This is a genomic window from Mangrovimonas cancribranchiae (assembly GCF_037126245.1).
In the GTDB taxonomy this organism is placed as follows: domain Bacteria; phylum Bacteroidota; class Bacteroidia; order Flavobacteriales; family Flavobacteriaceae; genus Mangrovimonas; species Mangrovimonas cancribranchiae.
Window position 1 is genome coordinate 723,014 of record NZ_CP136925.1, and the last position, 230,686, is coordinate 953,699.

The 230,686-nt window shown below is 34.9% G+C and carries 191 protein-coding genes, 2 tRNA genes and 2 pseudogenes (2 of these 195 cut by a window edge); 138 read left to right on the forward strand and 57 right to left on the reverse strand.

Translation table 11 applies throughout. From position 1 onward, the window contains the following. Positions 1-23 (forward strand): annotated as a pseudogene (locus tag R3L15_RS03230) (7-carboxy-7-deazaguanine synthase QueE); it begins 606 nt to the left of the window's first position. Positions 24-62: 39 nt separating this feature from the next. On the opposite strand, the gene R3L15_RS03235 reads toward R3L15_RS03230, so the two are convergent. Together R3L15_RS03235 and R3L15_RS03240 are read right to left on the reverse strand one after the other, a co-directional pair. Further along, entirely contained in the window at positions 63-599 is a 537-nt protein-coding gene (locus R3L15_RS03235; protein ID WP_338733194.1) for a DUF2911 domain-containing protein, read from the reverse strand. A 40-nt stretch (positions 600-639) separates the two neighbouring features. Further along, positions 640-1,905, reverse strand: coding sequence for a YCF48-related protein (locus R3L15_RS03240; RefSeq protein ID WP_338733196.1), 1,266 nt, complete (start codon positions 1,903-1,905; stop codon positions 640-642). 179 nt (positions 1,906-2,084) lie between these two features. On the opposite strand from R3L15_RS03240, the gene asnB reads away from it, so the two are divergent. The 8 genes from asnB (at position 2,085) to secDF (ending at position 13,246) form a co-directional block, all read left to right on the forward strand. Beyond that, complete coding sequence (gene asnB / locus R3L15_RS03245) at positions 2,085-3,749, forward strand: asparagine synthase B (protein WP_338733197.1); 1,665 nt, start codon at positions 2,085-2,087, stop codon at positions 3,747-3,749. Positions 3,750-3,983: 234 nt separating this feature from the next. Continuing rightward, positions 3,984-4,553: a helix-turn-helix domain-containing protein gene (locus R3L15_RS03250; RefSeq protein ID WP_338733198.1), complete on the forward strand. Its 570-nt coding sequence runs from the start codon at positions 3,984-3,986 to the stop codon at positions 4,551-4,553. Between the two features lie 23 nt (positions 4,554-4,576). Beyond that, on the forward strand, positions 4,577-5,290 hold the full coding sequence (locus R3L15_RS03255; protein WP_338733199.1) for a CPBP family intramembrane glutamic endopeptidase: 714 nt from the start codon (positions 4,577-4,579) through the stop codon (positions 5,288-5,290). After that, a complete protein-coding gene (locus R3L15_RS03260) occupies positions 5,287-6,105 on the forward strand; it encodes a type II CAAX endopeptidase family protein (protein WP_338733200.1) in 819 nt (272 codons plus the stop codon). The genes R3L15_RS03255 and R3L15_RS03260 overlap by 4 nt, the downstream gene beginning before the upstream one ends. Positions 6,106-6,398: 293 nt before the next feature. Then, positions 6,399-8,336 carry a DNA topoisomerase (ATP-hydrolyzing) subunit B gene (gene gyrB, locus R3L15_RS03265; protein WP_338733201.1) on the forward strand — a complete coding sequence of 646 codons (1,938 nt, stop codon included), beginning with the start codon at positions 6,399-6,401 and terminating at the stop codon, positions 8,334-8,336. Positions 8,337-8,479: 143 nt separating this feature from the next. After that, complete coding sequence (gene mdh, locus R3L15_RS03270) at positions 8,480-9,406, forward strand: malate dehydrogenase (protein ID WP_338733202.1); 927 nt, start codon at positions 8,480-8,482, stop codon at positions 9,404-9,406. A 13-nt stretch (positions 9,407-9,419) separates the two neighbouring features. After that, entirely contained in the window at positions 9,420-10,085 is a 666-nt protein-coding gene (locus R3L15_RS03275; protein ID WP_338733203.1) for a hypothetical protein, read from the forward strand. A gap of 161 nt (positions 10,086-10,246) precedes the next feature. Continuing rightward, positions 10,247-13,246 carry a protein translocase subunit SecDF gene (gene secDF, locus R3L15_RS03280; RefSeq protein ID WP_338733204.1) on the forward strand — a complete coding sequence of 1,000 codons (3,000 nt, stop codon included), beginning with the start codon at positions 10,247-10,249 and terminating at the stop codon, positions 13,244-13,246. 81 nt (positions 13,247-13,327) lie between these two features. Here secDF and R3L15_RS03285 read toward each other — a convergent pair whose 3' ends face one another. From R3L15_RS03285 to folE, 5 genes are all read right to left on the reverse strand, one after another. Further along, a complete protein-coding gene (locus tag R3L15_RS03285; RefSeq protein ID WP_338733205.1) occupies positions 13,328-13,819 on the reverse strand; it encodes a DUF192 domain-containing protein in 492 nt (163 codons plus the stop codon). 8 nt (positions 13,820-13,827) lie between these two features. Beyond that, entirely contained in the window at positions 13,828-14,757 is a 930-nt protein-coding gene (gene lgt / locus R3L15_RS03290) for a prolipoprotein diacylglyceryl transferase (protein ID WP_338733206.1), read from the reverse strand. A gap of 71 nt (positions 14,758-14,828) precedes the next feature. Then, positions 14,829-15,068 (reverse strand): membrane protein insertion efficiency factor YidD, encoded by a 240-nt coding sequence (yidD, locus tag R3L15_RS03295; RefSeq protein ID WP_338733207.1) that lies wholly within the window; start codon positions 15,066-15,068, stop codon positions 14,829-14,831. A gap of 9 nt (positions 15,069-15,077) precedes the next feature. Beyond that, a complete protein-coding gene (cysS, locus tag R3L15_RS03300) occupies positions 15,078-16,568 on the reverse strand; it encodes a cysteine--tRNA ligase (RefSeq protein ID WP_338733208.1) in 1,491 nt (496 codons plus the stop codon). A 22-nt stretch (positions 16,569-16,590) separates the two neighbouring features. Next, positions 16,591-17,268, reverse strand: coding sequence for a GTP cyclohydrolase I FolE (folE, locus tag R3L15_RS03305; RefSeq protein ID WP_338733209.1), 678 nt, complete (start codon positions 17,266-17,268; stop codon positions 16,591-16,593). Positions 17,269-17,467: 199 nt separating this feature from the next. Here folE and R3L15_RS03310 point away from each other — a divergent pair, with 199 nt between their 5' ends. Then, the gene (locus R3L15_RS03310; protein WP_338733210.1) at positions 17,468-24,955 is read left to right on the forward strand and encodes a T9SS type B sorting domain-containing protein; all 7,488 of its coding nucleotides are present in this window, start codon (positions 17,468-17,470) and stop codon (positions 24,953-24,955) included. A gap of 75 nt (positions 24,956-25,030) precedes the next feature. Here the strand turns inward: R3L15_RS03310 and R3L15_RS03315 are convergent, their stop codons facing one another. Both R3L15_RS03315 and R3L15_RS03320 read right to left on the reverse strand, forming a co-directional pair. Further along, on the reverse strand, positions 25,031-26,569 hold the full coding sequence (locus R3L15_RS03315) for an outer membrane protein transport protein (protein WP_338733211.1): 1,539 nt from the start codon (positions 26,567-26,569) through the stop codon (positions 25,031-25,033). 44 nt (positions 26,570-26,613) lie between these two features. Then, positions 26,614-27,573 carry a hypothetical protein gene (locus R3L15_RS03320; protein WP_338733213.1) on the reverse strand — a complete coding sequence of 320 codons (960 nt, stop codon included), beginning with the start codon at positions 27,571-27,573 and terminating at the stop codon, positions 26,614-26,616. 101 nt (positions 27,574-27,674) lie between these two features. On the opposite strand from R3L15_RS03320, the gene proS reads away from it, so the two are divergent. From proS to rpsT, 3 genes are all read left to right on the forward strand, one after another. Then, on the forward strand, positions 27,675-29,153 hold the full coding sequence (proS, locus tag R3L15_RS03325; protein ID WP_338733214.1) for a proline--tRNA ligase: 1,479 nt from the start codon (positions 27,675-27,677) through the stop codon (positions 29,151-29,153). 145 nt (positions 29,154-29,298) lie between these two features. Further along, positions 29,299-29,370: transfer RNA gene (locus tag R3L15_RS03330), tRNA-Glu, on the forward strand. 29 nt (positions 29,371-29,399) lie between these two features. After that, on the forward strand, positions 29,400-29,651 hold the full coding sequence (gene rpsT, locus R3L15_RS03335) for a 30S ribosomal protein S20 (RefSeq protein ID WP_125467508.1): 252 nt from the start codon (positions 29,400-29,402) through the stop codon (positions 29,649-29,651). Between the two features lie 138 nt (positions 29,652-29,789). On the opposite strand, the gene rho is transcribed toward rpsT, so the two are convergent. Further along, on the reverse strand, positions 29,790-31,388 hold the full coding sequence (gene rho, locus R3L15_RS03340) for a transcription termination factor Rho (RefSeq protein ID WP_338733215.1): 1,599 nt from the start codon (positions 31,386-31,388) through the stop codon (positions 29,790-29,792). A gap of 196 nt (positions 31,389-31,584) precedes the next feature. Between rho and R3L15_RS03345 the strand changes: the two genes are divergently transcribed. Beyond that, entirely contained in the window at positions 31,585-31,995 is a 411-nt protein-coding gene (locus tag R3L15_RS03345) for a DUF4293 domain-containing protein (protein WP_338733217.1), read from the forward strand. A 120-nt stretch (positions 31,996-32,115) separates the two neighbouring features. Then, positions 32,116-32,616, forward strand: a complete 501-nt coding sequence (locus R3L15_RS03350) for a hypothetical protein (protein ID WP_338733218.1) — start codon at positions 32,116-32,118, stop codon at positions 32,614-32,616. 128 nt (positions 32,617-32,744) lie between these two features. Here the strand turns inward: R3L15_RS03350 and R3L15_RS03355 are convergent, their stop codons facing one another. After that, the gene (locus tag R3L15_RS03355) at positions 32,745-33,236 is read right to left on the reverse strand and encodes a metallophosphoesterase family protein (RefSeq protein WP_338733220.1); all 492 of its coding nucleotides are present in this window, start codon (positions 33,234-33,236) and stop codon (positions 32,745-32,747) included. A 103-nt stretch (positions 33,237-33,339) separates the two neighbouring features. Between R3L15_RS03355 and truA the strand changes: the two genes are divergently transcribed. Together truA and R3L15_RS03365 are read left to right on the forward strand one after the other, a co-directional pair. Next, on the forward strand, positions 33,340-34,089 hold the full coding sequence (truA, locus tag R3L15_RS03360) for a tRNA pseudouridine(38-40) synthase TruA (protein ID WP_338733221.1): 750 nt from the start codon (positions 33,340-33,342) through the stop codon (positions 34,087-34,089). After that, positions 34,082-35,845: an ABC transporter ATP-binding protein gene (locus tag R3L15_RS03365; protein ID WP_338733222.1), complete on the forward strand. Its 1,764-nt coding sequence runs from the start codon at positions 34,082-34,084 to the stop codon at positions 35,843-35,845. The genes truA and R3L15_RS03365 overlap by 8 nt, the downstream gene beginning before the upstream one ends. Before the next feature lie 11 nt (positions 35,846-35,856). Here the strand turns inward: R3L15_RS03365 and cdaA are convergent, their stop codons facing one another. Together cdaA and folP are read right to left on the reverse strand one after the other, a co-directional pair. Beyond that, a complete protein-coding gene (gene cdaA / locus R3L15_RS03370) occupies positions 35,857-36,642 on the reverse strand; it encodes a diadenylate cyclase CdaA (RefSeq protein WP_338733224.1) in 786 nt (261 codons plus the stop codon). A gap of 36 nt (positions 36,643-36,678) precedes the next feature. Continuing rightward, the gene (gene folP, locus R3L15_RS03375) at positions 36,679-37,506 is read right to left on the reverse strand and encodes a dihydropteroate synthase (RefSeq protein ID WP_338733226.1); all 828 of its coding nucleotides are present in this window, start codon (positions 37,504-37,506) and stop codon (positions 36,679-36,681) included. 89 nt (positions 37,507-37,595) lie between these two features. Between folP and R3L15_RS03380 the strand changes: the two genes are divergently transcribed. The 5 genes from R3L15_RS03380 to tpiA all read left to right on the forward strand — a co-directional run bounded on the left by R3L15_RS03380 (position 37,596) and on the right by tpiA (position 41,654). After that, positions 37,596-38,135 carry a DUF1599 domain-containing protein gene (locus R3L15_RS03380; RefSeq protein ID WP_338733227.1) on the forward strand — a complete coding sequence of 180 codons (540 nt, stop codon included), beginning with the start codon at positions 37,596-37,598 and terminating at the stop codon, positions 38,133-38,135. A gap of 93 nt (positions 38,136-38,228) precedes the next feature. Then, complete coding sequence (locus R3L15_RS03385) at positions 38,229-39,323, forward strand: BT_3928 family protein (protein WP_338733228.1); 1,095 nt, start codon at positions 38,229-38,231, stop codon at positions 39,321-39,323. A gap of 3 nt (positions 39,324-39,326) precedes the next feature. Beyond that, complete coding sequence (locus R3L15_RS03390) at positions 39,327-40,403, forward strand: ABC transporter permease (RefSeq protein WP_338733229.1); 1,077 nt, start codon at positions 39,327-39,329, stop codon at positions 40,401-40,403. A gap of 10 nt (positions 40,404-40,413) precedes the next feature. Continuing rightward, entirely contained in the window at positions 40,414-40,908 is a 495-nt protein-coding gene (locus tag R3L15_RS03395) for a TlpA disulfide reductase family protein (protein WP_338733230.1), read from the forward strand. Next, positions 40,905-41,654 (forward strand): triose-phosphate isomerase, encoded by a 750-nt coding sequence (tpiA, locus tag R3L15_RS03400; RefSeq protein WP_338733232.1) that lies wholly within the window; start codon positions 40,905-40,907, stop codon positions 41,652-41,654. Before R3L15_RS03395 ends, tpiA begins: the two co-directional genes overlap by 4 nt. A gap of 57 nt (positions 41,655-41,711) precedes the next feature. Here the strand turns inward: tpiA and R3L15_RS03405 are convergent, their stop codons facing one another. Beyond that, entirely contained in the window at positions 41,712-42,914 is a 1,203-nt protein-coding gene (locus R3L15_RS03405) for a porin (protein WP_338733233.1), read from the reverse strand. A 67-nt stretch (positions 42,915-42,981) separates the two neighbouring features. Here R3L15_RS03405 and prmA point away from each other — a divergent pair, with 67 nt between their 5' ends. The 3 genes from prmA to R3L15_RS03420 all read left to right on the forward strand — a co-directional run bounded on the left by prmA (position 42,982) and on the right by R3L15_RS03420 (position 44,239). Then, a complete protein-coding gene (gene prmA, locus R3L15_RS03410; protein ID WP_338733234.1) occupies positions 42,982-43,821 on the forward strand; it encodes a 50S ribosomal protein L11 methyltransferase in 840 nt (279 codons plus the stop codon). Beyond that, entirely contained in the window at positions 43,821-44,096 is a 276-nt protein-coding gene (locus R3L15_RS03415; RefSeq protein ID WP_338733236.1) for an ATP-dependent Clp protease adaptor ClpS, read from the forward strand. Before prmA ends, R3L15_RS03415 begins: the two co-directional genes overlap by 1 nt. A 69-nt stretch (positions 44,097-44,165) precedes the next feature. Next, positions 44,166-44,239 (forward strand) — tRNA-Arg (locus R3L15_RS03420). Positions 44,240-44,283: 44 nt separating this feature from the next. On the opposite strand, the gene R3L15_RS03425 is transcribed toward R3L15_RS03420, so the two are convergent. After that, positions 44,284-44,436 (reverse strand): SsrA-binding protein, encoded by a 153-nt coding sequence (locus R3L15_RS03425; RefSeq protein ID WP_338733238.1) that lies wholly within the window; start codon positions 44,434-44,436, stop codon positions 44,284-44,286. 548 nt (positions 44,437-44,984) lie between these two features. On the opposite strand from R3L15_RS03425, the gene R3L15_RS03430 reads away from it, so the two are divergent. Continuing rightward, positions 44,985-46,937 carry an endonuclease gene (locus tag R3L15_RS03430; RefSeq protein ID WP_338733239.1) on the forward strand — a complete coding sequence of 651 codons (1,953 nt, stop codon included), beginning with the start codon at positions 44,985-44,987 and terminating at the stop codon, positions 46,935-46,937. A 23-nt stretch (positions 46,938-46,960) separates the two neighbouring features. Here R3L15_RS03430 and R3L15_RS03435 read toward each other — a convergent pair whose 3' ends face one another. Further along, positions 46,961-47,365, reverse strand: a complete 405-nt coding sequence (locus tag R3L15_RS03435; RefSeq protein WP_338733240.1) for a hypothetical protein — start codon at positions 47,363-47,365, stop codon at positions 46,961-46,963. Positions 47,366-47,584: 219 nt separating this feature from the next. Then, complete coding sequence (htpG, locus tag R3L15_RS03440; RefSeq protein WP_338733241.1) at positions 47,585-49,471, reverse strand: molecular chaperone HtpG; 1,887 nt, start codon at positions 49,469-49,471, stop codon at positions 47,585-47,587. A 289-nt stretch (positions 49,472-49,760) separates the two neighbouring features. Between htpG and R3L15_RS03445 the strand changes: the two genes are divergently transcribed. Continuing rightward, positions 49,761-50,771, forward strand: coding sequence for a beta-ketoacyl-ACP synthase III (locus R3L15_RS03445; protein ID WP_338733242.1), 1,011 nt, complete (start codon positions 49,761-49,763; stop codon positions 50,769-50,771). Between the two features lie 288 nt (positions 50,772-51,059). Here the strand turns inward: R3L15_RS03445 and R3L15_RS03450 are convergent, their stop codons facing one another. Further along, positions 51,060-53,531 (reverse strand): TonB-dependent receptor domain-containing protein, encoded by a 2,472-nt coding sequence (locus R3L15_RS03450; RefSeq protein ID WP_338733243.1) that lies wholly within the window; start codon positions 53,529-53,531, stop codon positions 51,060-51,062. A 115-nt stretch (positions 53,532-53,646) separates the two neighbouring features. Between R3L15_RS03450 and R3L15_RS03455 the strand changes: the two genes are divergently transcribed. Next, the gene (locus R3L15_RS03455) at positions 53,647-54,009 is read left to right on the forward strand and encodes a CoA-binding protein (RefSeq protein ID WP_338733244.1); all 363 of its coding nucleotides are present in this window, start codon (positions 53,647-53,649) and stop codon (positions 54,007-54,009) included. Here the strand turns inward: R3L15_RS03455 and R3L15_RS03460 are convergent. Further along, on the reverse strand, positions 53,980-55,428 hold the full coding sequence (locus R3L15_RS03460) for a sodium:solute symporter (RefSeq protein WP_338733245.1): 1,449 nt from the start codon (positions 55,426-55,428) through the stop codon (positions 53,980-53,982). The genes R3L15_RS03455 and R3L15_RS03460 overlap by 30 nt on opposite strands. Positions 55,429-55,498: 70 nt before the next feature. Between R3L15_RS03460 and recR the strand changes: the two genes are divergently transcribed. The 12 genes from recR to R3L15_RS03520 all read left to right on the forward strand — a co-directional run bounded on the left by recR (position 55,499) and on the right by R3L15_RS03520 (position 64,005). Further along, the gene (gene recR, locus R3L15_RS03465; RefSeq protein WP_338733246.1) at positions 55,499-56,116 is read left to right on the forward strand and encodes a recombination mediator RecR; all 618 of its coding nucleotides are present in this window, start codon (positions 55,499-55,501) and stop codon (positions 56,114-56,116) included. A gap of 6 nt (positions 56,117-56,122) precedes the next feature. Continuing rightward, a complete protein-coding gene (locus R3L15_RS03470) occupies positions 56,123-57,232 on the forward strand; it encodes a glycosyltransferase family 2 protein (RefSeq protein ID WP_338733248.1) in 1,110 nt (369 codons plus the stop codon). Between the two features lie 80 nt (positions 57,233-57,312). Beyond that, entirely contained in the window at positions 57,313-58,623 is a 1,311-nt protein-coding gene (locus tag R3L15_RS03475; RefSeq protein ID WP_338733249.1) for a dihydrolipoamide acetyltransferase family protein, read from the forward strand. A 132-nt stretch (positions 58,624-58,755) separates the two neighbouring features. Next, the gene (locus R3L15_RS03480; protein WP_338733250.1) at positions 58,756-59,532 is read left to right on the forward strand and encodes a 3'-5' exonuclease; all 777 of its coding nucleotides are present in this window, start codon (positions 58,756-58,758) and stop codon (positions 59,530-59,532) included. A gap of 4 nt (positions 59,533-59,536) precedes the next feature. Beyond that, positions 59,537-60,148, forward strand: coding sequence for a fumarylacetoacetate hydrolase family protein (locus R3L15_RS03485; protein WP_338733252.1), 612 nt, complete (start codon positions 59,537-59,539; stop codon positions 60,146-60,148). Continuing rightward, positions 60,148-60,489, forward strand: coding sequence for an Hpt domain-containing protein (locus tag R3L15_RS03490; protein ID WP_338733253.1), 342 nt, complete (start codon positions 60,148-60,150; stop codon positions 60,487-60,489). The genes R3L15_RS03485 and R3L15_RS03490 overlap by 1 nt, the downstream gene beginning before the upstream one ends. Then, the gene (locus R3L15_RS03495; protein WP_338733254.1) at positions 60,489-61,736 is read left to right on the forward strand and encodes a competence/damage-inducible protein A; all 1,248 of its coding nucleotides are present in this window, start codon (positions 60,489-60,491) and stop codon (positions 61,734-61,736) included. Before R3L15_RS03490 ends, R3L15_RS03495 begins: the two co-directional genes overlap by 1 nt. Positions 61,737-61,816: 80 nt before the next feature. Continuing rightward, the gene (gene rpmB, locus R3L15_RS03500; protein ID WP_125467475.1) at positions 61,817-62,053 is read left to right on the forward strand and encodes a 50S ribosomal protein L28; all 237 of its coding nucleotides are present in this window, start codon (positions 61,817-61,819) and stop codon (positions 62,051-62,053) included. Positions 62,054-62,080: 27 nt separating this feature from the next. Further along, entirely contained in the window at positions 62,081-62,263 is a 183-nt protein-coding gene (gene rpmG / locus R3L15_RS03505; RefSeq protein ID WP_207099256.1) for a 50S ribosomal protein L33, read from the forward strand. A 9-nt stretch (positions 62,264-62,272) separates the two neighbouring features. After that, positions 62,273-62,428, forward strand: a complete 156-nt coding sequence (locus tag R3L15_RS03510; RefSeq protein WP_338733258.1) for a DUF4295 domain-containing protein — start codon at positions 62,273-62,275, stop codon at positions 62,426-62,428. Positions 62,429-62,587: 159 nt separating this feature from the next. Continuing rightward, entirely contained in the window at positions 62,588-63,541 is a 954-nt protein-coding gene (ftsY, locus tag R3L15_RS03515; RefSeq protein WP_338733260.1) for a signal recognition particle-docking protein FtsY, read from the forward strand. A gap of 32 nt (positions 63,542-63,573) precedes the next feature. Continuing rightward, on the forward strand, positions 63,574-64,005 hold the full coding sequence (locus tag R3L15_RS03520; protein ID WP_338733261.1) for an SRPBCC domain-containing protein: 432 nt from the start codon (positions 63,574-63,576) through the stop codon (positions 64,003-64,005). Here the strand turns inward: R3L15_RS03520 and R3L15_RS03525 are convergent, their stop codons facing one another. After that, the gene (locus tag R3L15_RS03525; protein WP_338733263.1) at positions 64,006-65,094 is read right to left on the reverse strand and encodes a serine hydrolase; all 1,089 of its coding nucleotides are present in this window, start codon (positions 65,092-65,094) and stop codon (positions 64,006-64,008) included. It abuts the gene before it with no gap. 79 nt (positions 65,095-65,173) lie between these two features. On the opposite strand from R3L15_RS03525, the gene rimO reads away from it, so the two are divergent. The 9 genes and pseudogenes from rimO (at position 65,174) to R3L15_RS03570 (ending at position 76,771) form a co-directional block, all read left to right on the forward strand. Next, positions 65,174-66,481, forward strand: coding sequence for a 30S ribosomal protein S12 methylthiotransferase RimO (rimO, locus tag R3L15_RS03530; protein ID WP_338733265.1), 1,308 nt, complete (start codon positions 65,174-65,176; stop codon positions 66,479-66,481). A 218-nt stretch (positions 66,482-66,699) separates the two neighbouring features. Next, positions 66,700-68,910 (forward strand): catalase/peroxidase HPI, encoded by a 2,211-nt coding sequence (katG, locus tag R3L15_RS03535; RefSeq protein WP_338733266.1) that lies wholly within the window; start codon positions 66,700-66,702, stop codon positions 68,908-68,910. Positions 68,911-69,066: 156 nt separating this feature from the next. Beyond that, positions 69,067-70,671, forward strand: a complete 1,605-nt coding sequence (gene bshC / locus R3L15_RS03540; RefSeq protein ID WP_338733268.1) for a bacillithiol biosynthesis cysteine-adding enzyme BshC — start codon at positions 69,067-69,069, stop codon at positions 70,669-70,671. A gap of 3 nt (positions 70,672-70,674) precedes the next feature. Next, positions 70,675-72,044: pseudogene (locus R3L15_RS03545) on the forward strand (pyridoxal phosphate-dependent decarboxylase family protein). Positions 72,045-72,092: 48 nt separating this feature from the next. Continuing rightward, positions 72,093-73,625, forward strand: coding sequence for a glutamine-hydrolyzing GMP synthase (guaA, locus tag R3L15_RS03550; RefSeq protein WP_338733269.1), 1,533 nt, complete (start codon positions 72,093-72,095; stop codon positions 73,623-73,625). A 21-nt stretch (positions 73,626-73,646) separates the two neighbouring features. After that, a complete protein-coding gene (locus R3L15_RS03555) occupies positions 73,647-75,590 on the forward strand; it encodes a LysM peptidoglycan-binding domain-containing protein (RefSeq protein ID WP_338733271.1) in 1,944 nt (647 codons plus the stop codon). Position 75,591: 1 nt separating this feature from the next. Further along, entirely contained in the window at positions 75,592-75,990 is a 399-nt protein-coding gene (locus tag R3L15_RS03560) for an OsmC family protein (protein ID WP_338733272.1), read from the forward strand. A gap of 3 nt (positions 75,991-75,993) precedes the next feature. Beyond that, a complete protein-coding gene (locus R3L15_RS03565) occupies positions 75,994-76,533 on the forward strand; it encodes a hypothetical protein (RefSeq protein WP_338733273.1) in 540 nt (179 codons plus the stop codon). Between the two features lie 7 nt (positions 76,534-76,540). After that, positions 76,541-76,771, forward strand: coding sequence for a DUF3820 family protein (locus R3L15_RS03570; protein WP_338733274.1), 231 nt, complete (start codon positions 76,541-76,543; stop codon positions 76,769-76,771). A 2-nt stretch (positions 76,772-76,773) separates the two neighbouring features. Here R3L15_RS03570 and R3L15_RS03575 read toward each other — a convergent pair whose 3' ends face one another. Both R3L15_RS03575 and R3L15_RS03580 read right to left on the reverse strand, forming a co-directional pair. Continuing rightward, entirely contained in the window at positions 76,774-77,217 is a 444-nt protein-coding gene (locus tag R3L15_RS03575; RefSeq protein ID WP_338733276.1) for an SRPBCC family protein, read from the reverse strand. 21 nt (positions 77,218-77,238) lie between these two features. Then, positions 77,239-77,592, reverse strand: a complete 354-nt coding sequence (locus tag R3L15_RS03580; protein WP_338733277.1) for a nuclear transport factor 2 family protein — start codon at positions 77,590-77,592, stop codon at positions 77,239-77,241. A gap of 152 nt (positions 77,593-77,744) precedes the next feature. Here R3L15_RS03580 and R3L15_RS03585 point away from each other — a divergent pair, with 152 nt between their 5' ends. The 9 genes from R3L15_RS03585 to R3L15_RS03625 all read left to right on the forward strand — a co-directional run bounded on the left by R3L15_RS03585 (position 77,745) and on the right by R3L15_RS03625 (position 87,932). Beyond that, positions 77,745-79,358 carry a CTP synthase gene (locus R3L15_RS03585; protein ID WP_338733278.1) on the forward strand — a complete coding sequence of 538 codons (1,614 nt, stop codon included), beginning with the start codon at positions 77,745-77,747 and terminating at the stop codon, positions 79,356-79,358. A gap of 76 nt (positions 79,359-79,434) precedes the next feature. Beyond that, positions 79,435-81,336 (forward strand): membrane protein insertase YidC, encoded by a 1,902-nt coding sequence (yidC, locus tag R3L15_RS03590; protein ID WP_338733279.1) that lies wholly within the window; start codon positions 79,435-79,437, stop codon positions 81,334-81,336. 76 nt (positions 81,337-81,412) lie between these two features. Next, a complete protein-coding gene (locus tag R3L15_RS03595; protein WP_338733280.1) occupies positions 81,413-82,129 on the forward strand; it encodes a toxin-antitoxin system YwqK family antitoxin in 717 nt (238 codons plus the stop codon). 284 nt (positions 82,130-82,413) lie between these two features. After that, positions 82,414-83,610, forward strand: a complete 1,197-nt coding sequence (gene mnmA, locus R3L15_RS03600) for a tRNA 2-thiouridine(34) synthase MnmA (protein ID WP_338733281.1) — start codon at positions 82,414-82,416, stop codon at positions 83,608-83,610. A gap of 133 nt (positions 83,611-83,743) precedes the next feature. Then, positions 83,744-84,688 carry a nitronate monooxygenase gene (locus R3L15_RS03605; protein WP_338733282.1) on the forward strand — a complete coding sequence of 315 codons (945 nt, stop codon included), beginning with the start codon at positions 83,744-83,746 and terminating at the stop codon, positions 84,686-84,688. A gap of 44 nt (positions 84,689-84,732) precedes the next feature. After that, on the forward strand, positions 84,733-86,118 hold the full coding sequence (locus tag R3L15_RS03610; RefSeq protein WP_338733283.1) for an MATE family efflux transporter: 1,386 nt from the start codon (positions 84,733-84,735) through the stop codon (positions 86,116-86,118). Then, positions 86,105-86,335, forward strand: coding sequence for a hypothetical protein (locus R3L15_RS03615; RefSeq protein WP_338733284.1), 231 nt, complete (start codon positions 86,105-86,107; stop codon positions 86,333-86,335). The genes R3L15_RS03610 and R3L15_RS03615 overlap by 14 nt, the downstream gene beginning before the upstream one ends. 5 nt (positions 86,336-86,340) lie before the next feature. Further along, on the forward strand, positions 86,341-86,913 hold the full coding sequence (locus R3L15_RS03620) for a phosphatase PAP2 family protein (RefSeq protein WP_338733286.1): 573 nt from the start codon (positions 86,341-86,343) through the stop codon (positions 86,911-86,913). Between the two features lie 77 nt (positions 86,914-86,990). Next, the gene (locus R3L15_RS03625; RefSeq protein ID WP_338733287.1) at positions 86,991-87,932 is read left to right on the forward strand and encodes an NAD-dependent epimerase/dehydratase family protein; all 942 of its coding nucleotides are present in this window, start codon (positions 86,991-86,993) and stop codon (positions 87,930-87,932) included. On the opposite strand, the gene meaB is transcribed toward R3L15_RS03625, so the two are convergent. Together meaB and R3L15_RS03635 are read right to left on the reverse strand one after the other, a co-directional pair. Next, a complete protein-coding gene (gene meaB, locus R3L15_RS03630) occupies positions 87,927-89,015 on the reverse strand; it encodes a methylmalonyl Co-A mutase-associated GTPase MeaB (protein ID WP_338733288.1) in 1,089 nt (362 codons plus the stop codon). The genes R3L15_RS03625 and meaB overlap by 6 nt on opposite strands. After that, entirely contained in the window at positions 88,999-89,574 is a 576-nt protein-coding gene (locus R3L15_RS03635) for a DUF2911 domain-containing protein (RefSeq protein ID WP_338733289.1), read from the reverse strand. The genes meaB and R3L15_RS03635 overlap by 17 nt, the downstream gene beginning before the upstream one ends. 177 nt (positions 89,575-89,751) lie before the next feature. Between R3L15_RS03635 and R3L15_RS03640 the strand changes: the two genes are divergently transcribed. Genes R3L15_RS03640 through R3L15_RS03655 form a run of 4 tightly spaced genes read left to right on the forward strand, consistent with a single transcriptional unit; the run spans position 89,752 to position 93,110 of the window. Then, positions 89,752-90,303, forward strand: coding sequence for an RNA polymerase sigma factor (locus R3L15_RS03640; protein ID WP_338733290.1), 552 nt, complete (start codon positions 89,752-89,754; stop codon positions 90,301-90,303). After that, entirely contained in the window at positions 90,287-90,859 is a 573-nt protein-coding gene (locus tag R3L15_RS03645; protein WP_338733292.1) for a hypothetical protein, read from the forward strand. The genes R3L15_RS03640 and R3L15_RS03645 overlap by 17 nt, the downstream gene beginning before the upstream one ends. 4 nt (positions 90,860-90,863) lie before the next feature. Continuing rightward, positions 90,864-92,399 (forward strand): hypothetical protein, encoded by a 1,536-nt coding sequence (locus R3L15_RS03650; RefSeq protein WP_338733293.1) that lies wholly within the window; start codon positions 90,864-90,866, stop codon positions 92,397-92,399. 18 nt (positions 92,400-92,417) lie between these two features. Next, positions 92,418-93,110: a peptidoglycan DD-metalloendopeptidase family protein gene (locus R3L15_RS03655; protein WP_338733294.1), complete on the forward strand. Its 693-nt coding sequence runs from the start codon at positions 92,418-92,420 to the stop codon at positions 93,108-93,110. Here the strand turns inward: R3L15_RS03655 and R3L15_RS03660 are convergent. The 7 genes from R3L15_RS03660 to R3L15_RS03690 all read right to left on the reverse strand — a co-directional run bounded on the left by R3L15_RS03660 (position 93,107) and on the right by R3L15_RS03690 (position 105,747). After that, the gene (locus R3L15_RS03660; RefSeq protein WP_338733295.1) at positions 93,107-93,865 is read right to left on the reverse strand and encodes a T9SS type A sorting domain-containing protein; all 759 of its coding nucleotides are present in this window, start codon (positions 93,863-93,865) and stop codon (positions 93,107-93,109) included. The two genes, R3L15_RS03655 and R3L15_RS03660, sit on opposite strands and share 4 nt — an antisense overlap. Before the next feature lie 10 nt (positions 93,866-93,875). Beyond that, positions 93,876-98,435, reverse strand: a complete 4,560-nt coding sequence (locus tag R3L15_RS03665) for a malectin domain-containing carbohydrate-binding protein (protein WP_338733296.1) — start codon at positions 98,433-98,435, stop codon at positions 93,876-93,878. Between the two features lie 172 nt (positions 98,436-98,607). After that, positions 98,608-101,964, reverse strand: coding sequence for a preprotein translocase subunit SecA (gene secA, locus R3L15_RS03670; protein WP_338733297.1), 3,357 nt, complete (start codon positions 101,962-101,964; stop codon positions 98,608-98,610). A 152-nt stretch (positions 101,965-102,116) separates the two neighbouring features. Next, the gene (locus R3L15_RS03675; protein ID WP_007648604.1) at positions 102,117-102,338 is read right to left on the reverse strand and encodes a DUF2795 domain-containing protein; all 222 of its coding nucleotides are present in this window, start codon (positions 102,336-102,338) and stop codon (positions 102,117-102,119) included. A gap of 137 nt (positions 102,339-102,475) precedes the next feature. Then, on the reverse strand, positions 102,476-103,048 hold the full coding sequence (locus R3L15_RS03680; protein ID WP_338733301.1) for a cob(I)yrinic acid a,c-diamide adenosyltransferase: 573 nt from the start codon (positions 103,046-103,048) through the stop codon (positions 102,476-102,478). A gap of 66 nt (positions 103,049-103,114) precedes the next feature. Then, on the reverse strand, positions 103,115-103,885 hold the full coding sequence (locus R3L15_RS03685; protein WP_338733303.1) for a class I SAM-dependent methyltransferase: 771 nt from the start codon (positions 103,883-103,885) through the stop codon (positions 103,115-103,117). Continuing rightward, positions 103,885-105,747, reverse strand: a complete 1,863-nt coding sequence (locus tag R3L15_RS03690; protein WP_338733305.1) for an ABC-F family ATP-binding cassette domain-containing protein — start codon at positions 105,745-105,747, stop codon at positions 103,885-103,887. The genes R3L15_RS03685 and R3L15_RS03690 overlap by 1 nt, the downstream gene beginning before the upstream one ends. Positions 105,748-105,855: 108 nt before the next feature. Here R3L15_RS03690 and R3L15_RS03695 point away from each other — a divergent pair, with 108 nt between their 5' ends. Genes R3L15_RS03695 through R3L15_RS03705 form a run of 3 tightly spaced genes read left to right on the forward strand, consistent with a single transcriptional unit; the run spans position 105,856 to position 110,467 of the window. Continuing rightward, positions 105,856-106,650, forward strand: a complete 795-nt coding sequence (locus R3L15_RS03695; protein WP_338733307.1) for a polysaccharide biosynthesis/export family protein — start codon at positions 105,856-105,858, stop codon at positions 106,648-106,650. Between the two features lie 4 nt (positions 106,651-106,654). Further along, entirely contained in the window at positions 106,655-109,132 is a 2,478-nt protein-coding gene (locus R3L15_RS03700; protein WP_338733308.1) for a polysaccharide biosynthesis tyrosine autokinase, read from the forward strand. A 45-nt stretch (positions 109,133-109,177) separates the two neighbouring features. Further along, on the forward strand, positions 109,178-110,467 hold the full coding sequence (locus R3L15_RS03705) for a nucleotide sugar dehydrogenase (RefSeq protein WP_338733309.1): 1,290 nt from the start codon (positions 109,178-109,180) through the stop codon (positions 110,465-110,467). An 823-nt stretch (positions 110,468-111,290) separates the two neighbouring features. Here R3L15_RS03705 and R3L15_RS03710 read toward each other — a convergent pair. After that, positions 111,291-111,596, reverse strand: coding sequence for a GIY-YIG nuclease family protein (locus R3L15_RS03710; protein WP_338733310.1), 306 nt, complete (start codon positions 111,594-111,596; stop codon positions 111,291-111,293). Positions 111,597-112,223: 627 nt separating this feature from the next. Here R3L15_RS03710 and R3L15_RS03715 point away from each other — a divergent pair. Next, positions 112,224-113,207, forward strand: a complete 984-nt coding sequence (locus R3L15_RS03715) for an SDR family oxidoreductase (protein WP_338733311.1) — start codon at positions 112,224-112,226, stop codon at positions 113,205-113,207. Between the two features lie 985 nt (positions 113,208-114,192). On the opposite strand, the gene R3L15_RS03720 is transcribed toward R3L15_RS03715, so the two are convergent. The 3 genes from R3L15_RS03720 to R3L15_RS03730 form a co-directional block, all read right to left on the reverse strand. Continuing rightward, positions 114,193-114,498 (reverse strand): GIY-YIG nuclease family protein, encoded by a 306-nt coding sequence (locus R3L15_RS03720; RefSeq protein ID WP_338733313.1) that lies wholly within the window; start codon positions 114,496-114,498, stop codon positions 114,193-114,195. 724 nt (positions 114,499-115,222) lie between these two features. Then, positions 115,223-115,528 carry a GIY-YIG nuclease family protein gene (locus R3L15_RS03725; RefSeq protein WP_338733313.1) on the reverse strand — a complete coding sequence of 102 codons (306 nt, stop codon included), beginning with the start codon at positions 115,526-115,528 and terminating at the stop codon, positions 115,223-115,225. Between the two features lie 214 nt (positions 115,529-115,742). Further along, complete coding sequence (locus R3L15_RS03730; protein WP_338733313.1) at positions 115,743-116,048, reverse strand: GIY-YIG nuclease family protein; 306 nt, start codon at positions 116,046-116,048, stop codon at positions 115,743-115,745. Positions 116,049-116,926: 878 nt separating this feature from the next. On the opposite strand from R3L15_RS03730, the gene R3L15_RS03735 reads away from it, so the two are divergent. The 8 genes from R3L15_RS03735 to R3L15_RS03770 all read left to right on the forward strand — a co-directional run bounded on the left by R3L15_RS03735 (position 116,927) and on the right by R3L15_RS03770 (position 127,333). Next, positions 116,927-117,772, forward strand: coding sequence for an ABC transporter permease (locus R3L15_RS03735; RefSeq protein WP_338733314.1), 846 nt, complete (start codon positions 116,927-116,929; stop codon positions 117,770-117,772). 2,015 nt (positions 117,773-119,787) lie between these two features. Further along, the gene (locus R3L15_RS03740; protein WP_338733315.1) at positions 119,788-121,029 is read left to right on the forward strand and encodes an ABC transporter ATP-binding protein; all 1,242 of its coding nucleotides are present in this window, start codon (positions 119,788-119,790) and stop codon (positions 121,027-121,029) included. Positions 121,030-121,033: 4 nt separating this feature from the next. Then, positions 121,034-121,660, forward strand: a complete 627-nt coding sequence (locus tag R3L15_RS03745) for a sulfotransferase family 2 domain-containing protein (protein WP_338733316.1) — start codon at positions 121,034-121,036, stop codon at positions 121,658-121,660. Positions 121,661-121,663: 3 nt separating this feature from the next. Next, positions 121,664-122,755: a polysaccharide pyruvyl transferase family protein gene (locus tag R3L15_RS03750; protein ID WP_338733317.1), complete on the forward strand. Its 1,092-nt coding sequence runs from the start codon at positions 121,664-121,666 to the stop codon at positions 122,753-122,755. A gap of 7 nt (positions 122,756-122,762) precedes the next feature. Then, complete coding sequence (locus R3L15_RS03755; protein WP_338733318.1) at positions 122,763-123,704, forward strand: sulfotransferase domain-containing protein; 942 nt, start codon at positions 122,763-122,765, stop codon at positions 123,702-123,704. Further along, a complete protein-coding gene (locus tag R3L15_RS03760) occupies positions 123,688-125,082 on the forward strand; it encodes a hypothetical protein (protein ID WP_338733319.1) in 1,395 nt (464 codons plus the stop codon). The genes R3L15_RS03755 and R3L15_RS03760 overlap by 17 nt, the downstream gene beginning before the upstream one ends. Continuing rightward, a complete protein-coding gene (locus R3L15_RS03765) occupies positions 125,079-126,215 on the forward strand; it encodes a glycosyltransferase (protein WP_338733320.1) in 1,137 nt (378 codons plus the stop codon). Before R3L15_RS03760 ends, R3L15_RS03765 begins: the two co-directional genes overlap by 4 nt. Then, positions 126,212-127,333, forward strand: coding sequence for a glycosyltransferase family 4 protein (locus R3L15_RS03770; RefSeq protein ID WP_338733321.1), 1,122 nt, complete (start codon positions 126,212-126,214; stop codon positions 127,331-127,333). The genes R3L15_RS03765 and R3L15_RS03770 overlap by 4 nt, the downstream gene beginning before the upstream one ends. 170 nt (positions 127,334-127,503) lie before the next feature. On the opposite strand, the gene R3L15_RS03775 is transcribed toward R3L15_RS03770, so the two are convergent. Further along, entirely contained in the window at positions 127,504-128,298 is a 795-nt protein-coding gene (locus tag R3L15_RS03775) for a sulfotransferase family 2 domain-containing protein (protein ID WP_338733322.1), read from the reverse strand. A 69-nt stretch (positions 128,299-128,367) separates the two neighbouring features. Between R3L15_RS03775 and R3L15_RS03780 the strand changes: the two genes are divergently transcribed. The 28 genes from R3L15_RS03780 to R3L15_RS03915 all read left to right on the forward strand — a co-directional run bounded on the left by R3L15_RS03780 (position 128,368) and on the right by R3L15_RS03915 (position 160,079). Next, a complete protein-coding gene (locus tag R3L15_RS03780; RefSeq protein WP_338733323.1) occupies positions 128,368-129,264 on the forward strand; it encodes a glycosyltransferase in 897 nt (298 codons plus the stop codon). Continuing rightward, positions 129,264-130,214, forward strand: coding sequence for a glycosyltransferase family 2 protein (locus R3L15_RS03785; RefSeq protein ID WP_338733324.1), 951 nt, complete (start codon positions 129,264-129,266; stop codon positions 130,212-130,214). Before R3L15_RS03780 ends, R3L15_RS03785 begins: the two co-directional genes overlap by 1 nt. Further along, entirely contained in the window at positions 130,207-131,028 is an 822-nt protein-coding gene (locus R3L15_RS03790) for a sulfotransferase family 2 domain-containing protein (RefSeq protein WP_338733325.1), read from the forward strand. Before R3L15_RS03785 ends, R3L15_RS03790 begins: the two co-directional genes overlap by 8 nt. Before the next feature lie 885 nt (positions 131,029-131,913). Next, positions 131,914-132,840, forward strand: a complete 927-nt coding sequence (locus R3L15_RS03795) for a glycosyltransferase family 2 protein (RefSeq protein WP_338733326.1) — start codon at positions 131,914-131,916, stop codon at positions 132,838-132,840. Between the two features lie 15 nt (positions 132,841-132,855). Next, entirely contained in the window at positions 132,856-133,599 is a 744-nt protein-coding gene (locus R3L15_RS03800; RefSeq protein ID WP_338733327.1) for an FkbM family methyltransferase, read from the forward strand. A gap of 1 nt (position 133,600) precedes the next feature. After that, positions 133,601-134,389 (forward strand): glycosyltransferase, encoded by a 789-nt coding sequence (locus R3L15_RS03805; RefSeq protein WP_338733329.1) that lies wholly within the window; start codon positions 133,601-133,603, stop codon positions 134,387-134,389. Continuing rightward, a complete protein-coding gene (locus R3L15_RS03810) occupies positions 134,386-135,312 on the forward strand; it encodes a DUF6625 family protein (protein ID WP_338733330.1) in 927 nt (308 codons plus the stop codon). The genes R3L15_RS03805 and R3L15_RS03810 overlap by 4 nt, the downstream gene beginning before the upstream one ends. After that, a complete protein-coding gene (locus tag R3L15_RS03815) occupies positions 135,309-136,466 on the forward strand; it encodes a glycosyltransferase family 4 protein (RefSeq protein ID WP_338733331.1) in 1,158 nt (385 codons plus the stop codon). Before R3L15_RS03810 ends, R3L15_RS03815 begins: the two co-directional genes overlap by 4 nt. After that, positions 136,463-137,593 (forward strand): glycosyltransferase, encoded by a 1,131-nt coding sequence (locus R3L15_RS03820; RefSeq protein WP_338733333.1) that lies wholly within the window; start codon positions 136,463-136,465, stop codon positions 137,591-137,593. Before R3L15_RS03815 ends, R3L15_RS03820 begins: the two co-directional genes overlap by 4 nt. Before the next feature lie 3 nt (positions 137,594-137,596). Beyond that, entirely contained in the window at positions 137,597-138,616 is a 1,020-nt protein-coding gene (locus R3L15_RS03825) for a glycosyltransferase family 4 protein (protein WP_338733334.1), read from the forward strand. Between the two features lie 4 nt (positions 138,617-138,620). Continuing rightward, positions 138,621-140,054, forward strand: a complete 1,434-nt coding sequence (locus R3L15_RS03830) for an MBOAT family O-acyltransferase (protein WP_338733336.1) — start codon at positions 138,621-138,623, stop codon at positions 140,052-140,054. An 89-nt stretch (positions 140,055-140,143) separates the two neighbouring features. Continuing rightward, positions 140,144-140,965, forward strand: a complete 822-nt coding sequence (locus tag R3L15_RS03835) for a hypothetical protein (RefSeq protein ID WP_338733337.1) — start codon at positions 140,144-140,146, stop codon at positions 140,963-140,965. A 7-nt stretch (positions 140,966-140,972) separates the two neighbouring features. Beyond that, positions 140,973-142,169, forward strand: a complete 1,197-nt coding sequence (locus tag R3L15_RS03840; RefSeq protein ID WP_338733338.1) for a glycosyltransferase family 4 protein — start codon at positions 140,973-140,975, stop codon at positions 142,167-142,169. Positions 142,170-143,988: 1,819 nt separating this feature from the next. After that, positions 143,989-144,738: a hypothetical protein gene (locus tag R3L15_RS03845; protein ID WP_338733339.1), complete on the forward strand. Its 750-nt coding sequence runs from the start codon at positions 143,989-143,991 to the stop codon at positions 144,736-144,738. Positions 144,739-145,027: 289 nt separating this feature from the next. Next, positions 145,028-145,252 carry a hypothetical protein gene (locus R3L15_RS03850; protein WP_125467416.1) on the forward strand — a complete coding sequence of 75 codons (225 nt, stop codon included), beginning with the start codon at positions 145,028-145,030 and terminating at the stop codon, positions 145,250-145,252. 230 nt (positions 145,253-145,482) lie between these two features. Next, positions 145,483-146,880, forward strand: a complete 1,398-nt coding sequence (locus R3L15_RS03855) for an asparagine synthase-related protein (protein ID WP_338733342.1) — start codon at positions 145,483-145,485, stop codon at positions 146,878-146,880. Then, entirely contained in the window at positions 146,877-147,779 is a 903-nt protein-coding gene (locus R3L15_RS03860; RefSeq protein ID WP_338733344.1) for a glycosyltransferase family A protein, read from the forward strand. Before R3L15_RS03855 ends, R3L15_RS03860 begins: the two co-directional genes overlap by 4 nt. An 11-nt stretch (positions 147,780-147,790) precedes the next feature. Next, a complete protein-coding gene (locus R3L15_RS03865; RefSeq protein ID WP_338733345.1) occupies positions 147,791-148,495 on the forward strand; it encodes a class I SAM-dependent methyltransferase in 705 nt (234 codons plus the stop codon). A 12-nt stretch (positions 148,496-148,507) separates the two neighbouring features. Continuing rightward, on the forward strand, positions 148,508-149,605 hold the full coding sequence (locus R3L15_RS03870; protein ID WP_338733346.1) for a glycosyltransferase: 1,098 nt from the start codon (positions 148,508-148,510) through the stop codon (positions 149,603-149,605). Between the two features lie 4 nt (positions 149,606-149,609). Then, on the forward strand, positions 149,610-150,779 hold the full coding sequence (locus R3L15_RS03875; RefSeq protein WP_338733347.1) for a glycosyltransferase family 4 protein: 1,170 nt from the start codon (positions 149,610-149,612) through the stop codon (positions 150,777-150,779). Between the two features lie 8 nt (positions 150,780-150,787). Further along, entirely contained in the window at positions 150,788-151,843 is a 1,056-nt protein-coding gene (locus tag R3L15_RS03880) for an exostosin family protein (RefSeq protein WP_338733348.1), read from the forward strand. A gap of 1 nt (position 151,844) precedes the next feature. Next, on the forward strand, positions 151,845-152,579 hold the full coding sequence (locus tag R3L15_RS03885) for a methyltransferase domain-containing protein (RefSeq protein ID WP_338733349.1): 735 nt from the start codon (positions 151,845-151,847) through the stop codon (positions 152,577-152,579). A gap of 4 nt (positions 152,580-152,583) precedes the next feature. Further along, positions 152,584-153,900, forward strand: coding sequence for a glycosyltransferase family A protein (locus R3L15_RS03890; RefSeq protein ID WP_338733350.1), 1,317 nt, complete (start codon positions 152,584-152,586; stop codon positions 153,898-153,900). Then, positions 153,897-155,015, forward strand: coding sequence for a glycosyltransferase family 4 protein (locus R3L15_RS03895; protein WP_338733351.1), 1,119 nt, complete (start codon positions 153,897-153,899; stop codon positions 155,013-155,015). Before R3L15_RS03890 ends, R3L15_RS03895 begins: the two co-directional genes overlap by 4 nt. Before the next feature lie 141 nt (positions 155,016-155,156). Next, positions 155,157-156,296 carry a glycosyltransferase gene (locus R3L15_RS03900; RefSeq protein ID WP_338733352.1) on the forward strand — a complete coding sequence of 380 codons (1,140 nt, stop codon included), beginning with the start codon at positions 155,157-155,159 and terminating at the stop codon, positions 156,294-156,296. Then, entirely contained in the window at positions 156,286-157,659 is a 1,374-nt protein-coding gene (locus R3L15_RS03905) for an O-antigen ligase family protein (RefSeq protein ID WP_338733353.1), read from the forward strand. The genes R3L15_RS03900 and R3L15_RS03905 overlap by 11 nt, the downstream gene beginning before the upstream one ends. Continuing rightward, positions 157,619-158,635 (forward strand): glycosyltransferase family 4 protein, encoded by a 1,017-nt coding sequence (locus tag R3L15_RS03910; protein WP_338733354.1) that lies wholly within the window; start codon positions 157,619-157,621, stop codon positions 158,633-158,635. Before R3L15_RS03905 ends, R3L15_RS03910 begins: the two co-directional genes overlap by 41 nt. A 55-nt stretch (positions 158,636-158,690) precedes the next feature. Beyond that, positions 158,691-160,079, forward strand: coding sequence for an exopolysaccharide biosynthesis polyprenyl glycosylphosphotransferase (locus R3L15_RS03915; RefSeq protein ID WP_338733355.1), 1,389 nt, complete (start codon positions 158,691-158,693; stop codon positions 160,077-160,079). Here the strand turns inward: R3L15_RS03915 and R3L15_RS03920 are convergent, their stop codons facing one another. Together R3L15_RS03920 and R3L15_RS03925 are read right to left on the reverse strand one after the other, a co-directional pair. Further along, positions 160,080-161,255, reverse strand: a complete 1,176-nt coding sequence (locus tag R3L15_RS03920) for a DUF4105 domain-containing protein (protein WP_338733357.1) — start codon at positions 161,253-161,255, stop codon at positions 160,080-160,082. It lies immediately after the preceding gene. Positions 161,256-161,269: 14 nt separating this feature from the next. Beyond that, a complete protein-coding gene (locus R3L15_RS03925) occupies positions 161,270-162,343 on the reverse strand; it encodes a PorV/PorQ family protein (protein WP_405023545.1) in 1,074 nt (357 codons plus the stop codon). A gap of 130 nt (positions 162,344-162,473) precedes the next feature. On the opposite strand from R3L15_RS03925, the gene R3L15_RS03930 reads away from it, so the two are divergent. After that, on the forward strand, positions 162,474-163,226 hold the full coding sequence (locus tag R3L15_RS03930) for a CDP-alcohol phosphatidyltransferase family protein (protein ID WP_338733358.1): 753 nt from the start codon (positions 162,474-162,476) through the stop codon (positions 163,224-163,226). Between the two features lie 24 nt (positions 163,227-163,250). Then, positions 163,251-164,120, forward strand: a complete 870-nt coding sequence (locus R3L15_RS03935; RefSeq protein ID WP_338733359.1) for a DUF808 domain-containing protein — start codon at positions 163,251-163,253, stop codon at positions 164,118-164,120. Position 164,121: 1 nt separating this feature from the next. Here the strand turns inward: R3L15_RS03935 and lptB are convergent, their stop codons facing one another. From lptB to R3L15_RS03955, 4 genes are all read right to left on the reverse strand, one after another. After that, entirely contained in the window at positions 164,122-164,865 is a 744-nt protein-coding gene (lptB, locus tag R3L15_RS03940) for an LPS export ABC transporter ATP-binding protein (protein ID WP_338733360.1), read from the reverse strand. Positions 164,866-164,941: 76 nt separating this feature from the next. Beyond that, complete coding sequence (locus tag R3L15_RS03945; RefSeq protein WP_338733361.1) at positions 164,942-165,289, reverse strand: carboxymuconolactone decarboxylase family protein; 348 nt, start codon at positions 165,287-165,289, stop codon at positions 164,942-164,944. Position 165,290: 1 nt separating this feature from the next. After that, complete coding sequence (gene tatC / locus R3L15_RS03950) at positions 165,291-166,106, reverse strand: twin-arginine translocase subunit TatC (protein WP_338733362.1); 816 nt, start codon at positions 166,104-166,106, stop codon at positions 165,291-165,293. Beyond that, complete coding sequence (locus R3L15_RS03955) at positions 166,106-167,074, reverse strand: KpsF/GutQ family sugar-phosphate isomerase (protein ID WP_338733363.1); 969 nt, start codon at positions 167,072-167,074, stop codon at positions 166,106-166,108. Before R3L15_RS03955 ends, tatC begins: the two co-directional genes overlap by 1 nt. Positions 167,075-167,271: 197 nt before the next feature. Between R3L15_RS03955 and recQ the strand changes: the two genes are divergently transcribed. After that, on the forward strand, positions 167,272-169,473 hold the full coding sequence (recQ, locus tag R3L15_RS03960) for a DNA helicase RecQ (RefSeq protein ID WP_338733364.1): 2,202 nt from the start codon (positions 167,272-167,274) through the stop codon (positions 169,471-169,473). An 87-nt stretch (positions 169,474-169,560) separates the two neighbouring features. Beyond that, on the forward strand, positions 169,561-170,493 hold the full coding sequence (locus R3L15_RS03965) for a peptidylprolyl isomerase (protein WP_338733365.1): 933 nt from the start codon (positions 169,561-169,563) through the stop codon (positions 170,491-170,493). Between the two features lie 47 nt (positions 170,494-170,540). On the opposite strand, the gene R3L15_RS03970 is transcribed toward R3L15_RS03965, so the two are convergent. Further along, positions 170,541-171,101: a thioredoxin family protein gene (locus R3L15_RS03970; protein ID WP_338733366.1), complete on the reverse strand. Its 561-nt coding sequence runs from the start codon at positions 171,099-171,101 to the stop codon at positions 170,541-170,543. A 47-nt stretch (positions 171,102-171,148) separates the two neighbouring features. On the opposite strand from R3L15_RS03970, the gene R3L15_RS03975 reads away from it, so the two are divergent. The 3 genes from R3L15_RS03975 to R3L15_RS03985 are packed head-to-tail and all read left to right on the forward strand — an operon-like array spanning position 171,149 to position 173,444. Further along, positions 171,149-171,484 carry a tRNA-binding protein gene (locus R3L15_RS03975; protein WP_338733367.1) on the forward strand — a complete coding sequence of 112 codons (336 nt, stop codon included), beginning with the start codon at positions 171,149-171,151 and terminating at the stop codon, positions 171,482-171,484. A gap of 5 nt (positions 171,485-171,489) precedes the next feature. Next, on the forward strand, positions 171,490-172,407 hold the full coding sequence (locus R3L15_RS03980) for a bile acid:sodium symporter family protein (protein WP_338733368.1): 918 nt from the start codon (positions 171,490-171,492) through the stop codon (positions 172,405-172,407). Beyond that, the gene (locus R3L15_RS03985; protein WP_338733369.1) at positions 172,404-173,444 is read left to right on the forward strand and encodes a lysophospholipid acyltransferase family protein; all 1,041 of its coding nucleotides are present in this window, start codon (positions 172,404-172,406) and stop codon (positions 173,442-173,444) included. The genes R3L15_RS03980 and R3L15_RS03985 overlap by 4 nt, the downstream gene beginning before the upstream one ends. A 56-nt stretch (positions 173,445-173,500) precedes the next feature. Here the strand turns inward: R3L15_RS03985 and R3L15_RS03990 are convergent, their stop codons facing one another. Together R3L15_RS03990 and R3L15_RS03995 are read right to left on the reverse strand one after the other, a co-directional pair. After that, complete coding sequence (locus tag R3L15_RS03990) at positions 173,501-173,878, reverse strand: PUR family DNA/RNA-binding protein (protein ID WP_338733370.1); 378 nt, start codon at positions 173,876-173,878, stop codon at positions 173,501-173,503. Positions 173,879-173,994: 116 nt separating this feature from the next. Continuing rightward, positions 173,995-175,749: an ABC transporter ATP-binding protein gene (locus R3L15_RS03995; protein ID WP_338733371.1), complete on the reverse strand. Its 1,755-nt coding sequence runs from the start codon at positions 175,747-175,749 to the stop codon at positions 173,995-173,997. A 149-nt stretch (positions 175,750-175,898) separates the two neighbouring features. Between R3L15_RS03995 and R3L15_RS04000 the strand changes: the two genes are divergently transcribed. The 4 genes from R3L15_RS04000 to yajC all read left to right on the forward strand — a co-directional run bounded on the left by R3L15_RS04000 (position 175,899) and on the right by yajC (position 178,877). Continuing rightward, on the forward strand, positions 175,899-176,999 hold the full coding sequence (locus tag R3L15_RS04000; protein ID WP_338733372.1) for a Glu/Leu/Phe/Val dehydrogenase: 1,101 nt from the start codon (positions 175,899-175,901) through the stop codon (positions 176,997-176,999). A gap of 78 nt (positions 177,000-177,077) precedes the next feature. Beyond that, positions 177,078-178,022, forward strand: a complete 945-nt coding sequence (nusB, locus tag R3L15_RS04005; protein WP_338733373.1) for a transcription antitermination factor NusB — start codon at positions 177,078-177,080, stop codon at positions 178,020-178,022. A gap of 68 nt (positions 178,023-178,090) precedes the next feature. Next, positions 178,091-178,582, forward strand: a complete 492-nt coding sequence (locus R3L15_RS04010; protein ID WP_338733374.1) for a DUF1573 domain-containing protein — start codon at positions 178,091-178,093, stop codon at positions 178,580-178,582. 1 nt (position 178,583) lies between these two features. After that, positions 178,584-178,877, forward strand: a complete 294-nt coding sequence (gene yajC / locus R3L15_RS04015) for a preprotein translocase subunit YajC (protein ID WP_338733375.1) — start codon at positions 178,584-178,586, stop codon at positions 178,875-178,877. Positions 178,878-178,933: 56 nt separating this feature from the next. Here yajC and R3L15_RS04020 read toward each other — a convergent pair whose 3' ends face one another. Then, on the reverse strand, positions 178,934-179,530 hold the full coding sequence (locus tag R3L15_RS04020; RefSeq protein ID WP_338733376.1) for a DUF1801 domain-containing protein: 597 nt from the start codon (positions 179,528-179,530) through the stop codon (positions 178,934-178,936). Positions 179,531-179,694: 164 nt separating this feature from the next. Here R3L15_RS04020 and R3L15_RS04025 point away from each other — a divergent pair, with 164 nt between their 5' ends. Then, positions 179,695-182,070 (forward strand): TonB-dependent receptor, encoded by a 2,376-nt coding sequence (locus R3L15_RS04025; RefSeq protein WP_338733378.1) that lies wholly within the window; start codon positions 179,695-179,697, stop codon positions 182,068-182,070. A 78-nt stretch (positions 182,071-182,148) separates the two neighbouring features. Here the strand turns inward: R3L15_RS04025 and pepT are convergent, their stop codons facing one another. Continuing rightward, positions 182,149-183,393, reverse strand: a complete 1,245-nt coding sequence (gene pepT, locus R3L15_RS04030; RefSeq protein WP_338733379.1) for a peptidase T — start codon at positions 183,391-183,393, stop codon at positions 182,149-182,151. A gap of 75 nt (positions 183,394-183,468) precedes the next feature. Between pepT and R3L15_RS04035 the strand changes: the two genes are divergently transcribed. The 10 genes from R3L15_RS04035 (at position 183,469) to R3L15_RS04080 (ending at position 192,168) form a co-directional block, all read left to right on the forward strand. Next, on the forward strand, positions 183,469-184,488 hold the full coding sequence (locus R3L15_RS04035) for a quinone-dependent dihydroorotate dehydrogenase (RefSeq protein ID WP_338733380.1): 1,020 nt from the start codon (positions 183,469-183,471) through the stop codon (positions 184,486-184,488). Continuing rightward, positions 184,489-185,109, forward strand: coding sequence for a LysE family translocator (locus R3L15_RS04040; RefSeq protein ID WP_338733381.1), 621 nt, complete (start codon positions 184,489-184,491; stop codon positions 185,107-185,109). It abuts the gene before it with no gap. A 52-nt stretch (positions 185,110-185,161) separates the two neighbouring features. Next, positions 185,162-186,025, forward strand: coding sequence for a hydroxymethylglutaryl-CoA lyase (locus R3L15_RS04045; RefSeq protein ID WP_338733382.1), 864 nt, complete (start codon positions 185,162-185,164; stop codon positions 186,023-186,025). Between the two features lie 241 nt (positions 186,026-186,266). Then, complete coding sequence (locus tag R3L15_RS04050; RefSeq protein WP_338733383.1) at positions 186,267-186,704, forward strand: thioredoxin family protein; 438 nt, start codon at positions 186,267-186,269, stop codon at positions 186,702-186,704. After that, positions 186,705-187,685: an FAD:protein FMN transferase gene (locus R3L15_RS04055; protein ID WP_338733384.1), complete on the forward strand. Its 981-nt coding sequence runs from the start codon at positions 186,705-186,707 to the stop codon at positions 187,683-187,685. It abuts the gene before it with no gap. Then, positions 187,682-187,891, forward strand: a complete 210-nt coding sequence (locus R3L15_RS04060) for a DUF4266 domain-containing protein (protein ID WP_338733385.1) — start codon at positions 187,682-187,684, stop codon at positions 187,889-187,891. The genes R3L15_RS04055 and R3L15_RS04060 overlap by 4 nt, the downstream gene beginning before the upstream one ends. Positions 187,892-187,893: 2 nt before the next feature. Continuing rightward, a complete protein-coding gene (locus R3L15_RS04065) occupies positions 187,894-189,183 on the forward strand; it encodes a DUF3570 domain-containing protein (protein ID WP_338733386.1) in 1,290 nt (429 codons plus the stop codon). Positions 189,184-189,188: 5 nt separating this feature from the next. Beyond that, positions 189,189-189,905: an Insecticidal toxin complex protein gene (locus tag R3L15_RS04070; RefSeq protein ID WP_338734109.1), complete on the forward strand. Its 717-nt coding sequence runs from the start codon at positions 189,189-189,191 to the stop codon at positions 189,903-189,905. Positions 189,906-189,977: 72 nt separating this feature from the next. Further along, on the forward strand, positions 189,978-191,450 hold the full coding sequence (gene guaB, locus R3L15_RS04075; protein ID WP_338733387.1) for an IMP dehydrogenase: 1,473 nt from the start codon (positions 189,978-189,980) through the stop codon (positions 191,448-191,450). Positions 191,451-191,526: 76 nt separating this feature from the next. After that, on the forward strand, positions 191,527-192,168 hold the full coding sequence (locus R3L15_RS04080; RefSeq protein ID WP_338733388.1) for a sterol desaturase family protein: 642 nt from the start codon (positions 191,527-191,529) through the stop codon (positions 192,166-192,168). A gap of 17 nt (positions 192,169-192,185) precedes the next feature. On the opposite strand, the gene R3L15_RS04085 is transcribed toward R3L15_RS04080, so the two are convergent. Continuing rightward, complete coding sequence (locus tag R3L15_RS04085) at positions 192,186-192,860, reverse strand: NAD-dependent deacylase (protein ID WP_338733389.1); 675 nt, start codon at positions 192,858-192,860, stop codon at positions 192,186-192,188. A gap of 55 nt (positions 192,861-192,915) precedes the next feature. Between R3L15_RS04085 and R3L15_RS04090 the strand changes: the two genes are divergently transcribed. Next, on the forward strand, positions 192,916-193,572 hold the full coding sequence (locus R3L15_RS04090; RefSeq protein ID WP_338733390.1) for an RNA methyltransferase: 657 nt from the start codon (positions 192,916-192,918) through the stop codon (positions 193,570-193,572). Between the two features lie 10 nt (positions 193,573-193,582). Here the strand turns inward: R3L15_RS04090 and R3L15_RS04095 are convergent, their stop codons facing one another. Next, entirely contained in the window at positions 193,583-194,365 is a 783-nt protein-coding gene (locus R3L15_RS04095; protein ID WP_338733391.1) for a carboxypeptidase-like regulatory domain-containing protein, read from the reverse strand. A gap of 167 nt (positions 194,366-194,532) precedes the next feature. Between R3L15_RS04095 and R3L15_RS04100 the strand changes: the two genes are divergently transcribed. Then, entirely contained in the window at positions 194,533-197,475 is a 2,943-nt protein-coding gene (locus R3L15_RS04100; RefSeq protein ID WP_338733393.1) for a T9SS type B sorting domain-containing protein, read from the forward strand. Here the strand turns inward: R3L15_RS04100 and R3L15_RS04105 are convergent, their stop codons facing one another. After that, positions 197,476-199,221 (reverse strand): DEAD/DEAH box helicase, encoded by a 1,746-nt coding sequence (locus R3L15_RS04105; RefSeq protein WP_338733395.1) that lies wholly within the window; start codon positions 199,219-199,221, stop codon positions 197,476-197,478. It lies immediately after the preceding gene. A 209-nt stretch (positions 199,222-199,430) separates the two neighbouring features. On the opposite strand from R3L15_RS04105, the gene R3L15_RS04110 reads away from it, so the two are divergent. Beyond that, entirely contained in the window at positions 199,431-200,096 is a 666-nt protein-coding gene (locus R3L15_RS04110) for a DUF4421 family protein (RefSeq protein WP_338733397.1), read from the forward strand. Beyond that, positions 200,051-200,443 (forward strand): DUF4421 family protein, encoded by a 393-nt coding sequence (locus R3L15_RS04115; RefSeq protein ID WP_338733398.1) that lies wholly within the window; start codon positions 200,051-200,053, stop codon positions 200,441-200,443. Before R3L15_RS04110 ends, R3L15_RS04115 begins: the two co-directional genes overlap by 46 nt. A 7-nt stretch (positions 200,444-200,450) precedes the next feature. Here R3L15_RS04115 and R3L15_RS04120 read toward each other — a convergent pair whose 3' ends face one another. Continuing rightward, positions 200,451-201,026 carry a non-canonical purine NTP diphosphatase gene (locus tag R3L15_RS04120; RefSeq protein WP_338733399.1) on the reverse strand — a complete coding sequence of 192 codons (576 nt, stop codon included), beginning with the start codon at positions 201,024-201,026 and terminating at the stop codon, positions 200,451-200,453. A gap of 152 nt (positions 201,027-201,178) precedes the next feature. Here R3L15_RS04120 and hpf point away from each other — a divergent pair, with 152 nt between their 5' ends. Then, a complete protein-coding gene (gene hpf / locus R3L15_RS04125) occupies positions 201,179-201,478 on the forward strand; it encodes a ribosome hibernation-promoting factor, HPF/YfiA family (protein ID WP_338733400.1) in 300 nt (99 codons plus the stop codon). 121 nt (positions 201,479-201,599) lie between these two features. After that, positions 201,600-203,669, forward strand: a complete 2,070-nt coding sequence (locus R3L15_RS04130) for a M3 family metallopeptidase (protein WP_338733401.1) — start codon at positions 201,600-201,602, stop codon at positions 203,667-203,669. On the opposite strand, the gene rlmH is transcribed toward R3L15_RS04130, so the two are convergent. Further along, complete coding sequence (gene rlmH, locus R3L15_RS04135) at positions 203,670-204,143, reverse strand: 23S rRNA (pseudouridine(1915)-N(3))-methyltransferase RlmH (RefSeq protein WP_338733402.1); 474 nt, start codon at positions 204,141-204,143, stop codon at positions 203,670-203,672. A gap of 151 nt (positions 204,144-204,294) precedes the next feature. On the opposite strand from rlmH, the gene nadC reads away from it, so the two are divergent. From nadC to priA, 3 genes are read left to right on the forward strand one after another with little or no spacing between them, the layout of a single operon-like run. After that, positions 204,295-205,152: a carboxylating nicotinate-nucleotide diphosphorylase gene (gene nadC / locus R3L15_RS04140; RefSeq protein ID WP_338733403.1), complete on the forward strand. Its 858-nt coding sequence runs from the start codon at positions 204,295-204,297 to the stop codon at positions 205,150-205,152. Positions 205,153-205,155: 3 nt separating this feature from the next. Next, the gene (locus R3L15_RS04145; RefSeq protein WP_338733404.1) at positions 205,156-206,094 is read left to right on the forward strand and encodes a YihY/virulence factor BrkB family protein; all 939 of its coding nucleotides are present in this window, start codon (positions 205,156-205,158) and stop codon (positions 206,092-206,094) included. 1 nt (position 206,095) lies between these two features. Next, the gene (gene priA / locus R3L15_RS04150) at positions 206,096-208,549 is read left to right on the forward strand and encodes a primosomal protein N' (protein ID WP_338733405.1); all 2,454 of its coding nucleotides are present in this window, start codon (positions 206,096-206,098) and stop codon (positions 208,547-208,549) included. A 1-nt stretch (position 208,550) separates the two neighbouring features. On the opposite strand, the gene R3L15_RS04155 is transcribed toward priA, so the two are convergent. Continuing rightward, positions 208,551-209,246 carry a LytTR family DNA-binding domain-containing protein gene (locus R3L15_RS04155; protein ID WP_125467359.1) on the reverse strand — a complete coding sequence of 232 codons (696 nt, stop codon included), beginning with the start codon at positions 209,244-209,246 and terminating at the stop codon, positions 208,551-208,553. A 197-nt stretch (positions 209,247-209,443) separates the two neighbouring features. On the opposite strand from R3L15_RS04155, the gene rpsF reads away from it, so the two are divergent. The 5 genes from rpsF to hisS all read left to right on the forward strand — a co-directional run bounded on the left by rpsF (position 209,444) and on the right by hisS (position 212,565). Continuing rightward, a complete protein-coding gene (rpsF, locus tag R3L15_RS04160; protein WP_125467358.1) occupies positions 209,444-209,782 on the forward strand; it encodes a 30S ribosomal protein S6 in 339 nt (112 codons plus the stop codon). 2 nt (positions 209,783-209,784) lie between these two features. Further along, the gene (gene rpsR, locus R3L15_RS04165) at positions 209,785-210,084 is read left to right on the forward strand and encodes a 30S ribosomal protein S18 (RefSeq protein ID WP_125467357.1); all 300 of its coding nucleotides are present in this window, start codon (positions 209,785-209,787) and stop codon (positions 210,082-210,084) included. Between the two features lie 12 nt (positions 210,085-210,096). Beyond that, positions 210,097-210,558, forward strand: a complete 462-nt coding sequence (rplI, locus tag R3L15_RS04170) for a 50S ribosomal protein L9 (RefSeq protein WP_125467356.1) — start codon at positions 210,097-210,099, stop codon at positions 210,556-210,558. A 78-nt stretch (positions 210,559-210,636) separates the two neighbouring features. Next, the gene (locus R3L15_RS04175) at positions 210,637-211,104 is read left to right on the forward strand and encodes a DUF6495 family protein (RefSeq protein WP_338733410.1); all 468 of its coding nucleotides are present in this window, start codon (positions 210,637-210,639) and stop codon (positions 211,102-211,104) included. Between the two features lie 90 nt (positions 211,105-211,194). After that, entirely contained in the window at positions 211,195-212,565 is a 1,371-nt protein-coding gene (hisS, locus tag R3L15_RS04180; RefSeq protein WP_338733411.1) for a histidine--tRNA ligase, read from the forward strand. Positions 212,566-212,622: 57 nt separating this feature from the next. Here the strand turns inward: hisS and R3L15_RS04185 are convergent, their stop codons facing one another. The 4 genes from R3L15_RS04185 to R3L15_RS04200 all read right to left on the reverse strand — a co-directional run. Next, entirely contained in the window at positions 212,623-218,175 is a 5,553-nt protein-coding gene (locus R3L15_RS04185) for a LamG-like jellyroll fold domain-containing protein (protein WP_338733412.1), read from the reverse strand. A gap of 247 nt (positions 218,176-218,422) precedes the next feature. After that, positions 218,423-223,726, reverse strand: a complete 5,304-nt coding sequence (locus R3L15_RS04190) for a M14 family zinc carboxypeptidase (RefSeq protein ID WP_338733413.1) — start codon at positions 223,724-223,726, stop codon at positions 218,423-218,425. Positions 223,727-223,871: 145 nt separating this feature from the next. After that, a complete protein-coding gene (locus R3L15_RS04195) occupies positions 223,872-224,690 on the reverse strand; it encodes a hypothetical protein (RefSeq protein ID WP_338733414.1) in 819 nt (272 codons plus the stop codon). A 163-nt stretch (positions 224,691-224,853) separates the two neighbouring features. After that, positions 224,854-230,686, reverse strand: partial view of an HYR domain-containing protein gene (locus R3L15_RS04200; RefSeq protein ID WP_338733415.1) — the 3' portion only. Its footprint extends 3,500 nt past the window's final position; only the last 5,833 of its 9,333 coding nucleotides appear in the window; its start codon lies off the right edge, out of view — the gene reads right to left on this strand; its stop codon occupies positions 224,854-224,856.

The window sequence follows — 230,686 nt, forward strand, 5'->3', positions numbered from 1 at the left end:
ATAAATACTTAAACATACCTTAATAAAAAAGCCTCTTCGACAGAGGCTTTTTTATTTATAATCTATTCCGAAATAGGAACGGCTACACGGAATGTTCCCCAGCCTAAATGCATAGTGCCGTTGCCATCAAAGGCAATGGAGAAAGGTTCCAAATAATCTTCGCCTTTGGTCACGGGAACGGTTGCACGAGCAACATCGTTGTCTTTGTTGTAGCTATACGCACCCCAAACATCTACGTCGGTATTGATGATGATTGTCCATTCTTTTTCTCCAGGAATGGTAAACAGCGAATAGGTTCCTGCTTCTACTTTTTTATCGCCAAAAGTAACATCTTTAAAAAACGTGATTTCTGTAGCTTCGTTAGCGCCAGTACGCCATACCTCGCCATTTGGCGTAAGAGACTGAACCGTTCTGCCTTTAAGTTGTGGTCTACTGTATATGACCTTGACAACTTTTTTGGAAACTCTATGGCTGCTTGGGTGAGCGGCTGCATCCATTGGACTTGCATCCAAATCCTTGAAGTTTTGTGCCGTTAAGGAAAAGGATGTTAGAAATACAAGTGTTAAAATGGAGCCTAAAAATGTTTTTGTTGATTTCATGTTTTAAGATTTGATTTTTGAAATGTTTGTTGAGTTATAATTATTTTTTAATGAATTTTAAAGACTGCCTTTGAAAATTATTGTGAACATCTACAAAATACATACCAGACGATAAGTTTTTGACGTCAAATTTGTAGGTTTTTGAGGTTCCTGCTAAAATATTGGTGTCTCTGTTTAGTTGTTTTATGTATCGTCCATTAACATCGTAAAGTTCAATTAAAATATTGTCGTTATCAGAAAATTCAATGGTAAGGTTTAAATATGATACTACAGGATTTTCGTTAAGTTTTATGTTGAGTTTTTTTGAATCCTCGAAAGTGTGATTATTTGTATTAAGGGTTTCTTCGGTAAATTTATAAATGGTGGTTCCAGCTGCATAAGCTAAGTTTTCATTAATAATAAAAATCCGATTTAAGTTTGAGCCAATATTGATGTCGGTCCAAGTGGCTCCTCCATCGTCTGTTTGATGAAACCCCGTATTGTGGCCGCCCATCCATCCAGTGTTTGCGTTAATAAATCCAACCGCTTGAATATCGGTTTCTGGAGCATCATAACTCAACCAATTGTTACCGTTGTCTAAGGATTTTACAAGCTTTCCTGGGTTAGAAGCTACAGAAGACACGGCGCCAAAAATAATATTGCTATCATCCAAAATTTGAAGTTTCCATACGTATTCGCCTGGAATATTAGTGTTGTAAATTTCAGTCCAACTTTGGCCGCCATCGGTTGTTTTTAAAATGCAGCCACCAGTATTGTTTCTGCCGCTAGCATAGCCAAGCATTTCTGTTTGAAATAATACTTCAACAAGTGCTGTGGCATACGCAGACATATCGATAACGGTCCAAGTGTCACCGCTATCTGTCGATTTAATAATATGTGCCGGTGTAAAATAGGCGCCGCACCCATATATTGTAGTTGTACCAATGGCGTCCAAGCCACAAATAGCTTGTGGATTTGGTGATAAGGAGACTTCAGTCCAATTCTGACCACCATCGGTTGTTTTGAAGAACTCGCCATTGAGTGTGCCTAAAAAGTCAATGTTATCATTTAAAAATTCAATGTTTCTAAAATAATAGCCACCTCCTAAATCACTTTCATTGAGTTGTTCGGTCCAAGAAACGCCGCCGTCTGTAGTTTTATACACCGCAGCGTAATAGCCATTTGCTGCCCAACCTGTAGTTTCGTTTAAGAAAAACACATCGTCAAATCGTTGGTTGTTGGCATTGTTAGCAATAGATGTGCTTTGCCACGTTTGGCTATACAAACTAATAGAGAAAAGAAATAGAATAAGGTGTAATGGTTTCATTTATTTAAGGCTAACTTTCATTTTGTAAAAATAACTAATAAAATGGAAGTTGTTTTGTTTCAATGTTGTATGATTATATGGTTTTTTGTTTAATAGTGTAATTGTTTTTTTGTTAAGTGTTTTTATTTGTAATTATTATCTGAATATTTGCTTTGTTATTAAAATAAAAAATAATAATTATGTGCGGAATTGTATGTGCGTTTGATTTAAAACAAAAAACAGAAGACTTAAGACCTCAAATACTTGAGATGTCTAAAAAAATACGTCATCGTGGCCCAGATTGGAGTGGTGTTTTCGATAACGATAAAGCTATTATGGCTCACGAGCGTTTAGCCATTGTAGATCCAACTTCAGGGAAACAGCCTTTGTTTTCAGAGGATAAAAAATTGGTTCTAGCTGCTAATGGTGAAATTTATAACCATAGGGCATTGCGGGCGCAATTTGAAGGCAAATACAAATTCCAAACAAAAAGTGATTGTGAAGTTATTTTAGCACTTTACAAGGAAAAAGGAGTCGATTTTGTTGATGAACTTAACGGTATTTTTGGCTTTGCTATATATGATGTGGATAACGATGAATACTTCGTGGCACGCGACCATATGGGAATTATTCCATTATATATGGGATGGGATGAAAATGGAACCTTCTATGTCGCTTCCGAATTAAAAGCCTTAGAAGGCTATTGCACAAAAATTGAATTATTTCCACCAGGACATTATTTATCGAGTAAGGATGGTCAGCTTGTACAATGGTATGAACGTGATTGGCAAGATTATGAGGCTGTAAAAGATAATGAAACCAGTATTTTGGAACTGCAACAAGCTTTGGAAGATGCTGTTCATAGGCAATTAATGAGCGATGTGCCTTATGGCGTGTTGTTATCTGGTGGCTTGGATTCTTCGGTAACATCTGCCATTGCTAAAAAATATTCACAAATGCGTGTAGAAGCCGATGATAAAACCCAAGCTTGGTGGCCACAATTACACAGTTTTTCGGTAGGATTAGAAGGTTCTCCAGATTTGGCTGCTGCACAAAAAGTTGCCGATCATATAGGAACAGTACATCACGAAATTAAATTTACTATTCAAGAAGGTTTAGATGCTATAAAAGATGTCATTTACCAATTAGAAACTTACGATATTACAACCATTCGTGCCAGCACACCAATGTACTTAATGGCAAGAGTTATAAAATCTATGGGCATAAAAATGGTGTTATCAGGTGAAGGTGCCGATGAATTATTTGGTGGTTATTTATACTTTCATAAAGCACCAAATGCCAAAGAGTTTCATGAAGAAACTGTAAGAAAATTAAGTAAGTTGCATCAATACGATTGTTTACGAGCCAACAAAAGCTTAGCGGCTTGGGGGATTGAAGGTCGTGTGCCGTTTTTGGATAAAGAGTTTATGGATGTTGCTATGCGCATTAACCCACAAGATAAAATGATTACTCCAGAGCGTATGGAAAAATGGGTAATTCGTAAAGCTTTTGAAAATTATTTGCCAGAAAGTGTGGCGTGGCGACAAAAAGAGCAATTTAGCGATGGCGTTGGATATAGCTGGATAGACACGTTAAAAGAAGTGGTTAACGAAGCGGTAACCGATGAACAACTCGCCAATGCCAAGTATAAATTCACTATACAAACGCCAACAAGCAAGGAGGAGTTCTATTATCGTTCTATTTTTGCAGAGCATTTTCCAAGCGATGCAGCGGCTTTAAGCGTACCACAAGAGCCAAGCGTCGCGTGTAGTACAAAAATTGCTTTAGAGTGGGATGAAGCGTTTAAAAGTATGAATGAACCAAGTGGAAGAGCAGTAGCAAAAGTACATACTGATGCGTATTAATTTCGATAATCTATAAGATTGAAAGCCGGTTAAAAACCGGCTTTTTTTATTTTAAAAAATAATTACCTTTAAGCATTTAGCTTACCCAATATGCTATTTTGAGTTTTTAAATAAATTTGTTTAATGATAACTTATAACCCTTATAAAACCTAATAATGACATATAGGTGACATTTAAATGTCGTGTTAAAATTCAATTACCTGAAGTAGATTTGTACTAGAAAAAATAATCAAAATGAATAAAAATTCTTTAAGCGAAAATTTAACCTATCAGCGAAAGCTAAAAGGGTATACGCAAGAGCAACTTTCAGACAAAACTACGGTTACGGTTAGAACCATTCAACGTATAGAAAAAGGTGATGTGCAACCACATCTTCAAACGGTAAAATTATTGGCAGCTGGTCTTGATATTGAGATTGACGAATTGTTAATTCTTGAAGATCCAAAGGAAGAAGTCATTCAGCGCAAATGGATGTTGTTACTTCATGGTTCTCCTTTTTTAGGATTAATTATTCCTTTTGGAAGTATTTTGTTTCCGCTGTTTCTTTGGATTCATAAAGCTGAAGACAGTAAGGTGTATGATGCTCATGGTAGAGCTGTCGTAAATTTTCATGGAACAATTACCTTATCCTTCTTTTTGTCATTATTGAGCTTTTTTATCATTCCAGGATATAACTTTTTTATTTCAGGAGCAATTGTGCTTTTTGCCATTGTCACAAGTATATATAATATATCGAGAGCACTACAAACAGCTACTTTTAAGTATCCATTTTCAATTCCTTTTTTGAAACCAAAAGAGGTGTAACTTTAATTTAAACCGTATTTCAAATGTTAGGATTATTAATGATAATAGTAATCTCATGGGCACTCTTACGCTTCATTGAGAAAAAAAACATCGATGTTTTAGGAATTATTCCTTACCCAAATAGACTGTTTCAGTTTTTTATTGGACTGGTTTTTATGATGTTTCTGTGCCTGTTGATGGTTGTTGCCGAAACCTATATTTTAAATGTTGAGTGGAAACAAAAAGAGACTGTTGATTTCAGTTTAATATTTCAATCTTTCATCTACCACTTAAGATCGGCTTTAACCGAAGATTTAGTCTTTCGAGGAGCAATTTTGTATGTATTGATTCAAAGAATTGGGTCAAAAAAGGCTATTCTACTATCTGCATTGTGTTTTGGTGTTTATCATGTATTCTCTTATGGTATGATGGGAGAAGGAATTATTCCTATCGTATATGTGATTTTGGTAACAGGATTTACAGGCTATGTTTGGGCCTATACATTTCATAAAACCAAGTCAATAATGTTGGGTTTAGGATTTCATTTGGGCTATAACTTTTTAATGACGTTCTTTTATAAAACCTATCCGTATGGCGAAATAATTTTTATAGAGGTGTCAAAAACTTCTCTTCAGGATTGGAATTGGGTTTTCTTTAATCTCTCTAAAGGACTATTACCATCTATTGTTACATTAGCCTTTGTGAATCAGTTAAAAAAATCAGCTGTTATAATTAAATCAAATAGTAGTCAATTATGAAACGACTGCTTGCACAATATCCCAATGTATCACGTATTATTTTAGCAACCTTACTATTTGCCGTTGTATTGGTATTAAGTATCATTTTTAACAAAGGCGTAGTTAAACAGTATTTTCCTTATACAGCACCAATCCTCTTGTTTTTAGCAACTTGGTTCTTCTATAAAGGAGAAGGGAAAACACTAAAAGCTATTGGATTGAATTTTAGTTTAAGGAATCTATTGTGCCTGCCATTGGGTATTTTAATTGGAGCTTTTGCCTTTTTTGGCGCTAAATATTTAAGAGCTGTATTGGTTGGTGAAACCTTTGAATTGTCGCTTTCAATTGATTATTCAACAATATTATATGCGTTCTATTTTATTTTGCCACAAGTCGCCACTGAAGAATTGTTATTTAGAGGTTACTTGTTCAAAAAGACGATTGAAATTTTCAATGTAGTTGTAGCCAACGTGATTTTTTCTATCTTATTTATGCTTATACATGTGTTAGATGAAGGTGTGCTGAATAATATGGGCATGATTGTTATGTTAGGTATTTCAATACCTGTTGGGCATTTACTATTTGCCACGGGATTGTTAAAATGCAAAACGCTCTACTTTCCAATAGGTCTTCACTTGGGTAATAATTGGGCCACAAGGCATCTAATAAGTAGCGGTAATTCAGGTGAAAGTATCTTTTTTATTCCTAACACGGTTGTGTTTGATACGTGGACTCCTTTTATCGCTATGCTAATTTTATTCAATGGCTTTTATTTACTGGTAACATTTCTAATTTGGAAATGGAATGATTTGCTGCTTTTTAGACGTAAAACATAATTTTTTTAATGTAATTTCATTAAACTATAAACGCATTAAAACCTCTCTAATGAATTTTTTGTATTTAATCGATTTTGAAGGGGTCTAAAAAAACCTTAAAATCAAATTTAAGGGTGTTTTTAGTCGTTTTTAGGCACTTTTAAGTAATTAACAATTGTTGATAATTATTGGTTTAAGTCGGTTAAAAGCTTTAAAAAAGCATCAAAAATTCGTATATTTGAAAGTGATAAAACGAATGCACAACGGTGCATTTTTTTATGGCATAATATTTAAAATTAATCAAAAGGAAATATATGAGCGAAGAAGCTAAAAAACAGTATTCCGCCGATAGTATTCAAGCCCTAGAAGGTATTGAACACGTACGTATGCGTCCGTCGATGTATATTGGAGATGTAGGAACCAGAGGATTACACCACTTGGTGTATGAGGTTGTAGATAACTCGATTGATGAAGCCTTGGCTGGACATTGCGATACCATAAAAGTAACCATTAACGAAGATAACTCCATCACTACCGAAGACAATGGTCGTGGTATTCCGGTGGATATCCACAAAAAAGAAGGCGTTTCTGCTTTGGAGGTTGTAATGACTAAAATTGGAGCAGGAGGTAAGTTCGATAAAGACTCTTACAAAGTGTCGGGTGGTTTGCACGGTGTTGGTGTAAGCTGTGTAAACGCTTTGTCATCTAGCCTAAAAGCAACTGTTTACAGAGATGGTAAAATTTGGGAGCAAGAATATGAACGCGGTAAAACATTATATCCAGTAAAAGCTGTTGGAGATACCGATTTGCGAGGAACCGTGGTAACCTTTAAGCCAGATCCAGAAATCTTCCAGCAAACCTTAGAGTATAGCTACGATACGTTGGCAAGTAGAATGCGTGAATTAGCTTACTTAAATAAGGGAATTACTATTGTTATGACCGATAAGCGTCATAAAACAGATGATGGTGAGTTTGAAGGTGAAACATTTCACTCTGAAAATGGATTACCAGAATTCGTACAGTTTTTAGATGGTAATCGTGAACCTTTAATTCAAAAAGTAATTGCGTTTGAAGGGGAGAAAAATGATATCCCAGTTGAAGTGGCAATGGTTTACAACACATCATATGCCGAAAACTTACACTCTTACGTAAACAATATCAATACACACGAAGGAGGAACGCACTTAACAGGATTCCGTCGTGGATTAACGCATACCTTAAAAAAGTACGCCGATGAATCTGGAATGTTGGATAAGTTGAAGTTCGACATCTCTGGAGACGATTTCCGAGAAGGTTTAACAGCTATTGTTTCGGTAAAAGTGGCCGAACCTCAGTTTGAAGGGCAAACCAAAACCAAATTAGGGAACCGCGAAGTATCGTCTTCTGTAAGTCAAGCGGTCTCAGAAATGCTAACGGATTATTTAGAAGAACATCCAGACGATGCCAAAACCATTGTGCAAAAGGTGATTCTTGCAGCGCAAGCGCGTCATGCAGCGCAAAAAGCACGTGAGATGGTGCAGCGTAAAACGGTGATGAGTATTGGTGGTTTACCAGGGAAATTAAGTGACTGTTCAGAGCAAGACCCTGAGCAATGCGAAGTATTCTTAGTTGAGGGTGATTCGGCAGGGGGAACAGCAAAACAAGGGCGTGATAGAAAGTTTCAAGCCATTCTTCCGCTACGTGGTAAAATTCTTAACGTAGAAAAGGCAATGACACATAAGGTGTTTGAAAACGAAGAAATCAAAAACATTTTTACGGCCTTAGGTGTTACCATAGGAACAGAAGAAGATAGCAAAGCCTTAAATCTTTCAAAACTGCGTTATCACAAAATAGTCATTATGTGTGATGCCGATATTGATGGTAGTCATATTGCAACTCTTATTTTAACGTTCTTCTTCCGTTATATGAGAGAACTAATAGAAAATGGTCACGTTTACATTGCAACACCACCATTATACTTAGTTAAAAAAGGACAAAAGAAACGTTACGCGTGGAGTGATAAAGAGCGCGATACCATAGCTGAAGAGTTTGGAGGAAGCGTAAGTGTTCAACGTTACAAAGGTCTTGGTGAGATGAACGCCGAACAACTTTGGGATACCACAATGAACCCTGAGTTTAGAACCTTGCGTCAAGTTAATATTGACAATGGTAGCGAAGCAGATAGAATCTTCTCTATGCTAATGGGCGATGAAGTGCCACCACGTAGAGAGTTTATCGAGAAAAACGCTGTTTATGCTAATATTGATGTTTAATTAGTTTATCAAGATACTTTTTATCATAAAAAAATAAAAGTGTACTATATTATATGGTGCACTTTTTTCATTTACAGCATAATAATTTGTATTTTCGCTATCTTAAAAATCACAACACAAAACAATTAAATTTTAATAAACAAATGAAAGTAACAGTAGTTGGAGCAGGAGCAGTAGGCGCTAGTTGTGCCGAATATATTGCCATTAAAAATTTTGCATCAGAAGTTGTCTTATTAGACATTAAAGAAGGCTTTGCAGAAGGTAAAGCTATGGATTTAATGCAAACCGCTTCATTAAATGGTTTCGATACTAAAATAACAGGTGTAACAAACGATTATACTAAAACAGCAGGTAGCGATATTTGCGTAATAACGTCTGGGATTCCACGTAAACCAGGAATGACTCGTGAAGAGCTAATAGGGATTAATGCGGGTATTGTAAAGTCTGTATCTTCAAGTTTAATCGAGCAATCGCCAAATACCATCATCATTGTGGTGAGTAACCCAATGGATACTATGACGTATTTAGTACATAAAACTACCGATTTACCAAAGAATAGAATTATTGGAATGGGTGGAGCGTTAGATTCTGCACGTTTTAAATATAGACTAGCTGAAGCTTTAGAAGCGCCAATTAGCGATGTAGACGGTATGGTAATTGGTGGACATAGCGATAAAGGTATGGTGCCATTAACAGCTCACGCTACAAGAAATAGTGTTAAAGTCACTGAGTTTTTATCTGATGAACGTTTAAACCAGGTAAAAGAAGATACTAAAGTAGGTGGAGCAACACTTACAAAATTATTAGGAACATCTGCTTGGTATGCGCCAGGAGCTGCAGTAAGTGGTTTAGTACAAGCCATTGCTTGCGACCAAAAGAAAATGTTCCCTTGTTCTGCTTTATTAGAAGGTGAATTTGGATTAAACGATCTTTCTATTGGTGTTCCAGTAATCTTAGGACGCAACGGAATTGAAAAAATCGTTGAGATAGAATTAAGTGATGCCGAAAAAGCACATTTAACAGAAAGTGCCGAAGGTGTTAAAAAAACCAACGGCCTTTTAGACCTATAACTAGATATTTTAAATGAAAAGATTAGCATTATATTTATTTGTTTCTGTTTTTTGTGCCTCGTTAGTAGCGCAAGAGAAAATAACAGAAGGTGTGATGTCTTCAACAATAAAACTGTCAAGTTCAAATGCGCAAATGAACAGTCAGTTTGCTATGATAGGAGATATTTCATCTGTCACTTATTTTAAAGGAAACAAAACAAGAACAGAATCGGCAAACCCTATGACAGGGACTTCTATTGTGATTATTGATAATGCTACCAAGAAAATGCTAGCTTATGTAAATAATGCGGCAATGGGTAAAAAGTATATGCAAGATAGTATTCAACCTTCAGAAGACGAATTAAAAAACGTTACTGTAGAAAAAGGTGCAGAGACCAAGACAATTCTTGGGTACACATGTCAGCAATACTTTGCTAATTTAAAAGAAGATGGAGCAACCGTAAATATGGAGCTTTATACCACTGATAAATTACCAGCCGTTTCAGATAAAACAGCCATTTTAGGTGGTAAAGTAAAAGGTTATCCATTATATCTTAAAATGGAAGCCCAAAATACTGTTATGGATATGATTATGACAACAGAAGTTACAGAAATAAAGCAAGAAACTGTAGCCGATGACAAGTTTAATATGACGCCACCAGAAGGGTATACAAAAACCAATAATTTAAATGGGATTTAATAAAAACCCTTAATATATTCTAAAGCAGCCTATAAAAAGGCTGCTTTTTTGTTTTATATAAGGCATAAACTCGTAAAACCTTTTGCGTAATCACTATATAAAATATATATTTGCTCGTTTTTAAAAATAACAACAAAATAAACTAATTAATTACATCAATAATGCAGAATAAAGGATTAGTAAAGCTGTTTGCGATTTTGTTTGGTTTGGTGAGTATTTATCAATTATCATTCACATTCAAAGCGAATAGTGTTGAAGATGAAGCACAAACCATTTCCAACGGAAATTTTGAAGAAGAAAGAATTTATCTAGATTCTCTTTCAAGTGAAAAAGTTTTTGATTTAGGATTTGCCGATTACACTTACGACGAAGTTAAGGAAAACGCCATGAATCTTGGTTTAGATTTAAAAGGTGGTGTAAGTGTGATATTACAAGTCTCTGTAAAAGACATCTTAAAAGGGTTAGCTAATTACAGTAAAGATCCTGTATTTAATAAAGCATTAGACGATGCAACCGAGCTACAGAAAAATAGCCAGAACACGTATTTAGAAGACTTTTTCGTAGCTTTTGATGCAATTAAAGGCGATAAAAAATTAGCCTCACCAGAAATTTTTGCTAACAGAACTTTAAGTGAGGAAATCACTTTCGATATGTCTGATGATCAGGTGAAGCCTATCATTGAAACAAAAATAGACGAGTCTATTGTTTCTGCATTCGAAGTATTACGTAAACGTATCGATGAATTTGGTGTTGTTTCACCAAGCATTCAACGTTTAGGAGATTCTGGACGTATTTTAGTAGAATTACCAGGTGTAAAAGATAAAGAACGTGCTATTAAGCTTTTACAAAGTACAGCACAATTAGAATTCTGGGAAGCTTACAAAGGTGAGCAATTCATGGGCTTTTTAAATCAAGTCAATGAGTTGTTAAAAGACATGGAAGCAGAGCAGGAAGATGCAGTAACAGAAAGTACAGAAGAAGAAAAACCTACTGATGATACAGAGCAAACCGAAGACGATAAAATTGCCGATCTTTTAGGTGAAGATCCAGACTCATCTGCTGTAGAAAATAATCCATTAGGAAAGTTAATTAGAGGATTTGGTTACCAAGGTGGCCCAATTGTAGCACAATTTGCTGTTAAAGACAAAGACTTAGTAGAGGAGTACTTAAACATGCCTCAAGTAAGAGCTTTATTGCCAGCAGAAATGCGCGAAGTAAAATTCCTTTTTGGGAAACCAGCTACCGATAGCGAAATAATAGATTTATACGCTTTAATAGGCAATAGAGATAATGTGCCACCATTAAGTGGAGCTGTTGTTACAGATGCTAGACAAGAATTTGGCCCAACAGGAAAACCTGTAGTGTCTATGCAAATGAACACTAAAGGTGCTAAAATCTGGGAAGAATTAACAGGTAAAGCGTATCAGCAACAAAGCCAAATAGCTATTGTACTTGACAACGTTGTGTATTCTGCACCAGGAGTAACTACAGGAGCTATTTCTGGAGGTAATTCTCAAATTTCTGGAGAGTTTACTTTAAACGAAGCTACCGACCTTGCTAACGTACTACGTGCCGGTAAATTACCTGCTTCTGCCGATATTATTCAAGGAGAAGTAGTTGGACCATCATTAGGTCAAGAAGCAATAGATAGTGGTAAATTATCATTTTTAATAGCTTTAGGATTAGTATTAGTATGGATGTTATTTTACTACGGAAAAGCTGGACTTTTTGCCGATATAGCTATGCTATTCAATATTTTACTAATCTTTGGTGTGTTATCAGGATTAGGAGCTGTGTTAACGTTACCAGGTATTGCAGGTATTGTATTAACTATTGGTATGTCGGTTGATGCGAACGTACTTATTTTTGAGCGTATTCGAGAAGAACTTTACAAAGGCAAAGAACAAAAAGAAGCTATTCAAGATGGTTTTGCTAATGCCTTATCATCTATTTTAGATGCAAATATTACAACAGGTTTAACAGCATTAATCCTATTTATTTTTGGTACAGGACCAATTAAAGGATTTGCTACAACCTTACTTATAGGTATTGGTACATCATTATTTACGGCCATCTTTATTACACGATTAATTGTAGATTGGTATGTAGGTAGAGGCGGAAAATTAGAATTCTCTACAGGAATTACTAAAAACCTTTTCAGAAACATAAATATCGAATTCCTTAAAAAGCGCAAGGCAGCTTATATTATATCAGCCGCTTTAATCGTTGTAAGTTTAGGATCGTTATTTACAAATGGATTAGACCAAGGTGTTGATTTTGTAGGAGGAAGAACATATCAAGTACGTTTTGCTAATGATATTAGTGCTTCTGAAATTACGTCTAATTTAACAGATGTATTTGGTAGTGCTGATGCTAAAACATTTGGTAGTGCGAATCAATTAAAAATTACAACTAAATATAAAGTAAACGAAGTAGGAACAGAAGTTGATGAAGAAATCAGACAAGACCTATACAACGCTTTACAACCTTACTTTGATGGTTTAAGCTACGAAGAGTTTATTAGCGATAATGAACACAAAACTGTAGGCTTAATGAAGTATTACAAAGTAAGCCCTACAATTGCCGATGACATTAAGAAAGCTTCTTTCTGGGCTATTTTAGGATCGTTAATAGTTGTATTCCTTTACATCTTATTTAGATTTAAGCGTTGGCAATTCTCTCTTGGTGCGGTAGCAGCCGTATTCCACGACGTGCTAATTGTATTAGGAATATTCTCTTTAACCTATAAGTTTATGCCATTTACTATGGAGATAGACCAAGCATTTATTGCAGCAATTCTTACAGTAATTGGATACTCGTTAAACGATACCGTGGTTGTTTTTGATAGAATTCGTGAATTTTTTAATGAGCATACAAGCTGGGATTTCGATAAAGTTATTAACTCATCGTTAAGCAGTACATTAAGTAGAACATTAAATACCTCGTTAACAACATTAGTGGTATTGCTTTCTATCTTTATTTTTGGTGGCGATTCCATTAGAGGATTCATGTTTGCATTAATAATTGGTGTTATTGTAGGTACGTATTCATCGTTATTTATTGCGACACCAATTATGTATGATACTGTGAAAAGAGGTGATGCAAAAGAAGGATTAAGAAAGAAAGAAGACCCTAAAGAAGAGGAAGAGCAAGAAGCTTAATACCTTTTGAATAACATATAAATAAAAACCCTTTCAATTTCTGAAAGGGTTTTTTTATGGGTAACAAGAATGTTTATTTTTTTATTCTGATAATTCTGAGAATGTTATTTTATCACCTTCGGTTAATTGCCACACATCAGAAAGTCCTGCGTTAACTTCTAAAACATATTTTGCAGGTACTTTAGATGGTAATGAACTTTCATCTAATGGTTTGGCGTTCTTTTGAATACTAACAATAGAAAGGTTTTCATTTAAATAAATAATATCTAAAGGAATACGTGTATTTTTCATGTAAAAATACCGAGGAGACACATCATCAAAAATAAATAACATACCGCGGTTTTTCTTCATTGAAGAGCGGTACATTAAACCTGTTTGTGTTTCGTAGCTAGTTTTAGCTATTTCAATATCTAATTGTGTAATAATAGAATCCGATGTGGCTTTAAAAATGGTTAATTCACCTTCTTTTTTAAATGACACTTCGGTAGGTTTTATGTTTTTAGCATCCTCTTCTTTGCAGGAAAAGCTAAACATTGTGCCAACAATAATAGCTGGTAAAAGGTATTTTTTCATGTTTACGATTAAACTTTTTTAGATGTTTTCTTATAGAAGAACATAAAATACAGTCCAATAAGAATAAAAGGAATGCTTAACCACTGTCCTGTGTTAAGTCCAAACCAATTAATGTATTCATCGCCTTGAGGCTCTTTTACAAACTCGACAAAGAAACGAACAGTCCAAAGCATAACAAGGAATAACCCGAAGAGAAACCCTAGTTGATTGCCTTTTGATGTTTTTTTGTAAACATACCATAGGATAAGAAATACAAAAATGTAACAAAACGATTCGTAAAGTTGCGCTGGATGTCTATAAGGAACGGCTTCTAATAGGTTGCTAAATTCTGGGTTATTTGCAATGGCATCGTAAGCTTTTTTAGCTGGTTGAATGTTGGTTAATTGAACCACCTCGTACTTATTATACTCCTCTTGAATAAAACGTACACCCAAAGCAGAATCGGTCACTTTACCAATAATTTCGGAGTTTATAAAATTTCCAATTCGTATAAAAATCGCTCCAGAAGCCACAGGTATTACAACACGATCTAAAATCCACATTAACGATTTGTAGGTGTACTTTTTGCGGTATAAGTACATGCCAATAATAATGCCAATGGCGGCACCATGACTTGCTAGACCTTGAAAACCGGTAAACTCAAACTCTGGTTTGAATCTAAATGGTAGAAAAATGCTAAAGAAGTCTTGGCTTATTAATTCTGATTGGTAAAATAGTACATGCCCTAATCTAGCGCCAATCATGGTGGCTAAAACAGTGTATATAAAAAGCGGATCTAAATAGTCTAATTTTACTTTCTCACGGGTAAAAATATACTTCATAATATACCAGCCTATTAAGAAGGCGGTAATCCACATCATGCTGTAAAAATGAAGCTTAAAATTTCCTACAATATCAATACCAGTAATTGGGTTCCAATCGAATTTAAGAAGGTGCATAGTTGTATTTTTCTGTATGTAAATATAGATAAATGCTTACGTTATAAAAAGTAAATAAATAATAACAAACGTTAATTCTTGTCTGCTTTATCTGGAACAGGATCGTATCCAGAACCACCCCAGGGGTGACAACTAAAAATACGTTTTAAAGCTAACTTACCGCCACGCCATAAGCCATGTTTTTCTAAAGCTTCAATAGTATAATGTGAGCACGTGGGTTGGTATCTGCATGTAGCAGGAAAAAAAGGAGAAATAGCGTTTTGGTAAAACTTCACCAAAAAAATAAAAGGAGCAATAACAAAACGCCTCATCTTATAAGTTTAATTTACGGTAAATGTTGTACCATCTTTACCGTCTTTAAGCTGAATGCCTATTTCGGCTAATTCGTCTCTAATTTGATCAGATAATTTAAAGTCTTTATTTGCTCTGGCTTCCTGGCGCATATTAATAAGTAATTCAACAACATTAGAGAGCTTATCTTTAGATTTATCGGTGTTATTAGTATTAGATTGCGACTGTAATCCTAACACATCAAAAACAAAATTATGAATAGTGGTTTTTAATACTTCTAAATCTTGAGCAGTTATGGTTGCCGATTCGTCTTTAATTTGATTAATGTATTTTACGGCTTCAAACAGATGAGCAATTAAAACAGGAGAGTTAAAATCGTCATTCATCGCATCGTAGCATTTTTGCTTCCAATTGTTGATGTCTATAGAAGAGGCATCAGACGTTTTTAATCCATCTAATAAGTTAATGGCTTCCATAAGTCTGTTAAAGCCTTTTTCGCTAGCTAATAAGCCGTCGTTAGTTAAATCGAGAACGCTTCTGTAATGGGCTTGTGCAATAAAAAAACGAATAACACTAGGCGCAAAGGCTTTACTAAAAAAGGTATTATCACCAGAAAGCAATTCTTGCGGATTTACAATGTTGCCTGTTGTTTTAGACATGCGTTGTCCGTTTAACTCGAGCATATTGGCATGCATCCAATAGTTGACAGGCGACTCGCCTTTGGCTGCTTCGCTTTGAGCAATCTCACACTCATGATGCGGGAATTTTAAATCCATTCCGCCACCGTGAATATCAAAACGATCTCCTAAATACTTGGTACTCATTGCTGTGCACTCTAAATGCCAACCGGGAAATCCATCGCTCCAAGGTGATGGCCAGCGCATAATATGTTGCGGCTCGGCTTTTTTCCAAAGAGCAAAATCTTGAGGATTTTTCTTGTCACTTTGACCATCTAATTCGCGGGTGTTGTGAATTAAATCATCTAATTTACGTTTGCTTAATTTACCGTATTCGTTAGTTTCATTAAATTTATGAACATCGAAATATACAGAGCCATTAACTTCATAGGCAAAACCATTATCTATAATGTCTTTAATAAGTTCAATTTGCTCAATAATATGTCCTGTTGCAGTAGGTTCTATACTTGGCGGTAGAAAATTAAAGGTGTTTAAAATGTTATGAAAATCGACCGTATAACGCTGTACAACTTCCATGGGTTCTATTTGTTCTAAACGCGCCTTTTTGGTTATTTTATCTTCGCCAGCATCAGCATCATTTTCTAAGTGACCAGCATCGGTAATATTTCTAACATAACGTACTTTATAGCCTAAATGCTTTAAATAACGAAAAATCATATCAAAAGACATAAACGTTCTAACGTTACCTAAGTGTACATTGCTATAAACTGTTGGTCCGCATACGTACATGCCTACATGACCTTCGTTTATTGGTTTAAAGGTTTCTTTTTCCCCAGATATTGAATTGTATATTTTTATGTCTTGAGATTGGTATAATGGCATAGTTAGAAATGTCTTTTAAATATTAAAATGCGGTGTCTAGTTTTATGTAGTCTAAAAACTCTTTTCTAGTGGCAATGTCTTTAAACTTTCCGCCAAACTCTGAAGTTACTGTGCTGCTTTCAATATCACGGATACCTCTAGAGTTAACACAAAGATGTTTGGCATCGATAACACAAGCGACATCTTCGGTGTTTAAAACCTTTTGAAGTTCACGTACAATTTGAATAGTTAGTCGCTCCTGTACTTGAGGGCGTTTTGCAAAATAATCGACAATACGGTTCATTTTAGATAAACCAACAACGTTACCACTAGAAATGTAAGCGACGTGTGCTTTACCTACAATTGGTAGTAAATGGTGCTCACAAGTGGAGTAAACCGTAATGTTTTTTTCAACAAGCATTTCGCCATACTTGTATTTATTATCAAACGTAGAAGCTTTTGGTTTGTTTTCTGGGTTTAGGCCACCAAAAAGCTCTTTTACAAACATTTTTGCCACACGCATTGGGGTGCCATTTAAGCTATCATCGGTTAAATCAAGCCCTAAGGTTTCCATAATATGCCTAACATCATCTTTAATAATGTCAATCTTTTCTTCGTTGGAAAGGTTAAAGGCATCTTTACGTAAAGGTGTGTCAAACGAAGTACCAATATGGTCGTCTCCTAAGGCATCAAATTCTTCTATATTTTTATCAAACTTCATAGCAATATTCTAAAAGTGGAATTAATCTGCAAAGATAAGAAATTCCGAGTATTAATGATTTGTAAAACAGCTGTATTTCAAATCAGTTAAATTTTAACTAACATTTCCCTAAAAATTTCTTAAATTTCGTCACTTTTTTAACAAAAAAATTAATTGTATTAGGGCTTTTATTTAAAAGTCATTGAGTTACACTATTATTATGAAAAAGATAATTACTTTATTATTGCTTGTTTTTTCGGCAGTTTCCTATGCACAAGGACCAGGATGTCCTAATGTTCAAGCTGGGGGTATGAGTACTGGAGGAGACGTTGTATTAGATTGTGGAGATTCTTGTGTCGATTTATCGGCATCCTTTTTAGAAACAGGAGAAACCACCAGTTATGAGGTGTCCTCTATACCTTATAATCCACCAACATCTTACCAGGGGCTGTCCAATCCTATTTTTGTTGGTTCAGATGATATATGGAGTGATGTTGTAGATTTGCCTTTTGAATTTTGTTTTTTTGATGAGCAGTATAATCAAATTATACTCGGAGCTAATGGTGTGATTAGTTTTGATACCAGTTTTGCGAATACAGGTAATGATTGGCCTTTAAATCCTGGAGATTTGTTGCCCAATAATACTAATCCTACTTTATCAGAGGGTAATATTTTTGGAGCGGGTCATGATATTTACCCCCCTGTTAGTCCACCGGAGGGAGAAATTGCATGGGAGGTAAGAGGAACGGCACCTTGTAGAACATTTGTAATAAGTTTTTATCATCAAGCGCAATATGATTGTACAGATTTGTTAACCACACAAATGATGGTGTTGTATGAAGGTACTAATACGATTGAAGTTTATATAGAAAACAAACCAATATGTAACAGTTGGAATGATGGTTTAGCGGTAATAGGTATTCAAAATAACGCAGGAACGGTAGCATATACTCCGCCTGGACGTAACACAGGGCAATGGCAACCACCAGAATTAATACCTGGAACAGGTATTCGTGTAGAAGGATGGCGTTTTACCCCTAATGGTACACCTAACTACCAATTAACATGGTACGATGAAGGTGGAAACCCTTTAGGAAATGATCCAGCAATAAACGTTTGTCCTACCACAGATACATTTTATACAGCAGAAGTAGAATATACAAATTGTAATGGCGATGTGTTTACAGAAACAGATACAGTTAATGTTACTTTTGGTGGAACACCTCCTTCGGTTACTTTAACTAGTAATGGGAGTGTTTGTACAGGTGGCGATGCTGTGTTTACTATAACAGGAACCGCAGGAGATATTGTAGATTATAATATTAATGGCGGAGCAACCCAACAAATTACGTTAGATGCCTCAGGGGAAGGTGTGGTAACTATTACGGGTATTACCACAGATCAAACAATAAACTTATTAGCGGTTAATAACCCTGGCAATGGTTGTAGTGCAACATTAACAGATACGAATACAGTAACTATTACAGCCACGCCAACCGTAACGCTTACAAGTAATAGTAGCACATGCTCTGGAGGTGATGCTGTGTTTACCATAACAGGCACACCAGGTGATATAGTTGACTATAACTTAAATGGCGGTGCAACCCAGCAAATCACTTTAGATGCTTCTGGAGAAGGTGTGGTAACTGCTTCAGGTGTAACAACAGATCAAACAATAAATTTATTAGCTGTAAATAACCCAACAACAACTTGTAGCGACACATTATCAGACACAGCAACGGTAACTATTACAGCAAATCCAACCATTACATTGTCTACAAACACAGACATATGCTCTGGAGATGATGCTATATTTACCCTAGTTGGGTCTCCAGGAGATATTGTAGATTATTCTTTAAATGGCGGAGCAACCCAACAAGTCACATTAGATGCTTCGGGTCAAGGAAATGTTACTGTAACAGGGGCAACAGTAGACCAAGATATCGAACTTCAAGCGGTTAACAATCCTGGTACTGGTTGTAATGCAACTCTAACTGATACAGCGATAATAACAGTAAACCCAAATCCATCTGTAACACTTACAAGTAATAACAGCATATGTTCTGGAGGTGATGCTGTGTTTACTATAACTGGTACACCAGGTGATATAGTTGACTATAACTTAAATGGCGGAGCAACCCAGCAAATCACTTTAGATGCTTCTGGAGAAGGTGTGGTAACTGCTTCAGGTGTAACAACAGATCAAACAATAAACTTATTAGCTGTAACTAATCCAACAACAACTTGTAGCGACACGCTATCTGATACAGCAATGGTAACTATTACAGCAAACCCAACCATTACATTATCTACAAATACAGATATTTGTTCTGGTGATGATGCCATTTTTACATTAGTTGGTTCAGCAGGAGATATTGTAGATTATTCTTTAAATGGAGGGGCTACACAACAAATTACATTAGATGCTTCTGGGCAAGGAAATGTTACTGTAACAGGAGCGACAGTAGACCAAGATATCGAACTTCAAGCGGTTAATAATCCTGGAACTGGATGTAGTTCAGTTTTAACTGATACCGCAGTTATTCTAGTAAATCCAAATCCATCTGTAACACTTACAAGTAATGGCAGTACATGTTCTGGAAGTGATGCTGTATTTACCATAACAGGAAATTCAGGAGATATTGTAGATTATACCATTAATGGAGGAGCAACACAACAAATAACACTTGATGCTTCTGGACAAGGGGTTGTATTATTAAGTGGTGTTACGGTAGATCAAGTTATTGTTTTAGAATTAGTAACTACACCATCTACATCGTGTAATACTGTTTTAACCGATACTGAAACTGTGGTGATAGAGAGTACACCGTCTGTTGGTTTGACAACCAATAGTGATATTTGTTCTGGAGAAGATGCCGTATTTACCATAACAGGTTCGCCAGGAGATATTGTAGATTATAACTTAAATGGCGGCACGACACAGCAAATTACTTTAGATGCTTCTGGTCAAGGAGTTATTACTGTACCAGCAGCTACTTCAGATGAGACGATTAACCTTGAGTTAGTTAATAACCCTTCTACCGGATGTAATGGGGCTTTAACAGATATAGCAACGGTAATAGTAAATGCTAATCCTACAGTTACGTTATCTAGTAATGGTAGTATTTGCCCTAATAATGATGCTGAATTTACTATAACAGGTTCGCCAGGAGATATAGTAGATTATAATCTAAATGGCGGTGCAACTCAACAAGTTACTTTAGATACTTCAGGTCAGAGTATTGTAACTGTCGCTGGTGCTACTACAGATCAAACGATAACATTAGAGTTGGTTGTAAACCCAACAACAACATGTAATACAATATTAACAAATACAGAAACTGTTACTATTGTAACACCTCCCACAATAACCTCATTAAGCACAAACAGTGATATATGTAGTGGAGACGATGCTGTATTTTCGATAACTGGATCACCTGGTGATATAGTAGATTACACTATAAATGGTGGAGCTACAGAACAAATTACATTAGATGCTACGACAGGAGAAGGGCTTGTAACGATTGTAGGCGCTACTACAGACCAAACAATAACGTTAGAATTGGTTACCAACCCAACAACAACCTGTAGTACAGTATTAGCAAACACAGACATAGTTACTGTTATAGCAAATCCTACAGCAATGGTAGTGTCTAATGGCGATATTTGCTTCAATGAAGACGCTTCTTTTACCATTACAGGATCTCCTGATAATATTGTTGATTACAACGTTAATGGTGGAGCTACCCAGCAAGTAACTCTTGATGCAGCAGGAGAAGCCATTATAACGTTACCAGGCGTAACGGTAGATCAAGTATTAACTTTAGAACAAGTTGTTAATCCAACAACAACATGTACTTCTTTGTTAACAGAAGAAGCTACAGTAGTTGTTAACCCGCTACCAACGGTAGTAGATCCTACACCATTAATAGTGTGCGATGATAATGTTTCAGATGGTATGACAGAGATGGATTTAACCGTTAAAGACAATGAAATATCAGGAGGGAATAGCAGTTATAATGTTACTTATTATAACAGTTTGGCCGAAGCTGAAGCAGGCACGCCAGAAGTGTCTCCATCATCCATGGCTTATATAGGATCAGATGGCGAGGTTGTTCATGTAAGAGTAGAAGATGCGACAACAGGATGTGTTGACTATACTACGTTAACGCTAAATGTAGTTGGAGCTCCAGCAGCTAACACACCAAGCGATTTACATTATTGCGATCCGGATAACGATGGTTTAGGGGTGTTTGATTTATCAGCAGTTGCCGCAGAAGTTACAACAGACCCGGCATTAGAGGTAACCTTTCACTTAACAGAACAAAACGCTATAGACGATGTGTTACCACAAGGTAATGTATTATCAAATGTAATGGGGCAAATCATTTATGTACGCGTAGACTATGCTGGTACAAGTACAGATTGTCCAACTATAGTCGAGTTAAACTTAATTGTAGATCCAACCCCAGAGATAGAAGAGGATTTAGATCCTATAGTGATGTGTGATGATGATGGTACGGCAGATGGTTTAACAGAGTTTGATTTAACCATTAGAAATGTAGATGTTTTAAATGGTTTAAGCGCTACAGATTATACCGTTACTTATTATGAAGATCCAAATGACGCTGAAATAGGAACAACAGCAGCAACGTACATAGCCACACCAGCAGCATACACAAACACTACACCAGATATGCAAACCATAGGTGTTCGCGTAGAAAATAACACTACAGGTTGTTATACGGCTACAACACTAGATTTAATCGTTAATCCATTACCCGTTCCAGAAACAACAAATGAAGCGTTGTTTTTAACAATTTGTGATGATACAGTCGACAACGACGGTTATGGTATTTTTGATTTAACACAACAAGATGATATAATTACCGGAGGAAACACCAATTGGTCAGTAGATTATTATGAAACCATGGCAGACCTACAAGCGGGGAACACCATATCAGATTATACGGCTTATGCAAATACCTCTATAAATGGACTGCCACATAATCCACAAACCCTATTTGTGCTAGTAACTAGTGGTACCACAGGATGTTCAGCAACATCAACATTAACAATAGAAGTATTAGATGTGCCAACACCAACACCATCAGCAAACATTACACCACTAGAAGAGTGTGACGCAGATAACGATGGTTATGCAGAATTTGATTTACAATCTGCAACTGTTGAGATAGATAACGGAGAAGGTAATGACATAACCTATCATGGAACCTATGAAAATGCAGAAGATGGTGTTAACGAATTACCAGATCTTTATACAAATAACGATGCAGGAACCGATGTTGTTTATGTAAGAGCGACAGATCCTGTAACACTATGTTATACAGTAGTAGAATTACAATTAATAGCTTTACCAACACCAGAAGTATTAACAGATATAGCATCGTATTCAGAATGTGATGATGATTATGATGGTGTAACAGCTTTTGATTTAACATCCATGGATGCCACTATATACAATGGTCAAAATCCAGCAGATTACACTTTAACATACCATGAAACATTAGCAGATGCAGAGGCTATTCCTGCAGCGAACCCAATTGTAGAACCACAATTGTCAAATTACATGAGCTCCGATGCAACAATTTATGTGCGTTTGGAAGGAGTAAATGGTTGTATAGCAACAGGTCAATTTGATATCATTGTAAACTTACCACCAACAATTGCTCTACAGGATGGATTATTTGAAATTTGTGATGATTCTATAGATAATGATGGTTATGCTAGTTTTGATTTAACAACAATGGATGGTGATATAACAGGAAACGATAGCTCATTAGTTGTTGATTATTTTGAAACCATGGCCGATGTACAATCAGGTAATTCAATACCAGATTATACAGACTATACTAATACATCAGTAGGAGGCTTACCTCATAACCCACAAACCATTTTTGTAACGGTAACAGAAACTTCAAGTGGTAATAGTTGTTATGCGGTAACCACATTAACTTTAGTAGTTAATACTTTGCCTACACCAAATGATAATTTACCTGATTTAGAAGCTTGTGATGATAACAACCCAGGAGATTTAGAAGAAGTTTTCGACTTAACCGAAAACGAACCATTAATGTTAAATGCGTTTGATGAAACTGTAACATATCATACAAGTATGAGCGATGCAGAAGCGGGAGCAAATGCAATAACGACACCAGACGCTTACCAGAGTGCAGCGCAAACTATTTATGTACGAGTAACTAATACTGGTGATCCAGCAGATCCGGCAGATACAGGAACTGGTTGTTACACAATTGTTACTTTTAATTTAATAGTAAATCCGTTGCCGGAAACAACAACAGTTGAAGATATTATTGCTTGTGAAGTAAACACAGATGGTTATTATACGTTTGATTTAACTGTTAGAACAGATGATATTTTAAATGGCCAACCAGAACCCGATTATGAAGTGCATTATTATGAAACACTAGCTGCAGCTGAATCAGGGACAGGCTGGATAACGAATGATACCGCATATACAAATATAGAAGATCCAGCTAATGCAGGAACACCATTAAACCCGCAAGAGATTTACGTGAGTATCACAAACACAATTACGGGATGTAGTGTAGCTACAGTAAGTTTCTTCATTGAAGTGCAAGAAGGCGCTATGGCTAATACAGTGCCAACATTTGAAATGTGCGACGATAATATGGAGTTTGATGGCGATCCATCAAATGATACTGTAGCGTTCGATTTAACAACACAAGATGCAACAGTATTAGGAACAACACAAAGTCCTACAGACTTTAATGTAACATATTATTTATCTGAGAACGATGCTTTAGATATGGTTAATGCCCTATCAAGTCCATATACAAACACCTCAAACCCGCAAACTATATGGGTAAGAGTAGATAATGATATGACAGCAGATAATGATTGTTACGATATCACGTCTTTTGAATTACAAGTCAACCCAAAACCATCATTTACCTTAGATGACGAATACACGCTTTGCGTTGACGCTAATGGTACAGAAGTTATAAATACCCCAATATTAGACACAGGATTGAGCGACACGCTATATTCGTTTGAATGGACAGAAGCTGGAGACCCAAGTACTGTGTTAGGAACGGGTTCTAGTTACGAACCTATAATAGGAGGTGTTTATACAGTATATGTAGAAGATGTTACAACCCAATGTAATAGTGCCGTAACAACAACCGTAATAGAGAGTGGCCCACCAGCATTAACGGCAACAGTAACAACCGAAGCTTTTGCAGACCCACATGCTGTAGTAGCCACTGTTACTGGAGAAGGTGAGTATGAATTTAGTTTAGACAATGGTCCTTGGGTAAGCAATGGTACAAATACGTATACCTTTACCGATGTTGCCTTTGGGGAATATGCCGTAAGAGCACGTGATATTAACGGATGTGGTATAAGCTATGATGATGTATTTGTGGTAGATTACCCATTATACTTTACACCGAATGATGACGGATTTAATGACACTTGGCAGATTGTTGGAATTCAAGATCAGTTAGATGCTAAGATTTATATTTTCGACCGTTATGGTAAATTATTAAAACAACTTAGTCCATCAGGGCCAGGTTGGGATGGTACCTTTAATGGCGAAGTATTACCATCTAGTGATTACTGGTTTACAATAGAGTATAGAGAGCCTGGAGAAATAAACGGCCCCTCAAAAGAGTTTAGAGCTCACTTCTCTTTAAAGAGATAATTGAGGAAGTGAAAATTCACATAAAAAAGCCTGAGCAATTTGCTCAGGCTTTTTTTATTGAAGTTAAAGTTACTGTTATAAACTAAATCCAACAGTTAAAATAACATTGTTATTACTGTTATCAATATTAGCTCTATTAGTTAATCCTACACTATATAATTGATTTTTATAATCTCTTTCAGCATGATCAAATGATAAATCTATGTTGAACTTCCCAAAATTATATCCTAAACCAAAAGAATAACCATTTAAGTCTCCAACATAATTACTGTCATTTCTATCCTCTTTATAAGGGCTTTCTTCTAGGCGATAACCAGCTCTTAAACTTACCTGTTTAATGCGATATTCACCGCCAAATCTATATGTCGATGCTGTTGTTAACCTGTTGCTTATGTCTTGATTTAAGCGTGAAAAATACGTGTCAGAAGTTGGTCTGTATTTTGTGTTTCCGTAGTCTTTAATAGAATAGTCAAAGCTAATAAGACCATGTTTTCCAAAAATATAAGCAAGACTCCCTGTAAATTTTCCTGGTGTTTGCAGTTTGTATGATGGATATACATTAATAACTGTGCTTATATAATTAATTTCAGGGTCAGCAATATTAGAATTTATATTTTGACTAAGTTCTTCGTCAATTCTGTACCATGTAGGCGAATTATAAGCCAAACCAGCTCTAAAGTTTTCTGTTATATTGGCAATAGCTCCTAATTGAAATGAAAATCCAGAACCAGTTGTAGATAGTCTATTCTCAAAGAAGATATCATTTGCTAGTGAGTTAGGGTCGGAATTAGTTTCATAAAAATGAGTTGTCTTGTCATAATTTATAAAATGGGAGTTTAAATTAAGTCCTAGGTATAACTTATCTTTAAATTGCGTAGCAAAGTTAAATGCAAACTTACCATTGTAACCTGTAGAGGCGTAAAAGTATTCTTGATTAAACGCTGTTGCAGGAGCTGTATTTGAAATATAGTCTATATTATTATCGTTTGTATTATTATCCATATTTACAGGATCGATAATCCCAGCCCAATAGCCTAAAAATACTTGTTGGTAATCGTATGAATAATTAGAGCCTATATCGGCATATGCTTCTTCAATATACTCGCCAGGTAATAATTTAAGAACTCCAAATTCAAATTCACCAGCTTCTGTTCTATCTAAAAAATATCGATCTATAGATGTGTTGCTTGTTCCAGCAGCGAGCCATTCATTATCAAAGTCGTTTGTTTTATCGTAGGCAACACCTAGCGAAAACTTTTTCCAATTTGAATTTTCATTTCTATTATAAAAAACAAAAGCCGCGCCAGTTTGATTTAAATCAAAATTAGAGTCTTTAGCGCTACTAGAGCCATTAAAATATCGTGTTTCGTTTTTTGTGTTATTGTTTGCTAGTGATAAAGAAACATGACTAGACGTAAAGACTGCTGATCCAGCTGGGTTTATGCTTACAGCGCTCATATCACCTCCTAAGGCTCCAAATGCACCGCTTAAAGCGCGAAATCTTGCTGTTCCTTGAATTTCATCTTGCGAGTATCTTAAGGCATCTGTTATGTCTTGAGAATGCGAAGTCTGGACAATAAAAAGGCCTAAGGTTAATATTATTAACTTTTTCATATCAATATAATTAAGAGTGTGTTTATTTTTTAGTGGGTTTCCTATTATCTTATTCCGCCGCCTCTTCTAGAACCGCCGCCGCCTCTAGAAAAACTTCTTCCAGATGAACTCCTACTAGACCTCATTGTTGGTGAGCTAGTTCTTGTTCTCGTATTTATAGAAGAGTTATTTCTTCTAGGAGTTGTTGTTCTAGTTCTTGTTCTTGGTGTGTTATTAGATGTGTTGTTCCTAGTATTTACTCTTGTTCTTGGAGAGGTACTACTATTGTCTCTTGCGCGTGGCGAAGTCGTTCTTGTTCTAGTAGATCTTGTTCTAGAATTATTTGTTGCTCTACTTCTGTCTCTAGTTGCTCTAGAGGTGTTGTTTCTAGAGTTTAGTCTGCTATTATAATTTAAATAGCTTCCGCGTCTAGTATTACTGTGAGCATAACTTCTTCTATAGTAATTATTGTAGTAATGAGATCCATAGTAAGGGTAAGACCATCCCCAGTTCCAGCCATAATAGCCGCCACCGTAAAAATAAGGGTCGTAACCATAATAACCCCAGCCTATATTCCAACCAGGAGAATAATAGCCCCAACCATAGTATCCGCCCCAGTAACTATAGGGTCTATACCACCAGCTGTTATACCCCCAAGAGTTATTGTAAACATTTACGGTTACGTTATCATTGTTTTCTTGTCCCCATCCAGCATAACCAGAATTGTAAACTTCTGTAGAGTCACCTTCTTTATAAGCGTCAATATCTGTAAAATATTCCTCATCTTCAGGAATTTGATAATCTTCAGACTTTTCTTTAAAATAATTTCTGTAGAAATCACTGTTAGAATTGCTTTCTTGAGCTTGTACAACTTCTTCTTCGTATTCAATCTTTGGGTTAGGGTTGTAGATTCCATCATTATCGTAAGTTGCATACTGAGATGATCCACAAGATGACAAGATCAAGAGAAGCGCAAAAGCACCAGTGAAAAGTATTTTCTTTTTCATGTAGTAATTAAATTGCATATCTCTTGAATTTTATTGTTGAACATAACAAAAATAGTTAGTTTTGTGCAACTATTTTCTATATTTAACATAATCACAAACTTTGTGCCAAATCCTTATATATGAGCAAGAAACTTACAAGTAGAGCAGAAGATTATTCTAAATGGTATAATGAGCTTGTTGTAAAAGCAGATTTAGCTGAAAACTCAGCAGTTAGAGGTTGTATGGTAATAAAACCTTATGGTTACGCCATTTGGGAAAAAATGCAAGCCGAATTAGATAGAATGTTTAAAGAAACAGGGCATAAAAATGCTTACTTCCCTTTATTTGTTCCCAAAAGTCTTTTTGAAGCTGAAGAAAAAAATGCCGAAGGTTTTGCTAAAGAATGTGCTGTAGTAACGCATTACAGGTTACAAAACGACCCTGATAATGAAGGAAAGCTTCGTGTTGATCCAGAGGCGAAACTGGAAGAAGAATTAGTAGTAAGACCTACAAGTGAGGCCATTATTTGGAATACCTATAAAGGATGGATTCAATCTTACAGAGACTTGCCAATTTTAGTTAATCAATGGGCAAATGTCGTGCGTTGGGAAATGCGTACACGATTATTTTTAAGAACAGCAGAATTTTTATGGCAAGAAGGGCATACAGCTCATGAAACAAAAGCAGAAGCTATAAAGGAAGCCGAGTTAATGAATAATATATATGCCAATTTCGCCGAAAACTTTATGGCAATACCCGTTGTAAAAGGGGTAAAAACCGAAAGCGAACGTTTCGCAGGTGCTGTAGAAACGTATTGTATCGAGGCATTAATGCAAGATGGTAAGGCGTTACAAGCAGGAACATCACATTTTCTTGGGCAAAATTTCGCCAAAGCTTTCGATGTTAAGTTTACTTCAAAAGAAGGAAAACAAGATTATGTTTGGGCAACATCTTGGGGTGTTTCTACTAGATTAATGGGCGCTTTAATAATGACACATAGCGACGATCATGGTTTAGTGTTGCCGCCTAATTTAGCCCCAGATCAAGTAGTTATAGTTCCTATATATAGATCCGAAGAGCAATTAGAAGAAATTTCTAAAATCGCTAACTTAATAATGGGCGATTTACGAGCAAAGAATATTTCGGTTAAGTTTGATGATAGAACAACACATAGGCCAGGAGCTAAGTTTGCACAGCATGAATTACAAGGTGTGCCTTTACGAATAGCTATTGGGCCTAAAGATCTAGAAAACGGAACTGTTGAGTTAGCAAGAAGAGACACGTTAACTAAAGAAATTGTACCATTAGACAGCTTAACACCTAAAATTGAAAATCTAATGGAAGAAATACAAAGTTCATTGTATAAAAAAGCCTTAGATTATAGAAGTACACACACTACAGAAGTAGATACTTTCGACGAGTTTAAAGAGGTTTTAAAGAATAAAGGTGGATTTATATCGGCACATTGGGACGGTACCGCTGAAACCGAAGAAAAAATAAAAGAACTTACCAAGGCAACTATAAGATGTATACCTTTAGACGCAGGTAATGAAGAAGGTAAATGTGTTTACACAGGAGTGCCTTCTAAAGGAAGAGTGCTTTTTGCTAAGGCATATTAAGTTTTTTTGTAAAAAAATAAATTTTGTTGTTGCAGAATATAAAAATAGAATTATATTTGCACCCGCAATGGAAACATTGGGGCTTTGAAAAAAGTTTTGCAAGTATTAAAAATTAATTTATATTTGCACTCTCAAAAACCAAAATGGCCCGTTCGTCTATCGGCTAGGACGCCAGGTTTTCATCCTGGTAAGAGGGGTTCGATTCCCCTACGGGCTACTTATTATAACGAATAGAAGTAAAAACAAATGGCAAATCATAAGTCAGCGTTAAAAAGAATTAGAAGCAACGAAGCTAAGCGCTTAAGAAATAGATATCAGCATAGAACAACACGTAATGCTATTAAGAAATTACGTGATATGACTAGCAAGTCAGATGCTGAAAAATTATTTCCTTCTGTAGTTTCTATGGTAGATAAATTAGCAAAGAATAATATTATTCATGCTAATAAAGCAGCAAATTTAAAGTCTAGCTTAGCTAAGCATGTTGCTTCACTATAAGTAGAGATAAAAGTTATATAATAGTATAAGGCTTCTCTTTTAGAGAAGCTTTTTTTTATTTGTTAATCTGATTTGTTCATAAAAAATCCCATTGAATTTTCAATGGGATTTTTTTATACTAATTAAACAAAGAGGTTTTTAACCATTCATGGAGATTAAAAACTCTTCGTTATTTCGTGTTTGTTTTACTTTATCATTTATAAACTCCATAGCTTCAACTGGGTTCATATCGGCAAGATATTTTCTTAATACCCACATGCGTTGTATGGTCGTTTCATCAAGTAGTAAATCGTCTCTTCGTGTACTAGAAGAAATTAAATCGATAGCAGGGAAAATTCTTCTGTTGGCAATTCTTCTGTCTAATTGAAGTTCCATATTACCAGTTCCTTTAAACTCTTCGAAGATAACTTCATCCATTTTTGAACCTGTTTCTGTTAAAGCAGTGGCAATTATAGATAACGATCCGCCATTTTCAATATTACGAGCAGCACCAAAGAAACGTTTTGGTTTGTGAAGTGCATTGGCATCAACACCACCACTTAAAATTTTACCAGAAGCTGGTTGTACGGTGTTGTAGGCTCTAGCCAACCTTGTAATAGAATCTAAAAGAATAACCACATCGTGTCCACATTCTACCAAGCGTTTTGCTTTTTCTAAAACAATATTGGCAATACGAACGTGTTCGTGAGCTTCTTTATCGAAAGTTGATGATACCACTTCACCACGAACATTACGTTGCATATCGGTAACTTCTTCTGGACGCTCATCAATTAAAAGGATAATTTGATAAACCTCAGGATGATTTGCTGCAATAGCATTGGCAATATCCTTAAGTAGCATGGTTTTACCTGTTTTTGGTTGCGATACAATCATACCACGTTGTCCTTTCCCAATAGGTGAGAACAAATCCATAATTCTAGTAGATATGGTACTTTGTCTTTCGGCAATATTAAACTTTTCTTTAGGGAAAAGTGGAGTTAAATGCTCGAAAGAAACACGATCTCTTACAACTTGAGGATCTAAACCATTAATTTTATTAACTTTTATTAGTGGAAAGTATTTTTCACCTTCTTTTGGTGGGCGAACATTTCCAAGAACGGTATCACCTGTTTTAAGTCCAAATAAGCGAATTTGTGATTGCGATACATAAATATCATCAGGCGAAGACAGGTAGTTATAGTCAGACGATCTTAAAAAGCCGTAGCCATCTTGCATAATATCTAAAACACCTTCACTTTCTATAATAGCGTCAAATTCGTAATCGGGCTCTCTGTATCTGTTTCTAGTATCTTTATTACCGTTATTTTGTTTTCTTTGTTCTTTTTTAGAATTGTCCTGCTTGCTTTTGTTAGACTCTTTTTTGGGAGTATTCTTGCTAGAAGACTGTTCTTTGTTTTGTGTTTTGTTATTTTGACGCCCCTTATCTGTATTATTCTTATCGTTGTTATTCGATTTTGGTTTAGGCTCTGGAGCATTTTTAGAAGGTGTGCTTTTTGTAGTACTTGTACTTTTTTGCACACGTTTTCTAGGTTGCTTTTTTGGGGTAGACGTTTCTTGTTCTTTAGTATCTTGTTTAGCTACACTAGAAACCTCTTGTGGGTTTGCTGCTTGGTAGTCTAAAATTTTATAAACTAAGTCTAGTTTTTTTAAAGAACGGTACTTAGAAACGTTTAATTGTTTAGCAATTTCCTGTAACTCAGGAAGCTTTTTAGCTTTTAATTGTGATATTTCAAACATTGATGTTAATTAAAGAATGTTTCAGTTAAATAATGAATTTGAATTTTTCTGAAAAAAAAGATTTTAATCTGAAGAATTAACAAGTTACTAACGTGGTAGTTGGGCTTGTTACTGCAATAATACAACTTTTATTTTAAATATTTGGGTGTATTTTTTAAAATAATCCATTATTTTTGTGCCTCAATAATTGAAAAGCGTGTTACAAAGAATTCAAACTTTATACCTTTTAGTTTCTGCTATAGTATCTGCAGGGCTTATTTTTGTATTCCATTTATGGGTAACTAACGATGGGGTAAAAATATTTGCTATAGATAATATGGTATACTTTATACTGTTTATAGGCTCTGCATTGTTGTCGTTAATTTCAATATTTAGATTTAAAAACAGACAGTCGCAATTTGTTTTAGGGCGGCTTAATATGATATTAAACTTTATTTTACTAGGATTATTCGTGTACCAATCACTAAATTTATCTGGAGAAACAGTAGTTTCTGAGAAAGGTATTGGGATTTTTCTTCCTATTATTTCTATCGTGTTTTTGGCCTTGGCCAACAAAGCCATTAAAAAGGATGAAGATCTTGTAAAATCAGTCGATAGGTTACGATAGGCCTAACATCTTAGTAGTATTAGTGCGTTAAAACCCAAAGCGAAAGCTTTGGGTTTTTTTATCGTTTAAATTTGCTTATTATTATTATTATTGAGTATGTTAATCTGTAAAACATATTTTATGAAAAAAAATAGTCTAATATTTTCTACTATTATCATTTTATTAGTACTTCTTTCTTGTAGTAAAGATGATCAAGATTTTATTGTTGGTCAAGAATCTTTAACTATAGAAGAAATATTTAAGACTAAAATGGTTGATGCTTCAGGAAAAGAGGTTACAACTGCTTCTTTAAAAACCTTATGGGAGAATAAGTTAAAGGAAGAAGGGTTTAATGTTAAGTTGAATACTTTTTCTATTATTCAAACCGTTGATGAACAAGATAATGAATTGTTTTTCTTAAAAACAATTAGTAAGGATGGTACTATAGAAACAGGTGCTTTTTTATCATTTGATTCACAAAGCAATTTATACAAGTTAGGTTCGAAGCAGTGCACTTGTACGGGGTGCCCAAATGGGTGTCATTTAGAGGTTGAAGGTAGTACATGTACTTGTTCGGGATGTCCAGAAGATACAAGTAAGAAATGTACTAAATCCGAAACAGCTATTATTGAAGATCCGTGAAAAAGTATTTTATGGCAAAGTATACACTAATTTATTTTCTTTGAGGTTCATTGCTTGTCTATTTATTGTACAAATTTACCGAACAATCATTTTGGGATTCTTTTTTTATTGGATTTGGAGCAAGTCTTTTATCGTTCAAACTCAATAACTTCAAGGTTATCAATTTTTTTACCATCAATAGTAAAACGAAGCATAGTTTTTACTTTATGAAACCCATGGTTTCCAATGGCACCAGGATTCATGTGCAATAAATTGAGTTTTTTATCTGGCATTACTTTTAAAATATGCGAATGTCCACAAATAAAGATGTCAGGTGGATTACTGTTTATTTCATTTTTTAGATTGGGGTTATATTTTCCCGGATAACCGCCAATATGGGTTATCCAAACATCAACATCTTCACAAAAAAACCTATTGTTTTTAGGGAATTCTTTTCTAGCTTTATGGTCGTCTATATTACCATAAACAGCACGAAGCGGTTTTAGTTTTTTTATGGCATCGGTTACTTTTAAGTTTCCAATATCGCCTGCATGCCATACTTCGTCAGCTTCTTTCACATACTTTAAAATAGTCGTATCAATATGACCATGTGTGTCTGAAAGCAATAAGATTTTTGTCATTTACTTATATATAAATATTGCATTTTTTTTAATAGTTGAAATTCTCACCTTCGCAGGAATAAAGTTATCTTTGTAGCTTCATAATACAAAAATACATTTTTAATTGCGCTATTTTTTAGAATTGTCATACAATGGAAAAAAGTATCATGGCTGGCAAAACCAACCTAATGCTATTTCGGTGCAAGAAGTATTAGAGAAAGCGTTATCACGATTGTTAAGTGATGATATTGCCATTGTTGGTGCTGGTAGAACAGATGCTGGTGTACACGCTTTACAAATGTTTGCTCACTTTGATACTGAAAAAGATTTTTTGGAAAAAGATTTAATATATAAGCTCAACTCTTTTTTACCAAAAGATATAGCTATACACGATTTGTTTAAAGTTAACAGTAACATACATGCTAGGTTTGATGCTACAAGCAGATCGTATATTTATAGGATAGCCTTAAAAAAAAATGTGTTTAATTATGAATCGGCTTATTATTTAAAAACATCTTTAGATGTTGAAAACATGAAACAAGCGGCAACCATTTTATTGGAGTATAAAGATTTTCAATGCTTTTCTAAAAGTAATACCGATGTAAAAACCTATAATTGTGCTATTGAAGCAGCCAATTTTACCATTAAAGAAGATGAACTTCATTTTTATATAAAAGCCGATAGGTTTTTAAGAAACATGGTGCGCGCCATTATGGGAACGTTAATAAATGTGGGGTTAGGCAAAATTGCAGTTCATGATGTACATACTATAATTCGTTCTAAAAGTAGAAGTGAAGCAGGGTATTCTGTGCCAGCACACGGTTTGTATTTAAAAGAAGTAACATATCCAGAAAACATAAAAAGACTTGACTAAAACAAACAAAATATTTGATTTAAAGCTTTTTAAAAGACTATTTAAGTTTATAAAACCCTATCATAAAGTGTTTATAGGCGTTTTATTAGCGGTTATACTTTTAGCACTTTTTGGAGCTGCAAGACCTTATATTTTACAGCAAGCAATAGATAATAACATCGCTACAAAAACCTTTGAAGGGTTTTTACCCTACATCTTAATAATGGGAGGCTTGTTATTAGGAGAAGTCATTTGTCAACTACTATTTATTTTCTATTCTGGATGGCTCGGTCAAACCGTGGTAAAAGATATTCGTGTTAAGCTTTTCGACCATATGATTAGGTTTAAAATGAAGTATTTCGATAATTCTTCAGTAGGAGTATTAATTACACGAGCTGTAACCGATATGGAACGTATAGCCGATGTTTTTGGAGAAGGTCTTTTTATGATTTTTAGAGATTTACTAACCATGTTGGTTGTGTCTTCTGTTATGCTTTTTATGAACTGGGAGTTAAGCTTAATTGTATTTTTAATGCTGCCAGTACTGTTATATGCCACACGCGTTTTTCAAAAGTATATGAAGAAAGCTTTTGAAGAAGTAAGAACCGAAATTTCCAATCTAAACTCCTTTGTGCAAGAACGTTTAGTTGGTATGAAAATCCTTCAGCTTTTTACTAGAGAAGATACCGAGTATAAACGATTTAAAGCCATAAACGAACGCCATAAAAAAGCGTGGTTAAAAACCGTTTGGTATAACTCAATTTTCTTTCCAATTGCCGAGTTATCATCATCTATAACAATTGGTTTGGTGTCTTGGTATGGCGGTTTGAATATTGTATTATCAGAAACAGCTACTTTAGGTGATTTAACGGCTTTTATTATGATGATTCCTATGCTATTTCGTCCGTTAAGACAAATAGCCGACAAGTTTAATACGTTACAAATGGGAATGGTCGCAGCCAATCGTGTGTTTAAAGTGCTAGATACAACCTCGCAAATAGATGATAATGGAGCAACCGAAGTAAATCAATTAAGAGGTCACATACAATTTAATCAAGTAAGATTTAGTTATGTAGATGGCGAAGAAGTATTAAAAGGTATTTCTTTTAAAGTGAAACCCGGAGAAACTGTCGCTATTGTAGGAGCCACGGGAGCTGGAAAATCGACAATTATTAATTTATTAAATCGCTTTTATGAGATTGATAGTGGCGTTATAACTATAGATCATTTAAACGTAAAAGATGTTACTTTGTCATCATTACGCCAGCAAATAGCAGTTGTGTTGCAAGATGTGTTCTTATTTGCCGATACTATTTTTAGTAACATCACATTAAATCACCCAGAAATAACAGAAGCTGAAGTCGTGCAAGCTGCTAAAGATATTGGTATTCATGAATTTATTATGAGCCTACCTAATAACTACCACTATAATGTAAAAGAACGCGGCGCCATGCTATCTTCAGGGCAAAGACAGTTAATTTCGTTTTTAAGAGCTTATGTGACTAATCCAAGTATTTTAGTGTTAGACGAAGCAACATCGTCTGTAGATTCGTATTCTGAGCAATTAATTCAAAATGCAACAGATAAAATTACAAAAGGCCGTACATCTATTGTAATTGCGCATAGGTTGGCCACGGTAATTAAAGCTGATAAAATTATTGTAATGGACGACGGAAAGATAGTTGAGGAAGGGTCTCATTACGAGCTATTAAAAAAGAAAAACGGCTATTATAAAAATCTATACGAGGTTCAGTTTTTAAAAAAGGAAACAGCTTAGTGGTCAATTAATTAAGATAAATCTTTTTTTATCATTTCAATAAGTTTTTGAGTGTCTTCAAACATCACAAACTCACCATCTTTAAAATAAGAAACTTGTCCTGTTTCTTCGCTAACAACCAGTGCTAGGGCATCTGTTTTCTCGGTAATACCAACAGCAGCTCGGTGTCTTAATCCAAAACGCTGTGGGATAGAATTATCGTTACTTACAGGTAAAATAACTCGTGTGGCTTTTACAGTATTATTTTCAATAATTATAGCGCCATCATGTAACGGGCTATTTTTAAAAAAGATACTTTCTATAATAGGTTGGGTTACTTTTATGTTCATTTCGTCACCTGTATTTACTAAAAAGTCCAAACTATTATTGTTTTCAAAAACAATTAAAGCGCCTGTTCTTGTACTTCCCATTTTATTACAAGCAAGCACAACAGCTTCTACGTTTGTGGTGTTGTTAGCTTCAGTTTTTAAAAATTTAAAGGCTTTGAAAAAGTTTTTCTTTTTACCAAAGTTAGTCGAGCCAACCATAAGTAAAAATTTTCTTATTTCCGGTTGAAACACCACAATTAAAGCAATCAAACCTACGCTCATAAAACCACCTAAAATTTTGCTGAGCATTTTCATTTGTAAGGCTGCTGTGATTAGGTAGGTGAAGTAAATAATAACAATTCCAATAAAAATATTAATGGCTACAGTACCTTTAACCAATTTATAGATGTAGTAGAGTAGAAGGGCTACTAAAATAACATCGATAACATCTATTATGGTGAATTTTAAAAGTTCGTCGAAAATTTCCAAAGGCTTGCTGTTTTCGTAAATTTAAAAATTATAACCTTACTTAGGGTTTATTTCTGTAATTAATTTAACACACTCCATAGCTTCTTTTACATCGTGAACACGAAGTATATTGGCGCCTTTTTGCAAAGCAATGGTGTTTAAAACGGTTGTGCCATTTAGCGCTTGATCAGGAGTGGTTTCTAGAAGTTTATAAATCATCGATTTTCTAGAAATACCAACAAGCATAGGGCGATCAATTATTTTAAAAAGTTTCAGCTTACTCATGAGTTCGTAGTTTTGCTTCATGGTTTTTGCAAATCCAAATCCTGGATCGATAATGATGTCGTGAATACCATGTGTTTTGGCTTGAGTAATACGTTCAGAAAAATAGTAAGTAATATCTTTAAGCAAATCGTCATAATCTGTAAGTTGCTGCATAGTTTGTGGCGTACCGCGCATATGCATCATAATATAAGGTGCGTTAAGTTTACCAACTGTTTTAAGCATTTCGCTATCTAATTGTCCGGCAGAAATATCATTTACAATAGCTGCTCCAGCTGTAATACATTGCTTAGCAACCTTGCTTCTAAACGTGTCTATAGATAGTAAACTGTTTGGAAATTCTTTTTGTAATAATTCGACAATAGGAATAATTCTTTTTAACTCTTCATCTTCACTTACAAAATCGGCATTTGGTCTAGAACTGTAAGCGCCAACATCGATAAAAGTGGCGCCTTGATTTAACATCTTTTCAGCTTGTGCGAGTAATTTTTTTGGAGCATTGTATTTTCCACCATCAAAAAACGAATCTGGTGTAACGTTTAAAATGCCCATTACTTTGGGCTGACTAAGGTTTATAAGTTGTCCTTTGCAATTTATGGTCATTGGTTTGTTAATTGGTGTGCAACTTTAATACTTTAAACTTGAAACTTTAAACTATTTAAGCGAAATTTACGCAAAATTATACTGTATTAATGCAAAATACTTCAAAACAATACGATGATGTTATCGCAGTTTGTCGTGACCTTTTTGTGAAAAAAATGTCAGATTATGGTAGTGCTTGGCGCATATTAAGATTACCATCGTTAACCGATCAAATTTTTATAAAAGCCCAACGTATAAGGGGCTTACAGGAGAATGATGTAAGAAAAGTAGATGAAGATGAAATTAGCGAGTTTATTGGTATTATAAATTATGCTACAATGGCGCTAATTCAATTAGATAAAGGTGTTGTGGAACAACCAGATTTAAATGTTAAAGAAGCTACAAAATTATACGACGAAAAAGTAGCTGAAACCAAACAACTCATGATGAATAAAAACCATGATTATGGTGAAGCCTGGCGAGATATGCGTGTTAGTTCTCTAACCGATTTAATTCTTCAAAAGTTATTACGCGTTAAACAAATAGAAGACAACGCTGGTAAAACACTCGTTAGCGAAGGCATAGATGCTAATTATCAAGATATGATTAATTATGCTGTTTTTGCCATGATTCATTTAAACGAAAAATAAGATGAAAAGGTATAATGCACATTTTGCATACCTTGGTTAGCACAAAATTAATTGTAGTAAAGAGAAAAAAGACAGTCACAAAACAGTAAGCACATGAGAATAATTGTTAATATATGCCGAATATTAGTCGGTGCATTATTTATTTTTTCAGGATTTATTAAACTAAACGATCCATTAGGTTTTTCGTATAAACTGCAGGAATATTTTAGTTACGATGTACTTAACATACCGTTTTTAGAACCTTATGCGCTTATTATTTCGGTATTAGTTGTTGTGTTTGAAGTTGTGCTAGGCATTTTCTTATTAATAGGATACAAACCTAAGTTTACTGTTTGGAGTTTGTTAGGAATGATCGTGTTTTTCACCTTTTTAACCTTCTATTCAGCATATTTCGATAAAGTAAAAGATTGTGGTTGTTTTGGCGATGCTATAAAACTAACCCCGTGGGAATCGTTCACTAAAGATGTTATTTTACTGGTGTTAATTTTAGTGCTGTTTTTTGGTGTTCGTTATATTAAGCCCATTTTTAATAGGCTCAATACAACTATTGTTGCTTTGCTTGGGTTTATTACCTGTTTATGGTTTGCGTATCATGTGTTAATGCATTTACCATCGATAGATTTTAGAGCTTATAACATAGGAAGCAATATTCAAGAGAATATGAGTATTCCCGAAGACGCTAAAAAACCAGTTATGGAATGGACGTGGGTATTTAACGTAAATGGTGAAGAAAAAGAATATATTACAGATGGCTCTTACCCCTCGGTAGATGGCGAATTAGTAAGTTATGAAACCGAAATTATTGAGCCTGGTTACGAACCTAAAATATTAGACTTCTCTATTGAAACAACAGACGAAGATAAGACCAATGAGTTTTTAGAAAAAGATAAACTAGTTATGGTGGTTAGTTATAATCTTGAATCAACCGAAGTAGAAGGCATGGCAAAGGTAAAAGCTATGGCTCAAGAAGCTCAAAAAAATGGTTATACAGTAATAGGGTTGTCGGCCTCTGGAGACGATGTTAAGCAAAAAATAAAGTCCGATTATAATTTAGATTTCGATTTTTATTTATGCGATGAAAAAGTACTAAAAACTATTGTTAGAGCCAATCCAGGTATTGTCGTTCTTGAAAAAGGAACCATTACACAAAAAGTTCATTGGAACGATATAGACGATTTAGAGTTTTAATATTTGCTAAACTATTTTATAAATAAAGCCTTTTATGCTGTACTAACACTATTTGGTGTGGTTACAGTCATCTTCTTTTTGTTTAATGTATTGCCTGGCGATCCAGCACAGATGATGCTAGGACAAAATGAAGATAGTAAGCAATTAGCAACAGTTAAAGCAAAATACGGTTTTAATAAACCCATTTCAACGCAGTATTTGTACTATTTAAACGATTTATCACCATTATCATTTCATTCAAAAAACACAGAAGATTATACATTTCTTTCGCAGGAAAAGTATAATGCCATGACACTTTTTTCGCTAGAAAATACTACGCTTGCCTTAAAATTTCCTTATTTGCGAGAATCGTTTACCAAGCAAGGAAAAAAAGTAACTTCAGTTATAGCAGAAACTCTGCCAAATACGTTTGTTTTAGCAATTTCGGCAATTATTATTGCTATTGTGCTTGGTATTGTTTTAGGAATAATTTCAGCCTTATTTAAAGACCAATGGTTAGATAGAGTAATACAAGTGTTTAGCACATTTGGTATGAGTGTGCCATCGTTTTTTAGTGCCATTTTGTTTGCTTGGTTATTTGGATTTGTACTACATAAATATACTAACTTAGAAATGACAGGGAGTTTATATGAATTAGATGATTTTGGCGAGGCTATGCATATTCAATGGAAAAACTTAATTCTGCCAGCTATAGTTTTAGGTATTCGCCCATTGGCTGTAGTTATTCAATTAATGCGTAATTCATTATTAGAAGTTTTTAATCAAGATTATATTAGAACGGCAAGAGCAAAAGGTTTGTCAGAATACCAAATTATAAGAAAACATGCCCTTAAAAACGCCATGAATCCTGTAGTTACAGCAATTTCAGGTTGGTTTGCCTCTATGCTGGCAGGGGCTGTTTTTGTAGAATATATTTTTGGGTGGAATGGTTTAGGAAAAGAGATTGTAAATGCTTTAAATACCTTAGATTTGCCAGTTATTATGGGAGCCGTTTTGGTAATTGCAACGGTATTTGTAAGTATTAATATATTTGTCGACATAATTTACACGTGGTTAGATCCAAGAGTGAAACTTGAATAAAATTTAAAAAATGAAAAACATATTTATTACCTTTTTTACCAGTATTGTATTGTTTACTTGTCAAGCACAAGAAGCCCCAAAACAATTCTCGGAAAAAGCACTTAACGATACTTTTATAACCTTAGAAGGCGAATCTTTAACATTCTCATCTATTTTAAATAAATACGAAGGGAAAACTATTTTAATAGATGTTTGGGCCTCATGGTGCAGCGATTGCATAAAAAGTATGCCTAACTTAAAAATGCTTCAAAACGAGCATAAAGATGTTACATATCTTTTTTTATCGCTAGATAAAAATGTTGGTGCTTGGAAACGAGGTATAAAAAAATACGATGTTCAAGGAGAACATTATTACATGCAATCTGGATGGAAAGGCGATTTTGGAGATTTCTTAAATTTAGACTGGATACCTAGATATTTAGTAGTGGATAAAAATCAAAATATAAAATTGTATAAAGCTGTAAAAGCAACAGATAAAAACCTTAAAAACGCTTTAATAAAATGAGAAGACAAATTGTAGCAGGAAACTGGAAAATGAATAACGATTTGGCAGAAACCGAAACGTTAATAACCGATTTAAAAAAGCAAACAAAAACATCTAATGCTGAAGTTAAAATAGCACCAACATTTACTAGTCTTTGGTCGGCTTTTCAAGCTACAAGAGAGAATGATATAGAGGTTGTTGCACAGAACATGCATTTTGCTGAAAATGGAGCTTTTACAGGCGAGATTAGCGCGTCTATGTTAAAAAGTATAGGCGTGAAAACTGTTATTTTGGGTCATAGTGAAAGACGAGCTTATTTTAATGAAACCGATGCTGATCTGGCTAAAAAAGTAGATGCTGCCATGGCCAATAACATGGAAGTTATTTTTTGTTTTGGCGAAGAGTTACAAGACAGAAAATCTGGTAACGAAGAAGCTGTTGTAGCTTCTCAAATAAAAAAAGCGTTATTTCATTTAGAGGCAACGGCATTTCAAAACATTATTTTAGCCTACGAACCTGTTTGGGCTATTGGTACTGGAGAAACAGCTACACCGGAGCAAGCACAAGATATGCATGCGTTTATAAGAAAAACACTTGCTGCTAAATATGGTAATGAGGTTGCAAATGCGGTATCTATTTTATATGGAGGAAGTGTAAAACCCAATAACGCTAAGGAAATTTTTTCTAAGCCAGATGTAGATGGCGGATTAATTGGCGGCGCGTCATTAAAAGCTCAAGATTTTTACGCTATTGTTAATGCGTTTTAATTTTGAATAAAGACTAACAATAAAAAAAGGCTCGCCTAAATGCGAGCCTTTTTTGTTTTAAATACCTATTTCTATTTGAAACCTTACATACCAATCTTCTCTTGTTGTATTGTTAATAAAATTAGAGTCCGTTCTGGTAACTTCGGCTTGAAGTTTTAAAGCGTGTTCCCAAATATATTTGGTCACACCTAAACTATATTGATTTTCCTGTGGTGTTAATGCTTCAATATCGTTATGAGGTTCTTGGTGAGAGAACCTTCCAATAATTTCGTAGTTATTATTAAAAATGTAACTTAATTGTGTGTCAAAACCACGTCCTGTAAATACATATTCTATCTCGTTTGCATCATCTGGGTTAACAGTTATTGGATTGTCTGCAAAGCGGCTTAAATAAGCTGTTTGAAAAGCCCAGCCATTGTATTTTAATACGGCATCTAAAAGCAGCGAGCTCATATCGCGTTGTTCAAACAATTCGTCGCCTATAGTACCTCTTGTACGCCTTCCTTTTTCGTTGTAATGGTAAACACCAGAAAGCATTAATTTAGGGGTTTCTTCACGTTTTACGTCACCTTCAAAAAATGCACCATTGCCTTTAAAAGCGCCAAATGGGTATAGTTCTAATCGGCCTGTAAAAGCTAATCCGTTATCTGGATTTTTTGTCCAATTTCGCCCTTCTCCTGTACTAATTGCTGTCTTTATGTTATAAGAGAATTTGTCGGTATATTCATTTAGGTAATAGGCGTGCAGACCAAAATCTCTATCAATATTAAATCGAGCGTTGTTAATCGATCTATCGGTAAGTTGTAATGCTCCAGAAGAGTTAATACGTTGGCGGTTTCCTGGTAGTTTCGTTTGTCCAAAACCAAAATTCCAATGTCTGTTAGGTCGGTAAAAAACAATCGCATCACGAATAATATTAATATTACCATGATCTTCTAGTGGACCAACATCTCTTGGAGAAAATGATAATTGAATTACATAAAGTAACCTAGGGTCGCCTACATAACCATCAAGTCTTAAACGCAAACGCCTAATCATGGCTTCGTAAGCTGTGTCGTCATCTTCAGGAAGAAAAGCCGTAACACGATTTTGCATTCTAAACCTAATGTTTAATTTAAAAATACTGTCTGGCGATGTAATTCCTAGCCCTTTACCATAGCTGTAATACGGCAGGGCAGAAAGTTTTATATCATTGGTTTCTTGTGCTTTAAGAGATGTAAAGCATGAAATTAATAATAACGTAAGAAGAAATCTATTCATAATTTATTCAAATTTGCTGCAAAAGTAATAGTATCTTTATATTCCTTAGTAAATTTGTCAAAAAAAAATGAACGAAATATATTTAGGCTACACCTTTAAAGTGTCGCCCAAGCAACCAGGAACCGATATTTTAATCGCTGAATTAGGTGAATTAGGTTTTGAAAGCTTTGTTGAAAATGAAGATGGCGTAACAGCTTACATTCAGAAGAACGAATGGCATGACAATATTTTAGAGGATATTCAAATATTAAATTCAGATGAATTTGATATCAATCACACCTTTGAAGAGATTGAACAAGTGAACTGGAATGAAGAGTGGGAAAAAAACTTCAATCCTATTGTAGTAGATGATATTTGTGCCGTAAGAGCACCATTTCATGACACTTTTAATACCAAATTTGAAATTGTTATTGAACCTAAAATGAGTTTTGGTACCGGACATCATGAAACTACGCATATGATGATTCAGCATATATTAAAAAATGATTTTGCAGGAAAGACGGTATTAGATATGGGATGCGGAACAGGTGTTTTAGCCATATTAGCAGAAATGAAAGGAGCCAAAGCCGTTGATGCGATAGATATTGATAATTGGTGCTATTTAAATAGCCTTGAAAATATTGAACGTAATAACAGCAAAAATATTTCGGTTTACGAAGGCGATGCCGGTTTGTTAGAAGGCAAATTATACGATAGTATTATTGCCAATATTAATAGAAATATTTTACTTAACGATTTGGAAACGTATACCACTTGCTTAAATAACAATGGTTTATTATTTTTAAGTGGGTTTTATAAAGAAGATATTCCAATAATTGAAAATGTGTGTAATAAACACAACCTTATTCTCGTTGATAGTTTAGAAAAAAACCATTGGGTAGCCTTAAAATTTAAAAAAGAATACTAATGAGTACAAAAGAAAAGACACTCGAAGAAGTTCTTCTCGAGGAAGTTGTAAAAAAGGAAAATGAAATTGTGCTTTACAATGATGATGTCAATACATTCGATCACGTTATTGATACGTTAATTTATGCTTGCGATCATACTCCTGAACAAGCCGAACAATGTTCTATTATTGTACATTACAAAGGGAAATGTACTGTTAAAACAGGTGCTTTTAACGATTTAAAACCTAGATGCAGTATGCTTTTAGAAGCAGGTTTAAGTGCAGAAATTATTTAAATAGAATATTTTTTTTAAATCTCTTTCATGAAATAAATAATTGAGTTATATTTGCACCCACTTAAAAAAGGCCTCGTAGCATAACTGAATAGTGCACTTGATTACGGCTCAAGAGGTTGCAGGTTTGAATCCTGCCGAGGTCACAAAAAAAGAAAGACTTTCATTCACTTGGAAGTCTTTTTTGTTTTTAATCCAATGTGTTTTTGGTTACAAAAAACTTCCAACCAATAAGCGCCAGTTGCACTTTAGATGCTTTACTTAAATCTAATTGCTTTTTTGTGTAATTAGGTAAAACAAGCTTATTAACTCTTGCAAGAAATTTAAAAAATACTTTTTTCATATCTTACAAAGATACAGACCTTAAATTAACTCTTCAACTATAGATTCTCTATTTAAAAAGTAAAACTCATTCTAGAACTAAGTCTTACATTAAGATCATTTAAAATAAAGAAACGATAAACTCAATTATCGCAATAGCAAGTGTTATCATATTAAAGAATTTAAGGTTAATAGATTGGTTGTTTTTATTTTGAGTTTTCAATATATATTTTCAGACAAATTATGTCCAAAAAAAAAGAGTGAAATCCATGAAATTAACTTCTTATTTATAGCGTTTTTAACGATTAATATTTTAAAATGTAACATTAATTGCTTGAATTCTGTTTTATAATATTACTATATATTATTTTTTTGTTTTAATATGTAATATTTAAAGGGCGTTTTTATAGAGTGTTTTAAATTTCTAGGTGTAAAAAGGTGTGTAAAAAGGGCTTTTGAGTAGTTTTCATCTTTTTTAATATCGTTTCAGAAAATAATTTTAAGATTTAATAATCTTAAAAACGCTAAAAAATACCTTACTATTAATACATTTGCGGAAACCCCCTTTATATGAATAAAATAGTACTCTTTAGTTTAACTTTTTTATTATCGTTAAGCTTACAAGCCCAAGTTGTTATTAATGAATTAGATTGCGATAATCCTGGTATTGATGATCGAGAGTTTGTCGAATTAAAATCCGATACACCAAATTTTTCACTCGACGGATATGTTGTCGTATTTTTTAATGGCTCTAGTTCTGGGAACGATTCTAGCTACATGGCCATAGATTTAGACGGTTATACAACCGATGCAAATGGTCTGTTACTAATAGCTAGCGATACAATGACGCCGTTTCCGCAGTTAATTATTTCAGCAAACACTATCCAAAATGGTGCTGATGCCGTTGCTATCTATCAAGGACACGATTACGACTTTCCAGAAGGTACACAAGCTGCCCAGACCAATTTAATTGATGCATTGGTTTACGATACATCAGACTCAGATGATACCGAATTAATGGCATTATTAGGCGTTACAGAACAGATTAATGAAGGGTCTAGTGGTAACACGAATTCAATTCAAAGGAATAACGATGGAACTTATACTGTAACTACGCCAACACCAAGAGCCTTAAACGATGGTAGCGGTATCAATTTTAATGCGATTACAATTTCTACCTTACAAACACATTATAACGAAGGCGATTCTTTTGATATTATTTTTACTGCAGAAGAAAATGCGAGTGCCGATTACACTTTTAGTTTTACGCTAAACAATTACGGGTTTAACACGTCCGATTTTACAGGAAATACAACAGTAACTATACCAGCCGGACAAAACTCTGTTACAACAACCATTACTTTGGTTGACGATACATTTGATGAAGGCGATGAAGAACCTCTAATTGTATTTTCAGAATTAGAATCGCCATTCATCCCGTTTAACAATTATATAAAACTACGAGTTGTAGATAACGATTATACTGTAGCGCCTTTTGGGACACCTATTAACCCAACTTATAATGTTGTTGAAAGTACCCAACCAAATGGGTATTACAATAGTTTAGATGGTTTAAGTGATGCTAACTTAAGACAAGCACTTCAAGATATTATTGCAGAAGAAGGTGTTGTTAGAGCACAAACTTATAATGAAGTGATTGATATTTTAAAAGAAGCTGATGAAAACCCTCTTAATAGCAATCAAGTTTGGTTGGTATATTTAGAAGAAGGCCGCGCCAAATTAGATTTACAAACAGGATCTAATAATTCTGGAAAGTGGAATAGAGAACATACTTTTCCACGATCTAGAGGAGGATTTTATAGTATTGAAGACGATGAGGTTTTTGATGGTATAGATGTATTTTGGAATACCAATGCCGACTCTTTACGTCATGGTAACTCCGATGCGCATGCCTTAAGAGCAGCAGATGGTCCAGAAAACAGTACTAGAGGAAACCAATTTTATGGTGAATATACTGGTCCTTCAGGAACATTAGGCGGTTTTAAAGGTGATGTAGCGCGTAGTGTGTTTTATATGGCAGTACGTTATAATGGATTAGAGATTGTAAACGGTTTTCCCGATGGAAACCTTGGTGAGTTTGGCGATTTAGCCACCTTATTAGATTGGCACAGAAACGATCCGCCAGACGATTTTGAAATGAATAGAAACAATGTTGTTTACAATTGGCAATTTAACAGGAATCCTTTTATCGATGAACCCGATTTAATCGAGTATATCTGGGGAAATATGGTAGGTGAAACTTGGAATAGTACCATGAGCATTCCTGAAAATAATCAGAATACTGTAGTGGTATATCCAAACCCAACACAAGGACAGGTTTTTATTAAGGGACTAAACGAAGATGCGCAAATCGAGGTGTTTTCAATTGAAGGAAAACAAGTGTATTCTAACAACATAACCATCAATCACTCAAAGTTGAATTTACAACTCTCCAAAGGCATATATTTAATGCGAATAACCACATTAAAAGAAACGGTAACCAAAAAAATAATTATTAATTAAGAGGTGAAAATAGTCTACTTTTCTTAAGAAGCTACGTATTCAATTTTTCGAAACCGAATCGCATTCCAATTAGGGTTTATTTCTATTTGCCTAATGGGTTTTAACCAAAAATCCATTAGGTCATTCCAAACATGGTCATGATATAGTTCAACAATATTGGCTTTTGAGGTTTTACTTGGAAAAGCAACCCATAAAATACAGTCTTCATGAAGCTTTGGTAATAAAGTAAGCATTTGGTCAATAAGTTGCTGTTGCGAGGTAATAAAAAGCAAAGCAAACCCCACACAAGATGTTTGGATAAGCGACTCAGAAATATGTACGCTATCTAACCCTAGAGCTTTTAAATCATTCTCAAAATCATTTGGCTTATTAAGAACCAAAATATGATCGTGACTTTTTAGTTTTAACCTTTTAATCAACGATTTCATATTAAACGAATTACGTCTACTAAAGATACTAAAATTTAAGGATTTTTTGTTAGTATTATTGTAAACAATATAAACCTCTATTATAAAATACCCATTTAGGTAATCGTGTAGTTTGTTGAGTAAAATATATATCTTGATGAGTTACAAAAAAAACCACTTCGATTAGGAAGTGGTTTTTTGTCTAAATTCTAATATCTATTAGCGAAGCAATCTAGCTTCTTACTTAATCATATCGTAGCTACGCTTAATAAAATTGGTGAGTTCTTCACCTTTAAGCAATCCTTGGCTTAATCGTGCCAAGTCCAAACTTTGATTAATTAAGCGCTCTTGTTTTTTCTTGGTTTTGGTATTTAAAATGTCACCTACCAACTCAGAATTTGTGTTTACAACTAAGTTGTACATATCTGGCATATTGCCCATACCAAACATACCGCCACCACCAGTAGCTTGCATTTCTTTCATACGACGCATAAATTCGGGTTGCGTAATCATAAATGGCGCGGCATCGCTATCCATAGTTTCTAATTGTACGGTAAATTTTTCAGCAGGAATCACTTCTTTAAGTAATTCGTCTAGCTTGGTTTTTTCATCATCACTTAATTTAGAAATCTTGTTGTCGTCTTTCTTGATTAAGTTGTCAATATGATCGGCATCAACACGAGCAAACGAAATATTCTCTTTAGAGGTTTCTAGCTTTTGCATTAAGTGCGATACGATTGGCGAATCTAACAACAACACTTCGTAACCTTTGGCTTTTGCAGCTTCAATATAACTGTGTTGTTCGTCTTTATTCGATGCGTAAAGAATAACCAATTTGTCATCCTTATCGGTTTGTTTGGCTTTAATGGCATTATATAACTCATCGTAAGTATAATATTTACCATCTACGGTTGGGTAGAGTGCAAACGCATCAGCTTTATCAAAGAATTTTTCTTCAGAAAGCATACCATATTCAATCACGATTTTAATATCGTCCCATTTCTTTTCAAAATCTTCACGATTATTATTGAAAAGTGATTTTAGTTTATCGGCAACTTTACGAGTGATGTATGACGAAATTTTCTTAACAGCGCCATCGGCTTGTAGGTAAGAGCGTGATACATTCAATGGAATATCTGGAGAATCTATCACACCGCGTAGCATAGTTAAAAACTCTGGAACAATGCCTTCTACGTTATCGGTAACAAACACCTGATTTTGGTATAACTGAATACGATCTTTTTGTACGTTTAAATCGTTGGTCATTTTTGGGAAATATAAAATCCCCGTTAAGTTGAACGGATAATCCACGTTTAAGTGAATGTGGAATAATGGTTCCTCAAACTGCATTGGGTACAACTCGCGATAGAAGTTTTTATAATCCTCATCTTCTAAATCGGTTGGCTGTTTGGTCCAAGCTGGGTTTGGGTTGTTAATGATATCATCTACTTCTTTTGTTGGAGCAGGATCGTCTTCTTTTGCGCCTTCAGGTTTTGGTAGCGTTTCAGTTTTGGTGCCAAATTTAATAGGAATTGGCATAAACTTGTTGTACTTCACTAAAAGTTCTCGAATACGAGACTCTTCTAAAAACTCGTTGTCTTCCTCATTAATATGAAGAATAATTTCGGTACCTCTTTCGGTTTTGTCGTGAGGTTCTAGAGTAAATTCAGGCGAGCCATCGCAAGTCCAATGTGCTGCTGGCTCATCTTTGTGCGATTTGGTGATGATTTCTACTTTATTAGCAACCATAAAAGCCGAGTAAAACCCAAGACCAAAATGCCCAATAATACCAGAATCCTTGGCAGAATCTTTGTATTTGTCTAAAAACTCTTCAGCACCAGAAAACGCTACTTCGTTAATATACTTTTCAACCTCTTCGGCTGTCATACCAATACCTTGGTCTATAATATGAAGTTTTTTACCGTCTTTATCAATTTTTACTTCAATCTGCGGGTTGCCATATTCTACTTTAGCTTCACCAATACTAGCTAAGTGTTTTAGCTTCAAAGTAGCATCTGTAGCATTACTTATTAATTCACGAAGAAAAATTTCGTGATCACTGTACAAGAATTTTTTAATGAGCGGGAAGATGTTTTCTACCGATACATTAATGTTTCCTTTTGCCATAATTTAAATTTTATTAATTATTCCTACTGATTAATAGGAGGATTTAAACATTTATTTTCTGTTTTCTATTTGACAAAAAAAATACCAATACCAAAAAAGTGACAAACTGACACGGAATTATCAGGATTAAGTTATGCCACGACATGCATTGTATTTAAACTTTTGTTTCTTGGAATGTATTATTTACCCAAATTTGAGGCAGTTTATTATGCGTGCATAACGATAGGATACGTTTTTTTAACCGGGTTTTAGTGGAAATAATTAAATTGCGCAGGCTAATTTTTAAGATATGTATAATTCGAAAATAATAGGGTTAGGTTATTACGTGCCTGACAATGTGGTTACCAATGATGATTTGACGAAACTGATGGATACCAGCGATGAGTGGATTCAAGAGCGAACAGGAATAAAAGAACGTCGTTGGGTAAAACCAGGAGATGGTGATACCACATCTTCAATGGGTGTAAAAGCAGCAAAAGTTGCTATAGAACGTGCTGGAATAGATAAGGATGATATTGATTTTATCATTTTTGCCACCTTAAGTCCAGACTATTATTTTCCAGGCCCAGGAGTTACGGTTCAAAAAGAATTAGATATAAAAACTGTTGGCGCATTAGATGTGCGTAACCAGTGTTCTGGATTTGTATATGCTTTATCTATTGCAGATAACTTCATTAAAACTGGTATGTACAAAAATGTATTGGTTATTGGTAGTGAATTACACTCTCACGGGTTGGATAAAACAACACGTGGTAGAGGTGTATCGGTGATTTTTGGTGATGGTGCTGGTGCGACAGTTTTAACAAGAGAAGAAGATAATAGTAAAGGTATTTTATCAACACATTTACATTCTCAAGGGGAACACGCTGAAGAATTAAGCTTAATTGCTCCAGGAATGGGTAAGCGTTGGGTAAATGATATTATAGCCGATAATGACCCTAATGATGAGAGTTACTTCCCGTATATGAACGGACAGTTTGTGTTTAAAAATGCTGTGGTGCGCTTTAGCGAAGTGATTATGGAAGGCTTAAATAAAAACAATTTAACGCCAGAAGATATAGATATGTTAATTCCGCATCAAGCCAATTTACGTATTGCACAGTTTGTTCAAAAGAAATTTCAATTAGACGATAGTCAAGTATTTAATAATATACAGAAGTATGGAAATACTACAGCTGCTTCTATTCCTATAGCGTTAACGGAAGCTTGGGAACAAGGTAAAATTAAGGAAGGCGATACCGTTGTGTTGGCTGCTTTTGGTAGTGGATTTACTTGGGGAAGTACCATTATTAAATGGTAGAGCAATACATTCTAAAAATAGAAAAACCCGAAGCTTTAAGAAGACGCTTCGGGTTTTTCACTATTAACCAACTTAACTAACACTAAATGAAATTTAAATCTTGCTGATTAACTTATCACTCGATATTATAGACGTAAAACTGTCTAGAATATTTCATTAGAAAGTGGTTTTAACTATCATTTAACATAAAAACGAAAACCCAAGTTAAAATAACTTGGGTTTTCTGGATTAGCGATCAAACATTAACACTAACCATCAATTATTATGTTATGACCGCTAAATGTATGTTTACATAAATCCGCCGTTACCAGATTTTATATCGTTATCTCTTTGTTTACGTTTAAGCGCTCTGTATTTTCCACCTCCAAAACGATAGGATAAGGCAATGTTCCATGTATTGCTTTCCCAATTAAACTCTCCATTTGCAGGATATGGCGTGTCGTTTTTAAAGGCAAACTGCATGGTATTAAAAATATCGTTATAGTTAAAGCTAAACGTAGCACGATTATCTTCTAAAAAGCTGTAACGCAATCCTGTGTTTACAAAATACATCGGGTCTCTTTTAAATTGTACACCTTCTTCTTTACCGCGATACATAGCAAAAAGCGATAGGTTTAGTTTTTTGGTTGCTTTAAAATTATTAAATACTCTAAAGTTCCAAACCACGTTTTCAACTTCGCTATTAACTGTTACAATGTCGTTAACAGTGGCATTTGGTAAATCGTTAGAATCGATAAATTCTGTGATTCCTGTTTGAGTTTGCGAATACAAATCAAAACTACCGTTTAAGCTCCACCATTTTGTGGGTCTGTAATTTCCAGAAAGCTCTATACCATATGCCGATGTGTTGTCGAAATTTCCATAAGATAAAATGGAGTTAGCTTCTGGAACGTTTGTACGATCTATGTTGACTAATCGGCTTATTTGGTCTTCAATAATTCTATAAAATACGCCACCTGTTAAACTACCGTTAGCTAAATTCCTGGTATAGTTTAATTCGATTGAATTAGTGAATTGCGGTTTTAGCTCAGGGTTTCCGTAAGACGATATACGTGGCGTACTCCATTCGCGAATAGGGTTTACTTGTCGTAACCCAGGACGATCTACACGACGACTATAACTTAATTGATAGGAGTTTTTATCTGATGCTGTATATGTTAAAAATGCCGATGGATACACTTGAAAGTAATCATTCTCGAACGGCAAAAACTCGGTTGAATTATCGCTAAAAGTTCTTAACGGTTCAGCATCTACATTAACTTGTTCAAAACGTGCGCCTATTTGATAGCTCCATTTTTCTAATGTTTTGCCATAAGTGGCATAAAGTGAATAAATATTTCTGTTATAATCAAAATTTGTCGATGGCGTAGGAATAATGATTCCATTGTCGTTAAAAGTAACGCCTGTTGATTCGTAATCTATATTAGAGTTAAAAAGCCTAACCTCGCCACCAACTTCTAGTTTAGCTGTTTCGCTTAATGGATTTACATAATCTACATTTATGGTTGTTTGGTCGCGTTTTGTATCAACAAAATCCATGTAATCGTCTGGAAAGTCAAAGTTGATGTAATTAAAATCTGCTATTTGATCTTGAGTAAAATTGTTGTAGTCAATTTCAACATCTAAGGTTTCATTTTCTTTTTTAAACTTATGTTTATAAGCTAGGTTGTATTGGCCAGAAATATTGTCGGTTTCATCGCCGAAAATTTGTTTTCTAGTTGTGGTAGCATTGGTTAGCAACGTAATTCCAACGCCATTACCATTAAAAAAGTTCTGATTAGTGAAAACCGAAATGGTATTGTTGTCGTTTAAGTAATAGTCAACGCCTGCTTTAAATAAATGCGATTTGTTATTGTTAAAAAAATCAAGGTTTTGTTTTGAGTTATCATCTAACCTATTTATTTCGCCAAAATTATCCCGTTTGCCAATGTTATTGCCGTAATTTCCGTAAAAGTTAAACTTTCCGTTACGGTAATTCATGTCAATAGAGCTATTAAATTTAGCGTAAATCTCTTTAGTTAATCCAAGATTTATATTTCCATTAAAACCTAGCTTAGTGTTTTTATGAAGAATAATATTTATAATCCCACTCATGCCTTCTGGATTATATTTAGCAGATGGGTTTGTTATTAATTCTATCTTTTTAATAGATGTAGATGGTATTTGGCGAAGTAATTGCGCTACAGGAACGTTGCTTAATTTACCATCTACCATAACGCGAACATTTTCGTTACCACGTAAGCTAATGTTACCTGTTTGTTGGTCGACATTTACCGAAGGTAAGTTGGTCATAATGTCTGATGCTGATGCTCCAGCTGTAGTTAAATCTTTGCCAATAGTAATCACTTTTCTATCTACTTTTTGTTGTATAGTCGATACTTCGGCAACAACAGTAACTTCATCTAAAGCAGCGGCTTCTTCTTCAAGGTAAATATCTCCTAAATTAATTCTGAAATTATCCTTGTTAATAGTTATATTTTTGGTGACGGTTTTATAGCCAATAAACTGAATATTAACTATAATGTTACCTTCTGGAATAGAAGATATTTTAAAGTTACCATTATCGTCGGTAATCGTTCCGGTAATTGTTTTTCCAGAAGTATTTTTAATAACTATGGTAACATACGGCATAGGTTCTTTTAATGCAGCATCGATTACTTTTCCTGTAATGGTGCCATCTTTAAATAAGGCATTGACTGAGTTTTGTGCAGATGAAGCTATCGTGATGATAAACGCACAAAATAATAATACATGTTTCATTTGATTGGTTTTAGTTAATTTATTTTGATTGATGAACTTTTTGTTCTATTATCATAGACGCTTAATGCAGGTTGCTGTTACCGTATTTAACACTACTTAACAACATTTTAACAGTATGAAGAAAAAAACATTAGTTTTTGGGGCATCGCTTAAACCCAATAGATATTCTAATTATGCCATTAATAAATTGGTAAATAATGATGTAGAAGTTGTAGCTTATGGTTTAAAAAAGGGAGAAGTAGCAGGTGTTGATATTCAAACAGAATTGTTAGATTATAACAATGTGCATACGGTAACATTATATGTCAATCCAACACATCAAAAGGATTATTACAACTATATTGTATCGTTACAGCCTAAACGAGTTATTTTTAATCCAGGTACCGAAAATCCTGAGTTTTATAAGATATTAGAAAAGAACAATATCTTTTTTGAAGAGGCTTGTACGTTAGTGTTGCTTTCTACGAATCAATATTAAACCAAGAAACATTAAAAGTCCGTTAATAATTAAGATTTCAAACCCTATTTGATAGCCATTAAATAGTTTTGGCGAGTATGCATTTATAAAGTAGGAAATAATAGGCGCTATTATAGCGATAATCCAAACGTATTTGTCTTTAATGTCAGATTTGGTTAAAATTCCAAAAGCAAATAAACCAAGTAATGGTCCATAAGTATATCCGGCAGCTTTAAATAACTCCCAGATTACCGATACATCTTTAAAAATAAGATCGAAAAGAAGAATAACAACAATTAACACAAGACTTGTTATTACATGAACAGTTTTTCGTGTTCTTTTTTGTGCTTGTTTGGGTTTTTTATCTAGTTCAATAATATCAATACAAAAAGCAGTTGTTAACGATGTTAAAGCCGAATCGGCACTGGAGTAAGCAGCAGCAATAAGTCCTAATATAAAAAATGATGAGGTGGCGATGCCAATTTCAGGAAGCATAGCGATTGTAGGAAATAAATTGTCTTTTTTTGCTGAAATACCATTCTCGGCTGCGTATTGTGTTAACAAAAGACCAAGAACTAAAAACAACAGATTTACAAAAATTAAAACCACGCTAAAAGAAATCATGTTCTTTTGGGCATCTTTTAAAGTTTTACAGGTTAAATTTTTCTGCATCATATCTTGGTCCATTCCAGTCATGGTTATGGTAATAAACATACCTGATAAAATACTTTTTATAAAATATTGAGGGTCGTTAACATCATCTAAAAAGAAAACCTTACTCATAGCGCTAGAGGTTACATTATCGTATATAGCACCAAAACTGTGTAAGTCCATGGAATTGGCTATAAATATAATAGTTACTATAACAGAGACTAACATGAATAGCGTTTGTAAGGTATCAGTAAAAATAATTGTTTTTATACCGCCTCGAAAGGTGTAAAGCCAAATAAGTAAAATGGTTGTGGTAACGGTTATAAAGAAAGGAATACCAAATTGATCAAAAATAAGTAATTGTAACACTTTTGCCACCAGAAAAAGTCTAAATGCAGCACCAACAGTTCTGGAAACCAAGAAAGCAACAGAGCCAGTTTTGTATGAATAATTCCCAAACCTATCTCTAAAATACGTGTAAATAGAGGTTAAATTAAGCTTGTAATATAATGGTAATAATATATAAGCAATAACCAAATAGCCTAGTAAATAACCAAAAACCACTTGCAGGTAACCAAATTGTTTATCTTCTACAGCACCAGGCACCGAAATAAAAGTTACACCAGACAAAGAAGCACCTAACATACCAAAAGCTACTAAATACCATGGTGCCGATTTATTAGCTTTAAAAAAAGCCTCGTTAGTATCTTCCTTTCCTGTAAAATACGAAATAATTATAAGCACAATAAAATAAGCAAGTATTAAAGCAGCTATAAAGAATGGAGACATAATTTAGATGTTGTTTATAAATTACAAATGTAGGAGTATTTCTTTAATGTAAAATCGTAAATTCGCAGCTATGGAATTTTCTTCAAAATTATTGGAAAAAGCAGTTAACGAAATGTCGCAACTTCCGGGTATTGGAAAACGAACAGCTTTACGTTTGGTGTTACATTTATTAAATCAGCCAGAAGAACAGTCTATACAATTAGCTAATGCTTTAAGTCAGCTTAGAACTGAAATCAACTTTTGTAAAAGTTGCCATAATATTAGCGATACAGAGCTTTGTGAGATTTGCTCAAATCCAAGAAGAACAGCCGAAATAATTTGTGTTGTTGAAGATGTGCGTGATGTTATGGCTATAGAAAATACAAGCTCGTTTAAAGGGTTGTATCATGTGTTAGGGGGGAAGATTTCACCAATGGATGGTATTGGACCTACCGATTTAAATATTCAATCTTTAGTTGAAAAAGTAAAAAATGGTCAAGTAAAAGAACTTATTTTTGCGTTAGGCTCTACTATGGAAGGCGATACGACAAACTTTTACATTTATAAGCAAATTCAAGATTACGGTGTAGAAACATCAACAATTGCCAGAGGAATTTCCGTAGGAAATGAATTAGAATATACAGACGAAATTACCCTTGGACGAAGTATAGTAAATAGAATTCCTTTTGAAACGTCTTTAAAATCATAAAACCTATTGAAACTTTCTGTTGTTATACTAAACTATAATGTGCGTTACTTTTTGGAGCTTTGCTTAATAAGTGTTCGTGAGGCTATAAAAGACATAGATGCCGAAATTATAGTCGTCGATAACCACTCGCCAGACGATAGTTGCCAAATGATAAAAGATAACTTTCCTGAAGTTGTTTTGATAGAGAATAAAGAAAATCTCGGGTTTTCTAAAGGTAATAATATTGGAGTGTCCAAGGCAAAAGGAGAATATATATGTATTTTAAATCCAGATACAGTTGTTGCAGAAAATACCTTCAAAACCCTATTACAGTTTAGTGAAACGCAAAAAAAATTAGGCATTGTAGGCTGTAAACTAATCGATGGTGCTGGAGCATTTTTACCCGAAAGCAAGCGTAATATTCCTACGCCAAAAGTTGCGCTATACAAAATGCTAGGGTTTCCAAAACAGTATTACGCTAATCAAACAACTCAAAATAACACTGGTGAGGTGCCTATTTTAGTAGGCGCTTTTATGCTGTTAAAAACAGCAGTGTATAAAGAAGTTGGTGGATTTGATGAAGACTATTTTATGTATGGCGAAGATGTAGATTTATCATACAAAGTTCTAAAAGCAGGATATAAAAATTATTACAACGGTACAACAACTATTATCCATTACAAAGGAGAAAGTACCTTAAAAGACGTTAGTTATGCTAAACGGTTTTATGGCGCTATGCAAATCTTCTACAAAAAACACTTTAAACGGCATATACTGTTTAATGCTGCTGTTTGGTTAGGTATTAAGCTAGCTTATCTATTCCGCAGAACTCCAGAAGAAGTAAAAAAGCAGAAGCAAAATGTGGTATTTGTGTCTCAATCTAGTATAGCTGAAACTCTAGAGCAAACTCTAAATAGACCTCTCAAATTAGAACGTCATTTAAAAACAATAGAAAACAATACAGAAGTTATTTTTGATAATAACACCATGACATTCAAATCAATCATTCAAGAAATGATTGCGTTTTCCGATAAAAAAGCGATATCATTTAAAATTTTACCTAAAAATGCTACCTTTATCCTAGGAAGCAATAGCTCAAAGTTTAGAGGAGAAATTATCCCCTTAACAAATAATTAATTAAATAAAACACAAAAAAATCGACGTTTTTTCGTTAATTTTGCAATCGAAAATTTAAAAACGACCTTTTCATTAAAGATATGGCAAAATTTGAATTGAAATTACCCAAAATGGGAGAAAGTGTTGCCGAGGCAACAATTACATCATGGCTAAAAGAAGTAGGTGATACTATCGAAGCCGATGAAGCAGTATTGGAAATTGCTACCGATAAAGTAGATAGCGAGGTGCCTAGCGAAGTAGATGGAACATTAGTTGAAAAACTATTTAATGTTGATGATGTTGTACAAGTAGGGCAAACCATAGCAATTATAGAAACCGATGGCGATGCGCCAGTAAGTAACAATACCCCAAAAGAAGAGACTAAGCAAGAAACGGCTAAAGAACCTGCTATTGCAGAAGTGTCAAAAACGGTAGAAGTTGCTAAAGAAACAGTTGAGCCTATAGTATCTTCAGGAGAGCGTTTTTATTCGCCACTAGTGAAAAATATTGCCAAAAAGGAAAGTATAACACAAGCTGAGTTAGACGCTATGCCTGGAACAGGGAAAGATGGTCGTGTAACAAAAAATGATATTTTAGCTTATTTAGATAATCGTTCAGCGCAACCAGCTAAACCGCAATCTACTCAGGCACAACCAAAAGCAGCAGCGCCAAAAACTGAAAGTGCTCCAGTAATTCCAACAGGAGATGATGAAGTGATAGAAATGACACGTATGGGCAAACTTATTGCACACCATATGGTAGAATCGACACAAACATCAGCGCACGTGCAAAGTTTTATTGAAGCCGATGTAACTAAAATTTGGAACTGGCGTAAAAAAGTAAAAGACGACTTTAAAAAACGTGAAGGCGAAAACTTAACGTTCACCCCAATATTCATGGAAGCTGTAGCCAAAGCATTACGTGATTTTCCAATGATGAATATCTCCATGCAAGGCGATACCATTATCAAGAAAAAGCATGTTAATTTAGGTATGGCAGCAGCCTTGCCAGACGGAAACTTGATTGTTCCAGTAATTAAAGATGCCGATCAGTTAAACCTAGTTGGGTTAACTAAAAAAGTAAACGATTTAGCCAACCGTGCTAGACAAAATAAGTTGAAACCAGACGAAATACAAGGCGGAACTTATACTGTTACCAATGTAGGAACCTTTGGTAGCGTTATGGGAACCCCAATTATTAATCAGCCACAAGTAGGTATTTTAGCGCTTGGTGCTATTAGAAAAGTACCAGCCGTTGTGGAAACACCAGAAGGCGACTTTATAGGCATTCGTTACCGTATGTTCCTATCGCACTCTTACGACCATAGAGTAGTAAATGGAGCCTTAGGTGGACAGTTTGTAAAAGCTGTGAAAGATTATTTAGAAGCTTGGGATTCTAATAGAGAAATCTAGAGCTCTCTAAAAAGAAACTAAATAAAAAAAGCACGGTTTTAAATCGTGCTTTTTTGTTTCGTTAAGCTTTTATTCAACTAAAAGGATATTCTTCACAATTCTAATTATCTTTGCTTAAAATTGATGCTAAAAATGAGCTTAAACCTTAATAAACCTATCTGTTTTTTCGATTTAGAAACGACGGGAATAAACATTTCAAAAGACCGTATTGTCGAAATTTCTATTTTAAAAGTTTACCCTGACGGAAAAGAAGAGCGTTATACACAATTGGTAAACCCAACCATTCCTATTCCGCCAGAAACAACAAAAGTGCATGGAATTTCAGATGAAGATGTGGCCGATAAACCAACTTTTAACGACATAGCCAAAGAAGTTAATACCATGATTAAGGATTCAGATTTAGGTGGTTTTAACTCTAATAGATTTGATATTCCGTTATTAGCCGAAGAAATGTTACGTGCCGAAGTAGATTTCGATATGAAAAATCGCGTATCTGTCGATGTACAAACTATTTTTCATAAAATGGAACAACGTACATTAAGTGCAGCCTATAAATTTTATTGCGATAAAACACTAGAAGACGCTCATAGTGCAGAAGCCGATACGTTTGCAACATACGAAGTGTTAAAAGCGCAAATACAACGTTACGACGATTTAGAGAACGACACCAAGTTTTTAGCCGAGTTTAGCTCTCGAAAAAAGTTTGCCGATTTTGCAGGGTTTATCAGTTACAACAAAAAAGGCGAAGAGTGTTTTTCCTTCGGAAAGCATAAAGGGAAACGTGTGGTAGACGTGTTAGAGCAAGAACCAGGCTATTTTGGGTGGTTGCTAAATGCCGATTTTCCATTGTATACCAAAAAAGTATTAACAGCTATTAAACTAAGAAGTTTTAATAATAAACTAAGCTAAACGCATGAAGCTTATTTGTATAGGACGAAATTATACCGAGCATATTGCCGAATTGGAAAATGAAAAACCAAGTGAACCGGTGGTGTTTCAAAAACCAGACACGGCTATTTTATTAAAAAAACAACCCTTTTTTATACCAGATTTTTCTAACGATGTACATCATGAAGTTGAGGTTTTGGTGAAAATAAACCGTGTAGGAAAGTATATAGATAAAAAATTTGCCCATAAATATTACAACGAAATTGGCTTGGGTATCGATTTTACAGCTCGCGATCTTCAAAAGCAATTAAAAGAAAAAGGCTTGCCTTGGGAAAAAGCAAAAGCTTTTGATGGCGCTGCGGTTGTAGGTAAATGGATAGCAAAATCAGAGGTTCAAAACTTAAATAGTTTAAACTTTTCATTAGAAAAGAATGGCGACATTGTACAAGAAGGCAATACCAGTCATATGCTCTGGAAAATTGATGAGATTATAGAATATGTATCAAAATATTTCACTTTAAAGATAGGAGATATTATCTTTACAGGAACGCCTGCAGGTGTAGGCAAGGTAATTGCTAATGATAAATTGAAAGGCTTCTTAGAGGGAAGAGAAATGTTTTCAATAACAGTAAAATAATGGAAGAAAATTACAAACTATTTAGAGTAAGAGAACTGGCAGATAATGATGAGGATTTTATAAAAGCACTAGTTGGAGCTTTTTTAGAAGAAGTACCAGAAGATGCCGAACGTCTTAAAAAAGCCGTTGCAGAAAAAGACTATCATACAGCATATCAAGCGGCTCATAAAATGAAACCTACAGTCGATTTGTTTGAACTAGGTGTTCTGGCAGACTTAATAGAGGTACAAGATTGGGGTAAATTTGAAAAAACAGACTTAGATATCACCAATAAGTTACATATTGTTTTAGAAGCTGTAGACAATGCAACTCAAGAATTAAAATCAGATTATAATTTGTAATGCAAGCAGAAATCATAACCATAGGTGATGAAATTCTCATTGGTCAGGTTGTCGATACAAATTCAGCTTATATAAGTAAAACCCTTAATAAAATTGGGGTTTCTGTGTATCAAATTACATCGGTTCAAGACGATAAAGATCATATTTTAAAAGCTTTGCAAGAAGCCGAAAGTAATGCCGATATCATTATTATTACCGGAGGTTTAGGGCCAACTAAAGACGATATTACCAAAAACACCATTGCCGAATATTTTAATGATGAATTAATTGTTGACAAAGCAGTACTAAAAAATATAGAGCACCTTTGGGAAAACCATATCAAGAAACCATTACTACAGGTTAATAAAGATCAAGCTTTAGTGCCATCAAAAGCACAGGCCTTAATGAATATTTATGGAAGTGCGCCAGGCATGTGGTTGGAAAACAATAACAAAGTATTTGTCTCGCTTCCTGGCGTGCCGTTTGAGATGAAAGCACTTATGGAAAATGAAGTCGTTCCAAAATTGAGAACCAAATACAATTTTCCATTCATCAAGCATAAAACCCTATTAACCTACGGCTTAGGAGAAAGTTCTTTAGCAGAACGAATAGAAGTATGGGAAGATAACTTACCTAGTTACATTAAATTAGCCTATTTACCTAATTTGGGTAAAGTAAGATTAAGACTTTCAGGAAAACATACAGACAGGGCATTGCTTGAAACCGAAATGGAGCAGCAAATTCAACAATTGCTCCCTCAAATAGAAGATGTGTTTTTTGGGTATGAAGAAGATGGAAACATCGAGGCTATTGTTGGTAAATTATTAGCTAAAGAAGGTAAAACTATAGCAACAGCAGAAAGTTGTACAGGAGGAAAAATAGCAGAAAGCATTACCTCAGTTGCTGGAGCATCAGCATATTTTAAAGGAGGGATTGTAAGTTACGCCACCGAAACTAAAATTAATGTTTTAGGTATTAATAAACGTATTATCGATAACTATTCGGTTGTTAGTGCTCAAGTGGTCGAAGCTATGGCAACAAATACTTTAAAGAAATTTAATGTAGACTATACTATTGCAACAACAGGAAATGCGGGACCAACAAAAGGCGACTCAAATGCCGAAATAGGAACGGTGTTTATTGCAATTGCAACAAAAAACAATGTATATTCCAAAGAATTTAACTTTGGAAACCATAGAATAAAGGTTATAAATAAAGCCGTAAATAAGGCTTTTGAAATGCTTCAGAAAGAAATTTTAAAAAAGTAACAAATTTAGTTTGTTGATATTGTAAAGATTTCTTAAATTTGCAGCCTGTTTTGAAATAACACACAATAAAGTTAGAAAAGATGTCAAGAGTTTGTGAACTTACTGGGAAAAAAGCGATGGTTGGAAACAACGTATCTCACGCGATGAATAAAACTAAACGTAAATTTGATGCAAATTTAGTTAAAAAGCGTTTTTACATTCCTGAAGAAGATAAATGGGTAACTTTAAAAGTTTCTACATCTGCATTAAAAACCATTAATAAAATTGGTATTTCTGCAGCATTGAAACAAGCTAAAGCCAAAGGGTTTATAAAATAATTGCAGAACGTATAAAGATTACGAAAAATGGCAAAGAAAGGTAATAGAATACAAGTTATATTAGAATGTACAGAGCACAAAGAATCTGGACAACCAGGAACGTCTCGTTACATTACAACAAAAAATAAAAAGAATACGCCAGATAGAATGGAGATTAAAAAATACAATCCTATTCTTAAGCGTATGACAGTTCATAAAGAAATTAAATAATACAGAGTCATGGCAAAGAAATCAGTAGCATCATTACAAACAGGATCTAAAAGGTTGAGCAAAGCTATTAAAATGGTAAAGTCACCTAAAACTGGAGCATATATGTTTGTTGAGTCTATCATGGCTCCAGATCAAGTTAACGATTGGTTAAAAAAACAAGGTTAATCAACCTCGTTAATCGATTAACGTAAAAATATTTAAGCAGCTTTCAATAATTTGAAAGCTGCTTTTATTTTATATTTGCTTTAATTTTTATGACAAAATTTCACATTTCCTTTTTGGGCAAGAAATTTGACATAAACATTTTATACTAATTGAACTATAATGAGTTTTTTTAAAAAAATATTTTCTTCAGAAAAAAAAGAAACCCTTGATAAAGGGTTAGAAAAATCTAAAACATCTTTTTTTAATAAATTAAGCAAAGCTGTTGCAGGTAAATCCAAGGTCGATGATGATGTACTCGATAATTTAGAAGAAGTTTTAGTAACTAGCGATGTGGGAGTTGAAACCACATTAAAGGTTATCAAACGTATTGAAGCACGTGTTTCACGCGATAAATATCTAGGAACCGATGAGCTTAACGCTATTCTTCGTGAAGAAATAGCAGGCTTGTTAAGCGAAACTAATATTGGCGAAGCTACCGAGTTTTCTATTCCTCAAGGCAAAACACCACATGTTATTATGGTAGTTGGCGTAAATGGTGTAGGAAAAACAACTACTATAGGAAAATTAGCCTACCAATTTAAAAAGAAAGGTTTAAAGGTTGTTTTAGGTGCTGCCGATACCTTTAGAGCTGCCGCTATCGATCAACTTCAAGTTTGGGCGGATCGTGTAGATGTACCTATTGTAAAACAATCTATGGGAAGCGATCCAGCTTCGGTAGCTTTCGATACGTTACAGAGTGCTGTAAATCAAGATGCCGATGTGGTAATTATAGATACTGCTGGCCGACTTCATAATAAAGTAAACTTAATGAACGAGCTTACAAAAGTAAAGCGCGTTATGCAAAAAGTAGTTGGCGATGCACCACACGATGTGTTATTGGTATTAGATGGTTCTACAGGACAAAATGCTTTCGAGCAAGCCAAACAATTTACAGCAGCTACAGAAGTTACCTCTTTAGCCGTAACTAAGCTTGATGGAACAGCAAAAGGTGGTGTGGTGATTGGGATTTCAGATCAATTTAAAATTCCAGTTAAATATATTGGCGTTGGCGAAGGTATTGAAGATTTACAAGTATTTAATAAGTTTGAATTTGTAGATTCATTTTTCAAGTAAAGAATTTTGTATCTTTATAGGAATAGTTGCTTATGTCATCTCATTCCATATATCATAACTTCATTATTAAAGTTTCCCTAAAGGAGGTGTTTGACGCTGTGTCACACCCCCAACATTTGGACAATTGGTGGACGCTAAAAAGTTCTGGTGAACCAAAACTGGGGACAACTTACAATTTGAATTTTACTGATGCGTATGATTGGTATGGTAAAGTAGCGGTTTGTGAACCAAATAATTCTTTCCATATAAAAATGACCAAAAGTGACAAGGATTGGGAGCCTACTACTTTTGGATTTGATTTACAAGAACACGACCAAGGAACCTATGTCAGGTTTAGTCATGTCAATTGGCCTGAGATGAATGACCACCTAAAATTCTCCTCGTTTTGTTGGGGCATGTTACTCAATGGACTTAAAGATTATTTGGAAAAAGGTACCGTAATTCCTTTTGAAAATAGAAACTAACTACTGAATTACCGCATTTATCTTTTCCCATAAGTCATTATCAAAATTGGATAAGGCAAAATTACTGCCATCAGCAGATTCTCCCATTCTTATAATGACCAATTGTTCACTGGGAACGACATAAATCTTTTGGTCATTTTTTCCTAAACCAGCGTACATATCGGCTGGTGCGTTAGGAATAAGTTCTCCTGGAAATTCTATTTGCGATTGAGGCAGATGAAAGCTAGTCTTACCATTTAACCACCATAAATACCCGTAAGCTAGATTAATGTTTTGTGATGTGTTGGTTGCTTGTTGTAAATAGGATTCAGAAACGATTTGTTCATCTTCCCACTTTCCATTGGCATAAATCATTAATCCAAAACGAGCCATACTTCGTGTATTACTGAAATAGACATTTAAATTATCCAGATCAATCCAACTTCCCGTCATACCTATTTTATTTTTCAATTGATTTTCAAAATAGGTATCCCAATTTTGGTTTGTGGCAGCTGCAACCACATCCTGAATTTTCACATAAACATTGTGGTAGGCCCATCGGTTACCAGCGTCTGCAAGGTATTGCAAGTTTTCTGAAGAGACGTCATCGCCCAAACTGTCATCAAGACCCGAGGTCATGGTAAGTAGGTGCTTGTTGGTTATCAAATTTTCTTTTTCCAAGGGAGCACTAGTCCAACCAGTTCCCAAGTAATTGGAAACAGGTGTTTCAATATTTAAAAAACCTTGATCTTGTGCGATGCCAGCAACCGTTGTAGATAGGGTTTTACCTGCACTTGCCCAATACCAAGGCGTTCCTGCTTGGTGACCGTTCATGTAAGCTTCCAGAACTATTTTACCATGATGGAGCATGATAAAGCTTTTGGTGTTTTTTTCTTCTAAAAAATCTAACAAGGGTTGAATTTGACTGTCATTATATCCCAATGAAGTTGGAGGTATAGATTCCCATTCTTCCGAATTAGAAGGCGGGAAATAAAGATCTTGAGTTACTGGAAAATTGCTTTCTGGTTCTGTATTTGGCGCGTCGTCAGACGATTGACAACCAAATATATACAGGGATAAGATTAAAGATAGGTAGATAAGGCGCTTCATAACAATGTTTTACATTTAGATGTATAAAAATATAAAAGGTTTAATTAAGGTTGTATCTTTGCCCTCTAATTTTTGTAGAATGAGAACAAAATCGCGCAAGAAAAATAAGATTAATGTAGTTACACTTGGCTGTAGTAAAAATGTTTATGATAGTGAAGTGTTAATGGGACAGCTTAAAGCCAATGGAAAAGAGGTTGTTCATGAAGAAGAAGGGAATGTTGTGGTTATTAATACTTGTGGATTTATTAATAATGCTAAAGAAGAAAGTGTGAACACCATTTTGGAGTTTATGCAAAAAAAAGAAGCCGGCGATGTTGATAAAGTGTTTGTTACAGGGTGTTTAAGTGAGCGCTATAAACCAGATTTAGAAAAGGAAATTCCGAATGTTGATCAGTATTTCGGAACGACTGAATTGCCGGGATTATTAAAAGCTTTAGGTGCCGATTACAAGCATGAACTTATAGGAGAACGCTTAACAACAACGCCTAAAAACTATGCGTATTTAAAAATTGCTGAAGGTTGTGATCGTCCGTGTAGTTTCTGTGCCATTCCATTAATGCGAGGAAAACATAAAAGTACCCCAATAGAAGATCTTGTCTCTGAAGCTGAAAAGTTAGCCACAAACGGTGTTAAAGAGTTAATTCTTATTGCGCAAGATTTAACCTATTACGGGTTAGATTTATACAAAAAGAGAAATCTTGCTGAGTTGTTAGAAAACCTTGTAAAAGTAGAAGGAATAGAATGGATTAGACTACATTATGCGTTTCCAACAGGGTTTCCAATGGACGTTTTAGATGTTATGAAACGTGAGCCTAAAGTCTGTAATTATATCGATATTCCATTACAGCATATCTCAAATCACCTTCTTAAAAGTATGCGTCGTGGTACAACTAAAGAGAAAACCACAAAACTACTTAAAGACTTTAGAAAAACGGTACCTGAAATGACCATTCGTACCACGTTAATTGTTGGTTACCCTGGAGAAACCGAAGAAGATTTTCAAGAACTAAAACAGTGGGTGCAAGAAATGCGTTTTGAGCGTTTAGGATGTTTTACATATTCTCACGAAGAAAACACACATGCATATACTTTGGAAGATGATGTTCCAGAGGAAGTTAAACAACAAAGAGCCAACGAGATTATGGAGGTGCAATCTCAAATTTCGTGGGAGCTAAACCAAGAAAAAATAGGTAAAGAATTAACAATTGTTATCGATAGAAAAGAAGGGAATTACTTTATTGGCCGTACCGAATTTGATTCACCAGATGTAGATAATGAAGTGTTAATAGATGCTTCAACAACATATCTTAAAACAGGGGAATTTGCTAAGGTAAAAATAACAGATGCTTCAGATTTCGATTTATATGCTGAAGTTTTAACAAACTAATTAAAAGCAGCATTTTAACTTAATTCGTTCTAAAAGTTTATGTTTTTGTAAACTTGTAAGTTAATCTGTCACGTAATTGTATTTCACTTTATATTTTATTAAATTTAAAAGGCTACAACACATTATAGTTGTATAAGTTTTATTTATAGATAAAACAAGAGCATAGTTTTGTTTTATTATAAATTTAACTGTCTAATAACAAATTAAATTTAAAAGATATGGGAGGAAACAATCAGCATTCAAATGGCGAAGGAAAATGTCCTTTTTCTGGAGCAGCACCAAAACATGCCGTTGGCGGAACAAAAAATAAAGATTGGTGGCCCAATCAATTAAAAGTTAGTATACTACGTCAAAATTCTACATTGTCCAATCCTATGGACAAAGATTTTAATTATGCCGAAGCTTTTCAAAAACTAGATTACCAAGCACTTAAAAAAGATTTAAATGATTTAATGACCGACTCTCAAGAGTGGTGGCCAGCAGATTTTGGTCATTACGGTGGATTGTTTATCCGAATGGCTTGGCACAGTGCCGGAACCTATCGTATTGGCGATGGTCGTGGAGGAGCAGGAGCAGGGCAACAGCGTTTTGCACCATTAAATAGTTGGCCAGATAATGCCAATTTAGATAAGGCAAGAAGATTATTATGGCCCATAAAACAAAAATATGGGAAAAACATTTCCTGGGCAGACCTTATGGTTTTAGCAGGTAATGTCGCTTTAGAGTCCATGGGCTTTAAAACGTTTGGTTTTGCAGGAGGAAGAGAAGATGTTTGGGAGCCCGAAGAAGACGTTTATTGGGGATCAGAAACCGAATGGTTAGATGATAAAAGATATTCAGGAGAACGAGATTTAGAAGATCCGTTGGCAGCTGTTGTTATGGGGCTAATTTATGTAGATCCTGAAGGGCCTAATGGTAATGGTGATCCTGTTTCGGCGGCAGTAGATATTCGGGAGACCTTTAAGCGTATGGCGATGAACGATGAAGAAACTGTAGCATTAATAGCTGGAGGACATTCCTTTGGTAAAACGCATGGTATGGCAGATCCTAGTAAATATGTTGGTCCAGAACCAGAAGCAGCTTCAATGGAGACACAAGGTTTTGGTTGGATGAGTAGTTTTAATACAGGTAAAGGTAAGGACGCTATAACTGGCGGACCAGAAGTAACATGGACGCAAACCCCAACACAATGGAGTAATCTGTTTTTTAAAAATTTATTTGAATATGAATGGGAAAAAACAAAAAGTCCTGCTGGAGCAATTCAATGGGTAGCAAAAGATGCTGAAGCTAGTATTCCTGATGCTTTTGATGGTTCTAAAAAACATAAACCAACCATGTTAACTACAGATTTGTCATTACGTTTTGATCTTGAATATGAAAAGATTTCTAGACGTTTTTACGAAAATCCAGATGAATTTGCCGATGCTTTTGCAAAAGCCTGGTATAAATTAACCCATCGCGATATGGGGCCAACGTCTAGGTATTTAGGCCCAGAAGTGCCAAATGAGGAATTAATTTGGCAAGATCCAATTCCTGTTGTAAATCATGAGTTAGTTTCTACTGAAGATATCACAAACCTTAAAGAAAAAATAACTAATACAGGATTATCGGTGTCAGATTTAGTTTCTACTGCTTGGGCTTCGGCTTCTACATTTCGTGGTTCAGATAAGCGAGGAGGTGCTAACGGCGCTAGGGTACGACTTGCACCACAAAAAGACTGGGAAGTAAATAATCCTAAAACATTATCAAAAGTATTATCGGTTTTAGAAAGTATTCAAAATGAGTTTAATACCTCAAATGGAAATAAAAAAGTATCCTTAGCTGATTTAATTGTTTTGGCGGGTAATGTTGGTGTTGAGAATGCCGCAAAAAAGGCAAGGTTTAATGTAAATGTATCGTTTGCACCAGGTAGAATGGATGCTTCTCTTGAAGAAACAGATGTTGAAGCTTTTGAATATTTAGAACCAGCGGCCGATGGTTTTAGAAATTATCGCAAAACAAAATTTCCTGTATCTACAGAAGAGTTATTAATAGATAAAGCCAATTTATTAACCTTAACAGCGCCAGAAATGACTGTTTTAGTTGGTGGTATGCGCGTTATGGAGGCCAATTACGATAACTCTAAACATGGTGTGTTTACAAATACTCCTGGAGCGCTTACTAACGATTTCTTCGTGAATTTATTAGATATGAGTACCGAATGGAAATCAACCTCTGAAGATGAAGAAACGTTTGAAGGACGTGACCGAAAGTCGGGAGCGGTAAAATGGACAGGAACACGAGCAGATCTTGTTTTTGGCTCTAACTCTGAGTTAAGAGCATTGGCCGAGGTTTATGCTTCTAACGACTCTAAAGAAAAATTTGTTCACGATTTTGTCTCAGCTTGGGAGAAAGTTATGGAATTAGACCGTTTTGATTTAAAACAATAGATTTTAATAACTATCAAAAAGCAAGCTAATTTAGCTTGCTTTTTTGCTTTAAATTCTCTTTTCAAAAGGTAATATTTAAGGCAATACTCTTAACGTTTTGTTTGGAACTTAGTGTATAAAAGACTGTATATTTGTAACTCGATAACTTACTTTTTTATGCCAACAGACTGTATACCGTTCAAGGACACTAATTACTTTTCAAAACTTATTTGCGATTATCTAGAAGAGAAAGAAGAATTAAAAACATTTTATGGCGAATATCCTTCAATAGAAAACTTTAAAAAACAAATAAAGTTAAAAGAGCATCAGTTTAATCGCGAAGTTAGACTTGTTTTAACAAAAAGCTTGAAAAAACAGTATGCTAAAGTAGATATATCGGCTAAAACAGAAGCTAATATTAAATTATTAGAAAGCGACAAAACCTTTACAGTTACTACTGGTCATCAACTAAACCTCTTTACGGGACCATTATATTTTTTATATAAAATTATATCGACAATTAACCTGTGTAAAGAGCTTAAAAAGGCGTATCCAAACTACAATTTTGTGCCGGTGTATTGGATGGCAACCGAAGATCATGATTTTGATGAAATTAATTACTTCAACTTTGAAGGAAAGAAAATTCAATGGAAAAGATCGAGCTCTGGTGCCGTAGGAAAGTTAGATTTAAGTGGTCTAGAAGGTGTCTACAAGATGTTTTCTAAACAATTAAATAAAAGCAATAATGCAAAACACATTCTTAATTTATTTGAAAACGCTTATTTAAATCACAATAATTTAACCCAAGCAACTAGGTTTCTTGCAAACGAGTTGTTTAAAGAATATGGGTTGGTAATTGTTGATGGCGATGATAAAGCGCTTAAGCAATTGCTTGTGCCGTTTATAAAAGATGAATTATTGCATCAAAAGGGATTTAAAGAAGTCAATCAAACAAGTGATGCTTTAAATAACCTTTCAGACGACTATAAAATACAAGTCACACCAAGAGAGATTAACCTGTTCTATATTAAAGACAATATTCGGGAACGCATAGTTGAAGTAAATGGAGAGTATACTGTTTTAGAAACATCTATAAACTGGACAAAAGAGGCATTGCTTAAAGAAGTCGAATCTTATCCAGAGCGGTTTAGCCCCAATGTTATTTTAAGGCCACTTTATCAAGAAGTTATTTTGCCAAACCTGTGTTATATAGGTGGCGGTGGCGAGCTAGCTTATTGGTTGCAATTAAAATCTAATTTTGAAACACAAAACGTTGTTTTTCCATTGCTTTTATTAAGAAATTCGGCGTTGCTAATCACAGAAAAACAAGAAGAGAAACTTAAAAAACTAAATATATCAATTGAAGATTTGTTTTTAAAACAATCTGATTTAATAACGAAAGTAACTAAACGAGTTTCAAGAATTGATATTGATTTTTCTGCACAAAAAAAACACTTAGAGCAACAGTTTAAAGACCTTTATAAACTAGCCGAACAAACCGATAAATCTTTTCTAGGAGCTGTTGGAGCACAAGAACGTAAGCAAATAAAAGGTTTGGAACATTTAGAGAAACGATTGTTAAAAGCTCAAAAACGAAAATTAAGCGATATATTAAGTCGTGTTGAGTTGTTACAAAACGAGTTATTTCCTAATCAAAGCTTGCAAGAACGTCAAGTTAATTTTTCTGAGTTTTATTTAGAGCATGGAGACCAATTAATTCAGCAGTTAGTATTAAATTTGCAACCTCTAAAGAGTGAGTTTTTAATACTAAAGTTAGAATAACCCATGCATAAAATAGATATCGATTTGGTAGAAATGACCTTAGATGTCATGAAATATGCCATTGATAGAATTTCTGCGACAGAGCATCCCATAGGAAAACCAAAAAAGCTGAAGAACTTAAAAATATTGTTGGCGATACTGTTACACCAAAAGGTATTGGCGGGGAATATGCTTTTAACCTTTGGAGGCAACATCTCTCAAAAGCAAATGTTCCTGTAGATCATCCTAGAAATTTAGCCTTTGTGCCAGCCTCACCAACTCGAGCAGCCATTATGTTTGATTTGGTAACATCGGCTTCAAGTATTCATGGTGCTTATTGGATGGAAGGTGCGGGAGGCATATTTTGTGAAAACGAGGCCATGAGCTGGATTGTATCCTTAACAGGATTGCCAGAAGGAGCGTTTGGTGTGTTTACAAGCGGAGGTACAGCAGCCAATTTATCTGCAATAGTTACTGCGCGTGAACATTGGCGAGAAGATGAAACCTATAAACGTGAAAAGGGGCTAATTATAACCTCTATAGGAGCACATTCTTCAATAAAAGCTATGGCAAAAGTGGCCGATGTTGATATTCTGTTAGTCGATTCTGAAGAAGAATTATCAGGAGACGCCTTGCGCAAAACCATAGATAATTTAAACTTCCATCAACGAAAACGCTTGTTTGCCGTTGTGGCAACTGGAGGAACCACAAATGCAGGAATTATTGATGATTTAGAAGGTATAGCGCAAGTTTGCGAAGATGAAAAACTTTGGTTTCATGTAGATGCAGCATATGGCGGTGGTGCATTGGCAGCCGATTCGGTAAGACACCTTTTTAACGGTATAGAAAGAGCTGATAGTATAACCATCGATCCACATAAATGGATGTTTTCACCTTACGATTGTGGAGCCGTTATTTATAAAGACCCAGAACTAGCTAAAGCAGCACATTCGCAACAAGGGTCGTATCTTGACATTTTTAAAGATGAAGGGGCACATGGTTTTAATCCAACCGATTACCAAATACAACTTACAAGACGTGTTCGTGGGTTACCATTATGGTTTTCTTTAGCCACTCATGGTACAGATAGATACAAAGAAGCTGTGGAACGCGGGTTGGAATTAGCACAAATTGCTGGTAAAATGATTACAGAGCACCCAGATGTCGAGCTAGTTAGAGATCCAAGTTTATCCTGTGTGTTATTTAGACGAAAAGGATGGCAACCAGAAGATTATACCGAGTGGACCTACAAAAACCATAAATCTGGTTTCGCTTTAGTAACCCCTACAAAATGGAAAAACGGCGACACTTTCGAGACCGTTTCTCGTTTTTGCTTTATTAATCCAGATACAACAGAACACGATATCCAAATGATTTTGGATTCCATGAAATAAAAAATACAATCATCAATAGATTATAAAAATCAATTGTTAATTTTGCACATGCAACACAACAACGTACTTATTTTAGATTTCGGTTCGCAGTATACACAGCTTATTGCGCGCCGCGTAAGAGAATTAAATATTTATTGTGAAATTCATCCTTACAACAAGATTCCTAATCATTTAGAAAACTATCACGCCGTTATTTTATCGGGTAGCCCTTTTTCGGTAAGAGCCGAAAATGCGCCACATCCAGATTTAAGTAACATTCGCGGTAAAAAACCTATGCTTGCCGTATGTTACGGAGCACAATATTTAGCACATTTCTCTGGTGGTGAAGTGGCTCCTTCAAATACAAGAGAATATGGTCGTGCCAATTTATCGTTTGTAAAAGAGGATGATTTATTCAACGGAATTTCAAAAGGAAGTCAGGTTTGGATGAGTCATAGCGATACCATTAAAGCTTTACCAACTAATGGCGAACTCTTAGCAAGTACGCATGACGTAGAAAATGCGGCTTATAAAATTAATGGTGAAAAAACTTATGCGTTACAGTTTCATCCTGAAGTGTATCACTCTACAGATGGGAAACAATTATTAGAAAACTTTTTAGTAAATATTGCTGGTGTAAAACAAGATTGGACACCACAATCGTTTGTAGAAGAAACGGTAGATGAGCTAAAATCTAAATTAGGCAATGACAAAGTGGTTCTTGGATTATCTGGAGGAGTAGACTCTTCGGTAGCTGCTATGTTATTACATAAAGCAATAGGGGAAAACCTATATTGTATTTTTGTAAATAATGGCTTACTACGTAAAAATGAGTTTACCGACGTATTAAAACAATATGAAGGAATGGGCTTAAATGTAAAAGGCGTTGATGCTTCGGCACGCTTTTTGGATGCACTTGAAGGCGTAAGCGATCCAGAAAAGAAAAGAAAAATTATAGGTCGCGTATTTATTGAAGTTTTTGATGATGAAGCACATGCTATTAAAGATGTAAAGTGGTTAGCACAAGGAACCATTTATCCTGATGTGATAGAAAGTGTTTCTGCAACAGGTGGACCAAGTGCTACTATAAAAAGTCATCATAATGTAGGAGGGTTGCCAGATTTTATGAAGTTGAAAATAGTCGAGCCTTTAAAGCTTTTATTTAAAGATGAAGTGAGACGTGTAGGTGCTTCCATGGGAATGGATAAAAACCTTTTAGGACGTCACCCATTTCCAGGTCCTGGATTAGCTATTCGTATTTTAGGAGATCTAACCAGAGAGAAAGTTCGTATATTACAAGAGGTTGATGCCATTTTTATTAATAATTTGAAATCTTGGGAACTTTACGATCAAGTATGGCAAGCTGGCGCTATGTTGCTGCCTGTAAATAGTGTTGGTGTTATGGGCGACGAACGTACTTACGAGAAATGCGTAGCATTACGTGCCGTAGAAAGCACGGATGGTATGACAGCAGATTGGGTGAATTTACCTTATGAGTTTTTACAAAAAACTTCAAATGAGATAATAAATAAAGTTAAAGGCGTTAATAGAGTAGTATACGATATTAGCTCTAAACCGCCAGCAACTATCGAATGGGAATAATTAAAAAATAAGCATTATTATATGAGACAATTTCTTTATCTATTGACTTTCTTTTTATTATTAAGCTGTGGTGTGTCGACAACGCAAGCTCAAAATTATAAAACACATAAAGTACAACAAGGAGAAACCATCGAGGAGATTGCGAAAACATATAAGGTTACACCATTTGATATTTATTCCTTGAATCCTGATGCCAAAAAAGGCCTCGAGGTAAATAGTGTTTTAATTATTCCAAACTCTAGAATTTCAACTGGCAATAATACTGGAGCTACCAAAGAATTAATTGGTTTTAAAGAACATAAAACAAGACGAAAAGAAACACTCTATAGTATTTCTAAAGCTTATAACCTTGAAATAGATGACATTAAAAAGCATAATACATTTTTATATGCTAATAATTTAAGAAAAGGTGATAAGTTAAAAATCCCTGTTTATAAAACTGTTAAAGATAATACTACAACACCAAAAGAGGAGGCAGCCAATAACTCTAAAACCAGAGATTATACCGTATTGCCTAAAGAAGGAAAGTGGCGTATAGCTTATAAGTTTGGAATAACAATAGCCGATCTTGAAGCACTTAACCCGGAAATGGGAGAGGTGTTAGATGAAGGGCAAGTAATACAAGTGCCTAATCTAGCTTTAGAAGATGAAAAAGAAATAGATCATCGTTATTCCTATTATACCGTTCAGCCTAAAGAAGGATTTTATAGATTAAAAGTTAAACTAGGACTTTCTCAAGAAGAGTTAGAAACACTAAATCCAGAACTAAAAGAAAGTGGCTTAAAAAATGGTATGATTTTAAAAGTGCCATACCAAGCTAGTTTGCAAGATACAAATAATACTATTGTTGAAAATCAAATAGATTTAACCGATAGTATATCTTTTGGTACAAAGCGCATAGTTTTTATGTTGCCTTTTCAGTTAAACAAAGTCGTATCAGATTCTATTGCCGATAATAAACAACAACTTGCAAAAAATCCCTTTTTAAAGACGTCTTTAGATTTCTATGAAGGCGCTTTAATTGCTTTAGACTCTTTAAAAACAATGGGACTTTCGCTTAATATTAATGTTTATGATACGAAAAACCAGTTAAGTGAAGTGATGCAAATTTTGCGTTCTGAAGATTTAGAAAATACCGATGCTGTAATTGGGCCATTAATGCCAAATAACTTAAATAAAGTAGCTTCAGAATTAAAAAGTAGCAATACACCTGTTATTTCACCAATAACCAAAAATGTACAACTTTACGAAAATGTTTTTCAATCGCGTCCTTCAGAAGATCTGTTGAGAGATAAAGTCGTAAGTTATTTTCAAAAAGACACTACATACACAAATATGATTATTATTTCCGATGCGAAACATACTAAAGTGAATAATGATTTAAAGGCCACTTTTCCTAGAGCATCGCAAGTATTTTCAAGAAAAAATAAAGAAGGAGAAGAAGCATATTTTGTGTACGACGCCGATATTACAGATAAACTAAAACCAGGGAAAAATATCGTGTTTTTAGAATCGGATAATCCTGGGTTAGTTTCTAATGTTACCAGTAAACTAAATGCTTATACAAATGTAGATGGAAAAACAATAGTATTAGCAACAACAAATATGAACAGTGCTTTTGAAAATGATAATGTTTCTAATTATCATTTATCAAACCTTAACTTTCATTTTCCTGCTTTAGCAAAATCTTACGATTCAGAAAACCACAATAGCTTTGTAAAAGCTTACGAAAAAAGATTTGGCATTACTCCTAATAAAATAGCGGTACGTGGTTTTGATATTACCATGGATGTTGTGTTACGATTAGCATCCTATGATGATTTATATGAGTCGGTTAATAATGCACCTTTAACAGAGTATGTAGAAAATAAGTTTGCTTATAAGAAGAAGCTTTTTGGCGGCTATTATAACAATACCGTTTACTTGGTAAAGTACGACGATTTAAAGGTTATAGAGGTAGAGTAAAATGACATCTAAAGTAACATACTTAGGTAGTTTAAGAACAAAAAACGAGCACTTAAAATCTGGCGAGACTTATATTACCGATGCGCCAACAGATAATAATGGTAAAGGCGAAGCTTTTTCACCAACAGATACTGTTGCAACAGGTTTAGCTAATTGTATGTTAACCGTTATGGGTATTAAAGCCAGAGACTTAAATGTTGATATATCTGGAACAACAGCAGAAGTTACAAAAACCATGGCAAGTAACCCAAGACGTATTTCTAGGATTGATATTGTGCTTACATTTCCAGAAGTTTTAAACGATAACCTTAAAAATATTCTTGAAAGGACGGCAGTAACATGTCCAGTTTATTACAGTTTACACCCAGATATAAAGAAAAACATTTCTTTTAATTGGTAGTTTATGATTAGGCTTTTAGCGTTGTGTTGTTTTTTTGTCGGGTTTTCACAGCCCAAAGAACCCGTTATTCTTTGGACTGATGCAGTAAACTTATCTTGGTCTAATTTTATAGCTCAACCCGATAGTACTTCTGGTGCTGTAGCAGTAACAGCCTCAGGAATTGTATTTTCATTTTCGGTTAATACTAATAATGATAATGTAATAGGTTTTAAAACAGAAGTGAAATCGCAATTTTACCCTAACAAATCATGGTACAAAAAAAACCAGGTCGATGCTCATGTTTTAGCACACGAACAATTGCATTTTGATATTACCGAGTTGTTTGCTAGAAAATTTAGAAAGCGTATTTCTCAGGTAAAAATCTCAAATAAAGTTAGAGATCGTTTAAATGCTATTCACGAAACTATTCTTAAAGAGCTGGCCAATTTCCAAAATCAATACGATAATGAAACTGACTATTCCAGAAATAAGGACAAACAGTTACAGTGGCAAAAAAGAGTACGTGATGAATTAAAAGAATTATCTCAGTTTAAATTAGAATAACAATCCCTTGCAGCCTGATAAAACATTTTTAATAAAATTAGCACATACAAAAATGCCTTACGGAAAATATGAAGGAAGGTACTTAATAGATCTTCCCGAGTATTACGTAGTGTGGTACCACAGCAAAGGGTTTCCTAAAGGAAAGCTTGGCGATATGTTGCAGACCGTATACGAATTAAAGGTAAATGGTTTAGAGCACTTAATTAGGAACATTCAAAAGCAATATCCTAAACTATAATATTATCGAGACTCTACGTAGTTTTTAAATTGTGTCATCCATTTTTCGGCCTGTTTTCTATAAAGTTTAGGATAAAAAATAGCTATTAACTTAGGAATAACCCAGCTTATTCTAGTGTAAGAGCCATAATACTTATAGCGAGTTTTATTCTCATTTAAAACAACAAACTCAGACGTTAAAGAATTGTCCATATGTTTGTGGTGGTAATTTGCTATAAAAGTATTAGGTAATTCGTTTTTTACAATCGTTTCCGTTAAAACCATGTCACGTTTTCCATATTTGTAATACATTTTTGAAACCGCACCAGCCTTACCAGCTTCACCACGAATTAACTCTTTTTTTACAAACCCGTCTTGATAATGTATTAAATTATCTGGATTAGCAAAAATCTTTGAAACTTCTTTCTGAGGTTTATTAATATCAATATAGCCTTCAAATGATGTCATAAAAGAAATATTTAAAAATAATTAACTGTTTAGCAAACGCTCTTCTTTAATATCACCAATATGGTAATAAGCAATGATTTTTTCAATATAATTATTTTTAACATAATACCACTCACTAACATCTAATTCAAAATCTTCTTGTGTGGCAGTATATCTTACACAAGCCTTATTCTTGTTGTAAATAGTATCGTGTATTGTAAACTTATAATTTAAAAATTTATCTTTATTATTATTAACCAATTCAAGATAGGATTGTTTGCTTTCAATAGTTCCAAATGGACTAGAATGTGTGAATTTTTTTGAAATAGGTAAATTATTTAAATCACCACATTCCCAGCAAGCAAACCATTTTTTTATTAAACTTTCTAAAGTCATATTTGCCATGTTAATCGATTGTTGATTTATGACTAAGATAATTAAATGAATTTTAATGAGTTCTGTAATTTAAATTCTAAACGTTATTTCGTCAAACAATACTTTAATAACAGTTTTAATTTTGTAAATTTGCCTGCGTTTAAAAACGCAACATGACAACAACAACTAAATACATTTTTGTTACAGGAGGAGTAACATCTTCTTTAGGAAAAGGAATCATTGCCGCCTCTTTAGCAAAATTACTTCAAGCTCAAGGATACCGTACAACAATTCAAAAATTAGATCCTTATATTAATGTCGACCCAGGGACATTAAACCCATACGAACATGGCGAATGCTATGTTACGGAAGATGGTGCAGAAACCGATCTTGATTTAGGACATTACGAACGTTTTTTAAACGTCAATACAAGTCAGGCTAATAATGTAACAACAGGTAGAATTTACCAAAGTGTTATAGAAAAAGAACGTCGCGGCGAATTTTTAGGAAAAACCGTTCAAGTTGTACCACACATTACAGATGAAATTAAAGAACGTATCCAAATCCTTGGCAAGTCTGGAGATTATGATATAGTTATTACCGAAATTGGAGGAACAGTCGGCGACATTGAGTCGTTACCCTACATAGAAGCTGTACGTCAGTTAAAATGGGATTTAGGTGACAACAATGGTATTGTTATTCATTTAACATTAGTACCTTTTTTATCTGCCGCAGGCGAATTAAAAACAAAACCAACACAGCATAGTGTAAAAACCTTAATGGAAAGCGGTGTTCAAGCCGATGTTTTAGTATGTCGTACCGAGCATGAACTGCCAGAAGATTTACGCACAAAATTAGCCTTGTTTTGTAATGTACGTGAAGAAGCGGTGATACAATCTATAGATGCTTCTACTATTTACGATGTTCCTAATTTAATGCTTAATCAAGGCTTAGATAAAGTTGTTTTAAAGAAATTGGCATTAAATAGCTCTAAACCAGATTTAACACAATGGAATCAGTTTTTGCAACGTCATAAAAATCCTAAAGCAGAAATAACCATTGGTTTAATAGGAAAATATGTCGAGCTTCAAGATTCTTATAAATCTATTTTAGAAGCTTTTATTCATGCAGGAGCAGAAAATGAAGTGAAAGTAAATGTAGAAGCTATTCATTCTGAGCATCTCGATACCAAAAGTGTAAAGGAAAAACTAGCACATTTAAACGGTGTACTAGTCGCGCCAGGTTTTGGGGAGCGCGGTATTGAAGGTAAAATAGAAGCTGTGCGATATGTACGCGAACACAACATTCCATTTTTTGGTATTTGTCTTGGTATGCAAATGGCAGTTATAGAATACGCTAGAAATGTATTAAAATTACAAGATGCTAATTCAACCGAAATGGATCCTGATACGTCTCATCCTGTCATTAATTTAATGGAAGAACAAAAACATGTAGAAGACAAAGGAGGAACCATGCGTTTAGGTGCATGGGCATGTCAATTAAAAGAAAACTCGATAGTTAAAGCTGTTTATAACCAAGATACAATAACAGAAAGACACCGTCATAGATTTGAATTTAATAATGCGTATCGCGAGCAAATAGAAGCAGCAGGTATGGTACCAACAGGAGTAAACCCAGATACCGGTTTGGTTGAAGTGGTAGAAATACCATCTCATCCTTGGTTTGTAGGTGTGCAATATCATCCAGAATATAAAAGTACGGTTGCCAATCCGCATCCATTATTTGTGGCATTTGTAAAAGCGGCATCAGAGCATAAAACAAAATAAAATATGTGTCAGTATGGCACAAAATATAGTTTGGGACAGGTTTTTGATTTAAACCCGTCTAGATTTAAGAAGTAGTATGGAAGAAAAAAAACTAGACATTAATTCTATTATTGGGTTTATCCTAATCTTTGGAATACTTGTGTACATTATGTACACCAATCAGCCAACTCCAGAAGAGTTAGAAGCAGAAGAGCAAGCAAAACAAGCACAAGTAGAAGCCGAGAAGAAGGCTGCAGAAGCAACCGATACAAAAGTTGTCTCTTCAGAAGATTTTACCGCGCCTTCGCCTACAGACTCGTTAAAACTTGAAGCCTTAAAAGGAAAGCTAGGAGCGTTAGCGTATTCCTCTACCTTACCATCTGCAAAAGATGAAACAACATTGGTTGAAACCAGTTTGTTTGAATTAAAGTTTAGTAATAAAGGTGGCTACTTATCAGAAGTTAAGCTGAAAGAATTTGTTAATTACGATTCCATTCCTATTTATATAATTAAAGATGGCAATGCCGATTTTAATATCAATTTTGGAACATCTGATAACAGAACCTTAAATACTAGAGACCTTTATTTTGAACCATCGGTCACTAAAAATGGTGATAATACAGTGGTTTCCATGAAGCTTAAAGCCGGGTCAGATAAGTTTTTAGAATACCGTTACGAGCTTAAACCAGACGATTATATGATGGATTTTACCATCAGATCGCAAGGCATGAATAATGTAATTAATGGGTCTCAACCTATAGATTTAAATTGGGATTTAAAAACTTATCGTCATGCTAAAAGTATATCTTACGAAAATCGTTATACCGAATTGGTATACGAATACGATGGTGGCAAAGACAGTTATTTAGGGCAAAGCGAATTAAGTGACGATACCGAAGAATCGGTAACTTATGTGGCTTACAAGCAACATTTCTTTACATCAGTTTTATTAGCAGACGAGCCGTTTGCAACAGCCAACATGGTGTCTAAAAACTTAGTACAAGACGAAGAAATAGACACTTTATACACCAAAGCATTTTCTTCTAAATTACCTTTAGAAGTTAAAGGTGGCGAAATTAATAAAACAATGGATTTATACTTTGGGCCAAGCGATTACGAAGTATTAAGTAGTTATAATCGTAACCTTGATGAAATTATGCCACTAGGGTGGGGTATTTTTGGTTGGATTAATCGCTATGTATTTATTCCATTATTTAGCTTTTTAAGTGGTGTTTTTCCTTACGGAATTGCCATTATTGTTATGACAGTTTTAGTAAGAATTGCTATGTCACCTGTAACATACAAGTCATATGTGTCTCAGGCAAAAATGAGAATATTAAAGCCAGAAATTAACGAAATTAACGAGAAGTATAAAGATAATGCCATGAAAAAACAACAAGAAACCATGGCGTTATACAGTAAAGCTGGGGCGAGCCCGATGGCTGGATGTTTACCAGCACTAATGCAATTACCAGTGTTTTATGCCTTGTTTATGTTTTTTCCATCGGCATTTGTTTTAAGACAAAAACCGTTCCTTTGGGCAGAAGATTTATCTTCGTACGATACGATTGCTAAGCTACCATTTAACATTCCGTTTTATGGTGACCATGTAAGTTTGTTCCCTATTCTAGCATCTATAGCTATATTTATTTATATGAAAATGACCACAGGACAACAAATGGCTTCGCAACCAACGCAAGAAGGTATGCCAGATATGGGTAAAATGATGAAGTATATGATTTACTTCTCCCCATTAATGATGTTGTTCTTCTTTAATAACTATGCTTCAGGATTAAGTTTGTATTATTTTGTATCCAATTTAATTACTATTGGAATTATGCTAGTCATTAAAAACTATATCATTGACGAAGATAAAATACATGCCAAAATTCAGCAGAATAAGAAAAAGCCTAAAAAAGAAAATCGTTTCCAAAAGAAAATGAAAGAAATGATGGAACAGGCAGAACAACAAAAGAAAGCGCAACAACGAAAAAAATAAATGTAAAGCTGCCTTTTGGCAGCTTTTTTGTTATAATATTTTAAGAGTGTAACCGTTTTTAAAAGAAAAACAATTTATGTTCAAAACATTAACTATTATAGGTGGTGTATTCTTGCTATCAATAGCAACATTAATAGCTCAAGAAAAAGTAAATCAATTCGATGCTAATGGAAAACGCCATGGTGTTTGGAAAAAGAACTATAAAAACACCCATGTACTACGTTATGAAGGTGAGTTTAACCATGGTAAAGAAATAGGAACATTTAAGTTTTACAAAAATGTAAATAGCAAACCAAGTTTAACAGCTACTAGAACATTTAATGCGCAAAATAACATAGCAGAGGTGACTTTTTTTGCTTCAAATGGTAAAATTATAAGTCAAGGCAACATGCTTGGTAAAAAGCATATAGGAACTTGGAAATACTTTCATAATAATTCTAACCAAGTTATGACTATTGAAAATTATAATACTAATGGAAATCTTGAAGGAGAAAGTGTTGTTTACTACTTAAATGGTCAAATTGCTGAAAAAAGTCATTTTAAAGAGGGAAAACTTCATGGGCAATCCTTATGGTACGATGAAGATGGTACGCTAATTAAAGAGTATAATTATATTCATGATGAATTATATGGCAAAGCCAATTTTTACGGACCAGAAGGTAAGTTAAAGCTTAAAGGGCAATACAAAAATAATAGAAGAGATGGTGTATGGACATATTACAAGAAAAATGGAGAAATAGAAAAAGAGGAGGATTTTACCAGAAGGAGCAAAAACCCATATAAACAACATTAAGTTGAGGTGATAAAAATATAAAAGCTCCTTTTTAAAAGGAGCTTTTTTTATTTAGGTATTTCACATGTTGAGTAAGCTATTAATCAATCCAAGTGGGGAAAGCTACCTAAACATAAGTGGGCGCAATATAGCCAAAATAAGTGCGATTTCATAATAAAAAAATGTTAAATAGATGAGTTTTTTTGTAACTATTTGTAGGGTAGAATGTTATATCTTGATAATGAAATCAATCTTAAAAACTGAATAATAAAACAGCATAAATTAATGTATCTTTGCAAACAATTATGAATAAGAAAAAACGTGTAATAGTTGGACTTTCTGGAGGTGTAGATTCTAGTGTAACAGCATACCTTTTAAAAGAGCAAGGGTATGAGGTTATAGGATTGTTTATGAAAAATTGGCATGACGATTCTGTAACCATATCTAATGAGTGTCCATGGTTAGAAGATAGCAACGATGCCATGTTAGTGGCAGATAGATTAGGAATCCCTTTTCAAACCGTCGATTTAAGCGAACAATACAAAGAGCGTATTGTTGATTATATGTTTAACGAATACGAAAAAGGACGAACCCCAAACCCAGATGTGTTATGTAATCGTGAAATTAAGTTTGATGTGTTTATGAAAATAGCTTTAGACCTAGGTGCCGATTATGTAGCAACAGGACATTATTGCCGAAAAGGAACTATTACAAAAGAAGGAGAAGAAGTATATCAATTATTGGCAGGAGTAGATGACAACAAAGATCAATCCTATTTTTTATGTCAATTATCGCAAGCGCAATTAGCTAAGGCATTATTTCCTATTGGTGAATTAACCAAACCTGAAGTGAGGCAAATAGCTGCAGAACAAAACCTTATTACAGCCGATAAAAAAGATTCACAAGGACTTTGTTTTATTGGTAAAGTAAGATTGCCAGATTTTTTACAACAGCAATTAAAACCTAAAGAAGGTGTTATTGTTGAAGTAGCCAATAATCATGATAAGTATAATAAGGAACTCCCTGAGTTTAAGTCCAAGGAAGAGGAACTAAAATATTTATCAGAAAAAGTGAGTTATCAGCAAATAGATGGTAAGGTTGTTGGAAAACACCAAGGCGCCCATTTCTTTACCAAAGGACAACGTAAAGGGTTAGCCGTTGGCGGAACAGCAGAACCATTATTTGTTATAGAAACCGATGTAAATGAAAATGTAATCTATACAGGTCAAGGGAAATCACATCCAGGGTTATATAAGAGTGCCCTTTTTATTACTAACGATGAGTTGCATTGGGTTAGAGAAGACTTGTCTTTAAACGAAGGAGAAACCATGGATGTTATGGCGCGTATTCGATACAGACAACCGTTACAAAAAGCCAAATTACATAAAGTTGCAAATGGATTGTATGTTGTGTTCGAGCAACCACAATCTGCTATAACCGAAGGTCAATTTGTAGCATGGTATATAGAAGATGAGCTTGTAGGGTCTGGAGTTATTTCGTAATAAGTAAACAATCTCAGAGCAAGCTTGAGAGGCATTAAACGGAAACCAAAAACACATTTCGATGTAAACATCGGAACATTTTAAATCTCACTTAGTGAGTAAAATCATTTTTTAAAACGCCTAAATCATTATTATGAGTAACAATAAAATTACAGAACTTTTTAATATTGAGTATCCAATTATCCAAGCAGGAATGATTTGGAATAGCGGTTGGCGGTTGGCATCGGCAGCTAGTAACTCAGGGATTTTAGGGTTAATAGGAGCTGGTAGCATGTATCCAGAAGTCCTTAGAGAACACATTCAAAAATGTAAGAAGACTACCGATAAACCGTTTGGCGTAAACGTACCTATGCTATATCCTGATATTGAAAAAATCATGGATATTATTGTTGAAGAAGGAGTGAAAATTGTATTCACTTCAGCAGGAAATCCAAAAACGTGGACCAAATGGTTACAAGAAAAAGGCATAACCGTAGTTCATGTAGTAAGTAGTGTCAAGTTTGCACTAAAGGCACAAGAAGCTGGCGTAGATGCTGTAGTAGCTGAAGGATTTGAAGCTGGCGGACATAATGGCCGCGATGAAACCACAACGCTTACCTTAATTCCTATGGTAAAAGAGCAATTAGAAATTCCATTAATTGCAGCAGGAGGTGTTGCCAACGGGCAAGCCATGTTAGCTTGTATGGTTTTAGGAGCCGATGGTGTGCAAGTAGGAAGTCGCTTTGTAGCTAGCGAAGAAAGTTCGGCACATCAAGCGTTTAAGCAAGTGGTTGTTAATGCCAAAGAAGGCGATACTCAGTTAACATTAAAAGAGTTAGCGCCAGTAAGGTTAATAAAAAATAAGTTTTTTCAAGATATTCAAGAGCTTTACAAGAATAGCCCTTCAGTCGATGACCTTAAAACCCTTTTAGGACGTGCACGAGCTAAAAAAGGCATGTTTGAAGGCGACTTAGAGGAAGGCGAATTAGAAATAGGGCAAATTTCGGGATTAATTCATGAGGTTAAGCCTGTGTCGCAAATTGTAAAAGACATGGTCGAAGAGTTTGAAATAGCTAAAAATAAAGTCACAAAATTGTAGATTATATATTCGTTTAGCTTAAACCTAAGCAGTACTTTTGCGCCATGGTTTTAAGTGACTACACAAAAGAATTTAGTTATAACTGGAAATTGGCAGCACCAGTAATGTTAGGTATGTTAGGGCACACGTTTGTGAGCTTTATCGATAATATTATGGTGGGGCAATTAGGAACAGCCGAACTAGCTGCTGTATCCTTAGGAAACAGTTTTATGTTTGTAGCCATGTCGTTAGGAATTGGTTTTTCAACAGCTATAACACCTTTAGTAGCCGAAGCCGATGGTGCTAAAAATTTTCAGCAAGGAAAATCGGCCTTTAAACACGGGTTATTTTTATGTCTTGTTTTAGGTATAGCATTATTTGCGTTATTGTTTTTTGCTAAACCCTTAATGTATCTTATGAAGCAACCTGCCGAGGTTGTAGAATTGGCTATGCCGTATTTAGATTTGGTAGCCTTTTCGTTAATCCCATTAGTTGTTTTTCAAGCCTTCAAACAGTTTAGCGATGGGTTATCTATGACTAAATACCCTATGTATGCAACTTTGTTAGCCAATGTTGTAAATGTTATTTTAAACTATGTACTCATTTTTGGTAAGTTAGGATTTCCACAATTAGGAATTGTAGGTGCCGCTTATGGGACGTTACTGTCGCGTTTTATAATGGTCGCTTTTTTATGGTGGTTACTTATGAAGCACAAGAAATCTCAAGATTTTGTAACACATATTAAGTTGTTTGTATTAGATAAATTAATGCTTAAGAAACTACTTAATTTAGGGACGCCAAGCGCCATGCAAATGTTTTTCGAGGTTGGTATTTTTACAGCAGCTATTTGGTTAAGTGGGTTGTTAGGTAAAAACCCACAAGCAGCTAATCAAATTGCACTAAATTTATCATCTATGACGTTTATGGTAGCTACAGGATTAAGTGTGGCAGCCATGATTCGAGTTGGAAATCAAAAAGGACTGCATAATTATTTAGAGCTTCGTCGTATTGCGGTATCTATATTTTTGTTAGGTATTATTTTAGCAACCTTATTTGCTATTTTCTTCTTACTTATGCATAATGTATTACCTAAATTGTATGTGGATTATGATGATGTTACTAATTTAGTTGATAATACCGAAGTGGTATCCATAGCAGCAACCTTATTAATAGCTGCGGCTATTTTTCAAATTAGCGATAGCATACAAGTTATTATGTTAGGTGCGTTAAGAGGGTTGCAAGATGTAAAAGTACCAACAGTAATTACCTTTATTTCCTATTGGATAGTTGGATTTCCGATAAGTTATTTCTTAGGAAAAGAACACGTTTATGGAAGTTTTGGTATTTGGTTAGGCTTATTAGCAGGATTAACAATAGCCGCAATTTTGTTGTATATTAGATTTCATATATTAACCAAAAAATTAATTATCTCTAAACATGGAACTTCCTAAATTTTTACTGGGCGATAACACCGATTTTCCGGATACTGTATTTGTTGTGCATACCGATTTTCCTAGATTTATCCTTAATCTAGAAAATGATGATATAGAATGGTTAGAAGATTTTGATCAACACGATCAAAAAGAGTTAGAAACCGAAACCGAAAATCTTATTCAACAAGCTTTAGAATTTTACGATAGGGAAGTAGCACGTTACGAAGACGATTAAAAACTATGTTAGAACAAATTTTACATTTAGATACCGAGTTATTCATCTACTTAAATAATTTAGGAACAAAAAGTTGGGACGCTTTTTGGATGTTTTATACCACCAAATTTTATTGGATACCACTTTATGCCATATTGCTCTTTTTTATTTTTAAAGAAGAAAACCATAAAATGTTCTTACTAACATTAGTGCTTATTGTGGCTATGGTAACTTTTACCGACCAAATTACCAATGTGTTTAAGCATGGCTTAATGCGTCCAAGGCCTTGCCATGAAGAGGCGTTGCAAAGTTTAATGCGTTTAGTAAAACCGTATTGTGGTGGTAAATATGGGTATTTTTCAGGTCATGCTTCAAACTCTATGGCCGTAGCGGTATTTAGTAGTTTGCTACTTCGACGACGCTTTAAAAACCTGATTTGGATTATGGTTATTTGGTCAATAGCTATGGGATATAGTCGAATTTACATAGGTGTTCATTATCCATTAGATGTATTAAGCGGATTAACATTTGGAGCCTTATCAGGAGTTATGTTTTATAGGTTGAATGAATATTTTAAAAGAAGATATAATCTTGTTTAACAAATAATCTTTTACCTTAATGTTTTAAATGTTTAGGTAAAAGATGTTACTTTGTAAATAACGCTATTAATTAATTTATGAAAATTTTAGTTACAGGAGCTGTTGGTTTTATTGGTTCACATACGGCAGAAAGATTACAACATTTAGGTCACGAAGTAATAGGCATAGACAATTTTTCACCCTATTATAGTAAAGAGTTAAAAAACTTAAATAAAAAGGCGTTATCCAGCGCAGGAATACAGGTTTTAGATTACGATTTAAGAGAGAGTAATTTAGAAACTGTTTTGCCTAAAGATATTAACTATATTTTTCATTTTGCTGCGCAGCCAGGAATTTCTTCAACATCCTCTTTCGAAGATTATTTTAGTAACAATATTATTGCTACAAAAAACCTTATTGATTATGCGTTGCAATTGCCAGACTTAAAGCTGTTTGTTAACATAGGAACATCGTCAATTTATGGGTTAGAAGCTACTTTTCCAGAAGATAAAGCTCCAAAACCGGCCTCACATTATGGCGTAACAAAATTAGCGGCCGAGCAGTTAGTGCTTCAAAAATCGAGAGAAAAACAAATGGCCTCTTGTTCGTTACGATTGTATTCGGTTATTGGGCCAAGAGAACGTCCAGAGAAAATGTACACTAAACTTATTGCATTAGGTTTAAAAGATGAAGCCTTTCCGTTATTTGAAGGTAGCGATAAACACTTAAGAAGCTTTACATACGTTGGCGATATTGTCGATGGCGTGGTATCTGTAATAGAAAAAGAAGATCTTGTTAATGGTGAAATAATTAACTTAGGAACCGAAGTGGAACATACCACACAAGAAGGTATAGAAGCTGTTGAAAAGGTTTTAGGAAAGCAAATAAAAATAGATGTTAAGCCTAAGCGTCCTGGAGACCAGTGGCGCACAAAAGCAAATATAGATAAGGCAAGGGAATTATTACAGTATAATCCGCAAACAACCTTGTTAGAGGCTGTAGAAAAACAAGTTGCTTGGTATAAAGAGAATTTTTTATAAGTCTTTTTCCAAACTTAATAAATACTCGGCTGCAGCAAAAGGTGTAGTTTTATTATCTTCTATAAGCTGAAGTTGTGTAGCTAAGGCTTTTTTAATAACCTCATGATTAAAAAAACGTTGCTTTAATTGTTCTTCTATGGTTTGTGTTAACCAAAACTTATGTTGCTCTAAACGTTTATGCTCAAAATAACCATTGGTTTTTGTTTGGGCTATATAGTTGGAAATAATCTCCCAAATACTATCAATCCCTTCCTTTTGTAAAGCACTACAAAGGGTGACTTTAGGTGTCCAACCAGATGTTTTTTCGGGATAAAGGTGTAATGCCCGATTAAATTCTACTTTGGCTAATTTTGCAGCTTTTATATTATCGCCATCGGCTTTATTTATTGCTATTGCATCGGCCATTTCAATAATACCACGTTTTATACCTTGCAATTCATCGCCAGCACGAGCCAACTTTAATAGTAAAAAGAAATCAACCATGCTATGTACAGCTGTTTCGCTTTGTCCAACACCAACAGTTTCTATAATAATGGTGTCAAATCCAGCAGCTTCACATAAAATAATAGCTTCACGTGTTTTTCTAGCAACACCGCCAAGCGAATTACCAGAAGCCGACGGCCTAATAAAGGCGTTGGAGTTGTTCACCAAAGCTTCCATACGGGTTTTATCGCCTAAAATACTGCCTTTTGTTACAGAGCTACTAGGATCTACAGCTAAGACTGCTACTTTTTTTCCTTGAGAGGTTAAATACTCACCAAAAGCTTCAATAAATGTACTTTTACCTACACCTGGAACACCTGTAATACCAATTCTAGTGGAGTTATTAGCGTACTTTAAGCATTGTTTAATAATTTCTGAAGCCTTTTTATAATGTGTAGGGTTTGTGCTTTCAACTAAAGTTATAGCACGACTTAATGCTGTTATATCGCCTGAAATAATATCTTGAGTTAGTGATTGAGCATTAGGCTGTGCTTTACGTTTTTGTTTAAATTTATTAATATGAGAAATGTTGGTAATCTCAGGATCTGAGACACCATCTTTTTCATGTAACGCCGAGGTATGTTTATTTTTCTTCGCCAAACTTAGATAAAGGAACAGCTATTTTTACATTATCCCAAACCATAGTAAGAGATAAATCGTCTAAAGCATTGTCAAAACCTATGGTAAATTGCTCTACAGTCGTGTTAATTTTTTCAACAGGAACTTCAATGTTAATAAGATCAAAATTAGGGTCACGCATCGGGTTCATTTCCATATCAACTCCCCAAGGATATTGTTTAGAATTAAACATAACATGCCAAGTAGAGTCGTTAGGAATAGTCCACAATGTATATTTCCCTACGGGTAGCGAATCGCCTTTTATATTTAAGGCTTGATTGGTTTCAAAAGTAGTTGCCTCGTTAGCGCCTGTACGCCATACTTTTTTATAAGGGACTAAACCACCAAAAATATCACGACCTCGTTTAGAAGGACGATTATAAAACACTTGTAGTTTTAAATCATTCTTAGCAAAAGAAACCGTGTCTTTAGGACTTAAACGTTTGTTTAATAAACTATCATCAATAAAATAAGAATAGAGGAAAACCCCAACAGCAACAAGGAGTAATACCCATAAAACCCATTTCAAAAATCTGTTCATAAATATTTGGATTAATTAAGCAATCAAAGATAAATAGAAAACTTGTACTCGTAAAAGAGAAACGTTCAAATCTTCCGTAATATTTTAATAACTTAAAAAACTTTTACATTTTTTGCAACACAAATGTTTTTGTGTCGTCTTTAAAGTGAACTAATCAAGAAACCAAAAAAATAGCGCATGCTTCAAGAGCAGCTTATAGCAAAATGCAAACAAAATAACCGTATGGCACAAATGCAGTTATACAACCAGTACTGCAATGGTATGTATGTTGTGGCACGTAGGTTTTTAACACATGAAGCAGAAGCTGAAGATGCTGTACAAGAGGCGTTTATAAAAGCGTTTTCAAGACTGCATCAATTTGAAGCAGAAGTGACTTTTGGTGCTTGGTTAAAACGTATTGTGATTAATACTTGTATCGATACCTTAAAGACTAAAAAGCATCAACTATTACAGTTGGATGAAGGACATCTTAAAGTGGTCGATACAGAAATAGATGACAAATGGTTAGTAAATGACGATATAACAGTACAAGATGTTAAACACGCTATAGAAGATTTACCCGATAAATATAGGTTTGTGGTTATGTTGTATTTAATAGAAGGTTACGATCATCAAGAAATTGCCAGCATATTAAACATAACAGAAGTAGCCTCAAGAACACAATTATCACGAGGTAAGAAAAAGTTACAAAACAGTTTAAAATTTAAAACACATGGCACAGGATATTAAAGAACTTTTAAAAAGCAATCAAAATAACGAACAGGTCACAATGCCTAAAGGTCATGAAAAACGTTTTTTAACCCGTTTGGATAATACATTTCCAGAGGTAGATGCACCAAAATCAAAACGGTGGTATTGGTTCTCTATAGCGGCTAGTATAGTGGTTGTTTTAGGAATAGGTTATGCCATGATTTTTTCATCTGATAAACCCATTGAAAATACTGTAGCAGAGACGACTAATAAGGGAACGCAACCAGAGAAAACACTAGGCGATGTATCGCCAGACCTAAAAAAAATAGAGGACTATTATTTAGCGAGTATTAATTATGAGCTGTCTAAGGTTAAAGTAACATCAGAAAATAAAGAATTATTTGACGGCTATATTACACGCCTAGAAGCGCTCAATCAAGAATACAAAAAATTGTCCAAGGAGTTAACTAAAAATGGTCCCAATGAGTTTACAGTAAATGCCTTAATTAATAACCTTAAAATGCGTCTTAATCTGTTATATCGTTTAAAAGAACAATTAGAAACACTTTCAAACAACAGTCAAAAAACAATTTAAAATCATGCAATTTTTAACTAAAATAATAACATTAAGCTTGGTGCTTTTTATATCAAGTGCTATGGCGCAACAACGATTAGAGAAAGTCTCTCAATCTATTAATGTTAATGACGATGTAGTTATCGATTTAAACACGAGTTATACAAATTTAGAAATAGACACTTGGAATAAAGATATCATTGAAATTGAAGCTTATATTGAAAGCGATAAACTTTCTGAAGCCGAATTACGCAAGTTTTTAGAATCTTGGGGAGTAGATATAGATGCTTCAAAATCTAACGTAAGTATTGTTACTTTAGGTGAATTAGGATCTTGGGACGAAAATTTAGTTTTATTTGAAGACTCTTATACCGATGCACTTCGTATTATGGAAATGGAATTGGCAGAGATTCCAGAAATTCCTATTGTAGAACCATTATTAGAGTCATTACTTTTATCTGAAATACCACCTGTGCCCCCATTGCCAGATATGCCAGAAATGCCATCGGTGCCACCATTACCAGAACTTCCAGAAGGTATGGCAGGAAAAGGGTTCGATTATAAAAAATACCAAAAAGAAGGCGAAGCTTACTTAGAAAAATGGGGCGAAGAATATGGTGAAAAGTATGGCGAAGAATATGCAAGAAAAATGGAAGCTTGGTCCAAAAAATGGGAAAATAGTGCTGAAATGAAAGCGTTTGAGAAGAAAATGGAAGCCTGGGGTGAAAAGTTTGGTGAAGAATTTGGAGAAAAATTTGGAAAAGAAATGGAAGCTTGGGGAAAACGTTTTGAAAAGCAAATGGAACAAAAAGCAAAACGCTTAGAAGAGCGTCAAGCAGTTTTAGAACAACGCCAAGAAGCAAGAGAACAAGCCATAAAAGAACGTCAAGAGCATGCCAAGGCAAGAATGGAGGCTAGACAAAAGGCAAACGAAGCAAGACGTAAGGCAAGAATAAAACAATTTAATAGCGCAAACGATGGGGTAAAGAAAAGCATTAAAATTAAAATGCCTAAAAAAGCAAAATTAAATATAAACGTTCGCCATGGCGAATTAAAATTTGCGGCAAACATAAATAATGTTAAAGCCAATTTATCGCATACAGCATTATTAGCAAGTAGTATTGATGGAAGTAACACTTCCATCAATGTTTCTTATGCGCCAGTAGATATTACTACATGGAAAGCAGGAGAATTACTCCTAAATTTTGTAGATCAAGCAAGTGTAAATAATGTAGACAGGTTAGTGCTAAGTGCAAATTCATCAAATATAGATTTAGGTACCATTAAAGGAAATGCTATTATTGATGGAAGTTTTGGCGACCTAAACATAGGAAATATAGATAGCACATTTAACAATATTAATATTACTTTAGAAAATAGCGACGCCTTATTACGTTTACCTAATACAGGCTTTAATTTACAATATAAAGGCACACATTCTAGATTACTTCATCCAAATAATAGCAGCGATGAAAATGTGGCTAGCTTTTCTACCGGAAATTTAAGTAGCTATAAAACTATTGTTGTAAATGCAAAGTTTAGCGAGGTAATTATGCAATAGTTTTTTACTTTTGAATGTATGAGTCCATCTACATTCAACATATTTTTAAAACAATTAAGTCGGAATGCACATCCTGTTTTAAACCCTAAAATAGCATCAAGTGCGTATGTTCCGATTAATCTTTCTGAAACCAATCCTCAGCTAAATACCTTCAATGTAGCGTCATCTTCAGATTGGGAAAAGTTTATGCAATCCCATTTAAAGTCACATCAAGCTAAAGTTGCTTATGGGGGTTATTTAGAACAGCGAAATATTTATAAACGAAGCGGTTATTTTAACCCTGCTAATCATAGTATGGAACGGAATATCCACCTTGGTATTGACTTTTGGTTGGACGCTGGAGAAAATATTTACGCCCCATTACAGGGAACGATTCATAGTTTTAAAAACAACACAAACTATGGCGATTATGGGCCAACTATAATTTTAGAACATACTATAGAGAATCAAGTGTTTTTTACACTTTATGGTCATTTAAGTTTAGCGTCTATTAAAGACATTAAACAAGGCGATGTTGTGCAACGAGGCGAGGCTTTTGCTACCTTAGGAACTGCTGAGGTTAATGGCGATTATGCACCACATCTTCATTTTCAAATTATTCGTGATATAGCCAAATATGAAGGCGATTATCCTGGCGTTTGTAGCAAAAAAAACCTGGACAAGTTTAAAAGTAACTGTCCAGATCCAAATGTGTTGTTGAATCTTTATTAGTGGTTCATAACAATTTTATAGATACTTTTTCCTTGTTTATTAGTTCTAACATGCATAAAGTAAGTACCATTTCTTAATAGTTTTGATAAGTTAATAGATGTTTGCTGGCTATTAACATCAAACGTATCAAAGTAAAGTACTTGTTTGCCGTTTAAATCAAAAAAGGCTACCGATTGTAAACCATTGTTTTTACCTACATCGATATGAATTTGATCGCTAACAGGGTTAGGGTAAATTAGTAAGCCATTTATAGTATTTGTATTATCTATACCTAATCGTTGTAAAGTTATAGTGTTAGTATAGCCTACTAAATTCTCTCCATGTTGATTGCTAACTTGTGTAGAAGCATTTTGGGAAGTAATATGGGAAATTTCAATAAGCCCCGTATTATTTAATATTTCAAACTCAATATTAAAAACGGTAATGTTTTCGGTTATTAAAGATCCTAAATTTCCAGCAGAAAACTTAATTAAACCTGGAACATTCAAATCGTGCTGTAGGATAGCATCAAATTCAAAAACTTGATGTATTTGCGTGGGCTGTATTACATTTGGGTCGTATGTAAGATACACTTGTAAACCATTAAAAGGTGTTTCTGGTAACGCTTTTAATGTATAAACAAAAGTGTCGCCTGTTTGTAAGCTATTTTCTATAATAACACTGGCATCTAAGTCTACAGTTTGAGCAGTAATAGGGTTTGAAATGCCTAATACACTTATAAATCCTAATATGAAAAGAGATATTGTTTTAGTCATGACTATTTTTTTAGTTATTCTGATCTTCACCCGCAACAGAAAAGTTACCAGATAGAAGTCCAAAATCATTAATAAAAACACCTGCATCTCCATTAAAATCGGCAGATGAGTTGTAATCTAAATCACCTTCTATTAGACCAAAGGTTCCCGATAGTACACCAAAGTCAAAAATGTCTACAATATTGTCGTTGTTTACATCGCCAGCTAATAAAAGAGGAACGGTCTCATTAATATTTTCAGAGATTGTTACTGAAAGAGCACGTTGTAAAAACATAGGGTGTTTTACTAAAATTTTGTACGAGCCGCTTTCTAAAGTTGAACTCAGTAAAATGTTGCCAGCAGTATCTGCTGTTTCGGTTTCGGTTATTATAGGAGTTACTAAATCGTTAATATCATAAATCACAATATTATAATTGCCACTGTAATCCGTACGTCCTTGAAGCGAGACGATTAGATCTACGGTATAAAACCCAACTTCTACAGTAATAAGTTGGTCGCAACTTACCGATGTATTCCCTGAAGCATCAGTTGCTGTCCATGTAATGGTGGTGTCTCCCAATGGATAGAGGTCGTTTAAAGACATACCATCAGAACGAATACCAGTGTAAGTTATCTCGGTAGAACAATTGTCGGTTGCTGTTGGGGTAATTATATTAACATTTGTTTCTGTTGTTCCAGAAACTACTTGCTCAATAATTGCTTCTGGACACGTTATAATTGGAGCTTCAGTATCATCAAGAATAGTCCAAGTAAAGGACCTTGATTTGCTAAGGCTGCCAGGTTTTGAGGCTGTTACGGTTACGATGTAAACCCCATCGCTATTTGGTCCTCCATTTACGGCTGATTCATCTATTTGCCCAAAAATTAGACCATTTGTTGGTTCTATATCGGTGCCTAGTGGTTGTCCAGAAATGCTATATGTTATATTGTCTAATGGATTACCTCCAGAGGCTTCTGCCTGAAAATCTGATACCTCTAACTCACATGAAGTTACATCAGATATGGGTTCTATTTCAATTTCAGGATAAGTGACGGCTAAAATTTCAATAGCATTAACTAAAGGATTTTGAAGTTCATGAACAAATGAAATATCTAAAACACCATCGTTTAAAGATACATTACGTTGTACCATACCAGCAATTCTATGTCCAAATTCGCCAACAGGATCTAAGCTTTCTATTTGTCTTACACCTTCTATATCGACATGTTCTATTCGCTCGCCAGGATTTGGTGTGCCATTGTATAGATTAGTAAAGTATAAATTAACAATATAGTCGCCATTAGGGAGTGTGATAGAGTAAGTCATAAGTTCTTCTGGGTCACTATTACTTAGCTCATATCTCATAACATCATTATACTCGCTGTTACTTATATAGTTTGGAATAGAAGGGTCTTTAAATGCGGGATCAATACTGCTAATAGAATAGCTAGTTCCTCGATTTACAACAAAAGATGCCCCAACAATAGTTGTATTATCTTCCCAATTTGGCCCATTATCTGTGGAAAGAACCTCTGGCCCTCCACAATTTATCCTTACTAGAGGCGAATAAATATCGGTAAGGTGTCCTATTAAATTAACTAATGTAGTGCTTGTGCCAGAATGTACAATTTCTAATTGGGCATTCTTAATTCCAATAAGGCCATCGGAACTAAAATCGATAGGGATATCTATAGATGCACTTGGTGGTATATTTAATGGTAAACTAATATCTGAAGAAAAAAGTGTGGCATCATCGCCACTAAAGTTTAATTGGGTAATGGTTATGGCACTATCTGTAGGGCCGCCAGCATTAGTAATAGTAACAGATTTAGTGCGTTGTGTGTTAAGAACTGGTGTTAAGCCAAAGTCGACTGTTTCTGGAGACGTTGTTAATAAACCATCCTGATTTTCATAAACTTCAATATAATCCCAGGTAGCTGTAAATGGGTTAGGTGTTGTACTGCTTCTAGAGGTAGATATAAGTCCTACGGCCATTCCAATATTATCAGAAACGTCAAAAAAGCTAGCAGGTAATGTCATTGGGCTCCCTAAAAGAGTTAAGGTATTACCACCATCAATAGAGTAGTAGGGTTGTGCTGTTTGCAAAATAGGATCTATAGAAGCATATAAATATACCGAACCACTTAAAAGCATGTCGGTAATGTCGTATTTAGTATCTGAAGTAACAACTCCGTTGTCTTCTAGTAAAACTTGTATGCCATGTTCTGTATCGGCATTACTTGTTCCAGTCATGATAACAATTTTTAAATAATTGTCTTGGTCTCCTGTACCAAATTGTATGCCGTAAGATTGAAAGTCAACAGGATCGTTTTGAGAACCTCCTGAGCCAAAAAAAGGCGATTCTACTTTTGTATGGATTGTAAATGAGTTTGTTAAGTTACTTGTGTTAAACCCAAATTGAAACCCATATTCTTGAGAGTTTAGATTTTCTAATGCATCACCACCACTAACGCTATCTACAGTAGCTTTTCCTGCAGCACCGCCAAAGGACATATCATTTTCATTAAATTGTGTTAGATAGTCTGTAGCCCCTGTTGGGTTAAGCATAAGTCCCGTAAAACCTAAACCAAAAAAGCCAGTTCCAGGATCGTTATTCCAAAACGGTCGATTTATAGGTAAAGTCGTATTCATACCGTTGTCTGGATCAATAGGGAATGGATCATTAACATCAAGTATACCGTCGTTATCATCGTCATCATCATTTAAATCAGAGATGAAATCACCGTCAAAATCTTTAGGTTTACTACTTTGTGAGCATATATTAGAGCCATTATCAATTTCATCTTGATTGCTGTATCCGTCATTATCATAATCGGCACTGGCATTATACTCAGGATCATTAGGTTGATAACATTCAATTTCTGCTGGTTCAAAAACAGTAATACTATTGGAACCATAGGTGGCTGCCCAAACGGTACCAGGAAAAATATCATTATCGCTTTGCGCAATAACATCTAGAGGAATGCTACCAAAACCATTAAAAGTGGCTTCGTATTCTAAAACAGTATCGCCAGTGGCATTTAAAACATATCGATTAATATCACCATTGAATGATGCTGTAAGAATATTACCTTGCATGGCACCGCCAAAGTTGGAAGCGGTATACTCGGCAATACCGTTTGTCGATGAATTAATAACATCTAAAATATTAACTTTTGGGCTGCCAACAGGCTCATCTAATAAGTATTCTCCTATATGTGGCTGATCTGGAAAGTCGGTAATAAGAAAGTCTGTATTAAAATAACCTGAAATGCCTGATATTAATTCCTCCAAGTCATGAGTTTCTATAGGAATCCATGAGCCTCCAGAGTTTTCGTAAGCTATAACTTTAGCTCGAGATGGGAAGGCTAAAATAGGAATAGGATGGCCGCCATAATAAGTGCCGTTACTATCATTTATGGTTCCTACATAATGTAATGGGTCTCCAACTAAAGAACTTCCAGATTCATTAAGTTCGTTAGTTATATAATGATTATTAGGGTCGTAAGTAATTGTGCTTTGGTCACCCAAGAAAACATCGGTATTAATATCGTATATTTTAGGCAATCCACCCCATAATGAATTAGGGCCATTGTCTGATGTGTAAATACGGCCATTTTCAGTTACTAAAACATCGTAAGCATTTCTAAATCCTGGTGCAAATACTTGGACAGGTCCTCCTGGTTCTGGAATAGCTTGGTTTAAGCTATTGTTCCCGCCAAAAGGATCACCTAAATCTATAGTGGCATTATACATAGGATGCCCAACAGGGTAAGGGAACTCCGGATGTGTGTTGTCTATATCTGGACGAGAAGGTGAGGGGTCGTTTAAGGTTGGTAGATCGTAAATATAATCAGTGTTAGTTCTAGGGTCGTTATATATTGGCATGTTTTCTAATTGCGTGATATCAACAATTAACATAGACCCTGAAAAGAAATACTCTGGTGTAGCAGCAAAATTGTTACTTGGAGCCCCTTTGTTAGTTTGACCACCTTGAGCAACTAAAAGATAAGTATTGCCGTTACGCTCAAACATTTGCATGCCATTTATAGCATGGTTTTCTTCACAACGAGGAAGGCCTCTAACTAAATCTACTTTTGCCCAAGCAGAACCATCCCATTCAAGTTTAGAAATGGTGCTAGAATTAGTATCTAGATTGGTGTCGTTTCCAGCAGAGCCTCCACCTAATAAATAGTCTGATGAGGTGACATATATAATTGGGTTTGTAGGTGTGCCTTTTACTAAAATACCAGTAATTAAACGTTGTTGACTTGGGTTAAAGTTTCCTAAATCATCATGATTAGGAACACCTATTTTTATATGATTAATTTCTTCAATGGCAGTAGCTGTGTAAGTACCGTTTCCTTGTGAGGCAGCATCGCGTTCTATGGTATATGCCCAAATGGTGCCATTTTGTTGCGCAACATATAAACGATTATCTGGGCCAAATTGTAATGATGTTGGATTAAGAATATTACCATTAACTAAACCAGAAGAACTAAAACTAATGGTTTGGGCATGGGAAAAAAATGACAACACAAAGGTAAGGCATGTAGCTGTTAGGATCTTGTTATAGCTTAAAGGCTTCATAATTTTTTCGGTTTTTGTGCTATTAATCGAAAAAATAAGAGGAATATTTACTATGTGTAAGATATAAATTAACTACTTCAATAAGAGAAGTTTTCGTTGAAATGACAAAATTTCGGTTTTGACGTTTTTTTATAAAAAAAGGCAGGAAATTTCCTGCCTTTTAAAGTATGTTTTATTCTTCAATTAAAACCCAATCACCTTTTTCTATTAAAGGAATGGCTTGCTTGTATTTTAGGGTTTTATTTTCGCCACTCATAACGTGTTTAATGGTTACACGATCGTTTCTGCCAATTTTTGGTTTGTCACGAATGATAGTTTCTACTGGTTCTGTTTGCTGTTGGGTATTTCCTGCAGCACGATTTTGAGCAGCACGTTCATCCATATTAGGAATTTCCTCTTTAGAGGTTTCTAATTGCTCTTTTTTACGTGTTTGTTTGGCTTCACTAATAGCATTAGTGTCTTCGGTTGGTAGCTCGCCTTTAAATAAGAATGAAATCACATCTTTGTTAACTTGATCAATCATACTCTTAAACAATTCAAAAGCTTCAAACTTATAGATTAAAAGCGGATCTTTTTGCTCATGTACCGCTAACTGAACAGATTGTTTTAACTCATCCATTTTACGTAAATGCGTTTTCCAAGAATCGTCTATAATGGCAAGTGTAATATTCTTTTCAAAATCGGTAATAAGTTGTTTACCTTCCGTTTCGTAAGCTTTCTCTAAATCGGTAACTACTTGTAGTGTTTTTACACCATCGGTAAACGGTACAACAATACGCTTAAATTTATCGCTTTGGTTTTCATACACATTTTTAATTACCGGGAATGCTAATTCAGCATTGCGTGTCATTTTAGTACGATAGTGTTCAAAAGCAGCTTTGTAAATAATACCAGCAATATCTTGTGGCGACTTTTTAGAAAAATCAGCTTCGGTAATTGGTGAACTCATTGAGAAATAACGAATTAATTCAAACTCTAAATTCTTGAAGTCATTAACAGCTTTATTAGTTTCGGCGATAGCTTCAGATGTATCGTAAATCATATTGGCTAAATCCACACGTAAACGCTCTCCATATAAGGCATGATAGCGACGTTTGTAAACCACTTCACGTTGCGAGTTCATCACATCATCATACTCCAGTAAGCGTTTACGAACCCCAAAGTTATTTTCTTCAACTTTCTTTTGGGCGCGTTCTATAGATTTTGAAATCATAGAATGTTGAATAACTTCACCTTCCTCAAGCCCCATGCGGTCCATCATTTTGGCAATACGCTCACTACCAAATAAGCGCATCAGGTTGTCTTCTAAAGACACATAGAATTGCGAACTACCTGGATCTCCTTGACGTCCTGCACGACCACGTAACTGTCTATCTACACGTCTGGAATCGTGACGTTCTGTACCAATAATAGCTAAACCACCAGCGGCTTTTACTTCGTCACTTAATTTAATATCGGTACCACGTCCCGCCATATTGGTAGCAATAGTTACCTGTCCTGGACGGCCAGCTTCGGCTACAATATCGGCTTCTTTTTTATGTAATTTGGCATTTAATACGTTGTGAGGTACTTTTCTTATGCTTAACATTTTTCCTAGTAACTCACTAATCTCTACAGAGGTTGTTCCTATTAAAACAGGACGACCAGCTTGCGATAGTGCAGTAACTTCTTCTATAACAGCATTGTATTTTTCGCGTTTGGTTTTGTATACTAAATCTTCACGATCATCACGAGCAATAGGTCTGTTAGTAGGGATTTCTACCACATCTAATTCGTAAATTTCCCAGAATTCGCCAGCTTCGGTAACAGCTGTACCTGTCATACCAGACAGTTTACGGTACATTCTAAAGTAATTCTGTAAGGTTACCGTGGCAAAGGTTTGGGTCGCAGCTTCAATTTTTACATTTTCTTTGGCTTCGATAGCTTGGTGTAAGCCATCGCTATAACGACGCCCATCCATAATACGACCCGTTTGCTCATCAACAATCATAACTTTATTGTCCATAACCACATATTGAATGTCTTTTTCAAATAGGGCGTAGGCCTTAAGCAATTGGTTAAGCGTGTGAATACGTTCTGATTTTACACCAAAATCACGGAATAAGTCTTCTTTAGCTTCGGCTTCTTCTTCTTTAGATAAATTTTTGCTTTCTATGCGAGAGATTTCCATACCTATTTCTGGCATAACAAAGAAATTTGGATCGTCTGCGCCAGAAAGGTAATCAACACCTTTATCGGTTAATTCAATTTGATTGTTTTTTTCGTCAATTACATAATACAGGGCTTCATCAACCTTAGGCATTTCACGATTGTTATCCTGCATGTAAAAGTTCTCGGTTTTTTGAAGGAGTTGTTTCACGCCTTCTTCACTTAAAAACTTAATTAACGCTTTGTTTTTAGGAATACCTCGATACACACGTAACAACTGGAAGCCACCTTCTTTAGTGTCGCCTTCGGCGATGAGTTTTTTGGCTTCAGCTAAAACACCTGTTAAAAACTTGCGTTGTACAGTAACAATATCGTCTACTTTTGGTTTAAGCTCATTAAATTCGTGATGATCGCCTTTAGGGATTGGTCCTGAGATAATTAATGGGGTACGTGCATCATCGATTAATACTGAGTCGACCTCATCTACAATAGCATAGTGATGTGGACGTTGTACTAAATCGTCTGGCGAGTGCGACATATTATCACGTAGGTAATCAAACCCAAACTCGTTGTTGGTACCATAAGTAATATCGGCATTATAGGCTTTTTTACGAGCGGCCGAGTTAGGCTTGTGGTAATCTATACAATCTACAGTTAGTCCATGGAATTCAAAAATAGGCGCCATCCATGCGCTATCACGTTTGGCTAGGTAATCGTTTACGGTAACTAAGTGAACACCTTTTCCCGCTAAAGCGTTAAGGTAAACAGGTAATGTAGCCACTAAGGTTTTTCCTTCACCAGTTTGCATTTCGGCAATTTTACCTTGATGCATAGCAACACCACCAATTAACTGAACATCGTAGTGTACCATATCCCAAGTAACTGGTTTACCGGCAGCATCCCAAGAGTTAGCCCAAATGGCTTTATCATCTTCTAAAGAGATATATGTTTTATCTCCTGATAATTCTCTGTCAAATGTTGTAGCCGATACGGTTAATGTGGTATTGTTTGCAAAACGCTTAGCAGTTTCTTTAACTACTGCAAAAGCTTCAGGAAGGATGTCGTTTAAAACGGCCTCCGTAGCAGTATAAATATCATCTTTAACCTTGTCGATTTCTTGATAAATCTCGTCGCGTTTATCAATGTCTTCAGTTGCTTCGGCATCTTTCAATAATGTATCTATAGTATCATTAAAAGGTTGTCTAGCTTCTGCAATTTTGGTTTTAAAGTGCTCGGTTTTGGCTCTTAACTCATCGTGAGATAGGCCTTCCATAGCGCTTTCGAAAGATTTTATTTTAGTAACGATAGGCATAATAGCCTTAACGTCTTGTTTGGATTTGTCGCCGACAAACAGTTTTAATACTGAATCTAAAAAACTCATGTGTGTTATGTTTTTAGGCAACGCACCTCATGGTTCGTGCCCATATGTTATGTGTTCCTACTTTTTACAATAAAAAGGGAACCGTTTTTTTGTTGATATATCGTGCAACAAAAAAAGCCTCCTGTGAGAGACTTTTTTGTTGTTTTTCATATTTAATATTCGTCCTCGTTCCAGAGGTAATCTTCATCTGTTGGATAGTCCGGCCAGATTTCCTGGATCGATTCGTATTGATCGCCTTCATCTTCTATAGATTGAAGGTTTTCTACTACTTCAAGTGGGGCTCCAGTCCTGATAGAATAATCAATCAGCTCATCTTTAGTAGCTGGCCAAGGAGCATCACTTAAGTAGGATGCTAATTCTAATGTCCAATACATTTGTAATTCGTTTTAATTTTTTGCAAAAATAAATTTTTACGTTAAAAAGTCAAGAAAAAATTGAATTATTTACTCAATAATACAAAGAACGTGTCGTTTCCAAGGAATTTTTTGGAAATAATTTGATTTTTAATGGATTAAGATTTCTCAGGAATCCACTTAATTTCCTCGGCGTTTAAGTCATGTGTCAACTTTCGTGCCAATACAAAAAGGTAGTCAGAAAGACGGTTTAAATACATTAAAACATGCGTGTCAATAGGTTCCAATTCATGCAATGCCGTCGCTAAACGTTCGGCGCGTCTACAAACACAACGAGCAATGTGACAGAATGACACCGTTTGATGTCCTCCAGGTAATACAAAATGTGTCATAGGAGGTAAGGCATCGTTCATGGTATCCATTTCGGTTTCTAATAAAGTAATATCAGCCTCAGAAATTTTAGGAATATTTAAACGTTCTTTACCGTTTTTCAAGGTGGCTTTTTCGGGATCGGTAGCTAAAATAGCGCCCAATGTAAATAAACGATCCTGAATTTGGGTAAGTAACTCTTTATATCTTGGGGCAATGTCCTGATCTCTAATAAGCCCAATATATGAGTTGAGTTCATCTACCGTACCATAACTTTCTATGCGAATATGATGTTTAGGAACACGTGTGCCACCAAATAATGCTGTGGTACCTTTGTCGCCTGTTTTTGTGTATACCTTCATGATGTCTTAAATAAGATTTTTACAACTGGCTAAAGGTAACAAGTAATATAGCGAATAGAAAGTGTTTTATAACCTAATTTTAAAATGTTGTTTGGCTTGTTCTGTTCTAAAAAAAACAAGTCCCCAAAAATAGGTGTCGATGGTTACAGTAACTTTAGGATGTTGTTTAATGGTTTCCCAAGCTTCGGTCATGTCTTTGCTCCAATAAATATCATCAAAAATAAATACGGTATCGTTGTGGGTGTAGTGTAGTAAGGTTTCGAAATACGATAAGGTGGCTTTTTTTGTATGGTTGCCATCAAAAAAAATCATATCATAGGTAGGATGTGATATTTGTTTGAGTGTTTTAGAAAAATCGCCTGTAATAAAAGTGAGTTGTTTATGATATTGAAGGAGATTTTCTTGCGCTATTTCTGATAATTTTGGACAACCTTCAATGGTGGTAATATGATTGTTTTTATGTCCTAAGCAAAGGGCTTGAGTGGCTAACCCTAAAGACGTGCCAAGTTCTAAAGACGTTTCAAATGAAAAATATTGGGTTAACCGATATAAAAATTTAGTTCTCACTAGTGTAGAACCCGAGTGTTTAGCTATAGTAGCGATGTGTCGTTTTGGAGTATTGCTTTGTTGCGATCCTGGTCCTAAATCGGTGACCGAAATAATAGTATTGTTTTTTAAAAGCTGTTTCCTGTAAGCTTTTAAAGCTTTATAAGCTGCATAGGGTTTGGTGTCGTAAAAACACGTTGTGACTAGCTGGTATACAAAAGGCGAGTGTACACCATGCTGATTGGTAGATTGCCATAAAAAACGGAGATATGTTTTTATGCGATACCACATTAGTTTTCTAGTTTTTCAACCAGTTCTAGCCAACGCGTTTCTTTGGTCTCAATAGTATCCATGATATCTTGTAGCTTTTTTGATAGTTCGGTTATGGCATCTTGCGATAAGCTAGTGTCGTGAAATTGAGCTTCTAGGGTTTTCTTGTCGTGTTCCAGATCTTTTAGCTTACTTTCTATAGCTTTGAGTTCTTTTTGTTCGTTATACGAAAGCTTGCTGCCACTATCTTCTCGCCAATTTTTTTTCTCCTTGTTGGAGGTGCTAGAAGTATCTGTTTGTGGTTGACTACTTTCATAAGTACGATAGTCACTATAATTGCCAGGAAAATCTTCAACCACACCTTGGCCTTTAAATACAAATAAGTGGTCGGTAATTTTATCCATAAAATAACGATCGTGCGATACCACAATTAAGCATCCAGGAAAATCTAACAGGAAGCTTTCTAGTACATTAAGCGTTACAATATCTAAATCGTTAGTAGGCTCATCTAAAATAAGCACATTAGGGTTTTGAATTAACACGGTACATAAATACAAACGTTTACGCTCGCCACCACTAAGTTTTTCTACAAAATCGTATTGTTTTTTACGATTAAATAAAAAGCGCTCAAGGAGCTGTTGGGCACTAATTTGTTTCCCTTTTTTTAAGGGAATATACTCGCCAAAGGCCTTTATAACGTCTATGACCTTTTGTTGTGGTTTAATAGGAATGCCTTTTTGAGTATAATACCCGAACTTTACCGTTTCACCAATAATAATTTTCCCTGAGTCGGGTTGGGCTGTTTGTGTAAGGAGGTTTAAGAAGGTTGATTTTCCAGACCCATTTTTACCAATAATACCTAAGCGTTCGCCATTTTGAAAGTTATAATTAAATTGATTTAAAAGGACATTGTCGCCATAAGATAACGAGACATTATGAAACTCGACCACCTTGTTTCCTAAACGCTCCATGTTGAGTTCTAATTGCACCTCATGGTCGTTGCGTCGCTTTTTAGCCTGCTGTTTTATACTCTTAAAATCGTCTATACGCGATTTAGATTTGGTGGTTCGCGCTTTAGGTTGCCGGCGCATCCAATCGAGTTCCTTTTTGTATAATTGTTGGGCTTTACCCGTTTCTATGGTTTCACGTTCTATTCTAGCATCGCGTTGTTCAAGATAATAACTATAGTTGCCTTTGTAGCTATATAATTGTCCATGATCTAACTCGAGAATCTCGTTACAAACACGCTCTAAAAAGTAACGATCGTGAGTAACCATAAACAAGGTCATGGGAGTTTTAGCGAAAAAACTTTCTAGCCATTCAATCATCTCTAAATCTAGATGGTTGGTGGGCTCATCTAAAATAAGAATATCTGGTTTTTTTAATAACGCCAAGGCCAAAGCTAAACGACGTTTTTGACCACCAGAGAGTTTACTAACCGTTTGGGTAATATCGTTTAGCTGTAATTGCGATAAAATTTGGCGGTATTGTGTTTCAAAATCCCAAGCATTGTTGGCATCCATTAAATCAAAAGCTTTTTGGTATGCTTTGGTATCTTCAGGATGGTTTAATGCGTGTTCGTATTGCTTGATAATTTTAAGCGTTGGATTATTGGTATTAAAAATACTGGCTTCTATGGTTAGTGTTTCATCTAATTCAGGTTCCTGAGGTAAAAATGCTACTTGCAAGTTATTTCTATAAATAATTTGTCCTGTATCTGGAACATCTCTACCAGCAAGCATGTTTAAAATAGAGGTTTTTCCAGTACCATTTTTGGCGACTAACGCTACCTTTTGCTCCTTGTGTAGACTAAAAGAAATGTCTTTAAACAAGGTGCGTTCGCCATAAGACTTAGATATGTTTTCAACGGTTAAATAATTCACTTAAATGAAGCTTTTTGCAAATAAACGGATAAAAGTCAAAATAAAGGATATAAGTTTTGTTATTCCTTGTTAAAAGTTATATTTGTGTTTAAACACTCGTAATTCCACATGAAGAAATTAGGCTTCCTGTTCCTGCTGTTACTAGGAATTTTTTCTACCTCATGTATTCCTCATAAGGATACTTTGTATTTTGTAAACAAAGCAAATGCTTTAGACTCATTGCAAACTATTAAAGAAATGCAGAAGCCTTATCGTGTGCAGATTAATGATATTTTAACTATTCGTGTTAAAGCCTTAGATCAAGATAATGTTCGTATTTTGAACCCTATTGATAGCCCTAATTTAAATATGACTAGTGGTGAAAAATCCTATTACGATGGTTTTACAGTAGATGCTCATGGGAATATACGTATGCCTACTTTAGGATATATTAATGTGTTGGGATATACTACTGAAGAGGTTGAGGAATTACTTGAAGAAAAACTTTTGGAAGAGCAGTTTAAAGAAACCGCTAATATTTTTGTTACTGTTAAATTGGCGGGGATGCGCTTTACTGTTATGGGTGAAGTAGGCAGTCCAGGTACCAAAACCTTATTTCAAGAGCAGGTAAATGTGTTTGAAGCTATTGCGAACTCTGGTGAAATTCCAGTAACTGGCAATAAAAAAGAGGTGCTTATTATACGGCAATATCCACAAGGACAAAAAATACATCATATCGATTTAAACGATGTGGCCGTGATGCAATCGCCGTATTATTATATTCAACCCAACGATATTATTTACGTGCCACCATTAAAGCAAAAGTCTTTAGGAACAGGCGAAACTTTAATGCAAAACGTGGCTACTGTAGCTACGCTTTTATCGTTAGTAACCACATCCATTTTATTGATTAACCGATTATAATATTATGGCTTACACTGAATTTGACGACCAAGACTTTCAGGAAAAAGGCGGGATGACCTTTGATTTTAAAGGTTATCTATTTAAAATCCTTAATTTATGGAAGATGGTGTTGTTTTGTGTAGGCGTGGCTTTGTTAATAGCCTACTTTATTAATGTTCGTAAGCAAAACATTTATCGTTTAAGCTCTTTAATCTCTGTCGAAAATGAGCAAAACCCATTTTTTACGGCTAATACCAGTATTTCGTTTAATTGGGGCGGTGTTTCAGGTAAAATGGGAAAAACCATTACCACACTTCAAACACGTAGTCACAACGAGAAAGTTGTCGATTCGTTAGAATATTACATGACCTACTTAATTGATGGAAAATACCGAAAGGAAGATATTTACAAAAAGGCTCCTTTTGTGGTGATGTTAAATCGTACTAAACCTCAAATATTAGGTCGCCATTTGGGTATTCGGTTTATCGATTCTAATACGTTTGAACTGTTTACCGAGTTTCCTTCGTCATCAGCAACAGCACAAATTTATAATACTAAAGAAAAGCTTAGAGTCTCAACGCCACAAGGGGCTTTTAAGCAGAAATATACTATTGGAGATGTAATTACATTGCCTTTTTTTAATGCTACATTACAATTAAGAACGCAAAGAGACATAAAGCCTGGAACGGTATTTTATATTCAGTTTTCAAACTTCGATTCTGTTGTAAATAGGTATAAAAACCGTATAAAAGTAGCGCCGTTTAACAAAAGCTCGTCTTCGGTATTACAACTGTCTTTAACAGGAACTAATAAAGCTAAAATAGTCGATTACCTTAATGCGACGTCCGATATTTTAAGTCGTACCGAGCTAGAACGAAAGAATCTATATGCCTCTAATACCATTAAGTTTATCGATAGTAGTTTAGCTATTGAGAGTGCGCGTTTAAAAGATGTAAACGACGAGATGAACAACTTTAGAAAGCAAAGTAAGGTGTTTAATATTAGCGAGGAAATGACGGAGACGAGCGCTAAATTAAAAACCTACGAAAAGCAAAAAGACGAGGAGTATAATAAGTTAAACTATTTAGATGCTTTAGAAGATTACTTAAACACTAAAACCAATTATACCAATATCGCGGCGCCTACATCGGTAGGTATTAACGAAGGGAACATTCTAAGTAGTGTAACTAAAATTACACAATTGGCTATCGAGCGTCAAAATATGGAGTATACTACAAAGCCAGACTCACCTTTATTTAAAGACTTAGACCGCCGTATTGATTCAGAAAAAAATGTGTTGTTAGAAACCATTAATGCCACTCGAAAAACCATTAATATATACTTAGGGTCTATTAATAAAAACATTGCAGAACTAGAAGCTAGATTAAGTGATTTGCCAGAAGATGAACAAGAGTATTTAAAAATACAACGCAAATTAAGTATTAGTCAAGAAGCCTATAATGTGTATATGAATAAACGCAGTGAAGCGGCAATTGTTAAAGCAGCAAATGTATCAGATATAGTAACCATAGATGAAGCTAAAGATATAGGTGGCGGTTTAATAGGGCCTAATAAATCTTTAAACTACATGATGGCTTTAATGATTGGCTTTTTAACGCCTCTATTCCTCATTTTTATCATGTATCTTTTAGATAATACCATACATGGCTCGGATGAGGTAGAGCGTTTGTCGTCTATTCCTATTATTGGATTGTTAGGTAAATATCGTTACCACAATAATTTGGTGGTTTATGAAAAGCCTAAGTCTGCTGTATCAGAATCGTTTAGAGCTATCCGGTCTAGTTTGCAGTTTATTTTAAACAAACAAGCCAACAGCACTCGTGGACGTACTATTATGATAACCTCATCGGTAAGTGGTGAAGGGAAAACCTTTTGTTCTATTAATATTGCTACAGTCTATGCGCTGTCGGGTAAAAAAACAATTTTATTAGGATTAGATTTACGGAAGCCAAAGATTTTTGACGATTTTAATTTAACAAACGATCGTGGTATGGTAAATTATTTCATTGGCGATAATACGTTTGATGAGGTTATAAATCATACCCATATTGATAATTTAGATGTAGTAACTTCAGGGCCTATTCCGCCAAACCCCTCCGAATTATTAATGAGTGATCGTATGTCGCAACTTATAACCGAGCTACGTGATACTTATGATATGATTATTTTAGATACGCCACCATTAGGATTAGTAACAGACGCTTTAGAATTGGTTAAGTATGCCGACACGTCAATTTTTATGGTGCGTTTAGACTATACCAAAAAAGGTATGTTGCAACTCATTAATGCTAAGTATCGTGCTGGAGAAATTAAAAATATTAGTTTTGTATTAAACTTTTATAAGCATAAAACCAATCATAATTATGGCTATGGTTACGGCTATGGCTATGGTTATGGCTATGGTGTGTACGGAAATGCGTATCATACCGATAAACCTAAAACCCTTTTACAAAAAACTAAAGCATTTTTAAAACGCTTGTAGATTAATAGCAAACAATAATTATTTCGACCAATTTAAATCGCTCTTATGGATCAAAAAAAAATCGCCATTATTGGATTAGGCTATGTAGGGTTACCTCTAGCTGTAGAGTTTGCTAAACAATATCCTGTTATAGGATTTGATATTAACACAAAACGTATTAACGAGTTACAGTCTGGAACCGATAATACCTTAGAGGTGTCCGACACCGATTTAAAAGCTGTTTTAGCCACGTCACCAAATGAAAAAACAGGACTTTGGGTTACCAATGACCCTCAAGTTATGGCTGAAGCTCAAATTTATATTGTTACGGTGCCAACCCCTACAGACGACCTTAATAAACCCATTTTTACACCACTTATTAAAGCTAGTGAAACCGTAGGAAAACTATTAACCCCTCAAGATATTGTTATTTATGAATCCACTGTATATCCAGGAGTAACCGAAGATATTTGTGTCCCTATTCTAGAGGCGCAATCAGGGTTGGTATTTAATACCGATTTTTTTGCAGGCTATTCACCGGAACGTATTAACCCGGGAGATAAAACTCATACCGTAACTAAAATCTTAAAAGTAACCTCAGGCTCTACCCCAGAAATTGCTAAAGTAATAGATGATTTATATCGTTCGGTTATTATAGCGGGAACACATTTAGCGCCTTCTATTAAAGTAGCCGAAGCAGCGAAAGTGATAGAAAACTCTCAACGCGATATCAATATTGCATTTGTAAACGAGTTGTCAAAAATATTTCGTTTGCTAGATATTGATACTCAAGCGGTTTTAGAGGCTGCAGGAACCAAATGGAACTTCATTAATTTTACCCCAGGTTTAGTTGGTGGCCATTGCATAGGAGTCGATCCATATTACTTAGCGCAAAAAGCCATAGAAACTGGCTATAACCCCGAAATTATTTTAGCAGGACGTAAAATGAACGATAGTATGGGAAGCTATGTTGCTCAAGAAACTGTAAAAATGATGATTAAAAAAGGGGCACGTATTCGCGATGCCAAAGTATTGGTGTTAGGTATAACGTTTAAAGAAAACTGTCCTGATATACGTAACTCACGCGTTATAGATATTATTAAGGAGTTTGAAACTTACGATGTAAATGTAGATGTGTACGACCCTTGGGCATCAGCCGAAGAAGTCAAGCATGAATACGGTCTAGATTTAATATGTTGTGCTTCGCAATTACAGCCCCAATATGAAGGGATTGTATTGGCGGTATCTCATAAAGAATTTTTAGAGTTAGATATTACAGCTTTAAAATCAGAACATGGTGTCGTTTTTGATGTAAAGTCTCTATTACCAGCACATCAAGTAGATGCTAGGTTATAACTTTGAAGCCTATTGTCATGCTCCTGTCTACTGACTGGTAGATGGTTTGGCATCTCAACCAAACACCGCACCTACATAACCAAGACCCTGAACCAAGTTCAGGGTGACAAGGGGGGAGGAGATGCTTATTTATGTTCTTCATTCATTTTGCCTTGATGCAAAACGAACCAAAAAATCAAGTCTGTCTGAGGTGATTCCTTTGGACCACTCACGCTCGATGCTTCATGCTCTTTTCCGACGGTATCGGAACGCAGTTCCGCATCTTTGTTCGTTATCACTGCTGACAGTCGTTTGTTTTCTGGCGTTGCCAGAATGAGGTTGACTTTGTTGTATTCCTATCTGCCATGCCTACGGCAGGTGAACCGACAGGTAGATGGGTTCAGGATCTCTTTGTATCTAAACTCCTTGTCATGCTGAACTTGGTTCAGCATCTCCTTTTGTTTTAAAATGCCCTTATTTATATTTTTTCATTTTCTTTACTCGTCTAAAGAAAACGAAACAAAAGAAACGACGCCTTGTCGGTAGGGATTTTACCTACGGTAAACCCCTCTCAAAACTTTCGCGTCATGGTATGACTGGATTTCGAAGCTTTTGAGATGTATCCTTACGACAAGTGGTTTTCCTGCTTCGCAGGAAGAAGACGTTTAGGGTGACAGGGTTTAATATAAAGATTCTTCACTTCACTACGTTACGTTCTGAATGACAGGGTAGAGATTCTTCGTGTCACTGTCGCTCACTCTGAATGACAGTGAGTATCTGAATAGAAGAGACGATTGTCATTCAGAAGGAGGTTAAGTATTGACCGACTGAAGAATCTAAGGTTTTAAATACTTTCATTTAAAAATCTCCAGTCTTTATTGGAATTAGAAAATAGAGTTTCTTTTTTTGCTCTGCTCATACCTTTAATTTGTTTTTCCTTTTTAATGGCTTGTTTAATTTCTGTAAAATGCTCGTAGTGTATCAGGTAAAAACATTTGTACTTAGCAGTAAATGCTTTTGAGAAGGGTAATGGGTTTTTGTGATGATATAATCTATCTTTTAGGTTGTTTGTAACACCAGTATAGAGTACAGTTTTGTTTTTATTGGTTAGGATATAAACATAATAGTTATGGGTGCCTTTGGTTTTCATGTTTTAAATTTATAAAAGATTCTTCACTTCACTACGTTACGTTCTGAATGACAGGGTAGAGATTCTTCGTGTTGCTGTCGCTCACTCTGAATGACAAGGTAGATTCTTCATGTCGCTGTCGCTCACTCTGAATGACAATGGGGTTCTTTTTGTCATACTGAATTCATTTCAGTATCTCTCACTAACAATACAAGCTCTCATGCTCCTGCCTGCCATGCCTACGACAGGTGAACCGACGGGTAGATAGTTCAGCCTCTCTTTGTATCTAAACTCCTTGTCATGCTGAACTTGTTTCAGCATCTCTTTACAGCATTTTTTAAATATCGTTTTTCAACGATTACAAGACCCTGAAACCAGTTCAGGGTGACAAATCTTAACTATATTCTAGCTAGCTGTTGTCATGCTCCTGCCTGCCATGCCTACGACAGGTGAACCGACAGGTAGATGGTTTAGTATCTCTTTGTATCTAAGCTTCTTGTCATGCTGAATTTATTTCAGCATCTTTTTATAACGTCTCATTAGTTTGCTTACCGTTGTGAAGTAGAAAACTATTTATTAATAAGCTTAATAATTGCTTTGGTTTTTATGAATTAGTCGTATTTTTAAACCGTAAAATCTATTGCAATTATGTTGTACAACAAGGCTTATCATACTCAAGATTTATCGGCGTTATCGTTTTTAGTTACAGGTGGCGGTGGCTTTATAGGGAGTAATCTTGTGGAATACCTTTTAAATCATGGCGCGAAGCAGGTACGTGTGCTAGATAACTTTTCTAATGGCTATCGTGAGAATCTCACCGCGTTTGTAAAGCATCCTAATTTTGATCTATTAGAAGGTGATATAAGAGATTTAGAGACTTGTAAGCAAGCTATGGAAGGCATCGATTATGTGTCTCATCAAGCAGCGTTGGGGTCGGTGCCGCGTTCTATTAACGATCCAGCAACTACAAATGCCGTCAATATTTCAGGGTTTTTAAATATGCTTATTGCTTTAAAGGATAGTGCTACTGTAAAACGTATGGTATATGCCGCGTCTAGTTCTACCTATGGCGATAGTAAATCCTTACCAAAAGTAGAAGGGACTATAGGGAAACCCTTATCGCCTTATGCGGTAACAAAATATGTGAATGAGCTTTATGCGGAGGTGTTTGGTACAACGTATCAAACCGACTGCATAGGTTTACGGTATTTTAATGTATTTGGCCCTAAGCAAAGTCCTAAAGGTGCTTATGCTGCGGTAATTCCGTTGTTTATGCAAGCTTTAAAAGCCCAGGAATCGCCAACAATTCATGGTGATGGTGAGCAAACGCGTGACTTTACGTTTGTAGCCAATGCTGTACAAGCTAATGTGAAAGCCTTTTTTGCTTCTGAAGAAGCAGCCAATGAGGTATATAATGTGGCTTGTGGTGAACGAATTAGTGTCAATTATTTATGGAACAGTTTACAAGTGGCAGCAGATAGTAATTTATCTGCTATTCATGGGCCTTCACGTCAAGGTGATGTGCGTGATTCGTTAGCCGATATTTCTAAGGCAAAACGTTTGTTAGGGTACACTCCCGAATTTTCAGTAAAGGATGGGTTACAGATTACTTGGGATGCGTTTCAGAGGTGATATGTGTTTGATGTCATTTAGTCTTTATTGTGCTCCTGTTAGTCACAGGTAGATATTTCAGCATTTTCTTGCTCACAACTTTTTGTCATGCTGAACTTGGTTCAGCATCTCCTTTTTTTTAAAATGACCTTATTTATATTTTTTCATTTTCTTTACTCGTCTAAAGAAAACGAAGCAAAAGAAACGATGCCTAGTCGGTAGGGATTTTACCTACGGTAAACCCCTCTCAAAACTTCGCGTCATGGTATGACTGGATTTCGAAGCTTTTGAGATGTATCCTTACGACAAGTGGTTTTCCTGCTTCGCAGGAAGAAGACGTTCAGGGGGACAGGGTTTAATATAAAGATTCTTCACTTCACTACATTTCGTTCTGAATGACAGGGTAGATTCTTCGTGTCACTGTCGCTCACTCTGAATGACAATGGGATTCTTTGTGTTACTCTACTTACTTTAAATGACATTCTTTTTGTCATGCTGAATTCATTTCAGTATCTCTCACTAACAATACAAGCTCTCATGCTTCTGTCTGTCTATAGTTAGATGTTTCAGCATCTCCTTTTTTTTAAAATGACCTTATTTATATTTTTTCATTTTCTTTACTCGTCTAAAGAAAACGAAGCAAAAGAAACGATGCCTAGTCGGTAGGGATTTTACCTACGGTAAACCCCTCTCAAAACTTCGCGTCATGGTATGACTGGATTTCGAAGCTTTTGAGATGTATCCTTACGACAAGTGGTTTTCCTGCTTCGCAGGAAGAAGACGTTCGGGGTGACAGGGTTTAATATAAAGATTCTTCACTTCACTACGTTACGTTCTGAATGACAGGGTAGAGATTCTTCGTGTCGCTGTCGCTCACTCTGAATGACAGGGTAGAGATTCTTCGTGTTGCTGTCGCTCACTCTGAATGACAGTGAGTATCTGAATAGAAGAGACGATTGTCATTCAGAAGGAGGTCAAGTATTGACCGACTGAAGAATCTAAGGTTTTAAATACTTTCATTTAAAAATCTCCAGTCTTTATTGGAATTAGAAATTAGAGTTTCTTTTTTTGCTCTGCTCATACCTTTAATTTGTTTTTCCCTTTTAATGGCTTGTTCAATTTCTGTAAAATGCTCGTAGTGTATCAGGTAAAAACACTTGTACTTAGCAGTAAATGCTTTTGAGAAGGGTAATGGGTTTTTGTGATGATATAATCTATCTTTTAGGTTGTTTGTAACACCAGTATAGAGTACAGTTTTGTTTTTATTGGTTAGGATATAAACATAATAGTTATGGGTACCTTTGGTTTTCATGTTTTAAATTTATAAAAGATTCTTCACTTCACTACGTTACGTTCTGAATGACAGGGTAGAGATTCTTCGTGTCACTGTCGCTCACTCTGAATGACAATGGGATTCTTTGTGTTACTCAACTTACTTTAAATGACATTCTTTTTGTTTTATCATTTTTTTACTCGCTTCAAACAATCAAAAATTAAGGGTTTAGTTTTTATTGATTACATGAAAATTTAGTAGGATTTTTTCATAGGGCTCCCATAGGGTATCCATAGGGTTGCTATGGGGTTAATATATGGTGTGTGTCTCAAACACCTCGTTCTTTACTTTCGCTGTGCTTTGTTTACCCACGCTGCAAGAAAAACATCCACTGGATGTTTTCTTAACGTTCGGTCCTCCTCTTCATCTGAAGCGGAGAGCTCTTTGGTTTATCAAAATAACAAGCAATAGTGTTCTGTTATGTTAAGCTTTTATGATGTATCCTTACGACAAGTGGTTTTCCTGCTTCGCAGGAAGAAGACGTTTAGGGTGTGATAGGTTTAATATAAAGATTCTTCACTTCACTACATTACGTTCTGAATGACAGGGTAGATTCTTCTTGTCGCTGTCGCTCACTCTGAATGACAGGGTGGATTCTTCATGTCGCTGTCGCTCACTCTGAATGACAGTGAGTATCTGAATAGAAGAGACGATTGTCATTCAGAAGGAGGTCAAGTATTGACCGACTGAAGAATCTAAGGTTTTAAATACTTTCATTTAAAAATCTCCAGTCTTTATTGGAATTAGAAATTAGAGTTTCTTTTTTTGCTCTGCTCATACCTTTAATTTGTTTTTCCCTTTTAATGGCTTGTTCAATTTCCGTAAAATGCTCGTAGTGTATCAGGTAAAAACACTTGTACTTAGCAGTAAATGCTTTTGAGAAGGGTAATGGGTTTTTGTGATGATATAATCTATCTTTTAGGTTGTTTGTAACACCAGTATAGAGTACAGTTTTGTTTTTATTGGTTAGGATATAAACATAATAGTTATGGGTGCCTTTGGTTTTCATGTTTTAAATTTATAAAAGATTCTTCACATCACTACATTACGTTCTGAATGACAGGGTAGAGATTCTTCGTGTCACTGTCGCTCACTCTGAATGACAGGGTAGAGATTCTTCGTGTCACTGTCGCTCACTCTGAATGACAGTGAGTATCTGAATAGAAGAGACGATTGTCATTCAGAAGGAGGTCAAGTATTGACCGACTGAAGAATCTAAGGTTTTAAATACTTTCATTTAAAAATCTCCAGTCTTTATTGGAATTAGAAATTAGAGTTTCTTTTTTTGCTCTGCTCATACCTTTAATTTGTTTTTCCCTTTTAATGGCTTGTTCAATTTCCGTAAAATGCTCGTAGTGTATCAGGTAAAAACACTTGTACTTAGCAGTAAATGCTTTTGAGAAGGGTAATGGGTTTTTGTGATGATATAATCTATCTTTTAGGTTGTTTGTAACACCAGTATAGAGTACAGTTTTGTTTTTATTGGTTAGGATATAAACATAATAGTTATGGGTGCCTTTGGTTTTCATGTTTTAAATTTATAAAAGATTCTTCACATCACTACATTACGTTCTGAATGACAGGGTAGAGATTCTTCGTGTCGCTGTCGCTCACTCTGAATGACAATGGGATTCTTTGTGTTACTCAACTTACTTTAAATGACATTATTTTTGTTTTATCATTTTTTTACTCGCTTCAAACAATCAAAAATTAAGGGTTTAGTTTTTATTGATTACATGAAAATTTAGTAGGATTTTTTCATAGGGCTCCCATAGGGTATCCATAGGGTTGCTATGGGGTTAATATATGATGTGTGTCTCAAACACCTCGTTCTTTACTTTCGCTGTGCTTTGTTTACCCACGCTGCAAGAAAAACATCCACTGGATGTTTTCTTAACGTTCGGTCCTCCTCTTCATCTGAAGCGGAGAGCTCTTTGGTTTATCAAAATAACAAGCAATAGTGTTCTGTTATGTTAAGCTTTTATGATGTATCCTTACGACAAGTGGTTTTCCTGCTTTGCAGGAAGAAGACGTTTAGGGTGTGATAGGTTTAATATAAAGATTCTTCACTTCACTGCGTTGCGTTCTGAATGACAGGGTAGATTCTTCGTGTCGCTGTCGCTCACTCTGAATGACAGGGTAGAGATTCTTCGTGTCACTGTCGCTCACTCTGAATGACAGGGTAGATTCTTCGTGTCACTGTCGCTCACTCTGAATGACAGGGTAGATTCTTCGTGTCGCTGTCGCTCACTCTGAATGACAATGGGATTCTTTGTGTTATACTGAATTCATTTCAGTATCTCTTACAAATTACCCACTTGTTACGAAATCTTGATTTTTTAATAGTAAGTTTTGGTTTGTTGTAGCAATTGTTATCTTAGCCCTTAGGAATAACGTTACCAATTAAATGAGTTTAGAAACACGCGTGTACCAAAAAGAAAACACCCTACGGTTTGGTAGGTTGTTGCGGGCTTCGTTAATCGATATTATATCGTCTCGTTTTTTGGCAACACAATTAGCAGTTCGCGATATCAAAGCGCAATACAGGCAATCGTATTTTGGTATTCTATGGGCATTTATTACACCATTAACTACGGCATTTGTTTGGATATTTCTAAATAGCACAGGCACCATTAGGCTAACCGATACCGGTGTGCCATACCCTGTGTATGCTTTTTCTGGAACCTTGTTGTGGTCTATTATTAAAGAATCGATCAACACGCCAATGTCTAGTACCAATGCGGCAAAGTCTATTTTAACTAAGATTAATTTTCCTAAAGAAGCTTTAGTGGTGTCGGGTATTTTTAAGTTGCTGTTTAATAGTGCGATAAAGGTACTCTTACTGGTGGTGTTTATTTTTGTGTTTGGTGTCGGGTTTCATTGGAGCTTATTACTCTTACCGTTTGCGTTATTTGCTGCGGTGTTTTTTGGGATTACCCTAGGGTTGTTTATAACGCCCTTGGGGATGTTGTATAAAGATGTTAGCCGATTTATAGGGTTTGGATTAGGTTTTTTAATGTATGTTACACCTGTGGTGTATGCTATTCCTAAAGACGGTATTATGAGAACGCTTATGTTGTGGAATCCGTTTACCCCTGTTATTGTCACCGCTAGAGATCTGGCTTTAGGGCAACCTTTACAGTTTTTACCCTATTATATAGGATTATTATTGGTTTGTGTGCCATTATTGTGTTTAGGTTTAGTGTTTTATAGGTTGTCTATTCCTATTATTGTGGAGCGAATGAGTGCGTAGACGCGAGTAGTGAGATGTGAGTAGTGAGTAGTGAGACGTGAGTAGTTGAAAAAAACCATTCGGTTTCCGTTCACGAGTAAAAACAAAGCACCTAAAATAAGACATTGAGTACAAATGCAGGTAACATACCACCCAACAACGACGTCCTTGTAAAGGTGGAAAACCTAATAAAAGAAATAGTAAAATAGAAAGGCAAAATGTCATTCAGAACGCGCATAGTGAAGTGATGAATCTAAAACATAATAAGTTGAATTAAAATAGAGATGCTTCAGTCGGTTATTGCATAACCTCCTTCTGCATGACATGGTGTTTGTCATTCAGAGCGTTAGCGAAGAATCTAGAATAAATGACGGAACAAGAACATAACATACAACCTAACAACGATGTCCTTGTAAAGGTGGAAAACCTAATAAAAGAAACAGTAAAATAGAAAGGCAAAATGTCATTCAGAACGAGCATAGCGAAGTGATGAATCTAAAACATTATAAGTAGAATTAAAATAGAGATGCTTCAGTCGGTTATTGCATAGCCTCCTTCTGCATGACAGGTTGCTTGTCATTCAGAGCGTTAGCGAAGAATCTAGAATAAATGACGGAACAAGAACATAATATACAACCTAACAACGATGTCCTTGTAAAGGTGGAAAACCTAATAAAAGAAACAGTAAAATAGAAAGGCAAAATGTCATTCAGAACGAACATAGCGAAGTGATGAATCTAAAACATAATAAGTTGAATTAAAACAAAGATGCTTCAGTCGGTTATTGCATAACCTCCTTCTGCATGACATGGTGTTTGTCATTCAGAGCGTTAGCGAAGAATCTAGAATAAATGACGGAACAAGAACATAACATACAACCCAACAACGACGTTCTTGTAAAGGTGGAAAACCTAATAAAAGAAACAGTAAAATAAAAAGGCAAAATGTCATTCAGAACGCGCATAGCGAAGTGATGAATCTAAAACATTATAAGTAGAATTAAAATAGAGATGCTTCAGTCGGTTATTGCATAACCTCCTTCTGCATGACAGGTTGCTTGTCATTCTGAGTGAAACGAAGAATCTAAAATAAATGATAGAACAAGAACATAATATACAACCTAACAACGATGTCCTCGTAAAAGTGGAAAACCTAATAAAAGAAACAGTAAAATAAAAAGGCAAAATGTCATTCAGAACGAGCATAGCGAAGTGATGAATCTAAAACATTATAAGTAGAATTAAAATAGAGATGCTTCAGTCGGTTATTGCATAACCTCCCTCTGCATGACATGGTGTTTGTCATTCAGAGCGTTAGCGAAGAATCTAGAATAAATGACGGAACAAGAACATAACATACAACCCAACAACGACGTCCTTGTAAAGGAGGAAAACCTAATAAAAGAAACAGTAAAATAAAAAGGCAAAATGTCATTCAGAACGCGCATAGCGAAGTGATGAGTTTAAAACATAATAAGTTGAATTAAAACAAAGATGCTTCAGTCGGTTATTACATAACCTCCCTCTGCATGACATGGTGTTTGTCATTCAGAGCGTTAGCGAAGAATCTAGAATAAATGACGGAACAAGAACATAACATACAACCTAACAACGATGTCCTCGTAAAAGTAGAAGACCTAAGCAAAAGAAGCAGTAAATTGTCATTCAGAACGAACATAGCGAAGTGATGAATCTAAAACATAATAAGTTGAATTAAAATAGAGATGCTTCAGTCGGTTATTGCATAACCTCCTTCTGCATGACATGGTGTTTGTCATTCAGAGCGTTAGCGAAGAATCTAGAATAAATGACGGAACAAGAACATAACATACAACCTAACAACGATGTCCTCGTAAAAGTAGAAGACCTAAGCAAAAGAAGCAGTAAATTGTCATTCAGAACGAACATAGCGAAGTGATGAATCTAAAACATAATAAGTTGAATTAAAATAGAGATGCTTCAGTCGGTTATTACATAACCTCCTTCTGCATGACATGGTGTTTGTCATTCAGAGCGTTAGCGAAGAATCTAGAATAAATGACGGAACAAGAACATAACATACAACCCAACAACGACATCCTTGTAAAGGTTGAAGGCCTCAGCAAAAAGTTTTGCAAAGACCTTAAGACTAGCTTATGGTATGGGGTAAAGGATTTGGTAAGTGGGGTACAGGGTAACCAACACGAGCGCGAGCTACGCCCCAAGGAATTCTGGGCAGTAAAAGATGTAAGTTTCGAGCTGCGCCGTGGGGAATGTTTAGGGCTTATAGGCCATAATGGGGCCGGTAAAAGTACCCTGCTTAAAATGCTAAACGGGTTGATAAACCCTGATGCAGGCAAAATAACCATAAAAGGTAAGGTTGGGGCCTTAATAGAATTGGGCGCTGGCTTTAATCCGATTTTGAGCGGGCGCGAAAACATTTATAATAACGGCGCTATTTTAGGGTTTAGCCGTAAAGAAATAGATGAAAAAGTAGAAGCCATAATAGACTTTGCCGAAATACGCGAGTTTATCGATATGCCGGTACAGCATTATAGTAGTGGGATGAAAGTACGTTTGGGTTTTGCCGTAGCCGCACAAATGGAACCCGATGTGCTCATTATTGATGAGGTATTGGCGGTGGGGGATACAGGTTTTAAAATTAAATGTTATAATAAGATAAGTGAACTTTCGACAAAATCAGCTATAATATTTGTGTCTCATTCCATGCAGCAAATCGCTAGGATATGTACAAATGCTTTATTGATGCATAAAGGTAATGTTGAAATATATACTGAAGATGTTTCGAAAGGGATTCAAGAGTACGATCAAATGTTTACTGGTTTACAACAGTCTTTAATAGTTGGAGATAAAATTAAAGTGAACCAAATAAATTTGAACAATACTTTATTAGATAGTGAAGTAGCAGATAATACATTTAATCTAGAATATAATGAGTCATTAATTATTTCATTTGATATATCATTTTTGAATATTGATTTAAAGGAGAACATAAAGTTTTCACTTGTTATATCAGATAAATCTCAAAGGGCTATAGCAGTATCTTCAAAAACATTTGTGAGCAAAAAAATGATAAAAGAAAATAGGTCAATTTTTAATATTAAAATTGACAAACTAATTTTAGCTTCTGGTGTTTATTCGTTGACTTTAAACATTACTTCAAGTGAAGAAAGGGAAAGGATTGTAGTAGGAAGAATTTTATATTTTGTTGATATAATTGTTGTTGGAGAGAAAAACGAAAGCTATGCGCCAATAATTTTAAATGCTAATTGGAATTGAAAAAATGATTATATCAAACAAATACAAGTTTATCTTTATACACATACCTAAAAATGCCGGTACAAGTATTTCTGAGTCATTGAAGGTAGCAACTCAAGAAGAAAAACATTGGGCAGTCTCCGATAATACTAAACACCAGACTTTTAATGATTTGATATCAATTAAAGAGAATGCAAAATTCTTAGATAAACTCATTAAAGGATATGGTTTTTTAAATTATTTTAAGTTTGCGATTGTCAGAAATCCATATGAAAGAATGGTGTCTTTATATGATTATCTTAACAAGTATAAAGTTAGAGAAGAGATTCTTAATGTAAATAGTTTTGATGAGTTTATAAACGAATTAAATAATCCCCATAGTTGGGTCTCTAATTTACACTCCACAAGGTTGCAATTAGATTTTGTTAAAGATAATAAAGGATTTATTTGTTTAGATTATATAGGGAGGTATGAAGATCTAGATAATTCGATTAAAAAAATACAAAACAAAATAGGTTTAGATTTTAATTTGAAAAAATTAAATGTTTCAAAATCAAGAGAATCTTATAAACAATTTTATAGTAATTATAGTCGAAACATTGTAGAAAAAAAGTTTCTTGACGATTTAAATTATTTTAATTATAAATTTTAATTCTTGAAGAGTAAAATTACTGTTTTTGGTAGTACAAAAGATGAAATACATATAGGTTGTAAAGCGCTAAGCAATGGTTTAGACAACTTAATTAGAAAATCTTTTGGAGAGAATGTACTTATTCAGCATATATCACATAGGTACTTATCGCAGCATTTTAATGATGCTTTAATGACTGTGAACAAAACAACAGTTAGAAAAAACTTTTTTAAAAAACAAGAGCAATTTTGTGTAGCTAAAGATAGGTCTTATGATATGTGGCTTGAGGGAGTGAAAGCACTAAGTGAGAAGGATACTTTTTTAAAACTCACCCTATTAAATTCAGATATTGTTACCATAAACGTTGAGGGAACGATTCATCACAATAGTCTTTTGGGACATCAAATGCTAGCCATTGGTGCTTTTGCAGTACAGTTAGGTAAGCCGGTTTACTGGACAAATGTATCTGTTGAAAGTGAGAATGAAGCTATTTTAAAACATGCTTTTCGAGGAGCAAAGAAAATAGCAGTAAGGGAACAACGTAGCTTTGATTATTTAAAAACAATGGGTGTAAATCCAACACTGGCCTTTGATACTGCCGTTTCAGCTACATTTTTAAATGACAACGAAGTTTTAGATAATAATTTGCCTAAAGAACCCTTCTGTTTGTTTACGGGTAGTAATGTAAAAAATATTGATTTAATTGAACAAGCTAGGGTTATTTCTTCATTTGATTTAATTCCTTTGTATTTACCCTTAGGGCTTAATGATTATAATGATTTAAAGCAATTACAAGAAGAAAATATTGCTTGTTTGGATTATGGTGACGTTTCTTTCTCTCAAATTTTAGCTGTAATAGACAAGGCTAAGTTTGTAGTGTCTGGAAGGCATCATTTAAATATATTAAGTTTATTGGCAGCCAAACCATTTATAGCACATAAATCTAATACATGGAAGATTGAGGGGGTATTGGAGTTATTAGATTATGAATACAATTTTAATTTAGATATGGAAAGCCAAATAAGTTATTTGTTAAGTAACTATACATTTTTGCAAACCAAACTTTCATCAAAAATAGAGAAAGCTAAAAAAATGGCTTTAAATACTTTTGATTAATGATACTATGATTTTAAAAAATAAAATAGCATCACATTTCCTAATCTCCGCGCCACGTTCGGGAAGTACATGGTTACAAACCATGTACAATGCCCACCCTAAGCTGGCGTGTGTAGAGCGTAGGTTGTTTGGTAATTATGCCGATATGGTTTTAGACGATGGCGCCCAAGCCCCACGCTTACGCGTTACCTTAGATAAGTATGTGCAAAGTATGTTGTTGCACCATGGGTATCCTAAAAGCCAACAAAAAAAACTCACGCAAAACTTTATAAAAGCCTTGTTACAAGCCGAACAAGAAACTCTTGGTAAGCCTGTGGTGGTCGATAAAATAACGCCCTATTTAAATACGTCGGCTCAGGTAGTATCGCAACTTACTACGTATTTTCCAAAGGCTAAAGTGTTGTATTTGGTGCGCGATGGGCGCGATGTACTAACCAGTGGTGTGTTTCATTGGTTTAACAAACAGCCAGCCAATAAAGCCTTAACCCCTTTTGAACGGCAACGACGCGATTATTTTATACATGGTAAGGGCGAACGCCCAAAACGCTTTTTTCAGGATAAAGAAATAGAACAATGGGCTAACGAGTGGCAACAACCCTTACAAACCATAGATAAGGCCAAACAACATCATAAAGTGCATACAGTTACTTACGAGGCTATGCTAACAGATACAACCAAGGTATTAGAGGAATGTTTTGGTTTTTTTCAGGTAAAAACCACTAAGAAAAGTTTAGCGGCTTGTTTGTCGGCGGGTCAATTTAAAACCATGAGCCAAGGTCGTAAACAAGGCGAAGCCAAAGCCAATGCTCATGTACGAAAAGGCGTGTCTGGCGATTGGAAACAGTATTTTACCTACACCGATGGCAAATTGTTTCATGACATAGCAGGAGAAATATTGTTGCAATATGGTTATGAAACCAATGAAAACTGGTATGAAAGACTTAGATAAACACGCCTACGATGTTGTTTGTAACTGGTATAAAGCCATAAACTTTAACCCAGTACATAAAGGAATAGACTATAGCTTGATTATCCGGTTTTATTTGTGGGATAAGGTAGGGCGTGCGTTACGGATACAGCATGGTATAGATTATGGAGAGGTAGAAGTTTACAAGAAGGAATTAAATGAAAATAACACGTATCATTATGCGCCATTACACTCTAAGGGGAATTATAAAAAGCCGTGGTTTAAATTAAAAAAAAGTATTTTTATACCTTACCACGTGCCACATACCACTAAATTGGTAAACCATATTTTAAGTCAGCACAAGTATACTGTGCTTAGCAAGGAAATAACGCCTCTATTGGATAAAAAGCATGTAATAGCTAGGGTTGCATACCATGAAGACACTAAATGGGGAAAAGAAATAAGCGATGCTGTTTTAGAGGGGCTGATCTCAATGAATGTAGCGTTGCTTCCTGAGGATAAAAAGTTGTTAAAAAAGCAGGTTTTAGGCTGTGTTGCTATAAGTTGTTTAGCAGAAGAGGAACTTAAGCATTACACCCCTAAAGCTTTGTATGTGCATTCAGATAATCATCCGCCTTATATTAATTACGTGTTAGCAGCCAAAGCTTTAGGAATACCAACCTTTACATACCAACATGGTTTAGATTGCGAGCACTATTATTATGATGATTGTTTTGCTGATTATGTGGCTGTATGGAGTGCAAAGAGGAAGGAAGCCTATGTTAAAACATCGCAATTTTCACCAAAAAAAATACACCCAATAGGTAATGTATTTTTAGATAAAATAAAACGCAACAACACCGATGTAAATCAAGATACCTTATTGTTTGTAACACGACCTCATAGCAGTCAAAAATGTTATGCACCTTCAAGACATTATAAAGAAGGAGCAATGATTTTAAAAACGATATTGACTTTTTTAGAAGAACATCCTAATTTACAATTGATAATTAAACCACATCCTAGAGATTATGTTCAGGGCTATAAAAATGTAATAGCTATGTCTAATGTTTCTTCTCGTGTTACACTATTAAACGATTCTTTAGATAAAATAATAGAACAAGTTAGTGTGGTTATAACAGAAGACACCACGGCTGGTATAGAGGCGATAAGGAGTTTTAAACCTTGTGTTCATGCACATTTTTCAAAAAGCAACCCTGTGTTACCTTTGGTGACTTATCATGCTGCTTTGCCAGGATTTGCCCCAAGTGAATTATATAAAAGTTTAGAGCGTTCTTTGGTTTTGTCTGAGGAAGATTTTGAAGTCATGATGAAAGGTCAAATAAAGTTTATGGAGTCGTTTATGCCTTTTGGTAGTATAGAAAACTTGTATAGTTTTATAACAAATAATATTAAATGAAACGGATGTTATTTATATCGATAAATGATCATGTGCCATGGGGTGGCAGCGAAGAATTATGGTCTAAGACTAGTCTGGAATTACATAGTAGTAGCGATGTAAATGTACTTGTTAAGTGGTGGCCAGAGAAACCACAACCTATTAAACTATTAAAGCAAAATGGGGTTAAGGTATTTTATAAAGGACATTGTACTTTATCATTTAAAGAGAAAATAAAGAAGAAATTATTTAGAATTAAGCCTAAAGTAAAACATGATTTAGACCGGAAAGGTCTTGAATCTTTAGATCTAGTAGTTATATCTTTAGGTAATCATTTAGACACAAAATTATTTTACTATACTGATTATTTAGAAAAAAACAATATTCCATTTGTATTGGTTTATCAGTTAGTAACCGATTTAAGAGGTTGTAAAGATGAGCCTATAAATAGGTTTAAAGAGACTCTTTTGAAAGCTAGGAAACTATATACACTATCAAAGGATAATACAGAAAAGTTGAAATTACAATTTGCTCATAATTTTGAAAACATAGAACAGATAAACAATCCCTTTAACTTTGAAGCCAAACAATTGCCTTTTAAAAATAAGAATAGTTCTGGCTTTTGTTTAGCATTAGTGGGTGCTTATAATAGTTTACACAAGGGGCATGATGTTTTACTAAAAGTACTATCTCAAGACAAATGGAAACAGCGAGAATTGGTTGTAAATTTGTACGGTTCTGGACATAATGAGGAGCATATTAAACGCCTTGTAGAAATGTATGGGTTAACACAACAGGTTATTTTTAACGGTTTTGTAGCAGATAAAGAAGATATTTGGCGTGTCAATCAAGGGTGTATTATGCCTTCACGCATGGAGGGACAAAGTTTAGCTATGCTAGAGGCTATGTCATACGGACGTATGGTAATAAGCACGGCTGTAGGTGGTGCTCCAGAATTAATAGATGATAATATAACGGGGTTTTTAGCTCTAGCAGCCACTGTGCCACTTGTAGATGATGCCTTGGAGCGTGCTTGGGAAAAACGAAACACTTGGGATGAAATAGGAAAACTTAGTCGTGCCAAATTATATGACGTTATAACAGAGGATCCTGTAAACACATTTTCTAAAAAACTAAAGGCGCTATTGGTATGAAACTTTTATTAATTACTCACGACACGTCACGCACAGGAGCTCCCATGGTGCTATTGCATTTGTTGCGTTGGCTTAAACAACACCACCCACAAGTAATGGTTGATGTGTTAGCGCTTAAAAGTGGTGGGTTAATAAAGGAATTTAAAGCAAATTGCGATGAGTTTTATGATTATCAGGTGTTTATTAAACCAGAAAAGCCATCGTTATTTAAAAGAGTTCTCTTTAAATTTTATAATCCTACCGATAGAAAAAAACTGCTATTGAATAATTTGGCTTTAAAGCGATACGATGTTATATATTCTAATACGGTTGTAACAATACCTTTAGCTAATTCAATTGTAAGCTTAAGTCCTAAAAGTAAATGGATTGCTCACATACACGAACTTAATGTCATTATAAAACAACTGTTGCCAAATATTGAGGATTATGCTAAAGCTATAAACAAAATGATTGTGCCTTCTAAGCTGGTTAAAGCTAATATTTGTGAAGAATGGGTGATTGATAAAAGAAAGGTTGACGTTGTTTATGAGTGTTCGAATGTAGATGTGATTTCATCTAATACAACTTCTAAAAAGCTATTTACTGTCGGAGCCTCTGGAGCTGTGCATTGGCGTAAGGGGCATGATATGTTTATTCAAGTGGCCCGTTATATAAAACAACATTATCCTGATGTTGAAATTAGATTTATTTGGGTTGGGAATATAAGTAAGAATGAACAAATAATAATCAATGAAGATTTAAGGAAATTAAAATTGAAAACCAATGTTTCGTTTATTGGAGAAGTGGAAAACCCTCATGAATATTATCAAGATTTTGATGTGTTTTTAATGACCTCTAGAGAAGACCCTTTTCCTTTGGTTTGTATTGAAGTAGGGCAAATGGGAATTCCAATTATTTGTTTTGAAGGTGCTACTGGAACAGAAGAAGTTGTAAAAAAAGGAGGCGGTTTTATAGTCCCTTATTTAAATATTGAAGCTATGAGCGAAAAAGTTTTGAGTTATTACAATGATACTAACTTAAAACAGAATCATGGCTCTATAAATAAGATTGAGTTTGCTAATTTTACACCAGAGGTAATTTGTAAGCAGTTGTTTAAAGTGATTCAAACTCAGATATGAAGCATCCTTTAGTCTCCATCTGTATCCCAACCTATAACGGCGAGGCTTATTTAGCCAAAGCCTTAGGCATTGTAGCAGGTGTCAAAACATACCATCTTGATATCTAATTACCCCTAATATTATATGTCCGCAGTTATGGAATCTTATAGGTAAATGATTCTAATGTAGTTTTATTTTAAGTGTTTAATAAGTTTATTCACCTTATAACTAGAATAAAGTTTATTGTAAAGTTCCAGTTGTTTCATTTTTAATGTCATAAAAGGTTTCTCTTTTACTTGCTTGGCAAAGCGTTTTTCAATAAGATTGTATAATTGATAATCACCTTGGTTTTTTTCTTTAATAATATCTAAAGTATCTTGTTGTATGGGGACATTTCTTTTGTATTGTCCCTTGTTTAGAAACTTATAATATGGAACTCCCCAACCATAAAGCTGGCCTAATAAAATTATGGATTCATTGAATTTTTCTTGTAAACCAACAAAGGAAAAGTGTTGTTCGATATTATGTAAAGCCAGTTCAAGAAGTTCATTGTGATTATTGCTCATTATGCCACTTATCCATTGTACTTGTGTATTGTGAATGTCGTTATTATTTATATCTCTAACAAATTCATGAAATGACATATTGTTTCCAAAAATGGTATCATACATTCGATGATGTGGACGTTTTTTTACATAATTATAATAAGAACGAATACGGTCTTCTGGTTTTCGTAAAAATGTAAAATATTGGCTAGAACCAATCATTTTTTCATGTATTCCAAACTGTACGTGACCTTTAATAATTCTTATTTGCCGTCGGTCTTTTTTATACCATGAAATAAACTCGCTAATGTTAGAACGGTTGTTGACTTCTTTTACCGTAAAAATGATGTCGGAGGGGTATTTTCTTTCAATGACAGAATGCAGTGTAGATCCACCATTTTTTGGGATGTGTAAAAAAATAAGGTTTTTGTCGTTTTTCAATTTAATGATTTTAAAGGTAAAAGTGAGTTTAAAATTACTTATTAATTTAATACATTTGGACATACTCGTATGAAAGATTTATATAGTAACTCTAATTTAGTCTCCATCTGCATCCCAACCTATAATGGCGAGGCTTATTTAGCCGAAGCCTTAGACAGTGCGTTGGTACAAACTTACCCTAATCTGGAAATTGTGGTTAGCGATGATGCTTCTACCGATACTACTTTAGAGATTGTTGAAAAGTATAAAAGCAAAACCCCCATTCCCATACGGGTATTTCATCATGCCCCTAATGGCATAGGTGCTAATTGGAACTATTGTATGCAACAGGCTCAAGGCAGCTATATTAAGTTTTTGTTTCAGGACGATGTGCTGGAGCCTACCTGTGTTGAAGCTATGCTAACCGTTTTTAAAAACCATCCAGAGGTGGGGTTGGTAGCCTGTAAACGTGAGTTTATTGTAGAAGACGCTATTGTAGATGACACCCAGCAACAATGGTTGTACGATTATAAAAACCTGCAAGTCCAGTTTAACAATTTTAAGGAGTTGCTTTATCTGGATAAGACCATGTTTAAAAGAACAGATTTTTTGCAAAGTCCGTTGAACAAAATAGGTGAGCCTAGTGTGGTTATGTTTAAGAGGGAGTTGGTGGATACTATTGGTTGGTTTAGAACCGATTTAAAGCAAGTGCTCGATTATGAGTATTGGTACCGCATTATAAAACACCATCCTGCTATAATAATAAACAAATCCCTGGCTAAGTTTAGGGTGCATGCCGAGCAGGAAACGCAAAAAAATAAAGCCCGTGCGATTAACGATTATAGTATTTATCGCAACATTTTAAAAACTGATTATACCCAATTATTGCATCCAGAAGTGGTAAAGCGCCTTACACCTAAAAAGCACTATAAAGGGTATTATTTTGTAAAAAATCTTAAAAAACGCATAAAACGTATCTTTAGCTAATGGCAAGTGCATCTACTTACATCATTATCGTCACTTATAACGGTCTTACATGGCTAAAACGCTGTTTAAAAAGTTGTGGTAATTATCCTGTGGTGGTGGTTGATAATGCGTCTACCGATGGTACGGTAGGTTTTATAGAACAGCAGTTTCCAAACATCACGTTATTAAAGCAAGAGACTAATTTAGGCTTTGGGCAAGCCAATAATCTAGGGATTAGCTATGCGTTAAACCACGGTGCAAAGCAGGTATTTTTGCTTAATCAAGATGCGTATTTGGTTGATGATGCTTTAGAGCAGTTGGTGACTTTTCAAAAAACACATCCTGAATACTGGGTGTTAAGTCCGTTACATGTCACACCAGGTTTAGATAGGCTAGACGAGAACTTTTCGCATTATGTAAACTATAAAAATAATGCATGCTTTTATTCCGATTATGTATTAGGACATCCCATAAAACCTGTTTATGAAGTCCCCTTTGTAAATGCGGCAGCTTGGTTAGTATCTTTAAAGTGTTTAAACACTGTGGGTGGATTTGATCCATTATTTTTTCATTATGGCGAAGACGATAATTATTGTCAGCGTGTTTTATTTCATGGCGGTAAAATAGGGATAATACCAAACGTTAAAGTTATTCATGATAGAGTAGATCGGGAAAAACACCCTATTGAGCCTTTTTCAGAAGCCTATTACCAGCATAAACTAAAGAATTTTAAAAAGCGACACGCCAATGTAAATACGTTTGATGTGTCTGTCCTAAATAAAAAAATCTCAAGCTATAAGAAACCCATAATTAAAGCTTTCTGTAAAGGACAATTTAAACGGTTTAAACGTTTAAAGCATGAACAACAACTTTTTATAACTGCCAGACAAGACATTTTAAAAAGTGTTGAACAGAATAAACAACAAGGCGCAACATACTTGCCCCTAACACAAAATAAAACTAATGGGTAATCACTTAATTTTTATGCATTTGCCTAAGTGTGGCGGCACGACGTTTCATCGTGTTTTAGAGCAACAATACACCTCTACGGATATTTTTGATATTAAAGTGGTTAATCAAGTAAGGTTAAACACCCAAGAGTTTATAGACTTACTGCAAAAGCAGCGTGATAGTATAAAGTTGATAAAAGGCCATATGGAATTTGGGCTGCATAGCTATTTCTCTAATTCAGCTGACTATATTACGTTTTTAAGAGACCCCATAGAGCGTATTATATCGTATTACTATTATGTAAAACGACGCCCTAATCATAGGTTACGACAACATGGTTTGTTTACCGATGAGATGTCGCTTTATGAGTTTGTAACGCAGATAGATGAAGGCGATATACATAATGGTCAGATACGGTTTATAAGTGGTGTGCAGACAACCGATAAACAACTTATGCTAGATAAGGCAAGAGAAAATATAAAAAAATATTTTGCTTTTGTGGGGACTATAGAACAATTTGATACGTGTTTAATGGTACTGAAGAAAAAATATGGCTGGACAATGCCGTATTATAGTATAGAAAACAAAACAAGCAATAGACCCAACTTAGAAGCGATTGATTCTAAAACTATTCAAGCCATTAAAGAACGCAATAAGGAAGATATTGAATTGTATAATGAAGTGTCGGATCAATTAGAAGATATCATTAAACAACACAAAACCATGTCGTTTGATTTGTTGAAGTTCTACACTTACGCAAGATACAAACAGTTTAAAACGCGTGTCTATCAAATTTTAAGAAAAGGGTACTCTAAATTAGTAAGGGAAAAATGATAAGCTAATTCTTGTTAAGAATTCTTTGTCATGCTGAACTTGATTCAGCATCTCTTTTCAATATTTTTTTAATAATAACAAGACCCTGAAACCAGTTCAGGGTGACAGGTTTTAATTATCCTCTGTCATGCGTCTATCTACCACAAACAGGGAATTCCTGTCTGCCGATAGGAAGATGGTTCAGCACTTCCTTGTTAAGAACTCTTTGTCATGCTGAACTTGATTCAGCATCTCCTTTTGTTCTAAAGTGACATTGCTCGTGTTTTATATTTTTTATGTTCTTCATTCATTTTGCCTTGATGCAAAACGAACCAAAAGATCAAGCCTGTCTGAGGTGCTTCCTTTGGACCACTCACTCTCGATGCTTCATGCTCTTTTCCGATGTTATCGGAACGCACTTCCGCATCTTTGTTCGTTATCACTGCAGACAGCCGGTTGTTTTCTGGCGTTGCCAGAATGGGGTTGGTTTAGTGTTGTATTGAGCTGTTAGCCTCTGAAACAGGAGTTCCCTGCCTAACGGCAGGCAAGAGGGGTGACAACTCTTAATTATATTATGGCTAACTTTTGTCATGCTGAACTTGATTCAGCATCTCTTTTCAATATTTTTTTAATAATAACAAGACCCTGAAACCAGTTCAGGGTGACAGGTTTTAATTATCCTCTGTCATGTGTCTATCTAACACAAACAGGGAATTTCTGTAGATGGTTTAGCATCTCTTTATAGCATCCGTTTTCAATAGTCCCTTCTCTTAAAACAAGATTAGCTTTTGTGTCGTTCACGACTTACTACTCACTACTCACTACTCATTACTCATTACACAAAACCCATAACTAATACCTAAAAACTCGCAAGGGTTCATTATATTAGCTATCTAATTGTAAGCTATGCCAGACCACCCCCTAGTTTCCATTATTATCCCCACTTACAATCGGGCGCACTTAATAGGCGAAACCCTAGATAGTGTGTTGGTACAAACCTACCAAAATTGGGAATGTATTGTGGTAGATGATGGGAGTACCGATAATACAGAAGACGTTTTAAAACAGTACACCCAAAAAGATTCTCGTATAAAATATTTGCATCGCCCACAAGAACATTTGCCAGGTGGTAATGGGGCACGTAATTATGGATTTAAACTTAGTAAAGGGAAGTATGTACAGTGGTTTGATAGTGATGACCTCATGTTTAAGAATATGTTGGAAGATAAAATACAACAAGCTATTAAATATCAAGCCGATATAGTAGTTGCTAAACATACAGTCCAAGAGCAGAAAGCACTTAAAAAAGAAGAGTTACAACCTAAGGTATTTAATAGTGCAGAGTTTTATATTGATTATATTTTAGGAAAATACCCCATGATAACCAATGATGTTCTTATTAAGCGAGAGGTTGTAAAAGAGCATCGTTTTGATGAAAGATTACATAAAGCGCAAGAGTTTGAGTTTTTTTCTAGGCTATTTCAGCAAAAATTAACGTATTGTTTCCTTAATAAAGAATTAGTATGGTATAGAACAACAGCTGATTCTATATCAAATAGAAACGGAAAACATTGGATAAAAAAACAAGAATCGTTAATCTATCTGTCAAAAAAACTACAATCTCAGTATGTTACAAACCAAGAAATAGTTGCTAAAGCACAACGGCAAGGCCGAAAAACCTATAAAAACTTAATTTTAAGCAAACATCTTAGCGTGGTGTTTAAACACTTTCAGTTTTTTAAAACATGTCATAAAAAAAATAGCGGTGTGTTTTTAGGCTATATTTTATATAATACGCTAACAAAACGTGGGTTTGATAAGATAAAACCATAATAGAATAAGACTAACATGGAAATTTCATTATATAGCTTTATTAAAAATTATAAACAGGTATTTTTAGCTAGTATATCTAAGGTTTTTGGCAGAGGGAAATACTATAGGAAAAGATTATTTGATTTAAAACGTATTTTAGAAAAAAATTACCCTCAAAAAAGTGATTTTAACTTTATACAAGTAGGAGCCAATGATGGAGTAAGTTTTGACTTTTTATATCATTTTGTTATTAAAAGAAATTGTTCTGGAGTTGTAATTGAACCAATTGCAGAATACTTTGAAGAACTTTTAGAAAATTATAAAGATTATGAAAACATTATTAAGGTTAGGACGGCGGTTCATAATCACTTAAAATCTGTCCAAATTTATAAAATTGATAATGAAACTTTTCATCTTTATCCTAAGTGGGTAAAAGGCATAGCTTCATTTCAGAAATCCAATTTAACAAAATTCGAAATTATAAAACCAGAGCATATTATAAAGGAAACTGTTCTTGCTGCTCCATTGATGAAAATAATTGATTTGGATATGTTTCAAAAAGTAGATTATTTTCAGGTGGATACAGAAGGATATGATTTTGAAATAATAAATATGATTGATTTTACTAAAATTAATCCTAAGATAATTAAAGCTGAATATGTTAATTTAAATGAAGAAGACAAAATAAGTATGGAGAAGTTCTTAAAATTACAGGGTTATTTTGTTTTTAAGCAAGGCTTAGATTTAGTGGGAATAAAACTAAATAAAGTTATACTATAGTATGAATAAAATACAAAAAATAATTCATTACTGTTGGTTTGGGGGAAAGCCAATGCCTAAAATGCTGCAATATTGTGTGGCTAGTTGGAAACAGCATTTACCAGACTATGAGATTATTCTTTGGAATGAGACAAATACTATTTTGGATTGTGAGTATGTTAAAAAAGCATTTACCGAAAAAAAATGGGCTTTTGTATCAGATTATGTAAGGTTGAAGGCGGTTTATGAGAATGGAGGGGTGTATCTAGATACAGACATGCTATTACTTAAACCTATAAATAAGTTTTTAGATAATGATTGTTTTTTTGTAGCAGAACATACCAATTCTATTGGAGTGGGGATATTTGGTGCAGTAAAAAATCATTTTTTTGTTGGGTTGTGTTTAAAAAATTATAGAGAAGAATTTAATAAGTTTCATGCCATTCCAGGGGTAATCAATAGAATATTTAGGGGGCATTTTAATTATTTTGGAAAGTATTATGAAGATTTGTATTTAAACGAATTGACGATATACTCTCCAAACTGTTTTTATGCCTTGCCTTATACAAAGTATTACGATATTCATCATTACAAAAAATATTTAACACCTGAGTCTTACGGTGTGCATTTGTGGTATGGCTCTTGGCATGATTACAATGAGTTAGTACATTTTAGACGGAAAGAATTTTTAAGCGGATTTAAAACGCTTTGGAAATCATTTTTAAAAGGAAAATTATTTAAACTACAACACCTAAAAAAAGTTATTGCTGCTTTAAAAGATGGTATAGTAACTAAAAATGCCTTTAAATGAAAGACATCATCTTAATCATTCCGTATTTTGGGCAATGGCCCGTGTGGTTTGATGCTTTTTTAAGTTCTGTGGTTAAAAACCCAACGATTCATTGGTTGTGTCCAACCAATTGTCCGATTCCCAAAACACATCCAGAAAACATTACGTTTTTACCCACGACATTATCCACATTAAATACAAAAGTGAATACTATAGTATCGGCAAATGTTCCTTTAACGCCAAGAAAATTTTGTGATTTAAAACCGGCTTACGGTGACATTTTTTATGACGAGATACGAGATTATGACTATTGGGGTTTTTGCGATCTAGATATTGTTTGGGGAGATATCCGACAATTTATTACCCCTCGTGTTTTAGATGAGTATGATATTATTTCAAGTAGAAAAGAAGCTATATCAGGCCACTTTACATTGTTTAGGAATACGAACTACATACAAGAACTCTATAAAAAACTCCCTAATTATAAAACGCTTTTTGAGCACCCTAAATTTCAATGGACAGATGAGGTTGCGTTAACTAACTATTTAAAAAACAATCAAGAGCTAAAAGTCTATTGGCCTAAAATATTATGTAACCAAGAACGAGGTAGAGATTCGCATCAAGACTATTATTTAGATCGCTGGCAATGGCAGGATGGTAAAATGATAAATACTAAAACAAACAAAGAGGTTATGTATTTACATTTTATAAACTGGAAACGTACCATGCGGTATTGCGAAGTTGATTATTCCAACCTTCCATCACATTTTTTTATATCTTACAACGGGATACATGTAAAAAGACATAGCAGCGGACACCATGTTTTAAATAACATTAAAAATGTGTTTAATGGGTATTGGGTGAAAGAAAAAAGGCGGATAAGAAAACTTAAACTTAAAAGTCTGATAAAAAGAGGAAAGAATAAATTAAGGAAAGTTTTATGAAGCTACCCAAGAAAGTCACCCTTATTCATCCATTTACCCCACAAGCAGCAGGTGTGGTAGAGCGCAGTGTGGCTACCTATCATAGCCAACCCCATGCGAAAGCCTTACAGCAATTGGTTGCAAATAACGCCAATCTACAAGGCGAGATTGCCTATTTAACCCCAAAGAGGCGGTCTTATAATTTTAAGTTTGGTAATATTGGTTATCAATTTTATCCTGTAACACGAACATTGAATGGCGATCATAAAAAATGGAAAAAACAGTGGTCTAAAGCCTGTTTAAAGGGATGTGAAAGAGCAATACCAGATGTGACTATAATTAATATGTCTGGGCATTCTAGTCCGTTTTCATATATGTTAGCCAAAATTATATTAGCACAAAACAAACAGTATATCGCCATGCTGGGTGGTCAACACTATACCGATACACCAGAAAATAGAATCTATTATAAAAAAGCGCATCATATTTTAGTCCATACCCAATTACAAAAAAAACAGATGTTACAATTACCCATGTTTAAGGACTGTGATATTCGGGTGTTTCCTTTAGGCGTCGATACCCAAGAGTTTCAACCTAAACAAAACAAAACAGAAACACATCCTAATTTGTTGTATGTGGGACGTATTGTGGAGTGGAAGCGTGTACATCTAGCTATTAAAGCGTTGCATGAGCTAGTTATTCATGGATTTGATAATGCTAAACTAACTATTATAGGCCCAATATTTTCAGAGTTATATTATAATGAATTAAAAAAGATGGTTTCAGACTTAAAATTAGAAGAGCATATTAAATTTATTGGGCATTTAGAGCATAATAAATTACCTAAACACTTTCAAAATGCTAATCTGTTTTTATTGCCAAGTGATAAAGAAACCTTTGGCATGGTTATGATAGAAGCCATGGCTTGCGGGACTCCTGTAGCAGGAATAAATTGTCCTGGAGGCCCTAAAGATGTTATTTCACATAATCTTGATGGTATATTGGCCACACCAGAAACTTATGCGCAATCTGTTCTAGAATACTTTTCTAACAACACCCAAAGAACAGCCATAGAACAAGCAGCTAGAACTAAAGTCATGCAACACTATAGTTTGCAAGCCACTTATAAGGTGTTGGAACAATCGGTTAACGAGGCTTTAAAACATGTAGTATGAGTCAGTTTACATTAACCATATATACACCACAAGAGTTAAACCATGCCTCTAATCCACATACGGCATTTTTTGAGTTAGCTCATACAGGTGTGTTAGATGTTTGTGTAAAACTGAATGTTAAGTCAAAACGAGGACGTTTGAAGGTTGATGAGTCAGGAAAAGTTGTAAAAACTAACCAAGCATATCCTAAAGCATCGTATTATGAGTTAACGAATCATGATACACAAGAACATATTCGTTTTGCGTTTGATTTATATGACTTTGATACACAGTTTTCTTTAGAAGCCTTAAAAACCTGTGATTGGGTATTTAAACGGTGTTATAATTCCAAGTATATTACACATTTACCAGAAACCTATCAAAAAAAAATACAACCATATGGTCTTAATTTTGGCGTGAGATCGGCATACCATAAAGGCAAAGCTATCTTTTTTTTAGGCCTTTTATTAAGTAGATGGCGTGTATATGTAAAACCAAATCGGAATGTTTTTAAAAACCTATATTATCATACCAAATGGGTAGCTAAACATTGGCAATTTATTAATACAACGCGACTTTTATCACAATTTGAAGCGTTTACCATGCCAAAAACGGAAATCGTCATGTTTCAAACCCGTTGCTTTAAAGAAGCCCACCAAGATGTTATAAATATACATACCCAACGCTATCAGATTATTAAACGCTTACAGAGGGAATTTCCAAAACGGTTTCAAGGCGGTTTTATAGCGTCGGAAGTGGCAAACACAAAATATGCCGATGCACTAACCAATGTGCCCAGCGAACCACTTGCATACCTACAAGCCATGAAGCACGCTAACATAGTCGTGTACACTAGAGGTTTGGCCAATTCGCCCGCTTGGAAATTAGCCGAATATTTATCGCAAGGTAAAGTCATTATTGCCGAACGGTTAACTAGTGAACTTCCCGTGCCTTTAGAACATGGTAAACAGCTGTTGTATTTTGATACGTTAGATAATATGGTACATCAAATTAACTTGGTGTTAGAAGATAAGGAGCTTGCACAATCGTTATCAAAACACGCCCGGCAATACTTTGAAAACAATGTGCATCCTGTAAAAAATATAAACCGTATTTTAGACCTCATGATTAAACCAACTAATACTTAAGTTTTGAATAGGGTATTTGTACATCATCGGTCACCACATCATGCTACTTATTCTGGCTACGCCCAATTGGTAACACAGTTTCCAGAGGCAAAGGTTATTACGGGAACACCGTCTATGCCTTATAAAATAGCTAAGATCGTAGCGGCAATGCATAAGCAAACCTCGGGCCTGTTTAATACAGCGAGTGTATTTAAAGCGTTAGAGCTTCGTAACACATTGCGACAGATATCTTCGCCAACAGTAGTGCATTTTCTTAATGCCGAACGTGACGTGCGCTACCTAGTCAGATTAAAAAAGCAATATAATCAAGTCGTGTTTTGCGCGACATTTCATAAACCGCCAGCGGTTTTAGAGCAACGTATTACGGACTGGAAATATCTACAACACTTAGATGGCGCCATTGCAGTAGGCGAAAATCAAGTCGATTTTCTTAAAACAAAATTACCCAATACAAAGGTTAGGTATATACCACACGGGGTAGATACACAGTTTTTTAAACCTAATAGTAATAAAAAACACCCCAATAAAGTGCTTTTTGTGGGGCAGCATTTACGAGATTTTAACACGTTTAATGCTTGTGTACCTTTGTTAGCTGAAAAAAATAAAGATATTCAAATACATGCCGTGGTAAACTCAGGAATAGAACACCGTTTAAAGTCACACCTTAACTTACACGTGCATCACGGATTAAGTGATGAAGACTTGTTGGCACATTATCAAACAGCTTCAGTATTGTTGTTACCCATGTTAGATAGTACAGCCTGTAATAGTTTGTTAGAAGCCATGGCTTGTGGTGTGCCTATTGTAACCAGTCGAGTAGGAGGGAATGCCGAATACCTTAAAGAGACTTCGGCAAAACTAATTAACTCAAAAGATGTAGAGGCTCACGTTATGGCTACAAAGCAAGCATTACAAACCGTATCTTCTAAAACAAATGTCTCCCATATTGTTAATACATTTGATTGGAAAAATATAGCTCATAATGTAAATCGTTTTCATACTGATATAATAAAAAAAATATAACCATATGATATTTAACTCTTTAGACTTTGCTGTTTTTTTACCTATTGTTTTCTTATTGTATTGGTTTGTGTTTAATAAAAACCATAAAGCTCAGAATGTTTTAATTGTAGTTGCTAGCTATTTTTTTTACGGATATTGGGATTGGCGATTCTTATCCTTAATAGCCTTTAGTACGTTAGTTGATTTTTTTGTAGGACAGCAATTAGTTAAAACACAAAAGAAAGCTGTTAGAAAAGGCTTATTATTGTTAAGCCTTTTAGTTAACTTAGGGCTATTAGGTTTTTTTAAGTATTATAATTTCTTTGTTGATAATTTTGTTTCTGCTTTTTCATTTTTCGGTTTTGAAATTCCACAATATACCCTACATATCATTCTCCCCGTAGGCATTAGTTTTTACACCTTTCAAACATTAAGTTATACCATTGATGTTTATCGAGAAAAAATAGAGCCAACAAAAAACATTGTGGCCTTTGCCGCTTTTGTTAGTTTTTTTCCACAATTGGTAGCGGGACCTATAGAACGTGCGACACATTTATTACCACAATTTTTGAAAGAGAGGCAGTTTAATTATGTTAATGCTGTTGATGGGTTGCGACAAATACTTTGGGGGTTATTTAAAAAAATAGTTGTTGCAGATAATTGTGCACGTATTGTGAACACTATTTTTAACGATTATGAGACCCATTCGGGAAGTACGTTGTTATTAGGAGCTGTGTTATTTGCTTTTCAAATTTATGGGGACTTTTCAGGGTATTCCGATATTGCTATAGGAACGTCAAGACTATTTGGTTTCGATTTAAAACAAAATTTTGCCTTTCCGTACTTCTCAAGAGATATTGCTGAGTTTTGGCGACGTTGGCATATATCTTTATCAACGTGGTTTAGAGATTACCTCTATATCCCTTTAGGAGGTTCTAGAGGAACACAAGCTAAAGTAATAAGAAATGTATTTATTATTTTTTTGGTTAGTGGGTTTTGGCATGGTGCTAATTGGACATTTATTGTTTGGGGAGGTTTAAATGCTCTTTATTTTTTACCACTTATGCTGGCTAATATAAATCGGCATCACACAGATATTGTTGCTTCAACTACTTTGTTTCCCAGTATAAAAGAATGCCTTCAAATAACTGTAACGTTTGGGGTAACTGTATTAGCATGGGTGTTTTTTCGTTCGGAAAATATACATCAAGCTTGGTCTATACTGTCTACTATTTTTTCTCATAGTTTTTTTACAATACCTACAATAAGACCAAAAGATATCATTGTTTTAATTACCATCTTGTTACTTGTAGAATGGTTTGGAAGAAAGCAAAAGCATGCTTTGGCCTATATTCCAATAAAACATAAATTTTTACGATGGGGTGTGTACTATGTGTTAATACTTATAATTATAACTTTTAGTGGGACTCCACAAGAGTTTATTTATTTTCAGTTTTAATATATGAAACTATTTTTAAAACATATAGTTAGTTTTTTTTTAGTACTAATACTTATAATGTCTTTTATTTTTTGGGTCTAAAAAGGCAGGTGTCTAAACGGGGACAGTTTAAATTACCTACTTCCATAAAGTATGTTATGTTTGGTCATTCGCATGCTGAATGTGCTTATAACGACAGTGTAATCTCTAATTTTAAGAACCTATCAAGTTCAGGAGAATCCTACTTTTATACATATTTTAAAATAAAGCAAATAATTGAACATAATCCTCATCTAACATTAATTTTAGTTGAATTTTCTAATAATCAAATTATGAGCGACATGGATGATTGGGTCTGGGATGATAAACATCTGTCTAACGGCTATTCTAAATGGGGTACTTTTATGGGGCTTTCTGCTCATAAATTATTGATGCGTAATAATCCTGAAAGTATCTTGTTTAATATGGCTTATAGTCAAAAGTTAAATTTATATCGGATACTAAATAACGATTTTAATTTCGTTGATAATATGGGCGGTTACAGGTATTTACCTTCAAAAAATTCTAACTTAAACGTAACTAAAAGAATGGATTCTATCAGGAAGCACCGTGATATTAAAAAAGTATCTCATGTCAATTTAATATACTTGAAAAAAATAGTGAAGTTATGTGAACAGTCTAATATAAAAATAGCTTTTGTGAGAAGTCCACAGCATAATAATAATATAGCTAGAGATAATGAATGTGTGTTTTTAACTGTTAAAAATCAACGTTTTAAAGGGGTGTCTTTTATAGATTTTAATAATCTAGAATTAAGTGATAATATGTTCAAAGATTTAGGTCATTTAAACTATCTAGGAGCTAATATTGTTTCAAAAAAGTTAGATTCAATATTAAAAAGTCGTATTCCTAATAATGATATAATATTTTAATTTAAAATTGAAGATAAAGCTCAAAATAGCCATTTACACAGGCGCCATACCCTCGTCCACCTTTATCGAACACCTGATAGACGGCGTAGCCAAGCATCATGAGGTATTGCTATTTGGCACCATTAAAAAAGAGGTACAGTATAACAACCCCAACATTACCATCATTGAAACCCCAACCAAGCAATTTAAAAATGTGTGGTTGACAGGTATTAGAAGCTTTAGGTTGCTTTTCAAGTCACCAAAACTATTAAATATTGCCATTCGTCAAGCCTTAACCTATAAAACCCGTTACGAACAATGGATGCGGTTTTCGCGTTTTGTCCCCGTGTTATTACACCAACCTGATGTATTTCATTTACAATGGGCTAAAAAACTATCACGATGGATGTTTTTACAAGACACCTATGGGGGTAAACTCGTGTTGAGTTTACGAGGGACACATATTCATATTTCTCCTAAAGCCGATGTTGCTCTAGCACAAAGTTACTACGATTACTTTCCAAAAGTAGATGCCTTTCATGCCGTATCGCAAGATATGAAAACCGAGGCTTTGTTTTATGGAGCAACAGTAGACAACGTTAAAACCATTTTCACGATATTGCCAGATGCCGTATTTAACCATTTTACACCCCCTAAAGCAATTAATGAAACGCTAAATATCGTTTCTGTAGGACGTTACCATTGGGTAAAAGGATATGATTATGCGCTAAAAGCCATCAAGCAATTAAAAGCACAAGGGATTCAAGTAACGTATACCATTATTGCTCCTAAACCAGTGCCAGAAAATATACTGTTTATGGTTAATGATTTGTCCCTAGAAGATGTTGTGGTCTTTAAAGATCATGTGCCTCAAGACGCATTGTTTGCCTATTTAAAAACATTTGATCTGTTTTTGTTACCAAGTTTAAGTGAAGGCATAGCGAACGTCGTTTTGGAAGCTATGGCTATAGGTCTTCCAGTAGTTTCTACCAATTGTGGTGGTATGCCCGAAGTGGTGTTACCTAACAAAACAGGTTGGTTGGTACCTATTCGCGACCCCGAAGCTATGGCAAAGGCTATTATAGAGGTATACAACACGCCTACTAAACAACTAGAAACGATAACGCAACAAGCACACAATTTTGTAAAAGCGCAGTTTAATGCTAAACACAGTATACAACAGTTTTTAGCGTTGTATGAAGCGGTTGTTAGGAATCATAAATAACTGTCATGCTGAACTTGGTTCAGCATCTTCTTTTGTTTTAAAATGACCTTATTTATATTTTTTCATTTTCTTTACTCGTCTAAAGAAAACGAAGCAAAAGAAATGACGCCTTGTCGGTAGGGATTTTACCTACGGTAAACCCCTCTCAAAACTTCGCGTCATGGTATGACTGGATTTCGAAGCTTTTGAGATATATCCTTACGACAAGTGGTTTTCCTGCTTCGCAGGAAGAAGACGTTCAGGGTGTGATAGGTTTAATATAAAGATTCTTCACTTCACTGCGTTGCGTTCTGAATGACAGGGTAGATTCTTCGTGTCGCTGTCGCTCACTCTGAATGACAATAGGATTCTTTGTGTTACTCTACTTACTTTAAATGACATTTTTTTTGTCATGCTGAACTTGTTTCAGCATCTTCTTTTGTTTTAAAATGACCTTATTTATATTTTTTCATTTTCTTTACTCGTCTAAAGAAAACGAAACAAAAGAAACGACGCCTTGTCGGTAGGGATTTTACCTACGGTAAACCCTTCTCAAAACTTCGCGTCATGGTATGACTGGATTTCGAAGCTTTTGAGATGTATCCTTACGACAAGTGGTTTTCCTGCTTCGCAGGAAGAAGACGTTTAGGGTGTGATAGGTTTAATATAAAGATTCTTCACTTCACTGCGTTGCGTTCTGAATGACAGGGTAGATTCTTCGTGTCGCTGTCGCTCACTCTGAATGACAATAGGATTCTTTGTGTTACTCTACTTACTTTAAATGACATTTTTTTTGTCATACTGAACTTGTTTCAGCATCTCTATTCAATATTATTTTTAATAATAACAAGCCCCTGAAACGCTTGTCTGTCGTTATACAAGAGTCCAGGGTGACAGGTTTTAATTATCCTCTGTCATGCTCCTGTCTGCCATGCCTATGGCAGGTGAACTGACAGGTAGATGGTTTGGCATCTCAACCAAACACCGCACCTACACAACCAAGACCCTGAACCAAGTTCAGGGTGACAAGGGGAAGGAGATGCTTATTTATTTTCTTCATTCATTTTGCCTTGATGCAAAACGAACCAAAAAATCAAGCCTGTCTGAGGTGCTTCCTTTGGACCACTCACGCTCGATGCTTCATGCTTTTTTCCGATGGTATCGGAACGCACTTCCGCATCTTTGTTCGTTATCACTGCAGACGGCCGGTTGTTTTCTGGCGTTGCCAGAATGGAGGTTGGTTTAGTGTGGTATTAAGGTGTTAGACTCAGAACCAAGTTTAGGGTGATTTTATTTTTTGTAGTCTTCACTACTCACTACTCACTACTCACTACTCACTACTCACTACTCACTACTCACTACTCACTACTCACTACTCACAATTTACTACTAATATTTGTATTCACCACACACATTCGCCGTAGATATCCCGTAGATACCCCGTACATAGTCCGTACATAGTCCGTACAAAGTTCCAGAAAAATTACACCACGAAAAGCAGTAAAACACATCAAAAACAACAAAAAACAGCAAAAATCAAAATAAGAATCATTTATAACCAAAAGTTTCTAAAACAAAGAATCACATATCAAAGCACCAAAAAAATGATAAAACATAAAATAAAAACAGCTACAGCCTAAACACCTGAAAAACAAAAAGGAGTCTTTGGAGTATAAAATATATTTGTCCCAAGCATTGTCGTTAATAGGTCTTGCAGTTGAAATTTATATGTAGGAGCTCATACATACGTGCACCAATTAAAAGATCTAATAACGCAATGTCATTTAATTTTTTAATAATCAGTATGCTTTTGTAAGTATACATAAAAAGAGATAACATCATGGCTAAATACAAAAGCCTTTTTAAAGTAGAAGGATCGTTAGACGATGTAAACTTCTACAAGACCGAAGACGGATACCGCATGAGAACCAAAGGCGGTGTAAGTAAAGACCGTATTAAAAGCGACCCAGCGTTTCAAAGAACTCGTGAAAACAATAACGAGTTCGGAGCTAGCGCTTCCAGTGGGAAGCTATTAAGACGAGCAATTATCGATATGGTGTCTAATGCTAAAGACAGTAAGTTAGCATCCCGATTAACGCAAGTGATGTCGCAAGTAAAAAATGCAGACCTCACCTCACCTCGTGGAAAGCGAAATGTAGCTGTAGGCATTCAAACACCAGAAGGAAAACTACCTTTAAAAGGGTTCGATTTTAACAGAAAATCAAGCCTATCAGAAGTGTTGTTAAGCGATTGGACGTTAAACACCACAACAGGCGAGGTGATAATAGATGATCTAACACCAGATCAAAAATTAAACATCCCTGAAGGAGCAACACATGTCGAGTTTAGTTGCGGATTTCTAAATCTAGATTTCGAAACTGAAGCTAAGGACATGCAATTAAGTAACATAGAAAACCTGCCTATTAATGGCACGGCATCAACCGTAACCCTAACACCCGTAGCACCAGCTACAGGAAGCGGACAGGCGTTTTATTTGCTTAAAGTGGCTTTCTTCCAAGAAGTAAACAACATGCAGTATCCGCTTAAAAACGGAACCTTTAATGCCTTACAAATTTTAGAGGTGTTATAGTTATGTCATGTTTAAACACCAGACAAGTAAAAGGCTATCTGTCTGGTGTTTTTTTTAAGCAAAAAAAATATAACTCAAACATAATAGATTCTATCAAAAAAGTTGAAATAGCGATTTGAAACTATAAAAAAAGAAGATTAAACATATAATTGTAAGAATTTTCTTTAGAATGTTGGTAAATCCGTTGAGAACTATTGGTTTAAATAAATCTAGTACTCTATTTTTTAAATTAACTTGCTAAAAGTTAGAAAATCAACATAGTAGTTAAAATAAAGTTATTTAAGGGAAGATGATGAAAAGGCTATGCATATACCCAAAAGAGGTTGCCATAATTATAGGTAAATCACAAACAACAGCACAAACATTAGTGCGCACCATTAAAGATATTCACGAAAAAGAAAAACATCAAGCACTCACTATACGCGAGTTTTGTGATTATATGGGGTTAGACTATCAAGAAGTGTTTAACATGATAAATAATATAAAAACAAACAATGATAAGCAATCAGCTTAACCATATAATAATAGATGTTAACACAACTCAGAACTCGTAATTCCCAACCTTCAACTAACAACCAACAACCAACAACCAACAACTCACTACTCACGCTTCTCGTCTTCCGTCTTGACTCATGATTCTTGGTTCCATTAACCTCCAACCTCCAACTGACAACTCACTACTAATTCTTAACCACTATTTGTATTCTTCACGCTTATAGCTATATTAGAGCTCTCGTGTAAGCTATGACTATAAAAACGCCCATTATACCCAAAAAACAAACCTTTGCTAAGGTGCAAGCACCTCATGAGGTAAATCAAAAAGCCATTTGTGTATTTGCCGCGACAGGTTTTTTTTTAGATACCGATACGTATTGGAAAGATGAAGTAGTTTTGCCAGCCGCAGCAATTAATAAGCTAGATGACGCTGGTTTTTTATTAGAGTCTAAACCCTGGTTTCAGTGGCATAACACACCAAAAGAACGTCCGTTTCAAGAGGTTGTAGATGAATTTTCCGAATTATTTAAAACGATTGTTTCCGAACAAATTGAAAATAAGTCAGTTATTTTACCATTATCAGGCGGATTAGATAGTCGTACGCAAGCTATCGTACTTAAGGAACTACAAGCCAATGTTCAAGCGTATAGTTACCAATTTGAACAAGGCTACAACGAAACTAAAATAGCCGAAAAAGTGGCTAAACAGTGTGGGTTTGCATTTGATGCTTTTACAATTCCTAAAGGCTATTTATGGAATAGTATAGATGATTTGGCAGAAATAAATGGTTGTTATTCCGATTTTTGTAGTCCGCGGCAATGGGCAGTACTTAACCAATTAAAGGGGTATCAAGGGGTGTTTTCGTTAGGCCATTGGGGCGATGTGTTATTTGACGATATGGCGGTGGCCGATGACTTATCGATAGACCTGCAGGTAGAACAAATCATAAAGAAAATAACCAAACGTGGCGGTTTGAAATTGGCGCAAACCTTATGGCAAGCTTGGGCATTAGAAGGCCAGTTTTACGATTATTTTTACGAACGAGTAAAAGCATTGTTACAGCAAATAGACATCTCGCATAGTGCTAATGCAAGAATACGTGCCTTTAAAAGTTTGTATTGGGCACCACGATGGACGAGTGTAAATTTAAGTGTGTTTGAAGCTGCACACCCCATTACCTTGCCGTATTATGACAATAGGATGTGTGAGTTTATTTGTCAAATACCAGAGAAATACTTGTCTGGACGTCAAATACAAATCGCCTACATAAAACAAAAAGCGCCTCAGTTGGCTAAGTTAACTTGGGATTTATATCACCCTTGTAATTTGTATAATTACCAAGATTATTACACCTATAGAGGACTTCCTGGACGATTGCAACATTCCTTGAAATATCGAGTAAAACGCCTTTTAGGTAAACCAACCATACAACGAAATTGGGAATTACAGTTTTTAGGGCAAGAGAATGATAAACAGTTGCAGAAACAGTTATTTTCAGATGAATTTAAACAATTTGTACCACCCTTAGTAACACAAGACATGTATCGTAGATTCACCTCTAAAGACCAATTACAGCATGCACACGGCCTGTCGATGCTGTTAACCTTGTCGAAGTGGTATAATAAACAACCTATAGAAAGCGTATGATGGTTTCTGTAATATTGCCCATTTACAATGGAGAGAGTACGTTAGCTAAAACATTAGATAGTTTGGTAGCGCAAACCTATCAAGAATTTGAGGTAATAGCTTGCATAGATGGCACTACAGATGGTTCATATACCATTTTAAAACGGTATGAATCCCAATTCAAAGCCATGCATATTCTTATAAATGAAAATAATCGCGGACTAGGGCCAACCATGAATCGGTTGGTTGCTGAAAGCAAAGGTGATTATATAGCGATTGCTGAACAAGACGATTATTACTACCCCAACCGATTGCAATTACAAGTAGATGTTTTAAATAAAAACAAGGCCATTGGTATGGTTTCTGGAATTGCCGAGTTTTGTGATGGCGTAAAAATATCAGGTAAATTCCCAGGTGTTTTAGTACATGGTAAACAATATCCCGAAGGGAAAGATATGTTTTTATTAAATTACCGCGAGCAAATAAAAGTGGTTAATAGTTGTATGATGTTTAAAAAACAAGTACATATTGAAAATGGCTTGTATTTTACACAACATTACCCTAGTATAAGTGTCGATTGGACGTATGTGTTGCGGTTTTCGTTAGTCTCTAAAATTCATGGACTTCATGAAACCTTGGTTCGTTTGGATAGACGCATTAATAGAAACTCGGTGACAAGTAACAAAACCAAACAATTTTTAGCCTCAAGAGAGTTAATTAGAAGTTTTGCTTACGAGTATCCCAATTTAATATCCAAACAAGATTATAGGTTTGCGTTAAATACGCAAAGACTCTTGGAGTTGGGAAGTAAAAAGCACTTGTTTTTTTTATGTTATGGTTTATGTTATTGGATAATAAGTTTAGATACACGATTTTTTATAAAAATGAAAATAAAAATTTTCAAAAAAATAGTAAAATGAGTTAAATTAAGATGAAAAAGAGAGATATACTAAACCCAATAGCATTACTAATTTCTAAGCGAAAATTATCAAAATCATTTAAATTAAATGATTTCGATTCAATATATGACTTTTCACAATCTTATATTGGTAGAGGCTACTATGACAGGATTTCACTGCATCAATTTAAAGACGAATTTAGAAGTTTTGTTAATTATGTGAAAAAAACAGAGCCTAAAATAGTTGTAGAAATTGGAACAAAAAAGGGAGGTTCTTTTTTTATGTGGGCTCGTTACTTAAAACCTAACCATTTAATCTCTATAGATTTACCAGGAGGTATACATGGAGGAGGGTTTCCTAAACAGAAGATTCCTTTTATGAAGTATTTTTTATCAGACAAGAAAAACTCCAAAGTGTCAGTTGTTTTAGGCGATTCTCATAAAAAAGAAACCTATAATCAATTAGTCAACAAACTCAATGGGAGACAGATTGATTTTTTATTTATAGATGGAGATCATCGATATGAAGGGGTTAAGTCAGACTATGAAATGTATAGTGGCTTGGTTAAAAAAGGAGGGTTAATTGCATTTCATGATATTGTAGAATCAGATTATCATCATAATTTGAATTGCTATGTTGATAAGTTTTGGAATGAGATAAAAAATAAACATGAATATGTCGAGTTTATAGAAAGTCCTAAACAACGTAAGTATGGAATTGGTGTTCTCATTAAGTAAAGTTTTATATTAATGAAAAAAATAAAAATACTTTATACCATTCCTAATTTTGATACTGCTGGCAGTGGTAAAGTGGTTTACGATTTAATTAAAGGCTTAGATAAAACCATATTTGCACCCGAAATTTGTTGCGCCCATACTAAAGGCGCTTTTTTTAAAGATATTGAACGTTTAGGTGTACCTATTCATGTGTTTAATTATTATTCAAATTATCGACCATTTATAAGTTTACCTTCAAGAATTTGGCGTGTTTCACGTTTTTTTAGAAAGCATCAGTTTGATATCATACATTCTTGGCATTGGAGCTCTGATATTACTGAGCCATTAGCCGCTAAACTTGCTGGAACTCCATTTGTATATACAAAGAAAGCCATGGGCTGGGGGAATAAAGCATGGTGTTGGCGGTCGCAATTAAGTGCTAAAATAATCACGATTAATTCTGATATGAATACTTTTTTTAAAAGTATGATACAAAAGGTCGTTCAAATACCTTTAGGGATAGATTTAAAACAATACAGACCTTTAGAAAAAGCCTATCATACACCTTGCGGATTGACATTTAATAAAGGTGATTTTGTTATTGTAAGTATCGCTAATTTAGCTCCAGTTAAAGGTATTGAAGTTCTTATAGAAGCTGTAATAAAACTAAATAACCCTAATGTAAAAGTCGTGCATGTTGGTGCAAATAATAATGATTACGGAAATAAGCTAAAAGCACAATACGCTCATTTAGATCAGGTGTTTTTTATTAATAAGGTGTCTGATGTTAGGCCCTATCTTGCTATTGCAGATGTATTTGTCATACCAACAAAAAACGAAGGGAGAAAAGAAGGTTTACCCGTAGCCCCTATGGAAGCCATGGCATGTCAACGTTTGGTTTTGGGAAGTCATATTTCAGGAATTAAAGATTTATTATCACCTTTTAACAATCTATTATTCGAACCAAATAATATAGTAGAATTAGAGAATAAATTAAACTGTATAATGGAACTAAGTGAGGCAGAAAGAGTTAATTTAGCCATACAGCTTAGACAACGAATTGAAAGACAGTTTAACTTAACATCTTGTGTTGAGCAGCATCAAAAACTATATAAAAGATTAGTTAATTAAAAACATGAAAATAGGCCTCGTTTTATCGCAAGCCCCTGCATACTCCGAAACGTTTTTTAAGTCAAAAATTAAAGGCTTACAAAAACAAGGCTTTAACGTGATTTTGTTTTGTCAGGAAAACAAAACAGGCTTTGATGGGTGCGAGGTGAAGCTGTTTTCAAAAGTGAGTAGACACCCTGTACTTCAAGCTGTCTATGTCTTTAGAGTATTTATAGGGTTATTGCCACATTGGCGACGCGTAAAAGCATGGTATCAGTTAGAACAACCAAAACACTTAAAAACATTTTTAAAGCAGGTGTATATAAATGCACCCATTTTAAAATCGGATTTAGACTGGTTGCATTTTGGATTTGCTACTTTGGCCATACAACGCGAAACTTTAGCTAAAGCCATAGAAGCAAAAATGGCCGTGAGTTTACGGGGGTTTGATATTGCCATCTACCCCTTAAAGCATACGAATTGTTATGCCAAGTTATGGCAGCAGGTCGATAAAATTCATGTAATTTCTGATGATTTATTAAAAAAGGCTTATAGTTTAGGACTTCCTAAAACAGTTTCTTTTAAGAAAATAACGCCTGCTATAAATAGGGGAAAATTTCAACCAAAAGTAAAGCAAGACCTTTCACAACGAAAAACATATCGTATTTTAACTGTAGGGCGGTTTCATTGGAAAAAGGGGTATGTAAATATGCTAGAGGCATTAGCTGTTTTAAAACAACAAGGCGTGGAATTTAAATATACTATTGTTGGAGAAGGTGAAGAATACGAACGCATAACATTCGCTATTCATCAATTAAATCTCAAAGACAATGTGATATTGTTAGGCAAATTACCTCATGATAGAATTATAAATTTAATGGAAGAACATGAGGTGTATTTGCAGTATAGTATTTCTGAAGGATTTTGTAATGCGGTGTTAGAAGCGCAAGCTATGGCGTTATTGTGTATAGTAAGTGATGCAGAAGGCTTGCCAGAAAATGTTGTAGACGGCAAAACAGGTTGGGTCGTGCCTAAACAACAGCCCAAACTGTTAGCAGAAAAGCTGCTAGAAGTTGTTGCTTTACCTCAAGATAGAAAACAAGTAATACAACAACAAGCTAGGGAGCGCGTAGATACCCATTTTACATTAGCAGAACAACAAAAACAGTTTAAGGCATTTTATCAAGCTATTTAGAGGTTAAGATGAAGTTATATTATCCAAAAAACCATATTAATAATCAATTTAGAAGGGATATTTTTCCTTTACTAAAGCCATTCTTAAAACCAGAAGCGTTTACCGATGCGGAACGAATGGCATTATATGGTGTATCGGATCAGGATTATAAGTTTGTAAACACCATACAGGACACTGAGGTTGCTATATTACCCATGTCGTGGAATTATTATTATAACACCAATCAATTGTCTGTTGCCAAAGACTTTATTGAAGACACCCAAAAGTACAATAAACCAATCTGGATAGCTATGTTGGGGGATTTTGGCTTACCAATTCCAGATTATCCGCATGGTATTGTATTTAGAGCCAGTGGTTATCAAAGTCAATTGCCAAATAACCATCAGGGCATGCCAGTATTTATAAACGATCCGTTACAAACGTATTATTCACAATCTTCTATTTTTAAACGACCATACCATAAAAAACCAACAGTAGGGTTTTGTGGGCAAGCTAGTATGTCTGCAATAACCCGAGTAAAAGAATTGGTTAAAATAACTGCAAGAAACCTGGCATATTATACAAAGCAGCGACCTTATAAACCCGAAGCGATGGTGTCTAGTTCTTTTTTAAGAGGACGTGTTTTGCGCCAATGTGAGCAGTCTCCGTTAGTAAAAACGAATTTCCTTATTAGAACACAATATCGAGCGGGAGCTAAGACAGCAGCAGAGCGACATGCGAGTAGTGTGGCTTTTTATGATAATATGAAAACATCCGATTACATTATTTGTGCGCGTGGTGCTGGTAATTTTTCCGTACGTTTGTATGAAACCTTGGCCATGGGGCGCATTCCTGTGTATATTAATACCGATGGGTTATTGCCTTTACAAGATACTATCGATTGGAAAAAGCATGTGGTATGGGTAGAGGTAGATGAATTAGATATGATTGGACAAAAAGTATTTGATTTTCATTCTAACTTAAATCAAAATCAATTTGATAAATTGTGTCAAGAAAATAGAATGCTTTGGAAAAATACATTACAGTTAAAAGGCTTTTTTATTAAGTCGATTGAAACATTTTAAAATGAATTTAATAAAACTTATTAAATCACCTAAGCCTTATATTATAAACCTTAAAAAGGTTTTTTACAGGCATTATTGGCGTATTTTAAAGAAAGGTACAGCTGTTAATTGTCCCGTTTGTAATTGGCAAGGTAAAAACTTTTTACAAGGGTGTTGCCCTAAATGCCGTTCTCTAGCAAGAACCAGACTTATTCCATATAGTATAAACTATTTTAAGTTATCGGGCGAGCAGTTAAATGTTTTGCATGTAGCTCCAAATCGGAACGAATATTTAAGTGCAAAACGTGCTTTGGGCGGTGTAAAAACTTACGATAAGTTAGATATACGTCAAGTTGCTCATGTAAATCTGGTTCAGGATTTAACGCGATTAACCTTAGCCGATGCTCTTTACGATCGTGCTATTATTTGGCATGTTTTTGAACATATTGTTGAAGATACTAAAGCCATCTCTGAAGTATACCGTGTGTTAAAACCTGGAGGAAAACTATTAATGAGTGTGCCTATCTATCCCGCCAATAATCCTAAAACATACGAAGACCCATCTATACCCTACAAAGATTATGAAAAAGTACATGGACACGACGATCATTGTAGAAGCTGTGGGTTAGATTATTTTAAACGGTTTGAAGCCGCAGGTTTTACAACAGAAACGCTACAAGTTAAAGATGTTTCAGAGTCAGAGAGAACCTATTATGGATTGAGTTCCAATCATGTTGTTTGGTGTTTTACAAAGTAAAAATATGCTCTTTACATTCTACAAATACATACAACCCACTCATTATTTTTTGCTAAAGCAAAAAGGAGCGACCGTGTTTCCAAACCCTGAAGCGTTACCAAAAGACATATTAGAGCAACTACCAGTCGTACCATATAAAACGCCAGTAGCGCAATTGTACGATTTGTCTTGGCAGGCCATACAAAAAGGCTGGGTTGAAGCAGAAGATAAATTAACTCGCATAGAGGCCTTATCAATACAGGATAATTATCAATTTATTCGAGCTTATTTTAACGCCCCTTGGGTGTGGTACGTACTGTTGTTACGATTATTATCTTTTAAAAATCCTTGGACTGAATTTAGCGCTTTTTTTAAAAGCCGAAATATGCCGAAGGGCAATTTGTACCAACCAACAATTCAACAACCAGATTGGGAAGATATTACGTTAACTCATATGCCTTTAGTGACGGTTGTTATCCCAACGTTAAACAGATACCCATATTTAAAAGATGTTTTAGCCGATTTAGAGTTGCAGGATTATCCAAATTTTGAAGTGATTGTTGTTGATCAATCCGATCCCTTTCAAAAAGCATTTTACGAGGGTTGGAATCTTAATTTAAACGTGTTATACCAAGAAGAAAAAGCCTTATGGTTGGCTAGAAATACTGCTATAAAACAAAGTCAAGGCGAGTATGTTTTATTATTTGATGATGATAGTCGAATAGAGACAGATTGGATAACAAATCACGTAAAATGTTTACACTATTATAACGCCGATGTCTCGTCGGGTGTGTCTATATCAAAAGTAGGGGCTAAAGTGCCAAAACACTACAGTTTTTTTCGCGTGAGTGATCAATTAGATACCGGGAACGCCATGGTGAAGAAAGATGTATTTAAACAAATAGGACTATTCGACAGGCAGTTTGAAAAACAACGTATGGGCGATGGTGAGTTTGGTGCGCGTGTTTATATAAAAGGGTATTTAAATGTGTCGAACCCTAAAGCTAAACGCTTGCATTTAAAAGTGAATTCAGGTGGTTTACGCGATATGGGAAGTTGGGATGCTTACCGAGTAAAAAGTTGGCTTGACGCCCGTCCAGTGCCTAGCGTGTTGTATTATTACAGACGTTATTTTGGAAATAAAAATGCCCTATTAGCTTTAATAAAAAACGTGCCACTATCAATCATGCCTTATCGGTTTAAACACCATAAATGGTTGACTTTATTTGGAATGTTTTTTATGATTTTAATTAGCCCTATAGTGTTGTATCAACTAATAAAATCGTGGCGACTATCCAGTAAAAAAATACAGCAAGGCCCAAAAATTGAAACATTAGATTGAAAAAGACCGTAAAAAACATATTAATAGTCACTTCAGAATTTCCGCCATTACCAGGTGGCATTGGGAATCATGCATATAATTTAGCAAAACACTTACAGTTAGAAGGATTTCAAGTAACTGTTTTAGCCGATCAACGTGCGCAAGATATAACCCAAACTCAAGCTTTTGATAAGCAACAGGTGTTTAAAATTCAACGAGTGCCATTAACGGCGGTAAGAGCTTTTATGTACCTTAAGCGCATTCAGTTATTGTTAAAAGCCATCAAAATAACCGATGTAGTGATTGCTACAGGTAAATTCTCGTTATGGTCTGTTGCTTTGTGTAATATGTTTTACAAAAAAGCGTCGCATGCTATTATTCATGGGAGCGAAGTCAATTATAAAACATGGTGGTTAAAACAAAGCATTAATTTATCATTACAACAATTTGATAGAGTAGTGGCTGTTTCTAATTATACCAAATCATTAGTTGCACATTTAAAGCATCCTAATATTACTGTTATTCCCAATGGGTTTGATGAGCTTAAAAATACAGCCTTACCGTTATTAGAAGAAACCGCCTTACAAGGACATCCTGTTTTATTAACGGTTGGAAATGTGACCGAACGTAAAGGGCAATTAAATGTTATTAGGCATTTGCCAAAACTTATTATAGAATATCCAGAAGTACATTATCATTGTGTGGGGTTTAATACAAACACCGAAGTTTTTATTAAGGAAGCGGAACGTTTAGGTGTTGAAAAACATGTGACATTTCATGGGCATGTATTACATGAACAGTTATCGTTTTATTATACACAAGCCGATATTTTTGTAATGTTAAGCACCCCAACAGCGTCGGGCGATGTAGAAGGCTTTGGAATTGCCATTCTAGAAGCCAATGCTTTTGGTGTTCCTGCCATTGGCGCGACAGGTTGTGGTATTGAAGATGCGATTAACCATAAACAATCTGGTATGTTGGTGTCGCCTACAGATACCGAGACTTTTTTAGTTGCTTTAAAGCATATTATAAAAGAAAAATCGGCTTTTTCTGAAGGCGCTTTAGCCTGGGCAAAACAGCATGAGTGGACGAAAGTAATTAAACATTATACAAAGCTTATTGAGGCTGGTAGATAATGTTGTTTTTCTAATTTTAGTTTAGCTTTTTCAGTTGAGACACTTAAGTTGTATGTTGAAGATTTCAGAAATCAAAAAATAACCGACTTAAGGTTATGATTACTGCAAAGCAGGTTTTATATTTGGACAAACACCTATTGTGTGACGCTAGCTATTATTTCGCATACAGAACACTATACCAATACTCAAGGTCAAATTGTGGGTTGGGGACCAACCATAACAGAAATTAACCATCTAACAACCGTGTTCGATGAGATTTATCATGTGGCTATGTTGCATCACGGAGAGGCGCCACCCAGTGCGCTACCATATACCAGTCCTGACATTAAATTTGTAGCTCTGCCGCCATTAGGAGGGCAAAGTTTAAGCGCAAAAATGCAATTGCTTACTCAGGCGCCAAAGGTATTGCGTACTGTTTCTAGCGTGTTAAAACAAGTCGATTATTTTCAGTTTCGCGCGCCAACAGGTATAGGTGTTTATTCGATACCGCACCTGACTTTTTTTGTAAAAAATAAAGGTTGGTTTAAATATGCAGGCAACTGGAATCAAAAACATCCGCCATTAGGCTATCGCTTTCAACGTTGGTGGTTAAAACAACAACAACGGCCAGTAACCATTAATGGACAATGGCCAAATCAACCGGAACATTGTATAACGTTTGAAAATCCGTGTTTAACAGATGATGAATTGCTTTTAGGCGAGGATATGTCTAAAACCAAGGTGTTTACAGAACACTTAAACCTATGCTATGTAGGAAGATTAGAAACACCAAAAGGTGTTGGGCGTATTATTGAAGCGCTTTTACAGTTACCTGAAACTATTAAAAACCGTATTGGAACAGTACATTTTGTTGGAGATGGTCCAGAGCGTAATACGTTTGAAACGTTAGCCTTAAAAAGTGATTTGAATATTATATTTCATGGATTTTTGCCAAGAAATCAGGTGTTTGATATTTACAAAACATCGCATTTGTTTTTAATGCCCACAACAGCCTCTGAAGGGTTTCCTAAAGTGATAGCAGAAGCCATGAACTTTGGGTGTATTCCTGTAGTTTCTCAAGTATCCTCTATTGGACAATATATCATTCATAAAGAAACAGGAATTTGTATGTCAGCGGCCACAGTAGAAGCGTTGTTAACATGCTTTCAAACTATTTTTAAATTGGATGTTTCTCTTTTTGAAACTATATTGGCTAATCAACGTTCTGTAGTAAATCGTTTTGGGTTTACGTATTATAATAACCGCATTCAAAATCATATTTTAAAACAACTTGAGAGTTAAGTTTAGAAATTATAATGCCGATAATTACATCACCCTAATTTTAATACATATTGGGATGGCTTTTGCATTGCATTTTTTTCGCCCTATAGGGAAACTTATTTTTATAGGTGTTTTTCTTTACTTTTTTTTAAAAATTATTTTGGTTCCAAATCAAGAAAAGGTGAGAATGGTGCTATTAGGATGTGCGTATTTTGTTGGTGCCGAAGTGCTATTTAGGATGACAAAATCGGGACTTTCTTATGAAGCTTCTAAGTATTTAGTGATTTTATTTACCCTCATGGGCATTTTTTATCGTGGTGTATCTGGAAAAGGATACCCTTATTTTATTTACCTTATTTTATTGGTGCCTGCTATTGTTGTGGCTTCAATTACGTTAACTTTTGATGCCAGTTTTAGAACCAACATCGCGTTTGTATTAAGTGGTCCTGTGTGTTTAGGCATAGCATCCTTGTTTTGTTACGATAGGAAAGTGCCACAAAAAACTGTGTTAGAGGTTTTAAACTATATGATGTTGCCTATTATTACAACCACATGTTATTTGTTTTTATACACGCCCAGTATAAAAGATGTTTTAACAAGTACAGCATCAAATTCGGCTACTTCAGGTGGATTTGGACCAAATCAAGTGGCTACGGTATTAGGGCTAGGGATGTTTACCTTGGTTGTTAGACTCTTTTTACGTTCACCTGGTACCATATTGAAGGTTATTAACCTCATCTTGTTTGGAGCGATGACCTTTAGAGCCTTTGTTACGTTTAGTCGTGGTGGTGTTATTGCGGCAGTAATTGTTGTCGCCGCATTTTTATGGGTGTTGTTTTGGAAGTCAAATCATCATCAAAAAAACCAAATTTTGGTATCTTTTTTCTTATTTGTGATAGCGGCTTTATCTACCTGGATGATTAGTTCGCAGCAAACAGGTGGCTTATTAGATAAGCGATATGCTAATGAAGATGCCTTAGGACGTGAAAAAGAAGATGTGGCCACAGGCCGTTTAGATTTATTTATGGAAGAAATGGAAGGATTTGTAGAACATCCTTTTTTTGGTTTAGGCGCTAGCCGAACAAAAAATATGCGTGTAGAAGCTGGTATTGGGCATTTGCCATCACACAATGAAATTGGGCGTTTATTATCAGAACACGGTATTATGGGGATTATAACCTTACTTATATTAATTTTTGCTCCTTTAAGTTATAGGAGTACCAATAAGAAAAATATTTTTTTCTATGCTTTTTTGGCATTTTGGTTTGCCACTATTAACCATTCTGGTATGCGCATAGCTGCACCTTCTTTTATTTATGCGTTAGCCTTATTAAATGTTACTTATGAAAAAAAGCCTCCTGTATATAGGAAACAACTTAAATAGTAAACGAAGCAATATATCGTCTATTGGCGTTTTAGGACCTATGTTAGAAGCAGAAGGAATTACGGTGTATTATGCATCATCGAAAACAAATAAGCTTTACCGGCTGTTGGATATGATATGGCAAGTATTAAGAAATAGGCATCGGGTTTCAATCGTTTTAATAGACACGTATAGTACATGGAATTTTTACTACGCTTTAGTTATTTCGCAATTATGCCGGTTATTGAGATTGTGTTACATACCTAGTTTAAATGGCGGAAATCTTCCAATGCGATTACAGCAAAACCCTGTGTTTTGTCGGATGATTTTTAAACCAGCTTATAAATTAGTGTCTCCTTCAATCTATTTAAAAGAGGCTTTTGAAACTGCAGGATTTACGCCTGTTACTTATATTCCTAATAGTATTACACTTGGCAATTATACATGTTATAATCACGATTACGAACAGTTTAACCTACTGTGGGTACGTTCGTTCTCATATATTTATAACCCAACAATGGCGGTTGAAGTTTTAAAAACACTTTTAGATAATGGATATCAAGCAACCTTAACTATGGTAGGACCAGATACGGGTGATGGTTCTTTACAAGCCACCAAAACCCTTGCTAAAACCTTAGGAGTTGCCGTGACTTTTACTGGAAAACTCTCAAAACCAGACTGGATTGCTTTAGCAAAAACACATAATATATTTATAAATACCACAAATTATGATAACATGCCTGTAAGTGTTATAGAAGCTATGGCTTTAGGATTAGCAGTAGTCTCTACACGCGTAGGTGGTATTCCTTATTTTTTAGAACACTTAAAAGAGGCTGTTTTAGTTCCTGCAGAAAATGCAGCAGTTATGGCAAAAGCAATTGTAGATTTAAAAGCCTCTCCAGAAAATACGCGACACATGGTACAGAACGCCCGTAGTAAAGCCGAAAATTTTGATTGGAATCATGTAAAACAAGATTGGTTGCAGCTTTTACAGTAACATAACTTGTATAATCGTTGGAACTTAGTATCTTAGCTTTAACCTTTTTTAACATATGCCTGTAGACATTCATTTTAATATTTCTGAGCGTAAAATTCTCTTAAGAATTATTGATATACTGTCTGTTTTAGGTATGCTATGCCTAATAAGTAATTATTTTTCGTTTGATTACTTTACCATAACGAAAGAAAATTGGTCGTGGGTACTTGTTTTAATTATTTATTTAAGTGTTTTTGGTACTGTTTTCGAGCTTTATGATTTGCAAAAAGCAAGTCGGACAGAAAAAACACTCCCCAATATTATTTTAACTACATCAACGGTGGTTTTATTTTATTTATTCACACCGTATTTCACGCCTTTTTTACCAAGCAATAGATTACAGGTTGTTTATTTTTATCTCGCTATTTTATTTGCTTTAATTGCATGGCGCTTAGTTTATATAAACTTTATTTCGAAACCACGGTTTTTTAAAAAGGTGCTTATTGTAGGCGAAACATCAAACATAGAAACGATTGTTGAAGCATTTAAGAAAGCCGATCCTAACTATAAAATTATAGGGTTTATTAATTGTGAAGAACGCCAAACATCTTCTGTGAAATATAAAGGTATTACCGAATACCCTCCAGAAGATTTACATCGCGTTATACAAGAAGAAAAAGTTTCGGAAATTGTTGTCGCTACCTATAATGCCGAAGCTATTACGCCTGATATTTATAATGAGCTAATTACTTTATTAGAGCATGGTTTTCCTATTAAAGAATACACACAAGTGTATGAAGATATGACGCACCGTGTACCCGTGCAGTTTGTAGGTAAAGATTTTTATAAATACTTCCCTTTTAGCCGTAGTAATAAAAATAAGTTTTACTTATTCATTCATCGAATTCTAGATATGCTAATTGCTTTAGTAGGAACTTTAGTTGGGTGTTGTCTTATTCCGTTAATTCTATTAGGAAATGTGTTTGCCAATCGAGGTCCTTTATTTTACCGTCAAGAACGTGTAGGAAAAAATGGAGAAACGTTTAAGATTATCAAGTTTAGAACCATGATTAAAGAGGCCGAAAAACATGGTGCAGTTTGGGCCACTAAAGACGATGCTAGAGTTACCTTATTTGGACGTTTTTTAAGAAATACAAGAATAGATGAGTTTCCGCAGTTTATTAATATTTTAAAAGGGGATATGAGTGTTATTGGACCGCGACCTGAGCGTCCACAATTTATTAAAGAATTGGCTGAGGTTATTCCTTTTTATGAAACGCGTCATATTATAAAACCAGGCTTAACTGGTTGGGCGCAGGTGAAAGTACGTTATGGGGCTTCTGTACAAGACAGTTTAGTGAAATTACAATACGATTTGTATTATATCAAGCATCGTAGTTTTATGTTGGACGCCAATGTGTTATTAAAAACGTTAAGCGCTGTTATATTTTTTAGAGGGCAATAATTAGTGGTCTTTTAATGCGTTTATTAGATAGATGTAACGATATGCCAATGCTACAAATAAAGGTAATAAGGCTAGCGCAAATTGTTGAACGCCAGTAAGCCAATGAAATGCTAAAAGTGCTAAGCAAATCAGTAAAAACTTAAGGTATTTCCTTACCCAGACTTTAGGTGTTTGACTTAATACCGATTTTAATGCTAATAAACTTAAAGGACTTGCCCATAGTAGATTGTAATTATTAGCCGTGGCTTGATGATTGGTAGCAAACCAAAGTAATAAAAGTAGGATACCAATAAAACTTGTGATACCAAAAATAACACCATCTAGCCATATACTACGGCTTTGCTTTTTGCTGTCTTGAAAAGTAATGTAACCTATAATAAGAGCTAATAAACTAAATACAACTATTGGACTTATTATAATAGACCAAACATTTGCTGTTTTTGGGTTTTTAGGTTTGTAAAGTGTTTGTTTAGAAGTGACTAAACTTGTGTTGTTGGTATTAATAGTGGCTAGACCAAATAAGGAATTAATATACTGAGGTAAAAACATGTGTTCTTCTAGCGTGGCTGTTTTATCAATAACAGCACCTAAAGCAATATCAATACCTACACTTCCCCAAGAGTTCCAAGATAAATTCTCTTGAATAAGTGTACGAAAGGTTTTGGGCTTAAAGTCTTTTGGGGCGTGAAATTGTAAGTTATGGTTTAACGTTTCGGCAACGACATCTTTAATTTTTGTGGCACAATTATCATAAAAGAAATCGTATAAATAGTAACGGTTTTCAGGTTTGTAGTTGGTTGCTAAATAGTTGTAAATAGCTTGTTTTTGTGGTTGTGTTAAGTTAAGTTTTTGTTCTTCTACACGGCGGTTTTGCCATGTATAAAAGCCATAAATATCATTGTATTTCGATTTTCCTATGGCATAGTTTAATTTTCCAGAGGCAAACTTTAAATAAAAATTAGGAGTGTTAAAATCAAAGCGTCCATAATCGTATGTCACATCTAAGCCATTAGCAGGGTCTTTAATTCTAAAGGCATTATGTCCAAACGCATCGTTTAAAGCTTGTCCGGGACCAATGGTTAAGACGCTAATTTCGGCTTTTGGTGATAGCGTTTGTGCTACCGAAAAAGATGTTATTACTACTAATGCTAAAAAATAAAAGTACCCTTGTTTCATGATTTGGTTTTTCGCTAGCGGAAGATACTAAAATCTAATTTTAGAGAAAATACATTGGAGTATAGCGCAACACTTTGGTCACCAATATCGGTAAAAGCGTAATCGACTTGAATACCTTTATACCTAAACCCAACGCCCATACTTGGTTGAAAACTTAAGCGCTCGCTATTGTCGTATTCAAGCTCGTTTTGAAAGTTCCCTAAACCACCACGAAGAAAAATCATATCGATATACCCAAATTCTAAGCCTAAAGCTGGGTTTATGCTGGCAAATGATGTTGAAATAATATCGTTGTTTTCTTCAAATCGTACATTTAAATCCAGTTCGGTTAAAATAGAATAGTCGTAATTAATGATGAATTTTTTCGAGACTCCAAGTTGTAATTTAGGAATGGTAATTTCGGTTGTTTCTGGGAGTTCCTGGTTTTGGCCTTCTACAGCATCTTGTATAGTAGAAAATTCATCTTCATCAATACTCCAAGCATTATAGGTAGTTGTAATATCTCTAGCCATAATACCAAACTTCCAATCGTTTTTTGTTTCAAATTGAACAGCAGCATCTAAGCCAAATCCCCACGATGAGGCAAAATCTCCAATAATACGACGGATAACTTTAGCGTTAATGCCATATCGTAATCCATCTAAAGGCAATTGCCTGGCATAGGAGAATGTGACGCCATAATCGGCTGTAGAGAAGGTGCTAATACGGTCGTAATTAATATTTCCTTGATCGTCGATAAGCTGTGTGGTGTTTAAAATATCGTCAACCGCAAATCTAATAACAGAAATTCCTATACTACTACGGTCGTCAATTGGCATGGCAAATCCTATGTAGTCGTAATTGGCAATATTAGCAAAATAACTAGAGTGCATAAGCGCTAATTCTTTGTCTTCTATATGTAGCAAACCAGCGGGATTCCAATATCCAGAATTCACATCGGCAGTATGTGCTGTAACTGCATTGGCCATGCCAAGCGCGGCAGCATCTACACCAATATTCATAAATTCGTTAGAATATTTTCTAACCGTTTGTCCCAGAGAGGAACATGTGATTACAAAACACGTTAGTAAGGTTAGTAAAGTTTTCAAAAGACCATTCTTTTTTGCAAATATGATATTATTTTTCAACATATTAAACTTCAAAAGTCAATAGATATTGTTTGGTTTTTGTTTTAGACGTAAATAGTTTAGTATTTTTACATACTAAAATGCAGTTTTTATGAAAAAGCACATTCCTAATATCATTACATTGTTAAATTTATTTTGTGGCTGTTTGGCAGTGGTATTGGCTGTAAATAATAACTTTGTAGCGGCAAGTTTTTTTGTTTTTGCTGGCATTTTCTTTGATTTTTTTGATGGTTTTGCGGCCAGACTGTTAGGCGTGCAAAGTAGCTTGGGAGTACAACTAGATTCTTTGGCCGATTTGGTAACAAGCGGCTTGGTTCCAGGAATTGTTATGTTTCGATTATTAACTTTAGCAAGCGATCAAACCGCTTTAGCGACCTTATCGAATGATTGGGGAGACGCTATACACTGGCACGACTTTACATTTGCACCCATAGCGTTAATAGGGTTTTTAATAACGTTAGCTTCTGCTTACAGACTAGCTAAATTTAATGTAGATGAAGAACAACAAACAACTTTTAAAGGGTTGCCAACACCAGCTAATGCCTTATTAATTTTGTCGTTGCCGTTAATTATTGAATTCCAAAAAAGCGATGCGATGAATAGTATTATTGTAAATGTTTGGTTTTTATTAGGCCTGACGTTGCTAAGTAGTTATTTGTTGGTAAGTCCTATTCGTTTGTTTGCATTAAAGTTTAAAGACTGGTCGTTTAAGGCCAATGGTATTAGATATATTTTTATCATATTAAGTGTGGTCTTTTTAATTGTTTTTCAATTTGCTGGAATTCCACTAATCATTTTAAGTTATATTGCCATGTCTCTTATGGCTAATTCAAAACAGGTTTAATTCCCCCAAAAAGAACGTTTATTTATGGCATCAGGTTTTTTTGCCCTTTTAGATGATATAGCTGCCCTTATGGACGATGTGGCGGTTATGAGTAAAGTAACTACCAAAAAGACGGCAGGTATTTTAGGCGATGATTTGGCTGTAAATGCCGAAAAAGCTTCAGGTTTTGTTTCTTCCAGAGAACTCCCTGTTTTATGGGCTATTACAAAAGGCTCCTTTTTAAATAAAATAATTATTTTGCCTATTGCTTTTCTGCTTAGTGCTTATGTACCATGGATGGTAACCGTTATTTTAGTTTTGGGCGGATTGTATTTAGCTTATGAAGGTGCAGAGAAAATTCACGAATACCTTGTACCGCATCCTAAACACGAGACACATAAAGAAGCAAATACGACAGATGATGCTAATACTCTTGAAAAGCAGAAAGTGAAATCGGCTATTTTTACCGATTTTATTCTTTCGGTGGAAATTGTTATTATTGCCTTAGGAACTGTTATGGAGCAAACTTTAACAGTACAAATTTTAGTAGTTTCTATTGTAGCTTTAATTGCTACTGTTGGTGTTTATGGTATAGTGGCACTTATTGTTAGAATGGACGATTTAGGGCTAAGATTAGTCACGTCTAGTAATGGCCAAAAAACGATAGGTTATCATGTTGGTCAAGGCTTAATAAAAGCATTGCCGTTAATTGTAAAAAGTTTATCGGTTATAGGAACAATAGCATTATTGTTGGTTGCAGGCGGCATTTTTGTGCATAATATAGAGGCGTTACATCATATCATGGCGTCATGGCCAGAATTAATAAGAGATTTTTTAATAGGATTGGGCGTTGGCGTACTTGTATTACTTGTTGTAAGTGGCGTTAAGTATGTTATTAAAAAGTTTAAAAGATAAATTAATTATTTCTAATTTTCTTTTTACGCAATTCAAAATTCTGACCCAAATACACTTTACGAACCATTTCGTCGCTAGCCAATTCTTCAGGTTTTCCTGCTTTTAAAATACGTCCTTCGAACATTAAGTAAGTTCTATCGGTAATAGCTAAGGTTTCTTGCACATTGTGATCGGTAATAAGAATCCCTATATTTTTTTCGGTAAGTTGCGCGACAATACGCTGAATATCCTCAACGGCCACAGGGTCTACACCAGCAAACGGTTCATCTAATAAAATAAAACTAGGGTTTGTAGCAAGAGCTCGTGCAATTTCGGTACGACGACGCTCACCACCAGACAATAAGTCGCCACGGTTTTTTCGTATGTGCCCTAAACCAAACTCTTCAATTAACGCTTCCATTTTCATGTGCTGTTCTTTTTTGCTTAGTTTGGTAAGTTGTAGCACACTTAAAATATTGTCTTCAATACTCAATTTTCTAAATACCGAAGCTTCTTGCGCCAAATACCCAATACCACTTTGTGCACGCTTGTACATGGGGTAGTTGGTAATATTGGTTTGGTCTAGAAAAATGTTTCCACCATTAGGTTTCACTAAGCCTACAATCATATAAAAAGACGTGGTTTTTCCAGCACCATTAGGCCCAAGTAATCCTACAATCTCTCCTTGATTAACTTCTAAAGAGACATTTTTCACCACTTTACGTCCGCTATAGGACTTCATTAAATTTTCGGCTTTTAGCTTCATAGTGTATTCATGTATAATCGCTAAAATAGTAAAAACAAAAGAGATTGCTTTTTAACGCTTAAGGTTTATTATAAGTTTAACGTTGGTCTTCTAAAGCTTCTAAGTATTCGTAAGCTCTTCTTAGGTGAGGAATTACAATGGTTCCGCCAACAAGAGTAGCAATACTTAATGTTTCTACAATTTGAGCCTTGGAAGCTCCTGCTTTTACAGAACCTTCTAGGTGATACTTAACACAATCGTCGCATCTTAAAACGGTAGATGCAACTAGGCCTAATAACTCTTTGGTTTTTTTATCTAAGGCACCTTCGTAAAAAGCATTGGTATCTAGGTTAAAAATACGTTTAAGTACTTTATTGTTATCCTCTAATATGCGCTCATTCATTTTTGAGCGATAGGCGTTAAAATCGTTTATTAAATCGGACATATTATTTGCGTTGTTTTTGATCGCGTTTTACAACTACTTTAGAAATATAAATACTTACTTGGTATAGCACTAGTATAGGAATGGCTACAATAACTTGACTGGCAATATCTGGCGGTGTAATAATGGCCGATAACACGAGTACAATAACTAAGGCGAATTTTCTATACTTTTTCATGCCTTGGGGTGTTACCAAGCCTATTTTTGTTAAAAAATAGATAATGATAGGAAGCTCGAAAATAATTCCAGAAGCCAATACCGAAGAACGTACTAATGAAATATATGAGCTAATATCAATTTGGTTATCTACCATTTCGGAGATATTGTAATTGACTAAGAAATTTATAGATAATGGTGTTACAATGTAATACCCAAATAAAACACCTATAAAAAATAGTAAAGAGGAAATAATGATAAACCCTCTAGAGTGTTTGCGTTCGTTAGGGTGTAAACCAGGGCTTAAAAAGCGCCAAAATTGGTAAACAACATATGGGAAAGCAATAACCAATCCGCTAAAAATAGCTGTCCAGATATCGGCAGAAAATTGCCCAGCCATGGTACGGTTTTGAATAATTAACGGTAAAGTGTCATTACAAAATGTAGTGTCTACATTAATTAATTTTGCTGTTTGGCATAGCATGTTATAGGTAGGGAATCCCATGTCTAATGGCGCAAAAATGATATGCTCAAAAATGTCCCTACTAAAAATGAATGCTACTGTTGCTGCCATTAATATGGCTACTGTCGCTCTTATAAGGTGCCATCTTAAATCTTCTAGATGGTCTAAAAACGACATGTCGTCTACCTGCTTTTTTGCCATTATATAATGCCTTCTTTTATTAAATCGTGTACATGTACCACACCAGCATAATTCCCGTCATTATCTTCAACAAGTAATTGCGAAATACCGTTTTCCTCCATAAGTTCCATGGCGTCTACGGCTAGAGCTTCGGCGTGAATACGTTTGGGGTTGGTGCCCATAATATTACTAGCTTTTAAGGCTAAAAAATCATCGGTTTTACTAAGCATACGTCTTAAATCGCCATCGGTAATAATACCTGTAATTTTATTGTTTTCAACAACGGCTGTAACACCTAACATTTTTTCAGAAATTTCTATAATAACATCTTTTAAGGATGTTTCTGGGGTTACTTTAGGTTTTTGGTTTACTTCAGATAAATCACTTACGCGTAAATATAATTTTTTTCCTAAAGCACCTCCAGGATGGTATTTTGCAAAGTCTTTACTAGAAAACCCTCTAAGTTCTAATAAGCAAACCGCTAGCGCATCGCCCATAACCAACTGTGCTGTTGTGCTAGTAGTTGGGGCTAAATTATTTGGGCAAACCTCTTTCTCTACAAATGCATTTAAAATATAATCGGCTTGTTGCCCTAAAAAAGAATCTTTATTGCCTGTTAATGCAATCATGTTATTTTTAGCATTTTTAATAAGAGGTACTAAAACTTTAATTTCAGGCGTATTACCACTTTTAGAAATACAAATAACAACGTCGTCTTCTAAAATTAATCCTAAATCACCATGAATCGCATCGGCAGCGTGCATAAAAACAGCAGGTGTCCCAGTAGAGTTAAGGGTTGCCACAATTTTTGTAGCAATAATGGCACTTTTTCCAATACCTGTAATAACAACCCGACCTTTTGAGCTGTAAATTAATTCGACTATTTTTACAAAGTCATCATCAATTAAACTCGATAAGTGGCGTACGGCATTACTCTCTTCAATAATAGTATTTTGTGCCGTTTTAATGATGGAATTTTTATTGTTCAAAATTTATTAATTTTTTAAGTTGACGCTTTTAAAGATTTTATTATCTTTAAAGTAGTTCAAACTCTTGAAAACTTAGTTTGTTCTTACTTGATGCAAAGCTAAATAAAAAATCAAGAGTGTTTTAAAAATGCTTGGCTAATTCATGAACTTGCCATGTGTTTTTAACGTTTTTTAAATTAAAATATTAAAATTGATTCATGGCATTAGTAGAAACTGACTTACATGCTGCACTAAAAAAGTATTTCGGCTTTAGTAAGTTTAAAGGATTACAGGAAGATGTTGTAAGAAGTATTTTATCGGGACAAAACACTTTTGTTATTATGCCCACAGGTGGCGGGAAATCACTCTGTTATCAGTTGCCCGCACTTATGCAAGAGGGAACAGCTATTGTTGTATCGCCTTTAATTGCTTTAATGAAAAACCAAGTTGATGCTATTCGTGGTGTATCCGACCAAGAAGGTGTTGCCCATGTATTAAACTCTTCGTTAACAAAAACAGAGACTAAACGTGTTAAAGAAGATATTGCTAATGGTGTTACCAAACTATTATATGTGGCTCCAGAATCTTTAACCAAAGAAGAACATGTAGACTTTTTAAGAGCGCAAACTATTTCTTTTATGGCTGTTGATGAGGCGCATTGTATTAGCGAATGGGGGCACGATTTTCGTCCAGAGTACCGTAACTTAAGGCATATTATTAAACGTATAGGCGATAATATTCCTATTATTGGATTAACGGCTACAGCAACCCCCAAAGTACAAGAAGATATTTTAAAAAATTTAGGAATAACCGATGCCAAAACGTTTAAAGCATCGTTTAACAGACCTAATCTATATTACGAAGTTCGTCCAAAAACAAAACAAGTAGATGCCGATATTATTCGCTTTATAAAACAAAACGAAGGAAAATCTGGGATTGTATATTGTTTAAGTCGTAAGCGTGTTGAAGAATTAGCACAAGTCCTTCAAGTAAATGGCATTAACGCTGTTCCTTATCATGCTGGATTAGATGCTAAAACACGGGCCAGACATCAAGATATGTTTTTAATGGAAGAGATTGATGTTGTTGTGGCAACCATAGCCTTTGGTATGGGTATAGATAAGCCCGATGTGCGTTTTGTTATTCACCATGATATTCCTAAAAGTATAGAAAGTTATTACCAAGAAACAGGTCGAGCAGGACGTGATGGTGGCGAAGGACATTGTTTAGCTTTTTATGCCTACAAAGACATAGAGAAGCTAGAAAAGTTTATGTCAGGAAAACCCGTAGCCGAACAAGAAATAGGCCATGCTTTATTACAAGAAGTGGTTGCTTATGCCGAAACATCTATGTCTAGACGTAAGTTTATTCTGCACTATTTTGGAGAGGCATTTGATACAGAAACAGGCGAAGGTGGCGATATGGATGATAATGTAAGACATCCTAAAAAACAACACGAAGCCCAAGACGATGTACAGTTACTATTGGATGTTGTTGCAAAAACTAATCAAAAGTACAAAGCTAAAGATTTGGTAAATGTATTGGTAGGTAAGGGTAACGCCTTAATTAAATCGCATAAAACCGATGACCAACCATTCTTTGGAAAAGGTAATTATAAAGAAAAACCGTATTGGATGGCTCTTGTTAGGCAAGTTCTAGTGGCTGGCTACCTTAAAAAAGATATCGAAACCTATGGCGTGATTAAGTTACCCCCAAAAGGGCAAGACTTCATTAAGACACCACAATCGTTTATGATGACCGAAGACCACGATTTTAGCGAAACTTCAGATGGTCAAATTATTACAGCATCAAAAGGAGGCGGTGCCGTAGCCGATGAAACGCTAATGCGCATGCTTAAAGACTTACGAAAAAAGAACGCCCAAAAACTAGGGGTTCCACCGTTTGTTATTTTTCAAGATCCTTCGTTAGAAGATATGGCATTAAAATATCCTGTATCACTAGAAGAATTAAGTAATGTTCATGGCGTAGGCGATGGAAAAGCAAAAAAATACGGAAAAGACTTTATTAAGTTAATTTCAGACTATGTAGATGAAAATGATATCAGTCGTCCAGACGACATGGTTGTAAAATCTACAGGAAGCAATTCCTCATTAAAATTATATATCATACAAAATATAGATAGAAAATTACCTTTAGAAGATATTGCTTCGGCAAAAGGTATGGAAATGCCCGATTTTATAAAAGAAATGGAAGCCATAGTCTATTCTGGAACCAAACTAAATATAGATTATTGGGTAGATGATTTGCTAGATGAAGATCAGCAGGAAGAAATCCATGACTACTTTATGGAAGCCGAAACCGATAAAATAGATGTTGCCATTGATGAGTTTGATGGCGATTACGACGATGAAGAATTACGCCTCTATCGCATTAAATTTATAAGTGAAGTAGCTAATTAAACAATCCATCGGGGTTTATTCTATCTTTTAAAACTTCCGTCTTATATAGGTATTTGTTATCTTTGCAGCTCATTAAACATAAAGCACATGCAAGACGGATTATACGCAAAATTTAATACGACAAAAGGCGAAATTTTAGTCGCTTTAGAATACGAAAAAACACCAGGAACAGTAGGTAACTTTGTTGCTTTAGCTGAAGGAAACATGGAAAACTCAGCAAAAAAACAAGGCAATCCTTATTACGATGGATTAACGTTTCATCGTGTTATTCCAGATTTTATGATTCAAGGTGGTTGCCCGCAAGGTACAGGAACAGGAAATCCAGGCTATCAATTTGATGATGAGTTTCATCCAGATTTAAAGCACGATGCGCCAGGTATCCTTTCTATGGCCAATGCAGGACCAGGTACAAACGGCAGTCAATTTTTTATCACACATGTAGAAACCCCATGGTTAGATGGTAACCATACGGTTTTTGGTAAAGTTGTTGAAGGCCAGGATGTTGTTAATGCGATAGCACAAGGTGATAAAATAGAGACCTTAGAAATAGTAAGAGTAGGCGAGGCAGCAGAAAACTTTCACGCTATTGAAGCTTTTAGAACATTTGAAGGTGCTAGAGAAAAACGCATTGCTGAAGAACAAGCTGCACGAGAAGCTGAATTAGATAAACTAGCCGCTGGATTTAAGAAAACAGATAGTGGATTACGTTACCAAATTATTCAACAAGGTGAAGGTAAACAACCTGAAAAAGGAAGCACTGTAAAAGTACACTATAAAGGTCAATTAGCCGATGGAACTGTTTTCGATTCTTCTTATAAAAGAAATCAACCTTTGGAGTTTGCTGTAGGTGTTGGCCAGGTTATTTCAGGATGGGATGAAGGTATTGGTTTATTAAACGTAGGAAGTAAAGCCCGATTAGTTATACCAAGCGATTTAGGTTATGGTAGTCGTGGTGCTGGCGGTGTAATTCCACCAAATGCAACTTTAGTTTTTGACGTTGAACTTATGGATGTTAAGTAATTACAGCCTAAAAATAAATTTAAAAAGCCGCTAAATAGCGGCTTTTTTTATGCTGGTTTCCATTTTATGTTGCAGCCAATACTAGGCTTTTGAGGTTTTGTATTGACTTTATTGTCTAACAGGCAATTTAGTGCATGCCTAATATCTTCGCCCGTTACGGGAATGTCATTTCCTGGTCTTGAGTCATCTAGTTGTCCGCGATAAGCCAACTTTAAATCTTTATCAAAAACATAAAAATCTGGTGTGCAAGCAGCATTGTAGGCTTTAGCAACTTCTTGAGTGTCGTCGTAGAGGTAAGGAAATATAAACTCCTGCTCAATGGCATTTAGCTTCATTTTATCTGGCGCATCATCGGGATAATTATCAACATCGTTACTAGAAATAGCAATGGTATTAATGCCTTTACTTTTATAATCTTTAGCTAGTTGACTTAATTCTTGATTAATATGTTTTACAAAAGGGCAGTGGTTGCAAATAAAAACAATTAGGGTGCCGTTTGTGCCTTTTTGGCTATTTAATGAGAGTTTTTCACCAGAAACTGTATCTTGCAGCGTGAAGTTTGGAGCGGGACTTCCTAAAGGAATCATGTTAGAAGGTGTACGTGCCATAGTGTCTTGTTTCGTCCAAATTTCGTAAATATTTGTACTTTTAAAAAATGAATGAGACGATAAATTTTGAAGATTTTGTTAAAGTAGATCTTCGTGTTGGAACAATACTGTCTGTTGATGATTTTCCTAAAGCAAGAAAACCAGCATATCAACTTACTATAGATTTTGGAGATTTAGGTGTTAAAAAATCTTCGGCACAAATAACAACATTATACACTAAAGAAGATTTGTTGCATAAACAAATTGTAGCGGTAGTGAACTTTCCCAAGAAGCAAATTGCTAATATTATGAGCGAGTGTTTAGTGGTTGGTGCTGTAAAAGAAAATGACGTGTATTTACTTAGTGCAGAACATCGTGTTCCTAACGGAAGTTGTGTGTCGTAGTGTTTATGCAGGAATTAGATCAGGTAAAAATAAATTTTGATAGTCAAGGGTTATGGATTTTAAACATAGCTTTGGCTATAGTTATGTTTGGTGTGGCTTTAGGCATCACGATGGATGATTTTAAGCGTTTACTACATAAACCTAAGTTGTTATTTTTAGGTATAGCTTCGCAGTTTATTGTATTACCTTTTGTTACTTTTTTATTTGTTTATGTTGTAAATCCGCAACCAAGTATAGCTTTAGGTATGTTTATGGTTGCCGCTTGTCCAGGTGGTAATATTTCAAACTTTATGACACATTTGGCAAAAGGAAATGCTGCTTTATCTGTAAGTTTAACAGCTTTTGCAACACTTCTAGCGATTGTTATGACACCATTTAATTTTCAATTTTATGGAAGTTTGTATCAACCAACAGCAGGTTTGTTAAAAGATGTGGCTTTAAATCCTTTTGATTTGTTAAAACTTGTTGGAATGATTTTGGGTATTCCTTTACTATTAGGAATGTTTGTTAGAAAAACATGGCCTGAGGTGGCGCAACGTTTGTCAAAATGGTTAAAACCTTTTTCAATTATTGTGTTTGTAGCCATAGTTATTATTGCATTTTCTAAAAACTTAAATGTTTTTACAGGCTATATAGACCATGTATTGTTGTTAGGAATAACGCATAATTTTTTAGCTGTTTTGTTAGGATGGTTTTTGGCTAAGAGTTTAAAGGTATCTTTAAGAGATAAAAAAACCATAGCCATAGAAACAGGCATACAAAACTCAGGATTAGGGTTACTTTTAATTTTTACATTTTTTGATGGGCTAGGAGGTATGGCAATTATGGCAGCTTTTTGGGGGATTTGGCATATCGTTTCTGGATTAGTGTTAGCCTATTTTTGGTCGTTTAAAACGGCAAAACCACAAACTGCAATTCATTGAAACAACTTTGGTTACATACGGTAAGATGGTATTTGCGAATAGGCTTGTTTTTTTATTATAAAAAAATTCAGGTAATTAAGCATGCTTCTATACCCAAAAACACACCTTTACTCTTTTTATGTAATCATCAAAATGCTTTAGTTGATGCTTTGCTAATAGCAACAACTAGCGAACGGTTTACTTATTTTTTAACACGAGCTAGTGTGTTTAAAAAACCTTTGGTTGCTAAATTTTTAAGAAGCGTACAAATGCTTCCTGTATTTCGTGTTAGAGATGGCTGGCAAACCATAAAAAACAATCATGGCACGTTTAATTTATGCACGAAATTACTTAGCAATAACGAAACAGTATCATTATTTCCAGAAGGGAATCATCATATAAATCGTACGGTAAGACCATTAAGTAAAGGGTTTACTAGAATTGTTTTAGAAACTTTAAAAGTAACTCCAGATTTAGATTTAAAATTAGTTCCTATAGGATTGAATTATCAAGATGGCGTTATTTTTCCAGATGAAGTTTCACTGCATTATGGTGTTCCTATTGACGTAAAAACACTTATTAAAGATTGTGAAGATGACCAATCGGCTTCATTAGCTTTAAAAACAAAAGTGCAAGATGAATTAAAAACGTTAACAACCCATGTTCCGCCTAATGATTATGAAAATAATTTACAGCGTCTACAAAAGCAAGGCGTTAATTTTCGTTATCCAGAACAAGTGAATGCTTTTATAGCATCTGGTTTTAAAAATTATAATGGACCAAAATACAAGGCTAAGCCAACTGTGGTTTCTACTCTTTTTAAATGGTTACTTAAACTTAATTTATGGTTACCTTTTTTAGTTTGGCGTTATTATGCATTACCAAAAATTAAGGAGGTAGAGTTTGTTGCCACGTTTAGGTTTGCTTTAGCCATAACTTTAGTGCCTATATGGTTATTACTATTAACTTGTATTATAGGAAGTGTTTTTAGTTGGACTTTTGGGTTAAGTTATTTAATTTTTTCTTTAATTATAGCACTTTTAGCTGTTAAGTTGTAGCATAAAAAAAACTGCTTAAAGAAGCAGTTTTTATAATATTTTAATAAAGGTGATTTTTAAATATCATCGAAATCTACATCGGTAAATTTCTCGGTAGTTGCTGTTACTGTTTCCTGATTTTCAGAATCACTTTCTTCGTTGTTGTAGTCCTTTTTAAAGTCTTTTTGATGTCTTTCGCTAATAACTTCTTCACCTTTTTCATTAATAATGTAATCGGTCATTTCTTGAAGAATACTATTAAACTCGCTAAAATCTTCTTTGTAAAGATAAATTTTGTGTTTTTTGTAGTGGAAAGAACCATCGTCGTTTGTAAACTTTTTACTTTCTGTAATGGTTAAATAATAATCACCAGCTTTGGTAGATCTTACATCAAAGAAATAGGTTCTTCTACCTGCTCTCAATACTTTTGAAAAAATCTCTTCTTTCTCCATCATAGTCATTTAAGTTCGTGTTGTTTTTTAAAAACGTATAAAATTAAGTTGTCCAAAAATCTAAAAAAAAATCATAGCAACCAACAAATTCATGTATTTCTTTTGCGAAAGTATTTAGGTTAATGGGCTTCGCTTAGTTGTTTCTGATAGAGCTCTTTGTAATACCCTTCTTTGTTAATTAGGCTATTATGATTACCATCTTGGATGATTTTTCCATCATCTAGAACGATAATGTGGTCGGCACTTTTAACCGATGAAACACGGTGGCTAACAATAATTGTAGTTTTATCTTTAGATACCGTATTTAAATGATGTAGAATTTTTTCTTCGGTTTCTGTATCTACAGCAGATAACGAATCGTCAAAAAGGAGTATTTTAGGATCTTTAACAATGGCTCTAGCTATAGAAACACGTTGTTTTTGTCCACCAGAAAGGGTGATGCCACGTTCGCCAAGCACGGTATCATAACCTTTATTAAACTTCACGATGTTTTTATGTACTTGGGCTTGTTTGGCAGCTGTTATAACATCTTCATCAGAAGCGTCTTCTTTTCCAAAGGTAATGTTGTTTTTAATGGTATCGGAAAATAGAAAGGCATCTTGCGGAACATAACCAATAGCATTTCTTAAACTAGTAAGGTTGATGTTTTTAATAGGCGTATCATCAATTAAAATCTCGCCTTTATCAATATCGTATAGACGTCCTATTAAATCTAAAATAGTTGATTTTCCAGAGCCTGTTTTTCCTATAATAGCTAACGTTTTTCCTTTGTTTAATGTAAACGAGATTCCTTTTAATGCTTGAATGTTAGTATCGTCGTAAGTAAAGAATACATTTTTAAAAGTAATATGGCCTTCAATAGGTGTTGGTGCTGTGACCGTATTAGAAATTTCAGGTTTTTTCTTTAAAAACTCATTAATACGTTTTTGCGAAGCTTCGGCTTGTTGTACTATAGATGTTACCCAGCCCACAGTTGCTACAGGCCAAGTAAGCATGTTTACATATATAATAAACTCTGCAATGGTACCTAAACTTTCAATTTCACCATCTATATATTGTTTACCCCCTATGTAAATAACCATTAAGTTACTTATACCTATAAGTAAAATCATCATAGGAAAGAAAAACGATCGTATTCTAACGAGGTCGAGTTGTTTTTGTCGGCTTTCTTCAGATAGTTGATTAAAATTAGTAGAGGTTTGTAACTCTAATCCATAAGCCTTTATAATTGAAATACCGCTAAAGGTTTCTTGGGTAGAAGAAGATAATTTAGATAAGTATTCTTGTACAACAGTACTACGTTTATGAATTTCTTTACTAAGTTTATAAATAGCTACCGATAGTATAGGTAAGGGTAGAATAGTATATAAGGTTAATTTTGGTGCTTGATTAAACATATATATTAATGCAATAACAAATAAAGTTATGGTATTAATACTATACATAATGGCAGGTCCCGCATACATTCTCACACGACTTACATCTTCAGTAATGCGATTCATTAAATCGCCTGTTCGGTTCTTTTTATAAAAGTTAAGAGATAGCTTTTGATATTGTTGATAAACTTCATTTTTAAGGTCGTATTCAACATAACGCGATACATTAATAATAGTTTGTCGCATTAAAAAAGTAAAAATTCCCGCAATAATGGACGCGCCAATTATTAAAAGGATATTTTCAAGCAATTCAGTTTTAAATACACTTTTATCGGTAATAATGCCATTATTCCAGTTTTCGACAACCGTGAAAATTTCTCTTACTAATCTAGGTGTAAAAAGTAAAAACACACGAGCAATGGCTGTAATAATAACACCAAGGATAAGTTGGTACTTATATTTCAGGAAATATTTATTAAGATGTTGTAATTCTTTCATTTTAAGTATTAACAATATAAATAGATACTTTTGTTAATTTTTCATTTTAATACACTCTCTATTGCATAAATAATAATATTGATTTAATTTTGCGCCGTGTTTTTAGAATATTTCAAAAAGCATTAAAAAAATACTTATACATAATAATTATGTTAACAGAGGTAAAAACTAACAAAGAACTTAAGGCTGATCCAGTATTTGGACAGCTTTCATTTGATGACCACGAACAAGTCGTTTTTTGCAGCGACAAAGATACAGGTTTAAAAGCAATAATAGGAATTCATAACACAACTTTAGGACCTGCCTTAGGAGGAACTAGAATGTGGACTTACCAAAATGAATGGGAAGCTTTAAACGATGTTCTTCGATTATCAAGAGGAATGACATACAAATCAGCGATTACTGGTTTAAATTTAGGTGGTGGTAAAGCCGTAATAATAGGCGATGCTAAAACCCAAAAAACACCAGAGTTAATGAAAAAATTTGGAGAATATGTTCATTCTTTAAATGGTCGTTACATTACAGCTGAAGATGTTGGTATGGAAACTAGCGATATGGATTTAGTACGCGAAGTAACGCCGTACGTTACAGGAATTTCAGAAGAAAAAGGAGGCGCAGGAAACCCTTCTCCTGTAACAGCTTATGGGGTTTTTATGGGAATGAAAGCCGCCGCTAAATACAAGTATGGAACAGATTTATTAGAAGGTAAACAAGTGTTTGTACAAGGTATTGGCCATGTTGGCGAAGCTTTAGTAGAAAACCTTGTAGAAGAAGGAGCCATTGTTACTATAGCCGATATAAACCAAGAACGTTTAGAAGCTGTAAGAAGTAAATATGGGGTTACTATTTATGAAGGTAACGATATTTATACTGAAAAAATGGACATTTACGCCCCATGTGCTTTAGGTGCTACAATTAACGACGATACCATTAACAAATTACAAGCAAAAGTTATTGCTGGAGCTGCTAATAACCAATTAGCAAACGAAGTAAAACACGGTCAGTTACTTCAAGAAAAAGGTATTGTTTATGCTCCAGATTTCTTAATCAATGCTGGAGGAATTATTAATGTATATGCAGAATTAGAAAGCTATAATAAAGCTGAAATTATGCGTAAAACAGAAAATATTTACAATACAACGCTAGAGATTTTAAATCATGCCGATGTTAATAACATGACTTCCAATCAAGCAGCGTTAGCTTTAGCACAAAAACGTATTGATACAAGAAAGCTAGAAAATAACAGCTAGTTTTTTTAAAAAACAGTATTTTTGCAAGGCAAAATCCTAATCGGGTTTTGCCTTATTTAATTTATAAAGTTCTTTTAAATGTTAAATAGAAGACATATTCGAATCAAGGTCATGCAATCGGTTTACGCGTTTAAAGGTAGCGAAAGCGATGCCCTAAATAAAGACCAAAAATTCTTAATGCAAAGTTTAGATAAAGCCTATAATCTTTATCTATTAATGCTTTCCTTACTTGTTGAACTTCAAAAAAAATCTGAAGATCATCTGTCAAAAAGTATGAAAAAACATCTAGCGACAGAGGAAGATAAAAACCCAAATAGAAAGTTTGTTAATAACGAAGTGCTTCAATTTTTGCTACACAACGAAGCCTTACAAGACGCTCTAGAAACTAATAAAGTTAAGCATTGGGATCTGGACGATGAGTATGTCGATATTATTTATAAAGACATTCTAGCTAGCGAACTTTATGCCGATTACATGAAAACGAAAGTGTCCGATTTTAAGGAAGACAAGTTTTTTGTAATTGATATTTATCGCGAAATTATAGCGCCAAACGATAAGCTTTTCGATTATTTAGAAGATCATAACATGACTTGGGTAGACGATTTTCCATTGGTAAACACCACCATATTAAAAATGCTACGTAAGTTAAAGCCAACAGCCAATCCAAAGGTTGTAATACCAGACTTATATAAAGACGAAGACGATGAAATGTTTGCTGTAGATTTGTTTAAAAAAACAATTCTAAATCAAACAACATTTAGAAAAATAGTAGAAGACCGTACAAAAAACTGGGATTCAGACCGAATTGCAGATATTGATTATGTGTTGCTAATTATGGCCATTTGTGAGATTATAAAATTTCCTTCAATACCCATTAAAGTTACAATAAACGAGTATTTAGAAATCGCCAAAGAGTACTCTACACCTAAGAGTAGTATCTTTATAAATGGTATTTTAGATAAGTACGTTAAAGAGTTACAAGAAAAAAACGAATTAAATAAAACAGGACGAGGGTTGATGTAGAACGAATAAATTAGTACATTTATCCGCTGAAATTAAAAATCTATTAAATAATCTTTAAAAATAGCACAATGAAAAAAGTAGTATTAGGACTAGCAGCTTTATGTATGATCGCTTTTACATCATGTAAAGAAGATGCTTCTAAAAAAATTGATGAAAATAATGTAGCAGAAGCTGCCGAAAGAGATGCAAACGCTTCTAAATTCCCTATCATGAGTTTTGATAAGCAAGAACATGATTTTGGTGAAATTGAAAGTAAAACAGCTGTAGAAACAGTATTTAAATATACAAACACAGGTGAAGCACCATTAGTAGTAACAGATATTAAAAGTACTTGTGGGTGTACAGTGCCTAAAGACTGGAGTAAAGAGCCTTTACAACCAGGCGATTCTGGACAATTTACAGTAAAGTTTAACGGTTCTGGAAGAAACAAGGTAAACAAAACCATTACTGTAACAGCTAATACAAAAACGGGAAAAGAAACTGTTAAAATTACAGCTTTCGTTAAGCCAGACCCAAACGCTGTACAACCAGCAAAAGCACAAGTACCTCAAGTAAAATAATATGGGAGAAGGACTAAGTAGTTTATTACCTTTTATTTTAATGTTTGTGGTTATCTATTTCTTTATGATAGCACCACAAATGAAAAAGCAAAAAAAAGAGAAAAAGTTTGCTGCCGAATTAAAAAAAGGCGATAAAGTTATAACTAAAAGTGGCGTACACGGAAAAGTAGTGGAATTAAACGATAAAGACCACACTTGCGTGATTGAAACCCTAGCGGGAAAAATGAAGTATGAACGCTCTGCCATTTCTATGGAATTGAGCCAAAAACTTAACGCCCCAGAAAAAAAGAAGTAATCATAAATTACTATTATAAAAAAAAGTCGCTCATTTCTTTGAGCGGCTTTTTTTATTTAGCAGTTTTTGTATTTATCGTGTAACCCAACACCTTTTAAAATTAAAGGTGTTATTTTTTCTAGTCTAGACAGCTTTGTTTTCTCACGTTTAGCACTTGCAATATGATCGCTGTATTCTCGTTGTTTTCCAGGAGTAAGGGCTTTAAAAGCCTTTTCCATAGTATCATTACTCTTTAAAGCATGTGCTAGTTCTTTAGGAATAATAACGTCTTTTCCCTTTCTTTCTGGTTTAAGCTCTTTACCTAATTTTTGATTTTCTATAGCCTCTTTAACGTAAGCTAAAACAATCGTTTTATCTATATCATTAATCGATTCAAATCGCATTTGGCGTAATGCTTTTGTTTTTTCTTGGGCTTTTTCTAACACCTTTTTTTCATCTTTTAAAAAGACACCATTAAAAAACCAGATTCCAAAGTGGTTTTTAAAGGCACCAAGCCCGATAACATTTTTACCATTTATGGTATAAACAGGAGCATTCCATTTTAATGTTTCATCAACTTCGGTAGAAATAATAATATTCCTTAAAACGTTTAAAGCTTTAGTGAATCTAGGCTGTTTTTCAATGTATTCCTCAACAGATGTGGCTTTTTTCATAATGTTTTGTTGACTTTTTTATAAAAATACAAGATCTAAAATTCTTATAACAAAAGAGTTACAAATATTTATTTAAATTTAATCTAAATAAGCTTTTTTAAAGTTGTTTCAGATAGTATATTTGCGCCGTATTTGTAGTAAATCTAAATAAAAACAACTTAATAATGATACGAAAACTAACACTATTTTGTCTCTTATGCTTTATACAAAATGTAACCGCACAAACCATAACTGGAAAAGTGGTTGATACCGATGGTGCTTCTATAGCAGGAGCAAGTGTATTTGTTACAGAGCTTAATATAGGTGCTATGACTAACGACTCGGGAGCATTTAGGCTGAATAACTTAGTTCAAGGAGAACTTGTAGTTAAAGTACAAGCTATTGGTTTTAAACCAAGCTCAAAAGCAATTACTTTAAAAGGTGATACGACTTTGAATTTTACCCTAGAAATGGATAATAATTTAAATACTGTTGAGCTTTTTGGAAATCGCTATAAGCATCCTGATAAAATTGAAGCTATTACTAGATTACCTTTAGCACCATACGAGCAAATTCAAAGTATTTCTATTGTTTCAGAAAAATTAATAGAACAACAAGGAAACCTCACCATATCGGAAGCGACACGAAATGTACCAGGTGTATATACGTTTGCAACTTATGGTAATAAAAGAGAAAGTATGTCGTCTCGTGGTTTTCGCGGTATTCCTATTTTAAAAAATGGTGTTCGTGTACATTCCGATTTTAGAGGAACCGGGATTTTAACCGACATGCAAGGGGTAGATAATATTCAAGTATTAAAAGGCTCTTCTGCCATTACACAAGGGGTTGCTACCGATTTAGGAAGTCCAGGTGGTGTTGTAAATATTGTAACTAAAACACCAAAATATACTTTTGGAGGTAATGTGTCGTTGCGAGCAGGAAGTTTTGGACAGGTAAGAACCGCTTATGATGTTTACGGCCCTTTAACAAAGAGCAAAAATGTCGCCTTTAGAATTAATGGTGCTTTGGAACGTGCCGATGGATTCCGTTCAGGAATTTCTTCAGAGCGTTTTTATATTAACCCATCGTTAGAATGGCGTATTGATGATAAATCGACTTTAACATTAGAAATGGACTATTTTGATGATAGTAGAACTCCAGATGTAGGAACCGTAAACTTAAATGAAAATAACGTTAATGCTATTTACGATTTACCTTACGATCAGTTTTTAGGATTTAAAAATGATAAATCACTAACAAAAAATACAACATTCTCAGTACGTTTTAATAGAGAGCTAAATGACAAGTTAACGTTAAAAGCAGCTTATTATAAGTCTAATTTAGACTTAGATGATAAAGGAGCTAGTTTAGGAAATGTGGTGAATGATGAAATAACAGGAGATCCTATTTATAATTTACGTAGCCGTGGGTATTCTACCTCTACTAGAAAAGACGACAATGCTGTTTTACAAGTAGATATTATAGGTAACGAGCTAAAAACCGGTTCTATATCACATACCTTTCAAGTAGGGTTTGATTATAGAACAACTAAGTATAGTACTTATTCAAGTAGTGTTTCAGCTGTTGATACCATTAATGTATTTACTTCTAACACCCACAATTTGCCAGGAGACTTAAACTTTTCATCCCCAAGAGTTGGAGGAGCCGAATCTAGAGCTTTAGGTTTTGTAGCACAAGATGTAATTACATTTAATAACTGGTTAAAGTCGTTTGTTGGGATTCGTTATAGTAAAACCCAAACCGATGCCGAGACAGAAACTACCGAAAGCGATGCATTTAATCCATTAGCAGGAGTTATTGTAACACCATATAAAAACATTAACGTTTTTGCATCTTACACTAATAGTTCAAATCCAAGATCGGCTACACGATTAGATGAAAATGGAAATGAATTAGGTAATGAACGTTTCGATCAAATAGAAGCTGGTATTAAAACCAATTGGTTAGATAATAGATTACGTTTTAACTTTACCTTCTTTAAAATTAATAACAAGGATATTAACTTACCTGTTTACGATGAAAACTGGGTGGCAACAGGATTTTACCAAAAAGGAGGAAATGATGAACGCAAGGGAATCGAGGTTGAATTAAGTGGTCGTATTTTAGATAACCTTGAAGTTATTACAGGATACTCTTATATAGATGCGCAATATAAAGAACACACTTCGTTTGTTTACGGTTCGGCACCATTAAATACACCAAGACATACGTTTAATGCTTACGCTAATTATAGCTTTAAACAAAAGCTAGAAGGTTTATCACTAGGAGCTGGTGTATATTACACAGGCGAGCGACCAATAAACGATTGGAGTGCTGGTGCTGTTACTCACGAAGGTATTGTACCAAACCAAAAGCCATTTAATGTAGATGCTTATATGTTAACTAATATACAGGCAGCATATCAATTTAATAATCACTGGAATGTTAGAGTATTGCTAAATAATGTGTTTAATGAAATAGGATACAATGCCTACAGAACACGTTATATAAACCAAACCGACCCTAGGAATTTTGCAGCTGTTTTAAGCTATAGATTCTAGAATTTAATTGTAAGTATATTAAAAAAAGCACAACAATTACTGTTGTGCTTTTTTACTTTATAAAGAATATGAATAACTTTAATTGCTATATTTTTCAGCAGTTAGTTCGGCAATTTTACAAATAACTTGTGTCGCTTTTATAATACTTTCTACAGGAACATACTCGTAGCGTCCATGGAAATTGTGCCCGCCAGCAAATATGTTAGGACACGGTAATCCCATATAGCTTAACTGGGAACCATCGGTACCACCACGAATAGGTTTAATGATTGGCTCAATGTCCAGTTGTTTCATAGCTTCCTCTGCAATATCTACAATATGCATTACTGGTTCTACTTTTTCTTTCATATTAAAGTATTGATCTTTAATATCAATATTAATTACTTCTTTTTCGTACTGGGTGTTTAATTCTTCGGCCAGTTTTAGCATGACTTCTTTGCGTGCTTCGAAGTGGCTTTTATCATGATCGCGAATAATATATTCTAAAGTCGTTTTTTCAACAGCCCCTTTCATATTATGTAAATGAAAAAAGCCCTGATAGCCTTCGGTATGTTCTGGTGTTTCTAGTCTTGGTAACGAATTAATAAATTCTGTGGCAATGTACATAGAATTTACCAGTTTTCCTTTAGCATAGCCAGGATGTACAATTTTACCTTTTACGGTCACCACAGCGCCAGCAGCATTAAAGTTTTCGTACTCCAATTCGCCTACTTGGCTACCATCCATGGTATAAGCCCATTCTGCTCCAAATTTTTCAACATCAAATTTGTGAGCACCACGGCCTATTTCTTCATCGGGAGTAAACCCAACTTTTATATCGCCATGTTTTATTTCGGGGTGTTGAATTAAATATTCCATAGCCGAAACAATTTCGCAAATCCCAGCTTTATCATCGGCGCCAAGAAGTGTGGTGCCATCAGTAGTGATAAGCGTTTGCCCAATGTAAAGTTTTAAGTCTTCAAAATAATCTGGCGATAATACGATACCTTCTTCTTTATTTAAAAGAATGTCGTTACCATCGTAATTCGGAATTATTTTAGGATTTACGTTAGCACCTGTAAAATCTGGAGACGTATCAAAATGCGATACAAAGCCAATAGCAGGAACTTTGTGATCTACATTACTTGGTAGGGTTGCCATGATGTATGCATTCTCATCGATAGTTACATCGGATAATCCAATAGCTTTAAGTTCTTCAACTAATTTATTAGCTAAATCCCATTGTTTTTCAGTGCTTGGTGTGGTGTTAGATTTTGGGTCGGACTCGGTATCTATTGTAACATAGCTTACAAATCGATCTATAATATGTTGTTTATCTATCATTATGATATTTTTTTTGAAGTGTTATTACGTTAAAACATAGCCAAAAATACTATTTTTGCAGCACAAATTAGTATTATGTACAAAGCTTTCGTTCGTCCCATTTTTTTCTTGTTCGATCCAGAAAATATTCATCATTTCACGTTTTCATTTATCCGTTTTTTAAATAAGCTTCCTTTTGTGTCTTCAATATTTAGAAGTTTGTATTTAGTAAATGATAAGCGGTTAGAAAAACATTTATTTGGCTTAACATTTAAAAACCCTGTGGGCCTAGCTGCTGGCTTTGATAAAGATGCTAAACTATATAATGAATTAGGAGATTTAGGTTTTGGTTTTGTAGAAATAGGAACATTAACGCCAAAAGGGCAACCAGGAAATCCTAAAAAACGGTTGTTTAGGTTAAAAGCAGATAGCGCTATAATTAATAGGATGGGGTTTAATAATGGTGGTGTAGATGAAGCCGTTGAACGCTTAAAAAACAATAAAGGTGTGTTAATTGGCGGTAATATTGGAAAGAACAAAGTTACTCCAAACGAACATGCTACCGATGATTATGTGTATTGCTTTAAAGCTTTATTTGATTATGTAGATTATTTTGTGGTTAATGTAAGTTCTCCTAACACCCCTAATTTAAGAGCGTTACAAGATAAAGAGCCCTTAACACAGTTACTACAAACCTTAAAAGACTTAAATGCTGAAAAGCCTAATCCTAAACCTATTTTACTTAAAATAGCACCCGATTTAACTAACGAACAGTTATTGGACATTATCGATATTGTTAAAATCACAAAAATAGATGGTGTTATAGCAACTAATACAACAATATCTAGAGAAGGTTTACAATCTGAGAATAAAACCGAAGTTGGTGGGTTAAGTGGAAAACCATTAACCAAACGCTCAACTGAAGTAATTAAATTCTTATCAGAAAAGAGTAATAAAGCTTTTCCTATTATTGGTGTAGGCGGCATTCATTCTGCAAAAGATGCTTTAGAAAAGTTAGATGCAGGTGCCGATTTAGTGCAGTTATATACAGGCTTTATTTATGAAGGACCAAAATTGGTAAAAGCAATTAATAAAGCCATATTAAAACGCTTGTAGTTGAATTACGATATACTCATATCGTTTGTTTTAGCAACCTCTGCTTTAGCTATATCACCTGGGCCAGATAATATTTATGTGCTTTTGCAAAGTATTGCTCATGGAAAAGCGTCCGGTTTGGCAACTGTGGCTGGATTAATTTCTGGTTGCTTGGTGCATACCACGCTTGTTGCTTTTGGTGTTTCGGCTATAATAAAAAATAATGAAGACCTGTTTTTAATCATTAAAATTTTTGGCGCTTGTTACTTACTTTATTTAGCCTATAAAGTGTATAAAAGTAGCTCGCAATTACATTTAGATGGTGGTCATGCCGTTCCCAAGAAAAGTTTAACACAGCTTTTTAAACAAGGCATTGTTATGAATGTGCTTAACCCTAAAGTGTCGTTGTTTTTTCTGGCTTTATTCCCAGGCTTTTTGTTTAGTAATACACTAAGTAAAGTCACACAGTTTTACGTGTTGGGCTTGTTGTTTATGTTAGTGTCTCTTATTATTTTTTCTGCTATTGCCATACTTTCTGGAGCAATATCTAATTACATTAAGCAACATGCTAATATAGGTGTGTACTTAAAATGGCTTCAAATTGTAGTATTTGTTCTGATTGCGATTTTAATTCTGATATAGATTTCAAGAAAACGTTTTCGTAGAACACAATCTTTCTTATCTTTGAATTTCTATGAACGACCACGTAAAAATTATTGAATGCCCTAGAGATGCCATGCAAGGCATTAAAGCATTTATCCCTACCCAAAAGAAGGTGCAATACATTCAGTCCTTATTACGTGTTGGGTTTGACACCATAGATTTTGGAAGTTTTGTATCACCCAAAGCCATTCCACAAATGGTAGATACTGCAGAGGTGTTATCGCAGCTAGATTTATCTAAAACCCAAAGTAAATTGCTCGCTATTATTGCAAATGTACGTGGCGCAAATGATGCTTCAAAACATGAGCAAATACAATATTTAGGGTATCCATTTTCTATATCCGAAAACTTTCAAATGCGTAATACACATAAAACCATTTCGCAATCGGTAGATATTTTAAAGGAGATACTAGACATTGCAAGCAATTCTAATAAAGAGGTTGTTGTGTATATTTCTATGGGATTTGGAAACCCTTATGGCGACCCTTGGAATGTTGATATAGTAGGGGAGTGGACCGAAAAATTAGCCGATATGGGAGTGAAAATATTATCGTTAAGCGATACTGTTGGCACATCAAACCCAGAAAATATTGATTATCTATTTTCCAACTTGATACCCAAATATCCTCACGTAGAGTTTGGAGCACATTTGCACACCACGCCAACCACTTGGTTTGAGAAAGTAGATGCCGCTTATAAAGCTGGATGTAGACGGTTTGATGGCGCTATTCAAGGTTTTGGCGGTTGCCCCATGGCTAAAGACGAACTTACAGGCAATATGCCTACCGAAAAACTATTGTCTTATTTCACCTCAAAGAAATCTAGCGACTTAAATGCTATGAGTTTTGAAAGCGCTTATAACGAAGCCACCAAAATATTTAGTCAGTATCATTAGAGGTTTCTTTAATACGTTTTTAGTCTAAATAGTATAGTAATTAAGTAAAATAAATTTCTTTAATTTCCTGGAAATAAAGGTTTTATGTGTAAAAAAATATTTGTTGTTGTTTAGTGAAAATTAAGTTTTTCACGTTTCTGTGTAACATTTATAACACTAAAACTGAAATATTAGTTATTAATTAGCGTTACCTTTTATTTAAAGTAACAAGTAACACAAGTAGTATTTAGATTTATATAAAATGAAAAAGATAATATTTTTATTAGCCATTGTATTAGTTTCTAATATGATGTTTTCTCAAGATTGGCATAACAATTTTAAAGACGCACAATCAAAAGCACAGGAGTCTCATAAACCTATGATTTTGGTTTTTTCAGGGTCAGATTGGTGTGCCCCTTGTATTAAGTTAGATAAGCAAGTCTTCCAAAGTGACGCTTTTAAAAACTATGCCAATGAAAATGTCGTTTTAATTCGTGCAGATTTTCCGCGTAAAAAACAAAACGCCTTATCCGATGAACAACAAAAACAAAATAGAGGTTTAGCCGAAAAGTATAACCCCAATGGTTTCTTTCCTTATGTATTAGTCCTAAACGAAAAAGGAGATATATTAGGTAAAATGGGCTATGAAAAAGTAAAACCTGAAACTTATATAAATAAACTCCAATCATTTGTAAAGTAAATGAAATTTCTGCTACCGCTATATTGTTTTCTTATAGTATCTCAAGTAACTTTAGCTCAAGGGACTTACAAGAAGACCTTAAAGTTAATGGGAAGTCGGTTTGATATTACAGTTATTGCCGATTCTCAAGAAGAATCCGATATTTTTATAAACGATGCCGTTGAAGAAATACAACGTATAGAACGCTTAATATCGTCTTGGGATCCAAATTCGCAAACATCATTAATAAATAGTCAAGCAGGTGTAAAACCAGTTGTTGTCGATTTAGAATTATTTAACCTAATAAAACGAGCTATTGGTATTTCAAACCTTACACAAGGCGCTTTTGATATATCGTATGCCTCAATGGATAAAATTTGGCAGTTTGATGGCAGTATGACCAAAATGCCCGAAGCTTCTACAATAAAACAATCTGTATCTAAAGTAGGGTATAAGAATATTATTCTAGATGAAGCAAACCATAGTGTGTTTTTAAAATTGAAGGGTATGAAAATTGGTTTTGGAGCCATAGGAAAAGGCTATGCTGCAGATCAAGCTAAAGCGCTTTTAAAAGAAAAAGGTGTACAAGGAGGTATTATAAATGCCTCGGGTGATATGAACACTTGGGGCTATCAAACCAACGGAAAACCCTGGCAAATAGCTATAACCAATCCGTTAAATAAAGAGCATGTTTTTGCTATGCTTCCAGTAGATAATCGTGCTATTGTAACCTCTGGTAATTACGAAAAGTATGTAAAGTTTAATAATACAAGGTATACCCATATTATAGATCCAAGAACAGGATACCCAAGTACAGGTGTAATTAGCGTAAGCGTACTAGCACCAAAAGCCGAATTAGCCGATGCTTTAGCAACATCTATCTTTGTAATGGGAAAAGATATTGGATTAGATTTTGTTAACCAATTAGATCAAATTGATTGTATAATAATAGATGAGAATGGAACCGTTTTCTATTCAAATAAAATAAAACCAAAAAAATGAAAAAGCTTATAATGTTAAGTGTATTCGCTTTGTTTTTAAGTTCGTGTGTCACGGTAAAAGAATACGATAAAGTTAATATAAACGATCCAGAAATGGTATTGTCTGCAAAGAAAATAGAGCGTTTTGAAACTAATTTTCAATTATACCGTGAAGCCTCTTCTGGAGCTAATGGAGGAAAAACAGGAGGAGGCTGTGGTTGTAATTAATTATGAAAAAAGCAGTAAGCATACTAATAGGTCTTCTAAGCTTGATTTCTTATGGTCAAGAAGTCAATGAAGATGATGCAACATCGTACAAAAAGAAAGTTTTAGAGTCGACAGAGGTTGATTTTTTAATGAGCTACTACACACAAGACGGTAATCACGCCGCAGTTTCAGGAGGACAAGGTACAGAAGAATTAACCGATCTTACACCAACTTTTGTTGTCGCTGTTCCTTTAAATAGCGACGACGTTTTAACGGTCGATGCTGGTATTTCTGCATACTCGTCGGCCTCATCAAGTAATATTAATCCATTCGATTCATCCAAACCAGCAAGTCCATATTCCGACTCATCTGGAGCATCAGCTTCCGATGTTTGGGTAGGTGCAAATATGGGGTATTCTCACAGTTCAGATGACAGAAATAATATTATTGAAGGGCATCTAAGCGTCGCTACAGAATATGATTATTTCTCTTTGGGATTTGGAGGAAGTTATACCCGTTTATTTAACGAAAAAAATACCGAAATAAGTGCAAAAGCCAATGTGTTTTTAGATACTTGGAATCCGCAATATCCTATAGAATTACGCCCAGATTTTTCAAATAATAATATTACTGGAACAGGAACGTATAATCCATTTAAATATCAGGCTTTTAATGATGAAAACCGTAATTCGTACAGTTTGTCTATAAGTGTTTCACAAATACTATCTAAAAAATTACAAGCGTCTGTTTTTATCGATTTCGTACAGCAAGAAGGATTATTGTCAACACCACATCAACGGGTATATTTTAAAGATCAGCCAGACTTTTTTATTGATGATTTTCAATTAGCCGATGATGTAGAGCGCTTACCAGATACACGTTTTAAAATTCCTGTTGGTGCACGTTTAAACTATTTTGTAAACGAACGTTTAACCGTTAGGACCTATTATCGTTTTTACAATGATGATTGGGGTATAAACTCGCATACGGCAAGTATAGAATTACCTTTTAAAATTTCAGATAAATTTACAGTATATCCAGTATATCGTTTTTATACTCAAACAGCAGCAGATTATTTTGCACCGTATGAGGCACATCTTTCAACAGAAGAATTTTATACCTCAGATTACGATTTATCCAAATTCCATAGCAATCAATATGGCTTTGGGTTTAATTACACCGATATTTTTGCTTCCATGCACTTATGGAAATTTGGTTTAAAAAGTATAGACTTCCGCTATGGTTATTACGACAGAAGCGATGGGTTAAGTGCTAATATATTTTCTGCAGGATTTAAGTTTATAATGGACTAAGTTTGATGCTTTATTTTTTTAGATGTACTATACTCATAATCACTCTCTTTTTTGTAACACCGTTTTTTGCTAAAGAGTGGAAATCACTTCATCAGTACCAAAAAAAAACAGGGAAGATCGAGTTGTCGCTTTCAGATTGGTTAAAAAAAGATCGTGTAAAAAATACGGTAGTTTGGCAAGAAGCCAACACTCATAATTTAACACATAATTTATATAACGAGTACCAAACCATAAGAGAACGTCGCGATTTTTACTTATGGTATTACAAAGAAATAGATGCCAAAGGTCATGAGGTTGTTTGGCCAAAAATGGCCCATTTTATTTCAAAAAAATTACGGTTAACCATGGCGTTTCCCTACAAGATTTTTTTAGGAAAATCTGTGAAACAATATAGCGAAAAAGGTAGCAAAACAGTTTTTGATAAAGCATTTACCGAAATGAAACGTTTGTTTTATTCTGATAATGTTTTAAAAGGTACATTGGCCTTAAATTGGGATAAAGCTATTTTAAAAAAAGAACAATACGATTGGCTTGTGCCTGTTTATGAAACAGTTGATGAAAAAACAAAAAAAACAATTACCAACATTGCCAAAGGACATTGTTTTTATGGGGTTTTAGTCCCAAAATCAATTCGTTTTAAAGGCAATCTTTCCAATGCATCAGAACGTTACAATTATGCCTTAAACGACTTGCGGGACTATTGTAAATCACATTATAAATAATTTAACGCCAACTTAAAAAGTATTCAGCTATAATGTCGTATATTTGCATGCAATTATAATCGTAATTGCATCATGACAGCACATCAAAATAAGATTCTAGGTGAAGGATTAACCTACGATGACGTCCTTTTAGTTCCAGCTTTTTCAGAAGTTTTACCACGCGAGGTAAGTATTCAAACTAAATTTACAAGAAACATAACATTAAACGTTCCTATAGTTTCAGCAGCTATGGATACCGTTACCGAAAGTCGTATGGCTATAGCTATAGCACGAGAAGGAGGTATTGGGGTGTTACATAAAAACATGACTATAGAGCAACAAGCTGTAAAAGTAAGACGTGTTAAACGTGCAGAAAGTGGAATGATTATCGATCCGGTAACGTTGCCATTAACAGCTAAAGTGATTGATGCAAAACAAAACATGGCCGAGCATAGCATTGGAGGGATACCAATTGTTGATGAAGAAGGTATTTTAAAAGGCATTGTAACCAATCGCGATTTACGATTTGAAAAAAATGACAATCGTCCTATCGTTGAAGTCATGACTTCAGAAAATCTTGTAACAGCAGGAGAAGGAACCTCTTTAATGGATGCCGAGGTGATTTTACAAGACAACAAAATTGAAAAACTTCCTGTCGTTGGTGAAAATAATAAGTTAATCGGTCTTATTACATTTAGAGATATCACCAAACTTACTCAGAAACCTAACGCAAATAAAGATGAATACGGAAGGCTAAGAGTAGCAGCTGCCATAGGAGTAACTGCCGACGCTGTAGAACGTGCTGAAGCCTTGGTAAATGCAGGTGTTGATGCTGTTATTATAGATACAGCTCATGGCCATACTAAAGGGGTTGTTGCTGTTTTAAAAGAAGTTAAAAAGAAGTTTCCAAAATTAGAAGTGGTTGTTGGTAATATTGCTACGCCAGCAGCAGCTAAATATTTAGTAGATGCAGGAGCCGATGCTGTTAAAGTAGGTATTGGACCAGGATCTATCTGTACCACACGTGTTGTTGCAGGTGTTGGCTTTCCGCAATTCTCGGCAGTATTAGAAGTTGCAGCAGCCATTAAAGGAACAGGTGTTCCGGTAATTGCAGATGGTGGAATTCGTTATACAGGAGATATTCCAAAAGCCATTGCTGCTGGAGCTGATTGTGTGATGTTAGGATCTTTACTAGCGGGGACTAAAGAATCACCTGGTGAAACCATTATTTACGAAGGTAGAAAGTTTAAATCTTACCGTGGAATGGGATCGGTTGAAGCTATGAAAAAAGGCAGTAAAGACCGTTACTTTCAAGATGTAGAAGATGATATTAAAAAATTAGTGCCAGAAGGGATTGTTGGTCGTGTTCCATATAAAGGCGAGTTGGTAGAAAGTATTCACCAGTTTATTGGTGGGTTACGTGCTGGAATGGGATATTGTGGTGCTAACAATATAAAAGCACTTAAAAATAATGGTCAATTTGTTAAAATTACGTCTAGTGGTATTCATGAAAGCCATCCACACGATGTAACAATAACCAAAGAGGCTCCTAATTATTCTAGGTAAAACATTCTGATTTTAAGCTGTTTAGGTTGATTTTGATGGTGTTTTTTGTTATTTTTAGTAAATAACTTAAGGCATTATGAAAACTAAAGTCAAAACTGATTATAAATTAGGAGAGGCTCAAATTTTTAAAAGCCAATTTTTAGAGCGTTTAACAAAAACTAATGCAATCACGAATGTGCTTATTTATGGACTAATTGTGGTTGCATTAATATGTTATGCTTTAATAGTTGTTGGACTGTCTTTTATAATTTTTTTAAGCCTCTTTGCGTTTGGAATTGTCTTTTGGACATTAGCAGAATATGTTCTACATAGATTTCTTTTTCATTGGGTAACAGAACATAAAGTGGTACAACGGTTTCATTTTATTATGCATGGTTCTCATCATGAATATCCAAAAGATAAACAGCGTTTGTTAATGCCACCAGTTCCAGGAATACTATTAGCCTCGCTATTGTTTGGTGGCTTCTATATCGTTTTCTGGGTTGTAGGAGTTCCGGAATTAGTCTTTGGGTTTTATCCTGGGTTCTTTTTAGGCTATTTAATGTATTCTTTTGTACATCGTGCCATTCATGTACGTAAGCCCCCTAAACGTTTTAAGCATTTGTGGCATCATCATAACCTTCATCATTTTCAATATCCAGATAAAGCTTTTGGAGTATCTAATACATTTTGGGATAAAGTTTTTGGAACGATGCCGCCTAAACAGAAACTTAATTAGTGGTTACGTGTATATTTTTAAAAGAACTGATTAATAAAAAGTTCTAAACCTATTGTAGCTTTTTCCGAGATAACATTAACTTGGTGAGTACTGCTTAAAGCGGGTTTAGGATCTATATAATAAATACTTGTGTTTTGTGGCACATAATCTATTAAGCTAGCTGCTGGGTAAACTTGCATAGAGGTGCCAATAATTAATAATATATCGGCTGTTTGACAAATTTTAATGGCGTTTTCTATCATAGGAACAGCTTCGCCAAACCAAACAATATGAGGGCGTATTTGATGGCCTTCTTTGCAAATATCACCTAACATAATATCTTTTTTCCAAGGAAACACATTGGTTGCATTGCCACTACTTCTTGCTTTTAAAAGTTCGCCATGTAAATGAATAACATTGCTACTACCAGCACGTTCATGTAAATCATCAACATTTTGAGTAATGATGGTAGTTTTTATATGCTTTTCAAGATCTGCTAAGGTATAATGTGCTTGATTAGGCGATACCTCAAGTAGTTGTTTTCTACGTTGGTTGTAAAAGTCTAAAACAAGTTTAGGATGTTTTTTAAAACCATCTGGAGAGGCGACTGTCATCACATCATGACCTTCCCATAATCCATTTTCATCTCTAAATGTTTTTATACCACTTTCGGCACTCATACCAGCACCTGTAAGAACAACTAAATGTTTCATGCTTATTCTACTTTAGAAGTAGGTGCAAATTAGGATTTTAAATTATCTTTGAAAAATGATAGATATTAAACTTCTTGAGTATTTAGAAAGCTACTTAACAGATAATAGAAAACAGCGATTTTCTGACGTTCTTAAAGAGCGAACAAGGCATTTTACGGTAGCTACCGAAGATGTCTACCATTTACACAACACAAGTGCTGTTATACGAAGCTGTGATGTATTTGGCATACAAGATGTTCATGTTATTGAAGAAAAACGAACCAAGCGCATAGAAAGTGAAATTGCGTTAGGTGCCCAAAAATGGGTAGACATTCACAGGCATAAATCGACTGAAAGCTGTATTAATAGTTTAAGAGACAAAGGTTATCAAATAGTAGCCACAACACCACATACTAACGATTGTGAGTTGCAAGATTTTGATATAACAAAAAAGTCATGTTTCTTTTTTGGAAAAGAAGTTAACGGCTTATCTGAAACCGTTATGGAGCAAGCCGATTGTTTTTTAAAGATTCCTATGGTTGGATTTACCGAGAGTTTAAATATTTCTGTTTCGGCAGCTATTATTCTTCAGTATGTAACATCTCAATTAAAACAAAAGGAGTTATCGTGGGCATTAACAGATGAAGAACTATTAGAAAAACGATTGGATTGGGCTAAAAAATCTTTAAAAAATTACGATAGCTTACTTAAGCGTTTTTACGACAATAAATAGTGTGAATATATTAAAGTCGGCCAGATTTTCTACTGCGGCTTAGTACTTTATATTCTTCATAACATTCGCTAATAGCATCAAGTATTTGAAGGTCGTTGGCTTCTCTTATAAAGCCTTTTGAATAGTTACACTGACGCACAATTTCATCTAAATCCACTTTATCTACTTGTAACAAGGCCATAAGCATTTCTCTATCAAAACGGTTTGCTAAAATGTTTCTAATTTCATCATCTTGTTTCATTTTCTTTAGCTTACGCATTTCGTTGGGCTGCTTGCCAAACATACGGTGTAAAAAATCGGCAGGATTAAAAATAGCTCCTAATACTTTTGTGACACCGTTTTTATGATTACCTGCCTCGTAACCAGTAGAAGGCAAGCCAGATATGCTATAGCGATAATTTGTGTTAATAGGAATTTGATTAATATCTACTTTTAAATGCCCTGTAAGTTTAAATTGATGTACAACTACTTCTTCTAATGCTAGTGCTAATTCGGTAAGCTCTATTGTAGACTCTCCAAATTTGATCCAGTCGTTAGTAACACGTACTTTAATAGATTTAAACCCTAAATATGAAAAGTGTAAAGTATCGTTAGCTTGGGCTCTTAGTTCAAATTGCCCTTCCTGGCTAGTAGAGGTTCCTACTACTTGGGTTAAGTTTACAATATTTACATTCTCTAAGGGGCTGCCATTGGCCGAATTAACCACTTTACCCTTAACAAAAGTGTCTTCGTTTTGGGCAAAAGCAACTGCACTAAGCAATAAACATGTTATAAAAAAGAAATAAAATTTCATAAGAGTTGTATGAGTTGTAAAAATAGGAAACTTAAAAAGAAAATCTGATTATTTGTAATTTAATATTTTCATAAAGTTTTTTATTTAAAATTATGTACATTTACAAGGATGAGGATTATTATTTAATCTTTTTTATAAGCTATTAGTCAAATTTAATTTTTAGAAACTTGTTTAAAATAGATGTTATTTCTGTTAGGTTAATTTTTGCCCTTTTTTTATGTTTTATTTCGGTAAGTTATTCGCAAGAAGAAGCTTCTATTTGGTACTTTGGTTTTAATGCTGGAGTTCAATTTAATGCTGGATCACCAGATCCTATTGTTTTAAACGACGGTCAATTATCTACAGAAGAAGGATGTTCTACCATATCTGACTCTAATGGAAATTTGCTTTTTTATAGTGATGGTATAACCGTTTGGGATAAAATGCATAATGTTATGCCTAATGGTACGGGACTTAGAGGAGATCCATCGAGTACGCAATCAGGCATAATAGTGCCCAAACCTAATAATCCCGATGTTTATTATATTTTTACTGTAGTAAATGAAGCAAATGCAGAAGGCTTATGTTACTCTGAAGTTGATATGAATTTAAATGGTGGAAATGGCGATGTAACTTCAGTAAAAAATGTCGAACTTTTATCGCCTTCAACAGAAAAAATATCGGCCGTTATGCATGGAAATGATACCGATATTTGGGTTATAGGACACGGATGGGAGAACAATAGTTTTTTAGCTTATAGAGTAACACCCTCTGGAGTAAATGTTACTCCTGTGATTTCTAATGTAGGCGAGGTTCATGGAGGAAACACAGCTAGTACTATAGGGTATTTAAAATTTTCTCCAGATGGCCAAAAATTAGCAGTAGCTAAATGGTCTAATAATTCTTTTGTAGAAATTTTAGATTTTGATGATACTACAGGAGCGGTTTCTAACCCAGTAACTATAAATGGTTTGTTTTATTTAGGTGTGTCTAATGGGGCTTATGGTATAGAGTTTTCACCAGATAGTAGTTTGTTGTATGTAGGCGATACAAATTTTAGTACCTCTGAAGGTAGAGTGCATCAATTTGATGTAACCCAGCCCACTGCCAATGCGATTATTAATTCACAAACAATATTAAACGAGGGAACTGAAATTCCTGGAGCATTACAACTTGCTATAAACGGTAAAATTTATATTTCAAATACCTCCACAGGAAACTTAGATGTTATAGAAAGCCCTAACGAACTAGGTGCAAACTGCAATTATGTTAGTAATGTGGTAGATTTATCACCTGGAATAGCTGTTTATGGGTTACCACCGTTTATTCAATCATTTTTTTCGGTAGCTATTAATGTGGAGAATGTTTGTTTAGGTAGTGAGACGGAATTCTTTATAGAAGCAACAGATGAGATAGAATCTATTTCTTGGGATTTTGGAGATGGCAATACATCAACAGAAGAGATTCCAACACATATTTACCAAACGGCAGGCGATTATGTGGTATCGGTTACGGTATCTACAACCGATGAAACTAAAACATTTGAAAGAGATATTTCTATTTATTCTGTTCCCGTAGCAAATCAAGCGAGCGATTATATACTTTGCGATATTGGAAATGATGGCGAAGAAAGCTTTGATCTTAACACCAAAACAACCGAAATATTAGGAACCCAATCAGCAACCGATTTTGAAGTCATGTATTATGCCTCAATGGAAGACGCCGAAAATAAAGAAAACGAACTTACAATACCTTATTTAAGTAATAACCAAGAGGTTTTTGCAAGAATATACAACGCACAAGCACCAAATTGTTATGATATTTCAAGCTTTAATTTAATACTTAGTCAGCAACCAGAAGCCCAGCCCATACAAGATATTATAACTTGTGATAATGAGATTGTAGATGGAAGCGAAACAATAGTTTTTAATACCATAACTCCCATAGTTTTAGGGAACCAAGACGCTAGCTTATTTAATGTTAGTTATCATTTAAATGAAACCGATGCTGAAAACAATAATGGCAACTTACCAACGGTTTACACAACAGTTAATAATCCCCAAGAAATTTTTGTGAGAATAGAAAATACAGATAATAACACCTGTTACGATGTTACCTCTTTTAATGTTTTTATAGAAGATCAAATTATTGCCTACACACCAGAAAATATGTTTGCGTGTGACGATGCTTCTAATGATGGCGTAGAAGTATTTAACTTAACCAATCAAGAAAACGCTATAATAAATGGCCAAAGCGGAGATTATATTATTTCTTATTATTCAACCGAAACAGACGCTATTTTAAGTGAAAATGCCATATCAAATACCTATCAAAACACAAGTTCTTCTGAAACCATTTTTGCAAGAATTGAAAAAGACACTAATGCAAATTGTTTTGATGTTACTTCGTTTGAAATAGCAGTTTTAGAATATCCTGAGATAATAATGCCAGACTCCTATAATATCTGTACCAATGAAACAGTAATATTACGTGCTCCAATAGGGTTTAACAGTTACTCGTGGTCTACAGGAGAAACAACAAAAGACATTATTGTAACACAACCTGGAGATTATACTGTAATAGTTACAAAAGTATTTAATACAAACCCTATTACCGAATGTGAATCTAGTAAAACAATTCAAGTTATAGAATCTGATGAAGCCATTTTTGAAACTTTTGAAATTCAAGATTGGACAGATAATAGTAACAGTATTGCTGTTTTTGTAACAGGTCTTGGCGATTATGAATATTCCTTAGATAATATAGTATATCAAGACAATCCTGTATTTTATAACCTAGAGCCAGGAGAATATAGTGTGTTTATTAGAGATAAGAATGGTTGTGGTGTTATTTATGAAGACATTTACTTAATGTATTATCCTAAGTTTTTTACTCCAAACGATGATGGGTATAACGATTTTTGGCAGATAAAAATGGCAAGTCACGAACCAGGTTTAGAAATCTATATTCATGATAGACACGGAAAACTATTAACAAAAATAAATCCCAACTCATTAGGTTGGGATGGAACGTTTAATGGCGAGTTAATGCCAACAAACGATTATTGGTTTGTAGTAAAGCGCCCTAGTAATGGCAAAACATATAAAGGGCACTTTACATTAAAACGTTAACTATTTGCGTCTAGAGCGTCTTGGTCTTGACGCTCTAGAACCAGAACGTCTCCCTTTAGAAGAACGGTCAAAACCTTTATTGCTACTATTGTTACGACGACGTTTTCCGCCACCACCGCGTTTACGGCCTTTTCCTTTGCCTTTATCTTCGGTAATTTCGACTTTTATTTTACGACCATTGTACTCAATGTTATTAAAGGTTTCCAATACCTTTTTCTCTTGAGATGTTTCTGTATTGAAAAATGAAAATGTTCCCATAACATCAACTTTAAAGACGTCTTCTTTACCAAGTTGAAGAGTGTCTCTAAGCATGTCTTTAAGTTCCATCCAATTAAAGCCATCTTTTTTACCAACATTGATAAAGAAACGAGTTGATTTTTCGTTACTAGTATCGCGCTCACTACTGTGCTTGGCTTCTAGATTAAGGTCTTTAGAGTCTTTATAATAATTATAAAAACGTGTAAACTCTACCGAAAAGAACTTCTTTATTAATTCATCTTTAGAGGTGTCTTCAAATAGTTGATTAATACTATCTAAATACCCATCAATTTTATGATTAATTTCTGTGTTATGAATTTTATTAGCTAAAGACATTAACTGAACTTCGCAAATTTCCATGCCACTAGGAATTTCCTTTTTTACAAATTCTTTTTGAATTTTTCGCTCTATAGACTTAATACGTCGTAATTCACTTTTAGTAACAATAACCATTGAAACACCGGTTTTTCCAGCACGACCTGTACGACCACTTCGGTGGGTGTAAGTTTCAATTTCATCTGGTAATTGGTAGTTTATTACGTGTGTAATGTCGTCTACATCAATTCCTCTTGCTGCTACATCGGTAGCTACAAGCATTTGGATTTGTTTATTTCTAAAAGCCTTCATTACCAAGTCTCGTTGGTTCTGACTTAAATCGCCATGTAAAGCCCCTGCATTATAACCGTCTTCAATAAGCTTTTCAGCTACTTTTTGGGTGTCTCGTTTAGTTCTACAGAATACAACCGAAAAAATATCTGGGTTTAAATCAGCTAAGCGTTTTAACGCTAAATAGCGTTGTCTACCATTAACAACGTAGTATTCATGACTTACTTGTTCGCTACCTACATTTTTGGCGCCTACGGTAATTTCCATTGGGCTATGCATGAATTCTTTAGCAATACTGGCAACTTCTTTGGGCATAGTTGCCGAAAATAACCAAGTACTTTTGTCCTTTGGAGTATGCGATAATATGCTTGTTATATCTTCATAAAACCCCATGTTAAGCATTTCATCAGCTTCGTCTAAAACAGCGTATTCTATTTTAGAAATATCGACTAATTTTCGGCCAATCATGTCTTTCATTCTACCTGGCGTAGCCACAACAATTTGGGCACCTCTTTTTATGTCTTTGGCTTGCTCGTTTATACTCGCACCACCATAAATGGCCACAACATTTAAGCCTTTACAGTATTTACCATATAGTTTAAGCTCGTTGGTGATTTGTAAACAAAGTTCTCTTGTAGGCGACAGTATAAGCCCTTGAGTTGTGCGACTATCTACATTAATTTTTTGTAGCATAGGAAAGCCAAAAGCAGCAGTTTTTCCTGTTCCTGTTTGTGCTAAAGCAACTAAGTCTTGCTCTTCGTTTTCTTTGTTTAAAAGTGTTGGGATTGCTTTTTCTTGAACTTCACTAGGGGTTTCAAATCCTAAATCAGAAATAGCTTGTAATAGGTCGTTATTAAGACCTAAATCTTGAAATGTGTTCATTTTGTTTTAATAAGTATTCGATTGTATGTTGTGGTGTTACCTAGAAGCGAATCGACATACTTAACCTTAAAACTTCTTGTAACACATCCTCACCCTGAGGAATTTAAAGCGGCAAAGATACGCTTTTATTATGAATATCTTTTTTTGAAACCTTTTTTTGTTTTTCAAAGCGTAATTCATGTAATTTACACCCTGACAAAAGGAGTGTAATGATTTCCAAAGAATTAAACGTAATATCAATTATAACTGTATTTGTTTTAAGCTTTTTAGGTGCTCAGCAGAGTAATGCACAAATAATTAAAGATTCACTAAATATTATTGAAACAGTTGATACGCTTTTTATAGATCGCGATTTCTCTAATTATTCACTACGGGTTTTTACAAATTACAAAGGGAGAACTTTAAAACTGAAGGATGATAATTCTAAATCGCGCTTTGTGCCTAATAACCGGCATGGAATAGGAATAGGGGTAGCTAACAGTAAAATGGTTTTAGATATAGCCTTTAATTTAAAAACAAAGAAAAAGAATGCTACAAAACGGTTTGATATGCAAGGCGCCACTATACTTGGTAAACATAACTATGTGAGCTTTTATTTGCAGTCTTACAAAGGGTTTTTAGCAAAAAATGATTTTGGCGAACCTTCGGTTTTTAGAGGGGATATCAAATCGCTTACAGCTGGGTTTAATTATTTATACACATTATCTGAAATAGAGTTTTCGTATTCGCTTTTAAAAGCAGGATTAGCAAGAAAACATAAAAATGTTTATATAACTGGGGGATTGGGTGTTTTTGCTTTTTTGATTATTTCTCGGCAAACGAAGCTATTTTGCCACAACAGTATTACGAATATTATAGCAACCAAGGGCAAATAAAACGCTATAAAGGCATGGGGGCTGGTGTTTTAGGAGGGCTTTTGTCGGTTTTTGTGTTGCCAAAAAATATAATAGCATCTTGTAATCTTATGCCTGGTGTTGCACTTATTAATAACCAAGTGGTTTTAAATAATGATGATGATTATCGCCCCAAAAAACCAATGCTTTATAAATTAGATTTTACACTTTCTTTAGGATATAACTTTAAGCGTTTTTATGTTAATTTAAGTTATGGTGGCGGAACTTACTTTACAAATTTAGGCCATGGCAATAAATATCATTCTAATATTTCTAACGCAAAATTAGCTGTTGGATATAAGCTTAAAAAGAAACGCGCTAAGCATTAGTATAAGTTTAAATACGATTTAAAAAATCAACTAACTTATTGACAGCTTTTCCACGATGCCCAATTAGGTTTTTTTCTTCTAAAGACATTTCAGCAAATGTTTTGTTGTAACCTTCAGCTTTAAAAATAGGGTCGTAGCCAAAACCTTTGTCGCCTTGCTTTTTAAGGGTGATTTCACCTTTGCAAATGCCCGTAAACGTATTGGTATTGCCATTTAAAATTAATGCGATTACGGTTTTAAACTGTGCCGTTCTATTGGTTTTTGTTTTAAGGTTGTCTAGTAGTTTGTTCATATTATCGTTAGCATTACGTTGCGGACCAGCATACCGTGCTGAGAAAACACCAGGATCGCCATCTAGCGCACTAACTTCTAAACCAGTATCATCGGCAAAACAATCGTATCCATAATGCTGTTTAATATATTCTACTTTTTGCAAAGCATTACCTTTTATGGTATGTTGTGTTTCTGGAATATCTTCATTGCAACCTATATCTTTTAAACTTAATAATGTAATATGTTCGGGGATTAGTGTTTGAACTTCTTTTAGTTTATTTAGATTATTGGTGGCAAAAACAATTTTCATGATAAAGAGTAAATTAGATGCTAAAAATATTAAAGAAAAATTTCAAAAACAGCTTGTATAAAAAATATTTTTTAATGTGATAATTCTCATGTTTTATTCTTATTTTAAGGATTACATTTGATGATATAAATAACCCTATAATCTTATAAGATATGACAATCAACATTAGATACGTAAACATGGATACGAGTGAGGCACTTTCTAGTTACACAGAAAAAAAGTTACACCCTTTAGCTAAAAAACATGAATTTATAATAGGTTGCGATGTAGCTTTTAAGTTAGATAATAACCAAAAAGAACAAGGACACATTTGTAATATGGAATTGAGTTTACCTGGGCCACGTATCTTTGCCACTTCAACAGAGAAAAATTTTGAAATGGCAGTTAAAGAAACCATAAGTGATTTAGAAAAACAACTTAAAAAAAGAAAGCATATATTTAATACACATTAATATACAAGTTTAATTTAAAAAATAAAGCCTTGTAGAGCCTATCCACTCTGCAAGGCTTTTTAAATTGTTAAAGCTGTATAGAGAATTGTATATTTGTGTTAAACCAAACTTGAAGTTTCCAATGAAAAAAAAAGTATTTCCACTAGTCATTCTATTGCTTATGTTAAACTGTGAAAAGAAAAAAGATGTAAAAGACATTGAACTTGCAGCAGATAATCCGTTTAATGTAAAGCTAAACGAGCCTTTTGATTACGCTAAAGTTACTGGGCAATCTATAGTAGATTTTATCACTTTTGAGATTGAAGATAACACAGCAGCTTTAGAAAGTATAAAAAAAGAAACCACTCCAAATTTTGACAATGTTGTGGCACCTTTTGATGCTATAATTAATAGCTTAAATCAAGCTGGGAGCAATGCTTTTATGTTGTATTGGACGTCAACCGATTCTTTAACTCGAGCCAAAGGATTAGAATATTCCCAAAAACTGGACTCACTAAACACAGTAATTTATTCAGATAAGGCTCTATTCAACCAGTTTGAAAAAGTAGCTTCATTAGAAGACTACAATGCTTTAAGTGATAAGAAAAAACGACTTGTAGATGATACTATTGATAAATTTAAGCAATCAGGTGTAAACTTAAGCGAGGAAGACTTGCGAAAATTTAAGACCCTAAGAGCCGAAATTACTGATTTAACATCTCAGTACTCAACCAATATGAATACGGCAAACTTAGTGTTAGATCTAGATGAATCTGGCGCTGAAGGTTTACCGGATAGTTTTATAGATAAATTTAAAACCGAAGATGGGTTATATAAAATTCCAGTGCAACCATCAACACGGCAACCAGTAATGGAAAATGCTACAAAAGCTGAAACTAGAAAAGCCTATCAGGTGTTATATTCTACAAGAGGTACCGAAAAGAATATGGAAATTTTAGACCAATTGGTAGAAAAGCGCTATCAAATAGGTAAATTAATGGGTCACGATTCTTATGCAGGCTACAACTTGGTGCCTAAAATGGCCAAAAACCCAGAAACCGTTTGGAAGTTTATAAACGGATTGATAGCAGAATCTAAAGAAAAAGCTATTGCCGATATCGACGTTTTAAAAAATGCCAGAGAAAAATTAGATGGTATTGCTAAAGATCAAAAGCTAAATGCTTGGGATGTGTCTTATTACAACAACCAAATTTTAAAAAACAACTATCAAGTAGATAGTGAGAAAATACGTGAGTATTTACCTATGGAAGCATGTCTTGAAGGAATGTTTGATTTGTATCAAGAGTTATTAGGTGTTGAGTTTAAAAAAAATCAAGATGCATCAGTATGGCATGATGACGTTCAAGCCTATGAAGTCTACGCAGAAGGAAAACTAAGTGGACGCTTTTATTTAGACCTTTATCCACGACCATTTAAAGAATCTTGGTTTTATGCTGTACCCCTTTCCACAGGTAAGCAAATGGAAAATGGTTATGAAGTGCCGGTTGCCATGATGTTGTGTAACTTTACTAAACCAACCGAAGAGTTACCGTCGCTTATTACGCATGATGAATTAGAAACCTTATTCCATGAGTTTGGACATATTATGGACGGTATGTCCTATGAGGGCGAATTTAGCTTGCAGTCAGATTCTAAAACAGATTTTACAGAAGCTATGTCTCAAATATTTGAAAACTGGATTTGGGATTATAATATTTTAAGCTCGTTTGCCAAACATTATGAAACGGGCGAAGTGTTACCTAAGGAACTATTTGATAATATGGTAAAAGCCAAAAATGTATCGTCTGGATTAGCAGCTCAAAGCTCTTTAAGATTATGTACTTATGATATGAACTTGTACGACAAATACAATCCTGAAAACCCGTTTGATACCGACCAATTATGGAAAGATATAGATGCTCAATTAGGTGTAATGGATTGGTATATAGAGGGTACTCATCCGCAATCTTGTTGGATTCATATTAATACACACCCGGTATATTATTATGGTTATTTATGGTCCGAAGTGTATGCGCAGGATATGTTTGCGGTTTTTGAAAAGAACGGATTACGAGACCAAGAAACAGGTGTAAAGTATAGAAAGCTAATATTAGCAAACGGAAGTCAAAGAGATGTAGAAGAAGCTGTTGAAGAGTTTTTAGGAAGACCAATGAATAATGAGGCTTACATTAAGAGTTTAGGATTAGAATAGTTATTGATGATGATAAGGCTCGTTGCGTAGAATGGTAAAGCCGCGATAGAGTTGTTCAACAAAGAATAAGCGAATCATTTGATGGGAAAAGGTCATTTTACTTAATGACAGTTTCCCATTCGCTTTTTTATACACTTCTTCAGAAAATCCAAAAGGACCACCAATAACAAAAACGAGTTGTTTAATACCAGAATTCATATGTTTTTGTAAATAGTTTGAAAATACAACAGAAGTCATTTGTTTACCATTTTCATCTAATAATACAAGAGCATCGGTAGAGGCTATTTTTTTTAAAATAAGCTCGCCTTCTTTTTGTTTTTGTTGGTTTTCAGAAAGAGTTTTACGGTTTTTAATATCAGGTATTATTTCAAACTCGAACTTAACATAAAAACCTAAGCGTTTTTGGTAATCGTTAATTAAGGTTTGTAATTGTTTATTATCTGTTTTGCCAACAGCTAGAAGTTTTATGTTCATACTACTAAATTAAAATGTAAAAATAATAGAAACTATTTGTTTGTCTATTTATTAAAATGAAAATTATATAGGCTAATTTTACTCAAATCTTGTTACACTCAAATAGAGTTAATACAAAATCAATTTGTAATTTAGCGTAAAAACAAAACTTATGATTTCCGAAGAACAATTTGATAAAGAAATAGAGCTAATCATATCCAATGCCGTTAGGGAAGATGTTGGCGATGGCGATCATAGCTCGTTAGCTTGTATTCCAAAGGATGCCGAAGGGCAAGCAAAACTACTGGTTAAAGACGAAGGTATAATTGCAGGGGTAGAGTTTGCAAAGCAAGTCTTTAAATATGTAGATAAAGGCTTGAAAATAAAAACATTTATTAAAGATGGACATAGTGTAAAATATGGCGATATTGTATTTTATGTACAAGGTTCTTCACAGTCCATTTTAAAAGCAGAACGTTTGGTGCTTAATGCCATGCAACGTATGAGTGCCATTGCCACTAAAACAAGACAGTTTGTAGATGTTTTAGAAGGCACTAAAACTAATATTTTAGACACAAGAAAAACCACGCCAGGTATTCGCGCTTTAGAAAAATGGGCTGTTAAAATAGGCGGTGGTGAAAACCATAGATTCGCTCTTTACGATATGATTATGCTAAAAGATAATCATATTGACTTTGCAGGAGGCATTACCAAAGCTATTACTAAAACTCAAAACTATTTAAAAGAGCATCAAAAAGATTTAAAAATTATTGTTGAAGCACGCGATTTAGACGAGATAAAAGAAATTTTAAAGAGCGATGGCATTCATCGTATTTTAATAGATAACTTCAATTTTGAGGATACTAAAAAAGCGGTGCAACTTATTGGTGATAAATGTCAAACAGAATCTTCGGGAGGTATTACTTTAAAAACAGCAAGACAATATGCCGAGTGTGGTGTAGACTATATTTCTTCGGGTGCATTAACACACTCGGTTTATAATATGGATTTAAGCTTAAAAGCGGTGTAATGTATGACCAAACCTATAGAGGATAAACTTGAAAAAATACCTGTATTAAATCTTGTGGTTAAATTTTTAAAAACAATTAAACTACCTGGTTTTGAAGGCCTGTCTTTATACGATTTACTAGAACTTTATATTATTGGTATAGCTAAAGGTGCTTTAACAACCCGTGCTAGTGCTATTGCGTTTAGTTTTTTTACGGCCTTGTTTCCGTTTTTATTATTTGTGTTAATTGTTATTCCGTATATTCCAATAGCTGATTTTAAAATTGATTTTCTTCGGTTTTTAAACTCGTTTTTACCACCAAGTACCTCCGATTTTTTCTTTCATAATATTTTTGAAAATATTGATAACACCCAACGTGGCGGATTATTATCATCGGTATTACTAGTATCGGTGTTTTTAATGGCAAATGGAATTAGTGCAGTATTTTCTGGGTTTGAAAATTCGTATCATGAACAATTATCGAGAAACGTTGTTAAACAATATTTATATGCTTTAGGTGTAGCGTTAATTCTAGCATTTCTTTTAATTCTTACAGTGCTGGTTTTAGGGTATTTTCAAATTTATGTTATAGGTAACTTAGAAAGTTATGGCGTTGTGAAAAATGTAGAGACCTGGATGATTATTGCAAAATATGGTTTTTTTGTTCTCATGGTATATTTAGCAACAGCTACTTTGTATTATTTTGGAACCAAGGAAGGAAAAGCCTCTAAGTTTTTCTCGATAGGAGCTGTATTAACGACTGTTTTAATTATTATTACCTCGTATTTATTTGGTATTTATATCGAGAACTTTTCTAAGTACAACGAACTCTATGGATCTATAGGTGCTTTGCTTATTCTACTGTTTTATTTATGGTTAAACTCCAATATTCTTCTTTTAGGTTACGAGCTAAACGCTTCTTTAAATCGCTTGCGTAAGATTAACGAAAAAAGTATGTTTTAATATGGCTAATTTTATCGATGTCATATTACCCATTCCGGTTCCTAATAAGTTTACGTATTTGGTTTCAGCAGCCGAGGCGCAATTTTTAACTCCAGGTGTAAGAGTATCGGTACCCTTTGGGAAAACTAAAATTTATACAGCTTTGGTTTACCAAATACATAACACACCACCTGAAGTTTACGAGCCCAAAGAAATACATCAAATTTTAGATGATGCTCCCATAGTAACTAAGCAACAATTGGAGTTTTGGCATTGGACAGCGTCGTATTACATGTGTGCGGTAGGAGAAGTTATGCGAGCCGCATTACCAAATGCTTTTTTATTGGAAAGTGAAACGGTAATTAGCGGTAAAACAGATGTTGTTTTAAAGGATTCCGAATTAAAAGATGATGAGTTTTTAGTGTACGAAGCACTTCAGCATCAAACGTCACTTAGTGTTCATGAGATTTCAAATATTTTAGATAAAAAAAATGTGCTTCCAGTCATTAAACGCCTACTAGAAAAAAAGGTGATTAATGTTCAGGAAGAAATATACGAAAAGTATAAGCCCAAGTTAGTTAGGTATGTTAAATTTCCTAAAACGTATCAATCTGACAATGCTTTAAAAGATGTGTTAGATGGTTTAAGTCGAGCTCCAAAACAGCGAGACGTTGTCCTAACGTTATTTTCATTAATAGCAAAATCTAAAAAACCTATTAAGGTTAAAGAATTGATAAATGCAAGTCAATCCTCATCAGCTATTATTAAAACGTTAATAGACAAAGGAATTCTAGAGGCTTATTACCTAAAAACAGATAGAGTTCAGTTTACGGGAGAAAAAAAACAAAGCAACACATTTTTAAATGAGGCTCAAGAAACAGCTTTGAAAGCCATAAAAACAGCCTTCAATCATCACCATACTGTGTTGTTACATGGGGTAACATCCTCAGGAAAAACAGAGATTTATGTTAAACTAATAGAGGGGCAAATACGAGACGGAAAACAAGTTTTATTTTTAGTGCCTGAAATTGCTTTAACAACACAGCTAGTAAATAGGCTACAAGGGTATTTTGGTGAAGAAGTAGCGGTATTTCACTCTAAGTACTCCACTAACGAACGTGTTGAGGTTTGGAATCAGGTTTTAAAACAATCTTCAAAAGCTAAAATTATATTAGGTGCTAGGTCGTCCATTCTATTACCGTTTCAAAATTTGGGGTTGATTATTGTAGATGAAGAACACGAACAATCTTATAAACAATTTGATCCTGCACCACGCTATCATGCTAGAGATGCTGCTGTTGTGTTAGCCAACCAGTTTCAAGCAAAAATTCTTTTAGGTTCTGCGACACCTAGTTTGGAAAGTTATTTTAATGCCAAACAAGGAAAATACGGTTTAGTAGAGCTAAAGACAAGATATAATGATGTTTTAATGCCAGAAATTGAACTTGTTGATATTAAAGACAAGCACAAGCGAAAGCGCATGACAGGCCATTTTAGCGATCGTTTAATAGAAGAAATGCAAGAAGCCTTAGAAGAAGGTTTTCAGATTATTTTATTTCAAAATCGTAGAGGGTTTTCACCTATTGTAGAGTGTACCACTTGCGGGCATTCACCACAATGCCCTAATTGCGACGTTAGTTTAACATATCATAAGTTTAAAGGGCAATTGCGATGTCATTATTGTGGGTATTATTCTGTAATGCCTAAAACCTGTGATGCTTGCGGAAGCCCAGATTTGGATACTAAAGGATTTGGTACCGAGCAAGTCGCTAAAGAGGTTTCAGAAATTTTTCCTGAAACAAAAGTAGGACGCATGGATCTTGATACTACACGCGGAAAATACGGTTATGAAAAAATAATTACGGCTTTCGAACAACAAGAAATCAATGTTCTTGTGGGAACACAAATGCTAACCAAAGGGTTGGATTTTAGAAATGTGAAACTTGTGGGGATTATGAATGCTGATAATATGCTTAATTTTCCCGATTTTAGAGCTCACGAACGCAGTTTTCAGCTCATGTTACAAGTATCGGGTAGGGCAGGGCGAACAAAAGAACGTGGTAAAGTATTAATTCAAACCTATAATCCATATCATAATATTTTACAGCAAGTATCAACCAATGCTTATACCGATATGTTTAAAGAGCAAATGGATGATAGGTATAATTTTAAATATCCGCCGGTATACCGATTAATTAAAATTACGTTTAAACATCGCGATTATAATAGAGTTAATGAAGGTGCTAGTTGGTATGCAAAATCGTTACGAATGGTATTTAAAGATAATGTTCTGGGGCCAGAATTTCCTCCTGTAGCTAGAATTAGAAACCAATACATTAAGCATGTGTTATTAAAAATACCGCCTAAACAATCTTTAGCTAAAACTAAAGAAGCTATTGTTAAAGTTAACAATAGCTTCATGAGTGTTAAAACGTTTAGGTCGGTTAGGGTAATATTAAATGTTGATAATTACTAAACTAAATATTGTTTAAAGCGTCAACAAGTTGTGTTTTCTTATTTCTACTTAAAGGGATTTCGTAAGCGCCAACTTCTACGTTCTTGCTGTTAAATCTATCTATCTTATCTAGGTTTACAATATAAGATTTGTGTATTCTTAAAAACTTGCCTTCAGGTAATTCTTTTTCAAAAGCTTTCATAGTAGATAACACTACTAAACTTGTTTCTTCTGTAACCAGTTTAACGTAATCGCCAAGAGCTTCAATCCATTTAATGTCTTTAATGTAAACTTTTCTCTTTTTTAAATTACTTTTAACAAAAATGTGTTCGCCTTCTGTTTCATTAAAGTCCATTTTAAGCTTGTGTTGCTCTATGGCTTTATCTACAGCAGTATTAAAACGCTCTTTAGTAATGGGTTTGTGTAGGTAATCGGTGGCATCATAATTAAACGCTTTAAAAGCATATTCTGTTTTACCTGTTACAAAAATAATTTGGGGTTTATTATTAAGAACGTCTAATAGTTCAAAACCATTAAGTACAGGCATTTCAATATCCAAAAAGATTAAATCAACTTTATGGTTATTTAGGCCGTTTTTTGTTTCTAAGGCACTATTATATTCAGCGATTAAATTAAGAGACGGATGGTTTTCAATTAGCTTAACAATTGAAAGACGCTGTATTGCTGAATCGTCTACTACTACACAATTTAGAGTCATAACATTATAATATTTCGGTTAAGGTATCGACAATAGTACGAATATTTCGGTTAAAAACCAAAAAACATCGTTAAAATACTGTTTTTAACATATCTTTAACAGGTGAAACTTTCGGGATAATAAGATGGGATAAAGTTGTAAGATATAAATAAAATAATTATTTTTGCACCCATTTTAACAATAAAATAGATTTTAACATGAATCATTATGAAACTGTTTTCATCTTGAATCCCGTTTTATCTGAAACACAGATAAAGGAAACAGTAAAGAAATACGAAGATTTTCTTGTTTCTAAAGGTGCAAAGATGATATCGAAAGAAGATTGGGGACTAAAAAAATTAGCTTACCCAATTCAAAACAAAAAAAGTGGTTTTTATCACTTATTTGAGTACACTGTACCAGGAGAAGCAATCTCTCAATTAGAGGTAGAGTTTAGACGTGACGAGCGTTTTATGCGTTATTTAACTGTAAAACTAGACAAGCACGCTGTAGCTTGGGCTGAAGAAAGAAGAAAAAGAAACAAACAAAAAGCTTAATTATGTCAACATCTATTGAACAACAAGCAAAAGGAAAAAAAGACGGTGAGATTAGATATCTTACGCCGCTTAACATAGAAACTTCTAAAGAGAAGAAATACTGCCGTTTCAAGAAATACGGTATTAAGTATATCGATTATAAAGATCCAGAATTCTTATTACAATTTGTAAACGAACAAGGTAAAATTTTACCACGTCGTTTAACTGGAACATCATTAAAATATCAAAGAAAAGTTTCTGTTGCTATTAAAAGAGCGCGTCATTTAGCGTTAATGCCATACGTGACAGATTTATTAAAATAAAATATCATAACAATGGAACTTATATTAAAACAAGACGTTGAGAATTTAGGATTTAAAGACGATATTGTAACAGTTAAGAGCGGTTATGGTAGAAACTTTTTAATTCCTCAAGGGCACGCGGTTTTAGCAACATCTTCTGCAAAGAAAGTGTTAGCTGAAAACTTAAAGCAAAGAGCCTTTAAAGAAAAGAAAATTATCGAAGAAGCAGAAAAAACAGCAGAAGCTATTAAGGCATTAAACCTTAAAATTACAGCTAAAGCTACTGAAGGTGCTTCTGCAGGTGACAAGTTATTTGGTTCTGTAACTAAATTAGACCTTGTTAGCGCATTCGAAAAAGAAGGACATACTGTTGATAAGAAATTTATCAGTATTGTAGGTGGAAACATTAAACGTTTAGGGCTTTACTCAGCTGCTATTCGTTTACATCGTGAAGTAACCTTCGATATCGAGTTTGAGGTTATTCCAGAAAACTAAACAATAATTTCTATATAAAAAGCCTCAACCTTAGTTGGGGCTTTTTTTATTATTACATGTTCAAGAAAACAACATTTCATGAAATACGCAAGACTAACAAAAGAACAGTTTGAAGAGTTAAACCAAGAGTTTATTAACTTTCTAGCTACACAATCTATTACTGCAGATGAGTGGGCAGATATTAAAACAAACAAACCAGAAGTAGCCGAGCAAGAGCTAGATGTGTTTAGCGATTTAGTTTGGGAGGGTGTTTTAAAGCAAGTAAACTATGTGGAACATATCTCGTCACAGCAAATGCATTTATTCCATTTTGCTGAAGAACATATGCATGCTATTGCCATCAAGTTAAATAACGGTATTGATATTACAACCAGCGATGGGTATAATTGGTTACGTGAAAACTTAATGAATGATGAGGTAGAGTTTCAACAAGCCAAGAAAAACTATTCAAACGATAGAAATGCTGATAAGTTTAAACTTATTCAGCAAGGAAGCAGTATTACAAAAGGCGATTTGTTTAAGTTTTTTGATAACTTGATTAATTAATAAGTTTGTTAGTTCGCATATAGCCGAGAACTATTTTTTTGATAATTTTGTCTAATACTTAAAAAGACACCTGATTTTCCAGACATAAATATGGCACAAAAACCAAGCATTCCTAAAGGTACCAGAGATTTTAACCCAGAACAAGTTGCTAAGCGTAACTATATTTTTAATACCATACAAACCCAGTTTGAGCGCTTTGGATTTCAACCTATAGAAACTCCAAGTTTTGAAAACTCCGACACCCTTATGGGGAAATATGGCGACGAAGGTGACCGACTCATTTTTAAAATTTTAAACTCAGGTGATTTTTTAAGAAAAGTAGAAGATTCACTTTACACCGAGAAGAATGCTACAAAATTAACACCCAAAATCTCTGAAAAAGCGCTTCGTTACGATTTAACAGTGCCGTTTGCACGTTATGTTGTTCAGCATCAAAACGACATAGAATTTCCATTTAAACGTTACCAAATGCAACCTGTTTGGCGCGCCGACAGACCACAAAAAGGACGTTTTAGAGAGTTTTATCAATGCGATGCCGATGTTGTTGGAAGTACATCGCTTTGGCAAGAAGTAGAGTTTGTGCAATTATACGACGCTGTATTTTCAGCCTTACAATTAGAAGGTGTTACCATAAAAATCAATAACCGTAAAATATTATCTGGAATAGCCGAAGTTATTGGAGCTAGCGATAAGTTAATCGATTTTACAGTCGCTTTAGATAAACTTGATAAAATAGGCGAGGAGAAAGTCAAAGAAGAGATGCTTGCTAAAGGTATTTCGGAAGAAGGCATTAATAAACTTCAACCACTTTTCGAGCTTAAAGGCGATTTTGCAACGCAAATACAGCAATTACAAGATATTTTAAGTGTTTCAGAAGAAGGACAAAAAGGAATTGAGGAGCTTCAATTTATTAATACAGCCATAGCCGAACTTGGTTTACAAACGGCCAAGCTACAATTAGATGTTACTTTAGCGCGTGGTTTAAATTACTATACAGGTGCTATTTTTGAAGTAGCTGCTCCAGAAGGTGTTAAAATGGGCTCTATTGGTGGCGGCGGTAGATACGATGATCTTACAGGGATTTTTGGTCTTAAAAACATGAGTGGCGTTGGTATTAGTTTTGGCTTGGACAGAATTTATTTGGTTCTTGAAGAATTAAATTTGTTCCCCAATACGGTTAATAAAAATATTAAGGCGTTATTTATAAATTTTGGCGATAACGAAGCACTTTATGCTATCAAAGCCGTTAAAGCATTACGTAATCATAACATTAATACAGAGCTTTATCCAGATGCTGCCAAAATGGGTAAGCAAATGAAACACGCCGATAAAAGGCAAATTCCATATACTGTTTTAGTGGGTGAGAAGGAAATGGAAAGCTCAAAATATACTTTAAAACACATGGTTTCTGGAGAACAGGAACAGCTTAGTTTAGATGAACTTATTGCTAAATTAGCATAAAAAAAGGTCTCGTTTTTGCGAGACCTTTTTGGTTGCATACCTTTTGTTAATAGGTGTTTAATTATTAACAAGTACTTTTTTAGTTATCGTATTATTATCGTTAGTGTTTACTTGAATTATATATGTTCCAGTACTTAATTGTTGTGTTTTAATTGTAGTTAATGTAGCTGTTTCTACATTATTGAACGTAAATAATTTTTGTCCAAGAATAGTTGTCATTTCAACTGATTCTACTGTAACTAGTTTTGGATTGTGAATAACAATACTTTGACTGTTGTTAGAATAATGCGCCTGTAAGTTGTTTGCATTAACTAAACTATCTTCTGTACTTAATGATTGATTAGCAAATGTAATTTCAAATCGGTCTAAGTATTCACCAGCATCTAAATAAAATTCATAACGACTTTCTCTTAAGTCGTGATAAATACCTAATTCTTTATCATGTGCGTAAATATCAAGATGATCAGGAACGTTTTCAAGAATATCGATAGTAATGTTGTTTAACCCATTATCATCAGTGTGAATGCCTAAAGGTAAAATAGTACTCTGATTGATAGTATCAATTCCTTGAACCGTGTATTTGTCGTCATTTAACATCCAATACATGTCATCAATTTGGTCTTCGTTAGTAAGGCCATCAAATCCCCAATCAAAACCTTGAGAAGCTCGAGCGTCAACAGTTACTAATAATTGACGATGAATGGTGTTTACAGAGTTGAAACCTATGCGTAATTTCATTCTGTTATCAACAGTTGTAGCTTGTTGTTGATTAGCACCATCATTTCTCATGAAAACTGAAGCTGATGTACCTTCTTTTTGAAACACACGTTGTCCGTTATTAAAATTAATATCACCAGTTGAGTCGCCTGTAACAAAGAAGCCTTGACCAACAGGAATGTATCTTCCTGGCGTTTTAGTACCAGTACCTACTTGGGCAACGTCTGGATCTGGTGTACCCCAAGCAGCAGCAGGAACACCTCCAGCGAGGTTGTAAGTTCCGTAACCACCTTGGTATTCGGCTAGTACATGTGAACCGCCACCCCAGTGTTCCCAGAAATAAAGGGTTCCACTAATTAAGGCATCACCTTCTGGAGCAGATCCTGTATAATCTAAAGTTGGTCCGTTATCTAAAATAAATTGTTCGGCATCTATAGCAGAAGGGTATGGATTACCTACTAAATAGTCGTTTCCTGAGTTTAATGTAAGGTTAATATCGCCATTATTTGGTTTACCATCAAAAACATAATTTTGTTCAAGTGATACGTTACCATTTGTGTTAGCAACTCCTTTCATGGTAAAACCTTCACCAGCTAAAATGGTTCCTGTATGTCTTACATGTTGCCATGATGAATAGTCGCCGCTTGGTAGGTTGCCAAATTTCCATAACCAATAACTAGCAATACTAACTGGGCTTGAAGAACTACCATTATAGCCACCAACAAAATTAATATTTGTAGGAGAGGCAGAGTTTGTCCCGTCTTTTAAAATATTACTATTTAAACTATAACTGTAATTGTTAGGATTTGCAGTTGTTGTTACACCAACAGGAGAACTCCAGTAGTTATATGTAAATAAGTCTCTAGTACCTTGTTGGTCTTTTTCTAAGTTACCTGTTGTGCCTACAACCAAGTCGCTATTTAATGTTTGAATAAGTTGTGATTCGCCTTCTAAATCTATTTTTCCATCTAAATTTAGGTAATGCGATATGGTTATACCAAATCCAGTTTCGCTGGTGTTATCACCATTAACGGTTAATTCGTTGCTGTCAATCATTAGAGCTAACACATTTCTGTTGCCATTGTTTCCAGAGGCAAGGCTACTATTGTCCATTGTTACATTATGATTGGTTTCAACAATATTCCAATCAACAGTAATCGAATTATCAACTATAGAATTGGCTCCTGGCATAGTTTGCACAGTTCCGTTTGTCCATGTTGTTGCGGTATCCCAATCGCCATTAGCTGTTGATTGGTAAGGTAATGGAGCCGTTTGTTTGTCAACAGTTCTTAAATGTCTTAAAGCACCTTGATGCCCATTTCCAGATTCATCTTTAGTATTGGTATAAGTATATGTAGACATTGGATAATAACCAGCTAAGCTATTCCAAGGTAATGTGTTTACATCATTTTTAGTAGGTGTAATACTTCTAGATTCGAAATAAGCTCCTTCAACAAAATTACTGTTTTCTAAAATTTCTTGGTTCATGATAAAATGAAGTTCATCTAGAGATAAGGCCACATCCCAAACTCTTACTTCGTCTATATTTCCGTGAAAGAAAGCTTCAGGAGTATTTTTTGCTGCAGCACCAATATAAAATGAGTGGTTTGTGTTAGGTGGTGCCGATAGGCTTTGCGATGTAGATTCTACACCATCAATATACATGGTTGCATTACCACTATTATAAATAACAGCTATATGATGCCATTGATTTTCTGGTATAATAACATTAGAAGTTATGGTTTGTGTTCCTGAGTTACCCCAAGACATTTCGGCATAACCGCTATTGTTTATTTTTAAGTCGTAACCGTTGGTATAACTAGCATCTCGTTTGGATAAAATGGATGTATTTCCAGAATTGGTATCTCTTTTTACCCAGGCAGATATGGTAAATTCTGAGGAGTTTAAATCCAAGGCATCTTCCATATCGATATAATCTGTAGTACCGTTAAAGGCAATGGATCTAGTGTAAACTACTTCTGGAGCCCAACCAAAAGTAATGTATTTTGTGCCATCAAAATCATAATCAGTGGTCAATGTGGCTTCTCCAAGTTCGTTGGTGGTTTCGGTCATTACCCTATAATCTGCAGTTGGACCAAAGTTTGGAGTATCTGAAATAAACATAAGATAACGTCCATCTGGTGGTGTTGCTGTTCGTATGGCGTTTTTGAGTATTTGGACTTCTACTGTAGGTATATCACCACCTCTTTCCACAACTTTCCAAGTTCTGGCAATACCATTAAACTCTACTTCAGTTTCTAAGGCAGGAGAGATATCTTCGCTCATATTAATTTGAACGGTAACTTGCGGACCATGTAAGCTTTCACCATCATTTCCCCACATCAAAAACTGTTTGTCACTAAATGTTGTACCATTATTGGTAATGTTTTCGTGGTTTGTGTCATATACTTGACTTAGTCCCATTGTTAAAACCCCTTGACTTCTATAGTTGTCGTCAAGGTCTGTATGGGAGTGTGTGGCAGTAGCATTATTGACACTTCTGGATTGTTTTTGCAGCAATTCTGAGGCATCATCACGACCAATACCGGCAATGTCATAATTAAAGTTTTCAGCATCTGCATCCCATATTACGTTACCATCGCTGTCCACATAATCTTGAGATGTGCCATTTGAGCCAAGTGTGATACCGTACTTAATGCCCAAATAAGATTGAATACGATTACGTTCTTGCGTAAGATCAATGTCATTTTTTCTTGAATCATAAGTTATGATTTCAGCAATTCTGCCATCAAAGCTACCATCCCAATATTGACTGCGTCCTATCCAATAACGTGTGTTGTTCACTCGTGCATATGCCTCTGGTTCATTGTCTACATTACCTACATTGTTGGCATTGAAATATAGCTCCATATTATCATTGATCGTATTCTCTCTAAAATTAACAATGCCCACTTGGTTGTAATTGGTACCTGAATTTGTATCTGCACGGCCAAAACCTGTGCCCGGGTACTCATCAACGTCTGCATCTTCTCCGGTAGTTCCTAAGCAATATGTTAATCGTTCATTATAGACACGAGCAGAATAGGCACCATATCCAAAACCAGTTACATCTTCGTTGTATGTATTTCCAGAAGGGTCTGTACTGGTAAAGGTATCCAATGGAATCATACTGGTAGTAATTGTAGGGTCAGGGAATGCAACTATAAAGGCATCGCTACTATTGAATCCACCTGTACCCTTTAGTTCTTGTCTATCGCTGTTGATGTAAGTCATGTCAGACCAAGCTGTAGTATTGTCGTTTTGAAACTCAACAACGGGATTGAAGTTGATGTTTCTATTAACATTGTGCATATACACGGGAGCCATAAAGTCTTCAACGGTTTCGGCATGGTTGCCTTTGCCTTTGTCGGCCCAAAAAGTAACATCTGTACCATCACCTGCGATTGTTGAGCCATCTACGGTATTGGCTTTTAACCATAGGTCTAAGTTGCTTGCAACCCCGCCTGGACCATTGGTTGGCGAACAGTATGTTGTTCCTGTAATGGTAATGTTGTCTATATAGACATAATCACTACTGCCATTGGCATCATTTCGTAATCTAAATTGCGCGGTTGCACTTGCTGGAAAACTAAAATCATCCTTAAAGAGGGTAGCTGTTTTACTATGGAACGCGTTATTAATAAAGTCTCCTGTTTTGTTTAGTGAGGTACTGTACTCTCCTCTTCTATATTCAGAAACAGTCTGCCAGGAAGCAGAATTGTTCTCTCTATAGTCTATATAAAAAGTTTCATAAGAATCCATACCAGAGGCATAGAAAAAGAACTTTAGATCCACTTTGTCATAATCTGACAAGCTAAACGAAGGGGAAATCGCTTGTCCATCTTCTCGTAGGCGTATGCTATAGTTCCCTGAGTAAGCTCTTGAACTATAGTTTTCTCTGCTAGCATTGCTATCAGATGTGTCCCAGCCTTGGTTGCCGCCTTCATAACTATAGTTGCCTAATACTGTCGATCCACACGGAGGGGGTGTAATTCCCGTTCCTTGAATGTTGAAATTGTAAGGATTCTCATCGCTATCATCGTTGGCAATGGAAACTGTGGCGCTTCTAAGTCCAAGAGCACTAGGCGCAAATTCTATGGCAAATACTGTATTGTTTCCTGCTGCTATTGTTGAAGCGGGTATGGTTGTGACTGTAAAATCTCCAGCGTGGGTACCACTAATGTTTACATAAGGAGAACTTCCGGTTAAATTTAAATCGTTGCTTCCGCCGAGGTTTTCAATTATAAAAATATTGTTGTTTGATCCGCCTGGATAGTTTACATTTCCAAAGTCGGTGTTGTCTGTAGGATCAGGAGTTATGTCGCCATCGTTTATGGTATTGCCGTTTCCTGTTATTTCAATTTCTTGAGCTGGGTTGGAAGCAATGAGGTTAACTGTATAATCTTCTGTTTCTCCATAATTGTAAGTTCCACAATTACTGGGTAGGTTGTTATACCTAACGATTACTCTCATTCTTGTAGATCCAGAAACAGCAGAAAGAGGAACTGAAATATTTCCTGATGTTGAATAAATACTTGAAGGCCCTGTTGAGAAAGCAAGTTCACCAGAATCATTAAAATCATCATCACCATTCCAATCTATCCATACTCTAAATCCAACAGGGTAATTGTTGGTTTTGTTAGCTTCTAAATTTAGAGTATAAGTTGTTCCTATATCTAAATCAGTACTTATTGCCGTATAATCAGAATAACCAGTTGTTGTGACTCCGTCACCTGTTGAGTTATTGATTGAGTTTAACTCAACTAAACCTATAGACATATAGTAGTCATTGTTTCCGGATGAGTTGCAATATTGAGAGTAAGCAGTGCTTGAAAATACAAGCACACTAATAAGCAGTAGGTACTTTGATACCTGTTGAGTATAATTTTTCATAAGCGGTTAAATTTTAGTTTAGGACTAAAAATTATAGGACAAACATAAACATCAATTCTGTGAAATGCAAATAAATTCGATGAAACGCAATTATATAAGTGTAATTATTTGATTTTGAGTTAAATATGAATTTAGGATTTTATGGTTTTAAATGTAAAATGTTTTTGTAAATATTTGACAGTCAATATGTAAATAAAAAAGGCTGTGGATGTCCACAACCTTTTTTATAGGAAATAGGCTACAAAGCTTACTCAAACTTTATTAACTTTCTAAATACATACTCTTTTGTGGAAGTATTAGTTATTTTAATCAAGTAAAGTGCTTGCTCAAGATTGTCCAGGCCATATATTTCAAGCTTGTTGTTGTTGCTTTTCAGGCTTTTGTTGAACACAAGTCTTCCATTAATATCATAAATATCGACATTGAAGGAGTCATTGTTCAATCCATTTGGAAGTGTAACATACACAATGTCATTAAATGGGTTGGGGTAGATGCCCAAGTTTTTAATGGTACTGCCTTTTATGTCCAAAGTCTCTTCTTCAACAGTAACTGTCGCATTACAATTAGAGCTGTTTCCACTGTGATCTGTTACAGTAAGAACTACATTGTTGTCTCCAATATCATTAGAGTCAAACATCGCAGGAGACACAGACAGAGAAGCAATGCCACAGTCATCACTAGATCCATTGTCAATATCACCAGCAGTGATGGTAACCGTTCCACCACTTAATGTTACGGTTATATCTTGAGTCATACAGATGGGGTCTACCGTATCTCCATCATTGTTTATATCCCAAGTACAAGTTGTAGTGTTGAAAGTTGTAGTTTCCCAACATTCCACACTTGGTTCGGTGGGTTGCGTTCCCAAGTTCTCCCATTCACACGATGAGGTGTTGAATTGGTAATCATCCCAACAGTTTGTTGCGGTTGGCTCGGTAGGTTGACTACCCAGGTTTTCCCATTCACAAGACGAGGTGTTGAACTGGTAATCATCCCAACAGTTTGTCGCGGTCGGTTCGGTGGGTTGCGTTCCCAAGTTCTCCCATTCACACGATGAGGTGTTGAATTGGTAATCATCCCAACAGTTTGTTGCGGTTGGTTCGGTGGGTTGCGTTCCTAGGTTCTCCCACTCACACGATGAGGTATTGAACTGGTAATCGTCCCAACAGTTGGTCGCAGTTGGTTCGGTGGGTTGCGTTCCCAAGTTCTCCCATTCACACGATGTGGTGTTGAACAGGTAATCATCCCAACAGTTTGTTGCGGTTGGCTCGGTGGGTTGACTACCAAGGTTTTCCCATTCACAAGACGTGGTGTTGAACTGGTAATCATCCCAACAGTTTGTCGCGGTCGGTTCGGTGGGTTGCGTTCCCAAGTTCTCCCATTCACACGATGAGGTGTTGAATTGGTAATCATCCCAACAGTTTGTTGCGGTTGGTTCGGTGGGTTGCGTTCCTAGGTTCTCCCACTCACACGATGAGGTATTGAACTGGTAATCGTCCCAACAGTTGGTCGCAGTTGGTTCGGTGGGTTGCGTTCCCAAGTTCTCCCATTCACACGATGTGGTGTTGAACAGGTAATCATCCCAACAGTTTGTTGCGGTTGGCTCGGTGGGTTGACTACCAAGGTTTTCCCATTCACAAGACGTGGTATTGAACTGGTAATCGTCCCAACAGTTTGTTGCGGTTGGCTCGGTGGGTTGACTGCCTAGGTTCTCCCATTCACACGATGAGGTGTTGAATTGGTAATTATCCCAACAGTTTGTCGCAGTTGGTTCGGTAGGTTGCGTCCCTAGGTTTTCCCATTCACACGATGAGGTGTTGAACTGGTAATCGTCCCAACAGTTTGTCGCAGTTGGTTCAGTAGGTTGACTGCCTAGGTTCTCCCATTCACAAGATGTGGTGTTGAACTGGTAATCATCCCAACAGTTTGTTGCGGTTGGCTCGGTGGGTTGACTACCAAGGTTTTCCCATTCACAAGATGTGGTGTTGAACTGGTAATCGTCCCAACAGTTGGTCGCGGTTGGTTCGGTGGGTTGCGTTCCCAGGTTTTCCCAGGTACAAGTCGTATCATTATAAACAAAATTGTCCCAACAGTTTACAGCTGTAGGTTCATCTTGTTGTGTTACGGTAACTGTAGCAGTACATATATCGGTTTGGCTATCGCCATCTGTTACTGTAAGTGTTACGTCTACAGGTGTTCCAACATTGTTACAATCAAAAGTATCTATGTCAATACTATAGTCCGTGATAGCCACATCATCCGATGACCCATTGTCAATATCTGCAGCTACAATAGTTGCGCTTCCCGTTTCATCCAGTTGCACGGTAATATTTTGACAAACGGCAGTTGGTGGCTCGGATCCTGCAACATCTGCAGTTAAATTAATTTGATCGATGGCCATGTCACTTCTGTAGCCATTACCTGTAAGTCCAACAAACCTAAGTTTTATGATTTGTCCGTCATAGAGGCTTAAATCGACGTCTTCCATCTCCCAAGCTGCACCATTTGAGCTTTGTTGTGGTCCTGAAAGTGTTGTAAGGTTGGTCCAGTTATTGCCATTGTCCAAGGTAACCTCCAAGGAAAGGTCCCCCATATCAGCTCCATGCATATGGTAGTAGAACGTGAAGTTCGCATTTTCATACCCATTTAAATCAAAACATGGGCTTACCAGGTATACCGTTGCACCGGAACCTAAATCGCCATTAGAGGCTTCGGTATAAAAGTAACTTCCTCCTTCAGTAAAATCATCGTCAGGCCCTGTTTGACTTGAAATGGTGCTACCAGAATTATGAGACCATTCACCATCATCACCAGTGCCTTGTGACCAGTCACCTATATTGGTATCCCAAGTTTCTGTATAGGGATAACTTACTATAGGAGTGCCTAAACAGGGTGCAGTATCTTCGGTTGTAAAGTTTTCTGAAGTACTGTAAGATGATGTAGCGGCAATACATCTTGTCGCTACCTGAACTTCATAATTTGTAGAGGGTTCCAAACCGTTTAAGTTGTATGTGTTTTCTGAAATGTCAGTAATTTCAGTCCAAGATGGTGCTCCAATTTCTCTATATCTAAGATCATATGTGGCTGAAGGAATGTCATTCCAGGATACTTCAGCTGTAAGTTGTGTAATATTTAAAACTGTCAATCCTGAAGGGGTTGTTGTCTCGCAAGGCACTTGTAGGCCAATGACTTTAAAGTCATCTACATAAAATCCGTCAAGGTTTGCTGAATAGTTTTCAGTTTCATTGCTACCATCTGACCTGAACCTAAACCTAAATTGTACATTGGATGCATTATGTAGGGAGGAATTTGTGTTTTCATCAATGACTATTTCTTCCATGACCCAATTATCCATTTGATCACCATCATAGACTTGTCCGGAGCTATTGTTTTCTTGAAAACCATAGTAGGAACTGCTTTTGTAAGCATGTGCATCATTGGTTTCATAAGTAGAGTTTGGCTTAGTATATTTTCCACAGACGGGAAACCAAGTTGAGCCATTGGTTGTCGCTAAAAGTTCAACAAAATCATAGTTTCGTTCTAAATCCCATTTTGCGTAAAACTGTACTAATACTTCATCAGATCCACTGAAATCATAAGAATTGATTGTGGTCAACGTGCTATTTGAATTATTACTATATGATGAAGAGGAAGTATTTCTGATTGATTGGGATCCTGACCAAGAAGAATTTGAGGTTGTGCTCCATTGTCCTGTTGCATCCCAGTTTGATGTTCCATCATTGTCAGGGTTGTCAGAAAATAAAACATTGGGCTGATAATACTTTTTATAATCAACATCATAAAATATATTTCCGCTGTCATCTTCCAATGTTACATTATATTCAACCTTTTCGTTGGGTTGAATGCCAGAATCAAGTGTAATTTGAGCTGTAACGTTATTTTGATCTAAAACGCTCATTCCAGACAGGGTAGATGGAGAAATAATATTTGTAATGTTAGTTGATATTGGTGTAACTGTAAGTGTGAAATTACTTGATGTTTGACCAATTCTCTCAATTCCAAAAGTTAAATCTGATGTTAGGCTTGTGATGTCACTTTGAGTTAAGTCATGAAGTTTGGCGTATTTTCCACCATAATAAATATTCATTAAGTTGATGCGAACCATACGTTTTGCTATCTCGAAGATATTTGATGGTGTGGGCCAAAAACCACTTCCGCTAGCTTCAGAGCCATGGCCGTTTTCTGGTGTTGTTGCCAATATGTTTTGCCCAGAACCACTAGAACCATTAGAGTCTGGTGACCCGCCCAACATCCAATCGTCTGCAATTCCATTTGCAGGAGGAAGTACTAAGGCTCCAGAAACATAACGGTTGTAGCGTGTCATATCGGCATGCCATTCATGCATTTCGTCTTCGCGTCCAGACACATAAGTGTTGTTTCCACCATAAGGATGTGGGATGGCGTTGGCATAAGTATGCTGCCATACGGCGGTTTTAAAGTTTCTTGATAAAACAAAATCTTCAATGATTTGTGTTTCTGGTTCTGATGCTGCAGATGGCCCTCTGTAGCCACTACTACTTGGTGAGCCAGATGATCCTGTTCCTGCACTTCCCCAGAAATAGTTAAAGTTTCTATTCAAGTCTACACCTCTATTGTTATTGCTTGATGAAGTAGAACCAGAATCGTTGGTGTTTGGTCTCAAATTTTTTCTTTGTAATCCACCTCCACTAGGAGCAATGACTTCATTCCACCTTAAACCATCTGGATTTACCACGGGGATGAAGTATAATTCATTGTTGTCTACAAGATTTTTTATAGCGGGATCAGAATCATAGTTTTCTAATATGTACCACATAAAGAAAATATTGCCCATTAAAGCACCTACTTCTCTAGAGTGGATCATGGACGTGTGAAGTACTTGTGGTTTTGTGCCTTCTGCTGATCCTTGGTCACCCGTAATCCTAACATAGTAGATGGTTTGTCCAGCCCATTGATCTGAAGCTCCTCCAGTAGTGTTTCCCCAAGTTGTTTGCCCACTAGGTGAGGCATCTAATCTTTCGGAGACTAAATTTGGATAAAGGGTATGCATATCATCAAGTTCGTCCATCACTTCATCTACGGTAAGGCATCCACCCATGCTTCCCAAGTTAAAATTTGCTGGCACGGCCCAATCCACTTCAGTACAACCTTGATATTGTAGATAGTTGTCTAAAACAATGTTTGTTGTAGAAGCTCTTTGTAGTGCTTGGTTTTGATTAGCACCTCTGGATTTTTCCAATTCTAATTCTTGAATGGCTTTGGGTAAGTCATTAACAGCACGATTCCTGTAGAATGGAGTGAGGTCGTTAATTAGTACTGTATAGGATATTCCTAATTGATCAATTTTTTCTAAGTCAGGTTCAGAGACTTCGACTTGAATGAAATTATTTTCAATAATGGCTCCGCATCTTAAGTCAATGCCTTCATTTGCCAACAAATCTATTGTAGGTTGTGAGGGTGACTGGATTTTAATTCGTTTGCCAGTTTGTCCATTAATAAGCTGTGATATTACTAATGTAAATACCACAAGTAGGAGGGTAGATTTTTTCATTTTAGCGGGTTTTAATTCAGTTTAAAGTTTTTGAATTCTGGGGCAATATATATAAAAAAATTAAAAAATATCTATAAAAAGCAAAAAAATCCGATGAAACGCATTTTTGTAAATAAAACCCTATTAAAAACTCATGTGGGATTTTTTAATAGGCGTATAATATTTTCTTTGTAGAATGAGATTTTAGGTCAGTGGCGATAACAATAATTGGACCACTAGAAAATGTGTGCTTTAAACGAAATTTTGTTGTGTTTTGGTTTGGAATAATTTTTAAAACCTGTTGTCCTTGTAGGTTAAATAAATCTATTTGTTTTAATAAGTTAGGTGCTTTTACATAAAGTTCTTTAGTATGACTTAAATATCTTATGTCGGTTTTTTCTAATAAAGGACTTTCGTCTGCTACAGATAAAAAATGTAAACCTTCTACATTACTAAAATTAATTTGAGATAAATCGTTAGTAAATGTGACAAAAAATCTATTGATATGATCGCCTTCATCTACAAAGTTTTCGTAATTGTAGTCGTTAATATGGGTAAAAGTATGATCTAAAGCATCAAATATAAATACATTAATGGCTTGATTAAAGTTTTCTATAGAGCTTAATGAAATTTCAATATCGCCAGCATTAGATAAAAACATGCCTAAAGGGTATTGCTTACTAATATCAAAAGCACCAACGCCTTGAATAACATAAGGATTGTTATTTATCATCCAACTCATGTCGTCTGGGTAGTCATCTATATTAAGTGCATCGTAACCATAATCAAAATCATCGCTTGCAGCGTTATTAGGCGTAAAACCTAATAGTAATTGCCTTACATATCCTTGCGGTGTTGTAAAGTTTATTCTAACTTTTTGAATTTGATTTTGAACAATAACAGTATTGCTTTTTGCAGAAGTATTTATAGGTGAAAAAGCTAAAAGGCAAAATGCCATAAGGCATAAGTAGGTAGTTTTAATCATTTTATTTGGGGTTAAATGAATTAATAGCTACAGCTAATATACAGAGTTATCTTTTAAATATCTATAAAAAGCAAAAAAAATCGATGAAATGCATTTTTTGAGTAGGGGTTATATAATAAAAGCAGGCCTATTAGCCTGCTTTTATTATATATGTATTTGACTGTTATTGTTTTATCACAATTTTTTTGTTAACTGTAATTTGATTTGTTGTTAGAACCTTAATAATATAGCTGCCTTCAGATATATTATTAACAGGTAATTTAAACTCGTGTCCTAGTGGCGCATTTGTAGAGTTCCATGAACGTACCGTTTGCCCTAGCATATTTACTAAGTATACTTGCTTTGTTTTAAGGTTTTGCGGTGTTTTTACATAAATCTCATCGGTAGATTGTAAGTAGTTAAGAACAATATTATGATGTGTTTCATTAATAACACTTAATGTTTGCTCTTCTTGGAATGTGATAAAAAATCTATCTTGATATATTCCTGCATCTAGGTTAATGTGGAAATTAGCATCGTTAATTCTTGAATAAGTACCTTGAAGCGCATCATAAACAAAAACATCTACACTTTCTTCAAAATTCTCTAGGTCATTTAGAGCAATATCAATTGGTCCTGAAGCTTCTAAATCTATAATAACAGGGTAGATGTTTTCTTCGTTAAAAGCACCCACACCTTGAATAACATATCTTTTACCTTCAATATCAAAAGACATATCATTAGGATAGCTATCAGAATTTTCGGCGTCATAGCCATAATCAAAACCATTGGTTGCAGTGTTATCTGGTGTAAACCCTAATAATAAGGGTCTAACAGCGCCTTCAGGAGAAATAAACTCTAGTCTAACTCGTTTAATAGCATTAGAGTCGGTTGTGTCTTCTGTTTGATTATTGGAATTTTGATCTCTAAAAAATACCGAGCTACCAGAAGTTTCTTTAACAAAAACACGTTGACTATTATGAAATCTTACTTCATTCGATATTTGATCTGCTTGAGCAGCTGAGGTAACAAAGAAACCTTGTCCAACAGGAATATATCTGCCAGGAATATCTAAACTAGCATCGCCTACACCTGCAATATCTGGATGTGCTGTTGCGGGAACACCGCCTATTAAAGAGTAAGTAGCATAACCGCCTTGATAAGCTACAGTAACATGGGTATTATTAGTTGATGATTGCTTCCAAAAATACAATGCGCCATCAATACTACTTGAGGTGCCTGGATTTCCTCCAGGTAAATTATCTTTAATAAACTCATTAGCATCTATAGCAGATGGATATGGGTTTCCAATTAAAGTTTGATTGGTATTAGTTGGACCTGCAGTAACTGTATTGTTTGTAATAGAGCCGTTATTAGGTTGTCCTCTAAAAGAGTAGTTTTGGTTGGCTGTTGCAGCACCACTACCTTTTAATGTGAATCCAAGCCCAACATTAAATGGTACGTTAGGTCCTTTACGTATCCAATCAGGATAATTATTTTCACCACCTTCAGAGAAAGAATAAATCCATCTACTACTTAATGTAACTGGAGATGTAGGACTTGCATTATAAGCATTTGTCCAGTTTACAGGACTATTACCATCGTGTAAAATTTGATTTAATCTATAGGTTTTACCTTCAGATGTGTTTAACGTACCAGTACTGCCACCAGTTGTAACTGGACTTCCCCAATAATTGTAATTAAATGCATTAGAAGATCCTTGTTGGTCAATTTCTAAGTAACCTGAAGCACTATAATCTACATAGCTGTTATTTGTTTGAAATAATTGTGATTCATTTTCTAAATCTAAAATACCGTCTATTTTTAAATATCTTGAAACTAATAAGGAATCGTCGTCAATGGTGTATCTATTACTATCAACTAGTAAACCTAAAACAGCCGTGTTTCTGTTTGAAGTTACATTATGTTGGGTTCTAACAATATTCCAGTTTATAGGTGTATTATTGAGACCATTTGTATTTGGAGTTTGTTGCACATTACCATATAACCAAGTATTAATTGTATCCCAATTACCGTTATTATTAGATATGTAAGGTAGGGGAGCAGTTTCATCTTGCAAAGACGTAATGTTTAATAATGATCCATTAATACTTCCTGAATTAGCTAATAGTACCCCAGCGTTTACATCGCTTGATTGATTCATTTGATAATAAGCATTTAAATCGCTCCAAGCTAAACCAGAAATATCAAGACCTAATACAGAGCCTCTAACATTCACTCCATTTTGTTCAATTTCTTGGTTCATCATTTCCCTAATTTGAGCTGTTGTTAGGGTAACATCCCAAACTCGCAATTCATCCAACCAGCCATTAAAGTGGTTTGTAGGCGTATTGTTATTACGATCCATAGCACCTAATAAGAATCGCATAGTATTTGTGTTAGGAGTACTGCCAGGATTACTATTTAATTCAATACCATCTACATATAGCTTGTAAGTTGTACCATCAAAAGTTACTGCAGTATGGTACCATCTATTGGTCGTAAGTCCAGTAGCAGAGATTTGACCACCACCATTCCATCTAAACGATAAAGTACTGTTGGTCAGTCTTAGATCGTAACCTGTATTAAGATTATTGGCATTTCGTTTTGAGTAAATGGTTTGTAAGCCACTTAAAGCATTGGGCTTAATCCAAGTTTCAATACTAAATGCACTTGTTTGATTGAAGTTATTTTGAAATGAAACAACATCATCAACACCATCAAAATCGATATTAGAGCCACAGTCTGGAAAGGTAACATTTGATATGGTAGCTTGAGAATCACTACAAGGAGAGATGTTATCTATAGTCCAAGTTATATCATATGTGCCACCACTTTCTCCTGTAAAGGTAGCGTTTGGATCATTGATATTGGAAAAGCTGAAGCTATGTCCACTGCTAGAAGTAGCACTCCATTCTCCTGTACTGTTGGCTTGAAGGTCAATAATAGCTGTACAATCTGATATGGTTGTTAAATTAGTTGCAGTAGCGCTAACATAAGGAATAATAGTATAGGTAACACTATCTGAAACATCACTACAAGGTGCAAGAGCCGAATTTGTAGTATAAGTAAGTGTTACATTACCGTTTATAAGATCATTAGCTCCTAAAGTATAGACAGCATTAGGGTTGTTATTGTTAAATGTACCATCACCAGATGATGACCAAGTAGCTGTCGTGCTTCCGCCTAATGTGGCGTTAAGCGTAATGATACCATCTGTTTCACATATTGTAGCATTGGTTCCAGCATCAACAACAGGTAATGGGTTTATTGTAACTAGTTTGTAATCTGTGGCTACACCACAAGGTCCAGCAGGGTTGTTGGTGGTGTATGTTAAGGTTACAGATCCATTCGTTATATCTGTAGCGCTAGGCGTATAAATACCCGCTGAAAAACTTCCCGTACCAGATGTGCTCCAACTTGCCGAAGTGGCACTGCCTCCATAACTTGCACTTGATAATGATACCGTTTCTCCTTCACAAATAGTGACATCGTTTCCTGCATTAACAGTAGCCGATGGATTAATGGTAATGACAACGGTGTCACTAACAGCACCACAAGGTCCAGCAGGATTATTGGTTGTATAGGTAAGTGTTGCACTACCATTTGCAATGTCTGTTGCGCCAGGTGTGTAGACATTTCCTGAGAAACTTCCATCACCAGCAGTAGACCAAGATGCAGAGGTGGCACTTCCGCCGTAGCTTGCCGAGGATAGGGTAACGGACTCGCCTTCGCATATGGTTTGATTAATACCAGCATAAACCGTAGGTAATGGATTAATGGTTACTACCATAGAGTCGCTGTCGCTAGGACATATGCCATCGCTAGGAGTGTTAGTTACTGTAAGTGTCACAGAACCATTAAAAATATCACCAGCACTTGGTGAATATGTGTTACCAGAGAAGTTACCTGACCCAGAAGTTGTCCATGTTACTACAGCGTTTGTTCCTGAATAAGTGGTTGAAGAAAGGTTAACGGTTTCTCCTTCACAAATTGTAATATCGTTAGGAGCGGTCACTGAAATAGGTTCGTTTACAATAACACTTTCTGAAAGTGTATTGACGCAACCAACTCCATTGCTATTAGGTGCATTGGTATATTGAATACTTGTTAAGGTATAAGTCCCAGCACCTAGACCAGGGAACGTTATTGTACCACTAGCACCAATGGTAAATGTACCTGCTGGGTTGCCATTAAAGTTATAGGAAACCGTTGTATTAGGTGTTCCAGTTATTATTACATCATCTCCTCCACAAATGGTAGCTGGATTGGTAATCGTAGCTGTTGGACTTTCAATTACATAAACCTGCATAGTACTTACAATAGGGTCACAAGTTGGATTCCAAACATTATCTGAAATTAAGCTTATGGTAATAATATCTCCAGCTTGTGCGCCAGGAGGAAGTGTATATGTGCTTGTTTCAGAATATAAAGGTCTTGGAGGTGGATCTACCCATGTACCATAACAATTTCCCCAGAAATACAAACCATCACAATAAGGGTCTGGATCATAGGTTCCTACAGGAGAAAAACTTCCACCAGCTCCACTATCAGACCATTCCCATTCGTAGGCTTGTATGCCTCCGACATCTCCATCCATTATAACGGTAGGTGTGCCTTCACACACATAAATATCAGGACCTGCAGAGATAGGAGTGGAAGAATAACTAACTAATACTCTTAAAGAACGGGATGTGGAAGTACCACATGCATTACTTGCTGTTACTGTAATGTTTTGAAAAAATGTAACGGTTCCGGTTATTTCCACCTCTATTTGGTTCGTACCCTGTCCATTAGTTATAGTCATTGAACCTGGCACGTTCCAATTGTAAGTTTCCACATTTGGGTCATCTGCAACATAATAGATAGCTGTACTTATGGGACATCCAAATGAACTAGGGCCATTGATACTTCCTGGTGTTGAAGGAATACCAGAATAAACCGTTATGGTACCGGTGGTAGTGGTAGTATTACAGCTGTTGTTTGCCGTTATGGTGTAGTCGAATGTACCACTTAAACCATTATTAGGGTTTCCATTAATAACTAAATTACCAGTAGTTGAGTTGTAATTGTAATTAACTCCAGCAGGTAACCCTGTTACTGAGACAGATGATGCATTGGAGATATTGAAATTTATGTTTTCAACAGTCCCAATAGGGTTTCCTCCAGTACGACAAACACTTTGATCGGCACTTGTTGAAAGCAGGGTTATGGAAGCATTTGGGTTGACGGTTACGGTGATTGAATCATTATTTTCACAACCATTTACATCAGTTCCTGTGACTGTGTATGTATGAACTCCAACTGATGGTGTCAGGGGCACACCGTTTACAACACCGTTGTCCCACGTATAAGTCGAAGCCCCAGAGCCGGTTAAGGTTAAAGTATCACCTTCACATACAGTAATATTGGTATTACTGCCATTTGCTTGTGCGGTTACTGTAGGTAACGGGTTAACAGTCATAGTCAAGCTCTCAGTTGCTGGCACTGGATTGGCACAAGTAGCATTAGACGTTACATCAACCGATATTATATCTCCATCGTTAATGGTTGACGAACTGTATGAATTGGTGTTTGATCCAACAGGAGTACCATTAAGATACCACTGGTATGTAGGCGATGATCCGCCATTAACAAGTCCAGTAATGAAAAATGTGAGATTATCTCCAGAACACGCTGGATTTGCCGAAGCATTTAAGGTATATGACACAGGTAAGGTTGGATTCACATCCATAGTTATGCTATTGCTAGCAACTGCTGTTGCACAAACGGAAGCATTGGATGTCATTTCTACATAAACCTGGTCGTTGTTTGTTAGCGTATTAGTTGTGTAGGTGCTGTTGTTATTTCCTACTGAACTTCCATTGACAAACCATTCATAATTTGGTGAGCTACCACCGTTATTAGGTGTAGCAGTGAAGGTAACGGCTTCACCATCACAAATAGGGTTGTTATTTACTGAAATATTTACCGATGCACCTTGTGCGGCATCAGTAACAGTAACCGTGGCATTGCAG

Excerpts from the sequence above, each read along its gene's own strand:
- R3L15_RS03485 (WP_338733252.1), top strand. The coding sequence starts at position 59,537 with ATGAAGCTTATTTGTATAGGACGAAATTATACCGAGCATATTGCCGAA.
- R3L15_RS03475 (WP_338733249.1), top strand. The coding sequence starts at position 57,313 with ATGGCAAAATTTGAATTGAAATTACCCAAAATGGGAGAAAGTGTTGCC.
- R3L15_RS03645 (WP_338733292.1), top strand. The coding sequence starts at position 90,287 with ATGGCACAGGATATTAAAGAACTTTTAAAAAGCAATCAAAATAACGAA.
- R3L15_RS04145 (WP_338733404.1), top strand. The coding sequence starts at position 205,156 with ATGACCAAACCTATAGAGGATAAACTTGAAAAAATACCTGTATTAAAT.
- R3L15_RS03395 (WP_338733230.1), top strand. The coding sequence starts at position 40,414 with ATGAAAAACATATTTATTACCTTTTTTACCAGTATTGTATTGTTTACT.
- R3L15_RS03240 (WP_338733196.1), bottom strand. The coding sequence starts at position 1,905 with ATGAAACCATTACACCTTATTCTATTTCTTTTCTCTATTAGTTTGTAT.
- recQ (WP_338733364.1), top strand. The coding sequence starts at position 167,272 with ATGGCATTAGTAGAAACTGACTTACATGCTGCACTAAAAAAGTATTTC.
- R3L15_RS03455 (WP_338733244.1), top strand. The coding sequence starts at position 53,647 with ATGAAGAAAAAAACATTAGTTTTTGGGGCATCGCTTAAACCCAATAGA.
- R3L15_RS03975 (WP_338733367.1), top strand. The coding sequence starts at position 171,149 with ATGAATGAGACGATAAATTTTGAAGATTTTGTTAAAGTAGATCTTCGT.
- nadC (WP_338733403.1), top strand. The coding sequence starts at position 204,295 with ATGATTTCCGAAGAACAATTTGATAAAGAAATAGAGCTAATCATATCC.
- bshC (WP_338733268.1), top strand. The coding sequence starts at position 69,067 with ATGCCAACAGACTGTATACCGTTCAAGGACACTAATTACTTTTCAAAA.
- R3L15_RS03785 (WP_338733324.1), top strand. The coding sequence starts at position 129,264 with ATGGCAAGTGCATCTACTTACATCATTATCGTCACTTATAACGGTCTT.
- R3L15_RS03910 (WP_338733354.1), top strand. The coding sequence starts at position 157,619 with ATGAAAAAAAGCCTCCTGTATATAGGAAACAACTTAAATAGTAAACGA.
- R3L15_RS04035 (WP_338733380.1), top strand. The coding sequence starts at position 183,469 with ATGTACAAAGCTTTCGTTCGTCCCATTTTTTTCTTGTTCGATCCAGAA.
- R3L15_RS03820 (WP_338733333.1), top strand. The coding sequence starts at position 136,463 with ATGAGTCAGTTTACATTAACCATATATACACCACAAGAGTTAAACCAT.
- R3L15_RS03745 (WP_338733316.1), top strand. The coding sequence starts at position 121,034 with ATGATTATATCAAACAAATACAAGTTTATCTTTATACACATACCTAAA.
- R3L15_RS03655 (WP_338733294.1), top strand. The coding sequence starts at position 92,418 with ATGAGTCCATCTACATTCAACATATTTTTAAAACAATTAAGTCGGAAT.
- R3L15_RS04190 (WP_338733413.1), bottom strand. The coding sequence starts at position 223,726 with ATGAAAAAATCTACCCTCCTACTTGTGGTATTTACATTAGTAATATCA.
- R3L15_RS04090 (WP_338733390.1), top strand. The coding sequence starts at position 192,916 with ATGATAGATATTAAACTTCTTGAGTATTTAGAAAGCTACTTAACAGAT.
- R3L15_RS03425 (WP_338733238.1), bottom strand. The coding sequence starts at position 44,436 with ATGAAAAAAGTATTTTTTAAATTTCTTGCAAGAGTTAATAAGCTTGTT.
- R3L15_RS03650 (WP_338733293.1), top strand. The coding sequence starts at position 90,864 with ATGCAATTTTTAACTAAAATAATAACATTAAGCTTGGTGCTTTTTATA.
- hpf (WP_338733400.1), top strand. The coding sequence starts at position 201,179 with ATGACAATCAACATTAGATACGTAAACATGGATACGAGTGAGGCACTT.
- rpmG (WP_207099256.1), top strand. The coding sequence starts at position 62,081 with ATGGCAAAGAAAGGTAATAGAATACAAGTTATATTAGAATGTACAGAG.
- R3L15_RS03860 (WP_338733344.1), top strand. The coding sequence starts at position 146,877 with ATGATGGTTTCTGTAATATTGCCCATTTACAATGGAGAGAGTACGTTA.
- R3L15_RS03445 (WP_338733242.1), top strand. The coding sequence starts at position 49,761 with ATGTATAATTCGAAAATAATAGGGTTAGGTTATTACGTGCCTGACAAT.
- R3L15_RS03935 (WP_338733359.1), top strand. The coding sequence starts at position 163,251 with ATGGCATCAGGTTTTTTTGCCCTTTTAGATGATATAGCTGCCCTTATG.
- R3L15_RS03715 (WP_338733311.1), top strand. The coding sequence starts at position 112,224 with ATGTTGTACAACAAGGCTTATCATACTCAAGATTTATCGGCGTTATCG.
- R3L15_RS03735 (WP_338733314.1), top strand. The coding sequence starts at position 116,927 with ATGAGTTTAGAAACACGCGTGTACCAAAAAGAAAACACCCTACGGTTT.
- rho (WP_338733215.1), bottom strand. The coding sequence starts at position 31,388 with ATGTTTGAAATATCACAATTAAAAGCTAAAAAGCTTCCTGAGTTACAG.
- folP (WP_338733226.1), bottom strand. The coding sequence starts at position 37,506 with ATGACCATAAATTGCAAAGGACAACTTATAAACCTTAGTCAGCCCAAA.
- R3L15_RS03615 (WP_338733284.1), top strand. The coding sequence starts at position 86,105 with ATGGAACTTCCTAAATTTTTACTGGGCGATAACACCGATTTTCCGGAT.
- gyrB (WP_338733201.1), top strand. The coding sequence starts at position 6,399 with ATGAGCGAAGAAGCTAAAAAACAGTATTCCGCCGATAGTATTCAAGCC.
- R3L15_RS03780 (WP_338733323.1), top strand. The coding sequence starts at position 128,368 with ATGAAAGATTTATATAGTAACTCTAATTTAGTCTCCATCTGCATCCCA.
- R3L15_RS03625 (WP_338733287.1), top strand. The coding sequence starts at position 86,991 with ATGAAAATTTTAGTTACAGGAGCTGTTGGTTTTATTGGTTCACATACG.
- mnmA (WP_338733281.1), top strand. The coding sequence starts at position 82,414 with ATGAATAAGAAAAAACGTGTAATAGTTGGACTTTCTGGAGGTGTAGAT.
- R3L15_RS03520 (WP_338733261.1), top strand. The coding sequence starts at position 63,574 with ATGTCATCTCATTCCATATATCATAACTTCATTATTAAAGTTTCCCTA.
- R3L15_RS03980 (WP_338733368.1), top strand. The coding sequence starts at position 171,490 with ATGCAGGAATTAGATCAGGTAAAAATAAATTTTGATAGTCAAGGGTTA.
- R3L15_RS04105 (WP_338733395.1), bottom strand. The coding sequence starts at position 199,221 with ATGAACACATTTCAAGATTTAGGTCTTAATAACGACCTATTACAAGCT.
- rpmB (WP_125467475.1), top strand. The coding sequence starts at position 61,817 with ATGTCAAGAGTTTGTGAACTTACTGGGAAAAAAGCGATGGTTGGAAAC.
- R3L15_RS04020 (WP_338733376.1), bottom strand. The coding sequence starts at position 179,530 with ATGAAAAAAGCCACATCTGTTGAGGAATACATTGAAAAACAGCCTAGA.
- R3L15_RS04120 (WP_338733399.1), bottom strand. The coding sequence starts at position 201,026 with ATGAAAATTGTTTTTGCCACCAATAATCTAAATAAACTAAAAGAAGTT.
- R3L15_RS03310 (WP_338733210.1), top strand. The coding sequence starts at position 17,468 with ATGAAAAAGATAATTACTTTATTATTGCTTGTTTTTTCGGCAGTTTCC.
- R3L15_RS03560 (WP_338733272.1), top strand. The coding sequence starts at position 75,592 with ATGACATCTAAAGTAACATACTTAGGTAGTTTAAGAACAAAAAACGAG.
- R3L15_RS04110 (WP_338733397.1), top strand. The coding sequence starts at position 199,431 with ATGATTTCCAAAGAATTAAACGTAATATCAATTATAACTGTATTTGTT.
- R3L15_RS03930 (WP_338733358.1), top strand. The coding sequence starts at position 162,474 with ATGAAAAAGCACATTCCTAATATCATTACATTGTTAAATTTATTTTGT.
- R3L15_RS03660 (WP_338733295.1), bottom strand. The coding sequence starts at position 93,865 with ATGACTAAAACAATATCTCTTTTCATATTAGGATTTATAAGTGTATTA.
- R3L15_RS03235 (WP_338733194.1), bottom strand. The coding sequence starts at position 599 with ATGAAATCAACAAAAACATTTTTAGGCTCCATTTTAACACTTGTATTT.
- rpsT (WP_125467508.1), top strand. The coding sequence starts at position 29,400 with ATGGCAAATCATAAGTCAGCGTTAAAAAGAATTAGAAGCAACGAAGCT.
- R3L15_RS03880 (WP_338733348.1), top strand. The coding sequence starts at position 150,788 with ATGAAGTTATATTATCCAAAAAACCATATTAATAATCAATTTAGAAGG.
- R3L15_RS03355 (WP_338733220.1), bottom strand. The coding sequence starts at position 33,236 with ATGACAAAAATCTTATTGCTTTCAGACACACATGGTCATATTGATACG.
- R3L15_RS03885 (WP_338733349.1), top strand. The coding sequence starts at position 151,845 with ATGAATTTAATAAAACTTATTAAATCACCTAAGCCTTATATTATAAAC.
- R3L15_RS03740 (WP_338733315.1), top strand. The coding sequence starts at position 119,788 with ATGACGGAACAAGAACATAACATACAACCCAACAACGACATCCTTGTA.
- R3L15_RS04080 (WP_338733388.1), top strand. The coding sequence starts at position 191,527 with ATGAAAACTAAAGTCAAAACTGATTATAAATTAGGAGAGGCTCAAATT.
- R3L15_RS03870 (WP_338733346.1), top strand. The coding sequence starts at position 148,508 with ATGAAAAAAATAAAAATACTTTATACCATTCCTAATTTTGATACTGCT.
- rpsF (WP_125467358.1), top strand. The coding sequence starts at position 209,444 with ATGAATCATTATGAAACTGTTTTCATCTTGAATCCCGTTTTATCTGAA.
- R3L15_RS03460 (WP_338733245.1), bottom strand. The coding sequence starts at position 55,428 with ATGTCTCCATTCTTTATAGCTGCTTTAATACTTGCTTATTTTATTGTG.
- yajC (WP_338733375.1), top strand. The coding sequence starts at position 178,584 with ATGGGAGAAGGACTAAGTAGTTTATTACCTTTTATTTTAATGTTTGTG.
- secDF (WP_338733204.1), top strand. The coding sequence starts at position 10,247 with ATGCAGAATAAAGGATTAGTAAAGCTGTTTGCGATTTTGTTTGGTTTG.
- R3L15_RS03795 (WP_338733326.1), top strand. The coding sequence starts at position 131,914 with ATGCCAGACCACCCCCTAGTTTCCATTATTATCCCCACTTACAATCGG.
- ftsY (WP_338733260.1), top strand. The coding sequence starts at position 62,588 with ATGAGTTTTTTTAAAAAAATATTTTCTTCAGAAAAAAAAGAAACCCTT.
- prmA (WP_338733234.1), top strand. The coding sequence starts at position 42,982 with ATGAACGAAATATATTTAGGCTACACCTTTAAAGTGTCGCCCAAGCAA.
- R3L15_RS03595 (WP_338733280.1), top strand. The coding sequence starts at position 81,413 with ATGTTCAAAACATTAACTATTATAGGTGGTGTATTCTTGCTATCAATA.
- R3L15_RS04185 (WP_338733412.1), bottom strand. The coding sequence starts at position 218,175 with ATGAAAAATTATACTCAACAGGTATCAAAGTACCTACTGCTTATTAGT.
- katG (WP_338733266.1), top strand. The coding sequence starts at position 66,700 with ATGGGAGGAAACAATCAGCATTCAAATGGCGAAGGAAAATGTCCTTTT.
- R3L15_RS03810 (WP_338733330.1), top strand. The coding sequence starts at position 134,386 with ATGAAAGACATCATCTTAATCATTCCGTATTTTGGGCAATGGCCCGTG.
- R3L15_RS03385 (WP_338733228.1), top strand. The coding sequence starts at position 38,229 with ATGAGAATAATTGTTAATATATGCCGAATATTAGTCGGTGCATTATTT.
- R3L15_RS03510 (WP_338733258.1), top strand. The coding sequence starts at position 62,273 with ATGGCAAAGAAATCAGTAGCATCATTACAAACAGGATCTAAAAGGTTG.
- R3L15_RS03675 (WP_007648604.1), bottom strand. The coding sequence starts at position 102,338 with ATGTATTGGACATTAGAATTAGCATCCTACTTAAGTGATGCTCCTTGG.
- R3L15_RS03525 (WP_338733263.1), bottom strand. The coding sequence starts at position 65,094 with ATGAAGCGCCTTATCTACCTATCTTTAATCTTATCCCTGTATATATTT.
- proS (WP_338733214.1), top strand. The coding sequence starts at position 27,675 with ATGAGCAAGAAACTTACAAGTAGAGCAGAAGATTATTCTAAATGGTAT.
- R3L15_RS04130 (WP_338733401.1), top strand. The coding sequence starts at position 201,600 with ATGAAAAAAAAAGTATTTCCACTAGTCATTCTATTGCTTATGTTAAAC.
- rlmH (WP_338733402.1), bottom strand. The coding sequence starts at position 204,143 with ATGAACATAAAACTTCTAGCTGTTGGCAAAACAGATAATAAACAATTA.
- R3L15_RS03815 (WP_338733331.1), top strand. The coding sequence starts at position 135,309 with ATGAAGCTACCCAAGAAAGTCACCCTTATTCATCCATTTACCCCACAA.
- lgt (WP_338733206.1), bottom strand. The coding sequence starts at position 14,757 with ATGCACCTTCTTAAATTCGATTGGAACCCAATTACTGGTATTGATATT.
- R3L15_RS03405 (WP_338733233.1), bottom strand. The coding sequence starts at position 42,914 with ATGAATAGATTTCTTCTTACGTTATTATTAATTTCATGCTTTACATCT.
- R3L15_RS03250 (WP_338733198.1), top strand. The coding sequence starts at position 3,984 with ATGAATAAAAATTCTTTAAGCGAAAATTTAACCTATCAGCGAAAGCTA.
- R3L15_RS04060 (WP_338733385.1), top strand. The coding sequence starts at position 187,682 with ATGAAAAAGCTTATAATGTTAAGTGTATTCGCTTTGTTTTTAAGTTCG.
- guaA (WP_338733269.1), top strand. The coding sequence starts at position 72,093 with ATGCAACACAACAACGTACTTATTTTAGATTTCGGTTCGCAGTATACA.
- R3L15_RS04085 (WP_338733389.1), bottom strand. The coding sequence starts at position 192,860 with ATGAAACATTTAGTTGTTCTTACAGGTGCTGGTATGAGTGCCGAAAGT.
- R3L15_RS03790 (WP_338733325.1), top strand. The coding sequence starts at position 130,207 with ATGGGTAATCACTTAATTTTTATGCATTTGCCTAAGTGTGGCGGCACG.
- folE (WP_338733209.1), bottom strand. The coding sequence starts at position 17,268 with ATGAAGTTTGATAAAAATATAGAAGAATTTGATGCCTTAGGAGACGAC.
- R3L15_RS03665 (WP_338733296.1), bottom strand. The coding sequence starts at position 98,435 with ATGAAGCCTTTAAGCTATAACAAGATCCTAACAGCTACATGCCTTACC.
- R3L15_RS03995 (WP_338733371.1), bottom strand. The coding sequence starts at position 175,749 with ATGAAAGAATTACAACATCTTAATAAATATTTCCTGAAATATAAGTAC.
- R3L15_RS03695 (WP_338733307.1), top strand. The coding sequence starts at position 105,856 with ATGAAGAAATTAGGCTTCCTGTTCCTGCTGTTACTAGGAATTTTTTCT.
- R3L15_RS03855 (WP_338733342.1), top strand. The coding sequence starts at position 145,483 with ATGACTATAAAAACGCCCATTATACCCAAAAAACAAACCTTTGCTAAG.
- R3L15_RS04055 (WP_338733384.1), top strand. The coding sequence starts at position 186,705 with ATGAAATTTCTGCTACCGCTATATTGTTTTCTTATAGTATCTCAAGTA.
- R3L15_RS03605 (WP_338733282.1), top strand. The coding sequence starts at position 83,744 with ATGAGTAACAATAAAATTACAGAACTTTTTAATATTGAGTATCCAATT.
- R3L15_RS03700 (WP_338733308.1), top strand. The coding sequence starts at position 106,655 with ATGGCTTACACTGAATTTGACGACCAAGACTTTCAGGAAAAAGGCGGG.
- yidC (WP_338733279.1), top strand. The coding sequence starts at position 79,435 with ATGGAAGAAAAAAAACTAGACATTAATTCTATTATTGGGTTTATCCTA.
- R3L15_RS04155 (WP_125467359.1), bottom strand. The coding sequence starts at position 209,246 with ATGACTCTAAATTGTGTAGTAGTAGACGATTCAGCAATACAGCGTCTT.
- R3L15_RS03760 (WP_338733319.1), top strand. The coding sequence starts at position 123,688 with ATGAAAGACTTAGATAAACACGCCTACGATGTTGTTTGTAACTGGTAT.
- R3L15_RS03435 (WP_338733240.1), bottom strand. The coding sequence starts at position 47,365 with ATGAAATCGTTGATTAAAAGGTTAAAACTAAAAAGTCACGATCATATT.
- mdh (WP_338733202.1), top strand. The coding sequence starts at position 8,480 with ATGAAAGTAACAGTAGTTGGAGCAGGAGCAGTAGGCGCTAGTTGTGCC.
- R3L15_RS03430 (WP_338733239.1), top strand. The coding sequence starts at position 44,985 with ATGAATAAAATAGTACTCTTTAGTTTAACTTTTTTATTATCGTTAAGC.
- R3L15_RS03970 (WP_338733366.1), bottom strand. The coding sequence starts at position 171,101 with ATGGCACGTACACCTTCTAACATGATTCCTTTAGGAAGTCCCGCTCCA.
- R3L15_RS03920 (WP_338733357.1), bottom strand. The coding sequence starts at position 161,255 with ATGAAACAAGGGTACTTTTATTTTTTAGCATTAGTAGTAATAACATCT.
- R3L15_RS04175 (WP_338733410.1), top strand. The coding sequence starts at position 210,637 with ATGAAATACGCAAGACTAACAAAAGAACAGTTTGAAGAGTTAAACCAA.
- hisS (WP_338733411.1), top strand. The coding sequence starts at position 211,195 with ATGGCACAAAAACCAAGCATTCCTAAAGGTACCAGAGATTTTAACCCA.
- R3L15_RS03765 (WP_338733320.1), top strand. The coding sequence starts at position 125,079 with ATGAAACGGATGTTATTTATATCGATAAATGATCATGTGCCATGGGGT.
- R3L15_RS03770 (WP_338733321.1), top strand. The coding sequence starts at position 126,212 with ATGAAACTTTTATTAATTACTCACGACACGTCACGCACAGGAGCTCCC.
- R3L15_RS03875 (WP_338733347.1), top strand. The coding sequence starts at position 149,610 with ATGAAAATAGGCCTCGTTTTATCGCAAGCCCCTGCATACTCCGAAACG.
- R3L15_RS03575 (WP_338733276.1), bottom strand. The coding sequence starts at position 77,217 with ATGACATCATTTGAAGGCTATATTGATATTAATAAACCTCAGAAAGAA.
- R3L15_RS04010 (WP_338733374.1), top strand. The coding sequence starts at position 178,091 with ATGAAAAAAGTAGTATTAGGACTAGCAGCTTTATGTATGATCGCTTTT.
- R3L15_RS04050 (WP_338733383.1), top strand. The coding sequence starts at position 186,267 with ATGAAAAAGATAATATTTTTATTAGCCATTGTATTAGTTTCTAATATG.
- htpG (WP_338733241.1), bottom strand. The coding sequence starts at position 49,471 with ATGGCAAAAGGAAACATTAATGTATCGGTAGAAAACATCTTCCCGCTC.
- R3L15_RS03415 (WP_338733236.1), top strand. The coding sequence starts at position 43,821 with ATGAGTACAAAAGAAAAGACACTCGAAGAAGTTCTTCTCGAGGAAGTT.
- R3L15_RS03380 (WP_338733227.1), top strand. The coding sequence starts at position 37,596 with ATGCAAAATACTTCAAAACAATACGATGATGTTATCGCAGTTTGTCGT.
- R3L15_RS04095 (WP_338733391.1), bottom strand. The coding sequence starts at position 194,365 with ATGAAATTTTATTTCTTTTTTATAACATGTTTATTGCTTAGTGCAGTT.
- asnB (WP_338733197.1), top strand. The coding sequence starts at position 2,085 with ATGTGCGGAATTGTATGTGCGTTTGATTTAAAACAAAAAACAGAAGAC.
- R3L15_RS03990 (WP_338733370.1), bottom strand. The coding sequence starts at position 173,878 with ATGATGGAGAAAGAAGAGATTTTTTCAAAAGTATTGAGAGCAGGTAGA.
- R3L15_RS03865 (WP_338733345.1), top strand. The coding sequence starts at position 147,791 with ATGAAAAAGAGAGATATACTAAACCCAATAGCATTACTAATTTCTAAG.
- R3L15_RS03730 (WP_338733313.1), bottom strand. The coding sequence starts at position 116,048 with ATGAAAACCAAAGGCACCCATAACTATTATGTTTATATCCTAACCAAT.
- R3L15_RS03275 (WP_338733203.1), top strand. The coding sequence starts at position 9,420 with ATGAAAAGATTAGCATTATATTTATTTGTTTCTGTTTTTTGTGCCTCG.
- yidD (WP_338733207.1), bottom strand. The coding sequence starts at position 15,068 with ATGAGGCGTTTTGTTATTGCTCCTTTTATTTTTTTGGTGAAGTTTTAC.
- secA (WP_338733297.1), bottom strand. The coding sequence starts at position 101,964 with ATGAGTTTTTTAGATTCAGTATTAAAACTGTTTGTCGGCGACAAATCC.
- R3L15_RS03710 (WP_338733310.1), bottom strand. The coding sequence starts at position 111,596 with ATGAAAACCAAAGGCACCCATAACTATTATGTTTATATCCTAACCAAT.
- R3L15_RS03725 (WP_338733313.1), bottom strand. The coding sequence starts at position 115,528 with ATGAAAACCAAAGGCACCCATAACTATTATGTTTATATCCTAACCAAT.
- R3L15_RS03320 (WP_338733213.1), bottom strand. The coding sequence starts at position 27,573 with ATGCAATTTAATTACTACATGAAAAAGAAAATACTTTTCACTGGTGCT.
- R3L15_RS03480 (WP_338733250.1), top strand. The coding sequence starts at position 58,756 with ATGAGCTTAAACCTTAATAAACCTATCTGTTTTTTCGATTTAGAAACG.
- R3L15_RS03890 (WP_338733350.1), top strand. The coding sequence starts at position 152,584 with ATGCTCTTTACATTCTACAAATACATACAACCCACTCATTATTTTTTG.
- R3L15_RS04000 (WP_338733372.1), top strand. The coding sequence starts at position 175,899 with ATGTTAACAGAGGTAAAAACTAACAAAGAACTTAAGGCTGATCCAGTA.
- R3L15_RS04025 (WP_338733378.1), top strand. The coding sequence starts at position 179,695 with ATGATACGAAAACTAACACTATTTTGTCTCTTATGCTTTATACAAAAT.
- R3L15_RS03680 (WP_338733301.1), bottom strand. The coding sequence starts at position 103,048 with ATGAAGGTATACACAAAAACAGGCGACAAAGGTACCACAGCATTATTT.
- R3L15_RS03585 (WP_338733278.1), top strand. The coding sequence starts at position 77,745 with ATGACAACAACAACTAAATACATTTTTGTTACAGGAGGAGTAACATCT.
- R3L15_RS03580 (WP_338733277.1), bottom strand. The coding sequence starts at position 77,592 with ATGACTTTAGAAAGTTTAATAAAAAAATGGTTTGCTTGCTGGGAATGT.
- R3L15_RS03945 (WP_338733361.1), bottom strand. The coding sequence starts at position 165,289 with ATGTCCGATTTAATAAACGATTTTAACGCCTATCGCTCAAAAATGAAT.
- R3L15_RS03850 (WP_125467416.1), top strand. The coding sequence starts at position 145,028 with ATGATGAAAAGGCTATGCATATACCCAAAAGAGGTTGCCATAATTATA.
- tpiA (WP_338733232.1), top strand. The coding sequence starts at position 40,905 with ATGAGAAGACAAATTGTAGCAGGAAACTGGAAAATGAATAACGATTTG.
- R3L15_RS03800 (WP_338733327.1), top strand. The coding sequence starts at position 132,856 with ATGGAAATTTCATTATATAGCTTTATTAAAAATTATAAACAGGTATTT.
- R3L15_RS03450 (WP_338733243.1), bottom strand. The coding sequence starts at position 53,531 with ATGAAACATGTATTATTATTTTGTGCGTTTATCATCACGATAGCTTCA.
- R3L15_RS03805 (WP_338733329.1), top strand. The coding sequence starts at position 133,601 with ATGAATAAAATACAAAAAATAATTCATTACTGTTGGTTTGGGGGAAAG.
- R3L15_RS04065 (WP_338733386.1), top strand. The coding sequence starts at position 187,894 with ATGAAAAAAGCAGTAAGCATACTAATAGGTCTTCTAAGCTTGATTTCT.
- R3L15_RS03830 (WP_338733336.1), top strand. The coding sequence starts at position 138,621 with ATGATATTTAACTCTTTAGACTTTGCTGTTTTTTTACCTATTGTTTTC.
- R3L15_RS03965 (WP_338733365.1), top strand. The coding sequence starts at position 169,561 with ATGCAAGACGGATTATACGCAAAATTTAATACGACAAAAGGCGAAATT.
- rplI (WP_125467356.1), top strand. The coding sequence starts at position 210,097 with ATGGAACTTATATTAAAACAAGACGTTGAGAATTTAGGATTTAAAGAC.
- R3L15_RS03495 (WP_338733254.1), top strand. The coding sequence starts at position 60,489 with ATGCAAGCAGAAATCATAACCATAGGTGATGAAATTCTCATTGGTCAG.
- R3L15_RS03610 (WP_338733283.1), top strand. The coding sequence starts at position 84,733 with ATGGTTTTAAGTGACTACACAAAAGAATTTAGTTATAACTGGAAATTG.
- R3L15_RS03845 (WP_338733339.1), top strand. The coding sequence starts at position 143,989 with ATGGCTAAATACAAAAGCCTTTTTAAAGTAGAAGGATCGTTAGACGAT.
- R3L15_RS03555 (WP_338733271.1), top strand. The coding sequence starts at position 73,647 with ATGAGACAATTTCTTTATCTATTGACTTTCTTTTTATTATTAAGCTGT.
- rpsR (WP_125467357.1), top strand. The coding sequence starts at position 209,785 with ATGTCAACATCTATTGAACAACAAGCAAAAGGAAAAAAAGACGGTGAG.
- R3L15_RS03350 (WP_338733218.1), top strand. The coding sequence starts at position 32,116 with ATGAAAAAAAATAGTCTAATATTTTCTACTATTATCATTTTATTAGTA.
- nusB (WP_338733373.1), top strand. The coding sequence starts at position 177,078 with ATGTTAAATAGAAGACATATTCGAATCAAGGTCATGCAATCGGTTTAC.
- R3L15_RS04045 (WP_338733382.1), top strand. The coding sequence starts at position 185,162 with ATGAACGACCACGTAAAAATTATTGAATGCCCTAGAGATGCCATGCAA.
- R3L15_RS03685 (WP_338733303.1), bottom strand. The coding sequence starts at position 103,885 with ATGTGGTATCGCATAAAAACATATCTCCGTTTTTTATGGCAATCTACC.
- R3L15_RS03260 (WP_338733200.1), top strand. The coding sequence starts at position 5,287 with ATGAAACGACTGCTTGCACAATATCCCAATGTATCACGTATTATTTTA.
- recR (WP_338733246.1), top strand. The coding sequence starts at position 55,499 with ATGGAATTTTCTTCAAAATTATTGGAAAAAGCAGTTAACGAAATGTCG.
- R3L15_RS04195 (WP_338733414.1), bottom strand. The coding sequence starts at position 224,690 with ATGATTAAAACTACCTACTTATGCCTTATGGCATTTTGCCTTTTAGCT.
- R3L15_RS03720 (WP_338733313.1), bottom strand. The coding sequence starts at position 114,498 with ATGAAAACCAAAGGTACCCATAACTATTATGTTTATATCCTAACCAAT.
- tatC (WP_338733362.1), bottom strand. The coding sequence starts at position 166,106 with ATGGCAAAAAAGCAGGTAGACGACATGTCGTTTTTAGACCATCTAGAA.
- R3L15_RS03255 (WP_338733199.1), top strand. The coding sequence starts at position 4,577 with ATGTTAGGATTATTAATGATAATAGTAATCTCATGGGCACTCTTACGC.
- R3L15_RS03915 (WP_338733355.1), top strand. The coding sequence starts at position 158,691 with ATGCCTGTAGACATTCATTTTAATATTTCTGAGCGTAAAATTCTCTTA.
- R3L15_RS03490 (WP_338733253.1), top strand. The coding sequence starts at position 60,148 with ATGGAAGAAAATTACAAACTATTTAGAGTAAGAGAACTGGCAGATAAT.
- pepT (WP_338733379.1), bottom strand. The coding sequence starts at position 183,393 with ATGATAGATAAACAACATATTATAGATCGATTTGTAAGCTATGTTACA.
- R3L15_RS04070 (WP_338734109.1), top strand. The coding sequence starts at position 189,189 with ATGCTTTATTTTTTTAGATGTACTATACTCATAATCACTCTCTTTTTT.
- rimO (WP_338733265.1), top strand. The coding sequence starts at position 65,174 with ATGAGAACAAAATCGCGCAAGAAAAATAAGATTAATGTAGTTACACTT.
- priA (WP_338733405.1), top strand. The coding sequence starts at position 206,096 with ATGGCTAATTTTATCGATGTCATATTACCCATTCCGGTTCCTAATAAG.
- R3L15_RS03635 (WP_338733289.1), bottom strand. The coding sequence starts at position 89,574 with ATGAACAGATTTTTGAAATGGGTTTTATGGGTATTACTCCTTGTTGCT.
- lptB (WP_338733360.1), bottom strand. The coding sequence starts at position 164,865 with ATGAAGCTAAAAGCCGAAAATTTAATGAAGTCCTATAGCGGACGTAAA.
- R3L15_RS03640 (WP_338733290.1), top strand. The coding sequence starts at position 89,752 with ATGCTTCAAGAGCAGCTTATAGCAAAATGCAAACAAAATAACCGTATG.
- R3L15_RS03315 (WP_338733211.1), bottom strand. The coding sequence starts at position 26,569 with ATGAAAAAGTTAATAATATTAACCTTAGGCCTTTTTATTGTCCAGACT.
- R3L15_RS03755 (WP_338733318.1), top strand. The coding sequence starts at position 122,763 with ATGATTTTAAAAAATAAAATAGCATCACATTTCCTAATCTCCGCGCCA.
- cysS (WP_338733208.1), bottom strand. The coding sequence starts at position 16,568 with ATGCCATTATACCAATCTCAAGACATAAAAATATACAATTCAATATCT.
- R3L15_RS03620 (WP_338733286.1), top strand. The coding sequence starts at position 86,341 with ATGTTAGAACAAATTTTACATTTAGATACCGAGTTATTCATCTACTTA.
- R3L15_RS03705 (WP_338733309.1), top strand. The coding sequence starts at position 109,178 with ATGGATCAAAAAAAAATCGCCATTATTGGATTAGGCTATGTAGGGTTA.
- R3L15_RS03565 (WP_338733273.1), top strand. The coding sequence starts at position 75,994 with ATGATTAGGCTTTTAGCGTTGTGTTGTTTTTTTGTCGGGTTTTCACAG.
- guaB (WP_338733387.1), top strand. The coding sequence starts at position 189,978 with ATGACAGCACATCAAAATAAGATTCTAGGTGAAGGATTAACCTACGAT.
- R3L15_RS03285 (WP_338733205.1), bottom strand. The coding sequence starts at position 13,819 with ATGAAAAAATACCTTTTACCAGCTATTATTGTTGGCACAATGTTTAGC.